The organism is Streptomyces sp. NPDC090499 (genome assembly GCF_044769305.1).
Classification (GTDB): Bacteria; Actinomycetota; Actinomycetes; order Streptomycetales; family Streptomycetaceae; genus Streptomyces.
Map to the genome: position 1 here is coordinate 389640 of NZ_JBIVXP010000002.1, position 230686 is coordinate 620325.

Consider the following 230686-nt stretch of genomic DNA (forward strand, 5'->3'; position numbering starts at 1 on the left):
CGAAGCCGCCTCTCGCGTCAGATCTCCCGGATGGAGACCCGGGGCACCGTCAAGCGTGCACCCAGCGAAGGTGATGCCCGCGGCTACGACATCGTGATGACCGACGCGGGACTCGCCGCGTTCGACGCCGCCTGGCCGGCCTGGGTCGAGGGCATCCGCCACTGCTTCGCCGACGTGCTGTCCCCGGAACAGCTCGACGCCCTCATCGGCATCACCGAGGCCATCGACAACCACTTCAACGCGCAGCACCTCCTCGGCGGGTCGAACGGCCCGGATCAGGCCGACGGCGCCTGCGCGGAGGGGGGCATGGCCGAGTCGGCCTGCTGAGGCAGTGCCACCGCCGGCAATACCGCCGTCCGGTTTCGCCGGCCGGTTTCGCCCCGGCCCTTTCTCGATTCGTTGACATGTAACTCTTTTGCGGCGTAGCGTGACGTCAAAGTTGTTTACATGGCAACAAAAAGCGGGACTTCGTCGAGGAGAGGTATAGACCATGCCAAAAGCGGTCAGGTACGACGGGTTCGGCGGGATCGACGTGCTGCGGGTCGACGAGGTCGAGCGCCCGGTTCCCGCCGAGGGGCAGGTCCTCGTGCGGGTCAAGGCGGCCGGTATCAACCCCAGCGAAGCGGCCATCCGCACCGGGGCGGTGGCACACATCTTCCCGTCGACGTTCCCGTCCGGGCAGGGCAGCGACCTCGCCGGGATCATCGAGGAGGTCGGCGCCGAGGTCGACGGGCACTCGCCCGGCGAGGAGGTGATCGGGTTCAGCAACAAGCGCGCCTCCCAGGCCGAACTGGTCCTGGTCGAGGCCGGCGACCTCACCCGCAAGCCGGAGAACGTCTCGTGGGAGGTGGCCGGCAGCCTGTACGTCGTCGGCGTGACCGCATGGGGCGCGGTCCATTCGGTCGAGCCCAAGGAGGGCGAAACCGTCGTCGTGTCAGGGGCCGCGGGCGGCGTCGGCTCGCTCGCCGTCCAGCTCGCCCGCCGCACCGGAGCCACCGTCATCGGCCTGGCAAGCGCGAGCAACCACCCGTGGCTGAGCAGCCACGGTGTGATCCCCGTCGCGTACGGTGACGGCGTCGAGGACCGGATCAGGGCCGCCGCGCCCAGCGGTGTGGACGCCTTCATCGACACCCACGGCAACGGCTACGTCGAGCTGGCCCTCGCCCTCGGCGTCGCGAACGAGCGGATCGACACCATCGCCGATTTCGCGGCCGCCGCGAAACACGGGGTGAAGACCGACGGAGGAGCAGAAGCGGGGCCGGGCGCCCAGGTGCTCGCCGAGCTGGCCGCACTGATCGCCGACGGACGCATCGAGGTGCCGATCGCGAACGTCTATCCGCTCACGCAGGTCCGCGAGGCCTACACCGAGCTCGAACGCCGCCACACCCACGGCAAGATCGTCCTCAAGCCCTAGGCGGCCTCCGCGTCCAGTTCGAACCAGACCGACTTGCCGACCTCGTGCGCCTGGACGCCCCAGGCGTCGGCGAAGGCGTCGACCAGTACGAGGCCCCGGCCGTGCGTGCCGTCGTCGGAGTCGCTGTCCGGGGCACAGACCCGCGGCCTGCGGGCCACGAAGTCCCGTACTTCCACCCGTAGTTGGCCCGACTCCACGACGGCCGTCAGCACCGCCTCCCGGTCGGTGTGGACGAGCGCGTTGGTGACGAGTTCGCTGGTGAGCAGTTCCGCTATCTCGGAGCGGCCGGGCCGCCCCCAGTGCCGCAGCAGCTCGCGCAGTTCCCTGCGCGCCTCGGGCACCGCCCGCAGGTCCGACCGTCCCAGCCGGCGCCTGAGCTGCGACGTGTTTCCCCGTTCCGTCGTGTCGGTCTCTTCCCCCGCCGTCTGCGCCGAGGAGGCCCCGATGGCCACGGGACCGCCCCCTCGTGCCTGACTGTTCATGACCCCCGCCCGCACGCTGTTTGCCGGATCCCCTCCTGATCGAACACGTTCACGGGGATCCATGCCCGCTCGGGCACGGGCCAGTCATGTCACGCCGATGACGACCGGGTGTTCGGCCAAGTCCCGGAACCGGCGCGGCCGGTACGCCGCCGCCCGGACCGCCCCGTACGCGCCAAGGGTGCCGCGGACCCGGCGTGATTCAGCCCTGTATGCAACCCCCCGGGCTGTTTCACGCGGTCCGCGGCACCGGCGAACCTGGCCGAAACCTGTCCTTCCGGCTACTTGCTCCCGAGGCCCTTGGTGCCGATGTTGACGATCTTGTGGGTGTCACGGGTCATGTCGACGACCAGCTTCGAGGTGGTGTTGCGGCTCCAGGTGAGCGTGATGACGGCCTCCGTGTACTTTCCGGTGCCGTTGTCCGTGACCTTCCACTTGAGCGGGGTGTTCTGGGCCCGCAGCACCCCGTCCGCGTGCTCGCGGTTCTCCCAGGCCTTCAGCTTCTTCAGGTAGGTCGGGGCGATGTAGTAGGCACGCAGCGCGGTGGGCAGGTTGCCGCTGCCGTCCGGGTCGCTCTCCGCGTCGATGTAGGCGCCGTAGAAGTCGGCGATGCGGGTGATGTTGTCGGCCGGGTTGCCACTGACGGTGCGCGGTGCGCCGGCCGAGGCCTGGGCGGTGGCGCCGAGCCCGAGGGCCACGGCGAGGACGCCTGCGGTGAGGACGGCGCGGGTCTTGCTGCTCATGTCTGTTCCCCGTTTTCTGTCTGTTCGTGTCTTTGCGTCTTGCGTCTTGCGTCTGGGGCCGCCCTCCCCTCCCCCGAGGGAGAGGGCGGCCCCGGTCCCGGTGACCGTGTGTCAGTGGAGCTTGTTCACGGCCGTGGTGGTGGTCTTCTTGAAGGCGTTCACGGGCGCGTCCACGAAGCCGCCGAGCTGTCCCCAGTCCACGACGGTGACGGTGCGCCCCTCCCGGCCGACGGAGATCATCCGGATGTCACTGGCACCCCAGGCGGTCACGGTGCGCAGGGCGTAGACATGGGCGCCGTCCCCGGCCGGGAGGGTGCCGTGGTCCTGGAACGTGGCCCGGATCTGCGGGTCCGCCATCTCGATCCGGTCCGCGCAGGACACGATGTCCTCGTCGAGCTTCGCGAACCGGCCCTTCGCCAGGCTGACGCTGGGCAGCTCGGCGCTGACCTGACGGGCACTCGTGTCGAGGTCGGTCCGGAACTTCCGGTACCAGGAGTCCTGGCCGCCGCCCAGCCCGACGCCGATGCAGATGTCCTGCCTGACCTCCTCCGGAATACCGGCGGTGACCTTGCCGGCCGTCCAGGACGTGCCGGCCCGCGGCGGCAGGTCGGCCGCCGCGAGGAAGCCGGGCGCCCTGGGTGCGGCGGCCGCGGGAGCGGCGAGTGCGGTACCGGCGACGAGTGCGGCGCCGGCGAGTGCGGTGAGCGCGCCTGCTCGGGTGCGCTTGGGCATGGGTGTTCCCCCGTGGGTCGGTGCATGGGTGTGGGCTGTCGCCGGGGCGGCCGGCTGGTCGGTCCGGCCCTGCTCGGTGCGACACCAAGAGCATCGGCCGTCACCGGCGTGGACCGCAACGGCGACCGGCCGTTTCCCCGCCCTGGAACCATCCCAGCCCCGTTGACGTGCAGGTATATGAGTGCCTGGGATGGCGAGGACCGGGGGAGGGTACCCGTGCGCGACGACGTCGAGGAGTTCGCGGCGCTGCTGCGGCAGTTGAAGGACCGTACGGACCGGAGCTACGGCTCCCTGGCCCGTCGGCTGAACATGAACACCTCCACCCTGCACCGCTACTGCGCGGGCGAGGCGGTACCGCTGGACTTCGCTCCGGTGGAGAGACTGGCCGCGTTCTGCGGGGCGACACCGCAGGAACGGCTCGAACTCCACGAACGCTGGCTGCGCGCGGTGGCCGCACGCCAGCGCCCACGCGCGGCGGAGCACACGGAGCGCGCCGGGAACGCGGAGAACACCGAGAATGCGGAGAACACCGCCCCCCAAGCTGCCGCGGAACCCTTGGCGGAAACGGCCCCCACAGCGGCAGCCGCCCCCGTCGCCCGCCCCTGGTACCGACGGCGGCGCACGCTGGTCGCCTCGGCCGTGGCCACCGTGCTCCTGGCGACCCTGGGCACCCTGGCCGCCCTCCCGGACCACCGGCAGGCCACAGGGAACGCGGCCCGGGACCCCGGCTCCTCCGCCACGACCGCCGCCGGTGACGCCGAGCGCCACGGCAGCGGCACCACCGGCCCGGCGCCGAACCGCGCCTCGGCCACCCCCTCCCCCACGTCCCCGTCCTCCCCCGGCGGCACCGGGACCCCCTCCCCCTCCGGCAGCGGCGCACCCGGCTCCCCGGCCCCGACCGGCGTCCCCCTCGCCTGGACCGCGAACTCGCAGCTGTGGGACCTGGGCTGCGACCACGACTACGTCATCGACAAGCAGCCGGCCCGGGTCCCGCCGCCGCCCGCCCCGCAGGACGCCGGCGCCTGGGCGGCCACCCAGGGCGCGGTGCACGGCGGCAACACGATCGTGGACGTCTCCGTGCAGGGCCGCTCGGCCACCGCCGTCGTCCTGGAGGCGCTGCGGGTGCGCGTCGTCGGCCGTACGGCTCCCGCGCCCGGCATCGCCTACTCCATGGCCGACGGCTGCGGCGGCGGGCTCACCCCGCGGTACTTCGACGTGAACCTGGACAAGGACCGCCCGATCGCCCGCCCGGTGGCCGGTGAGGGTCCCGACGGGGGAACCGTCTCGACCATGCACCTGCCCTACCGGGTCTCGGCCACCGACCCCGAGGTGCTGCGCGTCAAGGCGAGCACCGCGGGCTGCGACTGCCGCTGGTACCTCGAACTCGACTGGTCGTCACAGGGCCGCAGCGGCACGGTCCGGATCGACGACCACGGACGGCCGTTCCGCACCAGCTCCATCAAGGGCCTGCCGCACTACTGGTACGGCTCGGTGGACGGCGTCCGCCAGTGGGTGCCCACCGACTGAGCGGTGCCGCCGGTCACGGCCGGGGTACGTTGCGCAGGTTGGAGCGGGCCATCTGGACCATCCGGCCCACGCCGCCGTCGAGGACCATCTTGGACGCGGAGAGCGCGAACCCGGTGACCATCTCGGCCTTGATCTTCGGCGGGATGGAGAGCGCGTTGGGGTCGGTGACGACGTCGACCAGGGCGGGCCCCTTGTGCCGGAAGGCGTCCCTGAGCGCGCCGGCGAGCTGCTTCGGCTTCTCGACCCGCACCCCGTAGGCGCCGCAGGCCTGGGCGACGGCGGCGAAGTCGGGGTTGGTGTTGCCGGTGCCGTACGCGGGCAGCCCCGCGACCAGCATCTCCAGCTCGACCATGCTCAGCGCCGAGTTGTTGAAGAGGACCACCTTCACCGGCAGGTCGTACTGGACCAGGGTGAGGAAGTCGCCCATCAGCATGGCGAATCCACCGTCACCGGACATCGACACGACCTGCCGCCGCCGGTCGGTGAACTGGGCGCCGATCGCCATCGGCAGCGCGTTGGCCATCGAGCCGTGCGAGAAGGAACCGATGACCCGGCGGCGGCCGTTGGGCGAGAGGTAGCGGGCCGCCCACACGTTGCACATGCCGGTGTCGACTGTGAACACCGCGTCGTCGTCGGCGAGTTCGTCGAGGACCGAGGCCACGTATTCCGGGTGGATCGGGACGTGCTTCTCGACCTTGCGGGTGTACGCCTTCACCACCCCCTCCAGCGCGTCCGCGTGTTTCCTCAGCATCCGGTCGAGGAACCGCCGGTTCTCCTTGGCCCGCACCCGCGGCACCAGGCAGCGCAGCGTCTCGCGCACGTCGCCCCACACCGCGAGGTCCAGGCGGGAGCGGCGGCCCAGCACCTCGGGGCGGACGTCGACCTGGACGATCTGCACGTCGTCGGGGAGGAAGGCGTTGTACGGGAAGTCGGTGCCGAGCAGGATCAGCAGGTCGCACTCGTGGGTGGCCTCGTAGGCGGCGCCGTAGCCGAGCAGCCCGCTCATGCCGACGTCGTAGGGGTTGTCGTACTGGATCCACTCCTTGCCGCGCAGGGCGTGGCCGACCGGGGACTTGATCTTCCCGGCCAGCTCCATGACCTCCGCGTGGGCGCCGGCCGTGCCGCTGCCGCAGAACAGGGTGACCTTGTCCGCCGCGTCGATCATCGCGACGAGCTTGTCGAGTTCGGCGTCGCCGGGGCGGACGGTGGGCCGGGAGGTGACGATGGCCGCCGAGGCGGACTGTTCCGGGGCGGGCTGGTCGGCGATGTCGCCGGGCAGCGAGACGACGCTCACCCCGCTGCGGCCGACCGCGTGCTGGATGGCGGTCTGGAGGAGGCGGGGCATCTGCTGCGGGCTGGAGATCAGCTCGCTGTAGTGGCTGCACTCCTGGAAGAGCCGGTCGGGGTGGGTCTCCTGGAAGTAGCCGAGGCCGATCTCGCTGGACGGGATGTGGGAGGCGAGGGCGAGCACCGGGGCCATCGAGCGGTGGGCGTCGTAGAGGCCGTTGATGAGGTGCAGGTTGCCGGGGCCGCAGGAGCCGGCGCAGGCCGCCAGGGTGCCGGTGATCTGGGCCTCGGCACCGGCCGCGAAGGCGGCGGTCTCCTCGTGGCGGACGTGGATCCAGTCGATGGCGGAGTTGCGGCGGACGGCGTCGACGACCGGGTTGAGGCTGTCGCCGACGACGCCGTAGAGGCGGCGCACACCGGCGCGGACGAGGATGTCGACGAACTGTTCGGCGACGTTCTGCTTGGCCATGGCGGTCGGGCACCCTTCGGCTGCGCGGATCTCCGGCTCCCCCGCGATGCCCTTCCATGTATCCACAGAGGCCGCGCTCACGCCTCCCAGACGGCCGCCGCCGTACGGTCGTCGGCGTACCCCTTGACCCGGACCTGGGCGTCCGCGAGGAACGCGGCGAGGCCCGGCGGGGTGCGGCCGGACCAGCGTCGGGCCAGGTAGGCGCAGAGCGCGGGCTCGCCGCGCAGCGGTTCGGCGAGGCCGCCCGTGCACATCACGAGGGCATCACCCGGGCGGGCTACCGAGGCCCGGAACAGGAACGGGTCGCGGGGCGGCTCGGGGGCCGGTTCGTAGGGGCTCGGCGGGGTCGGGATGCCGAGGTCCATGGTGAGCCGGTCGCCCTGCGGGGTCTCGGAGGGCAGCGAGCCGAAGCCGAGCACGGGTTCACCGGCGCTGTCGGTGTCGACGCGCGGTTCGATGTCCTGCCACTCACCGCCCCGCAGCCGGAACAGGCCGCCCTCGCCGACCCCGAAGAAGACCCGGGTACGGCACTGGGGGTGGGCAGGGAGCAGGAGGCAGCGCAGGCTGGCCGCGTACTCCTCGGGGGCGATGCCCTGTTCGGCGGCGCTGGCGCGGAGCTTGCCGAGGCTGCGGTCGGTGAGCCGGTGCAGCCCGGACTTGAGGTCGCCGCGCCGGGCCGCCTGGATGTCGTCGGTGAGCCGCTGGTGGCTGCGGCCCACGGCGCGGGCGATCCACTCGCACAGTTCGGCGGCGGCCCGGTGGGCGCCGGGGGTGGCGCGGGCGCCGGTGGCCATCGCGACCAGGACCAGGGCCTGTTCGCCGGCTCCGAAGCGGGCGGTGAGCAGGGCGTCGCGGCGCGGTTCGCCCCGGTACCGGGCGGAGTCGCCGCGCTGCGAGACGGCGCGCAGGGTGCAGGCGCCGTACCGGGCGCCGTCCAGGACGGTGTCGGAGACCAGGTCGTCGAGTTCGTCGGGGTCGGCGGCGGGCAGGGCGGTGGGTTCGGCGTCGTAGGTGGGCGGTCCGGAGCCGACGTAGTCCACGGAGGAGGCCGAGGCGGCGGCCGGAACGGCCGGGGCGGCCGAGGTGTCCGGGATCTCCTGGGGCGCGTACGCGGGCGGGCCGGGCAGGTCGGTCCTGGTGGCGGGGTGGAGGTCCGCCGGGCCGTCGTCCGCGGCCGGCGGCTCCTGGTCCTCCTCGTCCCAGGGCCAGGTCTGCACGGCGGCCCGGGGGCCCTCGGCGGGGGCGGCGGGCGCCCGCTGGGCCGGCACCGTCGGCGGGGGCGGCTCGTCGTCGCCCGGCTCCGCGGTGACGCCCCGCCGTCCCCCCACCGTCTTCTTCGCCGAGGCGAAACGGTCGTCCAGGGAATCGGGTGCGGAAGTGGGTCCGGTGTCCTCGGTGGAGTCGTCGTACAACTGCCCCCACCAGTCGTCGTCGTGACGGGTGGGCCTACCCCCTGGCTGGCTCATGCCCCTAATTGTCCACCGCGGGGGCCGGATGAAAACGGGGCATCAGGAAAATCCCGCACCCGACCCCCGCTCGAACGGCGTGGCGAGGGACATCCCGAACACCCGTGCCAGGAAAGGGAATCGGCGACACGCGCGGGACGGACGGGACAGACGGGCACGCAGGACACGGACGAGGCGTGCCGGACAGGGGTGACAGCGGTGGAGTGGGTGCCGGTGCTGACACGTGTGAGTCGCCGGGTGGTCCCACCCCCCACGGGAGAACCACCCGGCGACACCGGAGTGACCGGCCCCAGATCCCCTACGCGTACCCGCGTCGTGGGGCCGGTCACCGTTCGCACGGCCGAACGCCCTCGCGTCGGCCGGAAGGCCAGATTGTGACGGGTCTTCCTGGTGGTCAGCTGTGAATGGCGCATCGGTTTCCCGTGCGAAGGCGCTGCGATGACGTGATCTTGGCAGAGTGACCCGCGGTACGGCGATGATGGGCCGCGGCGGGTTTGCGCCGTGGCCGGTTCCCGCCATGCCACCGCACGTCGAGGGAGGGACACGGGTCGATGCTGGCAGCGCTGGGGCTGGACGAACGGGACGAGTCGGCGTACCGGGCGCTGATGTCCGCGGGCGCCGCCGACGTGCCGGGCCTGGCACGGCGTCTGACGCTGGCGGAGCCGGACACCGAGCGCGCGCTGCGCCGGCTGGAGCGGCACGGGCTTGCGGCCCGGTCCCCGGGCTGCCCGGACCGCTGGGTGGCGGCGCCGCCCGGGGTCGCGCTGGGCGCCCTGCTCACCCAGCAGCGGCACGAACTGGAGCAGGCGGAGCTGGCGGCGGCGCTGCTCGCGGAGGAGTACCGGGCGGCCGCCGCCGGGCCCGCGGTGCCCGACCTGGTGGAGGTGGTGACCGGCGCCCCGGCCGTCGCCCGGCGGTTCCGCCAGCTCCAGCTGGGTGCCCTGGACGAGGTGTGCGCGCTGGTCACGGGCAAGCCGGTGGCGGTCACCGGGACGGAGAACGAGGCGGAGGAACAGGCCGCGCAGCGGGGCGTGCGCTACCGGGTGGTGGTGGAGCGGTCGGCGCTCGGCCTGCCGGACGCCGTCCCGGAGCTGACGGCCGCGCTCGGCCGGGACGAGCAGGTGCGGGTGGTGGAGCGGGTGCCGACGAAGCTGGTGGTCGCCGACCGCGCGCTGGCGCTGGTCCCGCTCACCTCGCAGGCCGCGGAACCCGCCGCCCTGGTGGTGCACGCCAGCGGCCTGCTGGAACTCCTGTGCGGCCTGTTCGAGTCGGTGTGGCGGGAGGCGCTGCCGCTGCGGCTCGGCGCGACGGGGGTGGTCGAGGAGGAGCCGGACGGCCCCGACACCACCGACCTGGAGGTGCTGTCGCTCCTGCTGGCGGGCCTCACCGACGCCAGCGTCGCCAAGCAGCTCGACGTGGGCCTGCGGACCGTGCAGCGCCGGGTGCGGCGGCTGATGGGGCTGGCCGGGGTGTCGACCCGCATGCAGCTGGGCTGGCACGCGTACGAACGGGGCTGGGTGACCCGGAACTGACCTGCGTGTCCGCCCGCCGTCCGGCACTCTGGGCAGATGGGAGCAGGGGAACTCCTGCTGGTCGGCCTGGTGCTGGTGCTCGGCCTGTGCGGGGTGCTGGTGCCCGGGGTGCCGGGGACGGGACTGGTGTGGGCCGCGGTGCTGTGGTGGGCGCTGTACGACCCGCGTCCGGTGGCCTGGACGGTCCTGGTCGGGGCGACCCTGGTGCTGCTGGTGGCGCTGGTGGTCCGCTGGGTCCTGCCCCCGCGCCGGCTCCGGGCGAGCGGCGCCACCCCCAGGATGGGCGTGTACGCCGGTACCGGCGCCGTCCTCGGTTTCGTCCTGCTCCCCGTGCTCGGTGCGATCCCCGGTTTCATGGCCGGGATCTACCTGCACGAACGCCTCCGGCTCGGCCGCCGTGCCGAGGCGCGGGCCGCCCTGCGCACCGCGATGAACGCGGGCGGCTCCAGCGTGCTGGCCGAGCTGTTCGCCTGCCTGCTCGTCGCGGCCGGCTGGCTGACCGCGGTGATCTGGGCCGGCTGAGTGTTCAGAGCAGGTCGGCGAGCGGGACGGCGTCGGCGAGGGCGCGCGTGCCGGTGTCGTTGAAGTGCAGGTGGTCGCCGGGGTCGTAGGCGGGCCGGATACGGCCGGGCTGCTGCGGATCCCGGACGACGGCGTCGAAGTCGACGTACGCGTCGAAGACGTGTCCGGTGCGGATCAGCGCGTTCACCCGCTGCCGTACGGCCTCCCGGGCGGCGGTGTAGGCGCTGTACCCCTGGTACGGGGTGAGGGTCGCGCCGACCACCCGGATCCCCCGCCCGTGGGCGCGGGCCACGATGGTCCGGTAGGCCCGTACGAGATCGTCGGGGTCCGTGACCTCCGGGGTGCCCTTGATGTCGTTGATGCCTTCGAGGAGGACCAGGGTGCGGACCCCGCTCCGGTCGAGCCCGTCGGCGTCCAGGCGGCTGAGGGCCGCCGGTCCTCCGGTGCTGTCGAGCAGGAGCCGGTTGCCGGAGATGCCGGCGTTGAGGACGCCGACCGGGAAGGACCGCAGCCGCTCGGCGAGGCGGTCGGGCCAGCGGTGGTTGGCGTCCATGCTGGTGCCGTTGCCGTCGGTGAGGGAGTCACCGAAGGCGACCACGGTGCCGCGGGTCACAGCCCGCACGTCGACGCCGGTGACGTAGAACCAGTGGCCGGTGGTGCGGGTGTAGGCGCCCCCGTCCTCGTCGTCGGCGCGCCCGGTGCCGTCCTCGGCGAGGTAGCTGGTCTGCAGGGCGACCCGGTGGTACGTGGCGGGCCCGGAGTCGCCGGGGGTCTCGACGCTGACCAGCAGGTCGGCGCCGGCCGGCACGACGAGCGGCACCGGGTCACTGACCAGGTCCTGTCCGACGGGTACGACGGCGGTGCCGGCGCCCGCGAAGGTGGCGGCGCGCATCGAACCGGCCACGGCGGCCGGGCCGCTGCCCTGCCGCAGGGCGACGGTGACGGCCCCGAGCCGGAGCGGGGCGCCGCCCAGCCGGTTGCTGACCCGCACCCGGACCTCGCTGCCGCCGACGCTCAGGTGCACCACGTTGCGGTACGCGGCGCCGGGCACCGCCGGTTCGGTACCTGACGGCGCGGCCTCCCAGCTCCCGGCCCAGAGCGCCGGCTCCGGGTCGGCCCCGGCCCGCCCGCTCACCCCCATCACCGACAACAACGCCACGACGAGCACGCGCCCGAACCTGCCCATCCGCACCTGCCCTTCCGAGGCCTACTGGAGGGGAAAGTGACATACAGGCGGTGCCCTGAACAGCGACGCGACCAGGAGACCACCCGGGTGGCGGAGTGGGGGGTTTTCTGTTCGGGTGGCGACGGTCGTTCTGTGGCCGCGGGTGGGTGGGGGCTGGTCGCGCAGTTCCTCCCCCAGCCTTCGGCCGGGGGTACCCCCAGCGCCCCTTACGGGGCCGCTGCCTAGCCGTGTCCAGCGGCACCCTGCCGGCGCCGGTAAGCGTCCCCACCCCCACCCCGGCCGGCGTCACGCCAGCAGGTGCCGGGAGGCGTACGAGCGCCAGGGCCGCCACTCGTCCGGTACGTCGAGGCCGGGCAGGCCGGGCAGTGCGACGTCGGGGTCGGCGAGGGCGCGGACGCGGACGGTGGCGACGGTCGCCGGGTCCATCCCGGGCAGGGCCCGCAGCGCCGCCCCCGCCTCGTCCCGGTCGACGCCCGGATCCAGCCGCAGCGTCCCGTCGGCCAGTGCCGCGGCGAGCGCGCCGAGGCTGCCGTCGGGCTCCGCCGCGGCGAGCACCGCGGGCTCGGGGAACAGGTGGGTGGGGCCGCCGGACGGAGCGTCCAGCGCCGTGCCGTACCGCCGTACCAGCCGCTCGGCGCCCGCGGTGCCGACTAGGGCCCGTACGGCGGCCTCGGCCGGGTCGGCGGCGCCGGGCGACCGCAGCCCCGGCCGGGCGGCGACCAGCGGGGCGAGCCGGGGGTCCTCGGCGAGCCGCTCGTCGACGGCGTACGGATCGGCGTCGAGGTCGAACAGCCGGCGCAGCCGCTGTACGGCGGTGGTCAGGTCGCGCGGGTCGGTAAGGCGCAACCGGGCTTCGAGCCAGCCGCCGGGGTGGGCGCCGAGGCCCGTGGCGGACGCGCGCGTCGTGCCGGTCCGTTCGTCGACGGCGACGACCGCACGGCCGTACGGCAGCCGCAGGGTTCGGCGGTAGGTGCGCGTGCCGGGGGTGCCGGTGACCTCCTCCACGCCGGGCACGGCCTCGTGTGCCAGCAGGTCGAAGACGGGGCCAGCCTGGTACGGGCCGCGGTGGGCGAGCCGCAGCGGGATGCCGGCGGCCGGGGAGCCGCGCCGGGCGCCGCGGCCGCCGGGCGCGGCCTCGCGCAGCTCGCTCGGGGTGGTGGCGTACACGGCGCGGACGGTGTCGTTGAACTGCCGCACGCTGGCGAAGCCGCTCGCGAACGCGATGTCCGTGATGGGCAGTTCGGTGGTCTGCAGCAGCGTGCGGGCGGTGTGCGCCCGCTGGGCGCGGGCGAGGGCGACGGGGCCGGCGCCGAGTTCCGCGGTGAGCTGCCGATGCACCTGGCGGGCGCTGTAGCCGAGCCGGTCGGCGAGCCCGCCGACGCCCTCCCGGTCCACCACCCCGTCGCCGATCAGCCGCACGGCCCGGCCGACGACGTCGGCCCGGACGTTCCACTCGGCGGAGCCGGGGACCGCGTCCGGGCGGCACCGGCGGCAGGCCCGGAACCCGGAGCCCTGGGCGGCGGCCGCGGTGGGGAAGAAGCGGACGTTGCGCCGCTTCGGGGTGACGGCGGGGCAGCTGGGACGGCAGTAGATGCCGGTGGTCTCGACGGCGAAGAAGAACGCGCCGTCGAACCTGGCGTCTCGGCTGCGGACCGCCTCGTACCTGGTGTCTTCGTCCATCACGCGTCAAGTGTGGGTGATGGCGGGGGGTGGGGCTGGCGGGAATCGGACGTGGATGCCTGCCGGTGCGGACGTGCCCGTGCCGGGCGGGGGGAACCGGGGCCGCGCGACCGGCCCCGGTTCCCCCCACTCCCGCGGTCAGGTCCCTACCCCCACCGCCCCCGCTTCGCCTCCATCGCCGCCTTCCCCTCCGCACCCCGCTTCTTCCAGTCCTTCTTCATCTCGGACCTGAGCCGGGCGTCCGTCTTCGCGACGATCCACTGGTTCTCCCGCATCAGCTTGCGGTAGCTCTCCAGCCGGCGTACGGGCAGTTCCCCGGCCTCCACCGCGGAGCGCACCGCGCAGCCGGGCTCGCTCTCGTGTCCGCAGTCGGAGAACCGGCAGCTCTCCGCCAGTTCCTCGATCTCGGCGAACACCTGGCCGACGCCGGTCTCGGCGTCGTACAGCCCCACGCCCCGCAGTCCGGGCGTGTCGATCAGGACGCCCCCACCCGGGAGCCCGAGGAGGTTGCGGGTGGTGGTGGTGTGGCGGCCCTTGCCGTCGACGTCCCGGGCGGCCCGGACGTCCATCACGTCCTCGCCGAGGAGCGCGTTGGCGAGAGTGGACTTGCCGGCGCCGGACTGGCCGAGCAGCACCGACGTCCCGGAGCCGACGAGGGCGACCAGCACGTCCAGGCCGTCGCCCGCGTGCGCGCTGACCGTCAGGACGGGCACGCCCGGTGCCGTCGTCTCCACGTCCTGGACGAGGTGCGCGAGGGTCGCCGGGTCCGGGACCAGGTCGGCCTTGGTGAGGACCACGACCGGCTGCGCGCCGGACTCCCAGGCCAGCGCCAGGAACCGTTCGATGCGGCCGAGGTCGAGCTCGACGGCGAGGGAGACGGCGACGATCGCGTGGTCGACGTTGGCGGCGAGGATCTGCCCCTCGGACCGCTTGGAGGAGGTGGAACGCACGAAGGCGGTCCGGCGCGGCAGATACGCGCGTACGTAGCGGGGGTTGCCGCCGGGTTCCACGGCGACCCAGTCGCCGGTGCACACGACGCGCATCGGATCGTGCGGGGTGACGAACGCGGTGTCGGCGCGCAGCGGCCCGCCGGCGGTGACGATGTCGCACTGCCCGCGGTCGACGCGGACGACGCGCCCGGCGAGCAGGCCGTCGGCGTCGTAGGGGGCGAACTCCTTCGCCCAGGCCTCGTCCCAGCCGTAGGGAGCGAGCGCGGAGAAAACAGCGGAGCTGGAAGTCAAGGGTGACCCTTCACAGGGGCGGCCCGGGAAGCCGAGAGGTCAGCCGGTGGCCGCAGAGGTGGAATGGATGAACTTCTGGTCGCGGGCAGCGCCCATCGCAACGACAGCCATCGGTCAACACCTCCCTGATCGAACCTGGTCGAACCCGGTCACCCGCGGGCACCCCGAGGGGCAGCCGCTCTGACGTCACCGACCTTAGAAGCCGCACGCACCGCGCCGCCACCGAATTACGGCCCGGGGCAGGGCGGCTGCTGCGCGACCGGGTCCGGCGGACGGTGTCGTACCGGGCACGGATTGGTTGCGGCCGGGGCTTTCCGCCGCGACCGGAGACGGGCCCCGGGATCATGACGGCCATGAGCCGAGACCGGTACGTCGACTTCCTGCGCGCGTGGGCGATCGTGCTGGTGGTGCTCGGCCACTGGCTGATCACCGCGCTGGTCCGGGAGCCCGACGGGCGGATCATCGCCCCGGAGCTGCTGGCGACCGTGGACTGGACCCAGTGGCTGACCCTCGGGTTCCAGATCATGCCGCTGTTCTTCCTGGCCGGGGGCCATGCCGCGGGCGGTTCCTGGGCGCGGGCCCGAGCGGCCGGAGGTACGCCCGCGGGGTGGCTGGGGCGGCGGGCGCTGCGGCTGCTGCTGCCGGTGGCGGTCTACAGCGGTGCGGTACTGCTCGCCGTCGGCATCTGCACGGCGGCCGGTGTGGACGCGGACACGCTGGCGCTGGTGGGCTGGGCGATGGGGATGCAGTTCTGGTTCCTTCCGGTGTACCTGCTGCTCAGCGCCCTCACTCCGGTGCTGTACGCGGCGCACCTGCGGTGGGGGCCGCGGGTCCCGCCGGTGCTGGGGGCGGTCGCCCTGGTGGCCGACGTGCTCGTGGTGGCCGCGCACACGCCGTATGTCGGACTGCTGGACTACGTCCTCGTGTGGGGTGTCGCCTACCAGTTGGGGTTCTGCTGGCGGGACGGGCTGCTGACCGGCCGCCGGCTCGTGCCGCTCGCGATGGCGGCGGGCGGTGCGCTGGCCTTCGCCGCGCTGGTGGCCCTCGGGCCGTTCCCGGTCAGCCTGATCCTGGTGACCGGGCAGAGTCCGAGCAACACCGATCCGCCGTCGGCCGCGATGCTGGCGTGGGTGGTCGCCCAGGTCGGCGTGAGCCTCCTCGCGGCGCCTCCGCTGCGGCGGCTGCTGGACCGCGAGCGGGTGTGGCGGGCGGTCCGCCCCGTGGGCGCGGCCAGTATGACGCTGTACCTGTGGCACATGCTGCCGGTCCTGATCGCCGCCGCCGCGTTCTACCTGACCGGCCTCGCGCCCGAGCCGGCGCTCGGGTCCGCGGCCTGGTGGGCGCTGCGCGCGCCATGGCTGCTGGTGCTCGGCGCCGTGCTGGCCGGAGTCGTCTGCGCACTTCGGCCGCTGGAACGCGGGCTGGGCGTGCTGTACGCGCGGACCGCCCCGGACGCCGGTCTGCGCGGCGCCTGGCCGCTGTGGGCCGGGCTGGCCATGGCCGTCGCCGCCCTGGCCCGCTTCGCCGTGCGGGGCTTCGCGCCGGACGGGCGGTTCCCCGTGGCGCCCGCCGTGGGCCTGGCGCTGGGCACGGTGCTGGTGATGCTTCCGCGGTGGACGTCCGCGGAGCGCCTCGGACAGCCCGGGGCCACGCGCACCCCGGACCGGGTCTGAGGCTGTGCTAGGGTTGTGGTGTTGCAGTTGTGGTACCCATGAACCTATGTGCGCCTGACGGGAATGTTTCTCCTGCAGGCGCATTAGTTGTTTTACCGGCATCTCCGGATGGGGCCTCTGCCTACAGATCGGAGAAGGTCATGGCACAGGGAACCGTGAAGTGGTTCAACGCCGAAAAGGGTTTCGGCTTCATCCAGCAGGACGGTGGCGGCCCGGACGTGTTCGCCCACTACTCGAACATCCAGTCCCAGGGCTTCCGTGAGCTCCAGGAGGGCCAGCGGGTCTCCTTCGACGTCACGCAGGGCCAGAAGGGCCCGCAGGCGGAGAACATCGTCCCCGCCTGATCGCCGGACGCTCATCCACCCGCCGGGGTCCGTATCGTCATGGTGCGGACCCCGGTTTGTGCTGTTCCAGGAAGGCAGACAGCTGCATGCCCCGCAGGCCCCAGAAGTCGAACAGACGCACCTCGTCGTCCACGTCCTCGGCGGCGTCCCCGCCGTCCGGGGCAGCCGCGCGTGAGTTCCGGCTGCCGGAGAACACGACGCCCGGACTTCCCGCCGTCGACGACTTCGCCGCCCTGGACATGCCCGCGGCGCTGCTGAAGACCCTGACCGCGCAGGGGGTGACCACCCCGTTCCCCATCCAGGCCGCCACGCTGCCCAACTCGCTGGCCGGCCGGGACCTGCTGGGACGGGGACGCACCGGCTCCGGCAAGACCCTCGCGTTCGGGCTGGCGCTCCTGGCCCGTACGGCAGGGCTGCGCGCACGGCCCAAGGCGCCCCTCGCGCTCGTGCTGGTGCCCACCCGTGAGCTCGCCCAGCAGGTCACGGACGCGCTGACCCCCTACGCGACGGCGGTGAACCTCCGGGTGGCCACCGTCGTCGGCGGACTGTCGATCACCAAGCAGGCCGCCACCCTCCGGCGCGGCGCCGAGGTGGTCGTGGCGAGTCCCGGCCGCCTCAACGACCTCGTGGAACGCGGCGACTGCGTGCTCGGCGACGTCCGCATCACGGTGCTGGACGAGGCCGACCAGATGACCGACATGGGCTTCCTGCCGCAGATCACCAAGCTGATCCAGCAGGTACGGCCCGACGGGCAGCGGCTGCTCTTCTCGGCCACCCTCGACCGCAACATCGACCGGCTGGTGCAGCGGTTCCTGACCGACCCCGTGGTGCACTCCGTGGACCCGTCCGCGGGGGCGGTCACCACCATGGAGCACCACGTCCTCCACGTCCAGGACGAGACCGACAAGAAGGCCGTCACCACGCGCATCGCGGCCCGCGACGGCCGGGTGATCCTCTTCCTCGACACCAAGAGGTCGGCCGACCGGCTCGCCAAGCGGCTCCTCGCCGTCGGCGTCCGCGCCGCGGCACTGCACGGCGGCCGCTCCCAGCCGCAGCGCAACCGCACCCTGGAGCAGTTCAGGAACGGGCAGGTCACCGCGCTGGTGGCGACCAACGTCGCGGCCCGGGGCATACACATCGACGACCTCGACCTCGTCGTGAACGTCGATCCGCCGACCGACCACAAGGACTACGTCCACCGAGGCGGCCGTACGGCCCGCGCCGGGGGCTCCGGCAGCGTGGTCACACTGGTCCTGCCCGAGCAGAAGCGGGACGTCACCCGGCTCATGTCGGACGCGGGCATCCGCCCCCGCACGGCCCGCATCGCGTCGGGCGACGCCGAACTGACGACCCTCACCGGCGCCCGCGAGCCCTCCGGCGTGCCCGTCGTCATCGAGGTCCCGCAGCCGACGCCGGCCACGTCGCCCCGCCCGGACCAGAAGAGCGCCGCCAAGTCCGGCAGCCGCCGCCGTTCCGGCGGCGCCGGCGGAGCGGCGACCGGCCGCGGCTCGGGCCGTCGGGCCGCCACGACGGACGGCGGCCGCAAGGGAACCGCCGGGGTCAGGCAGGATGCGGCCGGGGCGGGGGGTCGCGGTGCCGACCGCAGAGCCGCGGCCGGTTCGACCGCCGGCAACCCGGCCGGCAAGGAAGACCGCGGGTCACGGCGACGCACGCCGCCCGGCGGCGCCACCGGCAACGCGTCCGGCAAGAACCCCCACGGCTCCGGCCGCCGGGGCGGCCGCCGCACTCCGGCCAACTGAGCCCCCGCCAAAAGCACCGCGACACACCGCCGCCCCTTGACTGCGCCACCGTCGTGGCTGGTCGCGCAGTTCCCCGCGCCCCTTCAGGGGTGCAACAACACACCGCCCCATCAAGCGCGCCCCGCACACAACCCCACAACAGGCCGTCCCCCAACTGCAGCACCATCGTGGCCGATCGCGTAGTTCCCCGCGCCCCTTCAGGGCGCCTCGTCGTGCCCCGTCAGGGGCGCGGGGAACTGCGCGACCAGCCCCCACCGGCCCGCACCCGGTAGGCGGCCGGGCGTCCCCGCGTCGGCGTCTATCGACCTGCGGCGAACGGGCCGGGTATCTCCCCCGAGCCGCGTCGGATCAGCCGGGTCGGCATGACCACCGTGCGTGGGGGTGAGATGTCGCCGTGGATGCGGGCGAAGAGGAGGTGGGCCGCGCTGGTGGCGAGGGCGACCGGGTCCTGGGCGATGACCGTGACGGGCGGGGTCAGCCGGGCGGCGAGCGCGAAGTCGTCGAAGGCGACGAAGGCGAGACCGCCGGGGGCCGCGGTCAGGGCGCCGAAGGCGAGCAGTTCGTTGCCGGCGAGGAGCGCCGTCGGGGGGTCGGGCAGCGCCAGCATCGCGGTGACCGCCGCGGCCGCCTCCGGACCGGTCCGCACGCCGTCCCTGAGCAGGGCGGGGTCGGCCGTGATGCCCGCGGTCGCCAGCGCCGCGAGATAGCCCCGCCGACGCTCGCCGAACGTCCAGGTCCTCGGCGTGTCGCCCAGGTAGCCGATCCTGCGGTGGCCGTGCGCCACCAGCTGCTCCACGGCCGCACGCACCGCGCCGAAGTTGTCGACCACCACCGCGTCCACGTCCAGACCGGTCGCCGCCCGGTCGACGCAGACGATCTTCGTGCCCTGCGCCTGCGCGGGCCGCAGGAAGCGGTGGCTGCCGGCGGCCGGGGTGAGGATCAGGCCGTCGACCCGGCGGGCGGTGAACGCTGCGATCACCTCGCGCTCACGGCGCAGGTCGGCGCGGCTGGAGCCGATGAGCATGATGCTGCCGCGCTGCCGGGCGACGTCCTCGGCGGCGGAGGCGACCGCGGCCATGAAGGGATCGGTCACGTCGTCGACCAACAGGCCGATGATCTGGCTCAGTTCGTGGGTGCGGCGCAACTGCCGTGCCACGTCGTCGCGTTGGTAGCCGAGCTTGCGGACCGCGGCCTCCACCCGCGCGGCGGTCCGCGGGGCGACCGCCGCGTCGCCGTTGACGACGCGGGACACTGTCATCGTGCTGACGCCCGCTTCCGCGGCAACGTCCTTCATGGTCGGCCGGGTGGCTGCCACGCCACGTCCTCCAGCTGCGTCACGTTTGAGCGTCGACTCGTTAACGTTACCAACTCGCACGCGTGTCAACAGCTGTGCGAACAACGGGAGATGACGGCGCGACCAGCGCGCTCGGCGACCGGCTGCACCACCCTTGACACCCCGCTGTGGGCGCCCCAAGAATCAGCCAAGCTGTTAACGATACCAACCAGAAGGCACAACATGGCCTCTGCAAGGGAACCACTGCTCACGGCACATGGGGTGGTCAAGCGTTTCGGCCACGTCCAGGCGCTCTCGGGCGCCGATTTCACGGCATACCCCGGCGAGGTCGTCGCCCTCATCGGTGACAACGGTGCCGGCAAGTCCACTCTGGTGAACGTCCTGTCGGGCGTACTCTCCCCCGACGCCGGCGAGGTCCGCCTGGACGGCGCTGCGGTGCGGTTCTCCGGTCCGATGGACGCCCAGCGGCAGGGCGTGGAGACCGTCTACCAGGACCTGTCGCTCGCGCCCGACCTGGACGCGGCGGCCAATCTCTACCTCGGCCGGGAGATCGTGCGCGGGGGGCTGCTCGGGCGCATCGGCGTCCTCGACCGGCCCGCGATGCGCCAGGAGGCGGTCAAGGCCTTCGCCGAACTCGGTGTGGAGCTGAAGGATGTGACGGCTCCTGTGACAACGTTGTCCGGCGGTCAGCGGCAGTCCGTCGCGGTGGCCCGTGCGGTCGCCTTCGCCCACAAGGTCATCTTCATGGACGAGCCGACCGCCGCGCTGGGGGTGATCCAGCGCGCCCGCGTCCTGGAGACCGTCCGCAGGGTCGCCGACCGGGGTATCTGCGTCGTGCTGATCAGCCACAACATGCCCGAGGTGCTGTCGGTCGCGGACCGGGTGGAGGTGCTGCGGCTGGGCCGGCGCGTCGCGTCGTACACGGCCGCCGACACGACGATCGAGGAGCTGGTCGGGGCCATGACCGGCTCGCTGGACGGGCCGAACGGCACCGGGGAAGCGGAGGGCGCACGATGACGGCGCAGAGCGAGAAGGCCCCGGCGGCCGTGGGCGGCCGCTCCGCGGTGCCCGACTGGGTGCGCCGCGCGGCGACCCTCAACGAACTGTGGACCTTCGTCATCCTGGTGGCACTGGTCCTGTTCTTCACGATCGCGGCGCCGGGCAAGTTCTTCACCACCTACGACATCACCCAGATCGCCGTGAACGCGGCCATCTACCTGGTGCTCGGCGTCGGCATGACGTTCGTGATCATCACGGCGGGCATCGACCTGTCGATCGGCTCGGTGCTGGTGCTGGCCGCGGTGGCGGCGGGCGAGTACAACATCCATCACGGCGGGGCGACTTCGGGCTGGGGCACGGTCGCGTTCTGCGTCGTCATCGCGCTCGCGGTGGGCACGGCGTGGGGGGCGTTGCAGGGCGCGGTGGTGGCGACCGGCAAGGTGCCGCCGCTGATCGTGACGCTGGGCGGGCTCGGCGCGGCGCTGGGGATCGCCGAGCTGGCCACCGGCGGCCAGGACCCGGCCGGGGCGGCCTCGACGCATCTGCAGAACAGCCTGGGTTTCGGCAAGGTGCTGGGCATCCCCTGGATGGTGATCCTGGCGGCCGTGGTGACCGCGATCTTCGGTGCGGTGCTGGCCGGCACCCGGTTCGGCGAGCACACCCTCGCGATCGGGTCGAACCCGACCGCCGTCCGGCGGGCGGGCATTCCGGTGGGCCGGCAACTGATCAAGGTGTACGGCCTGATGGGGCTGCTGGCCGGGCTCGGCGCGGTGATGTGGCTGGCCTCGTACGGCACGACGTCGATCGCCGGGCACTCCACCGACAACCTCAAGGTGATCACCGCGGTGGTCCTCGGCGGCACCAGCCTGTTCGGCGGCCGGGGTTCGGTGCTGGGCACGGTGATCGGTGTGTTCATCCCGGCGGTGCTGACCACCGGGCTGATCGTGATCGGCGTCCAGCAGTACTGGCAGGACGTGGCGGTGGGTGTGGTGCTGGTCGTGGCGGTCTACATCGACCAGCTGCGCAGGAAGACCCGGGAACGCGCATGACTGAATCGCTCGTGACTAAGGAGGACTGGGTGATGGGGAGCATTCGCAGCAGGCGTCGGTTGCTGGTCGCGGTGGGCACGGTCCTGGCCCTCGGCGCGGGGGCCTCGGCGTGCGGTTCGTCCGACGACGGTGGCGGCTCGGGGAGTTCGGGCAGCGCCAAGGGCAAGAAGGTCCGGCTGATCACCGGGGTGAAGAGCGACCCGTTCTACATCACCATGACCTGTGCCGCGCAGGCGGAGGCGAAGGCCAAGGGGATGGACTTCACGGCCGACGGTTCCGCGCAGTGGGACGTGTCGGTGCAGCGTCCGCTGCTCGACTCGACGGCCGCGTCCCGGCCCGACGGGCTGCTGATCTCGCCGGTCGACACCAGCGCGCTGACGCCGTCGCTCAAGCAGATCCAGTCGGCCGGCACCAAGGTGGCGCTGGTGGACACGACGGTGACCGACACCTCGGTCGGCATCACCCGGATCTCGTCGGACAACGAGAAGGGCGGCCGGGTCGCCGCCGACGCGCTGGCCAAGCTGATGAACAAGAAGGGCTCGGCCATCGTCATCAGCGTCAAGCCCGGCGTGTCGACGACCGACGCGCGGATCAAGGGCTTCACCGAGGAGATGGCCAAGTACCCGGACATCAAGGTGCTGCCCACGCTCTACGACAACGACCTGCCGGCCACCGCGGCCTCCCAGATCCAGTCGACGCTCGCCGCGCACCCGGACCTCGGCGGGGTGTTCGCGGGCAACACCAACACCGGTCAGGGCATCGCCACCGGTCTGAAGCAGGCCGGCAAGGAGGGCGCGGTGAAGGTGGCCGCGTTCGACGCCGAGCCGGACGAGATCGCCTCCCTGAAGGCGGGCACCCTCCAGGTGCTGGTCGCCCAGGACCCGGCGGCGATCGGCCGGCAGGCGGTGGACCAGCTCGCCGACGCCTTCGAGGGCAAGTCGGTCAGCAAGTCGATCGGCACCAACATGGTGGCGATCACCAAGGACAACATGAACGAGCCGTCGGTCAGCAAGTACTTCTACAAGTCGCAGTGCTGAGCGCGGCGTCGGGAGAAACGGCCTGACATACGGTCAGCGGCCGGGCGGACCCGCCCTCTTGGGTCCTCCCGGCCGCCGGTCGTACGGACGGCTCCGCTCAGTTCAGCGAGCAGGAGTCGCCGTTCAGCGTGAACGCGTACGGCGTCGAGTTGCTGCCGCTCCAGGTGCCGAGGAAGCCGAAGGACAGGGTGCCGTTCGCGGCGACCGTCTGGTTGTAGTCGGCGGCGTCGGCGGTGACCCGGGCGCCGTCCTGGCTGACGGTCGCGTCCCACATCTGGGTGACCTTCTGTCCGTCCCGGAAGGACCACTGGACCCGCCAGCCGGTCAGGGCGCTGGTGGTGGTGACGGTGACGGTGGACTGGAAGCCGTCGGTCCACTGGTTGACCAGGTCGTAGGAGACCCGGCAGGCGGCCGCCGCGGGGGTGGTGGGGCGGGCGGAGGCGGAGGCGGTGCCGTGGTGGCCGGTGCTCGCCGTGGCCGAGGAGGTGCCCTGGGGCTCCGGGTCGGGGTTCTTGTGGCCCGGCTTGCCGGTGGTGGCCGAGGCGGAGGGGGCCGCCGAGGCGGACGTGGTGTGGGTGGTGGTCGGGTCGGCCGAGGGGACGTCGGCGGTGGGGTCGGCGACCGGCTGGCGGTCGTCGTGGGAGGCGGTGGCCGTGTCGTCGCCGGAGCCGCCGCCCATCGGCATCATCGACACGCCGAGCGCCACCAGCGAGATCAGCACCGCCGCGCCGAGCAGACCGTGCCGCAGCACCTTGCCCCGCCCGGCGCTCTCCTTGGGGTCGCCGCCGTCGTGGTCGACGGTGGCCGGGCGGCCCGCGCCGAGCCGTACCTCGGCGGCGCGCCGGCGACGCTCCAGGTAGGCGAGGCCGCCCCAGCCGATGACCCCGCCGGCGAGCGCCGCGGGCAGTCCGCCGCCGTGCAGCCGCAGACAGGCGGCGGCCTCGGCGCACTGCACACAGGTGGCCAGGTGCCGGGAGAGGTCCACGGGCGTGTCGGCCGCCGAGGACCGGGTGACCGCGTCCAGGAGCCGCGCGTAGCTGCGGCACTCGGCGGCCATCGGCGAGTCGAGGTGGGCACGGTGGCAGCGGTCGCGGAAGAGTCCGCGCACCTGCTCCAGCTCCTGGGCGACGACGGCCGGGTCGAGACCGAGCCGGCGCGCCACCGAGGACAGCGGCAGCGCCTCCACCTCGGCCAGCCACAGCAGCGAGGCGTCCGCCTCCTGCATGTCGCGCAGGCCGCGCAGCGCGACGGGCCGCTGCAGCGGCGGTCCCGTGTAGCGCGCGGCCTTCTCGGAGTTGAGCCACAGCCTGAGGTCCGGGTCGAGCTTGTGCCCGAGCCCGCCGGTCTCCCAGGCGGCGGCCGTGTTGCGCACGGCGGTGAGCAGCAGCGGGATCATCGGAAGCCGGGCGGCGCGCCGTCCGGAGCTGCGGACCGGCGCGAAGTCCGACTCCCGGGCCTCGCGCATGCCGAGCGTGAAGGCCTCGGTGGCCAGTTGGTTGGCCGTCAGAGAGCCGGACGTGCACAGGTCGGCGTAGGAGAGCACTGCGTCCCAGCATTCGGAGAACAGCGCTGCCTCGGCGGCGTCCTGGGGGGTCGGCAGGTCGGGCATGGGTCTCCTGCATCCAAAGCGAGGTCAACTCACCGTATCGGCAACGGAGTTGGGGGGAACCTCACGGCAGGGCCCGAGCTTTTCACGTCTCCTGCACAACTGACAAGCGGCATATGCGAAACCGGTTACCAGTGGTCGTGCCACGGATTCTCCCCGTCACCCGTACCACCGGTCCCCGGTGTCACGTCAACCGCTGTGCCGGCCGGCCGGAAAGCGCCTTCTTGCCCGCCGTGGCCCACAACTCCGGCCCCTAGTACGGACAGCGACCGCGTTTCGACTCACCGTTCCCGGAAGTCTCCTGAACCCGCCGGGTGTCACGCCTTCGCCGGTTCCTCGGCGGGCAGGCTGTCCATGAAGGAGCTGACGGAGAAGACGGCCCGGCCGGGGCCGGGCTCGCCGTAACCGGGCGGGGAGGAGAGGCCGAAGTCCTCCATCGTCTGGCGGTAGGCCTGCAGCAGCCGGATGTGGTACTCCAGCGGGGCGCCGTGCGGGTTGGCCTTGCCGAGCGGGGTGGTCGGCTCCGGGCACCAGGTGGTGAAGCGGGGCGTGATGCCCTGGGACATGAAGAAGCGGAGCCCCTCGGTGGTCGACGCGATCGCCTCGTCGACGGTCTTGAACCCGAACGGCTCGGCCATCTCCACGCCGGCCACGAAGTTGGGGATCACGTTCCGCGCACCGAAGATCTCGGCGGAGTCCAGGATCCGCCTGTGCCACTCGTCCCGGCCGACGTACCGCTCCTTGCCCGGGCAGTACATCTTGAACAGGTACTCGTCCCACACCTCGTAGTTGGGGTGGTAGATCTGCACGCCGTAGTCCTTGAACCGCTGCACGTCGTCGCGCGGCAGCGCCTGCGCGACCACCTTGCCGATCCACCGCCCCGGGAACCGCTCCTCGATGGCCTTGGCGTAGTGGCCGTAGAAGTCGGCCTCGTCGCGCCCCGAGACCGTCTTGGTGATCGCGCCGCCGGTCAGCGTGTAGGCGGTGGACGCCTTGGCGGTGTCGTAGCGGTCGATGATCTCCAGGGCTTCGAGGACCTCCTCGACGTCCTTCACGCCCGTGTACGGCCGCCCGGCCGCCTTGTGCTGGCGCCAGTTGTGGTTGATGTCGCAGTACTGGCACTCCTCCTTGGCGCCGAAGTACTGGCAGACCCGGAAGACGGTGAGGTAGATCAGGTAGCCCCACTGGATGGTCGGGGCGACCTCCATCACGGACTTCCCGTTGGAGAGCTTGTGCCGGTAGTACTCCGGCATCGGCGGCACGCCGACGTCGGCGATCCGCTTCCCGTCGAGGTAGAGCCCGAGGATGCCCTCGTCGTCGGCGGCCACCCGGTACGGCGAGGCGGGGTTCACCCGCACCGACACCACGGTCCGCCGCAGGTCGTACGGGCCGCCGGTGAGGATGATCTCCTCCGGCGGGCGGCGCAGCGCGGCCTCGCCCAGCTCGGGCAGGGTGCCGTGGTCGAAGGAGAAGATGAAGTACGACTTCGGCTTCACCTCGCCGCTCTCGTTGTCGCTCAGGGCGGACGGGTCGAAGGCCACACCGCCCCGGAGCAGGTCCTCCTTGAAGACGGCTTCCCTTGGTACGTGCGGGAACCTCTCCATCAGATCCTCGACCAGCGCGGTACGGCTGCCCATCCCGTGTCTCCTCCCGGCTCAGGCGTTCAGCTCCTCACGGTATGCCCCCGCCTCGCCGTCAGCCGTGCCGGGTCCCCTCTCGGCGCGCGATGTGTCCCGGTACGGGGGTGTCCGGGGGCAGTACGGGGTCCGTCACCGGCGCTCCCCAGGCCGAGGTCAGCGGCAGGACGCCGGCCCACAGCCCCAGCTCCGCGTCCGGTCCGTCGCCGTCCTCCGGCGCGCCGGTACGGATCTTGACGGAGGCCTCTGCCAGGGAGAGGGCGAGGAGCGTGGTGGCCGCGAGTTCCCTGCGGTTCGGCAGCCGGGCGTACGACCACTGGCCCGGGGCCGTGTGTTCGGTGAGCAGGCGCAGCCCCGCCAGTTTCTCCTCCGGGTCGGTCACCTTGCGGGCCGTGCCGTGGATCACCGCGCTGCGGTAGTTGACCCCGTGCTCGAAGACGGACCGCGCCAGCACCAGGCCGTCGACGTGCGTCACGGTGACGCACACCGGGGTCCCGCCCGCGAGACTGCGGCTGGCGACCGAGCCGTGCAGGTACAGCTGCCGCTCGTCCCGCCCGTACACCGTCGGCACGACCAGCGGCCGCCCCTCGGCCACCACCCCCAGATGGCAGACGAACCCGGCGTCGAGGATCGCCTCCAGATCGGCCCGGTCGAGGCTGCCCTGCTCACGCAGCCGGCGATGGCGGGTCAGGTCGGTGGCCGGGAGGCGCGGGGGCAGCGGGTCGGGCGTCATACCCGCACGCTACCGATATCGCGACATGATGGCCACATCTTCAACGATCTCAGCAATGAGATGGACCATGAACAACGAAATCCGCAGTCCACGCTCCGTACACTCAGCCGTCGGCAACCCGCTTTCCCGGACTGAGAAAACGATCACGATGCGGCGCCCCCGAGTGCGCGAGGAAGGCCCGCGCTGTTCTGCCGGCGGCAGAACAGCGGCCCGACCGGACTCGCCGATCACTACCGTCCAGTCGCATGACGATGATCACCACGCGCACGGTCGAGTACCCGGCCGACGGTCTGACGATGACCGGGCACCTCGCACTCCCGGCCGGGGTCGATCGCCGGCCCGCGGTGCTGCTCGGGCCGGAGGGCATGGGGCTCAGCGACGTGGAGCGCCGCCGGGCCGACGCGCTCGCCGGGCTGGGATACGTGGCGCTGGCCTTCGACCTGCACGGCGGGCGTTATTTGGGTGACCCCGAGGAGATGCTGGCCCGTTGCCTGCCGCTGCTCGCCGACCCCGACCGGATGCGGGGCATCGGTCATGCGGCGCTCGACGTGTTGCGCGCCGAGCCGCGGACCGACCCCGACCGGATCGCCGCCGTCGGCTACGGCACCGGGGGCGCCGTCGGGCTGGAACTCGGGCGCGACGGCGTCGACCTGCGCGCGATCGGGACAGTCAACGCGCTGACCACGGGCCGGCCGGGCGAGGCGGCACGCATTCGCTGCCCGGTGTGGGCCGGGGTCGGCTCGGAGGACCCGATCATGCCGCCCGCGCAACGGGCCGCGTTCACCGCCGAGATGCAGGCCGCGGGCGTCGACTGGCGCCTCGTGGTCTACGGCGGCGCCCTGCACGCCTTCCACCACCCGCCGGTCGACCACCCCGTGGTCCCCGGCGTCGGCTACCACCCACGGCACGCGCAGCGAGCCTGGCACGACGTCGTCGGCCTGCTCGCCGAGTGCCTGACCGCAACGGGGTGATCTGGTCGACAGCGGAAGCCGGACGGCGCGGACGTCACGGGGTTGCGGGGGATGCGTACCCGGCCGGCGTGTCCGTCCGTGGTCCGGTCAGCGACGCCGTGTCGACTCCCGCAGCACCACATGTGTCCCGAGCACCAGATGCTGCCCGTCCGGCAGCTCGTCGCGGTGCAGGGCCAGGCGGACGGCGGCGCGGCCCAGTTCCTCCTGGGGTACGTGGACCGTGGTGAGCGTCGGGTAGACGTCCCGGGCGACCGGGATGTCGTCGTAGCCGGCCACGGCGATGTCGTCGGGGATGCGGCGGCCGGACTCCCGCAGGGCCTGGATCACGCCGGTGGCGATCATGTCGGTGGCCGCGAAGATCGCGGTGAAGTCGCGCCCGGAGGCGAGGAGTTCGCGGGTCGCCTGGTAGCCGTAGGAGCGGGAGAAGACGCCGTCGAGGACGAGGCCGGGGTCCGGGACGAGGCCGAGGAGTTCGTGGGCGCGGGTGAAGCCGGCGATGCGCTGGGCGCTGGTGGACAGTCCGGGCACCCGGCCGAGGTAGGCGATGCGCCGGTGGCCGCCGGAGAGGAGGTGGCCGGTGAGGGCGAAGGCGCCGCCCTCGTTGTCGTAGTCGACGACCGTGGCCGGGACGCCGGGGCCGAGCGGCGGGCGGCCGACGAGCACCAGCCGGGAGCCGGACCGGTCCAGGGCGTGCGCGAAGTGGGTCATCCGGTCGTGGTAGGCCCTGTCCTCCAGGGCGCCGCCCACCACGATCACCGCGTCGGCGCGCTGCTCCCGCATGGTCTCCACGACGGCGAGGATGCGGCGCGGGTCGCCGTGCGTGGTGCACAGCATGCACAGCCGGCCCTCCGCCGAGGCCTGCTCCTCGACCCCGCGGGCGATGTGCGCGTAGAAGGGGCCGGTGACGTCGTCGACGACGAAGGCGACCGTGTTGTTGGTGGCGCCGCCGAGGGCGCGGGCGTGCGCGTTGACCACGTAGTCCAGCTCGCGCATGGCCTTCAGGACCCTGGCGCGGGTGGTGGCGGCCACCGGGTAGGTGCCGCCGAGGACCCGGGAGACGGTCGACGCGGAGACCCCGGCCCGCGCGGCCACGTCCCGAACCGTCGAGGCGTCCCCGTTCGGCGCCGGCTGTGTCCGCTTCGCCACCGCGCGGCTCCCCTTCGTCATGTGTTCAGGTCACCCTACGAGACCGCCGGAGGGGCCCGGCGGACGGCCCGTCACGCGGCCCGCTCCAGGGCCGAGTGGTCGACGGCGTGCAGGAGACCGGCACCGGTGAGCAGCCGGCCGGCCTCCTCGACGACGGTGAGGCCGAGCCGTGCCAGCTCGTTGCCCTGCGAGCCCGCCAGGTGCGGGGTGAGGAAGGCGCCCGGAAGGTCGAAGAGGGGGGAGTCGGCGGGCAGCGGCTCCGGGTCGGTCACGTCGAGGATCGCGGTCAGGCGGCCGGTGCGCAGCTCCTCGGCCAGGGCGTCGTGGTCGAGGAGGGCGCCGCGCGCGGTGTTGATCAGCACTGATCCGGCCGGCATCAGGGCGAGTTCGCGGGCGCCGAGGAGATGCCGGGTCTCCGGGGTCTGGGGGGCGTGCACGGTGACGATGTCCGAGCTGCGCAGCAGGTCGTCGAGGGGCAGCAGGGGGACGCCGAGCCGGGCGGCCTCCGCCGCGTCCACGTAGGGGTCGGCGAGGGCGACCGACAGGTCGTGGGGGTGGAGGAGTTCGATGAGGCGGCGGCCGATGCGGGAGGCGCCGACGATGCCGACCCGGCGGTGGAAGTTGCCGATGCCGGGGACGATGCCGCCGTAGGGGAAGGCCCGGTGAGTGCGCAGCAGGTCGCGGAGGGCGAAGACGTCCTTCCCGGCGAGCAGGATCATCGCCAGGGTGTACTCGGCGACCGGCAGTGCGTTGGCGGCGGCGGCCGAGGAGACGGCGATGCCGCGCCGCCACACCTCGGGCGTGGTGAAGCCCTTGACCGAGCCGGCCGCGTGCAGCACCGCCCGGAGTTTCGGCGCCGCGTCCAGGGCGGCCGTGTCCAGGACCGGGCAGCCCCAGCCGGTGACCAGGACCTCGGTGCGGGCGAGCGTCTCCCGTATCCGGGGGTCGGTGAAGTCGTGCGCCACCAGAGTGGGATCGATTTCTACGCACTCGCGCAGCCGCGCGAGCACCTCCGGCGGGAAGACGTGCGGCACGTTCTGGGCTGTCATGGCGAACAATGCCTGGGGACGCTCGGGCAAGGAAGTGACCTTCCGGCTCGGTGACGCGCGGATAGCAACCGGTCTCTACCGTAGGTCTCGGCGAATGAGAGGGTCAATGGACAGGCACTGCCCGGCGGGGACGGACACTGCTCACAGGACGGCCGGCACTCTCCGGCGCACGACAGGGATGGGACGGCAGAGATGACGGATCCGGCGCAGACGGTCACCAACTGGGCGCGGAACATCACGTACACCGCCAAGGAGTTCCACCGCCCGCACTCGCTCGACGCGCTGCGGTCACTGGTGGCCGGCAGTGCCCGGGTGCGGGTGCTGGGCAGCGGGCACTCGTTCAACCGCATCGCCGACCCGGGCCCGGACGGCGTACTGGTCTCGCTCGCCGGGCTGCCGCCGGTCGTCGAGGTGGACACCGCGGCCCGTACGGTCCGGGTCGCGGGCGGGGTCCGGTACGCCGAGCTCGCCCGCACGGTCCACGCGCACGGCCTCGCGCTGCCCAACATGGCCTCGCTGCCGCACATCTCGGTGGCCGGCTCGGTCGCCACCGGCACGCACGGCTCGGGGGTGGCCAACGGATCGCTCGCGGCGCCGGTACGGGAGGTGGAGCTGGTCCTCGCCGACGGCTCGCCGCTGACGATCGCACGGGGGGAGGCCGGGTTCGAGGGGGCGGTGACCTCGCTGGGGGCGCTGGGGGCCGCCACCGCGCTCACCCTGGACCTGGAGGCGGCCTATGACATGGCGCAGACCGTGTACACCGAACTGCCCCTGGACGGCCTGGACTTCCCCGCCGTCTCCGGCGCCGCCTACAGCGTCAGCCTGTTCACCGACTGGCGGGAACCGGGCTTCCGGCAGGTGTGGGTGAAGCGGCGCACCGACCGGCCCGCCACGGAGTTCGAGTGGGCCGCGCCCGCGACCGAGGCGATGCACCCGATGCCGGGCATGCCGGCCGGCAACTGCACCCAGCAGTTCGGAGTGCCGGGGCCCTGGCACGAGCGGCTGCCGCACTTCCGGGCGGAGTTCACGCCGAGCAGCGGGGACGAGCTCCAGTCCGAGTACCTGCTGCCGAGGACGGCGGCCCTCGACGCGCTGCACGCCGTCGACGCCGTCCGGCAGACGGTCTCCCCGCTCCTGCAGACCTGCGAGGTGCGGACGATCGCCGCCGATCCGCAGTGGCTCAGCCCCGCCCACGGCCGCGACTCGGTCGCCCTGCACTTCACCTGGGTGGACGACCTGGCGGCCGTGCTGCCCGTGGTGCGCCGGCTGGAGGAGGCGCTGGAGCCGTTCGGCCCGCGGCCGCACTGGGGCAAGGTCTTCGCCGTCCCGGCGGCGGACGTGCGCGAACGGTATCCGCGCCTCGGCGAGTTCCGCGCCCTGGCCCGGGACCTGGACCCCGACGGGAAGTTCGCGAACCCCTTCGTGGCGGATCTCCTGGACGGCTGACGGACGTGACCGGACCGACTTAATCAAACCCTTAGCGTAATGCCTTGTCGAAAGCGCTTCCCAGGCCATAGCCTTGCGCCGCGTGAAGCACACATCACGTGACATCCGCACCGCGAACCGCTACGAGGTACTGCGGCACATCATCGCCGAGTCTCCCACCTCCCGGCAGGAGCTGGCGGCCGTCACCGGGCTGAGCCTGGCCACGGTCGCCACCCTCGTCGGGGAGCTGCTGGAGCTGCGGATGATCACGGAGGTCGGCTTCGAGGACTCGGCGGGCGGCCGGCCCCGGGGGCTTGTCGCGGTCAACGCCTCGGGGGGCGCGCTGATCGGCGTGGACATAGCCGAGACGTACGTCCACGTCGAGCTGTTCGACCTGGCCCTGAACGTGCTGGCCCGCGCCGAGGAGGACATGCGCCCCGGCGCGAACCGGCCGGAGCAGGTGGTCGGCCAGGTGGCCGCGGCGGTCGGCGCGGTGGTGGCGCAGGCCGGGATCGAGGGCGCCCGGGTGCTGGGCGTCGGGGTGAGCGTGCCGGGCCAGGTGGACCGGGCCACCGGCATCGCCGAGTACGCGCCCAACTGGGACTGGCACGACGTGCCGTTGCTCGACCTGCTCTCCGAACACATCGCCTACCCCCTGCACCTGGACAACCCGCTGCGGGCGTGTGCGGTGGCCGAGCAGTGGTTCGGGGCGGCGCGGGGGCGCGGGGACACCGTGGTGGTGAACCTCGGGACCGGGGTCGGTGCCGGGCTCGCGCTCGGCGGCGGGCTGCACCGGGGGGTCAGCAACAGCGCCGGGGAGTGGGGGCACACGACGCTCGTCCTGGACGGGCGGCCGTGCCACTGCGGCAACCACGGCTGCGTCGAGACGTACGTGGGCGCCCCCGGCATCATGCTCAACCTGCGGGAGCTGAGCCCGCAGAGCCCGCTGCTGCACCCGGAGGACCAGACGGCCACCGTGGGCGCGCTGGCCCGGGGGCTGGCGGACGGCGATCCGGTCGCGGTCGCGGTGGTACGGGACACGGCCCGTTACATCGGCGCCGGGATCGCCAACCTGGTCAATCTGCTCAACCCCGAACTGGTCGTGCTCAGCAGCTGGGTGGCCCGCGGGCTCGGCGAGCCGCTGCTGGCGGAGGTGCGCGAGGCGGTCCGGCGGCACGCGCTGGGGCGGCCGTTCGCCGCCACCGAGATCGTCCTCTCCCCCATCCCCACCGACCCGGTCTGCCTGGGCGCGGCCACGTTCGCCCTGGAGGGCGCGCTGCGGTCGGTGGGCCTGCGCAACGGGGGACGTCCGGGCCGCACCGTGCCGGCCGCCCGCTGACCGGCCCGGTCGTCGCGGCCGTGGACGGCGCCGTCCCGCCGGTGGTCGAACAGTCCAAATCGCGGCTCGATTAATCCATTGCCGGGCTCCTCGGCGCTCTGCGACCGTCGTGGCGTATCCGCGGCCGGTCGGCCTCCCAAACCGACCGGCCGTACGTCGTGCACGGAACGAGGGAGTACCCAGCGTGGCCGGAACCATCGAGGTCCGCGGTCTGTCCCGCACCTTCCACACCACCGTCCGGCGCCCGGGTTTCGCGGGCGCCCTGCGGTCCCTGGTCAACCCCGAACGCGTCGAGAAACAGGCGGTCTCCGACATCACCTTCGACGTCGCGCAGGGCGAACTCCTCGCCCTGCTCGGCCCGAACGGTGCGGGCAAGTCGACCACCATCAAGATGCTCACCGGCATTCTCACCCCGACCTCCGGCGAGGCCCGGGTCGCGGGCGTGGTGCCGTACCGGGAGCGGGAGCGCAACGCCCGCAACATCGGGGCGGTGTTCGGGCAGCGGACCCAGCTGTGGTGGGACCTGCCGGTGCGGGAGTCGTTCGCGATCCTGCGGGACATCTACGAGGTGCCGACGGCCGAACACGGGGCGCGGCTGCGGGAGTTCGACGGCCTTCTGGAACTCTCCGCCTTCTGGGACACCCGGGTGCGGCACCTCTCGCTCGGCCAGCGGGTGCGCTGCGACCTGGCCGCCGCGCTGCTGCACGACCCGCCGGTCGTCTTCCTGGACGAGCCGACCATCGGCATGGACGTGGTGGTCAAGGAGCAGGTCCGCGAGTTCCTGCGGTACCAGGTGGCCGAGCGCGGCCGTACCGTGCTGCTGACCACGCACGACATGACCGAGGTGGAGCGGCTCGCCGAGCGGGTGGTGCTGGTCAACCACGGGCGGCTGGTGCTGGACGGCTCGCTGGACGAGATGCGGCGCCGGTTCGGCTCGACCTGGCAGGTGCGGGCCACGCTCGCCGACGCGCACACGCCGGTCGTCCCGCTGCCCGGCATCACCCTGGTGCGCCGGGAGGGCCCGCAGGTGGTGTTCGGCCCGGACGGTCCGGCCGCGCCCACGGTCCACGAGGCGCTGAAGCTGGTCATCGAGCGGCACGAGGTGACCGGCGTGGCGGTGGACGAGGCGGACCTGGAGGACGTGATGCGGGCGGCATACGCGCAGGCGAAGGCCGAGGCGGTCTGAGATGGCCCTCCTGTACGCCTGGCGCGCCGCCCGGGTCACCCCGCTCGGCGAGCTGTACACCCCGCCCCGGATGACCGGGGTCCTGCTCCGGCTCACCGTGCAGGTGGTGCTGGTCGCCTCGCTGTGGCGGGGCCTGTACTCCCAGTCGGGTACGACCGCTGGTCTGGACCGCGGCCAGGCCGTCACCTACGCGGTGCTGGCCGTGCTCGCCTCCCGGCTGCGGGAGCTGGACCAGTACGCGGGCCGGGACTCCGTGATGCAGCACATGCACTTCGGCACGATCGTCTACTGGTACCTGCGCCCGCTGCCGCCCCAGCGCTACCACGCGCTGCGCGCGGTCGGCGAGCAACTGTACGGGCTTGCCTGGGCGTCAGGGGGATACGTGGTCTGTCTGGCGGCCGGGGTGGTGGATCCGCCGCGGTCGGCCGCAGTGGCGGCGGTCTTCGCGCTCAGCCTGCTGCTCGGCCAACTGGTCCTCTACTACGTCATGCTCCTCATCGACCAGTTCTGCTTCTGGACGCTGCGCAACAGCGCGGCGATGCTGATCCTGGTCTTCGCGCAGAACCTGCTGTCCGGGGTGTACGCGCCGCTCTGGTTCTTCCCGCACTGGTTCATCACGCTCAGCTCCTTCCTGCCCTTCCAGGCGACGCTGAGCGTGCCGCTGTCGCTGTACGTGGGCCGGATCCCGCTGTCGGACGCCGGCCTGCAGCTCGGCGTCCAGGCCGGCTGGGTCGTGGCGCTGTGTCTCTTCACCCGTTTCGTGTGGCGGCGTGCCGCCCGCCGTGTCATCTCCCAGGGAGGCTGAGGCCGTTGAACGCCGTCCGGATCGCCTGGCGCATCACGCGCCTCAACTTCCGTGCCCAGCTGGAGTACCGCACGGAGTTCCTGATGATGATCGCGATCGGCGCCGTCTGGCAGGTGTCGGTGATCGTGTTCGCGACCGTGCTGCTCACCCGGTTCTCCGGGATGGGCGGCTGGGACAGCTCGGACGTCCTGCTCATCCCGGCGACGCGGATGCTGGCGCACGGTCTGTTCGTCCTGGTCCTGGGCCGGGTGCACGGGGTGGGCCGGTACATCCAGGAAGGCAGGATCGACGCCTATCTGCTGCGCCCGATGCCCGTGTACCGGCAGGTGCAGCTGGAGTACTTCCCCACCAACGCCATCGGTGACCTGACCGTGGCCGCGGGCCTGATGGCGGGCGCGCTCGGCCGCAGCCACCTCGACTGGACGGCGGGCCGGGTCTCGTACCTGATCGCGGCGGTCCTGGGCGGGATGCTGCTGGAGGCGGCCCTGTTCACGGTGGTCGCGTGCGCCTCGCTGCGCTACCCGGCCGCCGACTACTGGAGCCGCTGGCTGGAGGAGCTCCTCGGCACCTTCGGCAGCTACCCCCTCAACGTCCTCCCGAGGGCGGTCGGGGGCCTCCTCACCTACGGCCTCCCGCTCGCCTTCGTCGCCTACTTCCCGGCGGCCGTGCTCACCGGTCACGGCCACTCCACCGGCGCCCCCTACTGGCTGGCGGCCGCCTCCCCGCTCCTGGGACTGCTCGCCTACCTGGCCGCCCGGCTGCTGTGGCGGTGGGCCCTGGGGCACTACACGGGGGTGAACGGCTGACGTTCCCCGCCCGGGTCAGGTGCGCCCCGCGCCACGGATCGGGGTGCACAGGCCCGCGAGGGCGATCAGGGTGCAGCAGGCTCCGGCCGCGGCGGCCACGGGGGTGGTGCCGTAACGCTCGGCCGCCCAGGTGAGGACGGCCGCCCCGACCGGGGCCAGCGAGTACTGGAGGGTCCAGTGCGCCGAGGTGACCCGGCCGAGGAGGGGTTCGGGGGTGATCTCCTGGCGCAGTGACATCGAGCAGGTGCCCGCCATGCCCACACAGGCCAGGTAGACCGCGGTCACGACGGCCACGGCGGGCACCGTGTGCAGCCGGCCGAGCCCGGCGAAGGCCAGTCCGCACACCGCGGTCGTGCCGATCCAGGTCGGCCCGAAGCCGAACCGCCGGCGGAGCCGGGCGACCAGCAGCGCCCCGGTGATCGTACCGACCGCGCCGACCGCCAGCACGGTGCCGACCGTCCCGTCGTCGTGGCCGAGATCGTGCTTCAGGTGGTAGATCAGCAGGTCGTTGATGCCGAGGGTGAGGAAGCTGAAGACGCAGAGGAGCCCGGTGAGCGAGCGCAGCACGGGATGGCGGACGAGGTACGCGATCCCGGTGCGCAGGTCGCGCCCCAGGCCGGTGTCCTTGGGCACGCGCTCGTCTCCGGCGCGCTCCCGCAGCCGTACGAAGAGCAGGCAGCTCGCCGACACCGCGTAGCTCGCCGCGTCCACGGCCACCGCGTCGGCCGGTCCCGTCCAGGCGGCGATCAGGCCCGCGCCCAGCGGGCCCAGGACGCCGGCCGCGGCCGCCGTGGCGTTCAACCGGCCGTTGGCCTCCGTGAGCCGGCCGGTGCCGACGAGTCCGCGCACGACGGTGACGTACCCGACGGCGAAGACCATCCCGACGGCCTCGCACAGGGGCAGGACCACGTACAGGAGCCACAGCTGCGGCCCGGCGAGCCAGACGAGCGGGACCAGGCCGTAGAGGACCATCCGGACCAGGTCGCAGGCGATGAGGAGCCTGCGTCGGTCGACCCGGTCCACCACCACGCCGGCGAAGACCGCCGCCAGCACCATCGCGGCCCCGCCGACACCGGTGAGCAGGCCCATCCGGGCCACCGAGCCGGTCGCCTGGAGTACCAGCAGGGGCAGTGCGATCAGGCTGAACGAGTCGCCGAGCACGGAGAGGGTCTGGGCGAGCCAGAAGAACCCGAAGTCCCGCTGCCGCCAGAGTGGTCGGCCGTCCGCCGCGCGCCGCCGCGCCGCCGTCCGCGCCACCCGCCGCGCGCCGTGTGCCACGGCTCCCCCTTCCGCCTCTGCGCAACCCTATGCCGCCGGGCAGCCGCCATAATCACTTGCCACCAAAACCTAGAGGTCCTAGCTTTTTGGCTTGGAACCCTGACTGGAGGCGTCACATGGCACGTGCCGGGATCACCGCCGACCGGCTGGTCGCGGCGGCGGCCGAGCTGGCCGACGAGGCCGGCTTCGAGCAGGTCTCGCTGTCCGCGCTGGCCCGCCGCTTCGGCGTGCGGGACGCGAGCCTCTACTCGCACGTCCGCAGCCTCCAGGACCTGCGCCACCGGCTCGCCCTGCGCGCGGGCGGCGAGATGATCGACGGGATCGCCGTCGCCGTGGCCGGCCGTTCCGGGCGGGACGCGCTGGCCGCCTACGCCGACGCCTACCGCGCGTACGCGCTCGCCCACCCCGGCCGCTACGCGGCGACCCGGATCCGTATCGACCCCACGCTCGTCGACCCGGGCAACACCGCCATGCGCCGCACGGTGGAGATCACCTACGGCATGCTGCGCGGCTACGGCCTGGCCGAGCCCGATCTCACCGACGCCGTACGCCTGTTGCGCGCCACCTTCCACGGCTACTGCGCCCTGGAGGCCTCGGGCGGCTTCAACGCGCCGCGCGCGGTCCGCGCCTCCTGGGAGCGGGCGATCGACGCCCTGCACATCGCACTGCGCAACTGGCCCCGCGAGGAGACCGACCACCATGGCTGACCTGCACCACGACGTCACCGGCAGCGGCCCCGTGCTGCTCGTGCTCCCCGGCGGGGCCGGGCACCCCATGGGCCTGGGCCCCTTCACGGAACGGCTCGCCCCGCACTTCACGGTCGTGACGTACGACCCGCTGGGCCTCGCCCACGGCCACCTCGGGGACCCCGTCGCCGACCAGAGCGTGCGGGACTGGAGCGAGGGCGCGCACCGGGTGCTGGAGGAGGTGCTGGGGGCGAGCGAGTCGGCGTACGTCTTCGGTACCAGCTCCGGCGGCATCGCCGCCCTCGACCTGTCGGCCCGCCACCCGGACCGGCTCCGGCACGTCGTCGCGCACGAGCCGCCGTGCGTCACGCTGCTGCCGGACGGTGAGCGGCTGCGCACCGAGCTGATCGAGCAGCTCGACGCCGCCCGCCCGGCCCCCGGGACCCCGATGGCCGTCTTCCTCGCCCACGTCCTCCGCCCCTTCACCGCCTACCGCCCGCCGGCCGCCCTGCCCCGCCTCACGATCGCGGCCGGGACCGACTCGAAGGGCCAACTCCTGTACCGCACCGCGGAGTCCGTCGCCGAGCACACCGGCGCGGCCTTCGCGGAGTTCCCCGGCGGGCACCTCGGCGTCCTGGAGGACCCGGCCGGGTTCGCCGACCGGGTCGGGCGGACACTGCTCGGGACCGGGTGACCCGGCAGGGGTGACACGGAGCTACCGGCCGCACACCTGGAATGCAGTGACGGAGCAGCCGTGATTATGGTGGACGGTAGGTCGTCACCGAGGGGCTGACCCAGGGCGCAGGCTCCGCCGGCCACCGCACGGCGCCGTCGCGGCGCGATGCCCGTCAGCCTTGTGCGCTCGGCGCCATGCCCTTCCAGGACTTCCCGACCACGCCGTTCTCGGATATCCAGGGAGCATTCCCATGGCTGACCAGACCGCCTCGATCGTCCTCGAACCCGAAGCACGGGCACTCGCCGAAGCGACCTCCCACCACCCGTTCCTGTACGAGCTGGACCCCGCCGCGGCGCGCAAGGTCCTCGACGACCTCCAGGCCGCGCCGGTCGACAAGCTGCCGGTCGACGAGGAGTGGATCACCGTGCCGGCCGCCGTGGGCGATGTACGGGTACGCATCGTCAGACCGCAGGGTGCCACCGGAATGCTGCCCGTCGTGCTGTACATGCACGGCGGCGGCTGGGTCCTGGGCAACGCCGGCACCCACGACCGCCTGGTGCGGGAACTGGCGGTCGGGGCCCGCGCGGCCGTGGTCTTCGTGGAGTACACCCCGTCGCCCGAGGCCCACTACCCGGTGGCCATCGAGCAGGGCTACGCGACCGCGCAGTGGATCGTCCGCGAGGGGGCCGCCAAGGGGCTGGACGCACGGCGCATGGCGGTGGCCGGGGAATCGGTGGGCGGGAACATGACGGCCGCACTCGCCCTCATGGCCAAGGAGCGCGGCGACGTCACGTTCGTACAGCAGTCGATGTACTACCCGGTCACGGACGCGGCCATGAACACCGGTTCCTACGACCAGTTCGCCGACGGCTACTACCTGAGCCGCACGCTGATGGAGTGGTTCTGGGACGCCTACACGACCGACCCGGACCAGCGTGCGGAGATCACCGCCTCGCCCAACCAGGCCACCACCGAGCAGCTCTCCGACCTGCCGCCCGCTCTGCTGATCGTCGACGAGGCCGACGTGCTGCGCGACGAGGGCGAGGCGTACGCCGCCAAGCTCCGCGCGGCCGACGTTCCGGTGACGACGGTGCGCTACGACGGCACGGTCCACGACTTCATGATGCTCAACTCGCTCAGCAGCTCCGAGGCCGCCCGCGGCGCGATCGACCAGGCCACGACGTTCCTGCGCAACGCCCTCGGCACCGACCAGGACTAGGGCGACCTCCGGAGGCACGGCAACCTTCCGGGACCCGGCGGCGACCACAGGGCATGACTTCCGCACCACGCACCACACGTCACCGCCGGGTCCGTGTCTTCCGCAAGCCCGCGATCGGGCTCCTCGCGGCCGGCGGCCTGCTGGCCGGCGCCTGGTACGCCACCGCCGGCGCGGCGACGGCCCCGAACCTCGAGGTCACGTCCACGGCGGTGAGCCTCGGCGCCAAGTACCCCTACCTCTCCGCCGGTTACAACAACACGCGGGAGTGGAACCGCACCGCCACCGCGGTCGCCCCCGACGGCACGCTGCGGGTCGCCTGGCCCGCCGCCGACGGGGTGCACGTCACCCCGCTCACCGCGGCCGGCAAGCGGTCCGGCGCCGACACGGTCGTCAAGGGCGCCAAGGAGGTCGGCGGCCTGGTCGCCCACACCGACGGGTTCGCGCTGCTCACCCGGGTCGCCGACACCAACAAGTGGAAGGAGACGGCCGCCGCGATCGTCCGCTACACGGGCGGCAGGCGGACCTGGACCACCAAGCTCACCGGCACCGCCTCGCACGACACCTCCCCCACCCTCGACGGGCAACTCACCTGGAACGGCTCGAAGTACGGCGCCTACTTCGTGGTGCACGGCGCCGGCGGCTTCGCCGACGGGCACTTCGGCGACAAGCTGTCGTACGTCAGCGCCGGGGGCAAGAAGCTGAGCGGCGGCTGGAGTTGGGGCTGCTCCCACAACGAGGGCATCGCCCTGCACGCCGAGACCTCCGGCGCCTTCACCTCCCTCTGCTTCGACGACTGGCGCTCGGGCCTGTTCGTCTCCACCGGCATCGGCGCCCCGGACACGGCCCCGGTCGTGCAGCGGGAGCAGTGCTGGGCGGGGTACTGCGGCGGCACCTTCCCCGGCCGCACCGGCGACCTCGTCGAGTCGTCCACCGGCAGGTACGCGACCGCGTTCGCCTCCCGGGGCGCGGCCTCCGCGAAGAAGAACCCGGCCGACAGCAGCGGCCGCGGCTGGACGGTCACCCCGAGGACCGCCACCCACCAGGTCGCCGTCGCCTTCCTCAAGAACCGCAACTCCGGGCCCGGCAAGGCGATCTACCTCACCAGCGCCAGGACCGTGGAGAACGTCAACGTCCACCTCGCCCCCTACGGCAAGGACAAGCTCCTTGTCTCCTGGGAGTCCCTGAAGAACGCCAAGTGCTCGGCCGGCACCTGCACCGGCACCTTCACGGGCACACACCTGCGGCTGATCAACTGGAGCGGTGACTTCGTCAGCGCGGGCCAGGTGGTGAGCGCGCGGATCACCGGTGACCTCGCGGTCCTCAAGGACGGCTCCCTCACCTGGGCCTACGCGCCGGTCACCCCGAGCTACGGCAGCCCGCTCAGCGGCGCGTCCCCGACCACGACGACGCTGCGGATCGCCCGCCTCACGCCGTGACGCCCGCAGCCCTGCGGACCGACTCGGTCATCCGGCGCATGACCTCGACGGGCAGCGCCGGATTACGGGCGGCCGTCTCGGCACCGTCGCCGCGCAGCAGCCCCGTCAGGAGCCGTACCGGGAGGTTCGGATGGAGGGCCGCCGCCTGCCGTACGTGCTCATGAGGGTCCGCCAGCAGCCGCGCGGCGGCGACGGCGGGCAGCCGGGGGTCGGTCGCGGCACGGTGGCGCACCTCGTCACTGGGGTCGCGGCTGAGCCGGTCCACCAGAGCGGGCGTGGACTCGGGGTCGTCCAGGGCCAGTCGGCGCATCCGAGGGCTCGGGTCGTCCGCGTACCGCAGCAGGCCGTGGCGGGGGAAGTTCGGGTGGCCGCGAGGGCGGTCGGGGTTGGTCAGGCTGCCGGTCCACCACCGCCACACCCGCAGCAGCGTCTCGGGCGGCGTGTCGTCGCAGGACTCGGCGAGGAAGAGCTGTACGACCCGGTCCTCGTCGTCGGCGAGACGGGCGAGCGCGTCCGGCGGCAGGTGCCGGGCGCGGGCGACGCTTCTGCGCACGAGGGGGTGCGCGGAGGCGGCAAGGCGGCTCATGGCCGCCGGGTCTTCGTGGAGCGCCATGACCCAGTCGAGCGGCCCGTAGTGGCCGCCCGGATCGAAGTCGACGGGGATGCCGGCGCGTTGCTCCTCGGTGAGGTCGGCACGGACGGACACGGACCACCGGACCCACGGGTCCGGGTCGCCGGCGAGCAGGGCGACCAGGTCGGGTTCCAGGTGCGGATTCGACGCGAGGGAGCGGCGCTCGTCCGCGTCCCCGTGGCGGGCCAGGTGCTCGGCGAGTGCGCGCTCCGGTCGGCAGCTCTCCAGCACCTCACGCTTGACGTCCCCGGACTCGTACACCGACCGGGGCATCGGGTGGTCCCGATGGTGCAGCGACAACGCCCGCTCGCGCACCCTGTCGTGCGGGTCGGCCAGGAGCGCTGTCCGGGCCGCGGCGTCGAGATGCGGCCAGGCGGTCGCGCAGGCCACCGCCCGCACCCCGCCGTCGGGGTCGTCGGACAGGGCGACCGCCAGGTCGGCAGGCAGGTTCTCGAGGCGCGCGGCCTCGCAGCGCACCCGGGCCGAGGGATCGGCGGCGAGCCTGCGGCAGATGTCGTCCGGCAGCTCGGCCCGGCGGTCGGCAGCCAGAAGGGTGAGGATCCAGCGAGGCTTCTCGTCCTCCTCGGCCGCGATGACACGCGCCCACTGCTCGGGCGTGATGTTCGGCTGGACCTCGGCCGCATGCGCCCGTGTCTTCCAGTCCGGGTCGGCCAGCATCGTGTCCACGACGTCCGTCGGCATAGCGCCGTACATGGCGTAGGAGGACCTCTTCAGCAGCAGCGGCCGCAGGTCCTTCGGGGTGGCCGGGTTGAGCGAGAGACCGCTCGCCCAGGAGTCCAGCAGCTTCTCCGTCGGGCCGGGCCCCCGGAACAGCGCCTCCCAGGCGGCCGCCCGCTCCTCCTCGGTCTCCGCGGCGGCCTCCCGCGCGGCCGCCTCCTGCCGCTCCCTGATCCGGTCGACGGCGACCAGCCAGACCGTGTACTCCTCCGTCGTGGCTCCCACCAGGGCGTCGCCGTCCAGGGAGAGCGTCGAGAACTCGGGCCGTCCGGGCCGCTCACCGAAGACTCCGGCGAGGTCCCAGCCGTCGGTGAGCCGGACCCGTATCCAGCGCCTGTGCCCGTTGCCGTGGAAGTCGACGAGGAAGACCCCGTCACCGTCGAGCAGGCCCGCCTCGGACGCCAACCGGTGCCACTGCGCGTTGAGTTCCGCGACCGGATCGGGCAGGTCGAGCGCGACCTCCACGGTCGGCTCCGCCTCCCACGCGATCACGTGCCGCCACGCAACCGGCGGCGGCACCACCTCCTCGACACACGGTTCCGCCACCAGCTCGAGCCCGGCCCGCCCCAGCAGTTCGGCCAGTTCTTCTCTCCACCCCATGATCGGCATCATGCCCGACACGGCTCAGCCCCGCCCGATGTGCTCCACATCCGCTCCGTCGCCCTGCCACCGAACCCGCAGCCCGACACCCCCGCCCCACAGAACAGTCAACTCCCGATCCCCGTCGGCGCGTACCGTCACCGTCTCCCCCAAGGGCTCGGCATCCACCGCCCCGGTGAGCCGGCTCAGGGCGACGAACAGGGTCGGGCCCTCCCCCGTGACCCCGGTCAGCGCGCCGTCGAGGCCGACAGCGGGCAGCAGTTCGGCCCGCAGCCCCTCGGGGGCCGACCACCCGGTCACCCGGACCGGCGTCCCCGCCTCGGCCCCGGCCACCAGGAAGGCCCGTACCTCCACCGCCCCGTGCACGAGCACCGCGCTCGTCACCCGGGCGCCCGAACCGGACGCATGCCGCGACGCCGCCCAGCCCTCCCCCACGCCCAGCGGCTCGATCCGCGTGCGGCTCGGGTCGTCGCCGACGATCACGCTGTTGTCGTACGACGCCGAGGGCGCGGTCACGGTCGAGTAGCCGAGCCGGGTGTAGTACGGGTCGTAGCGGACGTCCTCGCTGCCGTGGTTGTGGAGGCGGACGACGCCGTCCGAACGCGTCGACTGGAGCAGCCAGTTGGCGGGCGTGATCGGGGTGACCGCGTCGGTGCGCTCCGCCGGGCCCGGTTCCTCCGGCGCCGTCCACACCTCGTGCTCCGGCGGCAGCAGCAGGCCGAGGAAGCCCTTGCTCGCCCAGTACGGGGAGGCCGGGCCCGAATAGCCTTGCAGGACGGTGGTGTCGGGGCCGTGCCAGCCGAGGGTCAGGAGTCCGTGGGCGTCCACCGCGCCCCGGTCCAGGAAGTACTTGAGCGCTCCGGAGGCCAGACGCCGGGTCTCCCCGGGGGACAGGGGCGTGCGGCCGGTGAGCGCGCCCAGCCACAGCGGGGCCGTGGTCGCGAAGCGGTACGTGAGGGAGCGGCCCTGGTGCATGGGGGCGCCGTCGCCGCCGAACAGGCGGGCGTAGTCGGCGAGATGGCGTTCCAGGCGGCCGCCGTACAGGTCGAGCAGCTTGTCGTCGTCGGCGAGCCAGGCGTGCAGTACCGGGTAGAGGTGCATCGCCCAGCCGTTGTAGTAGTCGTACTTGCGGCCGTCGCCGTCCGTGTACCAGCCGTCGCCGGTGTACCAGTCCTCGATGCGGGCCAGGCCGCGGTCGACCGCCCGGTGCGCGGCCTCCGGCTCGTGGCCGACCTCGGCCAGGAAGCCGCCGACGGTCACCGGGAACAACTCCCAGTTGCAGGGCCAGGGTTCGGCGGTCAGCGCGTCGGTGAGCCAGGCCGCCGCGCGCTGTCGGGCGCCGTCGTCGAGCCGGTCCCAGAGCAGGGGGCGGGTCAGGCGCAGGGCGAGGGCGATCGAGGCGGCCTCGACCAGCGGCTGGCTGCGGTCCTCGATGCGCGGCCAGACGCCCGACACACCGGCCGCGAGTCCGTCCGCGTACCGCTGGAGCGCGGTCTCGTCGCGGCGGAAGGCGGCGAGGAGCAGGGTGCGGGCGTAGCCCTCCAGGCCGTCGGAGAGGCTACCCGACCAGCTCTGGTGGTCGCCGGGGAGGTGGTAGAGGGCGCGGTCCGGGGTGGCGTACGGCTCGACGGCGGCGAGCAGCGCGTCGGCCGCGGCCTCCCAGTGGGCGCGGGTGTAGCCGGTGCGCGGGCTGAGGCCGCGGTCCTCGGGAGGCAGCTGCATCGGGGCTCTTTCTCGCTCGTACCAGAACTCGTACCGGACCTCGTAGCGGAGCTCGTACCACGTGAACCTGGGGCGCCCCGGTTCCGGTCGGGACGCCCCAGGCGTTCATCCCGCCCGCACGGTGTCCCGGGGCACCAGGTGCTGGGCGAGCAGTTCGTCACGCACCAGGCCCGCGTAGACGGTGGCTCCGTACGCGGAGGTGTGCGTGTTGTCCTTCTTCTCGTTGTACAGGTACAGCGCCTTGGAGCCCTCCACCCCGAGGGACTCCACCAGCGCCTTGGTCTTCGCCGTGAGGTCGATCAGCGGAACGTCCTCGGCGGCGGCGACCGAGCGGATCACCTCAGGATGATTGACGCCGAGCCCGTTGACCAGAAGGGCGATGTCATTGTTCAGCGTGCCGTCGGCGTTGAACCAGCGGCGCACGATGGGTGTGACCAGCACCGGGCGCCCGCCCTTCGCCCGTACGCCCGCCACCAGCGTCTGCAGATTCGCGCGGTAGGTCACCTCGTCGGTCGAAGTATCGTCGTCGGCTTCTCCAGGTTCAGGTGGTGTCCCCGAGAAGACGCTCTGCCGCCACCGGCCGGACGCGACAGCGACGCTGATCGCCGAAGCCCCGAGTAGGAAACCGATGAGACCCGTCAATGCACCAGCCGGGACACGCGCCGGCCTCCACCAAGACCTTTGACAGCCTCACACGAGTACGCCCAGTGCCCGACGCGGAACAGCGGCGCGGGAGCAGTCAGCCGGTACTTCACCACTACCTCGATGCTCCCGCCATAGAGCCGGCAAATGGTAGCAGGAATGTGAGAAAGGAGCCCCCACAGGGAGCAACAAAGCCCATCCGAACTGGGCATTTAGCTTGATCACTAGATTCCAATCCAGGACTGCGGGTGTGTCAATTTCCGTACAGCAACGGCCCCACCGAGGGCGTCAACACCAAGACCAAACGGATCGCGCGCCAGATGCACGGACGAGCAGGCTTCACCCTGCTCCGGCACCGCATCCTCCTCGGATAACAGCACGCTCCGTCACCACCGAATGTGAGACAGGGCCGTTAAATTGACACACCCCCGGCCACGCGAAGCTGACGCCTCATCAGGTCAAAGAGTCTGGGCGATGCTCTCTACCGCCATGACGAAAGAAGATCAACGTGATGGACGACACCGTTGACCATCGCTCAAGATCCACACATGATCCTCACAGCTCTTGGTAAGAAAAAATTAAGGACGGGGTGGGGTCGTGTTCACGCGACAACGGCGGCATGGCTGGCGCCAGGTGATGCGAAGCGGGGCGGTAATTGTCGCGCTCCTGGGGGGTATGGTCCCAGCGGCCGGGGTCGCGGGCGCGACGCGGGCGCTCGCCGATGACGGGGCGACTGCGGCAGCCGCCGACCCCACTGCGGAGTCGAGGGCGAGCGCTCTCGCGGCGAAGACCGGCGAGCGCGTGGCCGTTGACGCGGCGACCACCGAGTCGTCCCAGGTGTTCGCCAATCCCGACGGCACTTTCACTCAGGAGATGAACGCCGCTCCGGTCCGTGCCCGCGAGGATGACGGCGCCTGGGCCCCCATCGACACCACCCTCACCCGCGACGCCGACGGCTCGGTGCGGGCGAAGAACACGACCACCGACCTCATCTTCTCGGGCGGCGGCAGCAGCGACAAGCTGATCACGCTGAAGGACGGCGGGCGCGAGCTGAAGCTCGGCTGGCCCACCGCGCTTCCCGAGCCCCGACTCGACGGCGCCACGGCTACCTATCCTGGAGTGCTCCCCGACGTCGATCTGCAGCTGACCGCGCTGAGCACCGGCTACACCTCGGTGCTCGTGGTTAAGACCGCGGAGGCGGCTAAGAACCCGGCACTGGCGACGATCAGGATGACGGTCTCCGGTGACGGACTGGACATCGCACCCACCGCCGACGGCGGCTTCGTCGCCCATGATGCCGAGGGCACACCGGTCTTTGAGAGCCCGGCGGGGCGGATGTGGGACTCTGCGGGAGACAGCCCGGCCGGCCCGTCCGGTGTTGGCACCCAGCTGATGCGGACGACTTCCGAGACCTCCGGGGCCGAGGAGACGGGCCCGATGCCCGAGGCCAAGGGCGAGCCGGCCCCTTCGGAGGGTCCCGGGAGCGGTGACGCGGCGGCAGAGTTGCCGCTCAAGGTGACCGGTACGACCCTGGAGATCACCCCCGATCCGACACTGCTGCACGGTGCGGACACGGTCTTCCCGCTGTACATCGACCCCCCGACCAAGGGCGTCGTCCTGGGGGACTGGACGGCGCTGGCCTCCAACGGCACCAAGTACTGGAAGTTCGACGGGGACAAGGGCGTGGGGCGCTGCTCCAACTACGCCGGTTACCTCTGCTCGAACACCCCGTACACCCAGCGCATGTACTTCGAGTACCCGCTGTCCTCGATCCACGGCAAGAAGGTCCTGGACGCGACGCTGGAGGTCTATCAGGTCTGGACGTTCACCTGTGATCCGCACTGGTACGACCTGAGCCATGTCACCAAGACCATCTCCTCCAGCACCACCTGGTCGAGCCGCCCGGCAGCGGACGACCTGATGGGCGACCGGAACGTGGCCTACGGCCGAGGCTCTCTGTGCAGCCCGTCGCAGCCGGCGAACTGGGTGCGCTTCAGCGACAACGTAGGCGAGGAGACCAACGAGAACCTGACCCCCACCCTGGCCTCGGCCGCCGCGAACAAGGATCCGCAGATCACGTTCTCGCTGACCGCGCACGACGAGTCCGACGCAGCCTCCTGGGCACGCTTCCGCAACGACGCCAAGCTGTCGGTGACCTACGTGTCCTACCCGGGCAAGCCGACCTCGTACGGCGTCCAGCAGGGCAACACCGGGCAGGTCTGCAACCCCTCCACGTCGCCCTTCGTCACCAGCACCACCAAACCGAAGATGCTGGCCCAAGTGCAGTCCGCCGACGGCTCCAACGCCCAGCTGCGCGCCGCGTTCGAGGTGTGGAAGGCAGACGGCTCCAGCCGCGTCTGGTCTGCGAACTCGCCGGACGCCGCCTGGGTGGCCGACAACGCGACACGCGACGCGACCACCAGCGCCCTTGCACCGCAGACGGACTACCGGATGCGGGTCAAGACGCAGGCGTACTACAAGACGGACCGCGGAGACACCGGCGTACTGGACTCGTCCTGGTCGTCGTCCTGGTGCTACTTCCGGGTCGACACCGACTCACCGCCGCCCCCGGTGGTGACGAGCACCGACTACAAGCCGGCCGAGACCGACCCCGCCGCGGGCGGCGTGGGCACACCCGGCAAGTTCACCTTCACCCCCGGGGACAGCGACCCGGTCGCGGCCGGGGTCCAGTCCGACGTCGTCAGCTACCAGTGGAAGCTGAACAGCGGCAAACTCTCCGACCCGATCCCCGTCCCCAAGGGCGGCTCCACCACCCAGTCGATCCCACCGAACCAGGCCGGTGAGAACACCCTCCAGGTCTTCGCCTACGACGCGGCGAAGCACAGCTCCCTGACCGGCTACTACAGCTTCCTGGTGAAGGGGGCCGAAAAGGCCGCTGGTATCTGGCACCTGGACAACGCCCTCACCGATACCACCGAAGCCACCCAGCACCCGCTGACCGGTTCGGGTGCCACGTGGGACACCCTGGCTCGCAGCGGCTTGGGCGCGGCGAAGTTCAACGGCACGAGCGCCTACCTGGCCAGCTCCGGCGCGGTGCTGGACACCACCAAGTCCTTCACCGTCTCGGCCTGGGCACGTCTGACGAAGAAGGACGTCAACTACACCGTCCTGTCGCAGGCCGGCACGAACGCCTCCGGGTTCCAGCTGTACTACTCGACTGCCTACAACGCCTGGATCTTCAACCGCCACCAGACCGATGTCGTGGAACCCGCCATCACCCGCTCGGTCGGCACCAAACCGCCGGTCCTCAATGTCTGGACGCACCTGACGGGCGTCTACGACGCGGCGGCGAACACCATCCAGCTCTACGTCAACGGCGTCCCGCAGACCACGCCGGTGCCGTTCCCGGCCAGCCCGTGGAAGGCGTCCGGCAACCTCCAGGTCGGACGGCTGTGGCACGCCGCGACCGGCAAGGAGTACTTCTCTGGGACCATCGACGAGGTCAAGGTCTGGTCCCGAGCGCTCGCGGACACCGAGGTCGCCCACGAGGCCTGGCTGGAGGATGAGGACCTCAGCGACGGCACCGCCGGCGACCCGGTCCCCGCGCTCGTCGCCAAATGGGACGCCGCAGACATGGCGAACGCCACCGGCACCACGGTCAAGGACACCAGCGGCTTCGGCCGTAACCTCACCCTCAACGGGGCCGCGCTCACTCAGATCACCACGGGCGACCCGGACATCGGCGAAGAGGTCACCACCACGCAGACGATGACCCTGAACGGCACCAGCGCGTACGCCACCGCGACCGGCCCGGTCGTCGACGACTCCGGTTCGTTCACCGCGACCGCCTGGGTCACACTGGACCCCGCGAAGCTCGCCGACACCAGCAAGTCGTACGCGGTGCAGGTGTTCGGTCAGTCGGGGACCAGCCAGTCCTCCTGGGGTGTCTGGTACGAGCAGTCGGCCGGCAGCACCGACGGACGGTGGACATTCGGCCGACCTGCTACGGACGGCACCGGTGCTGCCTGGACCACGAGCGAGTCCACCGCAGTCAAAAGGGCCCAGCTGGGCGTCCCCGTCATGCTGACGGTCGTCCACGACGCCCAGGCCGCGGCCGACCCCGACGACACCTCCAAACTCGGCGGACTCAAGCTCTACGTCGACAGCGCGCTGATGGGCGACGAGGACGGCATCCCGTTCTCGACCCCCTGGCAGGGCTCCGGGGCATTCGAGATCGGCCGGGCGAAGATCAACGGCGCCGCCGCACGCTACTTCCCCGGATCGATCGACAGCGTCCGCGTCTGGGCCGGCGCCACCTCCACCGACACGATCGCCAACCGGCGCAACACCGAACAGCGGTAATAACCAGGGGCAGGGGCGGGCCTCTGCGGCCGTCCTTGCCCCCACCATGCGCTGTTCCGCTCACACCACTGCGCACTCCTCACCGACGCGCTGCCGAGCCCGGCGTCCTCGGAGAACCGGCCGTCCGCCGAACAACTCTGCCTCTATCCACGAAACGGGGAAATCATTGTCCTCATCACCCTTGCGTCCACTCCTGCCAGGAGCTGTCGTACGCCGCTGGCTCGGCCGTGGCGCGCTGGTCCTTTCCCTGGCCGTCCTGCCACAGGTCGCCGTCCCTTCGGGATACGACTTCGCTGCACAGGCCCAGCCTTCGACGGCCCGCAAGCCGTTGGAGGACCAGCCCAACGCGAAGACGGACAAGGTGGGCGTGCTCAGACCCGGCATGTCCAAGGCGCCGAAGGACAAGGCCGCCCCCGCCTCCCGCAAGACGCGTGAACGGCTGCAGAAGGCCGCATGGCCGAAGACGGGAAGAGCCACCGCCGACGTCCCGGCTACGGGCAGAACATCGGTCGCCGTCGGTGGACTCGACGTAAAGCTGGCCCAGGTGCCCGCTGCGAGGACCAGGGGCAAGACCAGAACCGGTGGGAAGGCTACCGGTCCGGCCGAGAAGGTAGCGCTCCGCGTACACCCCCGGTCAGCGGCGAAGAAGGCCGGCGTCAACGGCGTTGTGCTCACCCTCGACCCGGCGGGCGCCGCATCCAAAAAGCAGTCCGGAGACAGCGACAACGTCCGTGTGTCCCTGGACTACTCCTCCTTCTCCGATGTCTATGGCGGCAACTTCGGCCCCCGGCTGCGCCTGGTGACCCTCCCGGCGTGTGCGCTGACCACCCCGGAGAAGAAGTCCTGCCGTACCCAGAAGCCGATAACCGGCGCGGACAACGACGCGCAGGCACAGACCCTGACCGGCACCGTCTCCGCCACTGCGTTGAAGGCCGGCACCCCGATGCTGCTCGCGGCAGCGGCCGACAGCTCGGGTGGAGGCGGCGACTACGGCGCCACCTCCCTGTCCCCGAGCGCGACCTGGGAAGCCGGCGGCAGCACGGGGGACTTCACCTGGAACTACCCGCTGCGGGTCCCCCCGGCCACGGCCGGCCCGGCCCCGAACCTGTCCATCTCCTACAACTCCGGCTCGGTGGACGGCCGTACGGCCGGTGAGAACAACCAGACCTCGGTGATCGGTGAGGGCTTCTCCCTCACCGAGTCCTACATCGAACGCAAATACGCCTCGTGCAAGGACGATGGGGAGACCGGCAAGGGCGACCAGTGCTGGAAGTACGCCAACGCCACCCTCGTCCTCAACGGCAAGGCCGTCGAACTCGTCAACACCTGCGCCGACAAGGCGGCCTGTGACACCGCTGCCCTCTCCCAGGCGTCCGGCGGCGGCTGGAAGGTGAAGAACGAGGACGGCTCCAAGGTCGAGCACCTGACCGGGGCCACCGGCAACGGCGACGACAACACCGAGTACTGGAAGGTCACGGACGCCTCCGGCATCCAGTACTTCTTCGGCAAGCACCGCCTGCCCGGCTGGAGCGACAAGGGCACCACCGACACCGCCGACGACGACCCCGTCACCAACTCCGTGTGGACGGTCCCGGTGTTCGGCAACAACCCGGGTGAGCCCTGCTACAAGTCCACCGGTTTCGCCGACTCCTCCTGCAATCAGGCCTGGCGGTGGAACCTGGACTACGTCGTGGACCCCCACGGCAACGCGTCCTCGTACTGGTACACCAAGGAGACGAACTACTACTCCAAGAACGCCGACACCGCGGTCAACGGCACCGCCTACACCCGCGGCGGCTACCTCGACCGCATCGACTACGGCCAGCGCAGCGACCTTCTCTACAGCAAGCCCGCCGCCCAGCAGGTCCGCTTCACCTACGCCGAACGCTGCCTCACCTCGTGCACCAGCCTGACCAAGGACACCAAGGCCAACTGGCCCGATGTGCCCTTCGACATGATCTGCGCCGCGAGCACCAAGTGCACCACCCAGATCGGCCCGGCCTTCTTCACCCGCAAGCGCCTCACCGACATCACCACCTCGGTGTGGGCGGGCACCGGCACCACCCAGCGGGACGTCGACGCCTGGCACCTGGACCAGGACTTCCCCAACACCGGTGACGCCTCCTCGCCGAGCCTGTGGCTGAAGTCCATCCAGAACACCGGCAAGGCCAACGCCACCACGGCCGCCATGCCGCCGGTCGTCTTCGGCGGTATGCAGCTGTCCAACCACGTCGAGGGCAGCGGCCCGGACACCCTGCGCTACATCAAGTGGCGCGTGCGCACCATCAAATCCGAGACCGGCTCGACCATCACCGTCAACTACTCCGACCCGGACTGCATCTGGGGCAGCAGCATGCCGGCGGACATCGACAAGAACACCCGCCGCTGCTACCCGGTCAAGTGGTCCCAGTCCGGCGCGACCCCCGTCATCGACTGGTTCCACAAGTACGTCGTGACCTCCGTCTTCCAGGACGACCCCTACGGCCACGGCGACACCGGCGAGAAGTACTACGACTACCAGGGCGGCGCCGGCTGGGGCTACGCCGACGACGAGGGCATCACCAAGGCCGCCAACCGCACCTGGTCGCAGTGGCGCGGCTACGGCAAGGTCGTCGAGACCTCCGGCGACTCCGAGGGCCCGCGCTCCAAGAAGTCAACCCTGTACATGCGCGGCCTGAACGGCGAGAAGGAACTCGACGGCACCGCCCGCGTGGAGAAGGTCACCGACTCCACCGGCACCGCGATCGACGACTCCCGCCAGCTGTCCGGCTTCGTCCGCGAGACCATCGTCTACAACGGCACCGACGAACTCAGCGGCACCATCAACACCCCCTGGTCCCACAAGACCGGCACCCACACCTACACCTGGGGCACCACCGACTCCTGGATCGTCCAGGCAGGCCAGACCACCACCCGCACCAAAACCTCCACCGGCACCCGCACGACCACTCAGAAGACCACGTACGACCCCACGTACGGCATGCCGATGACCGTCGAGGACAGCGGCGACACCGCCAAGACCGGCGACGAGACCTGCGTGAAGACCAGCTACGCCCGCAACACCACCGCGTGGCTGGTGAATAAGGTCTCGCGAGCCGAGACCTACAGCACTACGTGTTCGGCTGTCCCGGTCATCCCCGACGACGTCATCTCCGACGTCACCACCGGCTACGACGGCCAGGCGGTCGGAATCGCGCCCACTCTGGGCGAAATGACGGCCACTTACCGGGTCTCCAGCTACGGCGCACTGGACAAGAAGCCTGTCTACCAGCAAGTCTCCGCCTCCACCTACGACAAGCTGGGCCGCCCGGTCACCGCGACCAACGCCCTCAACCAGACGGTCAGGACCACCTACGTCCCCGACGACACCGGCTACGGCCCGCTGACGTCCAAGACCACAACGGACCCCAAGCTCTTTGCCTCCACCAGCGTGGTGGACCCGGCCTGGGGCGCCGCCACCAAGACCACCGACCCCAACGGCAACGTCACAGAATGGGCCTTCGACGCGCTCGGCCGTCTGAAATCAGTCTGGAAGCCGGACCGTTCGCGCGCGCTGGGTGACGCAGAGAGCATCGCCTACGCGTACAGCATCAACAACGACAAGGAGACCTGGGTCCGCACCGACGCCCTCAAGGCCGACGGCAAGACCTACAACAGCTCGTACGAGATCTTCGACGGCCTGCTGCGGTCCCGCCAGAAGCAGGTCCCCGCACCGGACGGCGGCCGGGTGATCTCCGAGACCTTGTACGACGACCGCGGCCTGGCCTACATGTCCAACGCTCAGGTCCACGACAACAACGCACCGTCGGGCACCCTGGCCAACACCTTCCCCGGCTCCGTCCCCGCCTCCACCGAGACGGTCTACGACGCGGCCGGACGCGCCACCGAATCGATCTTCCGGGTCTACGACCAGGAGAAGTGGCGCACCAAGACCGACGACCAGGGCGACCGCACCGCCGTCACCGCCGCCACAGGCGGCACCGGCACCCTGACAATCACCGACGCCCGCGGCCGGGTCACCGAGCGCCGCGAGTACGGGGGCCCCGCCCCCACGGGCAGCGACTACACGCGCACCTTGTATGAATACACCGCCGGCGGTCAGGTCAAGAAGCTGACGGGCCCGGACGGGACAGTGTGGACGTACGGCTACGACCTGCGCGGCCGCAAGACCACCTCGACCGACCCGGACAAGGGCCAGGTCGACACCGCCTACAACGACGCCGACCAGCCAATCACGGTCACCTCCACCCTCAAGGGCCTCTCCCGGACCCTGATCACCGACTACGACGAGCTCGGACGCAAGATCGGCACCTGGGACGGGACGAAGGACACCACCCACCAGCTGACGAAGTTCACCTACGACACCCTGGCCAAGGGACAGCCGACCGCCGCGATCCGCTACGTCGGCGGCACAACCGGCAAGATCTACTCCCAGGTCGTCACCGGCTATGACGCACTCGGCCGCCCCAAGGGCACCAAGACCGTCATTGCCGCCAGCGACCCCCTGGCCACTGCCCTCACCGCCGCCGGCGCATCGCCGACCTTCACCACCTCCACCACCTACAACATCGACGGCACGATCCAGTCCACCTCGATGCCCGCAGTGGCTGGCCTTCCCGCAGAGACCGTCACCAACAGCTACAACAGCCTCGGCATGCTCACCGGCACCGACGGCATGACCGACTACGTCCAAAACATCGGCTACTCCCCGTACGGCGAGATCCAGGAGACCCGCCTCGGCACCTCCACCGGCGCCAAGCAACTCCAGATCCTCAACCAGTACGAAGACGGCACCCGCCGCCTGTCCAACACTCATACCGTCGACCAGACCAACACCGGATACACCAGCGACGTCGACTACGTCTACGACGCCACCGGCAACGTCAAGTCGGTCACGGACCAGGCGAACGGCAAGGACACCCAGTGCTTCGCCTACGACGGCTACCGCCGCCTCACCGAAGCATGGACCCCGACCTCCAACGACTGCGCCACCGCCCGCTCGGCATCCGCGCTCGGCGGCCCCGCCCCGTACTGGACCAGCTGGACCTACAAGCCCGGCGGCCTGCGCGACACGCAGATCGAGCACAAGACCGGCGGTAACACCACCACGTCCTACGGCTACCCCACCGTAAACGCCTCCGGCGCCGGCCAGCCCCACACGATGACCTCGGTCACGGTCGGCACCGCCGCGGCCAAGTCGTACGAGTACGACGAGCAGGGCAACACCACCAAGCGGTACAGCCCGACAGGCACAGCGCAGAGCCTTGACTGGGACATTGAAGGAGAGCTGACCCAGCTCACCGAAGGCACCAAGACCACCGGCTACCTGTACGACGCAAACGGCGAACTCCTCATCCGCCGCGGCCCCGCCCAGACCGTCCTCTACCTGGCCGGCCAGGAACTCCACTACGACACGGCCGCCAAGAAGTTCACCGCCCAGCGCTACTACCCGGCTGGCGACGCCACCGCGGTGCGCACCGAGACCAGTCTGTTCTGGATGGTCGACGACCACCACGGCACCGCCTCGATGACGGTCAACGCCACCACCCAGGCCATCACCCACCGCTACACCAAGCCCTTCGGCGAGGCACGCGGGACAACACCGTCAACCTGGCCCGACGACAAGGGCTTCCTCGGCAAACCCGCCGACGCCGACACCGGACTCACCCACATCGGCGCCCGCGAGTACGACCCAACCACAGGCCGCTTCCTCTCCGCCGACCCCGTCCTCGCCCCCGAGGACCACGAGTCCCTCAACGGCTACGCCTACGCCAACAACACCCCCGTCACCAAGTCCGACCCCACCGGCCTACGGCCGGTCACCGCTTGCGAGCAGGGGTGCAGCGATGGCAAGGGCGGCAGCTACCGCGACCACATGACCATGGGGGCAAACGGGACCTGGGTCTACCACTCGACCAAGACCTACACGCAGAGTTATGGAAGCGGCACCATGACTGTCACCGTCCGCACTGACGGGGGACACGCGTCAGCGACGGTGGTGTTCAAGAGCGGGCCAGATCCGGTCCCAGCGAAGAAGGGCAGCAACCTCACCACCAACGTCCTGGGCCATCTGGGCGGTATAGCCTACGGCCTTGACGAGGTGAGTGACTTCGCTAACCCCTTCTGCTGGTTCGATTCAGGTTCCTGCAGTGCCACTGACGACACGAAGGAGACCTACGACGGATGGGCGAGCGGTGCTGGAGCGGATACTGACTCCAGTCTCTACGCGGCGGCGTGGGAAAACGGTTCACTGGCCCCGTGGCTGGCCATCGGCGGAAAGACTCCCGAAGAGAGTTCTGAGATTGGTCTCGCCCGCCGAGGCGTAAATACAGGAGCCTTCACCGGGCTTCAGGTCGCCATGCAGAAGCGTGTGGTCAAGTTCATAGCGGAGGCCGCCGGTGTTGGGCTCGACGGCGTCAAGATCAAAATCAACCGAGACTCCGAACTGATCGGCAAGAGCTTCTACGGCCACACTTCTCCGAACAGGACCATCACCCTGTATCCGGATGCGTTCACGTCAGAGGAGACTCTTGCCGCGACGATAGGCCATGAACGCACGCATGTCATGCAGATCGATCTTTACGGCCCCCCCGCAGATGAAACAGCAAGGAGGGCCTATGAGAATGCGGCCTACGGCATCGAGGAACAATTCGTGAACTACTTCAACGGAAAGCTGAAGCAATGAGTGATCGACTGGCTTGGCTAAAGGCGCTAGCCGCTGCTCGCGAGTCCGGCGAGACCAACCACATCTCATGTCCGAATTGCGGTCGCTCTGAGTTGAAGATTCGCTACATCGTCGACAATGAGAGTCGGATCGGCTATATCTTGTTCTGGTGCGCGGGGTGCCTGCACGGTATTACAGTGTCGCGTGTGCGCGCTCCAGAAGGAATCCCGACGTATGCCCTTGACGATCCAACGTCGACCGAAGGCGTACCAGAATTCATTCATGTGGAGTGAGGGTCTTGCGGATTTCCAAGGTGCGCATTACGCAGGCATTACGCAGATTAGCCCTAATGGCACTTCGTAGCATTCCGTGCGCCCGATGCCTACCTACCTGTCTCAGGAGGGCATCGAGCGCACGGCTGTCGAGCCATCTGTAGTGCCGAGTTCGACAACGCGGCGTGCCCTGGAGCTCTGTCCAGCCTGGACACCGGCCGGCTGCCAACGGTCTTCGGGGAGCGGGTGCGCCGCAAGCTCAAACTGCTCGGTTCCCAGCACATCGCACGGGCGGCGGCCACGGGCACCGAAGCGGTGGCGTCATGAGCCTGTGGGCGGCAATGACGGTGGACGCGGTCACCCAAGAGGTCACCCATCGGTACACCAAGCCGTTCGGCGAGACCGGCGGCACGGCACCATCGGCCTGGCCAGACGACAAGGATTTCCTCGGCAAGTCTGCCGACGTTGACACGGGCCTGACCCACGTGGGTGCCCGCGAGTACGACCCGACCGCCGGCCGCTTCCTGTCGACCGACCCGGTCCTGGCCCCGGACGACCACGAGTTCCTGAACGGCTACGCCTACGCCAACAACACCCCTGTCACCAAGTCCGACCCCACCGGCCTGCGGCCGGTCACCAGTTGCGACCGGGGGTACAGCGACGGTAAGTGCGGCAGCTACCACGACTACATGACCATGGGGGTCTATCAGGAATGGCCGGGTAGCCCGGAGCGTCTCATCCCCGGGCTCCCACAGAGTGAAGTAGGCCGCCGACGAGGTGCCTCTGGGTGAGGTCCTTTTCCGACGGCCCCTTCCCGAACCGGGCAGGCGAGATTTCCCCGCACCCGGCACCGCCGGATGCTCGGCAACGGCTACTGTGCTCGGCCCGTCGAGATGGACTGCCACTTCGAATCGATCTGCGAGTCCTGCACGTTCTTCGTCACCACGATCGAGTTCCGGCCCACCCTCGAACGCCAGCGAGACGACGCGGCGGCCAAGGGACAGGTCGCTCGCGAGCAGATCATCGACGGACTCCTCAGCCGACTTGAGGAACAGGCTGGCTGATGCCTTCTTCCAGGCGGCCACCGATAGCTACCCCTCCGTCCAACCGCCCGGTCGATCCAGCTAGGTTTGCCACGTCCAATGACGGCGATCAAGCAGGTGAGGCGCATGGCAGGACATGATGAGTTGCAGCAGCTGCTCGGCACACCGGCACCACGTCAGCCCTCGCCAGAAGACTGGGCCGAGGTTGAGAACTACATTGGCTCGCCGCTTCCCAGCGACTACAAGGCTTTCCTGGACACCTATGGCGCCGGGGTGATTTCCGACGAACTCGTGGTCTTCCATCCTCGGAGGTCCAGTCCGCTGCTGGAACGCATGCGCAGCATCCACGAGAGATTCGCCGCACGACGCGAGCGTCGACCGGACGACTTCCCTCACCCGTTCCACCCCGAGCCCGGCGGCCTGATCTCCTGGGGCTACGACTACGGCAGCGACGAGCACTTCTTCTTGCCCTGCCACCCGGATCCGGACCGCTGGAAGATCGTCACCATGGCCCACGAGGAGGGATGCGATACCTTCGACGGCCCGTTCGCCGACTTCATCGTGGCGTTTATGGAACGACTCGAGTTCATGGACGAAGACGGCAACATCCGCCCTGCCACCCCAAGCTTCGAATCCTGCTGATCGATCGACTCTCCAGACCGCGGCATGGTCCCCTCGGGGTTGACATCGAGACCCGCATATTAGAGGCGTGCCGGCCGGGCAGGTCCGTTACGACAACCTCACCCCGGCCGTGAAGAAGGTGGTCTTCCGCAGCCGCTCCCGGGAGGAGAACCCGCGCTGGACCAACTTCCACGAGTACTACGGTTTCACCCCTTTTTACTGCGAGCCGGGCCTGCGCGGCGCCCACGAGAAGGGCGGAGTCGAAGGCCAGGTCGGCTACTTCCGCCGCAACTACCTCACCCCGGTGCCGCAGGTGGACACCCTGGAAGAACTCAACGCCCGGTTGGCCGAGTCCGAGGCGAAGGAGGACGAGCGGCGGATCGGGGCAAGGATGCGGACGATCGCACAGGACTTCGCCCGCGAGGCCGGTCACCTGCTGCCGCTGCCGGACGATCCGTTCGCCACCGGCATCACCCTCACGCCCCGCGTCGACCGCTACGGCGTGATCACCGTGAAGATGTGCCGGTACTCGGTCCCGGTCCGCTTCATCGACCGCAAAGTCACCGTCACGCTCACCTGCGACGACCTGACCGTCTATACGGCCGGCGGGAGATCGCCCGGCACCGGCGGCTGGCCGGTCGTGGCGCCGAACACCTCGTGCTGGACCATTACCTGGAAGCCTTGCTGACCAAGCCAGGAGCGCTGGAACGCTCCGAGGCCCTCCACCAGGCCCGCGCCGAGGGCACCTTCACGGCCGTCCACGAAGCCTTCTGGGCCGCAGCCAAGAAGGCCCTCGGCGACATCGAGGGAACGAAAGCCCTGGTCAAGGTGCTGTTGCTGCACGCCACCAGCAGCACGCCGACGTGGTGGCCGGGATCCGCGCGGCCGTCGCGGCGGGCACCTTCAACGAGGACGTCATCGCGCTGGAGGCACGCAAGGCGGCCCAGACGGCCGGGCGGGCACCGACCGTCACGGCCGGCACTGCCGCTCCGGAGCCGTTGGATCTGGACCCGGCCCAGGTCACGCCCCTGACTCCGCGCCGTCTCGCCCGTGCTATGCCCGCCGACCAGCGTCCCCTGCCCCGCCTGGAGCAGTGGGACGAGCTGTTGCAGCTTCGCCGGAAGGACTCATCATGACCACCGCTCATCACGCGCTGACCGCACAGGCATCGGACGCGGCGATCGACACCGCCTGCCGACTGTTGCGGCTGCGCACCATGCGCGCCCAAGCCGCCGACACGATCGCCCGGGCCGAACGCGAGGGCCTGTCCTATGCCGGGTTCCTCGCCGAGTTGTTGATGGCTGAGTGCGAGGACCGCGACCGCCGACGAGCCGAACGACGCATTCGAGCGGCCCACTTCCCGCGAGAGAAGTCGCTGCGCGAATTCGACTACCGCGTCAATCCCCACGTCGATCCGGCGGTCATCCACAACCTCGCCACCTGCGAATGGATCGCGAAAGGCTACCCTTTGTGTCTGATCGGCGACTCGGGCACCGGCAAGTCGCACCTGCTGATCGCGCTGGGCACCGCTGCCGCCATGGCCGGCTACCGCGTCCGCTACACCACCGCGGCAGCCCTGGTGAACGAGCTGGTCGATGCGGCAGACGACAAGCAACTGGGCAAGACCATCGCCCGCTACGGGCGCGTCGACCTCCTCGAAATCGACGAGCTCGGCTACCTCGAACTCGACCGCCGCGGCGCGGAAATGCTCTTCCAGGTTCTCACGGAGCGTGAGGAGAAGAGCAGCATCGCGATCGCCTCCAACGAGGCTTTCAAGGGCTGGAGCCGGACCTTCACCGACCCGCGGCTCTGCGCGGCGATCGTGGACCGCCTCACCTTCAACGCCACCCTCATCGAGACCGGCACGGAGTCCTACCGCCTCGCTCGCTCCAAAGCCAGGAAGAGCGGCCAAGCGAACTGACCAGGGGACGATCGGCACAGCCTCCGTATCTACAGATCTGCGAACACGTGCTCAGGCAAGTACGGAGAAGTGCCCGTCACCAACCAATACTGAAGTTCTTGCAGCCTCGTGAGAGCGGCCTCGTAATACGTCGACGGCTCCGGCCGGGGAAACCGCGGATGGGCCGTGAGATCGGGAAGCCAGTCAACACACAGCCAGAACCCTTCCACCAACCATCGCGGCAAGTCCTGCTGATCACTCTCCTCGAACGCTGCACACACACCACGCATGGCCCGCTCCAGACGCGCGAACGCCTCCTTGTCCCATCTGTGATCATGGATCACGATCGAAAGGAACGCGTCCTCGTTCTCCGAGAACTCCTGCCGCAGCACAGCGAGATCATCCATCAGGCCATCATGGCGGTGCCCACTGACACCTCGGCGTCGGGGCAATGAGCTGATCAAGTCGCCCAGAGCCGCGGCTCACCACACTCGATACCCGGCTGGTCCCACATCGGGCCGTCCCCCGGGGCCACTTCGAGACGTCTGAAAGACACAGAAACCCCACGGTCTGGGGCCGCTGGAAGCCAACATGCTGGGGCCGCTGAACAACGTCACAGCCATGGCAGAGGCCGCCGCCAGCGAGCTGACCGTGCCTGCGCAGGCCGGCACCGAGAGCCGCCAGCCTGCGGCCACAAAGGTGCAACCGGAATCTCATGGTCTGTCAGCCCGTCGGCACGCAGGTTCGCGCACGTCGCGGCGGCCGCCCGGTGCCCGCCTCGTGCACACGCCCAAGCCGGTCGAAGCGTGAGCAGGACACCGAGGATCGACGGAGGTCGACCGCCGTGGACCTCGGCATGCCAACTTTCGGGCAGATCGCGACACGGGCGAGCGACATCGCGGTCCCAGAACGAGTCTGCCGAGCTGCGGATCTTTCGCCACCTGATCCAACGAAGTGGACGAACCGTCTCCCTGACCCGCAGTGAGGCTGGAGCGAAGGAAGTACGGAAATCCGCGTGCGCGTGCTGTGACGATGGTCCTACTCTCGGCGCGGGTGTTGCGAGATAGCTGCACCTGTTTTGAATGCACGGTGAGGATCCGCGCGTGATCTCAATCTACCTGTCTCCGAGCAACCCCCGCTGGACCCCGAAGACCGAGGCCGATCTCCAGGCCGCGATCACCGGCGGTCTCATCGAGGAGAAGCACTACTTCGACGCCAAGGAGATGCTCGCCACGAAGGGCGACAACAAGGAGTTGGCGCGCGACCTGTCGTCCTTCGCCATCGACGGCGGCACGATGATCGTCGGGCTGGCCGAGGACAAGCAGAACGGCGCCTTCAGCCTCGTCCCGCAGCCCCTGCAGGGGCTGCCTGAGAAGGTCGAGCAGGTCGCCCACTCCCTTCCCGACCCTCCTCTGGTGATCCTCACCGACCCCATCAAGTCGGAGGCCGATCCCGCCCAGGGATACCTCGTCATCCACATCCCGGCCAGCCCGATGGCCCCCCACATGGTCGACGGGCGCTACTTTGGGCGCGGCGACAAGACCAAGCGGACCCTCCCGGACTCCGAGGTCGTCCGGCTTCACGAACGACGTCGGAACACTGAACAGGATGCACTTGCACTGCTGAAGCAGGAGATCGACGACGACCCGATGCACGACGTCGGCAAGCAGTCCCACCTGTTCCTCGTCGCCCAGCCCCTCGCTGCCCCGCGGGACATGCTCCTGGCCCTCACCAGCGGACCGAAGTGGAACATGCAACTCGCCCGGTTCATCGAAAAGGTCTACACCCCCGAGGTCAACGCCCGCGTGGATGGCCTTGAGGTGTATCCGAAGCTCATCGACGCGGGTAACGGCTACCGACGCAGCGGAGGGGCAGCCCGGGCCAGCAGCAACCTCGGCGACGGCCGCATCTTCACCCGGAACCCGGGTGCCTACCACGACGAAAACGCGATCGAGCTGCGGGTCTTCGAGAACGGAGGTCTCCGGCTCTTCTCCAGCCGCCTCTCCGAGCGGTTCGACGGAGATACCGAGGACCACTTCCTCTACGATCCCGCCGTGGTAGGCAACACCCGCCGCTTCCTCGCGCTGGTACGCCAGGCCGCAGCAGACGCTGGCTATATGGGTAACTGGGCCCTCGCTCTCGGCCTCACCAGGCTCCGCGGCCGAAGCCCCTACACCAGCGTCCCGCAGAACTACCGGGGGACCTCCGTGCAACGGAACCGCTACGACCGGGATACCTACGAACAGGCCACGGAGACCACCTGGGCGGAACTCAACGAGACCGCCGGAGCGGTCACTCGCCGCCTCGTTGGCTCCTTCCTGCGGACCCTCGCAGCCGAGGAGTACTTCGACACCGCGCTGAGCGACGACTGACTCGAACTCATGAGGCTGCTCAGCCTCCATTCGCGGGCGGCTGAGCGGCCTTTTGTCAGTCCAGGAGTGGGGTCGGCGCGACGTTTGACCGCGAAGCGCAGTGCTCCGTCCATGGTGAGGGTGCTGCCGGCGATCGTGTCGGTTCCCCGCACGACGGATCGACCGTCGGTGACGTCGAGGTCGCCGAGCCGGTAGTCGCCATCGGGGGCGAGCGTGGCCGCCATGGCGTCGGGGATCAGTACCGGTCGTGCCGCGCCGGCGGTGGCTGCGCGTGCGGGTCCGGTCACCCCGCCGGCTGACCACCCTGCTTGATCGCCGGATGCAGACGCTCCAGCAGCGCATACAGCGTGGCCCGTTCGCCGGGGTCGAGCGTGTCGACGGCACCGTGCGCCTGCATCGTGCCGCGGATGCTGCGCAGGACGTCGCGGCCGGCGTCGGTGGCGATCACGTTCTTCACGCGGCGGTCGGTCGGGCTCACCTCGCGGCGCACGAAGCCGCCCGCCTCCAGGCGGTCGACGATGCCGGTGATGTTGGAGGCGTCGCAGGCCAACTGCTCGGCGATCTCCCGCATCGAGGCGGGGTCACGGTGGACGTGGGTGAGGACCTTGACCTGCATGTGCGTGAGACCGTACGGCGCCGCGGCCGCCGCGAAGTCCTGGCACACCGCGCTGCCCGCCGCCGAGAGGAGCTCCAGCAGCTCGATCTTGGACGGGACCGACACCGGCGTCACCTGAGCAGGCACAGAGGTACTCATGACAACCGAGCGTACCCGAAACTGCTTGAGGACTTCTAAGCTTGACTACCTCAAGCATCGAGGCCTACCGTCGGCTGCGCAAATCCTTGAGGACCTCATGTATCGAGGTCCTCAAGTAATCGATTCCTTGTGACAGCCGAAGGAGCCCGCCCCTATGGGCACGTCGACTGGGAACGCCCCCCTCCAAAAGCGCCCGTCTGCGGCGGCCTCCGGGCCGCATGAAAACGTCATCGTCCTCGCTCTGGGGCTGGCCTCCATGCTCGTGTCGATGATGCAGACCCTCGTCGTGCCGATCCTGGGCCTGATCCAGAGCAGCCTGCACACGACCGCAGCGGGCGCCAGTTGGGTCACCACGGTGACTCTGTTGTCCGCCGCGGTCTTCACACCGCTGCTGGGGCGCTTCGGTGACCAGCACGGCAAGAAATCCACCCTCGTCGCGGTCATGGCCGTCCTCATCGCCGGCACCCTCCTCGCCGCCACCACGCACTCCCTGGCCTGGCTGATCACGGCAAGGGCGCTGCAGGGATCGGCCACGGCGATCTTCCCGCTCGCGTTGTCGGTCCTGCGAGACGAGATCCGCCCGGAGCGGCTCCACGCGGCGATGGCGATGGTCAGCGGCGCCTTCGCCTTCGGCAGCGGTATCGCCCTGGTCGCGGCCGGTCTGATGACCGCAGGCTCGCACCCCGACTACCGGAATGTGTTCTGGCTGGTCACCGGACTGTCCGCGGTCACCCTGGTGGCCGTCGTCGTCCTGGTACCGGCCACCCGTCACACGGCCAGAGGGCGCACGGACATCCCCGGAACCGTCACTCTCGCCGCGACCCTGGTGCTGCTCCTGCTGCCCGTCACCCAGGGACACGAATGGGGCTGGTCCTCGGCGCGGACGGTGGGCTGCTTCATAGGTGCGGTCGTGGCGGCCGGGGCGTGGATGCTGATCGAACTGAAGGTGCCGCAGCCACTGGTGGACATGCGGATGTTCGCCCACCGTCCGGTCCTTCTCTCGAATCTCGTCGGACTCCTGGTCGGCTTCGGGATGTTCGCGCTCTTCGTCGGCGTGTCCGCCCTCGCGCAGGTGCCGCCGCAGATTGCGGGGTACGGCTTTGGGGCGAGCGTGCTGCGGGCGTCGGTGGAGTACCTGCTGCCCGTCTCCGTGATCGCGCTGCTCCTCGCGCCCGCCGGCGGCCGGCTGGTCACCCGGTACGGACCAAGGGCCGTCCTGCTGACGGGCTCACTGCTCGGCACGGCAGGCTTCGTCTGGATCGCCGTCGACCACCGCCACACCGTGTCCGTCGTCGGCGGCAGCGTCCTGATGGGCGCGGCCGGCAGCCTGGGCTACGCCGCCATGCCCGCGATCACCATCGCCAGCGTCCCCCGTCACCAGACCGGCATCGCCAACGGCATCAACTCCATCGCCCGCTCCGCCGGTGGCGCCGTCGGAAGCGCGGTGATCACCACCGTCCTGGCCTCCAAGAGCCTGCCCAAGGCCCCGGTCCTGCCAGCCGAATCACAGTTCACCCTCAGCTTCGTCCTGGGAGCCGTCGGTCTCGCGCTCATCGCACCGACCGCCTGGTTCGGCCTGCGCCGCATCGGACTGGCGCCGCACCACACCGGCGAGAGCGCACCGATCCCGGACACCGCGACAGAACCCGAGCCCACGCCGGCCGGACCGCACCGAATCAACTAACCACACCGCTTCAACGACGCCCTTGAGGCGGCCGCCATGACCCCTGTACCGAACACGCAGAACGACCAAGGAACATACTCATGACACAGACCCGGGCATCACAGGCCCCCGCCGCTCCCTTCCACCGCCTGACCGGAATGACACGGCACAACGTCGACATGGGCGGGCTCAACATCGCCGCCTACGAAGCCGGGGCCGGACCCGAGACCATCATGCTGGTCCACGGCATCCCCGACTCTTCGGCGGTCTACCGGCACCAGATCCCCGGCCTGCTGGCGGCGGGCTACCGGGTGATCGCTCCGGACCTCCTCGGCCACGGTGACTCGGCCATCCCCGAGGAGCCGGAGAACTACACCATCGCCAAGGACGAAGAATCCCTGTGGGCGATCGCCGACGCGCTGGACGCCTGCACCTTCCATCTCGTCGGGCACGACCGCGGCGCCCTGTCGACCTGGTCCATGGCCGCCAACCGGCCGGACCGGGTGACATCGTTCACCGCCCTGTCTGTCGGCCACCCCAGTGCCCGGAAGGCCGCCGGCTGGGAGCAACGGAAGATGTCGTGGTACATGCTCCGGCTGCTGCTGCCCGACGCTGAGGACTGGGTGCGCGGCGAGGCCGAGGGCGAAGGCGGCCCCTGGTCCACCTTCCGCTGGTGGGTCCACAACCACCCCGAGACCGACGCCTGGATCCACGACCTTGAACGGCCCGGAGCCCTCAGGGCCCTGGTCAACTGCTACCAGGCCAACGCCAACCCTGCCCACACACGCGGCCCCGTCTCGCGAGTGTCCGTCCCTGTCCTCGGCGTGTGGCCGATGCAGGACCCCTACTGCGGCCTCGAACAGATGACGCGCTCAAGCGAGTGGGTCGACGGCCCATGGCGCTTCGAGCCTCTTCACGGAGCCGGGCACTTCCTCCAGCTCGACCGGCCGGAGGCAGTGACACGCCTCATCCTGTCGCACGTCGAGGCCTACCGCTCGAAGCGAGCCGCCTAAAGAGGTCGTTTTCATCTTTAGACGCCGTTTCTTATGGCGAGGCAAGATGCATGAGGGCACCGGAAGGGCCTGCTGTCTGTGACGTGTGGCAGTCTCTCGCCATGACTTACGATCTCGCCGTCTGGGAGGGTGACCACCCGGTTGATGACGCCGCTGCCGGCAAGCTCTTCAGCGACCTTTATTGTCGGTACATAGACATCGACACCGGCGTGGATCGCCCGCCGACAGACCGCATTGCGGCGTACGTCGCAGCGCTGCTGCAGCGGTGGCCCGATATGACGGAGGACGAGCACGACATCTCGCCGTGGTGCAGTGGGCCACTGATCGATGAGGCCAGCGGCCCGCTGATCTACTTCGGCCTGCGATGGAGCATGGCTGAGGAAGCCTCCGCATACGCGGCAGAACTCGCCTCATCGATGGGACTTGTCTGCTTTGACGTCTCGAGGGACGAGCTCCGCTCGTAGCCGCCGAGCGAGTCGGCGGTGGCAGATGAGGGCTGCTGCTATGCCAACGAAGGCGAGGAAGTGTTCCGGCTTTCGCTCGTAGCGGCGGTGCAGGCGTCGGCAACCGGCCAGCCATGACACGGTCCTCTCGACCACCCAGCGGTGACGGCCGAGCCGCGTGGACGACTCGATGCCCTTGCGGGCGATGCGGTGGCAGATACCTCGTTCACGGAGCCATTTCCGCAGGTGGTCGTAGTCATAGCCCTTGTCGGCGTGGAGCTTGGCGGGGCGTCGGCGGCGGGACCCGCGGCGGGAGCGGATAGGTGGGATCCCGCGCACGAGCGGTTTCAGCCCGAGGCTGTCGTGCATGTTGGCGCCGGAGATCCCCAGTGACAGGGGCAGTCCGCTCCGGTCCGTGATGAGGTGGATCTTCGATCCCAACTTGCCACGGTCGGTCGGATTCGGTCCGGTCAGTGGCCCCCTTTTGCGGCCCGGACACTGACGGAGTCGATCGCGCACCGTGACCAGTCCAGCTCACCACGGCTGCCGAGTTCGTCCAGGATGACGCGGTGGAGCCTGGCCCAGACCCTGTCCCGGCTCCACTGCACAAAGCGTCGGTAGACCGTGGGCCAGGCCGGTCCGAACACCGGCGGCAACTGCCGCCAGGTACAGCCCGAGCTGGCCACGAAGACGATCGCGGCGAGCGTTTCGCGATCACCCGCCCGACGCCGGCCCCCGCCCTGCGGACGCCTCACCTCCGTCGGCGGCACCACCCGCCGGAACAACACCCATAACTCGTCCGGCACCAGCCGCTCAACCAGGTCCGTCATGCACGATTCAACGAACGATCACACCAAAAGAAACGGTGTTTAAAAGCACTGCTGTTCCCAGCAGACCGCCGAGCACGGCCGCCCGGGATCTGGAGCGAGGGGCCGCACCGGCTGCCGCAAGTGCGGCTGCCTCCCGATCCCGGGCCAGCGGCCCTGTCCGTCCCGGCGTATAGAAGCCAAGCTTAGGGCCAGCCCCCGAGAGTCGTCGGCATCCTCTCGCCGAAAGTCCTCTTCGATATTGAAATCCTCACCGACGCGAGACCGCAGCGCACGGCGCAGACTCTTTTTCGAAAATTTAGTTGTGCCCCTTCATCAGGGAAATCAGCGCCTGGATCAGCACCGCTACACCCATCAGGACGAAAAGGACAGGAAAAATCACGGTCATCTGAATCTTTTGGTACCGGCGGCTCCGGACCCTGACCGCAGTTCCCCTCAACCGAGCTGGCAATATGCGATCAAAGACGTCCGCGCGCCGAGTGCTCATATATAGAGTCAGGATCCCCCAACCCACGAAGAAGGCACCGAAAAGGACCTCGACAGTCCAGCTTCCCCAATCCATCAATATCCTTTCAAGGGAAGAAAATCAGTAGCTCCACGATTTACCCCACGGAGCGACCTCATGACTGTAGTTCATGCCCGCAAAGGCGCCGAAGCCCGGGGTGAACGACAGACCGAACCACCAGTTACCGGACCCCGAATGACCCTTTTCTCCAAAATTGATACATCCTCCCATTTCCACAGCGGCGCAGAGGGAGTAGGACACGGAGCCCTGTTCCTCAGGAGTTGCCGTTGCCCATGAGAGGGCTTTTCCGAACCCACCGAACCCTAGAGCGCCGACGCTGCCCCACACACCTCTATGAGCGTACTGCCCACCAGCGCAGAGAACCCAGCAGACGGTGAAGCCAGCCCCGAGATGACCGTCCAGATAGCCCAAGGTCTTGTCAGCGGCATTTGCCAATTTCTCCTGCTCTGCCTTGGCTTCTGCGGCATCGGCACGCTGCTGTGCGGCGGACTCCCCCAGCTCTAGACAGGCTTTGTTGCACGTGATACCCGTACCGATGGAATTACTCGAGCTGCTCTTCTTCTTGGTGCTCTTCTTACCGCTGCTGGTCTGCCCATATCCAGTAGCGACTCCACCGCCGGTGGGATTACCGTTCTTGGACAGGCTGCCGTCGCCATGAGTGACGACTCCGTTGCCACAGCTGACACCGAATTCCTTGCCACAGGCAAGGCCCTCTCCACTGGGATCCGAGAAGGTGATGGGGTTACCGGCGCCTGGAGTGACCCCTCGGGTCCCGACACTTCCGTTTTATGCCGCGAGGTCCAGCCGTTGGTGGCAGCGGGTCCTCGCCTGGTACGGCGTGATGTAGCCGATGGTCGAGTGGATCCGCTCCCGGTTGTAATGCTCCGCGATCCAGCGGAACACGTCCTGCCGAGCCTGTGCGCGGGTCTCCCAGATCGTCGTTCCGATCTCCGCTTTCAGGACGGCGAAGAAGCTTTCCGCGGCGGCGTTGTCGAAACACGAACCCGTACGTCCGGTGCTCGACCGGACGTCCAACTCGCCCAGGAGAGCGCGGAATTGGTGAGAGGTGTATTGCGACCCGCGATCCGAGTGAAAGATGGCGTTGCCAGCCGTATGCCCGCCCGTATGCGCCATCCGAATCGCGTCTGCGACGAGTTGCGTACGCATGTGGTCCGCCATCGACCAGCCTACGACCTCCCGTGTGCACAGGTCGATCACCGTCGCGAGGTACAGCCATCCCTCGGCCGTCGGCAAACAGGTGATGTCCCCGACGAATTCCAGGCCCGGCATCGGTGCGGTGAAGTCCCTTTGGACGAGATCCGGCGCTGGCGGCGCCGTGCGGTCCTGCTTCGTCAGCGACCGCGACTTCCGGCGTGTAATCCCGACGATCTCGCGCTCCCGCATGATCCGCGCGACGCGTTTACGGTTCACCGGGTTCCCCTGGTTGCGCAGCGCCTGAGTGACCCTGCGGGCGCCGTAGGCTCCCCGGGAATCGGTGTGGATCGCCCGGATGCTGCCGGCCAGGACCTCTTCCGCGTCGGCCTTCTCCTGCCGTGCTTCCCTGTTCTGGTGCCAGGCGTAGTAGCCGGAGCGGTCCCAGCCGAGAACATCGCACATCCGCTTCACCCTGTGGGCGCTCCGGCGGTCTGTCGAGGAGCGCACCAGATCCACCGCGTCCCGCTTGAACTCTTCGGGGTAGTTCCTCCGCTTTGCCACCATGGATCACTTCCCCTGGATGACGAAGCATCCAGCGTCCAGGTGTCGGAATTTCGGGGGTCACTCCACACTGATGAGTGCTTCGAGCTTCATCACCGGAACGCACGGAGCTACGGGCGCCGCCGGTGCGGAGGTCTTCGCAAGGAGACAGCGCCCTTCCCTGCGCCCGTCCCGTCGGTGCTGCCGGGCCGGGAAGGGTGCTACGCGTGGTCCTCGGTAAGGAAGTCGAACCCGTCCGTCGGACTCTGGACCAGAATGAAGCTGGCCTTCTCGACTGGATCCGGATTTCTGATCCAGTGCTTGAATCCCGGCGGAATGATGGTGACGGACCCTACCCCGCACAGACTCGTCTCGACCCCGCCAGCCGTCTCACAGGACGACTCGATCCTTCCTTCCGTGACGATCGAGATATCCCAGCTCACGCTGTGATGATGCCTCGGAATTGCCCCGCCGGGTTCGAGCACATACACACTGGCCTGCAACTCGGACGCCTTGTGTATCAGCGCCTTGGAGGCCAGCAGATGCTTGGACTCGAAAGGAAGAGCCGTAAAATCGATGATCACTTTGGGGTGATTAAATTCTGTCATGAAGAAAACTTTCCACATCTCAGGATTTCAGCTGCCCATCGCTTCAAAATACTCCATTCCGCAAGCTCCGGTCATGATTTTGATCCCGCGTGACCATAACGTTTTGGCGACCGTGTCGAGCCACCTGGTTTATGGTCCCGGCGGTACAGAACGGGGGCGGGCGCGGTTCCGCGTCACTATGGTGAGCCTGTACTGCAGGTCACTGGCGCAATATTGGGACGGGCATGGCGGAAACCATAAATCAGGGCGGCGTACGACGCGGGCATCGGGCGGCTGTCTTCGACCTCGACGGCGTACTCGTCGACACCGCGGTGCATCACAGGGCGGCCTGGCAGAAAATCTCCGCCGAGTACGGTTTTGACCTGTCAGCGGAGACCGCGGAGGCGACCAAGGGAGTGGGGCGCTTCGAGGCTCTCGACCTGGTGATGCGATCGGCAGGCATCAAACTGAGCGAATCGGAGAGAATGACTGCTGCGGCACGGAAGAACGAGTACTATCTCGATCTTATTGCGGATATTTCTCCTGCTGAGCTTCTGCCCGGTGCAGTTTCCACACTCCAGTCTCTGGACAGCCTCGGCGTCCGTATCGCGCTGGCGTCCGGGAGCAAGAACGCCGGTGGCATTCTCGACAGGACTGGCATCAGGGACTTTTTCGACGCGGTCGTGGACGGCACGGTGGTCGCCGCCCCCAAGCCGGACCCCGCTGTCTTCCTGGAGGCGGCCCGACGGGTCGGTGTCAGCCCGGCGGACTCCGTGGTGTTCGAGGACGCCGCAGCCGGGGTGGAGGGCGCGAACCGGGCAGGATGCACCACCGTCGGCATAGGCCTGCCCGCCGTGCTCTCCGCCGCGCGCCTTGTGGCCCCGAGTCTCCTGGAAGTCGACTGGACCGCTTTCTTCGGGCCGGCCGGGGTCTGACCTCGGCCGCTCCGTCACACCTGGGCCCGGCCGAGGAGGAGGTGCTCTGTCGCGAGTGCTGTCGCGCCCCGGGCCGCCGCGTACAGATGGCTCGGTGATGAGCGGATGCTGAGTGACTCGCTGAGCACCGGGTGCAGCGCGGGCAGCAGTTCCGAACGGAATGCGCCGAGCAGGTGCTCGTTGAACAACACCGCCACTCCGCCGATGGCGATGTGGTGCGGGGCCAGGGCTTCGGTGATCGGGATCATGACCTTCCCGAGTTGGGTGCCTGCACGTTCAAGGGCGGCGGTCGCAGCCGGGTGCCCCTGTTCGACGAACCGGCCGAGCTGGGCGACCGTGCCGACCTCGATGCCCAGGCTCCGGGCGTGAGCCAGGATGGCGGGCGTACTCGCCACATCACGGAGCAGCTGGCTCGGTGAGGAGCCGTACCCCGTCCGCGTCGGCACCCGTCCCAGTTCGCCGGCGAGGTTGCGAAGTCCCCTGTGCAGCTGCCCGCGGATCACCGTGCCCAGGCCGATGCCTCCGCCTCCGACCCTCAGGAACAGGCATGTGCAGTCCTGGTGGTCGGCGAACTCGCCCAGCGCCATGAGGTTGGCGTCGTTCTCGGTGAGGACCGCGATTCCCAGGGTGTTGCGGAACTCGTCGCCGACGACGGAGTGCTGCCACTGTGAGAGCCGCGGGTTGAGTACTTTGGCCCGGTCCTCGACTGGGCTGGGCAGGCCGACCACGGCTGTGACGATGTCCGTCCGTTGCAGTCTCGCCGCACGGACCATGCTGTCGGTCTGATCGGCGGCGAGCCTGGCCGCTGCCGTCGGGCCGTCCGCCAGGTCGAAACGGACGGTGCTCTCCTGTAGCACGCGGCCGCGTAGCGTCACCAGCGCCGAAGTGAACACTTTCCAGTCGAACAGGGTCACCAGGACCAGCACCCGTTCGTCCAGCAGGCGGAACAGGGTTGTGGGACGTCCGGGCTGGCCGGTCGGGGCGGGGGCCTCGGCGGGGACGAGCCACCCGAGTCCCAGGAGTTCGGACAGTCGCAGCGCGACCGTCCGTCGTGTCCAGCCGGTGGCCTGCACGAGATCGGCCCGGGACCGTTGCTCGTGGATCAGGAACTGCCTCAGAAGCAGCACATGCTCCGGTCGGAGGGTGAGCGAGGGGGGCATGGAATGATGCAATCACGCGAAGCGGACCACCGGCTTCCCGGACATTACAGGGCCGCGTCCCAGTGGCCGGCGAACGCGTCGACAGGACTCTGTCCGCTTGCGGCGAGTTCGCCGAAGAGGACTTCCAGGCACGCGTCGACGCTGGCGGGCGTCGGCGTGTAGCTGTTGACTGCGGTCTTGATCATGGGCATGTCCTGGAGCAGGTACGGGTCGGCCACCGACACCAGTGCCGTCGGCAGCTTGCGCACGTGCCGCGGTGCGTCCGGCGCCTGCGGGCGGGAGAAGGTTACGCGCAGGGTGTTGCTGTTGCCCATGAACCGTACGTTTGCGAAGTAGAGGCAGACGTCGAACTCGTCGTGCAGCCGGGAGGCTGCGGCGACGGTCCGGTCCTCGCCGGGGATATGGCGCACGGTCACCTCCAGGCCCCTCTTCTCCAGCCCGGCGACGAAGCGCCCGGCGAGCGAACCGCTCGGATCGTAGTAGGTGGGGCCGTCGCCCAGGACATAGACCAGGGCTCGGCGGTGGGTCTGTGCGCTCAGCGGGAGCAGCGGCAGCGTGTCCTTGACCAGCGTGGCGGAGGCCCGGGCCAGGTCCGTCCGCCACTGGTCCTCCTCCTGCGGGGCCGGCTGTTCGCGGTCCGTGCGGTCCGTGCCGTCGTTCAGGCCGATCGACGCCTTGAGGGCCAGGACGGTGCGCACGGCCGAGTCCAGGCGGTGCAGAGGCAGGACGCCGGTCTCGACCGCGTCGAGCAGGATGGTGAAGTCCTCTTCGAAGTCGACGTTGCCCAGGAGCATGTCGCACCCCGCCGTGATGGCCATCGGCACGGCCTGTTCGCGGTCCATGACCGTGGTCATTCCGGCCATGGCGGAGTTGTCGGTGACGACCAGCCCGGCAAATCCCAGGTGATCACGCAGGAGCCTGGTGGCCAGTTCGTGCGCCAGGGAGGCCGGCAGGAGTTCTCCCGGCTGGATGCCGGGTACCAGTTCACGCGACCATGCGGGGTGGCGAATGTGCCCCACCATGACCGTCCTGGCTCCGGCTGCGAAGTTCGACCGGTAGACCGGCTCGAAGGAGTTCCTCCATTCCTCCAGGGTCTGATCGTTGTTGGTGGCCAGGAGGTGCTGGTCCCGGCCGTCGATGCCGTCGCCGGGGAAGTGCTTCACGCTGGTGGCGATGGAGCGCTGCTCAAGTTCCCGCACAAAAGCAGTCGAAAGCTCCGCCACCAGAGCGGGGTCGTCGCTGAACGCCCTGGTGTTGGTGATGGGGTTGCGGCTGTTCAGGGCGATGTCGACCACGGGCGCGAACGCCCAGTTGACCCCGATCTCGTTGGCTATGCGGGCGCAGTGGACCGCGAGCCTGTGCGCGTGCAGCGGGTCCCTGGAGGCGGCGATCTGCATCGGGTTGCCGAAGGAGATCTCCTCGTCCAGCACCGTGCCGGCACCGGCCTCCAGGTTGGCCGCCACCAGCATGGGCAGCCGCGACCACTCCTGCAGAGTCGCGATGTCCGCTGCCGCAGCCGAGCGGGAGCGCCTGGTCAGCATCACCGCGCCCGGCTCGATGTCCCGCTCCCGCAGCCATCGTGTCCAGGCCTTGGCCTCACCGGCCGGCAGGTAGGGGCACATCACCTGCCCGACCTTCTGGCGTACGGAGAGAGCAGAGAGCTGTTCCTCCACCCAGCGGACTTGTCGTTCGTCGAGCCCGAAAGGAAGGGCCCTCAGGTCCGGGCCGGCGGTCGTGCAGGTGCTCATTGCGGATCCTCTGTCGAAGTGCTGGCCGGACGGGTGTTACCGGACTCGTTTGATCGGCAGTACCAGGAGGGCGCCGACCAGGCACGAGAGAGCAGCGCCCCACAGCATCAGGGGGTAGTTGTGAGCGTCGGGACTGCCCACCTTCAGCAGGGCGAGCGCGGCCACCGGTGCCAGGGACTGGGGCAGGGCCATGGCGATGTTGATGACGCCCAGGTCCTTGCCGGACTGCTTTCCGTCCGGGAGGACGTCGACGACCAGGGCCTGGTCCACCGCCAGGTAGACGCCGTAGGCGAGGCCCATGACGGCCTCGGCGGTGTAGAAGCCGTTGACGCTGTCGGCACGGGCGAGGACGACCATGCCCACGCCGAAGAGAAGGGTGGAGCCGCCCACGAACAGCTTCCTCCGCTGGAGGCGGTCCGAGAGCCATCCGGAGAACGCCGTCCCGATCAGCAGGGCGATCGTGTACAGCAGCACTCCGAAGGCGACGGCGCTGATCGCCTTGCTCTTGGACATCCCGAGGTGGTCCTGCATGTACAGCAGGCGGAAGGTCACGAACATGAAGTTGGCGAGGACGATGAAGAGGCGGGAGAGCCAGACGAGGGTGAAGTCGGAGTGCTTGACCGGGTTGACCCAGAACGTTCCGGCGAGGGTCTTGAGTGTGAAGGCCGGGAGCCGGGTCTCGGGTACCTCGTCGCGGGCCACGAATCCGTACACGAGCATCAGCGCCAGCCCGAGGAAGCCCGGTGCGATGAACAGGACGGGCAGGTTGGACACCAGGTAGACCGAGAGGTAGGTGCCAGCCAGGATCGAGACGTTGTTGGACAGCCACAGCACACTGGACGCCCGCCCCCTCAAGGTCCGCGGCACGTTGTCGGCGAAGCTCGCCATGAAAGGAGCCAGCGTCGCGTTGGCGATGATCTGTGCGGCGAGCCAGCCTGCGATCAGCTCGTTCTTCGATGTCGCGGCGGAGATCCACCACAGCACGAGGATCAGCAGGGCCGACCCGCCATAGAGCCAGGGCCTGCGCCGGCCCCACCGGGTCCGGGTCCGGTCACTGAGGGCTCCGGCGATCGGATTGGCGAACAGCGCGCCGAGGGCACCTACCGACAGCACCGACCCGATCACGTCCACCGCGCCGGCCCCGGCGATTTCCTGTGCCTTGAGCTGAAGGCTCACATACACCGGGGACATGAGCGCGACGTGAATGCCGAAGGAGCCCAGGAAAAGCGCCGGGAGGAAGAAGCGGGGCGCCTTCTCCGCTCGTGAGTCGTCGGTTCTCGGGACTTGGACCTCTGCTGGAACCACCATTTCTAGCTCCCTCGAAACGCTTCGGGTGTTCCATTCGAACAGAGGGTGACGCTAGAGCGGCAAGGCTCTGCTTCCCAGCGTTGTGGGCCCGAGGGCGCAAAACCCTTGTAGGCCCGGCCGGCCCGGCTCGACCATCAGTACGTCGGACCGGCACCGGTAGATCTCCGCAGCGACCCCGCCACGAGTTTCCGCTACCGTCGCCGACATCGCTCCGAAGTCTGTCGTGCTGGACAAGGAGTGGCAGAGTCGCCCCACGAACACGGCGCGCCACCGATAAGGCCAGATACGGAAACCTACTGGAGAACCTCCCGCCAGACGTCCCGCTTGTTTTTTCTGGGAGCACTTATAAGTTCGGCGATCATCGTTTCGGCGGGCACGCCATCCCGCCACGGATCGCCCCAGCCTTGACTCGTGGACGGTCCGGCCAGCCGTCCTGCCGCCAGGCCGCCGTCGGGCGTTCTCGCTCAGCTTCTCGCGGCCATGCATTCGAGGAGCGTCGTATCGCGGCAAGCCCCAAAGGCGACATGCCTTCTGATGCCCGCCGGCGCATCCTGACGGAGGCGTCAGGTTTCCGGCTGCGCGCGTACGATGCCGCGCGCCACCCCCAGCGCGACCATGTCCTGCGGACGAAGCCGGAGCTGGTCTGAGAGTGAAGACGCCTGATGCGCAGGGCGTTTCAAGATCGCTGCGGCGAGTTCGGGAACGATCACGGAGAAGTAGCTGTCTGCGGTGACCCAGGTGTTGCCGGCAGCTGCCAGGGCGAGGGCGCCTCCGGAACCGCCCTCGCCGATCACGAGGGTGGTCACCGGCACCTGTGCGCTCGCCACCGTCGCGAACAACTCGGCGATGGCGGCTCCCGCTCCGGTCCGCTCTGCTTCGGCGTCACTGGCCGCACCGGGGGTGTCGACCAGCGTGAGCACCGGAAGGGAGAGCCGGTCGGCGAGCTTGATGAGTCGGGTGGCAGTACGGAAGCCGGCGGGACCGGTCGCGGTGCCGTTCTGGGCAGCGAACGCGATGGTACGGCCGTCCCGACGGGCACTGCCGAACCCGCACAGCATGCCGTGGTCGATGCCGCCGCACCGGTCGCCGCTGATCGTGACACGGTGCGTGAAGTAGGCGTCGAGGTACGCCTGCGCGCGAGGGCGAGCGGGGTCGCGGGCCGCGTGTACGGCATCCCAGCCGGTTTCCGGGAGGGAGGCGTGAGTGAGGCCCTCGGGTGGCTCGGCAGGGTGGACGGGGCGATGGGAATGGTGAGGGGCAAGCAGGCTGACCCACCTGGCCGCTGACTCCGGAAGCCCCTCCTGCGTCACGACCACATCCACGTGCCCCCAGGCGAATTGGCTTTCCGCCGTGTACGCGGCCGGGTCGGCGCCCGCCGGCCGGACCCGTGAACCCGCGAAGCCGACCTGGGCGCCCGACATGGCGATGACGACGTCGGCGCCCGCGCCGAGAGTTGCCCAACCACCACCGGTGGTGGGATCCAGCAGCACGGCGATCTGGGGCAGCCCCGCCGCGCGCGTGAGCGCCGACTGCCGGGCCACGCGCTGGAGTTGGACCAGCGCGCGCATGCCTTCCTGCATCCGGCTTCCGCCTGTGGCGATCAATGACACGAGAGGGAGCCGCCGTTCACGGGACGTCGCGTACGCGGCTTCCAGCCGGTCACCCGTCCGCTCACCCAGTGAGCCGCCCAGGAAGCCGAACTCGAAGGCGATCAGTACGACCTCGACACCGCCGAGCCGCGCAGTTCCGCACACGACGGACTCACGTTCCCCGGAACGCTCCACCGCGCGGGCCAGCGCGGCGTCGTATCCGGCCCAGGCGAGCGGGCCGTCACTCGTGTGCGCTCTGTCGGGCGCGGGGAGTGCGGTGAACGAGTCCGCGACGAGAGCAATGGCCTTCCTGGCCGTCACACGCTCAGCCACGAAGTTCCCGCTTCAGGATCTTGCCCATGTCGTTGCGGGGCAGCCGGGGCAGGAACCGCACTTCTCGGGGGCGTTTGTGCGGTGCCAACTGTGCTGCCACGTGCGCGGCGAGGGCCTCCGGCTCCGGCGGATCGGCGGGTGTCCGCGGGACGATCCACGCCACGATGCGTTCACCGAGGTCTTCGTCGGGCTCACCCGTCACGGCCGCCTCGCGCACTCCCGGGTGCTCCAGCAGGACGTTCTCGATCTCGCCCGCGCCGATCTTGTAGCCGCCGCTCTTGATGAGGTCGGTCGTCTTCCGGCCGACGATGCGGACGGAACCGTCGGAGTGCCTGACGGCCATGTCGCCGGTACGGAACCAACCGTCGGGGGCGAAGGCCGCGGCCGTCGACTCCGGACGGTTCAGATACTCGTCGAACAGGTTGGGCCCACGGACTTGCAGTTCGCCCACCGTTTCGCCGTCGTACGCCGTGCTCGCCTCGCCCGCCTCGTCGACCAGCCGCACCTCTACACCGGGCAGCGGTGTGCCGACCGTGCCGGTTCGGGGTGGCCCGTCCGTCCGCACGCTGGTGTTCATCAGGGTCTCGGTCATGCCGTAGCGCTCGATGACGCGCCGACCGGTCGCTGAGGCGATCCTCTCGTGGTCGTGCACGGGCAGGGCGGCCGACCCCGAGACCAGGAGGCGGGCTCCGGCGAGGGCTTTTCTCAGGTCCGGGTCGGTCGGCAGGGCCTCGGCGATGCGGTGGTACATGGTCGGGACACCGAAGAACATGGTGGAGCCGGTGTTCAGTTCGTGAGCCACGCTCTCCGTGGTGAACCGCCCGAGGTGGCGTACCGAACCGCCGCGTCGCAGCGGGCCCAGGATTCCGAGAATCAACCCGTGTACATGGAAGAGAGGCAGAGCGTGGACGAGTACGTCGTCCGCGGTCCACTGCCAGGCGTCGGCCAGCGCGTCCAGATTGCTGGTGATGGCGCGCCGGGAGAGGACGACGCCCTTGGGCGGGCCGGTGGTGCCGGACGTGTAGATCACGAGGGCCGCCGTGTCGGGTCCCACCTCGGACAGGGCCGTCGATCGAAGCGTCACATCCACTTCGATGTCTATCCGCTCCAACGAGGCCAGGGCGGAGGGCAGTTCAGTGCCGGGTGCTGCCATGATCAGCGCGGGGGCGCTGTCGGTGGCTATATGGGCGAGCTCACGTTCACCCGATTTCGGGTTGAGCAGCACAGCGGGGATGCCGGCCTGCAGCGCGGCCACGATGGCGACGGCTGTCTCGATGGTGGAGGTGGCCCACACCGCGACCCGGCCCCGGGAGTCGGTCGCTTGAGCGATCCGGTCAGCCAGCGCCTGGGAAGCAGAAGCCAGGTCCGTATAACTCAGCGTATGGGTACCGAACGTCAGCGCGGGGGCGTCGGAGCGATCGGTAAGCGACGGGAAGAGAGAGGTCATGGGAATCACTTGCGGCTTTCGACAGGGCCGGCGGCGGGTTCCGGGTGGGGGTGCGCCGCAGCGGGCGCGCTGTCGCGGGCCTCGAAGGGCACGTCGTTGACGAACGTCACGGGTTCCCGACGCGCCCGGTTCACTCGCAGGTCGAAGATGTCGAAGCGGTTGTACGAGCCCGACAGATCGTGGAACTGCTTGGGTTCGAGTATGTCGTCCGGGTCGAAGTCGCAGTACAGCAGACCCTCGTCGCGTATGACGTCGCTGATCACGTCGCCGAAGGGATCGATGACCAGTGACACACCCCTGGCGCTGCCCTCGATGACCCGGGCGGCATCCTCGCCCAGGGCGCTGAGCGTCTGCGCCGACTGTGCGCCGAAGACGGACGAGACGACGACGTTGAATACCTTGGCCTCGAAGGAGTGAGCACCGGCGCGGATGCGGATCGCGTTCTCCAGGTCGTAGTTCTTGCCGGAGGAGGCGGGATCGCGCGTCGGCCACAGCGGCGGGTACGTCGAGACGTGCACTTGTTCGGCTTCGGCCATCAGCGTGTAGCGGGCCAGGGGATTGGTGTTCTCGCCGCAGATCAGTGCTCCCAGACGACCCAGAGGAGTCGGGACGACCCTGAGTCCGCTGCCGTCTCCCGGCGTCCACACGAGCTTCTCGTAGAAGGTCGGAACGATCTTGCGGTGGTGGTTGAGGACGGTTCCGTCGGCCGCGATGAGCACATTGGAGTTCCAGACACTCCCCAGGCTCGCGGGGTTGCGCTCGCTGATGCCGATCGACACGAGGATGTCGTGGCGACTGGCGGCCCGGCGGATCTCCGCGACCTCGGGGCCGTCGATGTAGACGGAGTTCCCCACGAAGGCCGTGAAGAGGTGATGGTTGTGGATCGGAGCGCGCAGTGCCGTCCAGACGGGGAAGCCCGGGACGAAGGACTCGGGGAAGGCGATGAGCCGGGCACCGTTGCGGGCGGCCTCGCTGATCGCGTCGACTGCTTTGCGTACGGTCTCGCGCTTGTCCAGGAGGACGGGTTCGAGGTGGGCGGCAGCGACGGTGACGGTGCTCATGGGCGCTCCTGCGTGACGAAGACGAGGCGCTGGTGGATGCGGTTGCGGCGCGGGGTGGAGGGTTGTGTCGCGCCTGAACCCGTGGTGGCGCGGCAGGCCAGGATGTGTTCGCCGACCGAGGGAGGCGTCCAGGAAAGGGTGAACTTCTGCCAGCCGTGCCCGATGCGGGGCGCGAGCTCGGCCGGTGCCCATGTGTGGCCTCCGTCGACGCTCACGTCGACCCCCGTGACGGGTTCGGACGCCCAGGCCCACCCCCAGATGTCGACGGGCTTGCCGACATGGACGTCTCCGTCCACCGGAGCGACCAGGCATGAGTTGGGGGCCAGCTCCCAGACAGGCGTGGCCTCTGTGGAGCCGTCTTCCGGCGGGTCCATGTAGTACTTGGTGGTGAAGGCACCCGTACTGCGGCGGTGGGACAGAGTGAGTGACGTCAGCCACTTGGTCGAGTTGGTTCCGTAGTAGCCGGGGACCACCAGGCGGACGGGTCCGCCACGCAGCACGGGCAGCGCAGCTCCGTTTACGGTCAGGGCGACGAGCGCGGTCCCGTCCAGGGCCTTGTGCAGCGGGAGATCTTTTTCGTAGCGCTCGTGGTACGTGCGGTCGTACACACCCTCGTCGATGCCGGTGGAGATGACGTAGGCCGCGCCCTCCTCCACGCCGGCCAAGTCCAGCAGATCGCTGAGCCGGACACCGCCCCAGCGGACGTTTCCCATCCGACGCTGGGGGATCGCCGGTAGGAGTGGGCTGCCGGCGCATTCGTGCACCGAGATGATCTCCGTTTGAGGCAGAGCCCTCAAGTCGTCGAGCGAAAAGGTCAGCTGGTGGGTGACCGCGCCGCCGATCATCAGGGTCCAGGCGCTCGTGTCGGCATCGGGGATGCCCAGATGCCAGACGGAGAACAGATCGGCCTCCGGTGTGAGGAAAGACGTCATGTCATCGGGCCGCAACCTCTGGTCGAGGCCGAAACCCTTCTCGAGCATGGGCGTGCGTCGGGTGTTGTCAGAGGTGTCGGTTCGGGGGGAAGTTGGCACGGCGCAGGCGCTCGTTTCTACTCGGTGTCCAGGTCCTTCTCGATGAGTTCGGCGGTGCGGGCGTGCAGTCCGACGGACGATCCGACGACGGCGGATCTCGTGGGCATGACGAACTCCTCGATACGAGAGGGAAAGAGAGGGGCGTCGGCTCTCCTGGACGTCGCTTCGTGTTCGCCACCCCCGTGGCGGGAGGAACGTGCCGGATCGGGTGGGTCAGCGCCAGTAGTCGTTGGCGGCGGCGATGGTGGCGAACTCGGTGGCGATCACCTGGCCTATGGCGATGAGGGAGTCGGGGTTCTCCGCGTAGACCGGGCGCAGTCGCTCGCGGGCCTCGGCGTCGGGCTGAGTCGCCTTGATGGCGAGGCGCGCCATTTTTATGGCGAGCTCGCGGCCCTCCTGGGGAGTGGCGGTCTTGAGGGAGTTGCTGGGAACGAGTTCCATGACGGTGCTCCTACGGGTGGGACGACGGTTGCGGCCGTTCGGCCGTGGTGGAGCAGAAGTGCCACCGCGCGCGGTCTTCCCCTTCGGGTGAGTGGCCGCGCGCGGCGTGGGTCGGGCGTGGTCAGCGGCCGGGTACGGGGAGGTCGCCCTCGACGTACTGGGCGCGGCCGTCGGCGAAGGACCAGTCGTCGTGGCCGTTCTCGAAGTAGCTGATGAACAGGTCCTTGCCGTCGACGCCGGCTTCGGCGAGCTGCGTGGCGAGCGTCTTGTAGAGGTGCTGCTTGTCGCCGGTGGCGCGGCCGCGCTGGGTGAAGATGTGGACGATGACGGTGCCGGTGCTGCTGCGCTGGAATCCGAGTCCGGCGTCGAGGGCGATGATCTCGTCGGGGTCGTGCTGGGTGATGATCTGGAACCGGTCGCGCTCGGGGACTTTCAGGACGTCGATGAGGGACTGCTGTACGGCGTCGGCGATGGCCCGGATGTTCTCGGGGCTGCGGCCGCGGATCAGGTCGATGCGTGCCAGAGGCATGGGGAACTCCTTCGGTGCTGGTGCGGATCAGGGCTTGAGGTCGGTCCGCGATGGCCAGGACGGGGGGGTGAAGCCCGTGTCGTCGCGAGCGTGCTCGATGGTTTCGCGGCCTTCGGTGAAGTGGGCCCGGCTCCCTGGAGTGGGCGGGGGCGTTGACGGGGGCACCGAGCATCGCCACGGCCGCGGCGGGCGCCGTTGACCTCGCCATCCGGGTCGCGCTCGCCGTCCTCGGGGCTGTGGACAGCCGCCACGGCGCTGACGGCCAGCTCGCCGCCGTCCGGGCGCCTGAGGTTGTGGTGGTCCCAGGCCGTCAGGCCCTTCGCCGGGGGGTCGAGACGCTCGGCGCCACTTGTCGTGGTGAGCAGCAGCGAGGTGGACCGGGGCGAAGGTACGGCCACGATCTGACCAGGACCAGGTTGGCGTCCGCGAGCCTGTCCTCGGTGAGCGCCAGGTCCTCGGTCTTGGTCAGGTAGCCGTACGAGCCCCGGGCATCGAAGGTCGGGTCGGAGACTATGAGCACGCCGCCGAGGCCGAGGAGAGTGGTGGGGCCACCCACCACCATGACCGAGCCGCCGTGGCGGGGGGAGAAGGGGTGAGGGCGATCCCATGGTGCCGGGGCTCCTTGGTCTGGGCAGGAGGAGGGGCCATCCTGGGGCGCCGGGTGGTCCGGCCGCTCCACATCCCTCCGCCGTCGACCGTAAGGACAGCAAGGCGGCAGGCGGAAATGCCGCTCCGGTTGAAGCTATGCCTCACCTGCATGGGCGCAGGTCGCCGCCGCTTCCGGTGCAGCGTCCAGGAAGCGGCGAAGCAGCGCGGGCCCTCGTCCCGTGCTCGTGACGGACACGAGATTCTGATCGTCGCGGACGACGCGGGTGAGATCGATCTGCTCGCCACGGCATTCCGACTGGCTGGCTACCGCGTGGCCGACACGGCGAGCAGCGGTGCCGCAGGGGTCGCCAAGATCGCGCGGACCCGATTCGACCTGGTGGTCTTGGACGCCACGCTGCCCGACCTCGACCAGCTCGCGAGGCGATCCCTGCTCGCCGCCGCCGAGGTGCCGCCGCTGCTCTTCCTGATCACCTGCGAATACCTCCACACGTTGCTTCCGGGGCTCGGCAGACGCACGGAGGACTACGTCACCAAGCCCAGCCGGACCACCGAGGTCCTGGCCCGCGTCGAGCTTCTGCTGCGTGGCAGGCGACCCCTGCGCGGGACGGCGGCATCCGTCTACGGCGACCTTGGTGCTGGACGACGCGACACGCCGGGCCCGGCGTGGCTCCCGGCCGCTGGGCCTGACCCCTGCCGAGTACCGGCTGCTGTCACACCTGCTCGACAAGGCGGAGTGCGTGGTGTCGAAGGAGCAGATCAGCCAGCAGGTCTGGGGCGACTTCCGGGCCTCCGAGGCCATCGAGAAGCTGGTGTCCCGGCTGCGGCGGAAGGTCGACCAGGGGGAGACTCCGCTGATCCACACGAGCCGCGGGTTCGGTTACTGGTTCGGCCGAGCCCACGACTGAGGCCCGCCGCCACCTGGACTGAGACCCGCCATCGCGTGTGACGGCCCTCACGTCCGGAAAATGTCCGCCGGCCGTCCGGATCGTGTCAGGCCTCCTCGCTTGCCTGTGGGGCACGCACCGCCCGACAGAGAGGAGGCACCATGGCCGGCATTCTGCGTCCCACGGACCAGTTCCATGTGGGCATCGTCGCCCAGGACTTCGAGGCCGCGAAGGAGCAGCTCTCGAAGCTGTTCGGCTTCGACTGGTGCGACGACATGGGCGGACCCGCCGAGGTCGGCCTGTCCACCAGGCGACGCGGTCATCGACTTCCGTTGCGCCTACGCGCGGTCGGCGAGCCCGGCGCCCCGGCTGGAGATCGTCCAGCGCGTCCCCGGGACCCTGTGGGAGCCGACGCCCGGTTCCGGCATCCACCACTTCGGCTACTGGTCCGACGACGTCGCGGCCGACACCGCCGAGCTCGAACGGCACGGCTATGTGACCGAGGCGACCCGCAAGGGTCCGGACGGCGGGCTGTTCTTCGCGTTCCTGCGCAGCGGCGGAGCGACCGGGTTCCGGGTCGAGCTGGTCAGCAGGGCCGCGCAGCCCTCGCTGGAGCAGAGTTGGGCCCGGTAGGCCCCGCAGTACTCACCGCGATCACTCTCACCGCAGTCACCGAATTCACGGGACACCCCTTCACCCCTTTCACCTAGGAGCAGGCAAGATGACGACCGTAGGAATAGCCACCGGCGCCGGACGCGGGATGGGAGAGGCGTGCGCGCGGCGGCTCGCCGACACAGTGGACGTGCTGCTGCTCGTCGACCGGGATGAGGACGCGGCGGCGGCCGTCGCGAAGAGCCTGAACGATGCGGGCCACCGGGCCTCGTCTGAGGCGTTCGGCCTCGATGTCACCGACCGAGCCGGACTGGCGCGGCTCGCCGACCGGGTCGCGCGGGCCGGCACACTGCGAGCCGTCGCCCACGCGGCCGGTATCTCGCCCAGCATGGCCGACTGGCGCCGGATCTTCGAGGTCGATCTCATCGGCACCGCGCTGCTCGCCGAAGCGCTGCGCCCGCTGGCCACCGAGGGCACCGCGCACGTGTACTTCTCCTCCATGTCTCCCCTGCTCGCCCGCGTCGAGCCCGATGCAGCCGTCGGCGCGATCCTGGACGACCCGCTCCACGAGGACTTCCTCGACCGCATCCGGGAGGCGGTCGGCCCGGACATCGAGCAGTCCACGCTGGCGTACCCGTGGGCCAAACACGGCGTGGCCCGGTTCGCCCGCAAGGAGGCGGTGCGGCTCGGCCCGGTCGGAGCGCGGGTGTGTTCCCTCGCGCCGGGCATCATCGACACCCCTCAAGGACGGCAGGAGGCGGCCAAGCAGACCTCGATGCAGAGGCTGATCGAGGCGACGCCGCTCGGCCGGACCGGGCGGTCCGAGGAGGTGGCGTCCGTCGTCGCGTTCCTGCTGTCGGACGAGGCGAGCTTCGTGAACGGCATCGACATCCTCGTCGACGGCGGTGTGTTCGCCGCCGTACGGGACAGGTGACGACCGGGCCGCCGAAGTCGTCGCGGAAGAACTGAGCCACCTGGCGGGAGACGGACGTAGCGCCGACAGAGGATGAGTCGATGTGGAGCAGGTAGGCCATGGTCTTCTCTTTCTGAACAAAAGGTTCGAACAGATGTGACCGTGGCGGATGTCGGCCGAGCTCGTCGAGGCCCCACCCCTCCGGTACGCACCGGTGCGCTCGCCGGGCTCGATCTCGATCGGCGGGGAGGGGTAGTGCCCGTGCCCGTCCCTGGCCAGTGAAGACCGGGTGCGTCATGTGCGCCTCGCCAGGGCTGGTCAGCTCCAGCGGGGCGCGCAGACACCTCAGCCAGGCGCCACCCGGTTTCGCAACTCGCCGACGCGGCTGACTCGCGTGGTCACCAGGTCACCAGGGCGCAGGAAGAGTTGCGGGCTACGCGCGCTGCCGATACCGGCCGGAGTGCCGGTCAGCACGACGTCTCCGGCGTGCAGCGTCATGCCGCGGCTGAGTTCGCTCAGCAGCCGCGGAATCGAGAAGGCCATCAGCTCGGTGGGCGCGTCTTGCAGCAGTCGGCCGTTGACCTCGCATTGGACCCGTAGCAGGGCCGGATCGCCGACCTCGTCGGCAGTGGTGATCCACGGGCCGAGGGGCATCGTGCCGTCAATGCTCTTCCCTTTGAGCCACTGTCCTCCATGAGCGCGCTGTACATCGCGCAAGGAGACGTCGTTCGCCACGCAGTAACCGAACACGTGCTCCAGGGCCTCCTTCTCGGCGAGGTCGCGGCCGTCTTTCCCGATGACGAGCGCGAGTTCGGCTTCGTAGTCCCACTGGAGCGAAAGCCCGGCGTCGTATGCGATCACGTCGAAGGGACCGATGACGGTGCTGGGGCCCTTGGTGAAGAACGTCGGGTGCCGCGGTCTTTCGATCGGGTCTTGGCCCGCTCGCTGTCCGCGGGACTCCTCGAAGTGTTCCCAGTAGTTCCAGCCCGTGCAGAGGATGTCGCGATTGAAGCGGCGCAGCGGCCGGTCGAGCTCGACTTCCGCCAGAGGCCGAATCGCCGCGGTAGCGAGGTGCGCGCGCACCGCGTCGAGCGCTTGCGGCCCGCCGCGCACGACGTCGTCGACAGTGTCCGCAACCTCAGGCAGGGCGACGGTCGTGTCGTCGCGGATCACGCCGAGGCGCACGACACCGTCGATCCGGACCGATGCGAGCTTCATGGCATGGCCTCGAGCAACTCGTCGGCGGTCGTGATGTCCGCGAGCAACGCCATCGTCGCCAGCGAGGCGTCATGCGCCGCCTGCGAGTTGGTCGCGCACGCGTCGGCGACGATGACGGTGCGGTAGCCGAGATCGACGGCTGCTCGGGCGGTTCCCTCGACGGACAGGTTGGTGGCCACGCCGGTGAAAACGAGCGTGTCGATCCCGGCCGCGCGCAGCCACGTGTCGAGCTCGCTTCCGGCGAACCCGGTCAGGCGCTGGTTGGTCACCACGAGATCGTCGGTCTGCGGCTCGAACTCGTCGGTGATCTCGGCGCCCGGGGTGCCTTCGACGTGCAGGCCGAACTGCACGACGTTGCGCATCAGCGGTGAGTTGTCAACGAGGTCGGGAAACCCGGGCTGGAATGCGATCCGGGTGTAGACGACCTGGACTCCGGCCTTGCGGGCGCGCTCGAGAATCCGAGCGACGGTGCGCAGCACACCCGTGCGCTCGAGTTCGGGTCCGAAGACGGCCGCCCCGGCACTGTCTGGTCCGATCATGTCGTGTTGCAGATGGATCGCGATGATGGCTGTGCGGTCAATCTCCAAAGGCTTCATTGCCGTCATGCCTTTCTTCTGAGCGGGTCGGTCCGCGCAGCACGCTCTCGACGGCGCGCGACAGGCCCTCGGAGTCGGAGTCGGTACGGGAGCGCCAGGCGACGTGGTTGTCGGGGCGCACGAGGATGGCACCGGCAGGGTCCACCTCGGCGAGCGCAGTCCAGCGGCCATCGGGATCGGTCCATCCGCCGTGGCCGAGTTGGACTGTTTCGATGGCCACCGCGTACTTGTGTGCCAGCTGCTCGGCTGCGCTGCGCCAGGCATTTCCGTCGGGGCCGACGAGCAGCACGAATCGGGAGCTCGGTCCGGTCAGGTCGTGGGTGGAGAGCCGTTCGCCGTCTCGCTCGAGCCAGGCGTGCGGCAGGCGATGGCCGGGACGGCTGGTCGGGAGGTAGGTGCTACCCATGGGATCGGCGACCGGGGCAGGGGTGCCGTCGGGCACGAATGCCCCGGCAGGGTAGGCGAAGCCGAGTTCGAGGTTGTGGGCGTGATACGTGATCCGCTGAGTCCGGAAGATCTCCGCGGCGCGGGCACGGCGACTCGCGCCGATCGGCGAGTCCTCGAAGTACTGTGCGATGACCGCGGCGCGCAGCTGCGTCGGCATCGAGGCGGTGAGTCCCATCGCCGGAAGCAGCACGTCGTGGTTCATGGCGGCGAAGGTCGCCCACTGCACGTTGCGCAGGCCTGCCGGGCGCCGTTCGCTCTCGTAGCTGTCCAGCAGCGTGTCGGAGGCCTGCCCGCCCAGCACGGCCGCCAGTTTCCATGCGAGGTTGTGCGCGTCTTGGACGCCGGTGTTCAGTCCGAGCCCGGTGGCCGGCGAGTGCCGGTGCGCGGCGTCCCCGGCCAGCAGGATGCGGCCGACCCGGTAGCGCTCGGCGACGACCGACTCGATCGACCACCGATTGACCCGGTGGATGGTCGGCTCGAGTTCCGGCAGGTGCAGAAGTTCGCGTATGTGCGCGGCCATCGCGTCCTCGCCGGCGCCCGGGTCCGATCCGGCCGGAACAGCCACATGGAGATTCCATTCCTCCGAGCCGGCACCCCAGGTCGGGCCCACGGCAACGAGGCAGCCGCTGCTGTAGGCGTCGGCGCGCAGTGGGTCGAGAAACCAGGTCATCAGGGTGTCGTCGGGCCACCAGCGCGAGAGATCGGCGCTGAAATGAGTGCTGAGAATGTCGATCAGCCCGCTGCGGCCCTCCATGTCCACGCCGAGGCCGGGCCCGACCGTCCGGCCCCCGTCGGCGGCAATGACGTAGTCCGCGTGCATCGTGAACTGCTGACCGGTCTGCCCGTTGCGCACCACGGCGACCACCTCGTCACCGTGGTCTGTCACGGATACGAGTTCGTGGGCGAACAGGATCCGACCCGGGCCGCGATCCTCGGCGTGCTGTTTGAGGATCGGCTCCAACCGGGACTGCGGAAGGTTGTAGCTGAGCTCCGGGCTGTCGACGGCGTACCGGTCGTGGAGCTCTCCGCCGCCGAACGCGTCGATCTGAAACAGTTGCCGCCCGTCGAAGGGGCCGTCGCCGGCCAGTGAGGTCTGGTAGCGGACCCGGCCGATGCTCTGCATCCTGGCTGCGGATTCCGCCACGGCGTCGGCGAGACCGTGCTGTCGGAAGATCTCCATGGTGCGCTGGTTGAGCACGTGTGCCTTGGGCAGCGGGGAGGGGGCGTCTCGGCGCTCGACCAGCAGATGGTCGACACCGAGGTCCGAGAGCAGAACCGACGAGGTGAGCCCGACCGGGCCGCCGCCGATGACGAGTACGGGAACGTTGATCGTGGTCATGGGGCAATCGCGCTTTCCGTGTCAGCCGAGCGGTCCGAGGAAGGTCCGCCCCTGGTGGGTGGCGGAAGTGCCGGGCACGGTCTGCGGCCAGTCCGCCGTGATCTCGCGGCGGGTGTGCGGCGGGCGCGGCTGCCCGTCCCACCCGATCTGCTCCATCGCGCAGTACAGCAGCGCGCGGTTGCCGTCGGGGTCGGTGATGTACGCGGCTTCTTCGATGCCGGGATGCAGTTCACGGTGCACGTCGGTCTCCACGGCGATGCCGTGGCCGCGCAGGAACGAGACCGCGTCGCGCAATTGTGCGTAACTGCCCAGCCGGAAGCCGTATGCCAGTACGGTCGAGCGGCTGCCGCCGTTGATCTCCGCGCGCAGCGCCGAAGGCACCAGCGCCAGTGTGTGGTGGTGTGTGTCCACCCGGAGGAAGGTGCACCGGCGGCCCCGGAACTCCGTCTCCTCGGTCAGCTCGAACCCGTACATCTGCTGGTAGTAGCGGGTGGAGGCGTCCACGTCCGCGACGAACAGCAGCAGTGGGCCCTGGTCGACGATCCGGAACGGCCGTGGCAGCAGCACACCGCCGACATCGAATCGGGGCTCCATCGCATCCTCGGAGCGGAACGTGCCGTGCGGGTCTGCGCCGCCGTCCGCGTGCCAGGCGTCGATCTCCTGCATCTCCGCGCGGAACGGGAGGGCCGGCGCCTCGATCATTCCCGGAGACATGCCGCGCGGCTTGCTCAGCCGGTTCCAGCCGATCTGTTCCATCCCGTAGAACAGCTCCACCCGGTAGCCGTCGGGATCGAACGCGTACACCGCGAAGTTGCTGCCCGGCGAGTCCCGCCCGACCTTGAAGATTTTCCTCTCCCGCTCGACGAAGAAGTCCCGCGCGGTCACGACCTCGGCCAGCGAACCGACCTGGAAGCTGATCTGGTTGAACGTCATGCCGCCGCGCGCCCGCTCCTCCTCCGAGGTGCCGAAACGCTCGTCCACCAGGACGAAGGAGTGGTGGTCGGAACCGAGGCTCGTGAAGTGGCCGATCGGGCCGTCGACTCCGGGTGGACCGGGCAGCACGTCGGTGTGCCGCAGCCCCAGCACGTCCCGGTAGAACGCGAGAGAGGCGTCGATGTCGCGGACGTTGATCCCGACATGCCCGAGCCGGTGGATGCTGAACGGCCGCTCCAGGCGCACCCCGCCCACCACGTAGTCATTCGAAGTCTGCATCGTGCGCCTACCCTTCCCTGCCGTCGAAGAACTCGATCACGGCTTCGTTGAATCTCCGGGGGTCCTCGAGGTGGGGCCAGTGGCCGACGTGCTTCATCTCGAGGGATGTCGCGTTCGGGAGGATCTCCGCCAGCCTGCGCCCGGTCTCCAAGAACGTGTCCTCGGTGTCCACGGCCAGCACCAGCAGCACCGGGGCCAGAACCTGTGACCACTCTTCGGCCGACACGAGATTGACCTGCCTGCGGGCGGGGTCGCGGAGTCCGTCGATGGTGTGCCGCACGGCGGATCTCGCGTCGGGAAGAAGGTAGGCCCGGCGCCGCACCGCGACGATGTCCGGCATCACCGACGCGTCGTCGAACACGAGGTTGCGGATGACTCCGCGCACCCGTTCCCACGTAGGATCCTCCACGGCCGCGCTGCGCTGGGACCCGACCCGTTGCACCATCGTCTCGTCGAAGGACAGGCCGACCGCCGAGATGAGCGCGGCGTGCTCGGTCCGGCCCGGGAAGTCGACCATGAACCTGGCCAGCACACCGGCCCCCAGCGAGACGCCCACGAACGACGCCTTGGCGATATCGAGCACGTCCATCACCGCGCCGAGATGCGCCGCGTATACGCCCATGTCGTAGTCGTGGTCCGGCTTCCCGCTGAATCCTGAGCCCACCAGATCGAACGCGATCACCCGGTAGTGCTCGGACAAGGGACCGATGTTGCGGCAGAACGTCTCCAGGCTCCCCTGAGTGCCGTGCACCAGCACGACGGCGGGAGCGTCCCGCGCACCCGCTTCGAGATACCGCGTCCGCACGCCTCCCGCCGTGATCCACCCGTGAGTGAAGGACGTGCCAAGCAGCTCCATCCACACGCTGCTGTCCGCCGGATCGTTGTTCCCCATCGCGCCCAACCTCCGCTCGCTTCGTGATCGGGAGCATAACGAGCGGTCGACAGCAAATCAATGGTTCATATACGATTTAGCTTTACGGGCCGAGCTTCGCTTCTTCAGAGAGGTAAACGATCATGTCGAACTCCGCGATGGGCCAGGCGGCCGAGCTGTCAGTGAGCGATTTCTCCCCAGGACGCTGGGTGCTGGACCCGGCGCACACTTCGGTCACGTTCCGGCACACCGGGTTCTGGGGCCTGTTCACGATCAAGGGCCGGTTCCGCGAGGTGTCGGGCGAGGGCCGCCTGCTTCAGGACGGCTCGCTGAACGGCACGCTGGTCGTCGATGCCGCCTCGGTTGACACGAAGGTGGCCAAGCGTGACGAACACCTGCGCGGCGTGGACTTCTTCGACGTGGCCAACCACCCCTCGTTCGCCTTCGCCGTGACCGGTGCGGCGCTCGGCGACGGGCCGGCCCTCCAGGTCGCGGGCGAACTCACCGTGCTCGGCACGCCCCGCGCCTGCGCGGTCACCGCTCAGGTCAGCGACGCCTCACCGGACGCCGTCACGCTCAGCACCGAACTGGGCATCGCGCGCAAGGACTTCGGGATGACCTGGAACAAGCTCGGCATCATGAAAGAGATCACCACCGTCACCATCACCGCGCGGTACCGCCTGGTCGAGTCGTGATCGTCGGGACGGAGGCGCGCGGCCTCCGTCCCGTCACGCGTCCGTCGAATGCCAAGATCCGGTGGCGATGTCGAGGACCTCCTCGCTGAGCGGGCGGTCGGGGTGGCTGAACGCGCGCATCCACTCCACGGTCCGGCCCTGCTCGTCCTCGAGCCGCAGCACCACCATCAGGACCGGACTGTCCAGGTTCAGCCCCAACTGGCGCGCGATGACCGGGGGCGGAGTCGTCGCCTGAATCCGTCGGCGGACCCTGGCCACCTCGACGCCCTCCGCACGCAGGATCGCGGCCATCGGCTTGCTGCCCAGATCGCGTCGAGAATGCCGTTCGCCCAGTTCGGGCCGTTGCACGTTGTGCGTCACCGCGAGGCCGTCCAGGCTCAGGCGCACCGTGCGCACGGCCTGCCACAGTCGGCTGCCCGACGGCATGTCGAAGGCCCGGCACGCCTCGGCGGGCGCGATGTCGACCCCCGAGTTCACCAGCCGGTACTTGGCCGACCACACCCCTGCGACCGCGGGAAAGAAGTGCGCCACGAGCGGCTTGTTCTCGGACGGAGTGAACACCGCCCGACCGCGGCGCCCGCGCCCACGATCGACGTAGCCCTCGGCGGCCAGCCGCTCCAGCGCGTTGCGCGCGGTGATGAGACTGACCGCGAACCGCTCGGCGACGTCCTTCTCGCCCGGGAAGTCATCCCGGCCGAACCACAAGCCGTCGAGGACCTCAGCCCTCAACTGCCGGTAGATCTGCACCTGCATGGGCACATCGGCACTCAGCAGATCGGAGTGGTCCCCGCTGGTCGAGGTCAAGGGAGTAGACGTCACGTCCACATACTACATTCACCTACGGTTAGGTGAATCGGTGAATCCTTCGGCGAAGCTTCGCGTGCGGCTGCCAGGAAGGCACTGCACCATACCGATGCGGCGGTATGCGGCGACAGACTCGAGCCACCCGTCATGGTTGGCCGACTCCACGACCCGGCGAGGCCTCTGCGCCTCGGGACAAGCCCCAGGGGCCGGTCGTGCCGGCGCGCTTGTTGAAGACCGGAGTCCAGTGCTGGACGTCGGCCGGGTCGAGACAGGTGCACCGCGCGTGCGCCGGTCGGGGTGTCTGGTTCGCCGCGCGCCTAGCGATGTCGATACACCGCTCACGCAACGCCTGGACCGGGCACCGCACCGGGCCAGGGTCACCGTGGCCTGCCACACGGCTGCAGATTGTCCGGGTCCTGCGTACTGCGGGACCTGCCGGCCTGTAGTACGGCAGGCGTCCGGCACGGGCGTCGACGACCTGATCGCCCGAGCCGCCATGGCCAGCGTGCCACTGCGCCGTTAATTGGACTATTAGATGCAACGTTAGTAGCGTACGGGCATGCGACTGACGCGATTCACAGACCTCGCGCCGCGCGTGCTGATGCGCCTGGGCGCCGAGGAGGGCGAACTGCCCGCCACGCGTCAGGTCGCGGCCACCATGGACGTGCCCTACGCGCACACCGCGAAGGTCGTTGAGGTTCCCCCTGCCGGCCGGACAGCTTGATACTGGGACGGATGGTCCCGGAGGAAGCAGTCACAGGTAGTGAGTAGCAAGAGCAATATGAGTAAGCGGTACACGGCCGAGTTCAAGCGGGACGCGGTCGCCTTGGCGTTGTCCTCGGAGAAGACGGTCACCGAGGTCGCGAGGGATCTGGGCGTGAGTCCAGAAGGGCTGCGCGGGTGGGTGAAGCAGGCGAAGGTCGACCGCGGTGAGGGACCCACCGGGGCTTTGACCACTGCGGAGCGTGAGGAGTTGGTCCGGCTGCGGCGGAAGGTCCGCGAGCAGGAGGCCACGATCGAGGTTCTGGGAAAAGCGACCGCCTTCTTCGCCCAGGACAAGATGAGGTAGACACCGCGGCACGGTGTCGTTTCATCGATGCGGAGAAGGCGTCGGCGGGTAATCCTGCAGGTCACAGCGTTGCGTTTCTGTGTCGTGTGCTGGGAGTGCCCCGTTCCACCTACTACGCGCACAGGGCGTCACGGCCGGCGCGGACGGTACGGGAGCGGGCCGAGGAGGTGCTGGTGGGTGAGATCCGGGTGCTTCACTCCGGATCTCGCGGTGCCTACGGGGCCCCGCGGATCCACGCCGCCCTGCGGCGGGCCGGGCGGGTGGTGAATTCCAAGAGGATCGAGCGGCTGATGCGCAAGCACCGGATCGTCGGGATCACCCGCCGTCGGCGGCGGGGCCTGACCCGGCAGGCGAAGCGGGCGGTGTTCGCGCCCGACCTGATCGGCCGGGACTTCACCGCGCCCCGGCCCGGGATGCGGCTCGTCGGCGACATGACTGAACTCAGCACGCGGGAAGGGAAGTTGTATCTGGCGACCTGTATCGATCTCGCGACGCGGGAGGTGGTCGGCTGGGCGATGGCCGACCACCACCGGGCCGAGCTGCCGGTCGCCGCCTTGCGGATGGCGGCCGGGCGTGGCGGCCTGGAGCAGGGTTGCGTCATGCACACGGATCGCGGCAGCGAGTACACGAGTGGCGAATTCCGCAGTGAAATAGGCAAGTTGCGCATGAGGCAGTCGATGGGGCGCGTCGGCTCTTGTTACGATAATGCCGCCGCGGAAAGCTGGTTCGCCATCCTGAAAGCAGAGATCGGGACGACCATGTGGGAGACCCGCGAGGCCGCCCGGGCCGACGTTTTCCGTTACGTCGAGGTCGAGTACAACCGCAGCCGGCTCCGTCGGCACCCCGACTACGGGTACGTCACCCCGCTCGAAACGAGATCCTTGCTCAGGCAGAACCTCGTCCCGGCAGCGTAAACACCCGCTGTCCACTTCGCGGGGGGAACTTCACGTCGCCAAGCTGCAGCACATGGGCCTGGTCGAGGCCCGGCGCGGCCGGGGCGGCGGGCTCGCACTGACCGCCGCCGGGCGGGACGCCTCCATCGGCGGGCTCGTGCGGGAGCTCGAAGGCTCCGGGGACGTCGTCGACCGCGAGGGAGCGACCCCCTGTCCGCTGCGCTCGGCCTGCCGGCTGCGCGGGGCGCCACGACAGGCGCAGGAGGCGTTCTTCGCCTCGCTCGACCCGCTGACCTTGGCCGATCTCGTCACGTCACCGACGGGACCGCTCCTGGCGAGCCTCTCGCTGACCTCCCGCACGGACTGACTCCCCCCTCGAAGACAGTCCGCGATCCTTCACACCCTTAAATATGAATGCCAGATGCACATTAAGCGTCAAGGGGTCCTGTTCATGCTCACCGCCCAGTAGGCCACCGCTCCGGCCTGGCAGACCTCACCGATGTTCCCCTCGCCCCGGGCACCCGCGCCCACCTCTGCGGCCCGCTGCCCTTCATGCGCGCGATGCGCGAGCAACTGCTCGCCAAGGGCGCCGCCCCGGCCGACCTCCACTACGAGGTGTTCGGCCCGGACCTGTGGCTGGCCCAGTCCTGACGTGCTGAGTCGCGCCCCGCGACGACGGCGCACAAGGTGAGTACGTCAACCAGCCGTCGCCGCTGCGGACGCGTCCAGTCCACCGCAGGCGGCCTCCCTCCCTCACGTCTGACAATCATCCAGGAAGGGCTTCGATTCGCCGGCCGGGGGTATGCTCCTGCCCACCCTGGGCCCTTGGAGGTCGACGTGGAACTCTCCGACCTGCGCGTCTTCCTGGCTGTCGCGCGGACGCACGGCATCACCAAGGCCGCCCAGGAACTGCACACCGTGCAGTCGAACGTCAGCGCCCGAATCCACGCCCTGGAGAAGCAGCTCGGGGCCCCACTCTTCCGCCGGCACGCACGGGGCGTGGCCCTGACCAGCGCAGGTGAGCAGTTGCTGCCATACGCCGAACGCATCACCAGGCTCGTCGACGAGGCGCAGCATGTCATCGGTGACGAGAGCGATCCCTGCGGACCGCTGCGTATCGGGTCCATGGAGACCACGGCGGGTCTGCGCCTCCCCGTGGTACTGGCGGCGTTCGCGGAGGACTGTCCCCGGGTCGACCTGTCGCTGGTGACCGGTCCTACCGAGCACTTGGTCCGTGAGGTCGCGGAGTACCGGCTCGACGGCGCGCTGGTCAGTGGCCCGGTGCGGCGACCCGATCTGGTGGAGACGACGGTGTTCGAGGAGCGGCTCGTCCTTGTCACGGATCGCCGGGTTTCCGAGCTGGACACCGTGCTGGGTGATCCCAGGATTCTTGTCTTTCGCACCGGCTGCTCCTATCGCAAGCGGCTGGAGACCATCCTGCACGCGCGGGGCGCCGTCGGCGTTCGCTGCATGGAATTCGGAACGCTGGAGGGCATCCTCGGCTGTGTCGGGGCCGGGATGGGTGTCACCTTGCTGCCCGCCGCCGTGGTCGAGGGGCACGCCTCCCGTGAGCAGGTGCGGGTGCACGAGCTGCCGGAGGATCAGGGACGTGCGGACACTGTCTTCGTCCAGCGCGTGGACGCACCGCCGTCGGCGGCCCTGACGCGCTTCCTCTCGCACGCCCGGGCCGTCGAGCAGGTTCCACCTGTGCTGCGCGTGGTCGGTGGTTCGGTCACGGCGACCGGCTAGTTCACTGATCCGAAGCGCGTTGGCCATCGGAAAGTTCTCTATCAGCGATGGCTCCCATCGCAACCAATCGTTGGATCTGAAATCTGGGTGAACCTACCGTCCCCTTAACGCCGCGCTGCGCCGCCGCTTCTCCGGCGGGGCGGTTGCCTGGACGAAGGGGACTTCGGTTTGCTGACAACGCGTCTTACCCACAGCTTCGGAATCGACCATCCCGTCGTGCTCGCCCCGATGGACCTCGTCTCCGGGGCCCGGCTCGCCACCGCGGTGACGGCCGCAGGTGGCCTCGGCATGATCGGCGGGGGCTACGGCGACGGAGAGTGGCTGAAACGGGAGTTCGCCGCTGCGGCCGGCACTCGTGTGGGGTGCGGGTTCATCACCTGGAGCCTGGCCCGTCATCCCGAGCTGCTCGATATCGCTCTGGAGAACCGACCCACCGCGGTGATGCTGTCCTTCGGTGACCCCACGCCCTTCGCCGACCGAGTCCGCGCCGCCGCCGTACCGCTGTTGTGCCAGGTCCACACGCTCGACCAGGCCCGCCAGGCCCTCGATGCCGGCGCGGACGTGGTAGTCGCCCAGGGTGGCGAGGCCGGCGGTCACGGCGTGGGGACGCGGTCGACCTTCACCCTCGTGCCCGACATCGCGGACCTGATAGCCGATCGCGCGCCCGAGACACTCCTCCTGGGCGCCGGTGGTGTCGCGGACGGTCGCGGTCTCGCCGCCGCACTCGCCCTCGGCGCCGACGGTGTCCTGGTCGGTACCCGCTTCTGGGCGACCGAGGAGGCGGTGGTCTCCGCGCGAGCCCACGCCCGTGCGGTGGCGGCCAGCGGCGACGACACCCTGCGGACCAGCGTCTACGACATCGTGCGGCAGTACGACTGGCCCGCCGAGTACAACGGCCGACTGTTGCGCAACGAGTTCACCAACCGCTGGCACGGGAGGGAAGCGGAACTCGTCGCACGTCTCGACGAGGCCGCCGCCGAATTCCGAGTGGCTGTCTCGGAGCAGGACTTCGATGTCGCGAACATGATCGTCGGCGAGGGCGTGGGCCTGGTCCAGGAGATCCTTCCCGCCGGGGAGGTGGTGCGGCGCCTGGTCCAGGATGCCGCCACTCGGCTCGGCCGGTGGGCTCCGCGGACGGCCGCGACCATCGGCTGAGCCTGCCAGGCCCGCGGTGACCCCGCCGCGCGACCGACGTCGACGTCCAACTGCCCGCACCCTGTTCGTCCGCTCGCTCGGCGAGTGAAGGCCGTCGCCGCTCGGCGACCGCCCCCCGTACGGCTCAGCAGGTGATCGGTTCCGCACCTGTCCGCTCGTTCCCGCACTCACATGCGACACCGCCGCACCGGCGTCGGGAGGGATCGCTTTGTCCAGTCCCCAGCCCCCGCAGACCTCTCCGCGAGAACTGCGCCGCATCATCGCCGCATCCAGCACCGGCACACTCATCGAGTGGTACGACTTCTTCATCTACGGCAGCCTCGCCGTCGTCTTCTCCGGCTTCTTCTTCCCCGCCGGCGAATCGAGCCTCGCGCTTCTGGTAAGCGTGGCGGCGTTTGGCACCGGCTTCGTCGTCCGCCCCGTCGGAGCAGTGTTCTTCGGCAGGCTCGGCGACCGGGTCGGCCGTAAGACGACCTTCCTCACCACCCTCATCGTCATGGGCGCGGCCACCACCCTCATCGGCTGTCTCCCGAAGTACGACACGATCGGCACGGCGGCACCGGTACTGCTGGTACTGCTGCGGCTGCTCCAGGGCTTCGCGGTGGGCGGCGAGTACGGCGGCGCCGCCACGTACGTCGCCGAGCACTCGCCAGCCAACCGCAAGGGCCTCTTCACCAGCTTCCTGCAGACCACGGCCACCCTCGGGCTGCTGCTCTCCATCGGCGTCATCGTCGCCTGCCGCCTCCTGCTGGGCGAGGACGCCTTCACCTCGTGGGGCTGGCGCCTTCCCTTCCTGCTCTCCGCCGTCCTCGTCGCCCTGTCGCTGCGGATGCGGCTCAAGCTCCACGAGTCGCCCGTGTTCGTCCGCATGCAGGCCCAGGGCACGATCTCCAAGGCACCCGTCCGGGAGGCGCTGGGCAACCCCCGCTCCCTCGGCCTTGTCCTGCTCACCGTGTTCGGCCTGACCGCCGGCCTCGGCGCGGTCTGGTACACCAGCCAGTTCTACGCCCTGTACTTCCTCCAGAGCGTGCTGAAGGTCGACTTCCTCACCACCAACATCTGCATGGCGGTCGCGCTGGTACTGGGCGCGCCGTCCTACATCCTGTTCGGCCGCCTGTCCGACCAGTACGGCAGGCAGCGCGTCATCGTCACGGGCCTGGCTCTGTCGGCCATGAGCTTCCTGCCCCTGTACGCGTGGATCCGCGCAGCCGCCGTGCAAGAGGCGTGGTGGCAGGTCGTCGTGGCGATTTCCCTGCAGATCGTGTTCAGCGCCATGGTGTACGCGCCGACCGCCGCCTATCTGACCGAACTGTTCCCGCCCCGGATCCGCTACACCGGCCTGTCCGTGTCGTACCACCTGGGCACCGGGGTCTTCGGCGGGTTCATGCCTCTCATCGCGCTCTCACTCACCGAGTCGACAGGCAACCAACTCGCCGGTATCGCCTACCCGATCGCGTTGGCGGCCGTGTCCACCGTGGTCAGCCTGACGCTGCTGCGCGGAGGCAGGGACAACAAGCTCGTCCGTGCCGTGTGGGACCGGCTCGACGCCTCCGAACAGACGGAGGCACTCGAACAGACCCCTGCCAACTGACCGACCGGGCCCGGTCGTCCCGGCCGTGGACGAGATCCGGGATTTCTCCGCCCAGATCTGCGCCTGACACTCCCCAGAGCTTCGCCCCAAGCACGCTACGCCGGAAGCCCGTTACCTCCGAGAAAGGTCTTTGATGACCACGACAACGACCGCCACCGTGCACATCGACCACTACATCGACGGCCGTGTGGACGACCTCGATGCCGAGACCCGCGGCGAGGTGTACAACCCGGCCACGGGCCAGGTGACTGGCCTTGTCGCCCTGGGCACCACCAAGGATGTGGACGAGGCGGTCCGGGTCGCCGCCACGGCGTTCGAGGCCTGGGCCGCCACCCCGCCGCATATCCGGGCCCGCATCCTGTTCCGATTCCGCGACCTGGTCGAGCGGGACATCGACCGGCTGTCCGCGATCATCACGGCCGAGCACGGCAAGGTGCTTTCCGACGCCAGGGGCGAGGTCGTTCGCGGGCTGGAGGTCGTCGAGTTCGCGTGCGGCATCCCGCAGCAGCTGAAGGGGGAGTTCTCCGAGAACGTCTCGCGGGCCGTGGACGCGGTGTCGCTGCGCCAGCCGCTCGGGGTGGTCGCCGGGATCTCGCCATTCAATTTCCCCGCCATGGTGCCGATGTGGATGTTCCCCGTCGCACTGGCCTGCGGGAACACCTTCGTCATGAAGCCGTCGGAGAAGGACCCCACCCTCAGCGTCGAACTCGCCAAGCTGCTCACCGAGGCCGGACTGCCGAAGGGCGTGTTCAATGTCGTCCAGGGAGACAGGACCGCGGTCGACGCCCTGCTCGCCCACGCGGACGTGGAGGCGGTGAGCTTCGTCGGCTCGACGCCCGTCGCCGAGTACGTCCACCGGACCGCCACCGCCCACGGCAAGCGCGTCCAGGCTCTGGGCGGGGCGAAGAACCACATGGTCGTGATGCCCGACGCCGACCTCGACCAGGCCGTCGCCGCGCTGATGGGCGCCGCCTACGGCTCCGCCGGCGAGCGCTGCATGGCCATCTCGGTCGTGGTCCCCGTCGGCGACGACACCGCGGACGCCCTGCGCGAGCGTCTCGTCACCGCCCTCGCCGACCTCAAGGTCGGGCCCGGCACCCAGGACCAGGTCGAGATGGGCCCGCTGGTCACCAAGGCCCACCGGGACAAGGTGGCCCACTACCTGGCCGTAGGCGTCGACGCCGGCGCCGAACTCGTGGTCGACGGCCGCCGCAACCAGTTCCCCGGCCACGAGGGCGGGTTCTTCCTCGGCGGCTCCCTCTTCGACCACGTCACCCCGGACATGCGGATCTACCGCGAGGAGATCTTCGGCCCGGTCCTCGCCATGGTCCGCGCCCAGTCCTTCGCCGAAGCGCTCCAGCTGGTCAACGACCACGAATTCGGCAACGGCACGGCCATCTTCACCGCCGACGGCAACACCGCCCGCACCTTCCTGACCAAGGTGAAGGCGGGCATGGTCGGCATCAACGTGCCGATCCCGGTTCCGATGGCCTTCCACTCCTTCGGCGGCTGGAAGAGGTCCCTGTTCGGCGACCATCACATCCACGGCCCCGAAGGCGTGCGCTTCTACACCCGCTACAAGACCGCCACCACCCGCTGGCCCGACGACACCAAGGTACGCGCGGAGTACTCCATGCCCACACACGGCTGACACCCGCTCCGCAGAGGTTCGTGCCGACGGCCACCGGAGTGTCGGCACGACCATGTCCCACGTCCCAGGGTGCTGAGCACCCTGACGGCATGCTGACGGTATCCCCTGGCCTGCCTGGCCCCCCACTGGACACCAGCAACCTGAATCAGCCCGATGGGCCGCGGCGACGGTGGGGGTGCTGTTGATGGCCGCTCTTGCATGACGACACCGACTCGCCGGTGGATGTGATTCGCAGCACTGGATGCCGGAGCCGGGGCGACGATGATCGGGACCATGCTGCCACGCGCCGAGGAGAGCGGCGTCAGCCAGACCCGCCAAGACGCCCTGACCGACCTCGCGTTCACCGACACGTGCCTTCACCGGACGCGCCGCCCGCGCCCTGCGCAGCACCTTCACCGGCCGGTACGACACCATCACCCCCAGCGGCTACCCGGTCCTGTACCACCTGACCAGCCCTACGCGAACCCGCCACCGCAGCCGGCGGAACCGGAAGGGTCAACCTGCGGACAGGATCCGGATACCGCCAAGCCCGCAGCGAACTGACAGCCCACCCGCTCGCACGGTTGGCGAGCGGGTGAACCGATCAGGAAGCTGATGGGTCCTGCCGCGCCCGGTTGACCGACGGGCTGTTCAGACGCCGACCTCTTCGAGGAAGGAGAGGATGAGCTTGTGCCACTGCTCGGGCTGTTCGAGAGGCACCATGTGGCCGCTGGCCACCTCGGTGAAGCGGGCTCCGGGGATGGTGTCGGCCATATTCCGCTGCAGGTACGGGGGGACGATCAGGTCGTAGCTCGGAGCGATCACGAGAGTAGGGGCCTTGATCTCGGGCAGCTCGGCACGGGTGTCGACTCGGGAGATCAGATCGAACTGATCCGCGGTGCCCGGTTCGCCGTCCGCGCCGGCCGTGGCCGCCGCCAGCACCTGCTCAGGCATCGACGCCAGCGTCGGCGCGCTGATCGACACCCAGGTCAGCAGCTTGGCCAGCAACTCAGGGTCGCCGGCCGCCATCACCCCGGCCGTGATCTCTCCGGCCAGCTTCATGGAGGTGTCGAGGTAGGAATACGTCCCGGTGAGCACCAGCGCGCTGACCCGGTCGGGGTGGCGCGTGGCCGCGCGCACCGCCACAGCCCCACCCACGGAAAACCCTACGACGGGAAACCGGTCCAGGCCCTCGTCCACTGCGGCGGCGACGAGCTGATCGGCGAGCTGGTCAAGGGTCAGAGGGCTGTCCGAACGCGGGGTGTCGCCGGAGCCGGGGTAGTCGACGCCGACGACGGTACGCCGGGCGGCCAGAGCATCGAGGATCGGGCCGAAGTGGGCCGCGATGCTGCCGCCCGCGCCGTGCGCGAGCGCAATGCCGGGGCCGCTGCCCCTGAGCGTGCGAGCAAAGGCAGTGTTGGTCATGACAACCTCCGTAGGGTGTTGAAAGCGGTGATAGCGAGATGGCTGACCAGCCGTCATGAATCGACGCCGGCCAGAGTCGGCAACGCGGCCTTGTACCGATGAAGTGAGCGTGAGGCCACGTCGGTGTCGATCGGGTGCCGATAGGCCCGGGTGGCCTGTGTCAGTAGGCGACCGTGATGTGGCGACGGATGCTGCGGCCGGTCTCCAGCTCGTCGATCAGAGCGGCGGCGTAGTCCTCGGCACTGATGCGGCTGTGGCCGGCCTCGTCGCTCAGCAGTTGATTCGCGCCCACCCGGTAAGTACCGGTGCGGTCACCGGGCTCGATCTCCACGGGCGGGGAGAGGTAGGTCCATTCCAGGTCGTCGGCGTTCGCCTGGATCAGCTCGAGCAGAGCGACCTGGGCGGGCACTTGGTACCGGTATTCCTCGGGAATGTCCTCGAGCGTGAGGCGGTCGATCACCCGGACGCCAGGGGCCACCTCGAGGCTCCCGGCGCCGCCGACCACGGCAAGCCGGCGCACCCCGGCCTCGCGCATGCCGTCGAGCGTGGCGCGGCCCACCGCCAGCAGCGGCTCGACCTGCGGCTGGCGAACGGCAAGCACCACGGCGTCATGCCCGACCGCCAATGTCGCGACGGTGCCGGCGTCGGCGGCATCGGCGGTTCGGGTTCCGTCCGTGCCCTGGCGCGTTACACCGGTCACCTCGTGGCCCCGCCCGCGCGCCTCAGCCGCAATCCTGCTGCCGATCATCCCGCTGGCCCCGAACAAAAGGATCTTCACGGCTAGGCCTCCCTGAACACTGCGTTTGCACCGACGCCATGACAGTATCCAAAAGATACTGGTTTCTTCAAGGAAACCTTGGTATCCTTTGGGAACTATGAAGCCTGAATATGATTCCATTCCGCGTTGCCCAACCCGGGACGTGCTCGACCGAGTCGGCGACAAGTGGTCCGTCATGATCGTGGCCCGCCTCGGCGGCGGGCCACGACGGTTCAGTGAACTGCGTGACCTGCTGGAATTCGTGACCCCCAAGGTCCTCACCCAGACCTTGCGCGGGATGGAACGCGACGGCCTGCTCATCCGTACCGTCTACGCTGAGGTGCCACCGCGCGTCGAATACGAGCTGACCGGCCTCGGCCGCTCGCTACGCCCGGCGATCGAAGCCCTGCACACGTGGGCCGAGGAGCACGCAGGTGACATCCTGGCCGCCCGAGACGCCCACGACGCCGCCCAGACCGTTTCCTAGCGCAGTTGCTTTCCGGATGCATCCGCTGCTGCTGCAGCGGGACTTGACCACTCCCGCTGCAGCAGCAACGGAAACGAGGGGCGTCACGTCCGGCGGGGTCACGCTCGGCGACATGACGGGCGACGGCATGGACGCCGGGACGGGCATACCGCTCCAGGGAGCGGACGGAGGCGTGGCGGGAGCGGGCCAGCAACATCGGCGTGGATGTGCCGTTCTCCGCATCGTATGTCAACGCACTGCGCCTGAGCCGGTGGAGGGTCCAGCCGTCGAGGTCCTCGATGTCCTCGGGTGAGGCGAGGGAAGTGGGCAGCAGCCGGGTGTTCTCCTCGAAGATCTCCACGGCCCGGCGGTAGGAGAGCCGGGCCCCGTCGGCCTCCGGGCACACGTCGAGCGTCGCTGTCCCGGCCGGGGCCTTGCGGTCGGTGAGGAACAGCGGGCCGCGGGTGCGGCGCGCGAAGAGGCGGGGCAGCAGCTGGGCGGTACCGGACTGCCAGCGGATCCACTCGGTCGCCCCGCCCTTGGCGGTGACCTTCCCGCACTTGTCCTGCGGGTACAGGTCTGCCACGTTCAGACACAGCACCTCGTCGGACTCGTAGAGCATCTTCCAGAACGTCTTCTCCCGCAGCGCGACGTCCAGGCGCCACAGGGCGGCGATCTGGCTCTCGGCGTACCAGAGCCGCTTGTGTTCAGGATTGCTTCCTGGTGACGAAGATGACGCGCTGGTGGATGCGGTTGCGGCGCGGGGTCGAGGGTTGGGTATTGCCTGAGGGTGTCGTGGCGCGGCAGGCAAGGATGTGTTCACCGACCGTGGTGGGCGTCCAGGTGAGGGTGAACTTCTGCCAGGAGTGTCCGGTCCGGGGTGAGACCTTGGCCGGGGTCCACGTGTGGCCCGCGTCGATACTCACCTGGACCGCCGTTCACTCGGTTGGGCCGCGGGCCGAGGTCACCATCTCGCGGCTTCCGGGTGGGCTGCGAGGCGGGTGAGGGTCTGGGCGGCGTGTTCGTTGCGGGCCTGGCGGTAGCCGGTGCCCGCCCACAGGTGGATGAGTTCGGTGTCCTGCGCAGTGGTGGCTGCTTTGCGCAGCGGGCTGGTGAGGTGGTGGAGGGCGGGGTAACCGAGCGGGGCGAGTGGTTCGTAGGTGTCGGTGAAGCGGTTGCGCAGGGTGCGGGCGGGGCGGCCGGTGAAGGCGTGGGTCAGCACGGTCTCGGTGAAGGCCGGGTCGGCCAGTGCGGTCTTGTGGGGGGCGGACGCGCCGCTTTCGCGGGTGCGGAGCAGGACGGTGCCGACCATGGCGGCGTGGGCGCCGGCGCGCACGGCGGAGGCGACGTCGGCCGAGGTGGCGATGCCGCCCGCGCCGATCACCGGCAGAGGGACGGTGTGCCGGACGTCGCTGATCAGGTCGGGCAGTGGGACAGGGGCGAGTGGCCTGGTGGGGTGGAGGGTGGCGGAGTGTCCACCGGCCGCTGGGGCCTGCACGATCAGCAGGTCCGCGCCGGTCGCGGCGGCGGCGAGAGCCTCGGCCGGGGTGGTAACGGTCTGGGCGACGAGGCTGCCCGCGTCCTGCAGCGCCCGGACGGTGTCCGGGCAGGGCAGACCGAAGGTGAAGGAGACGAGGGGGACGGGCGACTCGAGGAGCAGTTCGATCTTGTCCGTCCAGGCGTCGTCGTCCTCGGTGGGAAGCGCGCCAGGGAGGGTGAGGTGGTAGCGGTCGGCCTCCGGCTGAAGGGCGCGGGCGTAGGCGCGGTAGGTGTCCCGATCGACTGGGACGGAGTTGGGGACGAACAGGTTGACGCCGAAGATCCCTGCGCTGGAGCGGACGTGCGTGATCTGGACGGCGAGGTCGGCTGGGGTCTTGTAGCCGCCGGCCAGGAAGCCGAGTCCTCCGGCGCGGGCCGCGGCCTGGACGAGCGCGGGGGTGCTGGGTCCCCCGGCCATTGGGGCCGCCCAGATCGGCAGGACGGTGCGCAGGCGCGACAGGTCACGGGGCATGGCTCCTCCGGCGGGTGGCGGCGGTCAGCAGACTGGCGGGCGTGGGCGCGCCGGACGACGTGGAACCGTCGCCGACCGCGGCTCTGTCTTCGACGCTAGGCCGCAGGGCATGGCGATGGAAATGCCGGTTACGCTGGCTTCATGTTTCCCAGGCATACTGCGAGACGAGAGTGACCGCCACCGGTTCCGCGAGCGCCTCCGGCATTGAGCTGCGGCATCTGCGGGCCTTCGTCGCGGTGGCGCGGCGCGGCTCGTTCACCCAGGCGGCCCAGGAGCTGCTGATCACGCAGCCCGCCCTGAGTCGCACCGTGGCGCAGCTGGAAGGGGGGCTGGGGGTGCGGCTGCTGGAGCGCTCCTCGCGCGGTGTCGCCCTCACCGACACCGGTAGGGGATTCCTTGTCCACGCGGAGCGGACCCTTGCCGCGTTCGACGCGGCCCTGGCCGCGGCACACCAGGACCTGACGCTGCGGCTCGGCTTCAGCTGGCTGCTGCCCGACCCCTGGGCTCAGCGTGCCATCGCCGGTTTCGAACGCGACAGCGGCGCGCAGGTCGAGTTGGTGCGCTGCGACGACCCGCTGGACGCCCTGAACCGGGAGAGCGTCGACATCGCCCTGGTGCGCGGTGCCCGAGCGGTCGGCGGCGCGGTGCGGACCGTGCACCTGTACGACGAACGGCGCGTCGCCGTCCGCGCTCGCACCGAAGCCGATCAGCGGGAGACCTCCCACGTCCCGTCGGACATGCCCGACACGCTGCGCTGGCAGGACGCCCACGAGTGGACCCTGGTCGTGAACACCGGCAGCGGCACCACCGGTCCGTGGTGCTGGCCGAACGGGGGTGGCCCGCGCCGGTACGTGGACACCGCGAACTTCGACGAGTGGCTCGAATCGGTGGCTGCCGGGCGCGGCATCGGCGTCGTCCCCGACGTCGCCGAACGCCGCATCCACCATCCCGCGCTGCGGTTCCTCTCGTTGACCGGGGCCCCGCCGAGCCCGGTCCGCCTCGCCTACCGGCCCGACAACAGCGCCGGCGCGGGTTCCGCGCTCCTGCGGCACTTCCTCAACGCGGCCCTCGACGCGGCCACGACCTGCACCCATACGGGCGAGCCATACCCGTAACCGACGGGGCATCTCCGCTTGCGGGGGTGGTCTTCCTACGGTCGGCTGCGAAAGGGAAACCGGGCCCGGGCCCCCCAGAGCGCCCTGGTGCCGCCGGTACGCCACGCTGATCGATCAGCGCGCCATGCCTTCGATCGCGCCCCGAGGTCCCTCTCGCCGCCTGACGGTCCCGCCCCGAGGAGTTCGACCATGCCCCTGGTACGCATCGACCTGATCCGCGGCCGCAGCCCGCAGGACATCGGCGCCATCGCCGACGCCGTCCAGCAGTCGCTCGTCGACGTGCTGAAGGTCCCCGAGCGCGACCGGCTTCGAACACGGCACCGGCACCGGCACCGTCCACATCTTCACCCAGCGCGGCCGCAGCACCGAGGAAAAGCAGCTCGTGTACCGCACGCTCGCCGAGAAGCTCGCCAAGGCCGGCGTCGAGGGCAAGAACCTGTTCGTCAGCTACTTCGAGAACGGTCCCGAGGACTGGTCCTTCGCCGACGGCCGTGCCCAGTACGTCGAGGGCGACCTCCCCGTCCCCGGACACTGAGCCCGCCTCACGCCGCACCGCCTGCCCTGCCAAGGCGCCGCAGCGGAGGGTGCGTCACATACGAGGCGTCCATTCCCCGCCGCTTGGTGTGGTGGTTGGCGATCATCGCCCAGATGGGGCGGGGCATGGCGGGGTGGGCCGGGGCGGCCTTGTCCAGCGTGTCGGTTCGCGACCATATTCCGACCCCTCCCGTGCCCCGCACCTCGCTCAACGCTGAACCTTGTCCTCGGGGGCAAGGCCGAGCTCAAGTGTGTTGCGCCACGGCAATCAGCGCACACCACGGGCTCTCGAACAGCTCAAGCCCGAGGCGGCATGGCGTGGCGCACTGCGAAGTGCGCACGACGGTTGAGCTCCGGAGTGGCCTCCTCCAGCACGCTGATCCGGTACGACGGTTGGTTCGCTGCTCGAACCACCCCGCCAGTCCAGCGTTGTCGGTCGACCACGGCCGGTGGAACCGGACGGGGCGCGCGCCGTCCGAGAAGTGCCGGTGGTTCCGGCGGCTTCTCGGACGGCGCTGTTGCAGGCAAGAAACTGTCCGACTCCGAGGCAGATGTCCCTTTATGCGCGGAATCCTTCCCTGGCGGCTGGACCCTGGCGGTCAGGGGGTGTGCGGTATCGCCGTCAGTACGTCGCCGTCCAGGTTGGAGCGGGATGCGAGCTGATCGAGGAGGGCTTGGAGCTGCTGGGTCTCCTCGTCGGGCAGGGCCAGCAGGGGTGCGCGGGGCGGTCCGGCCGGACGGTTCTGGAGCTGGAGTCCTGCCTTGATGGCGCGGGGCAGGCCGTGGCCCACGATGAACTGCAGGAACGGCAGGAGCTCGGCCAGGATCGCGTCGGCCTGTTCGTCCTGTCCGCGGATCGCCGCGGTGTAGAGCTGGAGTGTCCAGTCGGGGACGAGACAGGGGGCAGCGGTGCACCAGCCGGCGGCGCCGGCGCGGAAGGCGTCGAGGGCGACGGGGTTGTTGCCGTTGTAGACCGACAGGGCGCCCTCGGACAGTTCCCGCAGGGCGGTGAAGCGGGGGACGTCGCCGGAACTCTCCTTGACCATGGTGAGGTTGGGGATTTTCCGGGCGAGCCCGACGATGGTCTCGGGCTGGAGGTCGATTCCGCTGGTGCCCGGGTTGTTGTAGAGCATGATCGGCAGGTCGGTGGCGGCGGCCACTTCGGCGAAGTGTCGCGCGAGTTCTGCCTCGGTCAGTTTCCAGTACACCTGTGGGAGCACCATGAGGGCGCTCGCTCCGTGCCGGGCGGCGACACGCGCGCGGCGGACGGTGCCTTCTGTGGTCAGGTGCGCGATGCCGACCAGGGTGGGGACGCGTCCGGACACGGTGTTCAAGACGGTCTCGCAGACGGCGTCCCACTCGGATTCGCCGAGGTAGGCGCTTTCGCCGGTGCTGCCCAGCGGAGCGACGGCGTGGCTTCCCGAGGCCACCAGGTGGTCGGTGAGGTCGCGCAGCGTGGCATGGTCGACTGCGCCGGTGTCGGGATCGAAGGGGGTGATGGGGTAGGCGATGATTCCCTTGAGGGGCGGGGTGGACATCAGAGGTTCACCTCGGTCGTGAGGCAGTCGGGGTGGTTGCGCACGGCCCTGCGGGCGTAGTAGGCGAAGTTCGCCTTGCTGCGGCGGTCGGTGGAGGTCCAGTCGTGGGCCTCGCGGGCGAGCTCGGGGTCGAGCGGCTGGATGGTTCCGGCGGCCATGGCGAGCAGCTGGAGGCGGGCGGCGCGTTCGATGAGCATGGCCAGGGTGCAGGCCTCTTCGATGGTGGCGCCGGTGACGAGCTGGCCGTGGTGGGCGAGGAGGATGGCTCGCTTGTCGCCGAGGGCAGCCGAGATGATCTCGCCTTCCTCGTTGCCGACGGGGACTCCGGGCCAGTCCTTGAGGAAGGCGCAGTCCTCGTAGAGGGGTGTGGTGTCCATCTGGGAGACCATCAGTGGGACTTCGAGCATGGCGAGCGCGGCGGTGTGCAGCGAGTGGGTGTGGATGATGCAGTTGACGTCTTCGCGCGCCCGGTAGATCCAGGAGTGGAAGCGGTTGGCGGGGTTGGGCATGCCGCTGCCCTCCAGGACCTTCAGGTCCTCGTCGACGAGCACGAGGTTGTCCTCGGTGATCTCGTCGAAGCCGAGGCCCAGGCGCTGGGTGTAGTAGGTGCCGGCCTCCTGGCCGCGGGCGCTGATCTGGCCTGCGAGTCCTGAGTCGTGGCCGCCGTCGAAGGCGATGCGGCAGGTGAGGGCCAGCTTCTGCCGTACGGTCAGTCCGGAGTCGGCGAAGTGCTCGCGCATCTGCTGTTCGGCACGTCCGACGAGGACGTCTTTGGAGTCGTGCAGGGTGGTTGCCATGTTCTCTGCTCCAGTTCCCAGGGCCCACCGCAGTTGGCGGGCTCTGTGTCCGGGTCTGCGGGGAGAAGGTGCCGGGCGTCGCCCGGCTCTGCTCAGCGGCTGGCGTAGTCCGCGGCCAGGCGGTCGAGGAAGGTGGCCAGCCGCTCGTTCATCGCCGTGTAGTCGTTGGCCCGCAGCTGGTCGGGCTGCTGGACGTAGGGGCGGTCGGCGAGGTCGGCGAGGTCCTTCTCGGAGTGTTCGATCAGGGCCTCGATGCAGGCGGGGGTGAACTCCATGTGGCACTGGAAGCCGTACACGTACCGGCTGTAGGCAACGATCTGGCGCGGGCAGCCCTCACTGGTGGCCAGCACGACGGCGTCCTCGGTCAGCCCCGGCATGTCGTTGTGCCAGTGACCGGTGTCGAAGGTGTCCCCGAGGCCGACGAGGAAGGGGTGCCGGCGGCCCGCGGCGGTGAGGGAGACGGGGAAGGAGCCGATCTCCGTGTTCGGGCTGGAGTCGAAGGCGGCGCCCAGCGCCTCCCCGACGAGCTGGGAGCCCAGGCAGATCCCGATGACCGCCTTGTCCGCCTCGATACAGGCGACGATGAGGGCCTTCTCCGCGTCGGCGTCGAAGTGCGGGCACTCCTGGGTGGTCGTGCTGGGCCGCTGAGGGCCGCCCATTACGATCAGCAGGTCGATGCCGTCCGCGCCGACGGGCAGTGCGTCGCCCTCGTGGACGCGGGAGTAGCTGATCTCGTAGCCCCGGGCCCGGACCCAGTCCTCATAGGCCCCCGGGGCCTCGAACGACTCGTGGACGATGAAATGTGTGCGCATGGCGGAGCGGCCTTTCTGCCTTGCTGATGCGTGCTGTTGTGGTCCGGGACGAAGCAGCGCACGCCGCGCCGGCCGGGGACAGGTGGCGAGGAGGGAAGGGACGCGGGCGCTGGTACCGCGAGCAAGGCGGAGTGCGGCGATGGCGGGTCGGGATCGCGTAAGCGAGCTCGGTCAGTACCGGCCGGGGCGTTGCAGGACGTCGGCGAGGTCGTCGGCGAACTGAGCGGCTTGCTCGTCGGTGAGCATGGAGGTCGTCACCCGCAGCGCCTGGGCCGCGGACGTTCCCGAGCTGAACAGGTCACCTGGCTGCACCGCCCAGCCGCGCCGCGCCAGAGCGTCCGCGACCGGGCGCGCGGGCGTCTTCAGCGGGATCCACGCGTTGAGCCCGTCCGACCGGCAGCCGTCCGGCACGGCGATCCCGCGTTGCGCGAGCTGTGCCAGCAGCAGGTTTCTGCGTTGTACGTAGGTTTCGCGTGCCCGCGCGGTCAGGGCAGTGACGTCGGAACTGGCCAGGAGGGCGTGGGCGGCGTGTTGGAGCAGTCCGCTCACCCAGGTCGCCCCCGTGTTGAGCCGGGTTCCAAGGCGGGTCGCGGTCTCCTCGTCGCAGGCGACCAGGGCCAGACGCATATCCGGACCGAGGAACTTCGACAACGACCGCACCAGCGCCCAGCGCATACTGCCCGGCACCGTGACCCGGTGATAGGCGGCACGGGAGACGGCCCAGAAGTGGTCGTCCTCGATCATCAGTACCTGGGGGTGGCGGGCCAGGACTGCCTGGAGTTCGGCGGCGCGCTCCGCGGTGATGCTCACGCCGGTCGGGTTGTGCGCGCGGGGCGTGCACACCACCGCCCGCACTCCGTCCTCCAGAGCCATGCGCAGGGCGTCCGGGCGCATGCCCTGCTCGTCGACCGCCACCGCCACCGTGCGGAAGCCATTCAGCCGCAGGGTGCCGATGCTCGCCAGGAAGCACGGGTCCTCGACCGCGACCGCGTCCCCGCGGGTCAGATAGGCGTTCAGCAGCCGTTCCGTCGCGTCGACCGCGCCGTGCGTGACCAGGACACGGAAACCGGTGTCCCCGAGGTCGGGCGCGTAGTGCTCGGTGGCCCACCCGGCCAGCCGCTCGTCGACCGGGGGCGCACCGTACAGTGCCGGCCTGTACCCGTCCCCGTGGAACGCCCGAAGTACGTCGGGCAGAAGTTGCGGGTCCGGGTTGCCGCTGGCCAGGTCGGTCAGCCGCCCCCCGAACCACGCCCCCTCACTGGCCAGTTCAGGAACCCCGGCCACCACGGTCCCACCGCGACCGCGCGTCACAGCCTCGCCCGCGGCCACCAGCTGCCGGTAGGCCGAGGCGACCGTGTTCCGGTTCACTCCCAGCTCTTCCGCGAGCATGCGGACCGGCGGCAGCAGGTCCTGCGGCGCCAGCTCACCCGACGCGATCAGATCCCGCACACTACCGGCGATCTCCGCCGCGGTCGTCCCGTAGATGGACATGTCGTTCACCTCCCGAGTCCGACCCTAGCATTAGACCTAGGACATTGAAAATACGTCCTAGGTCAAACTTCGCCGATGGTTGCCCATGGTCATCAGCGGCGATGGCGAACTCGTGGCCGTGCAGTCAGTCGGGACGAAGGCCACCGGAATCGACGACCGTGCGTCGGAGACAGGGCAGCACGGCCCGACGTGCGGGGCAGGGCTCAACCCGCACATCCAGGTGTTCTGTTCACGGAGGTTCGTGACAGAGGCCTCGGCGGCTGAGGGAACTTGAAACGGGTGAGGGCCTTCTGGCTCGGTGTGGTTTGCGACATCTACGCCCAGCAACAGAAAGGCCCTCGTGCCCCAACGTAATGCCCCCTGACCGAGACCGGCCGTCTGCGCCTGGCCGCTGCGTGGTGGAGGACGGTTGGCCCCATCGCCGGGCCGCCGAACGCTTCCAGGTTCCGCCCACTACGGCCCGGCGGTGGGCCAACTGCTACCGCGCGCACGGCGACGTCGGGATGACCGACCTCTCCTCCCACCCGCACACGAGCCCGGTCCGCACCCCGACCCGCGCCGAACGCCGGACCACCAAGGTCTGCGTTCCCGCCCCGCTGGGGGCCGACCCGCGTCGCGCAACTACTCGGCCTGGTGGCCTCTCCCGTGCACCGCGTGCCGACCCGCTACGGCCTGGCCCGCCTGGACCGGGCCACGAGCCGTGTCATGCGCCGCTGCGAACGCACCCGGCCCGGCGAACTGGTCCACGTCGACATCAAGGAGCTCGGCAACATCCCTGACGGCGGCGGGCACAAAGTCCTCGGCCAAGCCGCCGGCCGCAAGAGACCGCCACCGCCCTCTGGGGGCGCACACCTTTTTCATCTCCTGCGGGATCACCCCCAAGCGAACCCGCCTCCACTGGCCGCAGATGAACGGCAAGGTCGAACACTTCAAGCGCGCTACGACGCTCTGTCGTATCCCCGGTGCAGCCAGGAGGAATTCGACAGGAGGCTCCTGGGTCTGATGGCTTACCTGGATCCGAAAGGTGGAAGGGGGCCGGAGCATGCCAGGGAACCAGCAGCCGGGTCCAAGCGTCAGGGGCCGCCCCAGCCTCGAAACGGGGAGACGGTACCGGCGCTACTGCTCTGCCAGGAGGCGGAGCGTGGTCTCCCGTTGTGGGTTGCGGTCGGCGGGGGCACCGGCGAACGCACCGGTGACAGGGTGGATCATGACCTCGTCCACGTCGTACCGGCGCGCGAACGCTTTAATGCACGCACGGGCTTGTGCGCCGGTGCCGATCACCCAGGGAGAAGCGATTTCGGCGGCGGCGTGCTCCTGGCCGACAGGGATGCGGTGGGCCTCGGCCTCTTCGACCATGACCTGAGGCGTCAACCTGCCTGCGCGCAGGTTGAGCAAGTCGTGCAGGTAGGGCAACGTGAGCCTGCGCGCCTCCTCTTCCGTCTCAGCGACGACGGCGTTCATCGTGATGATCAGCACCGGCTTGTCCGCGTAGGGAGAGGGCCGGAATCTCGTGCGGTAGACCTCAGCCGCTTCGTCGATGCCAGGGGCGCCGGTGGTGCCCTGGAAGCCATAGAAGTGGTGAGCGTAGACGTAGGGCATCCCGGTCTCGGCGGCCAGACGAGCCGAGAACGGCGAAGATCCCAGCACCCAGACCATCGGGACACTCTCGGCAGCGGGGGTCGCCTTTACCGTGAGGCTGTGATCCTGTACCTGGAAACGGGCCCCCTCGGGCCGGAGCAGGGCCTTTATGGACTCAATCTCTTGCGGATATCGCCTCGCCGGGTCCTCGACACCTCCTCCCCGGAGCAGGAGGGTCGCAACAGGCTCGCCTCCCGGGGCTCGGCCCAGCCCCAGGTCGATCCGGCCGGGAAAAGCGGCCTCCAAGAACGCGAACTGCTCCGCGACGGCGAGAGCGGTGTGATTCGGCAGCATCACACCACCCGACCCCACCCGGATTCGGGTCGTCCTCGCGGCCAGCAGGCCCAGTGCGACTCCCGGGGCGGTCGACGCAGTGGGCGCATTGTGATGCTCCGCGACCCAGTACCGCTCATACCCCAACTGATCCGCTACCTGCGCCAACGCAACGCTCGCTCTGATCGCCTCGGCGCTGGTCTGGTCACTACGCACCGGCACAAAGTCCAAGATCGACAGCTTCATCCAAGCCTCCACGAAACGGGGAATAGTCCAACATCAGCCACGCATAGTCATCGATCCAGACGGGATGTATGCGGGCGAGACGGCGCGCAGCGTCACAAGGCTGCGGGCTTCGGGATCCTCAGCGATCACGGCTCGCCGCTGCGAGAAGTTCGCGGGCACGCACGGCATGAACCGGAACCGGGACGGCTTCCAGGAACGCTCGGGCGGGATCATCGCCCGCGGACTCGGCCGACGTGGAGTACGGGGCGACGAAAGTCGGTGTGCCCGGCTGGAACCGCCACCCGTCCGACAGACTGCCGGCGTCGACGGCGTCGAAGCCAATGGCATCGAGGAACGCCACCACGGCCGCCTTCGCATCGAGGTCGTCACCAGCGACCGGCAGCGCGGTCCTGTCAGCGGCGTCAGAGGGCCGGGCCAGCGCAGGAAGCCGGATGAAGTCCACCGTGTTCAGCGCCTTCACCACCCGCGCTTCCGGCAGCGCGCGTTGGACCAACTCGCTCGAGGTGACCCTGCCGGCATCCAGCTCAGCGATCTGACCGTCCCGCTGCGGGTAGTAGTTGGTCGCGTCCACGACCGTCTTGCCTGCCAGTGCCTCGGCGGGGAGGTCCCGAAATGCGGACAACGGCAGCGCGAGCACCACGATGTCCGCGGAACGTGCCGCGCCGGCAGAGGTGGCGGCAGTCGCAAGAGGACCGAGCTGCTCGACGAGGTCGCTCAGACTTTCGGGGCCGCGAGAATTACTGACCGCCACCTGCAGTCCTGCGGCGGTCGCGAGCCTGGCCACGTCCGTCCCGATCTTTCCGCTGCCGATGATGCCCACGACCTGCGTACTCATCCCTGTTCTCCTCCGACATCGACGTCCGTTGCGGCGTGCCCACCTGTTACAGCCCCCGTAGCACTTCCGAAAAGGTAGCACTTCCTTATAAGAAGTAGCTGCCGGGTATGATGGCGGTGTGACCTCTGCCCGTGACCACGTCGTTGAGATGAGCGTGTTCGACCCGGACTGCCTCTCCCGCTGCGTGCTCGAACACGCGACGGGCCGGTGGGGTGGGCTGGTGCTCGCTGTGCTGGTCGCCGGTCCAATGCGGTTCTCAGAGGTGCGTCGAGCGGTCGGGGGTGTCACCGATCGAATGCTCACCCAGACCTTGCAGCGCTTGGAGACCGACGGGCTGGTCTCGCGTACCCCACACCCGACGGTGCCACTGCGCGTGGACTACGACCTGACCGAAATCGGCCGCCCGATCGCCGAGCGGCTCTGTGGACTCATCGAGGCGATCTACGAGCAACTGCCCGCGATCGTGGAACGGCAACGACGTGCCGAGAGCGCGTCGCAGGCGTCCCCCTGAACGGTCACCGCCTTTGTCACGGTGGCTCCCACCCACGTCGTGTGACGGCGGTTGAGAGGCAGTTGTCCACGCGTGGGGCGAAGCCGCCGCAGGGCAATACAGCGCACGGACGCGGATCCTGCTCCGGAAGCGTCATGAGACGCCCTCGCCGTAGGTCTTGTCCATGGGCGGATGGCTGCGGCCAGGGCTCTTGAGCGCGATGTGACGAGCAAGGCGAGTAACGGCAGGCAAGCCAGAACGACAAGCGCCACGGGAAGGCCGACATGGTCATCGATCCAGCCCTCGGCGGGACTGAGCACGCCGCCGACACAGACAGCCAAGCCGACGGTGACGCCGCTGGGCCACGCCCATGTTGTGCGGCAGGTAGTCGTGGCCGACCACGACCATGACCATGACCGAGAAAGGCAGATACAGGCTGCCCTCGGCGACGTGGCGAGCGACGTACGTCTTCGTCGCAGGTTCCAGCCGCATCCGGATGAGCGTGATGGTGTGCAGGGCCCGGTTGAACTGCCGGACGCCGCTGCGGTTGAGCCGGTCCCACCTGCTGCACTCCCTCGCCTCCGACGAGAGCGTGCGAGCCGAACTGACCTGTATGGGCGTTCGCATAGCTTGATCGTCGACAGGTTCACCAATACGGCGCGCAGCGATACGCCGCTGACGGCTCGGCAGTTTCGTGCTCGATCACGTTGTCGCAGGCCATCAAGCCGCACGCCCGGCCACGGCGGAACACGTAAGCAGCGAGCCGTTCCCTGCCTCGACCTGGGCAGACCCTGCGACCAAGGTGTCGCTCGGGGCAAAGTGGCCCGTCCCCAGAGGCGTTGGCGGAAGACTCCTTTCCGAACGTCAGTCGTCGATGAGGCCGTTGGCCCGTGAGTAGCGCTTGCGGAGCTCTCGCTTGAGGATCTTTCCCGCACCGGAAAGCGGCAGGGCATCCGTGAACTCGACTGAGCGAGGAGCTTTGTATCCGGCGATCAGAGTTTTCGTGTGGCCCCGGATTTCCTCTGCGGTGGCGGCGAAACCTTGCCTGAGCACGACAACGGCGTGGACGCGCTCACCGAACCGCTCGTCGGGTACTCCGATAACCGCGCACGTGGCGACCGCAGGGTGCTGCGCAACGGCGTTTTCGACCTCTGCCGAGTAGATGTTCTCCCCGCCCGAGACGATCATGTCCTTCAGCCGGTCCGCGATGTAGAGGTAGCCGTTCTCATCCATGTACGCGCCGTCACCGGTGTGGTACCACCCTCCCCTCAGGGCATCGGACGTGTCGGCGGGATTGTTCCAGTACCCGAGCATCACGTGACCGCCCCTGACGAGGACCTCACCAACGGTACCGACCGGAGCATCGGTACCGTCCGGTGCGGCGATGCGGATCTCGGAGTGGGCAGCGGCCCGTCCCGCCGAGCGCAGGTGCCCCTCCGCGTGGTCCTGCGCAGTCAGCAGGGTGGCGATGGGAGCCACCTCGGTCATGCCGTACGCCTGGACGAACCCGGCGTTGGGGAACGCGTTCATGGCGCGTTTGAGGACCGCCTCGGCGATCGAGGACGCGCCGTAGAGAACGCTGTGACAACTGGACAGATCGTGCTTGGCCATGTCCGGATGGTCCACCAGCATCTGGATCATCACTGGCACCAGGAGCAGGGACGTGACCCGATGTGTCTCGATGGCCTTCATCACCGCGATCGGCTCGAACGCTGGGATGATCACATGGGATCCCCCGACCAGGTGCTGCGCGGTCCACACGGCCAGGTCGGCCAAGTGGAACATGGGAGCGGCGTGCAGCATCCGACCATCGGGGACGGCCAGGCCGGCGTGGGCCTGGCCCCCCGTCGCCGAGACCCGCAGATTGGAATGGCTGAGCATGACGCCCTTGGGGAAGCCCGTGGTACCACCCGTGTAAAAGATCCCTGCCAGGGTGTCACCACCAGCTCTCACGTCTTCCACCGGTTCGGCAGCGGCGATCAGTTGCTCGTAGCCGAGCATGCCCTCGGGTACGGCGCCGTCGCCGCAGTACACGACGGTGTCCAATGCCTCTTCCAGGGACGGCACCACAGGGGCGAACGCGTCGTCCACCAGCAGCATGTGAGCCCCTGAATCGTGCAGTGAGAACAGGATCTCCGTGGGAGCCCAACGGATGTTCAGGGGGACGACAGCCGCGCCGGCCCACCACGTAGCCAGGAGGTACTCGTGGTAGCGGTCCGAGTTGAGGGCGAGCATGGCCACGCGGTCCCCGGTTTGGACACCGAGCAGCTTCAGGGCTCCTGCCAGGCGCGAGATCCGGTCGGCGGATTCGGCGGCCGTGCGTACCCGATCGCCGAAGATGGTGCTGGGAGCGTCCGGTCCCTGCTGGACGGCTCGGTGAATGCTCTGGGTGAGATACATAGTGACTCCCTGGGCGGATACGGTACGGCGGCGGATGAATTCCGGTCGTCGTCCTTCGCAGCTGCAGAAGCCCCCGGCCGCTCTTGCGGCCGAGGTGACCGGCGACGAGAGCAGGAGACCCATACGCCTGCTCCTTGAACTCCTCGTACATCGGCTCGGCTCCGGCCGGCACACTTCGGAGCGAGAGTCAGCTGTAGAGCTCGCCCTTGTCTGCCTTCTCGATCAGCGAGGACGGCGGGAGGAACCGATCGCCGTACTGGGCGGCGAGGTCATGGGCCCGGGCCACGAAGCCGCTTGGTCCGCCGTCGTACTGGTTGATGTACTGGATGACGCCGCCGGTCCAGCCGGGGAAGCCAATGCCGTACAGGGACCCGATGTTGGCGTCGGGCACCGAACGGAGCACGCCCTCGTCGAAGCAGCGGACTGTGTCCAGGGCCTCGGCGAACAGCATGCGTTCCTGCATGTCCCGGAACGGGATCTCGTAGCCGGCCTTCGTGAAATGCTCGGCCAGTCCCGGCCACAGGCCGACCCGCTTGCCGTCGGCGTACTCATAGAAACCCGCGCCGGAGGAACGACCGGCTCGGCCGAACTCGTCGATCATGCGGTCGATGACCGCCTCGGATCCGTGCTCCGGCCATCCCTTGCCCTCGGCCAGGGCCGCGGCCTTCGTCTCCTCGCGGATCCTTCGCGGGAGGGTGAGCGTGAGTTCGTCCATGAGCTGCAGAGCGGGGGCGGGATAGCCCGCCTGGGCGGCGGCCTGTTCGACAGAGGCGGGAGCGACGCCCTCGCCGACCATGGCCACCGCCTCGTCGAGGAACCGGCCGATCACCCGGCTGGTGAAGAAGCCTCGGCTGTCGTTGACGACGATAGGGGTCTTGCCGATCTGCCGGGCGACATCGACGGCCTTGGCCAGGGCGGCGTCGGAGGTCTTCTCCCCCACGACGATCTCCAGCAACGGCATCTTGTCGACCGGGGAGAAGAAGTGCAGGCCGATGAAGTTCTCCTGGTCCTTCACGCCCTCGGCAAGCCGGGTAATCGGCAGCGTCGAGGTGTTGGAGCCGAGGAGGGCGCCGGGCTCGACGACGTCCTCTATCTCCTGGAAGACCTTCTGCTTGAGTGCGACGCTCTCGAACACTGCCTCGATGACGAGATCACAGCCCGCGAGTTCTGAGACTTCGGCGGTGGGCGTGATCCGGGCGAGCACCTCGTCGGCCTGCTCACGAGTGGCCGCACCGCGGGCGACGGCCTTCTCCAGCAGCTTGGCCGAGTAGGTCTTGCCCTTCTCGGCGGCCTCGATGGACACATCCTTGAGCAGTACGTCCATGCCACTGCGGGCACACACGTAGGCGATGCCCGCGCCCATCATGCCGGCGCCGAGCACAGCGACTTTCTTCGCGCGCCGTGTGTCGCGGCCGTCCGGTCGGCTGCCTCCGGCGTTGATGTGCTGCAGGTCGAAGAAGAACGCCTGAGTCATGTTCTTGGAGATCTGGCCAGTGACCAGTTCCGTGAAGTAGCGGCCCTCGATGGTGAACGCGGTGCCGATGTCGACCTGCGTCCCTTCGACCGCGGCGGCCAGGATGTTGCGAGGGGCCGGATAGCGGGCGCCCTTGAGCTGTCTGCGCAGGGTTGCCGGGAACGCCGGGAGGGCGGCAGCGAAGGCGGGGGTCGCCGGCGTACCCCCCGGAATCCGGTACCCCTCGGTGTCCCAGGGCTGGACGGCGTCGGGGTTGTCCTTCACCCACCGCTTCGCGCGGGTGATCATCTCTCCGGGCGTGGCGACGACCTCGTGGACCAGGCCGATCTCCTGCGCGGCGGCGGGCTTGTGGCGCTGTCCCTGGAGCAGGACCTTGGTGAGCGCGTCGCTGACGCCCAGCAGCCGAACGGTCCGCACGACGCCGCCCGCACCGGGCAGGAGGCCCAGAGTGACTTCGGGCAGCCCGATGCGTGACCCTTCGGCGTCGAGCGCGATGCGGTAGTGGCAGGAGAGTGCGATCTCGAGGCCTCCGCCGAGCGCGGCACCGTTGATGGCCGCGACGACCGGCCGGCCCAGCGTCTCCAGTCGGCCCAGCATGTCCTTCATGCGGCCGACGAATGCCATCGCCGCCCCGGCGTCCTGCGGTTTCATCCGGATCAGCTCGGCGAGGTCTCCGCCGGCGAAGAAGGTCTTCTTCGCCGAGGTGAGCACGACGCCGGTGATCGTCTCCCGTTCGGCCTCCAGCCGGTCCATCACGACGCTGAAAGCATCCATGAACGCGGTGTTCATCGTGTTGGCGGACCGTCCGGGAGCGTCCATGGTGAGAACGACGATGCCGTCGGTGTCCCGCTCCCAGCGGATGAAGTCCTGCTCGGTCATTGCTTTGTCTCTCGCTTCAGTGGGTCGCGGGGTCACAGGCGCTCGACGATGGTGGCGATCCCCATACCGCCGCCGACGCAGAGCGTGCACAGGCCGTAGCGCAGGTCCCGTCGCTCCAGTTCGTCGATCACGGTGGCGAGGATCATCGCGCCGGTGGCACCGAGGGGATGGCCCATCGCGATGGCGCCGCCGTTGACGTTGACCTTCTCCAGCGGAAGGTCCATGTCCTTGAGGAAGCGCAGGACGACGGCGGCGAATGCCTCGTTGATCTCCACCAGGTCGATGTCGTCGGTGGTGAGACCTGCTTTGGCCAGGGCCTTACGGGCGGCCCGGGCCGGACCGGTGAGCATGATGGTCGACTCGGCGCCGGACACGGCCGTCGCCACGATGCGGGCTCGCGGGGTGAGGCCGGCTTCCTGTCCGACCTGCTCGCTGCCGATGACGACGAGCGAGGCTCCGTCCACGATCCCGGAGGAGTTGCCCGGGGTGTGGACGTGGTCGATCTTCTCGATCCAGTGGTACTTCTGCAGTGCCACGGCGTCGAAGCCGGCCAGTTCGCCGGGCTTGGCGAAGGAGGGTTTCAGCGCTCCGAGTCGGTCCAGGGTGGTGTCCGGCCGGATGAACTCGTCGTGGTCGAGGACGTTCAGACCGTTGCGGTCCTTGACCGGTACGACGGACCCGGCGAACAGCCCGCCCGCCTGCGCCTTCGCCGCCCGTTCCTGGGAGAGCAGCGCATAGCGGTCGACGTCCTCGCGGGTGAAGCCTTCGACGGTCGCGATCAGGTCGGCGCCGATGCCCTGCGGGACGAAGTACGACTCGTACGCCGTTTCGGGGTCCATCATCCACGCGCCGCCGTCGGAGCCCATCGGCACCCTCGACATCGACTCCACGCCGCCGGCCAGCACCAGGTCCTCGAAGCCCGACCGCACCTTCTGCGCCGCGGTGTTCACGGCTTCCAGGCCCGAGGCACAGAACCGGTTGAGCTGCACGCCGGCGGTGGTCTCCGGCAGACCCGCCGCTAGGGCGGCGGTCTTGGCGATGTCGGAGCCCTGGTCGCCGACCGGCGTGACGACGCCGAGCACGATGTCGTCGATCAGGTTCGGGTCCAGTGCCGGATACCGGCGCCGGATCTCGTCGATGAGACCGACGACGAGGGTGATGGGTTTGATCCCGTGCAATGAACCGCTCCGCTTGCCCCTGCCTCGCGGTGTCCGGATCGCATCGTAGACAAACGCTTCAGTGCTCAAGGGGTGGTTCCTCTCTGGTGCCTGCTCGCCGCATGCTCACAGCGAGCGGGCGATGAGTTCCTTCATGACTTCGTTGGCCCCGCCGTAAATGCGCTGGACGCGGCCGTCCGCGAAGATCCGGGCGATCGGGTACTCGAGCATGTAGCCGTAGCCCCCGTGCAGTTGCAGGCACCGGTCCACAACCTCGGTCTGCCGGTCGGTGATCCAGTACTTGGCCATGGACGCCGTGACGGCGTCCAGCTCACCGCGCAGGTGGCGGGCAAGGCAGTCGTCCAGGAAGACCCGTGCTACGCGGGCGACGGTGGCACACTCGGCGAGTTCGAAGCGCACGTTCTGCATGTCGAGGAGCGGCTTGCCGAACGCTTGGCGCTCCTTGACGTATGCCGTCGTCGCGGCGATCGCGCTCTCCATCCAGGCCAGGCCGATGGCGGCGATGATCAGCCGCTCCTGAGGCAACTGCTGCATCAGCTGCCCGAAGCCCCGGCCCTCCTGGCCGCCCAGCAGGTTGGCCGCCGGAACCGCCAGCTCGTCGAAGTACAGCTCGGCGGTGTCGGTGCTCTTCTGACCGATCTTGTGCAGCACACGCCCGCGCTGGAAGCCCGGTGTCCGGTCGTCGACCTCGGCGACGAAGAGCGAGATTCCGCTGGCGCCCTGTGCCGGATCGGTCTTCGCCGCGATGACCAGCAGCTCCGTGTTACGGCCGTTGGTGATGAAGGTCTTCGCCCCGCTGATGACGTACTCGTCGCCGTCGCGCACCGCTCGGGTCCGGATGTTCTGCAGGTCCGATCCGGCGCCGGGTTCGGTCATCGCGACGGCCCCGACGAGTTCCCCGCCGGCCATCCTTGGCAGCCATCGCAGCTTCTGCTCTTCGGTGGCGTAGGCGTTGAGGTAGTGGGCCACGATCCCGGAGTGCACGCTGATGGCCATGGCCCCGGCCCCGGCCCGCATCTGCTCGTCGATCAGCACGGTCTCGTGGGCGATGGTCCCGCCACCGCCGCCGTATTCCTCGGGTATCGAGGTGCACAGCAGGCCCAGCTCTCCGGCCCGCCGCCAGAGTTCGGGGTCGGGATAGCCCTGGCGCGCGAACTTCTCCTCAAGCGGCGCGGCCTCCTTCACGAAGAAGGCGCGAGCCAGCTCCCGTACGGCGTCCAGCTCCTCGCTCCCCCAGGGAGAGTGGTACCGAGCCATGCCCACACCCCACTCCTTCCAAGCTCATCAAGCAACCTAATGGCGATTAACAATCTGGAGCCATACCAGCTTGCTGTCAATGACTTTCACGTGCACTATTTACCCTAGTGACGATTAACTTTGGAGGATGGGTGAGCACATACGGGCAGGTCCGCTACACCGTGGCCGACGCAGTGGCGACGATCACGCTCGATCGCCCCGAGGCGCGCAACGCCTACACCGTGCGGATGGCCCAGGAGCTCCGGCACGCCTTCGACCGGGCGGACGCGGACGACGATGTACGCGCGGTGGTGCTGACCGGTGCCGGACGGGACTTCTGCGTGGGCGCCGACCTCTCCGACGGGAGCTTCGACATCACCGGGCGGGGAGAAGACGACCTCCCACCGCTCGAACTGGAACCGGCCGGCTGGGTGTCGTCTCGCATCCACACCATGGACAAACCTGTCATCGCCGCTCTCAACGGAGCCGCGGTCGGTGCGGGGGCGACCGTCCCGCTGGCTGCCGATTTCCGGCTCGCGTCCACTGCGGGCAAGTTCGGCTTCCCCTTCACCCGGCGGGGCATCGTCGGCGAAGGTGGTTCCACCTGGTTCCTGCCCCGCCTGGTCGGCTTGCCGAAGGCGCTCGACTGGATGATGAGCGGGCGGGTATTCGACGCCCGGGAGGCCCTGGACTCCGGGCTGGTACGCAGCATCCACCAGCCCGAGGCGCTACTGGAGGCAGCGTACGAGCTGGCGGCCGGCATCGTCACGCAGGCGGCTCCGGTCGCGATCGCCATCACCCGCCAGATGCTCTACCGTATGTCGTCTCTCGACTCGCCTCTGCAAGCCCACGACCTGGAGACTCAACTCGTGGCCGACCTCGTGCACAAGCCCGACGCGGCGGAAGGCGTCACGTCGTTCTTCGAGAAGCGGCCGCCCGTTTTCCCGAGCCGGGTGAGTGACGGCCTACCGGACTACCTGCCGTGGACGGGCGGAGAATGAGTCCACAGGCGCGCAGCGCCACCAGGCCGAGACGAGGATCCCGGCGCGAGCAGCTCGCCCAGATCGCAGCCGAACTCTTCGCACGCCAGGGCTATCACAACGTGTCGGTCAACGACATCGCCGCGACCGCCGGCCTCAGCGGCCCAGCGATCTACCGACACTTCCCGAGCAAACAGGCGATGCTCGACCACATCCTGCAGACAGGCATGGAACAGATCCTGCGCATCGCCGAGATTCGACTGGGGCCCGACATTCCCGGCGCGCCCGCCGAGCGGTTGTGCGGGGCATTCGAGGCCCTGGCGGCCCACATGATCAGCCACCCTGAGGTCGGCGCCCTGTGGCGCCGGGAACGACGCCACCTCCCCGCACCCCGACGATCTGGCACGGCCCGCCTCATGGCGCAGATCGCAGACCTGGTCGTCAGCGAACTGCACCGCCTGCTCACCGAGTTGGCCACCGCCGACGCCGAAGTCCGGGCCTGGGCCGGAGCAAGCGTGCTGGGCAGCATCTCCGATCACCGGGTTCGTCTTCCGCAGGGCGTTCTCCAACAGTTGCTGGTGACGATCGCCATGGACGTACTCACCGCCGAGCCAGGCGAGGCGGTGGGGTCGGTACGGCAGGAGCCACACCGCGAGACCGGGCTTCTGGACACGCGGCGCGAGCAATTGCTCGTCGTCTCGGCCCAGCTGTTCCGGGAGCACGGCTACCACGCCGTGACGATGGAGGACATCGGCGCCGCCACCGGCATAGCCGGACCCAGCATCTACAGTCACTTCAGCGGCAAGAGCGAGCTACTGCAGTCCATCGCCGAACGGATCAGAGAGCGGCTCCGGCAGACAACCGCACAGGCCCGTGCCGCGGACCAGGCACCACGCCAGACACTGGACCTGCTCGTCGGTGACTACGTCGACACCGTGGTGGAGTACCACGACTTCGTCGCGGCGTACTTCAGCGAGGGCAACAACCTGCCCCATCGTGAAGCCGCAGAACTTCTCCGCTTCCAGCGGGCCTACACCAAGCACTGGACGGAGCTGCTCACCACAGTCAGGCCCGAACTGCCGGAGAAACAGGCACGCATCCACGTCCACGCCGCATTCACCGTCGTCAACGACATCGCGCTGAACCGCCGCTTCGCCTCCCGCCCGGAGCAACCGGCAACTCTGCGCACCCTCATGTCGGCCGCACTCGGCACAGCACCTCTCCCCGTCGGCTGAAACGACTCGCCCCGGAGCCGCGTGGTGGCCTCTGAAATGTGGTTCTGGATCACATTCGGGGGGAGACGGAGCGGCGAACTCTACGTGCACGGACGGCCTCGGCCGCTAGTTGCTCGCACTCGCGAACGCCATCAGCAGATCCACGAACGCATCGAACGCGGCAACAGCCTGCGAGCCATCGCCCGTGAACTCCACCTCAGCCGCGGCACCGTCCTGCGCTTCGCCCGGGCCCCGATGTCGAACAGCTCCTCGTCGCGGCACCCCACCGCCCAAGCGTGATCGACGACTACCGGCTCTGTCTGTCTCACCGATGGAGAGAGGGCTGCACCAACACCACCGCGCTCACCCGGGAGATCCAGCAGCTGGGCTACTGCGGCGACATCAACCCCGTCCGCCGCCACCTGCGGCCCTGCCGCACCGTAACGATCCCGACGGATGCTCCGCTGCCCCGCCTGACCGTTCGCCGGGTCACCGACGGGACCACGCGCCGGCCCGAACACCTCACCGAGACCGAGCACAAATTCCTTGATGAGCTGTGCGAACGCAGCCCAGCCCTGGCCCTCGACGTCTGGCTCGCCGATGTCCGCCTCGACGGACAACGAGAACTCCGTACCCTGGCCGCCGGTATACGGCGCGACCGCGCAGCAGTACTCGCCGACCTGACCACCACCTTCACCTCAGGAGCCCTGGATGCCTGCAGTGTGGACACCCTGCGACATCGTGCCCGTTCCGTTGGAGCCGCAGTTGAAGTTACCGAGCTGGGTCCCGGCCCGCGGGCCGGTGTTCGCGCGGTACGTCGGACTGCGACCGGCAGATGAAGACGTCCGGGCCGACTCGTGCGAGCCGACCCGGACGTCGTGATCACGGTCAGACGAGGTCGAACCGGTCCGCGTTCATGACCTTGACCCACGCCGCGATGAAGTCGTTGACGAACTTCTCCTTCGCGTCGTCCGAGGCGTAGACCTCGGCGAGGGCGCGCAGCTCGGAGTTGGAGCCGAAGACGAGGTCGGCACGGGTGCCGGTCCACTTGACCGCGCCGGTCGCGTCGTCACGGCCCTCGAAGACCGTCTGATCCTCGGAGACCGACTTCCACGTCGTGCCCAGGTCGAGCAGGTTGACGAAGAAGTCGTTCGTCAGCTTGCCCGGGGTCTCGGTGAGGACGCCGTACGCGGTGTTCTGGTAGTTGGCGCCCAGGACGCGCAGACCGCCGACGAGGACGGTGAGCTCGGGGGCGCTCAGGCCGAGCAGGTTCGCCTTGTCGAGCAGCAGGTACTCGGCGGGCAGGCGGTTGCCCTTGCCCTGGTAGTTGCGGAAGCCGTCGGCGGAGGGCTCGAGGGCGGCGAAGGACTCCGCGTCCGTGTGCTCGTCCGTGGCGTCCACGCGGCCCGCGGTGAACGGCACCTCGACGTCCACACCGACGTCCTTGGCGGCCTTCTCCACGGCGGCCGCGCCACCGAGGACGATCAGGTCGGCCAGGGAGACCTTCTTGGCGCCGGAGTTGAATTCCGCCTGGACGCCCTCCAGGACGCGCAGGACCTGCGCCAGCTCGTCGGGCTCGTTGACGTCCCAGCCGGCCTGCGGCTGCAGGCGGATGCGGGCGCCGTTGGCACCGCCGCGCTTGTCGCTGTTGCGGTACGTCGAGGCCGACGCCCACGCGGTGGAGACCAGCTGCGAGACCGTGAGGCCCGAGTCGAGGAGCTTGGCCTTCAGGGCCGTCACGTCGGCGGCGTCGATGGCCTCGCCCTCGGCCTCCGGCAGCGGATCCTGCCACAGCAGGGTCTCCGCCGGGACCTCCGGGCCGAGGTACAGCGACTTCGGGCCCATGTCACGGTGGGTCAGCTTGTACCAGGCGCGGGCGAAGGCGTCCGCGAACTGGTCGGGGTTCTCCAGGAAGCGGCGCGAGATCCGCTCGTAGACCGGGTCGAAGCGCAGCGCCAGATCGGTGGTGAGCATGCCCGGCGCGATCTTCTTCTCCGGGTCGTGCGCGGAGGGGACCGTGCCCGCGCCCGCGCCACCCTTCGGTCGCCACTGCTTGGCGCCGGCCGGGGACTCGGTCAGTTCCCACTCGAAGCTGAAGAGGTTCCAGAAGAAGTTGTTGCTCCACTTGGTGGGCGAACTGGTCCAGGTGACCTCCAGGCCGGACAAGATCGCGTCGCCGGCCTTGCCGGTGCCGTAGGTGCTGGCCCAGCCGAAGCCCTGGGCCTCGATCGGGGCAGCCTCCGGCTCGGGGCCGACGTTGTCCGCGGGGCCGGCGCCGTGGGTCTTGCCGAAGGTGTGGCCGCCGGCGATGAGGGCGACGGTCTCCTCGTCGTTCATCGCCATCCGGCGGAAGGTCTCCCGGATGTCGCGGGCCGCGGCGATCGGGTCCGGGTTGCCGTTGGGGCCCTCCGGGTTGACGTAGATGAGGCCCATCTGGACGGCGCCGAGCGGGCTCTCCAGGTCGCGGTCGCCGGTGTAGCGCTGGTCGTCCAGCCACACCTTCTCGGGACCCCAGTAGACGTCCTCGTCGGGCTCCCAGACGTCCTCGCGGCCGCCGCCGAAGCCGAAGGTCGTAAAGCCCATGGACTCCAGGGCCACGTTGCCGGCGAGGATCATCAGGTCGGCCCAGGACAGACTCTTGCCGTACTTCTTCTTCACCGGCCACAGCAGACGGCGGGCCTTGTCCAGACCGACGTTGTCCGGCCAGCTGTTCAGCGGCGCGAAACGCTGCTGGCCGGCGCCGGCGCCGCCCCGGCCGTCGAAGATGCGGTAGGTGCCCGCGCTGTGCCAGGCCATCCGGATCATGAACGGGCCGTAGTTGCCGAAGTCGGCCGGCCACCAGTCCTGGGACTCGGTCAGTACCGCGGCTATGTCCTGTTTGACGGCCGCGAGGTCGAGGTTGTTGAACGCCTCGGCGTAATCGAAGTCCTCACCGAGCGGGTTGGCCACGGCGGGGTTCTTGGCGAGGATCTTCAGGTTGAGACGCTCGGGCCACCACTGACGGTTGCCACCGCCCTGGGTGGGGTGTGCGGCACGCTCGTGCGCGACGGGGCATTTGCCTTCAGCGGCGCTGTTCTCGGACATGAGGGGAAACCTTCCGGGTTTGGTTCTCAAGCCTTGCGGACGGTGGAACAGGTGGGGCACAGGCCCCAGTAGATGACCTCGGCCTCGTCGATCGCGAAGCCCCGGTCGTCGGACGCGGTCAGACAGGGGGCGTGACCGACCGCGCAGTCGACGTCGACGACCGCCGCGCACTCCCGGCAGACCAGATGGTGATGGTTGTCGCCGACCCGGCCCTCGTACCGGGCGGGGCTGCCCGGTGGCTCGATACGGCGGACCAGGCCGGCCGTGGTGAGCGCGTGGAGGGCCTCGTAGACGGCCTGTAGGGAGATGTGGCCCACGCGCTTGCGCACGTCGGCGGTGACCGCCTCCGCATCGAGGTGATCACCGGCGCGAACGGTCTCGAGCAGCGCGACACGGGCGGCCGTCACCCGCAGGCCGGCCCCCCGCAGCTCCTCAGGGGTGGTCGGGGTCTGGGGTGCGTTCATGAGCGGCAGCCTAAGGACCTAGACACGAATGATTCAAGTAAGTGAGTCATTCAAGATTTGCTGTAGAGTTGACTCGATCCAATCTGTGATCCGTCTTTTAAGCCTTGGGGTGACCCGTCGCCATCAGGCAAATCCATCCCGTTGCGGCTGGCGCGAGGGCGCGGGCCCCCACCCTCCGAAAACGGAGTCCTCCATGAAGTGCTACGACTGTCTTCAGGAAGCCCGCAGCGATGCCGAAGGCATCGGTGTCTGCTCCCAGTGCGGCCTCGCCACCTGCGAGAATCACGCCCGTATCCGCCAGGTGCAGGTTTCCCGCTCGGTCGGCCTGGGCCCCTTCCGGGGCTACATGGCCCGCAAGTTGGTGTGCCACGCCTGCGATCTGGCCGGGAGTACCCCCTGATCCGAGGCTGGAGGAGCGCCGGCATGACGGATCAGCCGGCGGGCGACCTGCTGAAGCGCAAGGGATTGCGCAGCGCCGCGCGATGCTGACCGCGCTGGAGGGGCATCCGCATTCCACCACCTCGGACCTCGAGACCGGACTCGGCGTGGGCACGTCCTCGTACAGCGGCCTGTCCAAGCAGGGCCTGTGCAACGCGCTCGAGGAGCTCACCAGCGCCGAACTGGTCTGGCGCGTCGAGCCGGCCGACCCCCCGGCCCGGTACGAGCTACGCGTCGGCGACAACCATCATCAGGTCCGCCGGCGCTGCGGCGGCATGCAGGACGTCGGCTGCTCCATCGGCGAGGCTCCATGCCTCGATCCCGGGGAAAACCAGGGCTACACGTCGACGGGGCCGAGATCACGTGGTGGGGGCTGTGCCCTAACTGCCAGGCCAAGTCGTGAGACTTCACGCCGAGCGCGTGGGCGAGTCGGCCGGTGCGGTGAGCCGCCGGATCTCACGGCGTCGCACGCAAGGAACCTGCCCGCCCGCGATCGTCTGCGCGTGGGCGACGCCCTCCGGCGTGGGGTTGCGGTGCCGACGACCGCGACCCGCAGATCGTCCTCGGCTGCGGTTCCGCGTAGGAGCAGGCCGGCATCCGGAGCGGTGGGGACGGTCCACGCAGAATGCCCCGCCGGCCAGGTACCGACCGGCGGCGGCGCGTCCGGCGCCCCCGCGGTCCTCTTCGGCGAATCGAGCCCGACAGCGACCGGCTGGACCGTTCGAGCCACGAACCCGGACTTCACCGAACACACCCTCACCGCCATGGTGATGTGCACCGCACCCTGGCCGGTAGCTCATCAGCCTCTACACCACTACCGTCGGAACTCGTGCACATTTCGGTTCCCACGCAGGCACTGGCTGCCTCCCGAACCGGTGTACGACTGCTGCCCGTTCGTTCCCGCGAACAGAACCATGGGTACACAAGTGCTGGTGCTGGCAGGCCACTTGACGGCACATCCGCCGTTCTGCCGGGCGATGCTCACCGGATCACGCGCGTTCGCCATGACCAGGACCTTGAACGGCTTCTTCGGCACGCTCAACCGGACCGCCGTACGGCGCCGACGAGATCTCCTGTGCGGCGGTGAAGCTGTGGCCGACGGCGTACTGTTTCACGCGCGGCCACCGCATCCGCGTCCAGATCTCAAGCGGCGCCTTCCCCGCTACAACCGCAATCCCGGCACCGGCGAGCCCCGCGCCGGCGCCGTCACACTGCACGCCGCGGATCAGCACGTCTTCCGCGATCCGGAACACCTGTCGGCCGTGATCCTGCCCATCGGGCACAGTCGGTGACGCCACCGGCCTCCTCCGCATCGTCGGGGATGCTGATTCGCCCGACCGCTCCTACAACGCCACCGGGACCATGTCTGAGCAGCCGGGACTCAGTGATCACAACCGGTAGGACAGCGGCTTCTGACGGCCGGTGCTGTCTGTGAGCGCACCGTGGGCGGGTGAAGTGAGGCCGACGGCGGAGGCAGCACGGTCTCGGGTGACCAGCCTGGCGGCCCCCGCCGGATGGACGGCGGGGTGGATCCACGCGTCAGGGAACGTCGAACAGCACCCGCCTCTCACCCTCGGCCTCGCCGCCCAGGCCACCGACGACGCAGTCCCCTTCTTGGTCCGGAAGGAGGCTCTGCGCGTCACACCCGCCGCTGAGTGCTTCCTTGACGGCGAGGGGCAGTCCCTCAGCGGGTGAACGCCGTCTGCATCAAGGGGTATGCCACACCGAACTCAGACCAGGGACCGAAGGTGCCCTCCTCCAGTACCTCTTTCGCCGCCCGGACTGCCCCGCCCAGTGCCACATAGCTCAGCATGCCGCCAAGCGAGATACGAGCGGCGCCGGCTTCGGTGAACTGAGCGACGCTCGGACCACCCGGCATCGCCATCACGTTCACCGGCAGGTCGACGGAGGAGACCAGGGAGCGCAGATCCGTCAGGTCCAGCACCATGGGGGCGAACAGCACGTCGGCCCCCGCCTCTTGGTACGCCTGGAGCCGCTTGATCGTGTCCGCGATATCCGGACGCCCCCGGAGGTGATTCTCGCAGCGAGCCGTGAGGACGAACGGAGACGGTCCCGCGTGCGCGGCTTCGGCTGCTGCGGCGACGCGCTCGACGGCATGGGCGAATTCGTAGATCGGATCGTCGGGACGACGTGTGTAGTCCTCGATGGAACACCCGATGAGTCCCGTTTCCCTGACCAGCCCGATGTTGCGCGCCACATCGGCCGGAGCGTCAGCGAAGGCGTCCTCGAAATCGCCGATAACCGGAACAGCGACCGAGTTCGCGATCTCACGTGAATGGTCCAGGACCTGCTGAAGGCTCGTGCCGCCGTCCAGGCGGCCTTGTGATGCCGCTAGACCGCCACTCGTCGTGGCGAGGGCCGGATAACCGACCGCTTCGAACAGCTTGGCGGACCCGGGGTCCCAGGGGTTTGCCACCAGCAGAGGTTGTTCGGAGTGATGCAGCGCGAGGAACCTCTCCACTTTGTGCGTATCGAGATTTTGATTCACCTGTGACTCCTTCGGGCAGATGATCCGGAATGTCCACCTCGGACATGAGCCACCCGACTCGTTCACCGAGCCGAGTCGTCGAAAGGCGCTGTTCGGCTGCGGGCCTTTGGTTCCCTTGCCCCGTTCCGCGGTCGACGCTCGTCAGCGGACCGCGTCGCGGCGCTGACATGTTGCGATCGGACCGGAGCCGCGAAGAGGCAGTCGCGGACAGAGAGCCGCATCAGGACCCACCGCCCCCTGTACGGTGAGTGCCCGAATCTCCCGGGGAAGCCATGGGGATCCCGCGCCGCAGTTGCGCGAGAGCCTCACCGACGATCACGGCAAGGCTGGTCCGGCAGTCTTCGGCCGCCCAGGTCTCGATCGAGGTCTGCACCGCCACCCTGGCGGCGCCGGCCACCAGCTTCGTCGCTAGGTCAAGGCTGCCTGTGCGCTCCGCAAGAGCCTGCTCCAACAGCCGGTGAACCCGTTCGTAGGAAGCCAGTTGCTGGGCCAGCACCGCAGGGTTGTTCCGGGACAGCCGCAACAGCGCGTTGACGTCCTCCTGGTCAGTCACCATGCCCGAAACGGTCTCGGGCAGTACGGCTGCCAGACTGTCCCAGACAGATTCGCCGGTCGGCCGCCCCCGCAACGCCTCGGCCATGACCTCGACATGGTGAACGACCGCTTCCACGATCGCTTCTTCACGTGAGCCGAAGTAATTGCGAAACGTCCGCTCCGAAACACCCACAGCTTCGGCCACGCTTTCCGCACTGACCGCGTCCACCCCGTTTTCGCATGCCTGCACCCAGGCGGCCCGGCTGAGCGCGGCGCGGGTTGCCTGCTTCTTGCGTTCCCGCAACCCTGCCTGCTGCGTCATGACAGCTATGATCCTGAAATTCTTCCCTTCCGGCAAGTTTTCCCAGAAGGAAACTTTTTAGGGAGTTCAAAAATCTCGACGTTCTCTCCCTTTAAGGACAGAATGACCTGAATCATCAGGACATCAACCGACTGCTCTGCATTCGGTGGGTTGAGCCAGGTAAGTCGCCTGCTCGAAGCACAAATGCGCTCATGCAGGTGAACCCTCCAACAGACCTACTCCGGCCTTCTCCGCTTCCAGCCAGAAGCAGTGGGCGTCCCCCGGGCACAGGTTGTGGTGGTACCGGACGTCGCAGACCACCGGACTCGGTACGGCAGGGTTCACATCGCGTGCGCCCTGCACCACGATCGGCTCAGGCGGCGTGCCCGCGGGCCCCCTTGCTCGCGGCCAAGACACCCCTGGTCTCCAAGCGCGGGGCACGGCAGCCGTGCAACGTCCGCGGGCGGCCCTTACTTCTACTTCACCTGCTCCGACAGCACCGGCGAGGCTGTGTCGACCGGTAGTTCGGGCCGGTCTGCGAGGTCGTGTACGGCTGGTTGTGGCCACCAGATGGGTCCCTGCTCCGGCTCCGACGACCACCCAAGCTGCCGCGCCGTGCTCGTGAGCAAGGCGGTGGAGGGCGTCCTCGCGGCGGTGGCAACTGCTTGCCGGAGCCGATCGGTCAGGCAGGGATCTCCGGCACGTCAATTCCATGCACACCCGTTGACGTTGCCCCATGGGGCAAGGCTTAGCGTCCACCCATCCCACTGAGGCACAAGCCGGAATGTCCCCTTGCGCATGGACAACGCCACGGCCTCCACCGGCGAGAGTCGCGATCGCAGCACTCGTCGGCAACGCTCTTGAGTGGTACGACTTCTTCCTCTTCACCACCGCCGCTGCCCTCGTCTTCGACAAGCAGTACTTCGCATCCTCCGACGCGGTCACCTCGACGCTCGCCTACTTCGCGACACTGGCCGTCGGCTTCGTCGCCCCGCCCCTCGGAGGGCTGATCTTCGGACGGATGGGCGATCGCGTGGGCGGAGTATCTCGAAGCGCTGGAACAGCAGGCCGCACTGTGCGCACGCACCGCCGCCCTGCACGAGCGATACGACCTCCTCGTCGCCCCGGCCGTCCCGGTCCCCGCCTTCACCGCCGGGCAGGACACGCCGGACCCGGGAGACGGGCACTGGACCAGCCGGACACCCTTCACCTACCCCTTCAACCTCACCGGGCAGCCCGCCGCCGCCGTGCCCTGCGGCACGACCGCCGACGGTCTACCGGTCGGCATCCAGCTCGTCGGCGCCCGGCACGCCGACGACCTCGTCCCGCGCGCAGCGCACCGTCTGCAGGAGGCACTCGCCCTTCCTTCGCACACCCCGGCACCCGCCATGAGACCGGTGCGCGAACCGGCCCTGCGAGGCTCTCACACCGCCTGACACACAAGGGAGTTGACGACATGACATCCATGCACCGCACGGCAGCGTCAAAAGCCCCGGCCGGCACACCACCCACGTCCCGCGTCAAAGCCTGGGGACTGACGTCGGGCCTCATGCTCCTCTATCTGATCAACTACGGCGACAAGGTCCTCCTCGGCGTCGCGGCCCAGCCGCTCAAGGACGAACTCGGTCTCAGCGCATCGCAGATCGGACTGGCCGGGAGCGTCTTCATTCTTCGCCATGACGCGGGCGGTTTCCTCGCCGGACCGGCCGTGAAGCACGCGCCACTGAAGTGGGTGCTGGCCACGCTCGCAGTCGGCTGGCCCTCTGCCTCCTGCCCATGATCCTGGCCGCAGGCTTCGCCGTGCTGATCGGAAGCCGGCTGCTGCTCGGCCTGTTCGAGGGGCCCTCCAGCGCGCTCATCCACACAGCGGTGTACTCCTGGCACCCCGTGGAGAAGCGGGCGCTGCCCGGCGCCCTCATCACGTCGACGGCGGCGCTCTCGAAGATCGTCCTGGCCCCCGTGCCGAACTACCCGGTGGTCGTGTACGGCTGGCGGTCGGCCTTCACCGCCATGTGCGCTGCCGGTCTGGTCTGGGTGGCACTGTGGCTGACCACACGGAGCCCCGGACCCTACGGCGCGCAGCGCACGACGGACCCAGCCGAGGACCGCGAGGACGACACGACGTCCAGGGCCAGGTGGTTCGTGATCTTCCACACGCCGACCTTCCTCGGCGCTTTGGCCGCGGCGTTCTCCTTCTACCCCCTCGTCTCCGTGATCCTGACCTGGCTGCCGTCCTACTTCGAGGCGGGCCTGGGCCACTCCCGGATCGAGGCGGGAACAATGTTCGGCTTCCCGAGCATGGTCGCCCTGGTCGTGCTGTCCGCGACCGCCTTCTCGGGGGACCGGCTCATGGCCAGGGCGTCAGCTCCCGGATCCATCGGGGGATCCTGCTGGGCGCGTGCCTGCTGGTCTGCGGCGGTCACTCTGCCCCTGATTGGTACACCGGGCCTGGTGGTCGCCGTCGTGTCGATGGGGTACGGGCTGGGCACCGTGGTCTTCCCCCTGCTCAACGCGGCGATATCCGAGATCTGTCCCAAAGAGCAGCTGGCCGGGACCCTCGGTGTTTTCCTCGCGCTCATGAGCTCCAGCGGCATCGTCGGCCGCTACCTGCCGGGCTGGATCATAGACCGCGCGCAGTCACCGGCCTCCGGCTACGCACTGACGTTCCAGTTCCTCGGCGTGGCGGTCGTGGCCGGCGCGATCGCGGTGCTGCTGACCGTGCATCCGCCCCGCGACGCCCGGCGCGTCCAATCGGCGCTTGACCTTACCCCCCGGGGCAAGGTTTAGCGTTAAGCAGGGTGAATGGCATGAAGATCAGTGAACTCGCACATCAGGCCGATGCGACAACGAAGGCTGTCCGGTACTACGAATCGCTGGGGTTGATCACACCCGAGCGCACGGCGGCCGCCGATCCCGACGGGCAGCGCACCATCAACGGCACCATCCGTCCGCACGGGAAGCAGGGGTTCACTCCTCGACAACCAGATGGATGCGCAGATTTGCCGGGGCACCCCGGCCTGGTGTAGTTCGACCGGATCGCCGCGGTCCGGCCAGACGGGCGCGGTCCGGATCTGAGCGGCCGGCGTCGGCGTAGGCAGGAGGATCGGCACGTGACGCACAGCCCGTCGAGGCGGCCACAACCACCCGTCTCGACATGTGACGGGCATGAGGGAAGCCCGCCACCTCGTGATGACGGGGCTTGGGCAACAAGTGGGTGCTGGGTCAGTCGGCCCCGCTGGAGGGGCCGCGTTGTCGCCGTGCGCGAAGATGACCAGTCATGGCCATCAGTGAAGAGGAACGCCCTGACGCGGCGGACGACGACCTCCAAATCGAGCCTTGGCACGAGTCGGATCTGCTCCGCGATCTGGCTGCCCTGCGGTCGGTCTCCGACACGAAACGCCGCGGCTACAAGCTCGAATCACTGTTGGAGCGGATGTTTCGACGGGCTCACTACCAGGTCGTGCACAATCCGAGGATGGCGCGCCCCCGGCAGACCGACTTCGCGATCATCTCCCACAGCCGCCACTATCTCGTCGAAGCGAAGTGGGAGCGCCGGCCTGCCGGATCCACGGTCGTCGATGCGGTCCGCAGCCGCCTGGGCCGTCTCGACGGCACTGCTATAGCTCTGCTGTTCACCATGTCCGGGATCACCGAGCAAGCGAACGAGGCGATCGTCGCGGACCGCAGGGACGGACTGGTCCTCGTCTTCGACGAATTGGACATCCTCAGGGCTCTGAGGGACCCGCAGGAGTTGGACCGCCTTCTTCGCCTGAAACACGATGAACTCATTGTCCACGGGCGTGTCCATCGCGGCGAAAGAGAGCGTGAGGCCGAGAAAGCCGTCCGCAGTCCGCGCAAGACGGCAGGGAAGCTGCCCACGAGCCGCTACAGGCTGCTCAACGGCAGCGGGGACACAGTGCCATGGTTCTACGGAGCAGGGGGGTTCAGCTCCGGAGTCTTCTGCCTCGACCTGCCCGACGTCGACTGGGTGCCGGCTGCGGGAAGCGGCGTGTGCCTGGATATGCCGGTCACCGCATGGGGCCAGCCTGCCCTCCTCCGCCTCCTTGACGCGCTCAACGAACTGGGGTGGATGGGAGAGCGGAGTCAGTGGAGCATCCAGCAGCATGGCCGGAACTGGCATGGCTGCGGAGCCGATGGCTTTGCCAAGGCCCTCAAGGGCTGGGAAGAACGGACGAGCGAGCTTGAAGATCCCCACCACAGCGAGGAGTTCGTCTACTTCGAAGTCTGCGACGGCGGCTTCTACACCGTGTCAGGCAGCATCTCCGCAGAAGAAACACGCCACGTCATGCGCTGCAACGTCTCCTTCCAGCTCATCGGGGTGCCGCTGGACCCTGGCTCGCTGCAGCAGCTCTACCGGCAGTTCGACGTCCCCAGCCGCGGCTACTTCCGTCCCCTGGTCGCACGGTCAGTCACCCGACAGGGATTCCACGGCCGCATCCCGCTGCACGTGCTGGGGTACGTCATCGAGCCCGCCGATCAACGCTGGGACGACGAAGACTGGGTTGTCGGCGTCCTGGCAGTGAATCCCTTCTACGGCACTGCCCTCCAGCCACCCGACGATCTATCAAGCGACCTGGAACACGCTGGCGTGATCGTATGCAACCTGCGCTCGCACCATCCCCTCAGCAAGCCGCAGGAGCGCTACGAACTGTGGTCGTACGAGCGGGCCAGGACTTCAGACGCCCACGCACTGCGCATCGTCGCCGAATGGTGGGAGTCCGACGACGGCGACGAGCAGCGACCGGCTGTCCGGCGGGACAATCGGCGCTACGTTCAGGAACTGGCCGACCAGGCGCCTCCGCTGACCCCCGAGCAGCGGGACCGCCTGCAAGCCCTGCTCTGGCGCAAGCCGACCGAGTCGAAGCCAATCGCCGCCCCGAACCGGCCCCCACCACGCCGGTGTTCCAGCACCATCAACTCTGCGGTGTCCTCGCCGTGACGGATGACACCGTCTTTTTCGCCCTCATCGCCTTGCTGATGCCCTCGTATGACGCGCCCTCAGAAAACGGGGTCATACATTGAAGCACAGGTGGGAATGCCCTCTGAACTGTGTGTTCCTTGTTCACGACCCGGTGAATCACCGTACCAATGACGGAGACAGGACGGTCGTCTTGTCGTTGTGTGCCAGCTGGATCAGGACCAGGTCACCCGGGCGGATCAACGGCTGGACGGTACCCCAGAGTCGGGGATTCTGGAGATAGGTCACCGTACTTTCCCCGGAGTCCGCGTAGTTGGCGACGGCGACGCCCTTGCGCAGGTACTGCGGAAGCTGCTGGCCCCAGCCCGAGTAGGGGTCGGCGGGCTGGTCGCAGACGGTGGAGTCGCCGACCAGGAAGAGCTGTCGGGTGTGCCGGGCGGAAGGGGTGACCCTGATGCCGGCGAGGGCGGGGGCCGGGCCGCCGATCGTCAGGTCGAGGCCGGGGGTTCCGTCGGGGCCGGTCGGCTCGCCCTCGGGGGTGCGGACGTTCACCGTGAAGGCGCGGGTGAGGTGCCGCCCCGCCGCGACCGGAGTCTCCGGGAGGAGCGAGCGCCGGGTCTCCCCGGCGATGCTCGTACCGGACGCGGTGTCGCCGCCGAGCCGGACCGTCACGTCGTAGTCGCCCGGCGGGACGTCGAAGTGGCAGGCGGTCGCGGTGCAGTTCTCGATGCCGAGGGGCGGCCGCCGTCCGTGGGCCTGGGCGGCGGGAGCGGTCGTCAGGCAGGCGGCGAGGACGGCCGCCGCGAGCGCGGCGGCACGGACACCTTTGAAACGTCTCACCCGGGACTCCTCCGTCGTGGCGACATGGTCTGGCGCGGACCGTACCCCAGGCTGGCAAGCGCTTTCCAGACCTTGGACCTATTTCCGGGAACTGCCAACCCCATGACGGTGAAAGCCCTTTCGCGAAATCGATTCAACTGGCACGCTCACACTCACCCGCACCCCCGCCCCACCGAAGGAGGCACCCCCATGTCCGGATCCACCGGGAGACCGCTCGGACGCCGCACCTTCGTCCTCGGCAGCGCGGCCGCCGCCGGCACCGCCGCCCTCGCCGGACCGCTCGCCGACACCGCCGCGGCGGCGAGCTTCGGCTGGTCGGACGACGGCTCCAACTACGTCGTGGACACCGGCGCGAGCCTGGTCTTCAAGGTCTCCAAGACCAACGGCGACCTGACCTCGCTGGTCTACAAGGGCACCGAGTACCAGGGCTACGGCGGCAAGAACTCGCACGTCGAGTCGGGCCTCGGCACCTCCACGGTGACCATCGCCCAGTCGGGTTCGACGATCCTGGTCTCCGTCGCGTACGGCACGCTGAGGCACTACTACGCGGCCCGCAGCGGCGAGAACAACGTCTACCTCTGGACCAACAAGGCCGACTCGTCCGTCACCGCCACCCGCTACATCGTGCGCGTCAAGGCAGGCCTGTTCCTCAACGACGAGCCGGACTCCTACACCTACGCGCCCACCGTCATCGAGTCCGCGGACGTCTTCGAGAAGTCCGACGGCCAGACCCGCGCCAAGCACTACTCGAGGCTGCGGGTGATGGACTACGACTACATCGGCTGGACGACCGGCAGCGTCGGCCTGTGGATCGTGCGCAGCAACCACGAGAAGGCCTCCGGCGGCCCCTTCTACCGCTCGCTGCTGCGCCACCAGAGCGCCGACGGCGGCGGGCTGTACGAGATCCTGTACTACGGCGAGAACCAGACCGAGTCGGAGCGCTACGGCCTCCAGGGCCCGTACGTCATCGCCCTCACGGACGGCGGCGCACCCTCCTCGGCCCTCTACCCGGGCACCCTGACCACCTCGTGGGCGGACTCGCTCGGCATCTCCGGGTACGTGGCGGCGGGCGGGCGCGGCCGGGTCGCCGGCGTCGGCATCACCGGGCGGGACACGGCGTACGCGTACACGGTCGGGCTCGCCAACTCGGCTGCCCAGTACTGGGGTTCGGCGCGCTCCTCGGACGGCTACTTCTCGATCGCGGGGGTACTGCCCGGGACGTACACCCTCACCGTCTTCAAGGGCGAACTGGCGGTCTACACCGGCTCGGCGACCGTGACGGCGGGCGGCACGACCACGCTCAACACCATCGCGATCGCGTCCTCCAACGACCCGAGCAACGCCTCCGCGATCTGGCGGATCAACAACTGGGACGGCACACCGGGCGGGTTCAAGAACGCCGACCTGATGACGTACGCGCATCCGTCCGACGTGCGCGCCGCGTCCTGGACCGGGAACGTGGTGGTCGGCAGCGGCACCGAGACCTCGGCCTTCCCGTGCTACCTGTGGAAGGACGTCAACAGCGGGATCATCGTGTACTTCAGGCTGACCGCCGCCCAGGCCGCCGCCGCGCACACCCTGCGGATCGGCGTGACGACGGCCTACGCGAACGGCCGGCCGCAGGTCGTCGTCAACGACACCTGGACCTCCGCCGTCCCCTCCCCGCCCACCCAGCCGAGCACCCGCTCGCTGACCGTGGGCTCGTACCGGGGCAACAACCACACGTTCACCTACAGCGTCCCGGCGTCCGCCTGGCTGACGGACACCAGCGCCTACAACACGCTGAAGATCTACGTGGCGAGCGGTTCGGGGACGACGTCCTTCCTCAGCGCCGGCACCTCGATCGACGCGATCGACCTGCTGGCCTGAGCCGGGGACCCGTCAGGTCCCGCGCGTCCACTGCTGGTTGGTGCCGCCGTTGCACGTGTACGTGATGACGGCGGCCGAGTTGGCGGTGGACGCGCCGCTCACGTCCAGGCACTCGCCGGTCGTCCGGGCCTTGATGCTGACGTAGGAGCCGGAGGTGACGACCGACCACTGCTGGGCGGTGGCGCCGGTGCAGTCCTCCTGGGTGACGTCGGTGGAGTCCTCCTGGAGGCAGAGCGAGCTGCCGCGGCCCATCAGTGCGTAGTAGCCGGTGCCGAGGTCCTTGAACCACCACTTCTGGTTGGTGCCGCTGTTGCACGTGTACTGGCTGATCGCAATGCCCTCCCAGAGGGACTGGTTCGGCACGTCGGCGCACTTGGCGCTGTGCCGCGCGATCAGGGTGTTGTAGGTGGCGCCGGTGCCGGTGACCGTGCCGGCGGCCGTGTCGACGGACACCTCCGGGTACCAGGACATCGACATCGAGGTGTCGGTCGAGAAGGTCAACGGCAGCCAGACGTACCGGGAGTCGTTGACCGTGCCGCCGAAGGAGTTGCCCCAGCGGTCGCCCATGTAGAGGTACGAGGTCCCCGAAGTGCCGCTGACCGGGAGCACGTACGCGGTCTGGGAACCGTACGCCGTGGAGTCGCCGACGTTGGCCCAGGAGGTCCAGGGGCCGGCGAGCGAGGTGGCGGTGGCGTACTTCTGCTGGTTGGGGCTCCAGCCGGTGGCGGCCGAGGTCAGCATGAAGTAGACGCCGTTGCGCTTGAAGAGGGCCGGGGCCTCGCGGCTGGCGCCGGCCCAGGGGTTGGCGACCAGGCTGTCGATGCCGGTGTAGTCGGCGGTGAGCTTGTAGATGTGCAGGTCGGCGTTCTCGTTGGCGGCCGAGACCATGTAGGCGGTGCCGTCGGTGTCGACGAACGTGGTGAGGTCGCGGGACATGTACTGGCCGAGCGGCTGGAAGCTGCCCTGGTAGGTGTAGGTGCCGTCGACGGTGTCGGAGACGGCGACGGCGGCGCGGGCCTGGCTGTAGTCGACTCCGTTCTCCTTGTGCATCCACATCACGAACTTGCCGGTGGAGGCGTTGTAGATGACCTTCGGGCGCTCGATGTAGGCGGTGGAGAGCTCGGAGGCGGAGGACTGGGCGAGGACGTGGTTGCGGAACTCCCAGGTCTTCAGGTCGGTGGAGCGGTAGGCGTCCACGTACTTGAAGGTGTTGTCGGAGTTGCGGTCCTCGCCGAACCAGTAGTAGTAGGAGCCGACCTTGATGACCCCGCCGCCGTGCGCGTGCACGACGTTCCCCGAGGTGTCGGTGAACTGGGTGCCGTTGGTGACGGTCTGGGAGGCAGCCGCGGCGGGGCCCGCGGCGGCCAGGGCGCCGACCACCGCCAGACAGAGGGACAGCAGGATCGCGTACGCACGTCTCATCTCACACACGCTCCTTGAGTGTTCCTGATGGGTTGTGGGGGGTTCTGAGATCGCCGAAAAGGTAAGGGCGTGTTACGAGAAGGTCAACGGGTCTGACAAGACAAGGGGGAAAGCGATTTCTGAGGCCCTGGTCGCGGAACTCGATTTTCTGTTATCCACGGCCGTCCGGTCCCGTCTCCGATCACGTGCGCACCCATCTCCACACCACCGCAGCGGCCGTCGGCGCCCTCGCCGCCCTGCTGGCCTCCGCTCCCCCCGCCTCCGCCGCCGGCCCCCGCGACGTCACCGCCGACGTGCTCGCCGGCCGGGACGTGACCCTCACCGGCGACACGGCCGTCACCGTGCCCGCCGGGACGACGACGTACGACGGCGTCCTGCGCGGCGAGGGCACGCTCACCGTGCGCGGCGGCGGGACGCTGATCCTCACCAGGGACAGCGACTTCACCCTGCCGAAGGCACGGCAACGGCAGGTCGTGCGGACCCTGGGCGGCAACCACCCGTACACGACGGTCACCCGCCCCGACCCGCCCGCGATCACCGTCGAGCGCGGCACGACCCTGCAGTACGGCACGGGCGGCGGCACCGGCCTGATCGGCCACTTCCCCTACAACACCCCCGGCTACCAGCTGAACCAGCTCAACATCCGCGTCGACGGCACCCTGCGGCTGTCCCTCACCCGCACCTTCAACATCGGCACCATCAGCGGCTCGGGCCTGGTCACCCAGCCCCGGAACATGTGGGGCACGCTGGACCTGGCGGGCACGCACCCCTTCTCCGGCGTCATCGACAACGGCACCGGGATGGCCGTCGGCCGCCCCGAGTACCCCGTGGCCCTCCCCGACGCCCGCGCGATCCTCAACCAGGGCTCCTGGATCATCGACACCCCGCTGTACCAGACGGTCACCCTGCGCCAGGACTTCTACCAGCGGGAGTACGGCAGCGACGTCAACGTCCACTCGCGGCCGGGCAGCAAGGTGGTCCTCACCGGCCAGTACGGCTACAGCGACCGGGGCGGCGACACGAACCCGTCGCTGAGCGACCCGTCCCTCGACTGGCGGGCGCTTGCGCACCAGGTGAACAAGCGCGGCACCAACATCGAGGGCGCCGACGTGCACTGGGGCGACGGCACGACCCACCGCATCTTCATGCCGGGGACGAAGGACACCGTCTACATCAACCTGCACGAGGCGAGCGGCCGGCGCTCGAAGCTCACCTTCGACTACGACGGCCCGGTGACCCTGGGCGCCCCGATCGGAGGCGGCCGCTACCACGACACGCTGGCCGCGCCCGGCGCCGGGGACATCGTGATCGCGGGCACCCGCGGGAACGACGTGACCTTCGCGGCCGCCCAGGACTACGACGGCTCGACCACGATCGAGAACGGCGCGGTGCTGCGGCTGGGCTCGGGCGCGAAGGGCGGCGACGGCTCGCTGCTGACGGGCACCGCACGCCGGCGCGTCGACAACGACGGCACCCTGATCGTCCGCAACACCTCGACACCGATCCGCCTGTCCCACGTCGGCGGCTCCGGGGCCCTCGTGCAGTCGGGGGCGGCCACCACCACGCTCACCGGCGGCGCGGTCACGTACACGGGGACGACCACCGTCGGACAGGGCACCCTCGCCCTGCGCTCCGGGGCGACCCTCGCGCACAGCGAGGCGATCCGGCTCACCTCGGCCGGGGCCCGCCTGGACCCGGGCCCGGCGGGCCTGCGGGTGCGGACCGCGCTCTCCGGGAAGGGCACCGTGCTGGGCTCCGTCACCAACGACAGCCTGGTGGCGACCGGGGTGACGGTGAAGGGGGACTACACCCAGCGCAGGCGGGGCGAACTGGCGCTGCAGAAGCAGCCGTTGAAGGTGACGGGCGCGGTCGCCCTGGCCGGTGCCCTCGACATGTCCGCCGCGGGCACCGCCCCGGCCCGCCGCATCACCGTGATCGACCACACCGGCAGGGCCCCGACCACCGGCACCTTCGACGGCCTCGCCGAGGGCACCGCGGTCAAGCTGGCCGACACCGTCTACCGGCTCACCTACCGGGGCGGCGACGGCAACGACGTGGTCCTGAACGCGGAGTCGGCACCGGCCTCGACCAAGGCCGACACCGGCGACACCACGACCGTCGCGCCGACCGCGCCCGCGACCGTGACCACCCGCACCGCCGCCGACCCGGCGCAGCCCTTCGGCTGGTGGCCCTACGCCCTCGCCCTCGGCCTCCTGGGCGGCCTCGTGGTCCCGGCGACCCGGCGCACCCGGCGCGGGAGCCGCCGCGGAAGCGGGCGGCACGCCGCCTGACCGGCTGCCGGCGGCGGTGGCGGTGGCGGCGTGCGGACTCCTTGGGGACGGCGGCGCACGGAGCGCCGCGGCGTCGTTCGCCGGAAGCCGGATGCCGGATGCCGGATGCCGGATGCCGGATGCCGGATGCCGTCGAGCGCATACTGTCCGCCACCATCTGGACACCGTCCGGCTCGGACCTCCAGCGCCCTGTCACACATCACCGCGCCGTCCGGTCAATAACCCAAACAGTCGCGAACTCTCTCAAATCGGACATTCGCGCCTGTTCCTGGATTCGGCATCCCGCCACTGACCGAAGGACACGAGTTCGATGTGCAGCACTGACACGGCGACACCGGGGAGCCGGACGGACGCCCCCGAGATATCCGACTCGGCGATCGCGATGCTCGACGAGCGGGGGACGGTGCTCGGATGGACGCAGGCCGCCGAGCGGCTCGTCGGACACCCCGCCCGGGAGGTGGTGGGACGGTCCGCCGCGGTCGTACTGCCGTCCTTCGACGAAACGCCGACGACGTCGGCGTTCGTCGCGCGGTGCCGCGCCCGTCAGGGCTGGTCGGGGACCACCGCGGTGCGCCACCGGGACGGCCGTTCGCTCACCGTCAGCCTGCGGCTCTCGATGCTGTGGGGTCAGGACGGAACGGTCCGGTGGCTCGTGTCGGTGACCGACGTCGGCAGGCTCTCGCAGGAGGTCACGAACGGATCGGTGCGGGAATCGCTCCTCACCCGGGCACCGATCGGCATCGTCGTCCGTGACCCGCAGCTGCGCTGCACCTGGGTGAACGACACGATGGCGAGCCACGACGGCGTCTCCCGCGACCAGCGGTTCGGACGCCGGGCCGGCGCTGCGCCGCCCGGTGCCGGGGCCGAGGCGTTCGAGGCGGTGATGCGGCAGACCCTCCGTACCGGCACCGCCAGCGTCCACGAGTTCCGGCGGCGGCTGCCGGCGAACCCGCGCCGGGAGCACGTCCTCGCGGCCTCCTTCTTCTGTCTCCAGGACGCCGAAGGCCGCGCGCTGGGGGTGTGCGCCATCAGCGTCGACGTCACCGAGAGCCGGCGGGCACAGGAGCGCCTCGCGATCCTCAGCGAGGCCAGTACGCGTCTGGGCGGCACCCTGGACGTGATGCGGACCAGCCAGGAACTGGCCGACCTCGCGGTGCCCCTGTTCGCCGACTACGCCGTCGTCGACCTGGAGCACTCGGTCCCGGCCGGCGAAGGCCCCCCGGCCCACATCGGCCCGGTCGGCGAGCGCCTCCCCGTCTTCCGGCGGGCCGGTGCGGCCTCGATCCGCCAGGGGGTCCCGGAATCGCCGTGGGAACGCGGTGAGCCGGTGCCCGCGCCGCCCGCCGGGCCCTTCACCGACATCCTCCGCACCGGAAGGTCCCATCTGGAGCCGGTCCTGGACACCGCCCCGGGCACCTGGGTCGACCAGGACCCGGTACGGGCGCGGACGATCCACGAGAACGGCATGCACTCGCTGATGCTCGTACCCATCCGCGCCCGGCAGGTCCTGCTGGGCGTGGCCCTGTTCGTCCGCACCGAGGACCCGGCGCCGTTCCAGGAGGACGATCTGCTCCTCGCCGAGGAGCTCGTCAGCCGCGCCGCACTTTCCCTGGACAACGCCCGCCTGTACGCCCGCGAGCACGCCACAGCACTCGCGCTCCAGTGCAACCTGCTCCCGCAGCGCCTGCGGGGCGGCACGGCGGTCGAGGCGGCCTCCCGCTATCTGCCGGCCGACCCGGACATCGGCGTCGGCGGCGACTGGTTCGACGTGATCCCGCTGTCCGGCGCCCGGGTCGCCCTCGTCGTCGGCGACGTGGTCGGCCACGGAATCAACGCCACCGCGGCCATGGGGCGGCTGCGCACCGCCGTCCACATGCTCGCCGAGCTGGAACTGCCCCCCGACCAACTGCTGGCCCGCCTCGACGACACGATCGAGCGGCTGAGCGAGGGCGTCCCCGACACCCCGGGCCAGACGACCGCCGTGACGGGGGCCACCTGCCTGTACGCCGTCTACGACCCGGTCACCCGGAAGTGCACCATGGCCGGGGCCGGGCACCCCCCGCCCGCGATCGTCGACCCGCACGGCCGGGTCACCTTCCCCGACCTGCCCACCGGCACCCCGCTCGGCGTCGGGATGGGGACCGCCTTCGAGGCCGTGGAGCTGGAACTGCCCGAGGGGAGCCTGCTGGCCCTGTACACCGACGGCCTGATCGAGACCCGCGACCACGACATCGACGCGGGGATGCACCGCCTCGGCGAAGCCCTGGCAGAGCCGGGGCGCTCCCTGGAGGACCTCTGCACCCGCGCGACGGACACCGTCCCGGGCCTGGCGCCGTCCGACGACGTCACCCTGCTCCTCGTCCGCCCCCTCTCGCTCAGCCCCGCCCAGGTCGCCTCCTGGACGCTGCCGAGCGACCGGACCGCCGCCCGCAGCGCCCGCCGCCTGGCAGCCGGTCGGCTGGCCGAATGGGGCCTGGACGGTCTCGCGGACTCCACGGAACTGATCGTCAGTGAACTGGTCACCAACGCCGTCCGCCACAGCACCGGCCCGATCGGCCTGCGGCTGATCCGGCACCAGTTCCTGACCTGCGAGGTGTTCGACACCAACGACTGCTTCCCGCACCGGCATCGCGCGGACACCACCGACGAGAACGGCCGCGGCCTGTTCCTGGTCGCGCAGCTGTCACGCAGATGGGACTCCCGGCCGGTGTCCGGCGGCAAGGTCGTCTGGTCCGAGCAGGACCTTGCCCCGTCGCCCGCACACGGGCCCGCACCGGTCCGCCCGCTCCGGGCCCGGGAGTCGGGTGCTCGTGTGCCGGTGTCCCTGTGACGGCCGGTCCGGTCACCCGGTGGACACGGCCGGTCGTCCGGTGCCGGTTCGGCTAGCGTCGGGGGCATGACCAGCGACCACTCCCCCAGCCTCGCCGACGCCCTCGCCGCCGGGACGGTCGTGCTCGACGGCGGCATGTCCAACCAGCTGGCGTCCGCCGGGCACGACCTGAGCGACGAGCTGTGGTCGGCACGGCTGCTGGCCGAGCGGCCCGACGCGGTCGGCGACGCCCACCTCGCGTACTTCGCGGCGGGCGCCGACGTCGCGATCACCGCCAGCTACCAGGCCACGTTCGAGGGCTTCGGCCGGCGCGGGATCTCGCGCGAGGAGGCCGCCCGGCTGCTCGCGCTCAGCGTGGAGCTGGGGCGCGACGCGGTCCGGCGGGCTCGGGCGGCGGGGATCGTCCGGCCGTTGTGGGTGGCCGCGTCGGTCGGGCCGTACGGGGCGATGCTGGCCGACGGCTCCGAGTACCGGGGGCGGTACGGGCTGAGCGTCGGGGAACTGGAGCGGTTCCACCGGCCGCGCCTGGAGGTGCTGGCCGGGGCGGGGCCGGACGTGCTGGCGCTGGAGACCGTGCCGGACGCGGACGAGGCGGCGGCGTTGCTGCGGGCGGTGCGCGGGCTGGGGGTGCCGGCCTGGCTGTCGTACAGCGTGGCGGGCGGGCTCACACGGGCGGGGCAGCCGCTGGAGGAGGCGTTCGCCCTGGCCGCCGACGTGGACGAGGTGATCGCCGTGGGCGTGAACTGCTGTGCGCCGGAGGACGTGCAGCGCGCGGTGGAGACGGCGGTGCGGGTGACCGGGAAGCCGGTGGTCGTCTATCCCAACAGCGGGGAGGTGTGGGACGCGGAGGCGCGGGCGTGGACGGGGCGGTCGTTGTTCGACACCGGGCAGGTGACGGGGTGGCGGGATGCGGGGGCCCGGTTGATCGGGGGGTGCTGCCGGGTGGGGCCGGAGGGGATTGCGGGGGTGGTGCAGGCCGTGGGCGACCGCGGGTCCGGTGGGGGCTGGTCGCGCAGTTCCGCGCGCCCCTGAAGGGCGCTACTGTCCCCGGGGGAACCGGTTGGCGGGGGTGGGGTTGACCAGGAAGAGCGAAGAGGCGGGGCGGAGCACCATCCGGGACGTGGCTGCTCGTGCGGGGGTGTCGGCGTCCACGGTGTCCCGGGTGCTCGGGGGTGACTACCCGGTCAGTACGGCCACCCGCAACCGCGTCCTGCGGGCCGTCCGCGAGCTGGACTACGTCGCCGACGCCCGTGCCCGAGCGGTCGCCGGGGCCGGTACGCCCACGCTCGCCTTCGTGCTGGAGGAGATCACCGGGCCGTCGTTCGCGCACATGGCGTACGGCGTGGAGCGGGAGGCGGCGCGGCTCGGGCATCTGTCGCTGGTGTGCAGCACCGACGGTGACGTGCGGCGGGAGCTGGAGTTCATCGAGATGATGCGCGCCCAGCGGGCCGCCGCCGTGATCCTGGTGGGCGGGGCGGCGGACACGGCCGAGTACCGGGACCGGACCCGCCGGGTCGCCGACTCGCTCGCCTCGGCCGGGTCGCGGCTGGTGCTCTGCGGGCGGCCGCCGCTCGGACCCGGCGCACCGGTCACGGTCATCGAGTACGACAACGAGGGCGGCGCCCACGCCCTGGTCGCGCACGTCCTCGCGCAGGGCCACCGGCGGGTGCTGTTCCTCGGCGGGAAGCCGGACCACACGACGGCGCTGGGACGGGAACGCGGGTACCTGGCCGCGCACCGGGCCCGCGGCATCGAGCCCGATCCCGCGCTGCTCCTGCACGGCGACTTCACCCGGGACTCCGGGCACCGCCTGATGCGGCAGGCGCTCGCGCGGGGGCTGGAGTTCAGCGCGGTGGCCGCCGCCACCGACATGGTGGCCGCGGGCGCGCTGACCGCGCTGCACGAGGCGGGTCTGGCGGTGCCGGGGGACGTGTCGCTGGCCGGGTACGACGACATACCGTTCGCCCGTGACCTGCACCCGGCGCTGACCACCGTGCACGTGCCCTACGAGGAGCTGGGGCGGCTCGCCGTGCGCACCGCGCTCGGGCACCGCGCGGAGTCGGCCGCCGAGCACCTGCTGCTCGGCACGCACGTGGTGGTACGGGACTCAGTGGCGGCGTACGGCGGCGACTGAGCGGCGCAGCCGGCGTACCGCCAGGGCGAGTTCGGCGGTCCGCTCGGGATGCGGCGCAGGTGCGCCGGGCGGCCAGAGGGCGAACTCCGCGTCCCGGGGGCCGGACACGGTGCGGGGCTCGCCGTCGCCGAGGACGCGGACCGGATGGGTGTCGTCCCAGGGCTGCCAGCCGGGGTCGCCGGTGGCGGCGAAGCGGACCCAGGCGCCGTGCATCGCGTCGGCGAGGTCCTGCGGGGCGCCCTCGCCGGCCAGCCGGGCCGAGTCGGGGTCCTCCCCGGTGTCGAAGACGAAGCCCAGTTCCAGGGCGTGGCAGGCGCCGAGGCCGGGCCGGTTGGAGGGCCAGGCGAACTCGTAGAGGTAGGAGGTGCCGGGGCGGGCCCCGGCCAGCCGGTGCAGGGGGAGGCGGAGCAGGTGGTCGGTGACCAGCTGGCCGACGGTCTCGGCGGGGCCTGCCTCGGGATGCAGGGTGCGGTAGCCGCGCGGCACCTCGTGACCCACGTGGCAGCGGGCCATGGCGCCGGCGAAGGCGACCGGGCCGAGCCGCTCGACGTGGTCGACGAGGCCGCCGGGGACCAGCCAGAGCCGGTACTCGTCGCGGGTCCAGCCCATCAGGAGGTCGACGCCGGGCGCCGCCTCGCCGTCGAGGAGGGCCTGGAGCGGGTCGCGCGGGACGAGGTCGCCGTCGACGACGATCCCGAAGGCCGGGCCGCCGAGGACGGGGCTGCTGAGCCGGCCCGCCTCGGCCTGGGTGCGCAGCAGCAGCCCGCGGTCCACCTCGGCGAAGGCCTGGGCGGTCGCGGGGACTCGGAGCCGGTTGGCCATCCGGCGGACCATGCGCCGTACCTTGTCCCGTTCCGCGGCCTCGGGCGGGCCGCTCTGCAGGACGGCCCGGCGGATCAGGCCCTGGGTCTGGGGGGCGGCGAGCAGGGCGCCGGCGCTGATGGCGCCGGCGGACTGGCCGCAGAGGGTGATCCGGGCCGGGTCGCCACCGAAGGCCGCGATCGTGTCGTGGACCCAGCGCAGGGCGGCGAGCTGGTCGCGCAGCCCGGGGTTGGGCGGGGTGTCGGGGAACAGGCCGTAGCCCTCCACGCCCAGCCGGTAGTTCACCGAGACGAGGACGACCCCGTCCCGGGCGAACGCATGCCCGTCGTACACCGGTACGGCCGAGGATCCCCTGGTCAGGGCGCCGCCGTGCAGCCAGACCAGGACCGGAAGCCGGGCGCCGGGTCCCGGCTCCGGGGTCCACACGTTGAGGTTGAGGCAGTCGTCGCCGGGGATCACCGGGTCGGACAGGTACTCCGCGAACGCCTGCGAGTACGGCGGTTTGGGCGCCGTCGGCCCGAACGCGCCCGCGTCCCGGACGCCGTCCCAGGGCTCGGGCGGCACGGGCGGACGGAACCGGTGCTCCCCGAAGGGCGGGGCGGCGTACGGGATGCCGCGGAACACCGCGACCCCGTGCTCCCACCTGCCGCGCACCGCCCCGTACGGGGTGCCGGCCACGGGGTCCTCCGGGTCCGTCCGCTCTGCCGTCATCCGCCCCACCAGCTCCTCCCGCCGCGGGCACCGGAAACGCCGGTAGGAAAAGAGCACCACAGCGTCTTCCAGTATTCCGGCACCCACGGCGGCCCGGGGGATGCGCGCGGCTACTTGGCGTACATCAGAGTGCCGAAGCCGAGTTGGTCGTAGCCGCCGCTGTCGGAGCCGTAGTCACCTCCCCCGCCCTCGGGGGCGACCAGGTCGTAGTACATGGCGGAGATGTACTTGTCGTCGAGGTACAGGCGCCGGTTGTAGTGGAAGTGGAGCATGGCCCAGACCGGGCGGACCTGGCCCCGGGAGCTGTCGGAGACGACGGTCTGGGACGACTGGGCGCAGCTCTGGCCGGTACCCCAGGTGTAGGTGGTGAACGGGACGTCGTCGCCGATGTTGTACTTGGCGACGTACTGGGCGGCCTTCATGAACCGCTTGTCGTCGTAGGAGTAGAGGTCCTCGCCCTGGTTCCAGGCCATTTCGCAGATCGCGCCCATCTGGCCCATGCCCATGACGGTGTGGCCCTGGTCGCGCCCGGACTCCTGCCACTGGCCGAGGGCGTAGCCGTCGGAGTCGGTGTACAGGTAGGGCACGGCGTGCTCGATCGAGCCGTTGCCGGCGCCGGACCTGAAGTAGGTGACGGCCTGGTCGTACTTGGCGCTGTCCTCGTTGAGGATGCCGATGGCCAGCACCGAGGCCATGTTGCACAGGTCCCAGTTGGCCCAGTAGTTGGTGATGCAGGCGTCGTTGTGGTTGGTCAGGAAGCTGTTGTTGAGCGGGTAGAAGACGTTCGCCAGCATCTCCTGGGCGGCGGCCAGGTCGAAGCCGTCGTGGTCGCGCATCAGCTCGCAGGCGTTGGCGAACTGCCAGCCGTAGAGGCCGGCCGCGAGGAACCGGTCGGCGTTCCCGGTGACCGTGGTCAGCGTCGTCGACCAGGCGTTGAGGATGTTCACGGCGCACTCGGCGTTGGCCTCGGTGCCGCCGACCTTCCAGCGCAGGGCGTTCTGGTAGGCGGCGGCGATGTCGCCGTAGAGGAGGCTGTAGTTCTGTCCGTCGCCACCGCGGATGACGGTGGCGGTCGCCCGGTTGGTCCAGGTCGACTGGGAGTGGGAGTTGGCGGTCAGCCTGTTCCAGCCGGACAGCCAGGGGTCGGTTCCCGCCGCGACCCTGACCTTGGCCCGATTGATGTCACCGGCGTTGTGCAGCATGCCCGGGTGGGTGAAGGCCGACGGGGCCGCGTCGGCCGCCCGGGGGGCGGCGGCCGAGGCGGCGACGGCGAGGACGGCGGCCGACTTCAGGACGTCACGGCGGCTCAGCCCGCCTGATGGGGTTGGTTGTCGATCGCGGCGGCTCATCGCGATGGTTCTCCTTCGGTGGGGGGAGTTCAGGTGAGTGCGACACTCACCTCTTCGAACTGCGCGGTGCCGAGGGTCTGCGGGGTGCGGGAGCACACCACGAGGCCCACGTAGTAGGGGGCGTCGCCGAAGGCGGGGATCTCCCCGTCGGCCACGGGGGTCCAGGTGACGCCGTCATCGGTGGACAGGGCTGCGCCGAAGGCGGTCCCGGTGCGCCTCAGCCGCAGCAGGACGGGGAGGGCGACGGCCGCTCCGCCGGTGAAGGCGGAGGCACCGGCCACGGTCCTGCGCAGCATGAGCTGTGCGGTGGTGCCGCCGGTCACGACCACTGCGGCGGCCTGGTCGAACGGCGACAGCGACTTCGCCATCAGCAGGCCCACCCGGTCGGCGCCCGCTCCGGTGCGGGAGACGAGCCGGGCGACGATCTCGCAGTCGCCGGTGACGGGCCGCCGTACGAACTGGCCGGTCATTCCCTGGCCGTTGGCGTTCAGGTCGACGCCCGCGCCCCGCACGGTGAAGGTGCCGTCGGCGTACGACGCGCTGCCCGGCGTGGTGATCGCGACCACGCCCAGCGTCCCGAAGTCGCGGTCGTCGAGCACCGTGTCGCCGAGGTCCCCGTACGTCCACGGCTCGGGCGGCGCGGTGCCGACCGTGAGCGCGAGGGTGCCGGTGGTGGTCCCGGAGGCGTTGGCCGCGGTGGTGCTGACCGTGAACTCGCCCGTCTCGCGCGGGGTTCCGGAGACCAGACCGGTGCGCCGGTCGATCCCCAGCCCGGCGGGCAGCCCGTCCGCCGTGAACAGCACGGGCTCGTGCGAGGCCCGCAGCAGGTGCCGGAAGCCGACCCCCTGGTTGGCGAACGCGGTGGGCGCGGAGACGAGCCGGGGCTGTGCCGGGGTCGGCATGACCGCCTGTACCGGCATCGAACGCGGGCCGCGTCCTGCGGTGTTGGTCTTCACGACCGTGTAGTGGTACGTCGTGCCCGGGGTTCCGGTCGCGTCGGCGTACCGGACGCGGGTGCCGAAGCCGACCGGGCCGACGCCGGTGGCGAGGGTCCGGTACGGTCCGTCGGCGCGGGTCGCGCGCAGCACCGTGCAGCGGGCGGACGGGTCCGGGTCGCTCCAGGCCAGCTCGACGGCGTCGGCACCGCTGCCGGGCCGCAGGCCGGTCACGGTGCGGGCGGGGCGCGGCACCTGCCACACCGTGCCGGACGGTGAGGTCACGCTGACGTTGTCGAAGGCGCCGGTGCCGGTCTCCGCGTAGTCCTCGTCGACACCGAGGCAGGAGGTGAGCACGAGGCCGGCGTACCCGGTCCGACCCAACTCGACGTCGGTGGCGCCGACCTGCGTCCAGCGGACGCCGTCCGGGGAGATGGCGCCCGTGCACCGCGCTCCCTTCCGGGTGACCCGCACCCAGTAGGGTGCCCGCAGCCGGTAGCCGTCGCCGGCGCCCTCGACGTAGGGCGCCTCCAGGGGCGTCGCCGATTCGGGCAGCGCGCCCAGGCCGGAGAGCGGGAAGGCCGCGTTGACCGTGATCGCCTGCTGCTGCGAGGGCGGCACGGGCGTGCTGCCGGTCGCCCGGACCGCGGCGCCGCGCGTCGGCCGTACCGTCCACACTCCGCTCCAGGTGTGCAGCGGCAGCCCCTGGATCAGCATGGAGGCGTGCGCGGCGGTCGCGTCCAGCGAGGCGCGGACGGTGACGCCGATCTTGGAGTACTGGGAGCTGAGCGGCCACACGATCCGTGCGGTGACCGTGCCGTCGCCGCGCAGCGGCAGGTGGACCAGGCGGTAGGTGTCGTCGGTGCCGCTCGCGTCCAGGACGAAGCGCTCGCCGTCGAAGGCGGCGGAGCCGGGGATCCGCACCGCCCCGACGTCCTGGGTCGCCCAGGGCGCGGGGAGTCCGGCGCAGGCCGCCGCCCACGCGGAACCACCGCTCGCGCCGCGGGAGCCGACGGCGGACACCGTGTAGTAGTACGTCCGGCCGGCATGCACTCCGCGGTCCGTGTACGCCGGTTCCCCGACCCCGGACGCGATCTCCTCGTACCGGCCGTCCGCGGCGCTCGCCCGCAGCACCGTGTAGGAGTCGGCCCAGGCCGACGGCAGCCAGGTCACCGTGACCGACCGGTCCTCCCCCACCGCCGTGACACCGGCCGGCGGCGTCGGCACGCCCGGCGCGGGCGCGGTCGCACCGGCGTAGGCGAACGTGCCCCAGCCCGGCAGGTCGTCGTTGCCTCCCTCGACGACGCGGGCGCCGCCGGTACCGCGGAAGACGGCGTTCCTCGTGAACGGGGTGTCGAGCCCGCGCACACCCGCGTAGTGGGCGTACGCCATCTCGTAGACCGGCGGCAGGGTGCCGCGCGAGGTGGCGGAGACGGCGAGCTTGACGTACTTGCCGGTGCGGTCGAGGTCGGGGACGAAGGGGACGTCGCCGCCGAGGTTGTAGCGGGCGGCGTACTCGACGTTGGCGAGGATGCGGTTGCCGTCGAAGCCCCACAGGTCGACGCCCTGGTTCCAGGCGACCTGCGCGGCGTCGGCGAGCAGGCCGACCGCGAGCTGTTCGTGGCCCTGGTCCCGGCCGCTCTCCTGGCCCTGGCCCGCGTCGGTGACGATGCGGTGCAGGACGCTGCCGTTGCCCGCACCGGCCGCGGCGAAGCGCAGGGCGTCGTCGAAGAGCGCGGGCTCGTCGCAGAACACGCCGATGGCCAGCAGGGACTGAAGGGACGTCAGGTCCCAGTTGCCGTTGGCGTAGAGCGTGTAGCAGGACAGGGCCGGATACCAGACGCGCAGGAAGGACTCCTCGCAGCCCGCGATGCCGGCGTCGCTCCAGCCCCCGTAGCCGGTGTGGCGCAGGAGTTCGGCCGCGTTGACGAACTTGAAGGCCTGGAGTCCGGCGCCCAGCGGGCCGTCGGCTCCGGTGACGGCGGTGAGGGACGCGGACCAGGCGTCGAGGATGTCCCGGGCCTTGTCGGCGTGGGCGCGGTCGCCGGTCACGGCCCACAGCAGGGCGTTCTGGTAGGCGGCGGCCGAGTCGGCGACCGCCTGGTTCTGGTAGTTGGCGGGGCCGCGGCCCCAGGTGGTGATCTGGCCGGTGTTCTGCACGGTGTAGGCCGCCGAGGAACGGGGGTTGGCCGCGAGCGCCAGGTAGCCGTCGTGGACCGGGGACTGCTGGGCGGCGACCGCGGCGGTCATCCGGGCGAGGTCGTCGGCGGAGTGCAGCAGGCCGGGGTGGGCGAAGGCCGACGCGCCCTGCTGCCGTTCCTGGGCCGCCGCCCGGCCGGACACGAGCAGCCCGCTCGCGCCCGCCGCCGGCAACAGGGCCGCAGTGCCGCCGAGGAAGCCGCGGCGGCTGAGCGGACGTGTGGTCGACGGCGGCTCTGCAGCCGGCCCGCGGTCCCTCCCGGCGCCTCCTGCGGAGCTGGGTGCGGGGATGGTCATGACGCGGCGGCCGCCTCGGCCTCGGCGGTGGTGATGAACCTCAGGTCGGTGACGTGCTCGTTGGCGAACCACTGGATCTCGTCCGTGGTGTAGTACCAGCTCGGCTTCTTCATGGAGTCGGCGACGACCACCCCGTTGATCACCAGGTTCTCGAAGGTGACGTTGGTGATGGCGTGGTCGGCGTCGTAGCCGAGGAAGAGCGACGGGTTGGCGTGGGTGCCCGTGTAGCTGAGGTTCTTGACGTAGACGCCGTCGATGCCGCGGCCGACCGAGGTGTTGTACTTCGTGTTGTACATGACCTTCATGTAGATGACCTGGCCCCAGCGGAAGTCCTCGATCCGTACGTCCTCGATGCGGACGTTCCTGAGGAGGTTGGAGTCGCCGGGGTTGAGGGCGATGCAGCCCTGGTAGTTCATCTGGGGTTCGCGGTGGTCGAGGACGTCGATGTTGCGGATGACCAGGTTCTCGATCGTCTCCGGGGCGTCCGTGTTGCCGTGGGTGCCGATGTTGACCGGGTGGGCGACGTCGGCCCACAGGGAGCAGTTCTGCACGGTGACGTTCCTGGTGTCGCCGTAGTAGTCCCAGCGGTGGGCGTAGATGGCGATGCAGTCGTCGGAGTTGCGCAGGAAACAGCCGTCGATGACGACGTCGCTGGAGGAGAAGACGTCGATGCCGTCGCCGTTGCCGCGCGAGCTGAAGCCGCGGACCTTCCTGATGTGGACGTTCTTCGCCTCGCCGAGGGTGGTGATGTAGCCGCCCGGGTTCATGATGATGACGTCCTCGACCCGGATGTTCCTGCTGCCCTCGCAGAGCACTCCGCCGCCCGGACCGGCCCAGATCATGCCGTGGCCCTTGAGGGCGGCCTTCTCGACGTCCTTGAAGTAGACCGTGGCCTTGAGGACGGCGCCGCCGGCGAGGTAGACGGTCTTGCCGCTGGGGACGGTGAGGACGCCGCCGGTGACGGTCTGCACGCCGGGGCCGAAGTAGATGACGTCGGGGTCGTCGGCGGCCGGCGGGCGGTGCTCGATCGCGTTGGTGAGCAGGTGCAGGCAGTCGAAGATCTCGTCGTTGATCTGGACGACCAGGTCCTTCGGCTCGTCGAGGGTGAACCGCAGGGTGTCGCCGAGGAGTTCGGGCGTGATGCCGTAGGAGTCCGGTCTCACCCGGGCCCTGGTGGTGCCGCCCCTGAGGTAGGTCACCTCGACCTCGACGGAGCACCGGAAGTCGAAGTACACCAGGGAGGAGTTGTAGACCTTGCCGGAACCGGTGGCCGGGTTGATCTCCTCGAACTGGGGCCGGTAGACGTCCAGGGTCTGCCAGTCGCCGTCGGGCGCGGTCCGCACCCGGACCTGGAAGCTGGTGTTGGCCGGTACGGCGGGCGGGCGGGGGTAGGTGATGAGCTTCGGGCGGGACCCGGCGTCCTCGGCCGCGTGGGCGGCGGTGGCGGTCAGGCCGCCCGAGAGGCCGGCGGTGAGGGCGGTGGCGCCCGCTGCTTGCAGGGCGGCGCGGCGGGAGAAGGGCGCGGTCATGGGTGACTCCTTGCAACGGGTGTGCGGGGGCGGGCTACTTGAGGCCGGACGTCGACAGGCCGGCGACGAAGCCGCGCTGGGCGACCAGGAAGACCAGCAGGATGGGAACGACGTACATCACGGAGGCGGCGGCCTGGAGGTTGGTGATGGGGGTGCCGGCCGAGGAGACGTAGGTGGTCATCACGGCGACGGCGAGGGTGGAGCGGTCGGTGGACAGCAGGAGTTGCGGCGCGATGTAGTCGCCCCAGGTCCAGGTGAAGGCGATGACGAAGCTCGCGGAGAGCACCGGCCAGGACTGCGGCAGGAAGATCCGCCAGAAGATGCCCGCGTAGCCGCAGCCGTCGACGATGGCCGCCTCCTCCAGTTCGCGCGGCAGTCCCGCGAAGAACTGCCGGAAGAGGAAGACCAGGTAGGGGGCGGACGACAGGCCCCACAGCACCCAGGGCCAGTAGGTGTCGACCATGCCGAGCTTCGCGAAGATCAGGTAGGTCGGCAGCAGGGTGATCATCTGGGGCAGCATCATCGAGCCGATGAGGATGCCGAACAGGGTCTTCTTCCCGGGTGCGGTGAGCCGGGCGAAGCCGAAGCCGACCCACGCGGAGCTGAGGGTGACGAGGGTCGCGTAGATCGTCGCGATGATCAGGGAGTTGCGGGCGTAGCCGAGGAAGTCGATGAGCCGGTAGGCGTCGGCGAAGTTGTGCCACTGGACGTGGGTGGGCAGCCAGTGCACGGGGGCGGCGGCCAGTTCGGCGGGGGCCTTCAGACCGGTCAGGACCAGCCAGCCGAACGGGCCGAGGAACAGGCCGGTGACGACGACGAGGACCGTGTAGAGGACGAGGCGTTCGACGCGTATCCGCACGCGGGCCGGGGACTTGGGGTGCGCGCTGGTGACGGTCACTTCTTCGCCTCCGGGTCGACGTTGTAGAACACCACGCCGGACGTGAACCTGAAGATGAGTCCGGTCGCGACGAGGATCAGGACGAAGAGCACCCACAGCAGTGCGGAGGCGTATCCGTAGCGGCCGAGCGCGAAGTACTCGGAGAACACGTGGATCATGTACGTGTAGTCGGACTGCGGGATCGTGGTCAGGCCGCCCGTGGTGGCGACCGGGGCGAGCAGCATCGGCATGACGGTCTGCACCGAGGCGATCACCCCGGTCACGGTCTGGAAGAGCAGTACCGGTGACAGCAGCGGCACGGTGATGCTGCGGAAGGTCCGCCAGGCGCTCGCCCCGTCGATGCGGGCCGCCTCGTGCAGCTCGCGGGGCACGTCCTGGAGCCCCGCCAACGAGATGATCATGACGTTGCCGGCGGCCCAGAGGACCGTCATGACGAGGACGTAGCGGGCGTAGGGGTCGGCCAGCCAGCCGATCGCGTCGAAGCCGAAGAAGGTCAGGACGCCGTTGGCGGCACCGGAGTTCTGGTCGAAGAGGTTCTTGAAGGCGATGCCCGCGCCGACCGGCGGCACCACGGCCGGCAGGTAGAGCAGGGTGCGGAAGAGTCCGCGTCCCCTGATCGGCCGGTTGACCAGGACGGCGAGCGCGAGCCCGGCGGCGATCGACAGCGGCACCGAGAGCAGCGCGAACAGGCCCGCCCGGCCCAGGGCGTCCCAGGTCGTCGCATCGCCCGCCAGCTCGCGGTAGTTGCCGAGGCCGACGTAGTGCCAGTTCGGTGAGATGCCGTCGTACGTGGTGAAGCTCAGCCACAGCGCGTAGGCCATCGGGGTGACGGTCAGCAGTGCGAACCCGGTGATCCACGGAGAGGTGAACATGTAGAAGGCGCGGTGTCTGCGGACCGTCATCGAGGGCCCGGTGCGGACGGCGGGCCCGGTCCTGCGGGCACCCGCGGTCGGCCGGGGCCGGTCCGCGACCGACGACATGTGGTCGACCGTCATCCCACCTGCTCCTTACCGCGTTCGAGCTGCTGGTTGACGGCCGAGTTCAGGTGCCCGGCGAGGCTGTCCACGGACATCCCGCCCTTCATCGCGGGCGTGGCCGTCTGGTTGAAGAGCGCCTCGAAGGCGTCTCCCGAGATGTAGGGCGACAGGGAGACCACCGAGAAGTGCCTGAGCTCGTTCTCCTGCGCGCGCAGGGTCCGTTTCTGGTACTCCTCCTTGGCCGGCATGAGCGGCCGCAGGGACTTCAGGGTGGGGATGCCCCAGCCGCTGGACGCCCGCGCCCTGGCCGGGGCCTCGCCGAAGAACCACTCGAAGACCCGCCAGGCGGCGTCCTTGTTCCTCGCCTTCCGCGGCATCCACAGGCCGGTGCCGCCCTGGCAGGCGCTGATGCGCGGGCCGCCCGCGAAGACGGGGGCGGGAGCGAGCCGGGAGACCTGGGCCAGTTTCCTGTCGGTGCCGATCATGCCGCCCAGCCAGTAGCCGGAGTTCGACATGGCCAGCCGTCCGGCCTGGTAGGTCGGGCCGTCCCAGCCGTTGGGGTCGGGCAGCACCGGGCTGGGCCCGACCTTGAGCCTGCAGTAGTCGATGTACCAGGCCAGCGCCCTGCGGGCCTCGGGGGTGGTGAAGTCGACCCGGGAGAAGTCGTCGCTGAAGAGGCTGCCGCCGGCGGAGGCGGTCATGGTCGCCATGAGGGTGAGCTTGACCAGGCCGTTGTAGCTGCCGCCGAAGACGGTGGTCTGCCCTCGGGACCGCTGGGCGAGCCGCCGGGCGTCGTCCAGCCACGCGTCGAAGGTGACGGGCTCGGTCTCGGAGGGGTAGGTGACGCCCTTCTTGTCGAAGGCCGCGGTGTCGAACCAGAACATGGAGTCCTGGGAGAAGTCCTTCGCCATGCCGTATCGCGGGCCCCTGCCCTGCACCCTGCCGTCGTAGCGCCACAGGTCGTTGACCGGGTCCAGGTCGTCGGGCCTGAGGACGCTGCTGCCGGCGAAGTAGCCGTCCAGCTCCTGCATCACGTCCCGGGCCGCGAAGTACGCCGCGTCCACGGCGCCGACACCGCGCACCAGGTCCGGCGGGTTGCCGCTGGTGAGCATCGCGATCAGCTTGGTGATGTCGTAGTCCACCCGCCTGATCGAGATGCCGGTCTCCTTCCTGGCCTGCTCGACCAGGTCGGGGCTGAGGTCGTCGGCCTTGACCATCATGGTGACGGTCTCGCCCGAGCCGCCGACCCCGGTGGACACCTGGAGCGCGCAGCCGCCGAGCGACGCGGCACCGGCCGCGGCACCCGCCGCCGACAGGGCGAGAAAACCGCGCCGGCTGACCGGGGCACGGGCGTGCGTCTGCATGAACTACCCACTCTCTGACGGGAGGTGACCGAATGTCGGCTCGGTTGGCAACCGGTTGCTATGGGCGGTGAAGGGAGCTTCAACCCGTGGGAGAGCATCGTCAATAGGCGTGACGAACTTTCGAAAACCCTTCGGAGGAAACCGGTTGTCCTTGTGTACCGGTTGCTGCTCACGGGCCGTTCGACCGACCGCACATCGAAAGATTCCGACTCATACCCCTTGCTGGGAGCGGCAGCACCGTCCTACTGTCCCGTGGAAACCGGTTTCTAAGGCACTGCCGAGCCGCCGCCCTCCTCCCCGAGAGCGCCAACCTCCGAAGGAACACGGTCTGATGAACTCCACCAGGTTGGTCCGCGCCGCGATCGCGGGCCTCGCGCTGACAGGTCTGCTCTCCGCCTGCGGCGGGTCGGGCTCCGGCTCCGGCGGCTCCGACGCGGCCTCCGGCCCGGTCACGCTGCCCTTCTGGGGCTGGGCGAACGGCCAGGAGGCCGTCGTCAAGGCGTTCAACGCCGCACACAAGGACGTCCGGCTGAAGTACACGAAGGTCACCGACCAGCTGACCATGCAGAAGCAGCTCACCAACGCGGTGAAGGCGGGCAACGCGCCCTGCCTGGTGCAGAACACCGCCGAGTACGTGACCAGTTGGGTCGCCCAGGGCGCCCTCGCCGACATCACGCAGTACGTCGGCACGGCCAAGGACAAGTTCAACTCCGGCTCCTGGTCGGCCGCACAGGTGCAGGGCAGGCTCTACGGCGTCCCCACCAGCTCGGCGCCGAACTTCACCATCTACCGCACGGACGTCTTCCAGAAGTACGGCCTCAAGGCCCCCACCACCTGGGACGAGTTCATCGCGGCCGGCAAGGTCCTGAAGAAGCACGGCGTCAAGATCACCAACTACGCCGGTGAGGACCCCAGCACCCTCGAAGTTCTCGCCATGCAGGCCGGCGCCCACTGGTACGCCATCGACGGCGACTCCTGGAAGGTGGACTTCCAGGACGCGGGCACCCTCAAGGCCGCCGGCGTGATCCAGCAGATCATCGACAACGACCTCGACTCCACACTGTCGTTCGCCGACTACGCGGCCGTGCAGCGCAACTACGACAACGGCGGTACCGCGACCCGGCAGATCTCCACCTGGCAGATGGCGGGCATGGTGCAGAACTTCACCAAGTCCTTCGGCAGCTGGGCCCTCGCCCCCTGGCCCACCTTCACCGGCGAGGCGGCGAAGACACCGGCCGGCACCAACCTCACCGGCAGCGTCACCCTCGTCACCAAGCAGTGCGCGCACCAGCAGCAGGCCGCCGAGGCCGCGTTGTGGATGTCGACCGACTCCGGCGCGGTGAAGACGATGGCCAGCCCGACCACCGGCAACGGCGTGATGCCCGCGCTCGCCGACAGCAGCGCCTACGTCGACGAGGCGATCTCGCAGAAGCTCCTCGGCCCGAACTACGACCCGGCGAAGAAGGTCGTCACCGACAGCCTGGACACGGTCACCACCGACTGGACCTTCGGCCCCGACTGGACGGCCATGTTCACGGAGCTGCAGAGCGGCTGGGCGAAGGTGGTCAGCAAGCAGCAGAAGGTCACCGACCTCCTCGCCCACATGCAGCAGTGGACGGTCGATGACCTCAAGTCCCGCGGCATCAGCGTCAAGGGCTGAGGCGGCGCACGGATGGTCCGCTCCCAGCGCTGGAAGGGCGCCGCCTTCACGGTGCCCTTCCAGCTAGGCTTCGTCTTCCTCTACCTGATCCCGATCGGGTACGCCGTCCACGAGTCGCTGTACCGCGCGCACTCCTCCGGCCTCGGCCTCGGCGGCGCCACCGACGAGTTCGCGGGCCTGGCCAACTACCGCCAGGGCCTGACGGATCCGGCGTTCCTCGGCTCCGTCCTGCGCGTGCTCCTGTTCGCCTGCGTCCAGATTCCCGTGATGCTGCTGATCAGCCTGCTCCTCGCGCTCTTCCTGGACACGCTGACGTCCCGGGCGGCAGGCCGTTTCCGCATCCTGCTGCTGGTCCCGTACATGATCCCGGGCGTGGTCGCCGCGATCGTCTGGATCAACCTCTACAGCCCGGACGTCGGCCCCCTCACCCCCCTGGGCAGGGCGCTGGGCCTCGACTGGAACTTCTTCGCGCCGTCCATGGTGTGGCCGTCCATCGGCAACCTGCTCACCTGGCACGGCATCGGCTACAACATGGTGATCATCTACGCGGCGCTGCAGGGCGTCCCGCGCGAACTCTTCGAGGCGGCCCGGCTGGACGGCGCCTCGGAGTCCCGCATCGCCCTGAGCATCAAAGTCCCCTACGTCCGGGGCGCGCTGGTCCTCACCGGCATGCTGTCGGTCATCCAGATGCTGCAGATCTTCAACGAGCCCGCCCTGTTCCGCAATGTGACACCGCAGACGGTGAGCGACAGCTTCACCCCGATCATGGTCATCTACAACCAGGCGTTCAACGCGGGCAACTACCACTACGCGGCCGCCCTTTCGGTCCTGCTGGCCCTGATCCTCGGCGTCGCCTCCTTCCTCTTCTACCGGCTGACCGCGAAGGAGGCCGACTGATGGCACTCACCGAGGAGCGCACCAGGACCCACCCCGTCCGCCGCATCAACAAGCCCGATCCGGCGGCCCGTTCCCGGGGCGGCCAGCGCTTCCTCCTCGTCGGCCTGACCCTCGCGAGCGCGTACAGCCTCTTCCCGGTCTGGTGGCTGATCGTCGCCGCGACGAAGGACCGCACCGCCCTCTACCAGAGCAACGGCCTCTGGTTCTCCGGCTGGCACCTCTGGACCAACCTGCACCAGCTGTTCACCTACGAGAACGGCATCTTCCTGCGCTGGACCGCCAACTCCTTCCTCTACGCCGGAGTCGGTTCCCTCGGCGGCACCCTGATCGCCCTCGCCACCGGCTACGGCCTCGCCCGCTTCCGGTTCCCGGGCCGCGACCTGGTCTTCGCCTGCGTCGTCGGCTCCTTCCTGGTCCCGATCGCCCTTCTGACACTGCCGCTGTATCTGCTCTTCTCGAAGATCGGCCTGGTGGACACCCCCTGGGCGATGCTGATCCCCTGCCTGGTCAACCCGTTCAGCGTCTACCTGGCGAAGGTCTACACCGAGGCCACGGTCCCCTACGAGCTCCTCGAAGCGGCCCGCATCGACGGCGCCGGCGAATTGCGCATCTTCTTCTCGATCGTCCTGCGCATGATGACGACCGGCGGCGCCACGGTCTTCCTCCTGGCCTTCGTCAACACCTGGAACGCCTTCTTCCTCCCCCTCACCGTGCTCCGCGGCGAGGAGAACTGGACCCTCAACCTGGGCCTGTACAACTGGTCCGGCAAACGCCTGGAATCGGGTGTCGACCTGACCGGCCTGGTCCTCACCGGCGCACTTCTCTCCATCGTCCCGATGGCGGTCATGATGATCGCGATGCGCCGCTACTGGCGGACGGGCGTCACCCTGGGAGCCCTCAAGTGAATCGGCTGCACAACCCGGTGCTCCGCGGCTTCGCCCCCGACCCCTCCCTGGTCCGCGCCGGTGACTGGTACTACCTCGCCAACAGCTCCTTCGAGTGGTTCCCGACGATCCCGATCCACCGCTCCCGCGACCTGGCCCACTGGGAGTACGCGGGCCACGTCGAGGGCGCGGCCCCGGGCGGCTCGCTGGCCGGCGTCCCCGACTCGGGCGGCATCTGGGCCCCTTCGCTGAGCTGGGACGGGAAGCGCTTCTGGGTGGCGTACTCCGTCGTCCGCTCGGTCGGCACCCCCTACTTCGACCTGGACACGTACGTCAGTACGGCCCCGGCCGTGTCCGGTCCCTGGAGCCCACCGCGCCGCATCCCGAGCCACGGCTTCGACCCCGCGCTCTTCCACGAGGACGGCCGCGTCTGGCTCCTCAACCTCCAGAACGACCACCGCCCGGGGGGCCGGCGGTTCGCGGGCATCGTCGCCACGGAACTCGAGCGGGAGACGCTCGCCCCCGTGGGCGCCACGCACCTCCTCCTCCAGTGGGACCGGTTGGTCGAGGGCCCCAAGCTGCTGAAGCGGGACGGCTGGTACGTCCTGGTCCTGGCGGAGGGCGGGACGGGTTTCGAGCACGGGGTACGGGTGGCCCGCAGCCGTGGCCTCACCGGCCCGTACGAGCTGGACGAACGCCCCCTGCTGACGGCCAGGGACGATCCCGAGTGGCCGTTGCAGAAGGCGGGACACGCCGAGTTGGTGGAGACACCGGAGGGCGAGTGGTTCCTCAGCCACCTGACGGCACGCCCGCTGCAGACACCGCAGGGCCCGCGGTGTCCCCTCGGCCGCGAGACGGCGATCCAGGCGGTGACGTGGGACGCGGAGGGGTGGCCGAGACTCCGCCACGGAGCCACCCGACCGGCGGTGACGGTCAGGGTACCCACCAGGCAGCGCCCTGCTTCCAGGGGCGCGGGGAACTGCGCGACCAGCCCCCACCCGCCCGCCACCGGCGCCCGACCTTGGTACACCCTCCGCTCCCCCGCAGCGCCGACCTGGCTGGACACCACCACCCACCCCGGCCGCATCCGCCTCCGCGGCCACCACGGCCCCGACTCCCTCTGGTCCCACCACCTCCTGGCCCACCCCATCACCGAACACCACACAGAGGCCCGGGTAACGCTCCAGGCAACCCCCACCACGTTCACCCAGTCCGCAGGTCTCCTCCTCTGGTACAACACCTCGGCCTATTTCGCCCTCGACCTCACCTGGGCGGAGCCCGAAAGCGAGACACAGCACGGCCAGCAGTGGCAGGACGGCGGCCGAACCGTCCTCGCCCTGACCACCCGGGACGAGAACGAATCCCGCCGGGCAGCCGTACAGGAAGTCGACGCGGCCGGGCCCCTCACCCTCGGCGTCACAGTCGACGGCGCCGACGCCCGCTTCTGGTACGCGGCCGACGGCACCCCCCGTCCGATCGGCCCGCCCCTCGACTTCACCCGCCTCTCCGACGACCACGGCACCCGCCTCCGCTTCACCGGGGCGATGGCCGCGATCCACGCCGTCGACCTCGTCGACGCGTCCTTCACCGCCGACTTCACGGACTTCCGAGTCACCTGCACGCCCGCATAAGCACACAAACCCCGACCCGCCCCGTTCGAAGTTTCGAAAGTCCCGTCGCCGAAGATCCCGCGAATCCCCAGGTCTTCACGCCGTGTTGGCGCCCACCTATCGTAGGAAGCGCTTACTGCACGGCGTGCACGCAGACCGCGGAAGCAGCGTTGGTCGCAACTTTCGTTACTTTCGTTGGCCCAAGGGCGGGCCGGAGAGGCGGGTTCCCCATGGTCCGTGCCGGAGGTACGAGCATGGCGGCGGCCGGTCCGACGCTGGCGGTGGTGGCCCGCGAGGCGGGCGTCTCGGTGCCGACCGCGTCGAAGGTGGTGAACGGCCGCGACGACGTGGCCCCCGAGACCCGCCGCCGGGTCACCGAGGCCCTCGAACGGCTCGGCTACGTCCGCAGACCGCGGTTCGACGCGACCAAGGCCCCCACCCTGATCGACCTGGTCGTGCAGGCGCTGGACAGCTCGTGGTCGGGCGCGGTGCTGCACGGGGTGGAGGAGGCGGCCTACGAGGCGGGCCTGGAGGTCATCGTGTCGGCGGGGCCGGCCCGGACGCGGGCCGGCCGTCCGGAGCGCGGCTGGCTGGACAAGCTCACGGCGCGCGGTTCCTCCGGGGTGCTGTTCAACCTGGCCGAGCTCTCCGAGGCGCAGTACGCCTGGCTGGAGCACCACCGGATCCCGTACGTGCTGATCGACCCGGTCCACGAGCCTCCGGCGGGCGTGGTCTCCGTCGGGGCGGCGAACTGGCAGGGCGGGGTCACCGCGACCGAGCACCTGCTCGCGCTCGGCCATGAGCGGATCGCGGTGATCGCCGGCAACCGGCGCCGGATGTGCAGCGGCGCCCGGGTGTCCGGCTACCGGGCGGCGCTCGCCTCGGCGGGACTGCGCCCCCGCGGCGAGTACGTCCGGCACGCGGGCTTCGACGAGGACACCGCCCGGCAGCGGATGCGTGAACTGCTGGACCTGCCGGAGCCGCCGACCGCCGTGTTCGCCTGCTCGGACCGGATGGCGCTCGGGGTGTACGCGGCACTGGCCGAGCGCGGGCTGCGGGTACCGGACGACGTCAGCGTGGTCGGCTTCGACGACCTGCCCGAGGCCCGCTGGGGCGCCCCGGCGCTGACCACGGTCCGCCAGCCGCTCGCGGAGATGGCGGCGACGGCGCTGCGGCTGCTCGTGCGGATGATGCACGGCGACCGCCCCGAGGGCACCCGGACCGAGCTGTCGACCAGGCTGGTGGAGCGGGCGAGTACGGCGGCACCGGCGGCCCGTTCGGCCGTACGCCGGTGACCGCACCGTGATCAAGATCGTTTCCAGGGCATGAAACTCACCCTGCGTACCGCTGCGGCCTGTGCGCTGGCCGCTGCCGCCGTGACCACGGCCCTGGGCACCGCCCGGGCCACGACCCTGACGGTAGCCCCGGCTCAGCACCACGCCACGGTGGCCGCCACCCCGACCGACGAGCACGACCCGAAGGAGGACGTGGAGCTGGACGAGAACGGCCGGCCGGACCTGAACGAGGACTGAGGCGCCCCGAAGGGGCGCTGGGGGCCCCCGGCCGAAGGCCGGGGGAGGAACTGCGCGACCAGCCACAACGGTCGCGCAGTTCCCCACCGGCCCGGACGGCCCGTCCGGCCCGCCCGGCGCTCGCTCAGTCGTCGTCGTCCTGCTGCGACTCACCCATCAACGCCTGGATCGCGTCCACGGCGCTGCCGTCGTGGTCGCTGCCGGCGTCGCCCCTCCCGGTCTGGACGTTCGCCGTGCGGTCCACCTCCAGGATGGAGTCCGCGTTGGAGTTGTCGAGCACGGTGACCAGGCTGCCGCCCGCACAGGCAGGTGCCACGGCCCCTCCCAGCAGGGCTGCGGCGACCACCGCGGCCGCCCGCAGCCGCACCCCCGGGTTCGTCACACGCCCACACCCTCGGGCTCGTCGAGCCGTTCGCGGGCGATGTTGCGCTCCAGCAGGGTGGTGGACGCCTTGACGCCCACGCCACTGGCCGCGTCGACCGAGGGCAGCCGGCCGTCCGCGGACTTCAGCTCGCTCAGCGCCGTGTCCATCGCCTCGTGCGCGGCGAACAGGCAGGGCGTGGAGTAGATCGCGACGTCGACGCCGAGTTCGTCCAGCTCGGTGAGCGAGAGACGGGGCGACTTGCCGCCGGCGATCTGGTTGAAGAGCAGCGGCTTGTCGCCGACGACCTTGCGGATCCGGCGGATCCACTCCTCGCTGCGCACCCCGTCGACGAGGATCACGTCGGCGTCGGTGGCGGCGAGCCGCTCGGCGCGGTGCAGGATGTCGTGCTCGTCGGTGGCGTCCGTACGGGCCACGACGACCAGGTCGTTTCGGGTCTCCAGGACCTTCTCCAGCTTGTCCAGGTACTCCTCCAGGGGCAGCACCTGCTTGCCGTCGGCGTGCCCGCAGCGGCGCGGCCGCTTCTGGTCCTCCAGGATCACCCCGGAGGCGCCGATCCGCTCCAGTCCCTCCACGACGTGGCAGGCGACCTCGGGGTCGACGTAGCCGTCGTCGATGTCGACGAGGAGGTGGTGGTGCGGGAACGCGCCCCGCAGCCGCTGGACGAAGGCCACCATGTCGGGCCAGGCGATGAACCCGATGTCCGGCAGGCCGTAGTACGAGGCGGCGAAGCCGAAGCCCGATACGAACATCCCGTCGTAGTGTTTGGCCGCGATCGACGCCGAGTACATGTCGTACACGCCGATCAGCGGGGTGGTCCCCGGCCCGGCGATCTGCTCGCGCAGCTTCTTCCCGTAAGTCAAGGTCCGGCTCCTCCTGTGGGTGGGTGGCGCGGCGGCACGACCGGCCTCCGCGTCTCTGCAGCCCTTTGCCAAGACAAGAGCATCTCTAGATACGCACGTGACTATCTCCGTGCGCGACCTTTACTCACCCCAATGGCGGATCCGGTTCACCGGAGAAACGTCACTGGACCAGCCGTGCGGCCCAGGCGACACCCCCGTACAGGTGGGCCAGGAAGCCGGAATCCCGGTAGGCCTCGGGTGCGTGACCGAGGGCGGTGTAGAACACCCGTCCGGCCCCCTGCTCGCGGCACCAGGCGAGCGGATGGTCGTCCCCCGTCCCGCCGCCGTCGTACGACGTCTCGTCGGCGCGCAGCAGGACCCGGACCCGGCCGCGCGGGTTGTCGCGGAAGTCGTACCACTCGTCGGTGAAGTCCCAGACGGCGGGCAGGTGCCGGGTCGCGGGGTGGTCGCGGTCCTCGACGAGCGCCCGGCCGGGCTGGTACTCCGGATGGCGGTCGAAACGGGCGCCGAGGAGTTCGCCGTAGTACGGCCAGTCGTACTCGGTGCAGGCCGCCGCGTGCACGCCCGCGAAGCCGCCGCCGGCCTCGACGTGGGCGGCGAGCCGCGCCCGCCCCGCGGGGGTCAGGATCTCGCCGCTGGTGGAGAGGAAGACCACGGCCGCGTACCCGTCCAGGGGCTGTTCGAGGGCGGCCGGGTCCTCGGTGGCGTCGACGTCGGCACCGCTGAACTCCCGCAGGGCGGCGAGGGCGTCGGGGATGGAGTCGTGGCGGTAGCCGGTGGTGCGGGTGTGGACGAGCAGCCGGGGGGTCATGCCCGCATGATCGCCCACGGCGGGCACCGGCTCAAAGGCCCGGCGTCGGCACGCTGTTGTCGGGCGCCCCGCCGTCGCTCGGCAGGTCGCCGCGCTGCACCGGCTGGTCGTCGGTGAAGGCCGGGTCGGGGGTGGGCAGCAGGGTGTCGAGTTCGGCGGCGGTGGGGCGGTGGACGGCGTGCAGCGCCTTGCCCAGCACCGCGTCGGAGACCCCGCCCTCGCCCTCCAGCCACACCACACAGTCCTTCTCCGACACCTCGTACTTGTGCTGCCCGGCGTAGCGCAGGTGGTCGGTGTACAGGTGGATGACGGCGCCGGTCTCGTCCGCGTACGAGGCGGAGAAGCCGTCGTCGCCCTGGATGCCGACGGACTGCTGGGCAAGGGTGAAACCCGGCGCGTCGGTGACGTAGACCATGTCCGGGGCCATCCCCAACGCCGCTGCCTTGGACGCCAGTTCGGAGGGGTCGGCGGGGGCACCGGAGTCCCCGGAGGCGCCGGGTCCCGCCTTCTCGGTGCCGCACCCGGTGAGCAGGGCGGCGGCGAGGAGCAGGGGCGGCAGGACGCGCACGGCACGGATCATGCGCCCATCGTGCCGCACAGGCGTTCCACAGCGGACCGGATTTTTTTCCTCGCTTCCGGAGCCACCGGTACCGCACCGGCAACGGGTAGCCTCGGCCGGGATGGACACCATTCCCCCGCTCCTGGACCACCTGGTGCTGGCGACGCCCGATCTCGCCGCGACCGTCGCCGACTTCGCCCGGCGGACCGGGGTGGCGCCCGCCCCGGGCGGGGCCCATCCGGACTTCGGGACCCGCAACCACCTGGTGTCCCTGGGCGGTGCGAGCTACCTGGAGATCATCGGCCCGGACCCGGACCGGTCGCCGCTGCCCGGCGGCACCGTCTTCGGCGTCGACGGCCTCACCACCGCCCGCACGGTCACCTGGGCGATCAGCCCGCCCGACCTGGACGCGGCGGTCGCGGCGGCCCGCGACCGGGGTTACGACCCCGGCACCCCGTACCCGATGAGCCGCCGCCGCCCCGACAGCACGTTGCTGCAGTGGCGGCTGACCGGCGGCGACAGCGCACACCCCTCCGGTCTGGTGCCCTTCCTCATCGACTGGGGCGACTCGCCCCATCCGGCCGCCTCCGGGCTGCCGGTCACCCCGTTGCTTGCGGTGTCGGCGACCGCCCCCGACCCCGCCGAAATCCGCCCGCTGCTGGCGGCCCTGGGCACGGACCTGCTCCTCTCCGAGGGCCCGGTGTCGCTCTCCTTCACCGTCGACACCCCGCACGGCCCGGTGACCTTCCGCTGAACCGCGAGTCCGATTCCTTCAAGACCGGCGGCCGGCCGCCGCCTACCGTGACGGCATGACTCCACGATTCGCCGTGATCGGTCTCGTCACCTCCGACCTGGCCGCCGCCCTCGCCTTCTACCGCCGCCTCGGTCTGCAGTTCCCGCCCGGCGCCGAGGAACAGCCGCACGTCGAGGCCGAGTTGCCCGGCGGGCTCACCCTGGCCCTGGACACCGAGGCGACGGTCCGCTCCTTCCACCCGGCCTGGCGCCCGCCTGCCCACGGCGGCCGGACGGCGCTCGCCTTCCACTGCGGCTCACCCGCCGGGGTCGACGCGGTCTACGACGACCTGGTCGGCGCCGGGTACCACGGCGAGCTCAAGCCCTGGGACGCGTTCTGGGGCCAGCGGTACGCCACCGTGCACGACCCCGACGGCAACGGCGTCGACCTGTTCGCCCCGCTACCCGCCGAGTAGCCCGCGCAACGGCAGCCCCGCCAGCTCCCTGACCTCCCGGGAGAGATGCGGCTGATCCGCGTACCCCGCCCGGACCGCCGTCTCGGCGAGCGGAACCCCGGCCCGCGCGAGCGCGAGCGCCCGCTGCATCCGCAGCACCCGGGCCAGTGTCTTGGGCCCGTAGCCGAAGGCGTCCCGACTGCGCCGATGCAACTGCCGTGCGCCGAGGCCGAGTTCGTCGGCGACGGCGGCCACGGGCCGCCCGGCGTCCAGCGCCTCGACGACCCGTCGCAGCAGGGGATCGGCCGGGGCGGCCCGCTCCAGGGCGATCTCCTCCAGCACGGCGGCCGGATCACCCGCACCCGCGAGCCGGTCCCGCAGCCGCCGTACCTCCCCGGCGGACCACAGGTCACCCAGCTCGACCCGCTGATCGAGCAGCGCGTACGCGGGCACGCCGAGGAGGGCGGGCGCGGTACCGGGATAGAAACGCAGGCCGACCCACACACCCGAGGCGCCTGCCGTGACATGGGCGCGCGTGTCGGGCCCGGCGACCAGAAGCCGCCCTTCGTGCCAGAGCAGGTCCATACAGCCGTCGGGCAGCACCCGCCCGGTGCCGCCCTCGCCGGGCGTGTTCACCCAGACGACCGCACCGGGGAGCCGAGACGCCCGTTCCCCGTACACAGAGGCCAGCGTAGACGCGCCCTTTCAGGGGCGCTGGGGGTACCCCAGGCCGAAGGCCGGGGGAGGAACTGCGCGAGCGACCACGGCGGACCCGCACCCCGCTCCCCACGCGGACCCCCGCGACGAACCCTGCGCCGGCCCTCAGGCCTCCGGCTTGCGATGCGGCGGGTGGCTGCTCTTCACATGCGTCCGCAACCGCGCCGTGACGTCCTCCGGCGGCAGGAACCGGGACCACCGTTCCGGGAACTCCGACGGCATGTCCGGGTCGTCCGGGTCGTCCGGCCCCGCCTCCCGGGCCGCCGCGGCCGCGCGGGCCACGTACTCGGCGACCTGGACCTCGCGCAGCCGCTCGTTGGCGGCGCGCGCCGCCGCCGTCGCGGCGGCCGGCCAGACCCGGTCGATCGCGGCGTTCACGGCGGCCCCGACCAGCACGGCGAAGGCCGACACACCGATCCACAGCAGCACGGCGACGGACGCGGCGAGGGAGCCGTAGATCGTCGCGCCCTCGATGGTGTTGGTCAGGTAGATACGCAGCAGGAAGCTGCCGAGGACCCACATGGCCAGGGCGACCAGGGCGCCGGGCACGTCCTCGATCCACGGGGAGCGCACCGGCACGGAGACGTGGTAGAGCGTGGTCAGGAAGACGATGGAAAGGACGATCACCACCGGCCAGTACAGGACCTGCACGAGCGTCTCCGACCAGGGCACGATCCCGACCACCGCGTCCGGCCCGGCCACCATCAGCGGGAGCGCCACCGAGCCGATCAGCAGCGCGGCGATGAAGAGCAGGAAGGAGACGATCCGGGTCTTCACGATGCCCCGGACGCCGTCGAGGCCGTACATCACGGTGATCGTGTCGATGAAGACGTTCACCGCGCGGGACCCCGACCACAGGGCGAACAGGAAGCCGATGGAGATGACGTCGGGGCGGCCGCCCTTCATCACGTCGTGCAGGATCGGCTCGGCGATCTCCTTGACGCCCTTGTCGGACAGGACCGTGCGGGAGGCCTCCAGCAGGTTGCTCTCCAGGCTGGCGATGGTGTCGGCGCCGGTCCAGGCGTCGACATAGCCGAGCAGTCCGATGAGGCTTAGCAGCAGCGGCGGGACGGACAGCAGGGTGAAGAAGGCGGCCTCTGCGGCGAGGCCGAGGATGCGGTACTCCATGCAGGAATTGACGGTGTCCTTGAGCAGCAGCCAGGCCGTCCTGCGCTTGGAGACGTTCCGGTAGAGGGCCCTGGCCCGGTGGAGCCGGCCGGAGGGCCGCTCGGGGGTATCGCTTGCTGGCTGCACGCCCTAACGGTATCCGCCGTCCGGGGCCCTGCTCACCTCACGGGGTTCCGGCCGGGGCGGGCGCGGTGACCGGGGCCGTTGTGTCAGGCTGGATGCCACCGCCGCCTTCCCGGGTAGGTTCGCAGACATGGCAGGCAACACCACCCACACCGTGACCAACCAGCCGCCCCCGCTGGTCGGGTACGACCTGTTCGGTGCCGACCTGGCCCTGGTCGAGGCCGTCGGGCGGCACACCGACCCGGAGCTGCTCGACGAGGTGCGCACCGAGCTGTCGGGGCTCGGCGCCTCGGCCGGCTCGGCGCAGGTGCAGGAGTGGGGGGTCCAGGCGAACGAGCACCCGCCGCGGCTGCGCACCCACGACCGCTACGGCCACCGGATCGACGAGGTCGAGTTCCATCCCGCCTGGCACCGGCTGCTCGGCAAGGGCGTCGGCGCGGGCCTGACCACCGGCTGGGTGCGGCCGTCCGGACACGTGCGGCGCGCTGCCGCCTTCCTGGTCTGGACCCAGGTGGAGGCCGGCAACTGCTGCCCGCTGTCGATGACCAACGCGGCGGTGCCCGCGCTGCGCACCGACCCGGAGCAGGCCGCCGTCTGGGAGCCGCTGCTGACCTCGACGGTCTACGACCGTGAGCTGCGGCCGGCCGCGGCGAAGGCCGGCGCCCTGTTCGGCATGGGCATGACGGAGAAGCAGGGCGGCAGCGACGTCCGGGCGAACACGACCACCGCCGCCCCGCTCGCCGAGGCCGGCACGTACACCCTGACCGGACACAAGTGGTTCTGCTCGGCGCCCATGTCGGACGGCTTCCTGGTGCTGGCCCAGGCACCGGACGGCCTCACCTGTCTCCTCGTGCCGCGCGTTCTGGCGGACGGCACCCGCAACGCCTTCCTCCTCCAGCGGCTCAAGGACAAGCTCGGCAACCGGTCGAACGCGTCCGCCGAGGTCGAGTTCGACGGGACCTGGGCGCGGCGGGTGGGCGAGGAGGGGCGCGGGGTGCGGACCATCATCGAGATGGTCGCCGCGACCCGGCTGGACTGCGTGCTCGGCTCGGCGGGGCTGATGCGGCAGGCGGTGGTGCAGGCGGTGCACCACGCCACGCACCGCGAGGCCTTCGGCACGATCCTCGCCGACCAGCCGCTGATGCGCAGCGTCCTGGCCGACCTCGCGGTCGAGTCGGAGGCCGCGACCACGCTCGCGCTGCGGCTGGCCGCCGCCTACGACGACGGGAGCGAAACCGAGCGGGCCCTGCTGCGGCTGGCGTTGCCGGCCGCCAAGTACTGGGTGACCAAGCGCTGTGCGCCGCTCGTCGTGGAGGCCGCCGAGTGCCTGGGCGGCAACGGCTACGTGGAGGAGTCGGGCCTGCCCCGGCTGGTCCGCGAGTCCCCGCTCAACTCCGTCTGGGAGGGCGCCGGCAACGTCCAGGCCCTGGACGTGCTCCGCGCCCTGCAGCGGGAACCGGGCGCCCTGGACGCCTACCTCCAGGAGATCGGCCGCGCCCACGGCGCCGACCACCGCCTCGACCGCGCGGTCAAGGATCTCTTCTCCGAACTGGCCGACCTGGAGGGGATGGAGGGCAGAGCCCGACGGCTGGTGGAACGCCTCGCAACAGTCCTGCAGGGCTCCCTGCTGGTCCGCTTCGCCCCGCCGGAGATCGCGGACGCCTTCTGCGCGTCCCGTCTGGGCAACGACTGGGGTTCGACTTTCGGCACACTGCCGTCAGGACTCGACCTGACCGCCGTGGTGGACCGAGCCCGGGTACGCATCCCTGCCTGAAGGGGCGCGAGGAACTGCGCGAGCAACCCTCCACAACCGTCAGCCGCCGACGCACCCGCCCACGCACCCCCTGCCGCGGACGGCCCTCCGCCGGGGCACGGGGGTGGTGCTGCGCCGACACGGCACCACCCCCGCCTTCGGCCCATGTCAGGCCACTGACGCCACGGCGTCGGCTCAAGTTTCGGCCACCCCAGGCCGGTTCACCAGGGTTGCAAGGGGTTGCAACATATCGGTGTCTGTGTGCGGACTGTGTGCCTCCGGCACCGGAAAACGGCAGTATAAGACGCGCAGTCGGACCGGAAACCGCCGCCCGGACGGCTTGACAGCGACTCATCGATGCCTTTTCCGAGGCGTATCCGGGAGGACCTCAGTGGGGAACCCGCCGATGGACGTGGCGCGACTCGCCGCGAAGGACGCGGCGCAGGCGGCGCGGGTACTGAACGAGGTGCGCGAGGCCAGACTCGCCGGACAGCGCGGGCGCGTCTCGCCCCGCCCGGTGATCGAACAGTCCTGGGGGCGGATGCTGCGCAGCGGCGTCGACCCCGACCACGACTTCCGTTCGGGGCTGCTGTCCGCCGACGAAGTCCGGCGCCGGCGCGAGGAGTCGCCGCTCAAGGACGTGCTGCCGGTGCTGCGCGAGGGGCTGCTTTCGGTCGCGGACGTCGCCCAGCACATCATGGTGGTGGCGGATTCCGACGGCCGGGTGCTGTGGCGGGAGGGATCCTCGCCGGTCCTGCGCAAGGCGGACGGGCTGGGCTTCGAACTCGGCGCCGACTGGCGCGAAGACGTCGTCGGGACCAACGGGCTCGGCACCCCGGCCGTGGTGCGCAGGCCCGTGCAGGTGTTCGCCGCCGAGCACTTCGTCCGCTCGCACGTCTCCTGGACGTGTTCCGGCGCCCCGATCACCGATCCCCGGGACGGCAGCCTGCTCGGGGTGGTGGACGTCAGCGGCCCGCTGGAGACGATGCATCCGGCGACCCTGGCCTGGGTGAACTCGGTGGCGAAGCTCGCCGAGGCCCGGTTGCGGGAGCTGCACCTGGAGGCGCTGGAGCGGCTGCGAGCGGTCGCGGCGCCGGTGCTGGCCCGGCTGGGCGGTCAGGCCGTGGTGGTGGACGCCGACGGCTGGACCGCGGCGGTCACCGGCATGCCGTACCCGCGGCGGCTGGCGCTGCCCAAGTCGCTGTCGCCGGGCCGCCGGTGGCTGCCGGCGCTCGGGCTGTGCGCGGTGGAGCCGCTGGCCGGGGGCTGGCTGCTGCGGGCGGTGGACGAGCCGGCGCCCGCGGGCGGCGGCCGGCTCGTGCTCGACCTGGCCCGGCCGCGCCGGCCCTCCGTGACGGTCGGCGGCGGTGCGAGCTCGTGGTCCCGTGAACTCAGTCCCCGGCACGCCGAGTTGCTGTACCTGCTGGCGGTGCGCCGGGGCGGGCGCAGCGCCGCCGGGCTGGCCGAGGACGTCTTCGGGGACGCCTCGCGGACCGTGACGGTCCGCGCGGAGATGTCCCGGATCCGGCGGTACCTCGGGGCACTCCTCGAACACCGGCCGTACCGCTTCCGGGAGGACGCGGAGGTCGAGGTGCTGCTCCCCGACGACCCGCGCGACCTGCTGCCGTACTCGACCGCCCCGGCGGTGACGGGGTCCCGGACGCCCGGACGTACATGACACAGCCGTATTTGACGCATCCGGGGCAGTCGGGGAGGTATGTTCCGCATATTTGCGGGGTCTTCGACATACGGCGGCCCCGGCTGCCGTAGCATCCCGGTACGGGCTCCCCACCTGCTCCATGGTCAACGCTTTGACCATCAGGCGCAGTTGGCCCGCCTCGGGAGGAGACATGAAGCATCGCGGCAGACACCGGCGGCGCAGACGGGGCGCGGCCCTGCGCGCTGCCCTGGCCGGCACCGCGCTGGCGCTCACCGCGGCGGCGACGATCGTCAGCGCCTCGCAGGCCACGGTCGCGGAGGACCCCGGCGCGCTGAAGCCGCTGACCGCCACCGCCGACACCGCCCGGCTGCAGCTCCGGGAGCACCTCGTCGCGCCCAGCTCGCTGGACCGGCTCGCGTCGGCGATGGGCGGCACGGTCGGGGTCGCCGACGTACTGGCCGCCTCCGACCACACCCTGCGCGAGGCGGCCGACTGCGGCTCCGACGACCGGGACTCGCTGCCGGTCACCCCGGCCGCCACCGAGGCGTACTGCTGGGACCCCACCGACACCCTCACCGACGACTGGCGTCCGGCCTCGGTGACCACCTCCTCGGAGGCGGACGACGACGGCCTGTGGGGCGCCAACCGCGTCGTGCTGGCCGGCTGGACGCACAGCACCTCCACCGGCCCCACCGCCTCCCGGGGCCTGGCCAGGGTCGCGGTGATCGACGCGAACGACGCCGCCCACCCCTCCTACTCCTGGGTCCTGCTGACCGTGCCCAGCGCCGACGGCAGCGACTACCGGGGCCTGACCTCGCAGATCTCCGGCATGGCCTGGTACGGGGACCGGCTCCTGGTCACCACCGTCCAGGGCAGCGCCGACGCGCTCTACGTCTACGACCTGAACCGCATCCAGCGCGCCTCGGTGCTGACCGACGCGGTCGGCCGGGTGTCCGGCGGCTGGTCGGCCGACGGCTTCCGGTACGCGATGCCGGCCGTCGGCTCGTACCGCTACACCGCCGGGGCCTGCTCGCGGACCGGGGCGCCCTGTCCGAGCGCGCTCTCCGTGGACCGGGGGACGGCCCCGGACAGCCTGGTCCTCGGCGAGTGGACGCCCGCCGGCAGCGACGGGCACGCCCGGCTGTGGCGGTACGCGTTCGACGAGAACCCGCAGCGGTCCGGACTGCTCGCCACGGACGCCTCCGGCCGGGCGGACGCGGTCGAGGCCTACCGGACCGGGGCCTCGGAGATCCGGGGCGTCCTGTCGTACCGGCCGCCGGTGCGACGGACTCCGAGTGGTACGTCGGGCACCTGCCCGGCGCCATGGACGGGCACGGCAGCCTGTGGCGGCAGGACACCAGGGGCGCGGACGGAACCCGCTGCGGCTCGGACGCCTCGCACCGCTGCTGGGCCGAGGACACCGGTTCGCTCTCCTACGCGCCCGACACGGGCCAGGTGTGGTCGGTCACGGACCGCATGCTGTTCTCGGTCCCGCTGCGCTCGATCGACGCGTCACTCGGATAACAGACGTCGACACGTCCGGGGCCGGGATGATTGCCTGGCCCCCATGAGCAGCATCGTCGTGACCACCTGGTCCCTGGAGCAGACCTCCCCGGCCGACCTCCTGCCCGCCGCCGCCCCCGACGGCGACGCGGTCCGGATCGTCCGCGCCGAGGTCCCCTCCCCCGAGTTCAGCCGCTTCCTGTACGCCTCGGTCGGCGGTGACATCCGCTGGACCGACCGGCTGGGCTGGAGCCACGCCCGCTGGCAGCAGCACCTGGCGCGGCCGGGCGTGGAGACCTGGGTCGCATACGACCGGGGCACCCCGGCGGGCTACGTGGAACTCGAACCGCAGGACGGCGGCGTGGTGGAGATCGTCTACTTCGGTCTGGTCCCGGCCTTCCGGGGCCGCCGCATCGGCGGTCACCTGCTCTCGTACGGCGCCGCGCGGGCCTGGGACCTGGCGGAGCGGTGGGACGGGCTGCCGCCGACGAAGCGGGTGTGGCTGCACACGTGCAGCCTGGACGGCGAGCACGCGATGGCGAACTACCAGCGGCGGGGGTTCCGGCTCTTCGACACGAAGGTCGAGGAGGAACCGGACGTCTCGGCGCCCGGACCGTGGCCCGGCGCGTACAGCACCGCGTGAAACCCGGCGTGACCCACAACACTCTGTCTCAGTATTCAGAATAGATTAGTCCGAATCGCGGACGATGGTGGACTGGCCGGAGATCCGCGTGACACGCTTCCGTCATGTCTGGAACTGGAATTGCCTTGGTGAGTCGGCGGCACGTCGACCTCGGCCGCATGTCCAGCGCCATCTGTCCGGCGGGCTGAGAGCACAGCACCGCCGCGCATCCCGGTCCGGACCTCCCCCTTGCGCAATGCCGCGCAGACATGCCTCCACGCGCCCACCGGCGCAGGTCAGAGCCGCCTCTCCGCTGTCTGAAGGACGTATATAGCCATGGCCGCCACCCCCCAGAACCCTGCCTCCGCGCCCCGCCGCAAGGTGAGCCGTCACCGTGGCGAGGGTCAGTGGGCCATGGGCCACTTCACCCCGCTCAACGGCAACGAGCAGTTCAAGAAGGACGACGACGGTCTCAATGTGCGGACACGCATTGAGACGATCTACTCCAAGCGCGGCTTCGACTCGATCGACCCCAACGACCTGCGCGGACGGATGCGCTGGTGGGGCCTGTACACGCAGCGCAAGCCCGGCATCGACGGCGGCAAGACCGCCATCCTGGAGCCGGAGGAGCTGGACGACAAGTACTTCATGCTGCGGGTACGCATCGACGGCGGCCGGCTCACCACGCAGCAGCTCCGGGTGATCGGTGAGATCTCGCAGGAGTTCGCCCGGGGCAGCGCGGACGTCACCGACCGGCAGAACATCCAGCTGCACTGGATCCGCATCGAGGACGTGCCGGAGATCTGGCAGCGCCTGGAGGCCGTCGGCCTGTCCACCACCGAGGCGTGCGGCGACACCCCGCGCGTCGTCATCGGCTCGCCGGTGGCCGGCATCGCCGAGGACGAGATCATCGACGGCAGCTGGGCGATCGACGAGATCAACAAGCGGTACATCGGCAGCAAGGAGTTCTCCAACCTGCCGCGCAAGTTCAAGTCCGCGATCTCCGGCTCGCCGCTGCTCGACGTGGTGCACGAGATCAACGACATCGCCTTCGTCGGCGTGGAGCACCCCGAGCACGGCCCCGGCTTCGACCTGTGGGTGGGCGGCGGCCTGTCCACCAACCCGAAGATCGGCGTCCGGCTCGGCGCCTGGGTGCCGCTGGCGGAGGTCCCGGACGTCTGGGCCGGCGTGATCGGCATCTTCCGGGACTACGGCTATCGCCGGCTGCGCACCCGCGCCCGCCTGAAGTTCCTGGTCGCCGACTGGGGAGCCGAGAAGTTCCGCCAGATCCTGGAGGACGAGTACCTCGAGCGGAAGCTCGTCGACGGCCCCGCGCCCGCCGAGCCCCTGTCGCGCTGGCGGGACCACGTCGGCGTGCACCGGCAGCAGGACGGCAACTTCTACGTCGGGTTCGCCCCGCGGGTCGGCCGGGTGGACGGCGCCACCCTGGCGAAGATCGCCGACCTCGCCGAGGCACACGGCTCGGGCCGGGTGCGGACCACCGTCGAGCAGAAGATGATCGTCCTCGATGTCACGGAGGACCAGGTCGAGTCGCTGGTCGAGGCCCTGGAGGCGCTGGACCTGACCGCCCGGCCGTCCACGTTCCGGCGCGGCACCATGGCCTGCACCGGCATCGAGTACTGCAAGCTCGCGATCGTCGAGACCAAGCAGCGCGGCTCCACCCTGATCGACGAGCTGGAGCGGCGGCTGCCCGAGTTCGACGAGCCGCTCACCATCAACATCAACGGCTGCCCGAACGCCTGCGCCCGTATCCAGGTCGCGGACATCGGTCTCAAGGGCCAGCTGGTCCTGAACGACGCGGGCGAGCAGGTCGAGGGCTTCCAGGTGCACCTGGGCGGCGCGCTCGGCCTGGAGGCCGGGTTCGGCCGCAAGGTCCGCGGTCTCAAGGTGACCTCGGAGGAACTGCCGGACTACGTCGAGCGGGTGCTCCGGCGCTTCCAGGCGGAGCGCGAGGACGGCGAGAGGTTCGCCGCCTGGGCGTCCCGCGCCAGTGAGGAGGCCCTCTCATGAGCGAGCGGGCCGCCCCCTTCTACTGCCCCTACTGCGGCGACGAGGACCTGCGTCCGAACGAGCAGGGCCACGGCGCCTGGGAATGCGCGGCCTGCAACCGCGCATTCCAGCTGAAGTTCCTCGGGCTGCTCGCCCGGGGGCTGAAGCACTCCGAAGCCGGAGGGGAACAGATATGACCACAGCTCAGGAAGACCGTACGACCGACGATCTGAAGGCGCTGGCCGAACAGGCCGGCCGTGATCTCGAAGACGCCTCCGCCCTGGAGATCCTCCAGTGGGCGGTGGACACCTTCGGCAAGGGTTTCTGCGTGACCTCCTCCATGGAGGACGCGGTGGTGGCCCATCTGGCGTCCCGCGTCCAGAAGGGGGTGGACGTCGTCTTCCTCGACACCGGCTACCACTTCCCGGAGACCATCGGCACCCGGGACGCGGTCGAGGCGGTGATGGACGTCAACGTCATCACCCTCACCCCGCGCCAGACGGTCGCCGAGCAGGACGCGGAGTACGGCCCCAAGCTGCACGACCGCAACCCCGACCTGTGCTGCAAGCTCCGCAAGGTCCAGCCGCTGGAGCGGGGCCTGGCCAAGTACGCGGCCTGGGCCACCGGGCTGCGCCGCGACGAGTCGGAGACCCGGGCGAACACCCCGGTCGTCGGCTGGGACGAGAAGCGGCAGAAGGTCAAGATCTCCCCGATCGCCCGCTGGACCCAGGACGACGTGGACGCCTACGTCGCCGAGCACGGCGTACTGACCAACCCGCTGCTGATGGACGGCTACACCTCCGTCGGCTGCGCCCCCTGCACCCGCCGGGTCCTCGAGGGCGAGGACGCGCGTGCCGGCCGCTGGGCCGGGCGGGCCAAGACCGAGTGCGGACTGCACGAATGACGACCACCGCGCCTTCGACGAACTCTACGAACCAGGAGAACACCGTGACGACCGGAGCCACCGTCTGGCTCACGGGTCTGCCGAGCGCCGGCAAGACCACCATCGCGTACGAGCTGGCCGGCCGGCTGCGCGAGGAGGGCCACCTCGTCGAGGTGCTCGACGGCGACGAGATCCGCGAGTTCATCTCGGCGGGCCTCGGCTTCAGCCGCGAGGACCGGCACACCAACGTGCAGCGCATCGGCTTCGTCGCCGAGCTGCTGGCCCGTAACGGCGTCAAGGCGCTCGTCCCGGTGATCGCCCCGTACGCGGACAGCCGCGACGCGGTGCGCAAGCGCCACGAGGAGAACGGCACCGCGTACGTCGAGGTGCACGTGGCGACCCCGGTCGAGGTGTGCTCCGTACGCGACGTGAAGGGCCTGTACGCCAAACAGGCGGCCGGTGAGCTGACCGGGCTGACCGGCGTCGACGACCCGTACGAGGAGCCCGAGACTCCCGATCTGCGGATCGAGTCGCAGGACCAGAGCGTGCAGGAGTCCGCGGCGTCCGTGTACGCCCTGCTGAGCGGGAAGGGACTGGCATGACGGCGACCGTGGCGGCGCACGGGGAGGGCACGGGCACCCCGTACGCCCTGTCCCATCTGGACGCGCTGGAGTCCGAGGCGGTCCACATCTTCCGGGAGGTGGCGGGCGAGTTCGAGCGGCCGGTGATCCTGTTCTCCGGCGGCAAGGACTCCATCGTCATGCTGCACCTGGCGCTGAAGGCGTTCGCCCCGGCGGCGGTGCCCTTCTCGCTGCTGCACGTGGACACCGGGCACAACTTCTCCGAGGTGCTCGAGTACCGGGACCGTGCGGTCGAGCGGCACGGGCTGCGGCTGCATGTGGCCTCCGTGCAGGACTACATCGACCGCGGTGTGCTGCGCGAGCGGCCGGACGGCGTCCGCAACCCTCTGCAGACCCTCCCCCTGACCGAGCGGATCCAGCACGAGAGGTTCGACGCGGTCTTCGGCGGCGGCCGCCGCGACGAGGAGAAGGCCCGCGCCAAGGAACGCGTCTTCTCCCTGCGCGACGAGTTCTCCCAGTGGGACCCCCGCCGGCAGCGCCCCGAGCTGTGGAACCTCTACAACGGCCGGCACGCCCCCGGCGAGCACGTCCGCGTCTTCCCGCTGTCCAACTGGACCGAACTCGACGTCTGGCAGTACATCGCCCGCGAGGGCATCGAGCTGCCGGAGATCTACTTCGCGCACGAGCGTGAGGTCTTCCGGCGCAACGGCATGTGGCTCACCGCCGGCGAGTGGGGCGGCCCGAAGGACGGTGAGACCGTCGAGAAGCGGCAGGTGCGCTACCGGACCGTCGGCGACATGTCCTGCACCGGCGCCGTCGACTCCGACGCCGGCACGCTGGACGCCGTGATCGCCGAGATCGCCGCCTCCCGGCTCACCGAGCGCGGCGCCACCCGCGCCGACGACAAGCTCTCCGAGGCCGCGATGGAAGACCGCAAGCGCGAGGGGTACTTCTAAGCATGAGCACCAGCACCACGGACCTCGGCCTCGCCGAGACGACCCTGCTGCGGTTCGCGACCGCCGGCTCCGTCGACGACGGCAAGTCCACCCTCGTCGGACGGCTGCTGCACGACTCCAAGTCGGTCCTCACCGACCAGCTGGAGGCCGTCGAACGCGCCTCCGCGAGCCGCGGCCAGGACGCCCCCGACCTCGCCCTCCTCACCGACGGCCTGCGCGCCGAACGCGAGCAGGGCATCACCATCGACGTCGCCTACCGCTACTTCGCCACCCCGAAACGCCGGTTCATCCTCGCCGACACCCCGGGCCACGTGCAGTACACCCGCAACATGGTCACCGGCGCCTCCACCGCCGAACTGACCGTGGTCCTGGTCGACGCGCGCAACGGTGTCGTCGAGCAGACCCGCCGGCACGCCGCGATCGCCGCGCTGCTGCGCGTCCCGCACGTCGTCCTCGCCGTCAACAAGATGGACCTGGTCGGCTACCAGGAGCCGGTCTTCGCGGCGATCGCCGAGGAGTTCACGGCGTACGCGACCGAGCTGGGCGTCCCCGAGGTCACCGCGATCCCTATCTCGGCGCTCGTCGGAGACAACGTCGTGGAGCCGTCCGCGCACATGGACTGGTACGGCGGCCCCACCGTCCTGGAGCACCTGGAGACCGTTCCGGTCGCCCACGACCTGAGCCACTGCCACGCGCGCCTGCCCGTGCAGTACGTGATCCGCCCGCAGACCGCCGAGCACCCGGACTACCGGGGCTACGCCGGCCAGATCGCGGCCGGCACCTTCCACGTCGGCGAGCCGGTCACCGTCCTGCCGTCCGGCCGTACCACGACGATCTCCGGCATCGACCTGCTCGGCGAGCCGGTCGACACGGCCTGGACCACCCAGTCGGTGACCCTCCTGCTCACCGACGACATCGACGTCTCGCGCGGCGACCTGATCGTCCCGACGAAGGACGCCCCGGCGACCACCCAGGACGTCGAGGCGACCGTCTGCCACGTCGCCGACCAGCCGCTGACCGTCGGCCACCGGGTGCTCCTCAAGCACGGCACCCGCACGGTCAAGGCGGTCGTCAAGGACATCCCGTCCCGTCTCACGCTCGACGACCTGTCCCTGCACCCGCACCCGGGACAGCTCGTCGCCAACGACATCGGCCGGGTGAAGATCCGCACCGCCGAGCCGCTGCCGGTCGACTCCTACGCCGACTCGCGCCGCACCGGCTCGTTCATCCTGATCGACCCCGCCGACGGCACCACGCTCACCGCGGGCATGGTCGGCGAGTCGTTCGCCTCCCCCGAGCCGGTCAAGGACGAGTCCGAAGACGACGGCTGGGACTTCTGACATGACGATGACCGACGTCTACTCGACGTTCGCGAAGGAGGGCGGCCGTGTCGGCAGCGGCGCCCTCGGCAGCGGGCAGGGCGGGGTGGCGCGATGTGCGCGATGACGTACGCGCACTGCCTGCGCGCCCTGGCCCCCCACCCGCCGTCCCGGATGCGACGAAGACCTGCCGACCTCCCGGCCACGACCTGAGAGACCGTGACCCGCCGGGCCAACGAGAGGAAAGCCTCCCGTGCCTGCCAACCTCCCCCAGTCTCGAATTCGCTCGACCGGGGGCACCCCCGTCAAGCTCCTTCGCCGCGGCATAGCCGCGCTCGCCGCGCTCCCCCTGCTCACGCTCGCCGCCTGCGGGTACGGGTCGGACTCCGACAAGAGCGACACCACCAAGGTCGCCGCCGGGGCCAAGAAGATCGACGGTCTCGACACCGTCAAGATCGGCTACTTCGGCAACCTGACCCACGCGACCGCCCTGGTCGGCAACCAGAAGGGCTTCTTCCAGAAGGAGCTCGGCGCCACCCAGGCGAAGTACGCCATCTTCAACGCGGGCCCCTCCGAGATCGAGGCGCTCAACTCCGGCTCGATCGACATCGGCTGGATCGGCCCCTCCCCGGCGATCAACGGCTACACCAAGTCCAACGGCACCGACCTGAAGATCATCGGCGGTTCGGCGTCCGGCGGCGTGAAGCTGGTCGTCAACCCGAAGAAGATCAAGTCGCTGGCGGACGTCAAGGGCAAGAAGATCGCGACGCCTCAGCTGGGCAACACGCAGGACGTGGCGTTCCTCAACTGGATCGCCGAGCAGGGCTGGAAGGTCGACGCGCAGAGCGGCAAGGGTGACGTCACGGTCGTCCGCACCGACAACAAGATCACCCCGGACGCCTTCAAGGCCGGTTCCATCGACGGCGCCTGGGTGCCGGAGCCGACCGCGTCCAAGCTGGTCGCCGAGGGCGGCAAGGTGCTGCTCGACGAGTCCACGCTGTGGCCCGACAAGAAGTTCGTGATCACGAACATCATCGTGTCGCAGAAGTTCCTGAAGGAGCACCCGAAGGTCGTCGAGGCGGTCCTCAAGGGCTCGGTCGAGACCAACAAGTGGATCAACGCCAACCCGGACGCGGCGAAGGCCTCGGCCAACAAGCAGCTGGCGGTCGACTCCGGCAAGGCGCTGCCCGACGACGTTCTCAACTCGGCCTGGTCGTCGATCAAGTTCACCGACGACCCGCTGGCCTCCACCCTCAACACCGAGGCCCAGCACGCCGTCAAGGCCGGTCTGCTCACCGACCCGCTGCTGAAGAACATCTACGACCTGACGCTCCTCAACAAGGTGCTGAAGGCCGACGGCCAGAGCCCGGTCGACGCCGCCGGTCTCGGCAGCAGCTGACCCCGGTCCCGACGAGTTCCCAGGAGGTGACGACCATGGCCACGACCACGACACTCGCCAAGGCCGACGAGTCGGTCGAGTACGCGGCACGCCTTGAGCATGTCTCGAAGTCCTTCGCGACTCCGGGCGGGCAGCAGCTCGTCCTGGACGACATCACCCTCGATGTCGCGCCGGGCGAGTTCGTCACCCTCCTGGGGGCCTCGGGCTGCGGCAAGTCCACGCTGCTGAACCTGGTGGCGGGGCTCGACAAGCCCACCGCGGGCTCCATCGCGACGGACGGGCGGCCCGCCCTGATGTTCCAGGAGCACGCCCTCTTCCCGTGGCTGACCGCGGGCAAGAACATCGAACTCGCCCTGAAGCTCAGGGGGGTTCCCAAGAACGACCGCCGGGACAGGGCCGAGGAACTGCTCGAACTGGTCCGGCTGAAGGGCGCCCACGGCAAGCGCGTCCACGAGCTGTCCGGCGGTATGCGCCAGCGGGCCGCCCTGGCCCGTTCGCTCGCCCAGGAGAGCAGGCTGCTGCTGATGGACGAGCCGTTCTCGGCCCTGGACGCCATCACCCGGGACGTGCTGCACGACGAGCTGACCCGGATCTGGGAGGAGACCGGCGTCTCCGTCCTGTTCGTCACGCACAACGTGCGCGAGGCGGTACGGCTCGCCCAGCGGGTGATCCTGCTGTCGTCCCGGCCGGGCCGGATAGCCCGCGAGTGGGAGGTCGGCATACCGCAGCCGCGCCGCATCGAGGACGCGCCGGTGGCCGAACTGTCCCTTCAGATCACCGATGTACTGCGTGGGGAGATCCGCCGTCATGGCCAGCACTGAGACGACGCCGGCCAAGGACGCCGGAAGTGTCGAGGCCGGCCTCGACGCCCTGGAGACGACGGCCACCAGCCGCCCGACCCTCCGCCAGACCTTCACCGGCAAGATCCTGCCCCCGATCATCGCGCTCGCCGTGGTCCTCGTGGTCTGGACGCTGCTGGTCCCGGTCGTCGACGACCCGTCCAAGCTGCCCTCGCCGGCCGCGGTCGGCGACGCGTTCAAGGACGCCTGGCTCAAGGGCGACCTGCTCGGCTACATCTGGACCAGCGTCAGCCGCGGCCTGCTCGGCTTCCTCTTCGCCCTCCTCATCGGCACCCCGCTGGGTCTGCTGGTGGCGCGGGTGAGGTTCGTGCGCGCGGCGATCGGCCCGATCCTGTCCGGCCTCCAGTCGCTGCCGTCGGTGGCCTGGGTGCCGCCGGCCGTGATCTGGCTGGGCCTGAACAACTCGATGATGTACGCCGTGATCCTGCTCGGCGCGGTCCCTTCCATCGCCAACGGCCTGGTGTCCGGCGTCGACCAGGTGCCGCCGCTGTTCCTGCGGGCCGGGCGCACCATGGGCGCGACCGGCGTCAAGGGCATCTGGCACGTCGTGCTGCCGGCCGCCATGCCCGGCTACGTGGCGGGGCTCAAGCAGGGCTGGGCGTTCTCCTGGCGCTCGCTGATGGCGGCGGAGATCATCGCGAGCTTCCCGGACCTCGGCGTGGGCCTCGGCCAGCTCCTGGAGAACGCGCGCACCGCCAGTGACATGGCGATGGTGTTCGAGGCCATCATCCTGATCCTGTTCGTCGGCATCGCGATCGACCTGCTGATCTTCAGTCCACTGGAGCGGTGGGTGCTGCGCAGCCGCGGCCTGCTGGTGAAGAGCTGAGGTCCATGCCTGCGAAGCCCGTTCTCCTCGTCATCGCCCACGGCAGCCGCGATCCGCGGCACGCCGCGACCGTCCACGCCCTGGTGCGCCGGGTACGGTCGCTGCGGCCCGGGGTGCGCGTGGAGACGGGCTTCCTGGACTTCAACATCCCGTCCGTGCACGGGGTGCTGGAGTCCCTGGCGGCGGAGGGCGTCCGGGACGTCGTGGCCCTCCCCCTGCTGCTGACCCGCGCCTTCCACGCGAAGGCGGACATCCCGGCGGTACTGCGGGACGCGCCGCCTCGGCTGCGGATCCGGCAGGCGGAGGTGCTGGGCCCGTCGCCGCTGCTCCTGTCGGCCCTCGAACGGCGTCTGTACGAGGCCGGGCTGTCCCCCGCCGACAGGTCCTCGACCGGGGTCGTGCTGGCCTCGGCGGGGTCCAGCGACCCGGAGGCGATCGCCGTGATCGCACGTCTCGCTCGGGAGTGGCAGCGCACCGGCTGGTGCGCGGTGCGGCCCGCGTTCGCCTCCGCGTCCCTGCCCCGCACCGAGGAGGCGGTACGCGAGCTGCGGGAGCTGGGCTGCGCCCGGGTCGCGGTGGCCCCGTACGTCCTCGCCCCCGGCTTCCTGCCGGACCGGATCGCGCGGGGCGCGGCGGAGGCGGACGTGCTGGCCGAGGTGCTCGGCCCGGCGCCCGAGGTGGCGCGGGTGCTCCTTGAGCGGTACGACGCGGCGCGCACCCCGGCCCTGGCGGCCGTCGGCGCCTGAGAGACGGGCTTGGCGTTCGCGGTCCGGCGCTCCCCTGTCCGTCGGACCGCGAACAGACCGGCCCGCGGCCGGCACACCTACTTCTGCGTCGCGTCCGGCAAACGCGTCACACCAGGGACTGCACCGGTTCGCGCGAACTGCCGCGCCGTCGTGGCTGCTCGCGCAGTTCCCCGCGCCCCTGAGGGGGCGCTACAGGTGACGTGCCCCGATAGGGGCGCGGGGAACTGCGCGAGCGATCCCCACAGCGCCGCACGTGACCAGCTCCCCGTCTCAAGCGGTGCTGGAGGCGGCCTCACCGGCGAGCCGGACGAGTTCCCCGACCGGCATCGAACCCGGCGCCCGGCGCTCGCGTGCGAAGGCGTTGGCGAGGTGCTGCAGGAGGTCGTTGAGCGGGGTGGGCACGCCGTGCAGGCGGCCCAGCAGGGCGATCTCGCCGTTGAGGTAGTCGGCCTCGATGGTGCCGGTGCCCCGGCTGAGGGACTGCCAGGAGGAGCCGCCGCCGCGCGGGGCGCCGACCAGCGGAACCAGGTCCACCTTGTGGCCGCGCAGCGCCCGCTGCTCCTCGACGCTCGCGTAGGCGATACCGGCGGCGTCGAGCACGGCCTCACCCTCGGCCCGCACGCTCGTGAACAGCGTCGTGGCCTCGTCGTCGGCGACGGGCCCGGCGACCGCCTCCAGCGCGTTGCCGAGGTTGGAGAGCAGCTTGGCGTACTGCCAGCGCGCCACGTCGGGCACGACCGGTGCCTCGAAGTGGGCCTGCTCCAGGTCGGCGGCGACCAGCAGGGCGGTCGCGTCGGTGCCGTGGGGGTGGCGGCCGAGGTGCAGCATGCCGGTGAGGGGGGCGCCGCCCGCGGAGACGACACCGGGTTCGACGAAGGTCGACGGCAGCCAGACGCAGACTCCGTAGACGTGCCGGAAGACGCGCAGGGCGAGGCGCTGGCCCTCCACGCCGTTCTGGGCGCAGAACAGGGGCAGCCGCTGCGCCGCCGTGCCACCGCCCGCGACCGGCGCCGGCCCCCAGGCTTGCAGGGCGGTCACGGTGTCCTGGGTCTTGACGGCGAGGACGAGCACGTCGTCCGCCCGCAACTCGCCCAGTTCCGCGGGCCCGGTGACGGCCTGGAGCCGGTACGTGTACTCGCCGTCCGGCACCTTCAGCCGCAGCCCGGCGTCCCGCAGCGCCGCGTGGTGTGCGCCCCGTGCCACCAGGACGACCTCGTGTCCCGCGCCGGCCAGCCGCCCGCCGATCGCGCCGCCGACGGCCCCCGCTCCGATGATGATGTAGCGCATGGGACGAGCCTCGCACAGACGTCGCCCCCGCCCCGGGGCAGGGGCGCGGCGGCGGGCGGTCATGCCTCCGGGGCCGTCAGCTCCACCAGTTTGACCACGGTGTTCCAGTTCCGGGTGGTGGCGGTCAGCCCCTTGTGGATCCGGGGCCGGGACAGCGCCTCGGCGAGCTTGGAGCGGCCGAGGCCGTCCGGGGCGTACAGGTACAGGGCGCGGTCGCCGAGCCGGAACTCCTCGGGGAGGTGGGCGGCCGGGTCGATGTCGGCGTAGCGCTCCGCCTTGACCGGCGCGGAGAGGTACGTGACGTGCAGCTGCTTGGCCGCCAGTTCGGCGGCCGGGAACGGGCAGTCCGCCTCGACCGCCTTCAGGTAGGCGTGGTCGCGGACGAGCACGTCGACGGAGAAGCCGAACCGCTCCTCGATCGCCCCGGCCAGCTCGGCCGCCAGAGACTCGGCGTCCCCTCGGGCGGTGCTGAAGACGGCCTGTCCGCTCTGCAGGTAGGTCTGGACGGAGTCGTATCCCAGTCCGGTCATGAGCGCGCGCAGTTCGGCCATCGGGAGCTTCTTGTTGCCGCCCACGTTGATCCCGCGCAGCAGCGCCGCATACGTCGTCATTCGAACACCTTAGAACGGCCGTCGTGCCCCGTGGGGGATGGCACGACGGCCGTGCCGGGCATGCCGGGCTGCCCGAAACTCTGGCCGATCGGACCGGTCCGGATCAACTCCTACACGCACCTGTGACTTGTTCAACAAGGTTTCGCAATCACAAACGGGATCGGCGGCGTCGGAAGGGACGTCCCTGATCATCACCCCCGAGATGGGTGGATAGATGTAAGGGCCCGACATCCTCCCAGGCGACGAGAGACGGCCGCCGGACTTCACCGGGCAGCACGAGGAGTCGGTCTTATTCGGCCCATACCTTCGAATCGAACGAAGGAAGTCGTGAAGAGACCGTGGCGGCCGGGGCCGTCACCGCACACGAGGGGGGCATTCCCGTCATGGATCCCGTCATGGGGAACGGAGAGACGCGGGTGCGGGGGCTGGCCGCCCGGGCCGGCGGCTGGAGCGCCCGGCACCGCTGGGCCGCCGTCGGCATATGGGTGCTGTTCGTCGTCCTGGCCATGGGGCTCGGCTCGGCCGCGGGACGGGTCGACGTCGACGAGAGCGACCAGCTCAAGGGCGAGACCCACACCGCAGCGCAGATCATCGACGACGCGGGCATCAAGGAACCGGCGAGCGAGACGGTCCTGATCCAGGCCAAGGACCCGTCGGTCAAGGCCACGGACACCGCGTTCAAGTCCGCCGTCACGGACGTCGTGAAGGCCGTCGACGGCACCGGCAGGGTCACGGACGTCACCTCGCCGTACGTCACTGGGACGATCTCGAAGGACGGCCGCAGCGCGCTCGTCCAGTTCGACATGCGCGGCGACTCCGAGACCGCGGGCGACCGGGTGCAGCCGGTGCTGGACGCGGTGGCGGGGGTGCAGAAGGCGCACGGCACGCTGCGGATCGAGGAGATCGGCGGCGCCAGCATGAACAAGCAGTACGACGACGCCTTCGGCAAGGACTTCCAGCGGGCCGAGTACTCCGCCGTGCCGGTCGCCTTCGGCATCCTGCTGATCGCCTTCGGCGCGCTGGTGGCGGCCCTGCTGCCGGTAGGTCTGGCGGTCACCGCGATCATGGCGACGATGGGTCTGATGGGCCTGGTCAGCCATCTGCAGCCGATGAGCGACACCGCCAACTCCGTGATGCTGCTGGTCGGCATGGCGGTCGGCGTCGACTACTGCCTGTTCTACCTGCGCCGGGAGCGCGAGGAGCGGGAGGCCGGCCGGGGCGCGGACGCCGCGCTGCGGATCGCCGCCGCCACCAGCGGCCGGGCGATCATCGTCTCCGGTGTCACGGTGTGCGTGGCGATGGCGGGCATGCTCTTCACCGGCCTCGCCGAGTTCGAGGCGATGGGCCTGGCCTCCCTGATGGTCGTCGCGGTCGCCATGGTGGGCTCCGTGACCGTGCTGCCCGCGCTGCTCTCCCTGCTGGGCCACCGGGTGGAGAAGGGTCGTCTACCGTTCCTGCGCCGCCGCAGGCGGGCCCACGGGCCGTCCGAGAGCCGGTTCTGGACGGCCGTGCTGCGGGGCGTGCTCGCCAGGCCGCTGGTCTCCGTGCTCGTCGCGGTGGGCGCGCTGCTCGCGGTCGCCGCTCCCGCGCTGGGCATGAAGACCTCGCAGCTCACCCTGGACCAGGAGTTCGGCCACTCGCTGCCGATCGTGGGGACGTACGACCGGCTCAACCAGGCCTTCCCGGGCGGCTCCGAGCCCGCCGAGGTGGTCGTCAGGGCGAAGGACATCAACGCCCCCGAGGTCAGGCAGGCGCTGACCGACTTCAAGGAGCGGGCGATCAGCTCGGGCGCCTCGCGCGGCCCGGTCGACATCAAGCTGCACGACGCCCAGAACGTCGCCCTGGTCACCGTGCCGCTGGTCGGCGGCTCCGACCTGGACAAGGCCGGCCGGAGCCTGGAGAAGCTGCGCGACGAGGTACGGCCGGCCACGCTCGGCAAGGTCGACGGCGTGCAGGCGCCGATCACCGGGAACGTCGCGGGCAACCAGGACTTCAACGACCAGCTGCTCGGCTCGGTCGTGCCGGTCTTCGCCTTCGTGGTGGTCTTCGCCTTCCTCCTGATGCTGCTCTCCTTCCGCTCGCTGACGGTCGCGGTCACCTCGATCCTGCTCAACCTGCTCTCGGTGGGCGCCGCCTACGGCATCCTCGTCGCCGTCTTCCAGCACGGCTGGGGCGCCTCGCTGGTGGGCGCGGAGGGCGTCGGCGCGATCGTCACCTGGCTGCCGCTGTTCCTCTTCGTGATCCTGTTCGGCCTGTCCATGGACTACCACGTGTTCGTGGTCTCCCGGATCCGCGAGGCCCGGATGCGCGGCCGGTCCACCAGGGACGCGATCCAGCACGGCGTGGTCACCACGGCCGGGGTCGTCACCAGCGCCGCCGTCATCATGGTCGCCGTGTTCGCGATCTTCGGCACGCTGTCCATGCAGTCCATGAAGCAGATGGGTGTGGGCCTGGCGGCCGCGGTCCTCATCGACGCGACCGTCATCCGGGGCGTGCTGCTCCCGGCGGTGATGGCCCTGCTCGGCGAGCGCAACTGGTACCTGCCGAGCTGGCTGCGGTGGCTGCCCGACCTGACGCACGACGAGTCGCCGGAGGCGGTGGCGCCGCCGGCCGGCCGGGACGAGCAGGACCGGCTGCCGGTCTGAGCAGGGAGCACCGCCCTTTGACACAGGGTCCGTTGGTCTCCGGGGGAGTCAACGGGCCCTGTTCTGTGCCCATGAGAGGTCAGCGCTGGTAGCGGGCCAGCACCAGGTTGCCGTCCTTCTCCAGGCGGTGGCGGAGTTCGCCGAGGCCGATGGCGCCGCTGTAGTACTCCTGGAGGGCCGGGGTGGCCACCTTGTCCTTCCACTCGGGGTAGCCGCGGACCGTCTGGGCGGGGGCCGGGCTGAGGTGTTCGGCGAGGGCGGTGCCGGTGGCCCAGCCGTACTTCGCGGTGTGCAGGGCGGGGTCCTTGAGGGCCTGGGTGCCGGTGGGCAGCATCCAGTCGCCGAGGGCGAGCCGGACCATGTTCTCCGGCCGCAGCAGGAAGTCGATGAACGCGACGGCCTCCTTCTTGTGCGGGCTGTCCGCGGCGACGGACAGCGTCTGCGGGCTGACGCCCTGGGCGAGGCCGTCGGCGCCGGCCGGGGCGGGCAGCACCTCCCACTCGAAGCCCTTGGGTGCCTGCTGGACGATCTGCTGTCGGTAGGAGAAGCCGAGCGGGACCATCGCGTACTTCCCGCCGAAGAAGCCCGGCAGGGTGTCCGAACCTCCGCTGCCCAGGGTGGAGCCGGGCGCGCTGTGGTCGACGTTCACCTGGTCGTGGACCGTGCGCGGCACGACCTGGTCGGCGGCCCCGAACCGCACGGTCACCTTGCCGTCGGCGCCCCGGTGGAAGAGCTGTCCGCCCGCCGACAGCGACAGGTTGAGCGTGGCGGAGACGGGCTCCTTGAGCGGCCAGGCGACGCCGTACCTGCCGGCACCGCTGAGCTGCTCGGTGATCTGCCGGAACTCGGCCCAGGTCCAGGGGTGTTCGGGGGTGGGTATGCGCACGCCGGCCTGCGCGAGCCAGGTCCTGTTGGCGATCAGTACCCGTGGTTCCTGGAGGAAGGGCACGCCGTAGACGCCCTTGCCGAAGGTGGCGGTCTCCCAGCTCCGCTCCGGTATGTCGGACCTGAGGCGGGCGGACAGCAGTCCGGTCAGGTCGGCGAGGTAGCCGCCGTAGGCGAAGTCCGCGAGGTCGTCGGAGGCGTCGTGGATGATGTCTGGGGCCTCACCGCCCTCGAAGGAGGTGAGCAGCTGGTCGTGGACGCTGTCCCAACTGCCCTGGACGTACTCGACCTTGACGTCCCGGTGGGTGGCGTTCCACTCCTTCACCAGTTCCTTGTTGGCGGCGACCGACTCGTCCTGCCAGGCCAGGGACTGGAAGCGGAGGGTGACCGGGCCGCCGGTGCGGGTGGCGGAGGTGCAGCCCGCGAGCAGCAGAAGGAGGACGACGACGGCCGTGCCGATCCTGGAGCGCATCAGCTCTTCACCGCCCCGGCGAGCATCCCGCCCGTGATCCGCCGCTGGACGAGCGCGAAGACGACCAGCGAGGGCAGGGTGGCGAGGAAGGCGGCCGCCGCCAGCGGGCCCAGGTCGGCCACGCCCTCCGCGCCGATGAAGTGGGTGAGCACGACCGGCAGGGTCTGTTTCTCTGGTGTCTTCAGCAGTACCAGTGCGAAGAAGAACTCGTTCCACGCGGTGACGAAGGCGAACAGCCCCGTCGCCACGATCCCCGGCGCCAGCAGCGGTGCCGTCACCGACACCAGCGTCCGCAGCCGCCCGGCCCCGTCGACGGCCGCCGCCTCCTCCAGTTCGACGGGTACCGCGCGGACGAATCCGACGAGCATCCACAGGGCGAACGGCAGCGCCCACACCACGTACACCAGTACCAGCCCGGACAGGGAGTCGATCAGCCGCAGGTTCTTCAGCACCAGGAACAGCGGGATGATCACCAGGACGAACGGGAAGGCCTGGCTGACCACCACCCACCCGGTGGCCGCCCGGGACAGCGCGCTGCGGCGCCGGGCCATGACGTATGCCATCGGGGTCGCCAGCACGACGGCGATCAGCGCGGCGCCGAGCGCGGCGAGCAGGGAGTTGAGACCGGCGCGCAGCAGGGGCTGCTCGTCGAAGGCCTGGCGGAAGTTGGCCAGGGTGGGGTGCCGGGGGATCCAGGTCGGGTGCAGACTGCCCAGCTCCTGCGGGGACTTGAAGGCGGTGGAGAGCAGCCACAGGAGCGGGAAGGCCAGGAAGACGAGGTAGGCCAGCAGGGCCGCGTACTGGCCGGCGCGGGCTGCGGTACGGGTCTTCACGCGTCCTCGCCTCCCCGCAGGCGTCCCGTCAGGAAGACGGCGAGCAGCACCGCGATCACCGCGACCATCACACAGCCCATCGCCGCCGCGTACCCGAACTGGCCGTAGCGGAAGGCCTCTTCGTAGGCGAAGAGCATCGGCAGCCGGGTCTTGCCGCCGGGGCCGCCGTTGGTCAGGACGTAGACCAGGGCGAAGGAGTTGAAGTTCCAGATCAGGTTGAGTGCGGTGACGGCCAGCGCGATCGGTCTAAGGGCGGGCCAGGTGACCGTGCGGAAGCGGCGCCAGGCGCCGGCGCCGTCCACGGCCGCCGCCTCGTGCAGTTCGCGCGGGGTGTTCTGGAGTCCCGCGAGCAGGGCGACGGTGGTCTGCGGCATCCCGGCCCAGACGCCGACGACGATCACGGCGGGCAGGGCGGTGCCGAGGCCGCTCAGCCAGTCCCGGCCGTCGCCGAGGCCGAGGTCGTGCAGGGTCTCGTTGAGGACGCCCGCGTCGGGGTTGTAGACCAGCCGCCAGATGATGCCGACGACGACCTCGGGCATCGCCCACGGCACGATCGCCAGGGCGCGGGCCAGCCGGCGCAGCCGTAACTCCTGGTTGAGGAGGAGGGCGAGGCCGAGGGCGAGCAGGAACTGGGGCACGGTCACGCCGACGGCCCAGACCAGGCCGATCCGGAACGACTCCCAGAAGAGCGTGTCGTGCAGCAGGTCCCGGAAGTTGAGGCCACCGGTCCACCGGGTCGCCGCGGTCCGGCCGGACTGGGCGTCGGTGAACGCCAGCAGGATCCCGTAGAGCAGCGGGCCGACGCTCAGCACGAGGATCGGGATCACGGCGGGCAGGACCAGGAACCAGGCGCCGCGGTCGGTCATGCGTAAGGCGGCGGGTCGCCGCGGGTCCGCCGCGTCAGTCGCCAATGCCACGTCATCCCCCTCTGCGCGGCCCGGTCGGGCCTGGTCATGGTCGTGAAGGCAGGTGGTCTCGTCAAGGCACCGCGCACCCGGTCCGACCTCCGTGGATGCGAGACTGGCCGGCGGATGGCGAGAAGACGACGCCGTGTGCACACGCACAGCGGCGGACACGGAGGCAGGCGATGGACGAGGCAAGGGCGCGGGACGTACTGGCCGCGGCGGATGTACTGCCCGGCGGGGCGGCCGGCGCGGCGCTCCTGGCCCTGGGGGAGAACGCGGTGTTCACCGCCGGCGACCTGGTGGTGAAGGTCGGCCGGGACGCCGAACTCCTCGACCGGGCCCGACGGGAGCTGGAGATCGCCGGCTGGCTGGCGGAGGCGGACGTGCCGGCCGTGCGGGCCGCCGAGCCGAAGGCGCTGCTCGTCGAGGGCCACCCGGTGACCCTGTGGCACCGGCTGCCGGATGCGGTACGCCCGGCCGAGCCGCAGGATCTGGCCGAACTGCTCCGGATCGTGCACGCGCTGCCCGCACCCCCCTTCCCCTTGCCGCCCCGCGAGCTGCTGGGCGGTGTGGAGCGCTGGCTGCGGCTGGCCGGCGACGCGGTCGACCCCGCCGACGCGGCGTACCTGCGGGAGCGCCGGGACGGCTTCGCGACGGCCGCGGCCGCGCTGACGCCCCACCTGACGCCGGGGCCGATCCACGGGGACGCGCTCCCCCGCAACGTGCACGTCGGCCCGCACGGCCCGGTCCTGGTCGACCTGGAGACCTTCTCCTCCGACCTGCGCGAGCACGACCTGGTGGTGATGGCCCTCTCCCGCGACCGCTACGGGATGCCACCCGAGGCCTACGACTCGTTCACCGAGGCCTACGGCTGGGACGTGCGCGCGTGGGAGGGGTGCGGCGTGCTCCGCGGCGCCCGGGAGACGGCCAGCTGCGCCTGGGTCGCCCAGCACGCCCCGAGCAACCCGAAGGCCCTGACGGAATTCGAACGCCGGGTGGCATCACTACGAGAGGGCGACGAGTCGGTGCGGTGGTATCCCTTCTGACCGCACAACCGGGCCCCGTCAGGGGCGCTGGGGGTACCGCCGGCCGAAGGCTGGGGGAGGAACTGCGCGACCAGCCACGACGAAGCCGCAGACGACCGACAACGCACCCGGCACGCTCAGACCACGTCGGCCAGCTCCCGCAGGGGCCACGCCCCGTCGACCACCGCGTCGGCCTCCCCCTTGCGCCGCAAGAACTGCTGGAAATCCGCCGCCCACTCCGCGTACCACTCCACCTGCCGCCGGTGCAGCTCCGCCGGACCCAGCACCGCGATCTTCGGGTACCGCTCGGCTATCGCACCGGCCAGCCGCGCCGCGGCGAGCGCGTCGGCCGAGGCGTTGTGGGCCGTGGCGAGGGTGATGCCGTACTCGGCGCAGACCGCCTCCAGGTTCCGCTTGCCGCGGCGGTAGCGGTCCACCCAGCGGTCGATGGTGTACGGGTCGACGACCGGCGCCGGGTCGAGGCCGCCGAGGCGGTCGGAGAGGGACGGGAGTCCGTGCCGGCGCAGCTCCGCCGAGAGCAGGGTGAGGTCGAAGGTCGCGTTGTAGGCGACGACCGGGACGCCCGTCTTCCAGTACCCGGTGAGGACGTCCGCGAGGACGTCGGCGACCTGGTCGGCCGGTCTGCCCTCGGCCGCCGCCCGCTCGTTGCTGATGCCGTGCACCGCGACGGCGTCGGCCGGGATCTCCACGCCCGGATCCGCCAGCCACTCGCGGCGGCCCAGCTCCTGCCCGGCCCTGACCTCGATCACGGCCCCCGTGACGATCCGTGATTCGCGCGGATCCGTGCCCGTCGTCTCCAGGTCGAAGCCGATCAGGAGCTCCTGGTGCCAGCCCATGGGCGGCCCCCCTTCTTGGTGGTGCTTTCCCCCAGTGGTCTCCACCCTCGCATGCCCCACTGACAATCAGAGGACCGCGTTCCGCTTACCGGCGTGGCACCGCCGCACGCATGCGTCAGGACACCGGGCGCGAATCCGCCCAAGCCGTCTCGAACTCCTCGCGGTATGTCGGGAAGAGGCCCGTCTCCATGACGTCGTCCGACTTGACCACCTTGCTGCCGTTGCGGAGCACCAGCACCGGTGACTCCATCCCGCGCGCCCCGCGCAGATAGGACTGGATGATCCCGACGCCGTCGGCGCCGTCACCGTCGACCAGGTACGCGGAGAAGCGGGGGGTGTCGTCGTACACCTGGATCTCGAAGGCGCCCGGGTCGCGCAGTCGGGACCGGACCCGGCGCATGTGGAGGATGTTCATCTCGACCGAGCGGGCCAGTTCGCCCCGTTTCATCCCGAGTTCGCGCTCGCGGCGCTTGACCGCGCTGGAGGCGGGGTTGAGGAAGAGGAGGCGGACCCGGCAGCCGGTCTCGGCGAGCCGGACCAGGCGGCGGCCGGAGAAGTTCTGCACGAGCAGGTTCAGGCCGATACCGATGGCGTCCAGGCGGCGGGCACCGCCGAAGAGGTCCTCGGCCGGGAACTGGCGCATGAGGCGGACCCGGTCGGGGTGGACGGCGACGACGTCCGCGTAGCGGTCGCCGACCAGGTCCTCCACCGCGTCCACCGGGAGCCGGCGCGCCGAGGGCACGTCACCGCCCGCGCCGAGCATCTCCAGGAGCCGGGCGGAGGCGCGTTCGGCCTGGTCGAGGACGGCCCCGGACAGCGCCCGGTTGCGGGAGACGACGTTGCGGGTCACCTCCAGCTCGTCCAGGGCGAGTTCGACGTCCCGGCGCTCGTCGAAGTACGGCTCGAAGCACGGCCAGTGCTGCACCATCAGCTCGCGCAGCTGGGGCAGGGTGAGGAAGCTGAGCACGTTGTCGTCGGCGGGGTCGAGCAGGTACCCCTTGCGGCGGCTGACCTCGCGGACCGCGACCGCCCGCTGGACCCACTCCTGGCCGGCCGGACCGGCCGCGGCGACCACCCACTCGTCGCCGTGGACGGGTTCGTAGATGGGCCGCAGCACGGCGGCCACGACCGTGCGCATCCGCTGCTCGACGAGGTTCAGCCAGATGTAGGCCCGGCCGGCCCGCTGGGCGCGCGTACGCACCTCCAGCCAGGCGTCGGCGTCCCACTCCAGCTCCGGTCCGATGGAGCCCGTGGCGTCCATCGGCCGGGCCAGGGACACCGCGCCGGGCGGGACGTCTGTGGAGTTCCCCTCGTGACCCTCGTCACCAGGGGGCAGCTCCAGGCCTCCCGAGCCCACCCGTGCACCGCCTTCCGCTCCCCCGAGCTCTCCCTGTGCCAACGATCAAGGAAGGGTACTCCGGGAGTGGTCGGCGGTGCAGCCGGATGGACAGGTCGTTTCTCAACTACCGTTTCCGGGCTGTCCGTTCTGATCAGCAAGGGCTGCCGGAGTGAGCGGATTCATAGCGGTGACGTCCCGCGGGGCGATGGCGAAGCCCTGCCAGTGGACCGGCATCGGCTGCTGGTCCTCGTCGCGCGCGATGTGGTGGAAACCGACGTTCACCCAGACCACGGGGTTGGTGAGGGTCTGCCCGTTGACGAACTTGTCGACGGTCTTGGGGTGTCCGGTCGCGCAGCCCGGGTTGTTGCTGGCGAACAGCTCGCACTTGTCGTACTGGGTGAAGTACACGTCGTGCGAAGTGAAGGGGTGGCCCGGGTACTTGGTGCTGGCGCCCTGGACGATCTCGTACGAGCGCGGGTGCCCGTCCTTGTTCTTGCCGGCCGTGCTGACCACCCGCCACCAGCGCATGTTCTTGGCGTCACCGGCGAGTTCCTTGGTGACGTCGGTGCGGGTGGTCTTGTTGGTGGGCGCCTCCTGGCCGTGCGTGGGCGCGCTGACCGCCGAGTCGTACTGTTCGACGCGGCTCTTGGAGGAGCCGTCCAGGTCGAAGTCCAGCTTCCAGAAGACGTTGTGGGCGTGGCTGGTGGCGTAGGCGTGTGCGCCCTTGCCGATCGGCCAGCCGCGGCCGTCCCCGGCGTCGTAGTCACCCGGCGAGAGACTGCCGGTGGCGCCGACGTTCATGTTGATCGTGCCGTCGTCCTGGAACCGCCACTCGGTCATGTACTCGTACCAGCCGACCTTGTTGACGGTGTAGACCAGCAGGTCCTTGCCCTGCTGCTGGTACACCCGGTTGCCGGTGTCGGCCTGCATCCGGTACGCGTGGCCGCGCGAACGGGTGGTGGTGCACAGGCCGTTGACGTTCGGGTGGGCCGGGTCCCAGGCCTCGGGGACCTTGACGGTCTTGATGGTGCCGCCGGGGCACTCGGCCGAGTCGAGCGGTACCAGGCCCTGGGCGAAGCCGAAGCCGGTCAGGTCGTCGTACTCGACGCTGCCGTCGTCGTAGGGGACGTCGATCTGGGCGAGGCGGGCGCTGGAGAGGACCTTGATGGGGGCCGACTCGCCCTTGGGCTGGTAGGAGATGTGCTCCAGGACCAGTCCGGCCTTGCTGTCGTAGCGCCAGCACATCCGCCAGGTGGTACCGGTGGAGAGCTTCTGCTCGATGCGGTAGGCGGCCGAGCAGTCGGCGGCGGGCGCGGCGGCCTGCTTGGGCTGGGCGACGGCGGGTCCGGCCGCGGTGGTGGCGCCGGCAGCCAGCGCGACCGCGGACAGGCCCACCGCGGCCGTCCTGCGGGCGTGGCGGATTCTGGGCGCGCGCGTGCTCGCGCGCAGGTTCACGTGCATGACGAAGTGACTCCTGGTACGGGAGATGCAGGGTGAGAGGTGAAAGGCGGACGGAGGGGCCGGCTCAGCGGCCGAGCTTCACGACCTTGCGCGCGCTCAGGTCGACGATGAGCGACCTGGCGTCGATCCACGGCCCGTTCTTCACCTTGGGGAAGAGCCGCACGCAGCGGTGTTCGCCGCACGCGTCGAGGGCGGCCGGCTGGGCGCCCGGAGTGGCGCGGTAGACCGCGCTGTTGAGCAGCAGCTGCTGTTCCGGGTCGGTCAGCGCGGTGCCGGTGGCGTCCTTGAAGTCCGCCTTCAGTCCGGCGCCGAGCGGGTCGGCGACCAGCACCTTGAGCGCCTCGACGTTCTCGTCGTGGCTGAGCGGCGGCTGGACGCCCTTGCTGCTGGTGGTGTGCTCGACCTTGCCGGTGTCGAGGTTGACGGTCCGGGTGACGAGGGTGTCGTCCCGGTAGTCGTAGAACGTCACGTCCGCGCGGCGCGGCGCGTCCGAGCTGTCCAGTTCGTTCGCGTCCGGCTCGGCGAGATCGACGCTGAGCCGCTCCGGGCCGCGCCGGCCCTCGACGTTCTCCCCGGCACCGAACATCTGCTTGGTCAGAGCGAGTTGTTCGACACGCCTGGTCTCGTCGTCGGTCAGCGGGTCGCTGCCCGTGCCCTTCTTCCCCTCGGCGGGAGCCTGTTCCACCACGCCCGGCTTGACGGCGTCCTGCCCCTGGCCCCCCTGCTGCGCGGCCACTGCCGCGTTCCCGTCGCTCCCTCCCGACTCGTTCGCCCCTGCCGTGCCCGGCAGGGTGATCCCGACCATCACGGCGGTCCCCGCCACCGCCAGTCCCGCACCGGCCACCACCTTGCCCAGATGGCGGTGCACTATCTTGCGCACATCTTCCCCCTACTCCCCCTTGGTCACAGGGAGTACGTGATTGCCCCACTGGTTCGGCACACGTCGCCACACGGGCCGCTGTGTGCACTGGTCGCCGGGTAAGAGGGGTGTAAGTCACATGGGGTTCCACGACTTTCGGGCAGACTCATGACCAAGGCGCCCCCGGGCGCAGGACACACCTGGAAGAGTCGACTTCATGCAGGTCTGGCCTGGAGAGGCATATCCGCTCGGCGCCACGTACGACGGCGCCGGGACCAACTTCGCGGTCTTCACCGAGGCCGCGGACCGAGTGGAGCTGTGTCTGCTGCACGACGACGGCTCCGAGACCGCGGTGGAACTGCGGGAGAGCGACGCCTTCGTCCGGCACGCCTACCTGCCCGGCGTGATGCCGGGGCAGCGGTACGGCTTCCGGGTGCACGGCCCGTACGACCCCGGGCGCGGACAGCGCTGCAACTCGGCGAAGCTGCTGCTCGACCCGTACGCGAAGGCGGTCAGCGGGTCGGTGCACTGGGGCGAGGAGGTGTACGGCTACCACTTCGGCGACCCCGACAAGCGCAACGACCTGGACTCCGCGCCGCACACCATGACGTCGGTGGTGATCAACCCGTACTTCGACTGGGGCGACGACCGCCGGCCGCGCACCGAGTACCACCACACCGTGATCTACGAGGCCCACGTGAAGGGCCTCACCATGCGCCACCCGGGCCTGCCGGAGGAGCTGCGCGGCACCTACGCGGGCCTGGCCCACCCGGCCGTCATCGACCACCTGACGGCGCTGGGCGTCACGGCCCTGGAGCTGATGCCGGTCCACCAGTTCGTGAACGACCACCGGCTGGTCGACATGGACCTGAACAACTACTGGGGCTACAACACCATCGGCTTCTTCGCCCCGCACAACGCGTACGCCTCCTGGGGCGACCGCGGCCAGCAGGTCCTGGAGTTCAAGTCGGCGGTGCGGGCGCTGCACGAGGCCGGGATCGAGGTGATCCTCGACGTGGTCTACAACCACACCGCCGAGGGCAACCACCTGGGCCCGACGCTTTCCTTCCGGGGCCTGGACAACCAGTCGTACTACCGCCTGACCGACGACCCGCGCTACTACATGGACACCACCGGCACCGGCAACTCGCTGCTGATGCGGTCCCCGCACGTGCTCCAGATGATCATGGACTCGCTGCGGTACTGGGTCACCGAGATGCACGTCGACGGCTTCCGCTTCGACCTCGCGGCGACCCTGGCGAGGCAGTTCCACGAGGTGGACCGGCTTTCGTCGTTCTTCGACCTGGTGCAGCAGGACCCGGTCGTCTCCCAGGTGAAGCTGATCGCCGAGCCGTGGGACGTGGGCGAGGGCGGCTACCAGGTGGGCAACTTCCCGCCGCTGTGGACCGAGTGGAACGGCAAGTACCGGGACACCGTGCGCGACCTGTGGCGCGGCGAGCCGCGCGCACTGGCGGAGTTCGCGTCCCGGCTGACCGGTTCCTCCGACCTCTACCAGGACGACGGCCGCCGCCCGTTGGCCTCCATCAACTTCGTCACCTGCCACGACGGCTTCACCCTGCACGACCTCGTCTCGTACAACGACAAGCACAACCAGGCCAACGGCGAGGACAACCGGGACGGCGAGAGCCACAACCGGTCCTGGAACTGCGGGGTCGAGGGACACACCGACGACCCCTCGGTCCTCGAACTGCGCGAGCGGCAGATGCGCAACTTCATCGCCACGCTGATGCTGTCCCAGGGCGTGCCGATGCTCGGCCACGGCGACGAGTTCGCGCGCACCCAGCAGGGCAACAACAACGCGTACTGCCAGGACAACGAGGTGTCCTGGGTGGACTGGCCGGGTGCCGACGACGACAGCGGGCTGCTGGCCTTCACGCGTGCGATGGCACGGCTGCGCAAGGAGCACCCGGTCTTCCGGCGCCGGCGTTTCTTCCACGGCCGCCCGGTGGAGGGCACCCACGACGAGCTCTCCGACATCGCCTGGTTCACCCCCGAGGGCCACGAGATGGTCCAGCGGGACTGGGACTCGGCCCAGGCGTCGGCCCTCACGGTCTTCCTCAACGGCAACGCGATCTCGGAACCGGACACACGGGGCCAGCGGATCGCCGACGACTCCTTCCTGCTGATGTTCAACGCGTCGCCGGAGCCGCTGGACTTCGTGGTGCCGGTGAATCACGGCCGGCAGTGGGAGGTGGTGGTCGACACGGCACAGGCGGAGCCGGTGCCGCCCGGGGTGAAGGTGGACGGGGGCGAACGTCTGACGCTGGTGGGCCGGAGCCTGACCGTTCTGAAGCGGCCGGCGTAGGGATGCGCACTCCGTCAGGCCGTTGTACGGGTGCGGGCCGGTGGGGGCTGGTCGCGCAGTTCCTCCCCCAGCCTTCGGCCGGGGGTACCCCCAGCGCCCCTTCAGGGCGCGTACCGCACCCGGTGACACAGAAGCCGACCAGACGGGTACATACGTCCGCATGACAGCCGCGCGAAGCACCCCCACCGTCCCGACGGCCACCTACCGACTCCAGCTCCAGCCTGGCTTCCCCTTCTCGGCAGCTTCCTCGGCGGTGCCGTACCTGGCCTCGCTCGGTGTCTCCCACCTCCACCTCTCCCCCGTCCTGGAGGCCGTCCCGGGCTCCACGCACGGCTACGACGTCGTGGACCACGCGCGCGTGCGCGAGGAACTCGGCGGCGAGGAAGGGCTGCGGGCGCTGTCGCGCACCGCGCGGGAGCACGGCCTCGGCCTCGTCGCCGACATCGTGCCGAACCACATGGCGATGTCCCCCCGGCACAACCACGCCCTGTGGGAGGTGCTCCGGGAGGGCCCGAAGTCGCCGTACGCGCGCTGGTTCGACATCGACTGGGAGGCGCAGGGCGGGCAGCTGCTGGTGCCGGTGCTGGGCGGGCCGGTCGGCGAGGTGCTCGGGCAGCTGACGGTCGACGGGGACGTGCTGCGCTATCACGAGCACGCCTTCCCGCTCCGCGACGGCACCGCGGACCTGCCGCTGCCGGAGCTGCTGGACGCCCAGTGGTACCGCCCGGTGTGGTGGCGGCTGGCCCGCACCGAGCTGAACTACCGGCGGTTCTTCAGCATCTCGGAGCTGATCGGGGTGCGGGTGGAGGACCCGGAGGTGTTCGAGGCCACCCACGGCAAGATCCTCCAGCTGCTGCACGAGGGCGTGCTGGACGGGCTGCGCGTCGACCATCCCGACGGCCTCGCCGACCCCGACGGCTACCTCGCACGGCTGCACGAGGCGACCGGCGGGCGCTGGACGGTCGTGGAGAAGATCCTGGCCGACGGCGAGCACCTGCCGGCCGGCTGGGCGGTCGCGGGGACCACCGGGTACGACGCCCTGCGGCACGTGGACGGCCTGTTCACGGATGCCGCGGGCGCCGGTGAACTGCTCGACGGGTACCGCGGGTTCGCGGCCCCGCAGACGGACCGCGGCGGCGACTGGGCGGCCACCGTGCGGCGGGCGGCGTACAAGGTGATCACGCACGACCTGGCGGCCGAGACGGACCGGCTGACGCGGGCGGCCACGCGCGTGTGCGCGACGTCGCCGGATCCCGCGTTGCGCGACCGGGCGCCCTGGGCGCTGCGCACCGCGCTGCAGGAGCTGCTGGTGCGGATGCGGGTGTACCGGCCGTACGCCTCCGGCGACGTGGCCGCCGTGGTCACCGCGGAGGCCGCCGAGGAGGCCCGGCGGGCCTTCGTGGTGCCCGCGGAGGGCGGGGCGGTGGACGTGGTGCGCGGGCTGCTCCTGGCGGGGAACGGGCCGGGGACCGCGGAGTTCCGGACCCGGTTCGCGCAGACCGCGTCGGCGCTGCGGGCCAAGTCCGTGGAGGACACGGCGTTCTACCGCTATGTGCCGCTGCTGTCGGCGACCGAGGTGGGCGGGGACCCGGGCAGCCCCGGCGTCTCCCCCGACGCCTTCCACGCCTACTGCGCGCGCGTGCAGCGCGACTGGCCGCTCACCGGGACGGTGGTGACGACGCACGACACCAAGCGCAGCGCCGACGTGCGGGCCGCGCTCGCGGTGCTGACGGAGTGCCCGGAGCGCTGGGCGGAGGTGCTGGCCGAGGTGACCCGGGACGACGAGGGGGTGCCGGACGCGCAGCTGGCCTGGGCGGCCTGGCAGACGGTGTTCGGGCTCGGCCCGGCGGATCCGGAGCGGGTCCGCGGGGCGCTGGTGAAGCACGTACGGGAGGCGGGCCTGTACACGAGCTGGACGGAGCAGGAGCCGCCGTACGAGGAGGCGGTGGTCTCGTTCGTCGCGGCGGGGCCGTGCGGGGCGCCGGGAGAGCGCGTGGGGGCCTTCCGGGCCGCGCTGGCGCCGCACGTCCGGGCGAACGTGCTGGGGACGGCCCTGGTGCACCTGACGATGCCGGGGGTGCCGGACGTCTACCAGGGCACGGAGGGCGAGTACCGGGCGCTGGTGGACCCGGACAACCGGCGGCCGGCCGCCTTCCCGCCGGAACACCCGGGCGAGAAGGACGCGGTGACGGCGGCGGCGCTGCGGCTGCGGGCCCGGCGCCCGGACGTCTTCGGCGGCACGGCGACGTACACGCCGCTGACCGCCGAGGGGCCGGCCGCGGAGTACTGCCTGGCGTTCGCGCGCTCCGGGGAGGTGGTCACGGCGGTGACCCGGCTGTCGCTGCGGCTGGCCGACGCGGGCGGCTGGCGGGACACGGTCCTGCCGCTGCCGCCGGGGCGGTGGGCCGACGCGCTGGCGCCGGGGCGGGAGTTCACGGGGCACGCGCGCGTGGGCGAGCTCTTCGCGGGGCTGCCGGTGGCGCTGCTGGAGCGGGTGGGAGACGAGGACTGACGGGACTGACGGGGCCGACAGGGCCGACAGGGCCGACAGGGCCGACAACGACTGGCCGGAACTGGCGGGAGCCGGTACCAGAATTCACTCGTACGAGTGAATATGTGGCTGATCCGTCGGTTTGCTGAAACTTGCCGGGCGCCGACCGCGTCGGTTATCGGCGCGCGGAGCCGTTCCGCGCCCCGTAGTGGCTTCGCACTCCTGTCGGCGCCAACAGCCCCACCGGCCGACGGCGCATGCCTCTGGGCGCCCCCTGGAGCCTCCCCCGGGAGGTTCTTGACAGTTCACCTATGCCGTGCGGGACTGGGGAATGCGAAGCCGGGCGGACAAGTCGGGGGTGAGTCTCCTGCCGGAGCTGCGTTACCCCAGTGTTCCCGAACTCGTCGCCACCGCCCGGGCGCTGGCCGCGCACCGGCCCGGCCTGTGCACGTTGCGGCAGATCGGCGTCTCCCGCGCGGGCAGACCGCTGCACCTGCTGTCCGTCGGACACGCCCGGCGGGCGGTCCTGGTGGTCGCGGGTGCGCATGCCAACGAGCCGACCGGGGGCGGCACCCTCCAGGCACTGGCCGAACGGGTGCTGCACGAGCGGAAGCTGCGGGCGGAGAACTCCTGGCACTTCCTGCTCTGCGCGGACCCGGACGGGGCGAGCCTGCACGTCACCCCGGCCCCGCGCAGCCTGTTCGACTACCACCTCGGCTTCTACCGGCCGGCCGGCCCGGAGCAGCCGGAGTGGTCGCCGTCGGTGCTGCCGCCGGACCGGCTGCCGCCCGAGACCCGGGCGCTGCTCGGGGTGATCGACGAACTGCGCCCCTACCTCCAGGTGACCCTGCACGGCACCGATCTGGGCGGCAGCTGGGTGCAGCTGACGAGGGACGTGCCGGGGCTCGCCGAACCGTTCGCCAAGTCCGCGGCGGAGCTGCACATCCCGGTGGAGACGGGCGCCTCGGACGCCGCGGGCTGGCCGCACTCCGGGCCCGGGGTGCGGGTGATGCCGGGTCCGGAGACGGGGGTGGCGTACCCGAGCATGCCGGACGACGCACGGCACAGCACCTGGTACCACGCGCACCGCTACGGCGGTCTCACCGCGGTGGTCGAGGTGCCGATGTGGGCGAGCGACCTGGTCGACGACCCGGCGCCGCACCCGGCGGCCGCGGCGGCGATGCGGCGGCTGGCGCTCCGGCTGCTGCGGGACTCACGGGAGGTGGAGCGGGTGCTGGCCGAGGCGCTGCCCAGGCTGGACGGCCTGGGCCGCCTGGACGGGCCGCTGCTGCGGGCCGCCCGGTGGGCGCTGGGGCTGATCCCCGGGCTGGCCGAGGACTGGATCCAGCGGCCGCCGGTCGACACCACGATGGCGTACGTCGGCAGCGTGGACGCCTTCGGGCGGCGGCTGCCGTTGCGGGCCGCGTCGATGCTGCTGCGGGTGCTGCGGGAGGCGGACGACCGCGCGGCACCGCGGCTGGAGGCGCTGGTGGCCTCCTGGTGCGAGGCCTACGGCGAGCGCTTCCAGGCCCGCTGGGTGCCGCTGGAGCGCCAGGTGGAGCATCAGTCCAGGACGGTGCTGGCGGCCGCGCAGCACGCGCGTGAGCAGGCGGCGTGAGGCCCGGCGGGGGCCCGCTTCCGGGGCCTGGTCCGGGGGCCGCACGCCGCCCTCGGGCTCAGTCGTCGAGGGCGAAGACCGGACCGGTCCGGGCCGCCAGCTGGCAGGAGTTCGGGAACGTCTCGCGGTACTCGATCGGCCTGCCGTTCCACTGCCCGCGCGCCTGGGCGGTCACCGGGGCGTAGACCATCGGGCACATCGCGTCCTTGGCCGGGGTGATGCGGGCGATGTCACCGCCCGTCGCGGCCAGTTCGGCACAGGCCTCGGCCGCGCGCGAGTACCCCTGGGGCGGGTCGCAGAGCAGGACGGTGCCGTGCGCGTCGCCGGACTGGTCCTCGCCCTGGGTGACGGTCAGGTACAGGTAGTCGCCGCCGTGCGTCGCGGCCGGCACGGCCCGGGCCGGTCCGGCGGCGAGGAGGGCGGCCGCGGCCAGCAGGGCACCGCAGGCCGCTGTCGCTTTGCTGAGATGTGTCATTCCCCGTGCATCGGCACGGCGGGCTCGGTTCCCCAGTCCGGCTCACCCGATCGGGCAGGCACGCGCGCGTGGCGGCGTGCCAGTTCGAAGGCGCTCAGGACCATCCGTGTCTGGTACTCGGCCTGGCGTGCGACCGGGATCCAGCGTGCGCCGAGGGCGTCGTGGAAGTCCGCGCACCAGGTGTCGATCAGCTGGTCCAGGTCGGGCAGGGCGGCGGCCGGGTCGTGGCCGGTGCTGCGCAGGAGCTGGTGCAGCATCCCGGCGGTGCGCAGGGCCAGCCGGCGCCCGGCGATGCGCAGGGCGGCCAGGTGGGCGGAGCTGAGCGGGGGCAGTGGGCGGGCGCTGCCGGCGTCCGTGTCGGGGTCCCAGGCGTCGGCGAGGCCGGGGCGGACCAGCAGGTAGTCGTCGACCGGCGCGAGCAGCCGGGCAGCGTCCGGCGCCGCGTACAGCTGCGGCCGGACCCGGGCCAGGACGCCGTCCAGGAGCTCCGTGTCGCGCCGCAGGGTCCGGCTGACCGAGCGCAGCGCCGCGTCCCGGTCGGCGGGCGGTGTGCCGTCCTGGACGGCGGCCACGCCCCACATGGGCGCCTCGACGATGGCGGTGACGGTGCCGTGCCGGTAGGGGTGGAACCAGGTGGACTCGACGGCGGCCTCGGTGATGGCGGCCGCCCGGTCGCCCCGGCGCGGCGGCGGGACGCGGTAGACGGCCGGGCCCAGGGTGGGCCAGTACAGGGTGTCGTAGGCGCCGAGTTCGCGGGGGATGCCGAGCCGGGTCGCGGTGTGCGCGAGGCGCCGGTCCAGGCCCGGCAGCTCACGGGTCAGCTCGACGAAGCCGCCGCCGACGTCGACGCCGTGCAGCGAGCACTGGAGGAAGGGCCGCAGCTCGTCCTGGAGGCCGAGCAGGGCCCGGGTCTCGGGCAGCGCGGCGGCGGCCGCCCCGTCGGGCAGCCATTCGGGCTGCTCCAGGAAGCCGGGCCGGAAGAAGTTCCGGAAGTAGTGGCCGAGGGTGTACGGCCCGGCCAGCCAGCCCTCGTTGCGCCGTGCGCCGTCGGGGTCCAGGCACAGCAGCAGGTTCCAGGTGACGTCGGCGTCCTCGGTGAGCCTCGGGTCGGTGAGGACGCGGTCGGCGAGGCGCAGCACGGTGGCGCCGCCGACGGGTTCGTTGGCGTGCGGGCCTGCGACGACGAGGACGTGCCGGGCGCCGTGACCGATGGAAAGCAGCCACATCGGGGTGCCGGCGCGGGAGGTCCCGGCCCGGCGCAGCCGGGCGTCCCGGGGGCGGTCGGCGACCAGTGCGGCCGCCCGCGCGGCGAGCTCGTCCACGGACGGGTAGCGGAGGAGGGGCGGCAGGTCACACCTCCACAGAGCGGCGCCGTCGATTCACATGGCGTGCATGGTTCACGCACAGTCAGTCACGACTTGGGGGGTACGTCAACACCGCGACGGACAAACACTTTTCGGCCATCGTGCGGGACACGGCCAGGTGGCGGCGGACGGCCCGGGGTTCAGTCGCTCGCGAGGCGGAACGCCATCCGGCCGAACGCGACCTGGTCGCCCTCGCGGACGACGGCGGCACCGGTCACCCGGCGGCCGTTCACGGTCGTGCCGTTGGTGGAGCCGAGGTCCCTGAGGATCCACAGGCCGCCCTGGCGGCGGAGTTCGGCATGCACCCGGGAGACCGTCTCGTGGTTGAGCCGCAGCCCGTTGGCGGGGTCGCGGCCGATGCGCAGCGGATGGCCGCCCGCCGGGTGCGGCAGCAGCAGCTTGGGCAGCCGCTCGGCCTGCCAGGCCCGGCGCAGCCGTACGGTGAAGCCGGAGACGGCCTCGACGGTACCGAAGAGCACGCGCGCGAAGCGGCTCTCCTGCGGCAGGTCGGCGGTGAGCGCCGCGAGTTCGTCGGAGCGGCGGGCGGCGAGTGCCAGCTCCATGCGGCGCACGAACGTGTCGTGCGACAGCCGTCCCATGGCGACGCCGTCGCGCAGCACGCTCAGCGCCTTGTCGCGCTCCGCGTCGGACAGCCGCGCGGGGTACGTGTGGAACTCGAAGGACGACGTCACGCTGCCGATTCTGGGTCAGTGAACCCCGGGTGTCCAGAAAACGGGGAAACGGCCGTCACGCGCGCGTACGGACGGCGACACCCGTTCCGCAAAGCCGGGATTCAAAGCGGATTGATCTCTTTTCACGGCACGATGGACGCACTACCTCACGATGAGCCAGACGAAGGGGACCGTCCGTGCAGTTCGAGGTGTGGGCACCGCAGGCAGACCGTGTGACGCTCCATTGCGGCGGCGACACGCGCGCGTTGGGGCGCGACCCGCAGCGGCCCGGCTGGTGGACCGGGGAGGCGGACGCCGAGGACGGCACCCGCTACGGGTTCGCCCTGGACGACGGCCCGGTGCTGCCCGACCCGCGCTCGCGCCGCCAGCCGGACGGCCCTGACGGGCCGAGCGCGGTCGTCGACCACGAGCGCCACGAGTGGCGAGCCGCCTGGCCGGGGCGCGCGCTGCCCGGCGCGGTCCTCTACGAGCTGCACGTGGGCACGTACACCCCCGAGGGCACCCTGGACGCGGCCGCCGACCGCCTCGGCCACCTGCGGGAACTGGGCGTCACGCACGTGGAGTTGATGCCGTTGTGCCCGTTCCCCGGCCGGCACGGCTGGGGGTACGAGGGCGTCTCGCTGTGGGCGGTGCACGAGCCGTACGGCGGCCCCGCATCGCTGAAACGCTTTGTCGACCGCGCCCATGAGCTCGGCCTGGGTGTCGTCCTGGACGTCGTGCACAACCACCTCGGCCCGTCCGGCAACTACCTGCCCGCGTTCGGGCCCTACTTCACGGACGCGCACCAGACGCCCTGGGGCTCCGCCGTGAACCTGGACGCGCCCGGGTCGGACGAGGTGCGCGGGTACCTGCTGGGCAGCGCGCTGGCCTGGCTGCGGGACTACCGGATCGACGGGCTGCGCCTTGACGCGGTGCACACGTTGCGCGACACGCGCGCGTGCCACTTCCTGGAGGAGCTGTCGGCGGCGGTGGCCGGCCTGGCGGCCGAGTCGGGGCGGCCGCTGTTCCTGGTCGGCGAGTCCGACCTGAACGACCCGCGGGTCATCACCCCGCGCGCGGAGCACGGGTTCGGCCTGGACGCGCAGTGGAACGACGACTTCCACCACGCCCTGCACGCCGCGCTGACCGGCGAGTCCCAGGGCTACTACGCCGACTTCGCCCGCGCCCCGTTCGCCGCCCTCGCCAAGACGCTCACCGGGGGCTACTTCCACGACGGCACGTACTCCAGCTTCCGTGGCCGCAGGCACGGCCGCCCGCTGGACCGGGCGCGGGTGGCCGGGCACCGGCTGCTCGGCTACACCCAGACCCACGACCAGGTCGGCAACCGGGCCCAGGGCGACCGGCTTTCGGCGTCCCTCTCCCCCGGCCTGCTGGCCTGCGCCGCCACGCTGAGCCTGACCGCGCCCTTCACGCCGATGCTGTTCATGGGCGAGGAGTGGGCGGCCGGCACCCCCTGGCAGTTCTTCACCGACCACACCGACCCGGACCTCGCGGAGGCCGTACGACGCGGCAGGCGGCGGGAGTTCGCGGCGCACGGGTGGGCCGAGGAGGACGTACCGGACCCGCAGGACCCGGCGACCCGGGACCGCTCCTGCCTGGACTGGTCGGAGCCGGAGCGCGAGCCGCACGCGCGCGTGCTGGCCTGGTACCGCCGGCTGCTGGCGCTGCGCCGCGAGCAGCCGGACCTGACCGATCCCGATCTCGCCGACACCAAGGTGGCGTACGACGAGGCGGCCCGCTGGCTGGCGTTCCGGCGCGGGGACGTGCGGGTGGCGGTGAACCTGGGCAAGGAGCCGGCCGAGATCCCGCTCGGCACCGGGCGGGTGGAGGTCCTGGCCGCGTGGGACACCGTGGCGGCACCGGACCCGGACGGGGTGCTGCGGGTGCCGGGCGAGTCGTGCGTGGTGCTCACCCAGGCCTGACCCCGGCCCGGTCCGGGCCCGGCTCCGGGCGTGCCGCTACAGCTCCTCGTCGTCCTCGGTCTCCTCGCGCAGCTCCGTCACCCGCTCCAGCAGGATCGTCTCCCAGGCGCGCCGCAGTTGGGTGCGCAGCAGCGGCAGGGGGCTGTCGTCGCGGCCTTCGAGGCGGTCGGCGAGGCGGACGACGGTGTCGCAGCGGGCCAGCCACAGACCGCGCAGACAGGGGCGGGCACCGTAACCGGCGAGGGTCGCCGCGCGGACGGCGGCGCCGGAGCCGACCGCGAGGGCGAGCCCCGCGATGTCCTCGGCGGGGTCGCCGACCGCCGCGTCGGTCCAGTCGAGGACGCCGCGCACCCTGCCGTCGGCGCTGACCACCAGGTGCTCGCCCTTGAGGTCGTGGTGGACCAGCACGGCGGTACCGGGCTGGGCGGCGAGCTGTGCGGCGCCCGGCGGGGTCAGCTGGAGCAGCCGGGAGGCGTCGAACTCGTCGGCGGCGGCGAGCCGTTCGGCGGCGGGCACCGCCATCCTGCGCAGCGCCTCCAGGGAGCGCGGCGGGGTGCGCGGCACGCCGAGCGTCTCGGCCTGCCGTACCGGCACCTCGCGGAGCCCGGTGAGCAGCCCGGCCAGGTCCGCCTCGCCCACCGCGGAGACGTCGTGCTCCTCGGCCGTACCCCCGGGGATCACGGTGTCCAGCGTGTACGTCAGCCCCGGCGCCCACTCGCCGTGCGCCACGCCGGCCGGGACCGCCACCGGCAGGTGCGGCCGCATCAGGTCGCGCAGCCGCAGTTCGCGGCGCCGGCGGACGGAGGCGTCGCGGTCGGGGGCGAGGCGCAGCACGTGCCGGGTGCCGACCCACCAGGTGGAGTGTGCGCCGCCCTGCGCGACGGGCCGCACCTCGGGGACCGAGGCGCCGTCGGCGTTCTCCTTGAGCAGCGAACGGACCAGTTTGCGGACGGTGTCCGCGGTGGGAGTCGGTGCCTGGGTCATGGATCGCGCCGTTGCCGTTCGGGATGGGGTAGGGGCGGGCGGATGGGTCCGGGGCCGGGTCGGTCAGCCCACGACGACCATCTCGCGGGTGGTGTTGTTGAAACGACGGCCGCCCTCCGCGGTCACCGTGACGATGTCCTCGATCCGCACGCCGAAGCGGCCGGGCAGATAGATGCCGGGCTCCACGGAGAAGCACATCCCGGACACCAGCGGCTGCTCCTCGCCCTCGATCATGTACGGCGGCTCGTGCGTGGTGACGCCGATGCCGTGGCCGGTGCGGTGGATGAAGAACTCGCCGTACCCGGCGTCGGTGATGACCGCGCGGGCGGCCCGGTCGACCTCCTGGCAGGCGGCACCGGGGCGTACCGCCCGGAAGCCGGCCTCCTGGGCGGCGCGCACGATGTCGTGCACCTCGCGCTCCTCGGCGGACGGCGGGCCCACGTGCACGGTGCGGGTGGTGTCGGAGCCGTAGCCGTCCTTGAGGCCGCCGAAGTCGAGGACGACCATGTCGCCGTCCTGGATCACCCGGTCGCCGACCTCGTGGTGCGGGTTGGCGCCGTTGGGTCCTGAGCCGACGATGGTGAAGTCGACCTGTTCGTGGCCGAAGCGGCGCAGCAGGTCGGCGAGGTCGTGGCCGACGTCGGACTCGCGGCGGCCGGCGAAGGGGACCTTGCGGATCTCCTCGAACGCCGAATCCGCAGCCGCTCCGGCGGCGGCGAGGAGTTCGAGTTCGGCCGCGTCCTTCACGGCACGGAGCATGGGGAGCGCATCGGTGAGGGAGGCGTAGGAGGTGTCGGGCAGTGTCCGCTGCAGGCCCAGCAGGTGCATGGCCCAGGCGTTGTCGCTGACACCGAACCGGCCGGTCCCGTCGAGCAGGTCGGCGGTCACGGCGTAGGGGTCCGTGCCGTCGGTCCAGTCCCGCAGGGACAGCACGGCCGCCGCGTCGGCCTTCTCGGCGTCGGGGGCCTCCAGGGTGGGGACGATCAGCACGGGGTCCCGGCCGGGGGCCAGCACGAGGAGGGTGAGCCGCTCCGTGACCGCGGTGGGGGTGTATCCGGTGAGCCACACCATGTCGGGTCCGGGGGCGATCAGGAGGCCGGCGAGTCCGGCGCCCGCCGCGGTGTGCGCCGCGCTCGCCATGCGGGACCTGTAGTCGGCGGCGGTGAAGGGGGCGGGCCTGTTGCTGCCGGCCATTCAGGCCTCCTGACGGCGGTGAGGTGGGTGTACGGGGCCTCGGGGAGCATCCTGCCGGGTGTGGCGGGGCCGCGCGAGCCGGTTTGCGCCCGAGCGCCGTTGCGGATGGCGGTCGTGTCGCGGATGCAGCGCCGTCGTGGCTGGTCGCGCAGTTCCCCGCGCCCCTGAAGGGGCGCCTCTGCCGACCGGGATGTCAAGTCACGACGCCCGGCACCACGGTCAGCTGCTGGTAACCCCCGCTCGCGTGCCGCACCGTGAGCCGGGCCTCCTTTCCCGGGTGGGCGCGGGCAATCACCCGGACCAGGTCGGCGGCGCTGTCGATCCGGTCGGCGCCGAACTGGAGCAGGACGTCGCCGCGCACCAGCCCCGCCGAGTAGCCCGGGCCCGGCACATGGACGCCCACGACCAGCGCGCCCACCTTGTCGGCGTCCACGGCCTCCACGCCCAGGGTCGCGGTGACCGTCGGCGAGGGGGTGGGGGTGGCCGGAGGTGCGGGGCGGGGTGTCGTAGGCGGGGTCTGCTGCCGCAGTTCGGCCAGTCTGCTCATGCCGATCACGGTGGCGCCGACCGTGCCGAGGCCGACCCCGGACAGCACCAGGACCGTGCCGGCGAAGATGCCGAACAGCAGGGTCCTGATCCGGCGGCCGCGCCGGCGCGCGGCGTGCGGGCGGTGGGCCGGGTCGGGTGAGGGGCTGTCCCCGCGCCCCTGACCGGGGATCGGTTTGGGACGCAGTGCGGTCTGTTCCATGGTTCGCCTCCACCCGGAGCTCTACCCGGCGCACGCGGGCGCGACGAGACACGAACGAGTGAGACTGACCCCAGGTCAGGAGCGGGCAGCCTTAGACCCGACCTGCCTCCCCGGCAGCGTCGAGGAGGCTCGCCACCAGGTCCGCCGCCGCTCCCGCGGGCGTCCCGCCGTACACCAGTTCCACGCGGTGGACGAGGCGCGGGGCGGTGACGGGGACCGGGACCGTGCCGGGGACGCCGGTGGCCGTGCGCAGGGGCAGCAGGGTGAGGCCGTGGCCGGCGGCGGCCAGGGCGGTCAGGGTGCGGACGTCGGAGCCGTCGTAGCGCAGGGCCGGGCGGAAGGCGCCGCCGCCGGTCGCGGTGCGCAACCGGCTCAGCGGCGGGGCCGCGTCGGGTGCGTCGAGCCAGCGGGCGTCGGCGAGGTCCGCGAGGCGCAGGCCGGGGCGGCGGGCGAGCGGGTGCCCGGCGGGGAGCAGGACGGCGACGGGTTCCTCGCCGACGCCGTGTGCGGTCAGGGGCGCCACGTCGGGCAGCGGCAGCGGGTCGCTGGGGGCGGCGAGGCCGTCGAGCAGGCCCAGGTCGGCGGTGCCGGTGGCCACGGCGGCCGGGATCTCGTCGCGGGGCAGGACGCGCAGGGTGACGCCCACGGCGGGGAGCGCGGCCAGGACGGCGGGGCCGAGCGCGGTCGGGGTGGCGGCGAGGATCAGGCCGGGCGCGGGCGCGGCGGCCATCCGTACGACGTCGGCGCGGGCCGCCTCCAGGCGCAGCAGCAGCGGGCCCGCATGTTCCAGGAGCCGTTCGCCGGCCGCCGTCGGGGTCACCGGGCGGCGGGTGAGCAGGGCGGCGCCGAGGTCCTGTTCGAGGGCGGCGATGTGCTGGGAGACCGCGGACTGGGTGTAGCCCAGCTCGCGCGCGGCCTCCGAGAAGGAGGCGAGGCGGGCGACGGTGACGTACGTACGCAGGAGGTGCGGGTCCATACCGCACAGGATCGCATCAGCGATGCTTATCGAGGGTGCATCAATCATCGTTGGACGTGAACCGGAGCGCGCGCCCAGGATGGGCCCATGACGAACTCCGCAGCTCGGACCGCCACGATCGCCCTGGTCGGGGACCGCTCCCCCAACGTCGTGTCGCACACCCGGATCCCGCTCCTCCTCGACACCCTCGCCCGGCGCGACCGGCTGGTCCTCGACGCCTACTGGATCCCCTCCGAGGACGCCGAGGCCGCGGACGCGGTGCGCGGTTTCGACGCGGTGTGGGTGCTGCCGGGCAGCCCGTACCGCAGCGAGACGGGCGTACTGCGCGCGATCCGCACCGCCCGCGAGGAGGGCATCCCGTTCCTGGGCACCTGCGGGGGTTTCCAGCACGCGCTCCTGGAGTACGCCCGCGACGTCTGCGGCCTGACCCGGGTCGCGCACGCCGAGAACGACCCCGACGCCGAGGACCTCCTGATCGAGCCGCTGGCCTGCTCCCTGGTGGGTCACGAGGCCGCGGTGCGCGTCGAGCCGGGCACGCTGGCCGAGTCGGCGATCGGCTCGGGGCGCACGGTCGAGCGCTACTTCTGCTCCTACGGCCCCTCCCGCCACCTCGACACCCTGCGCGCCCACGGGCTGCGGCTGTCCGGCCACGACGAGGACGGCCACGTCCGCGTCGCCGAACTGCCCGGCCACCCCTTCTTCCTGGCCACGCTCTTCCAGCCGGAACTGTCCGGCGACGGCTCACGCCCGCATCCGGTGATCCGGGCGCTGGCCCGTGCGGCGGTCGCGCACGCCGACCAGCGGGTGCGCGCGTCGGTGTGAGGGCGGGGCCCCGCCGTCCGGGTCCCGGCCCGCCGTGTTGTTCAGCGGCTGAGACGCGCCCGCACCATGTGCACTATGGCGTCGACCTCGTCGACGCGCATCAGGCGCGCGAGAGGGACGAACAGAGCGATCAGCACGGCCGCGCCCGCGGCGAGTGCCGTGAGCGCGGCAACGACGTGCGGGTGAATCGCCGTCATCAGCCAGACGGTGACCGATCCGGCCGCCAGGGACGCGGGAAGGGCCGCCCCGACGAGACGGGCGTAGGTTCGGACGACCCGACGGCCGTCGAGGTCGCCGCCGAGCCGGCTGCGGAGCCGTTTCCAGGCGACGCCGACGCCGACGACGTAGGCCAGGCCGTAGGTGAGGGCCATGCCGGTCACGGCCCACCGCGCGGGGAGCAGGAGACAGGCCGCGAAAGATCCGGCGGCGTTCACGAGCGCGACGACGAGGGTGTTGAAGAAGGGCGTCCGGGTGTCTTCGTAGGCGTAGAACCCGCGCAGTACCACGTACTGCACCGAGTAGGGGATCAGCCCCAGGGCGAAGGCCATCAGGACGAAGCCGATGTTGCGGGCGCCTTCCTCGCCGGCGCCGGCGTAGAGCAGTTGGATCAGCGGCACGCCGAGCGCGAGAAACGCGAAGGCGCAGGGAACGACGGCGACCGCTGAAGTACGCAGGCCCCGTGAGATGTCGTCCCGGACTGCTCCGTGGTCGCCGTCGGCGGCTGCGCGGGCGATGCGGGGAAGAATGGCTGTCATCACGGAGACGGTGATGATGGCCTGCGGCATCTGCCAGAGCAGAAGCGCGTAGTTGTAGGCGGTGATGCCGGTGCCGGGGTGCCCGGTCCTCTCCGCGGTCGCACCGGCGGCGGTGGCGAGACGCGTCACGACGACCATGCCGGCCTGGTTGACGAGTACGAACAGGAAGGTCCACTTCGCCAGGCCGAGAGCCTTCCCCAGGCCGTGGCCGCGCCAGTCGAAGCGTGGACGGATCCGGAATCCCGAGTCGCGCAGGTAGGGGACCATGGCCAGGGCCTGAACCGCCAGTCCCAGGAGGGTGCCGAGACCGAGCAGCGAACGCCCTGCGGCGTGATCGTCGATGCCGAGACTCCCGAGTGGGAGGCCGTACCGAAGACCCGGACGAACGACCCGAAAGCGGCGATGATCAGGATGTTGTTCAGGACGGGCGTCCACATCATGGCGCCGAACCGCCCCCGCGCATTGAGGATCTGGCCCATCACCACATGAATCCCCATGAAGAACATGGTGGGCAGGCAGTAGCGGGCGAAGGCGACCGCGACCCGCATCTGGTCGGGGTGAGTGGCCATCGAGGGCGACATGACGCGGATGAACTCCGGCGCCGCGACGACACATATCAGGGTCGTCGAGCCGAGGAATGTGACGACCAGGGTGATGAGACGGTTGGCGTATGCGGCACCTCCGTCGGAGTCCTCCTTCATCGACCGCACCAACTGCGGGATGAAGACCGCGTTGAGGGCTCCCCCGCCCACCAGCACGTAAATCATGGTGGGGAGCGTGTTGGCGACCTGGTAGGTGTCGTTGAGCGTGCCCACGCCCAGCGCGGCCCCCATGACCAGAGTGCGCAGAAAACCGGTCAGGCGTGAAACCAGGGTTCCGGCCGCCATCAGAGCGCTGGACTTCATGAGACCGGCGGACCGCCCGGCGCCCAGGCTTTCAGCCGGAGCCGGTAACGCCTCGGTCGCGGCGGAGTTCACGCCCGCGGCGGAGCCGGACACCGGGCGGATCCGGAGCGTCTCGAAGTCGCCGTCGCCTTCAGCACCCATGCGTGACCCATCGCTCCGTATCTCCGACCAGCCCAACGGACAGGTCACCATACCGGCGCGGCGACCCTGCCTCCGCGGGGTGCTGCGCTCGGAAGAGGTGCCCGTGGGGCGGCGACACGGACGGTCCCGCCGAGGCCGTCCCGCGCCCGGGTCACCCCGTTCCCCGCTGTCGTCGGACGCCGTTGTCAGTGGCGGCTGTTACGTTCTGTGACATGACCGATCACTGCCTGCGGCTGCTCCGGCAGCACCGTCGCCTGGCCGAACTCGCGGCGTTCCCCTTCGACTTCGACCTGAACCGGGCCGTTCACGGCCATGCCGAGCCGGTTCGTCTCGCCTCCGGCGGCTCGCTGGAAGCGGTGGCGGGGAGCGACACCGGCGGCACCTACTTCGTGTGCGCGGACGGCTCGCTGCTCTACGCGGACTCGGAGGGCTCGGCCGGGATCATAGGGTCGTCCGTCGACGAGGCGCTGGAGACCGTGATCGGCCTGCCGGGCTGGCGCGACCTCCTGCACCTGGCTCCGGCGGACGGCGAGACGGCGATCCTCGCGCGCGTGGCCGAGATCGAGGAGGAGATCCGCGAGTACCACGGCATCGACGAGGAGCGCGCCGAACTCCGCGCGGCCCTGGGCCTGTCCGACCGCTCCCCCGTCGAGCTGCTCGGCATGCTGCACAAGGCTCTGCTGCGCACCGAGCCCGGCTTCCTCCTGCTGAACGCGGACGAAGGCGGCGCCTACGACCTGCTCGACCCGCACCCCCGGCCGCCCCTGTGGGAATCGGTACGGCACGAGGTCGCCGGCGACCCGGCCGCCGAGCCGCTGTCCACCTGGGTGCGGCTGGCGGCCGAGCAGGGGATGACCGAGCTCGCCCGGGTGGCGCTGATCCGCCGCCTGGACGGCATCTTCATGGACCAGAGCCTGCTGCGGCCCGGCAGCAGTACGGACCTCGGTCCGGCACCGCTGCTCGGGCTCGCCGCGGAGTTCGAGCGGCTGGGTGACCTGGCGCAGGCCGAGCGGGCCCGGGGTCTGCACGCCTCCCTCCGGTAGGCACCCGCGCGACGGACGCCGTCAGCCGACCGGGAGCACCGGGGCGAGCGGGGGACGGTCCGGGACGAAGCCGTGGGCCCGCCGGGCGAGGTGGGCCGCCGTGTAGCGGTCGACGTGCTGGTGCCAGTTGAGGATGCCGGCCATCCAGTTCTGCAGGTCGCGGACGTAGCCGTCCATGGCCTGGCGCGCCTCCGCGGACAGCTCGAAGTCGTCGTACACGAGCGGGAGTTCGCTCGCGACGACGTGTTCGAACTGATGCATCCGCTGGGTCATCAGGTCGTGGACGACGTGGAGCGCGGTCGGGTAGTCGACGCCGAAGAAGTTCTGCACGACGAGGATGGCGTTGTGCAGCTCGCCCTCGTACTGGATCTCCTTCTGGTAGGAGAAGACGTCGTTGACGAGCATGCCGTAGTCGATGGCGGCGTTCTCCAGGGAGCGCACCGGGCCGCTGCGGTACACCTCCGGGGGGATCGCCGGGCCGTGGCCGAGGCGGGCCAGGCTCAGGGTGAGGTCGGAGCCGAAGGTGGCCCGGCGCATCTCCAGGTAGTCGACCGGGTCGGGGATGCGGTGCTGGAGCTGGTTGGACATCTCCCAGAGCCAGCTCTCGGTCATCACGTCGACGGACTGCTTGAGGGCGAGCCGGTCCTCGGGGCTCATCGCGGCGGTGGTGCGGGCCCACAGGTCGATGAGGCCGCGTTCCGTGCCGGTGGCCGGCACCGGCACGGGCTCGTCGGCGAGCGGCATGCACGCCGAGAGGCGGGCCGTGGCGAGCCGGGCGCCGGCCAGGTCGCGCCGGGTGCCGAAGCAGAGGGGGTAGTAGTCGTCGGCATAGGTGCCCCAGGCCAGCCACTGGGCGCTGAGGTCGAGTTCCCCGGGTCCGGCGTCGGGGTCGAGTCCCGCGGCGCAGAGCACGAGGTCGGAGGCGGCGAGCCGGTGCTCGTCCCAGACGCCCTCGGACAGCATGCCGGTGCCGTGCATCCAGGCGGTCAGCCGGGGCCGGGCGGCGTCGAGGTGCGGGTTGAGCTCGACCTCGTACGGCATGCGGAAGTCGGGCAGGAGGGAGGGGCCGACCTGCTGGAAGGGCACATGGGTGTAGGCGCGCAGGCGCTCCGCGGCGGCCGCGGCCAGCAGCGCGCCGACGTCCGCGGCGGAGGTGCCGGGGCCGGTGAGCTGCTGCCAGGGCGAGGAGGGGACGGCTCCCTGGTTCATGTAGCGGCTGGAGCGCAGGTGCCATTCGTGGCCGCCGGACTGCCAGTCCTGGAGGCCCTTGGTGTAGGCGGCGATCGCGGCGGCCTGGTCGGGCCCGAGGCCCTTCTCGGCGGCGAGGGCCGGGACTTCGGTGAGCGCGGTGTGCTCGAACTGGTGGAGGCGGGAGGTGAGGATGTCGTTGACCGTGTCGGCGGCCTCCTGGGTCGTGCAGTCGAAGAAGGTCTCCAGCACCAGGACGCCGTTGCTGTTCTCGCCCTCGTCCTCCACCTCGCGCTGGTAGGAGAACAGGTCGTTGCGCAGGTGCACGGCGTCGGCGAAGGTCTCCATGAGCACCCTGAGCGGCCGCGAGCCGGAGACGACGGCGGGCACCTCGGCCGTCGCGTACTCCACCAGCCCCGCAGACCAGGGGGCGCCGCCCACCTTGCGGCGCATCTCGATGTACTCGACGGGGTTGGCGATCCGCCCCTCGTTGATGTTGGACAGCTCCCACATCGACTCGTTCAGCAGGTGCTCGGTGGCGACCGAGAAGCGCCGCCGCCAGTCGACCGACATCGACGGCACCGTGCGCGCCCACAGGTCGGCGAGGCCCGCCTCGACGGGGTTCTGCGGCTCCGGCACGGGCGTCGCCGGGTCGAGCGGCATGAACAGCGGGAGCCGGTCGAGGTGGGCCTTGCCCGCGGCGCGGTCCTGGGTGCGCTTGTACATGTCGAGGAAGTGGTCGTCGAAGAAGAACACCCACACGTACCAGTCGGTGATCAGCGACAGGGCGGGGCCGTCGCAGTCGGGGTGGGTGTAACCGCACAGCAGGCCGTAGTCGTGTGCCTCCAGATCGGCCTGGGTCCAGATCCCGGACCCCTCCAGCATGCCCATCTCGCGGGCCCACTCGGTGGAATGGGTCCGGGCCTCCTCCAGGTGCGGGTTGAGCCGCGCGGGATACGGCATGTAGAAGTGCGGGAGTTCGAACGGCTGCGTCATGGCCGGGGCCCTACCCGCGCGCCACAAGGGCCATCCACCGCGCGGCACATGATCACACCATCGCGTGAACCGGCGCGGAATCCGGGCACGGCCCTCTCCGAAGCATGCGCACGGTGCCGCCGGGCGCTGCCGCCCGGGGGTACCGTCTTGCCCGGTCCCGCCGCACGGGCCACCGTGGTCGCATGACCCTCTCCGCCGGCGGCGGTGAAGCCCCGCCCGTACCCGATGTGTTCGATCCGCGCCGGTACGCGGTCGGCGTGCCGTACGCCGACTACCGCGTCCTGCGCGACCACCACCCGGTGGCCTGGCAGCGGGAGCCGGAGGTGCTGGGCTGGCCGGCCGGGCCGGGGTTCTGGGCGGTGGCACGGCATGCGGACGTGGTACGGGTGCTCAGGGACCCGGGGACGTACTCGTCACGGCTCGGCGCGACCCAGATCCGGGATCCGGACCCGGAGGACCTGCCGTTCATCCGGCGCATGATGCTCAACCAGGATCCGCCGCAGCACGGGCGGCTGCGGCGGACGGTGAGCCGGGCCTTCACGCCGGGGCGGATCGAGCGGTTCGAGGCGGTGGCGCGGGAGCGGGCGCGGACCCTGTTCGCCGGGGCGCTGGCGACGGCTCAGGCGGGGGACGGCACCGTGGACCTGGTCGCCGCCGTCACCGACGAGTACGCACTGCTCAACCTCGCCGATCTGCTGGGTGTCCCGGAGAGCGACCGGGGGCTGCTGCTGCACTGGACGCGGCGGGTGATCGGCTACCAGGACCCTGACGAGGCCGGGCCCGGGACGCTCGACGGCGAGGGCAGGCCGGTGAATCCGCGGTCGCCCGCGATGCTCCGGGACATGTTCGGGTACGCCCGGCAGCTCGCCGCGCACAAGCGCCGCAACCCGGCCGACGACGTCATGACGGCCCTCGCCCACGACCCGGAGCTCGCCGACGGCGAACTGGAGATGTTCTTCTTCCTGCTGACCGTCGCGGGCAACGACACGGTGCGCTCGGCCGCCCCCGGCGGACTGCTGGCGCTGGCCGAACACCCGGAGTCCTACCGCCTGTTGCGTGCGGGGCGGGCCGGACCGGACAGCGCGGTGGACGAGCTGCTGCGCTGGCATCCCCCGGTGCTGACCTTCCGCCGTACCGCCGCGCGGGACACCGAGCTGGGCGGGCGGCGCATCAGGAAGGGCGACAAGGTGGTCGTGCTGCACGCCTCGGCCAACCGTGACGAGCGGGCCTTCGCCGGGCCCGACCGCCTCGACCTGACCCGCGCGCCGAACCCGCACGTGTCCTTCGGGGACGGGCCGCACGTCTGTCTGGGCGCCCACTTCGCCCGGCTCCAGCTGCGCACGCTCTACGCGCAGGCGCCGGCCGTCCTGAAGCCGGCCGGTCCCGCCGGGCGGCTCGTGTCCAACTTCATCAACGGACTCAAGTCGTTGCCGATGCACCTGGGTTGACCTGGATCAGGGCGTGGGTGCCGGCCGTGCGCCAGTGCTCCCCCTCGGCCGCGTCCAGGGCCGCCTCGGTGTCCGCGGAGAGCCCGGTGATCACGTCGGACTTGAGGGTGCGCAGCGCGGCCACCGGGCCCGGGAACCAGGCGGTGACGTCGGCGAAGGGGGTGGTCGGCGGCCAGAGCCGGTCGCCCACCAGACGGCGGTAGTTGAGGTCGCCCTTGAAGATCGTCAGCGCGGCGGAGGCGAACTCGGCGCGCAGGTCGCCGGGCATCGCGGCGTACGGCAGCGGGGCGCAGGAGAAGGGGTGGGCGCGCACGGTGAGGCGGCCGTCGGCCATCGCCGACCAGAGGGTACGGCCGTAGCCGGCGGCGGCGCCCGGGGCCGCGGTGAGCCTGCGCAGGGCGTCGAGCACGTCGGCGGTGGTGGCGTCGGAGACGTAGTACGGGTAGGGCTTGATGTGCAGGACCGCACGGGCGACGCGGTCCGTGTCCAGGAGGTGGGCGATCAGCAGCAGGTCGGGGACGAGTTCGCGGCCCGCGTTGTCGGCGACCAGGCACAGGGTGCCGCCGCCGTGGAGCAGCGGCCACAGGGCGGCGCTGTCGTCGGCGACCAGGGCGTCGACGGCCTCGCCCGACCCGGCCGCGGAGAGCCGGAAGCCGAGGTCGGCGCGGTTGCCCCACAGGGAGCCGTGCAGCAGGGCCCGGTCCGGGTCGTCGCCGAGGCCGTCGAGCGCGGCCAGTTCCTCGTCGGTCTCCTTGGCGTCGAGTTCGGCGAGCTTGAAGGGGCGGAAGGGGTCGATGCCCTGCCAGGGGCCGGGGCCGAAGTAGCCGACGGCGTCGAGGAGCCTGCGGTAGAAGTAGCTCTCCGACCAGAGCCACGGCACGTCGAACCAGGACCGGCCGGTGCAGGTGTCCAGCCCCCAGTCCCGCCAGTGGCCCGCGTCGGCGGGCAGGGGTTCGATCACGCCTTCGGTGCAGTTGCGCAGCAGCGCGTCGAGGGCGCGGTGCTGCTCGGGGCCGTACGGGAAGGCGTCCCGCACCTGGCGGATGATCGCGGGGTGCCGTTCGGCCAGCACGCTGTGCGGGAACGGGCCGGTGGTGCCGAGGATCACGGGCGGTTCGGCGGAGTCGGGCATGAACGCCACGCTATCGCGCGGGCCGCCCGGCTCCGCCGAACCGCGGAACGCCTGTCACGCCGTCCGTCACGGCGTCCCTCATGCCGTTCTGATCTCGCGTTCCAGTTGGGTGGCGAGGGTGAGGTAGCGGGCACGACGGTGCACCGGGACCAGGCCGCGGATCATCAGGTGCCACATCTCGGCGACCCTGCGCGGCAGCCGCCCCACCGGCTCCAGGTTGCGGCCGGCGACGCGGGTGCCGACGAAGAAGCAGACCAGCGAGTGGGCGACCGCGCCGACGTCTATGTCCGGGTGTACGTCGGACTCCTTCACGGCGCCCGTGAGTTTGCGGGTCGCGAACTCCAGCCACTCGGTGAACGGGTGCCTGAGCGGCGGCCGTACGGTGACGTCCGCGGTGGCGAGGCGCAGGCCGGCGCGCGGGATCGGGCCGTCGACGGACAGCCGTGCGATGGCGAACGTGGTGCGCATCAGGGCTTCCAGCGAGGAGTAGCCGCGGCTGTCCATCTCCCGCACCAACTGGCTGGAGGTGCGGGACTGGAGTTCCATGATGGCGTGCGCCAGGTCCTCCTTGGCGGCGAAGTGGAAGTAGAGCGCCCCCTTGGTGACCTTCGCGTGCTCGACGATCTCGCTCAGGCTGGTGGATTCGTAGCCGTGCCGGTCGAAGAGGTCGGCGGCGGCCGTGATGATCGTGGCGCGGGTCTGCTCCGCGCGTAACTGCCTCGCCATCGACTCGACGCTCCTTCACGGCTTCGGTACTTCACGACTTCAACGACGCCTCGGCTGCCAAACCGACGGGGCATGCGGTTTGTTTTTTACCCCGTGCACACGATAGCTCACCGTGCGGCAGCGGGAGGCAACTGTGCGGACCTGGTGACGGACACGTGTAAGTCACGCATGGGGCCACGTGGACAGGGGCCCGCAGTGCACGAACGGACGAGATCAGAACGCGCTCCTCCCTCGCCCACGCGCCGGTTTCCGGAAGCGCCGCGGTCGGCCGGCGGTCATCGGTGATCGCCACGATACGAGCCGCGCGGTTGGTTCTCAACGGCGCCCGGAGAGTCGGCAAACCGGACGATCCAGTCGGTGTCGCGCACTTCAACCGGCCCTGTGACCAACTGCGCTGAACAGCGCGGCGCCGATTTCCGTACTCAATGCGGCAGAACCCCCTACCCGCGCCTGCCGAGGAGACGTCCCGCATGACCCGGACGACCGCCCGCCTGAGAGTCGTGGGAGCCGCCGTGGCGGCCCCGCTCCTGCTCCTGTCGTGGGCGGCGGGGTCCGCCCGGGCGCACGGCGCGCCCACCTATCCCGTGAGCCGGGCCTACGGCTGCTCCCCGAGCGGCGGCAGCGCGGCGACAGCGGCCTGCAAGGCGGCGATCGCCGCGAGCGGGCAGAACTTCGTCGCGTGGGACGACGTGCGGGTGGCGGGCGTCGACGGCCGGGACCGGCAGGTGATTCCGGACGGCAGGTTGTGCAGCGGCGGTCTCCCGGCGTACAAGGGGCTCGACCTGGCGCCCGCGGACTGGCCCGCGACCGAACTGACCCCGGGCGCCCGGATGACGATGACGTACGCCGCGACGATCGCGCACTCCGGCACGTTCAGGCTGTATCTGACGAAGCCCGGCTACGACCCGGCGAAGCCGCTGACGTGGTCCGAGCTGCCGGCGCAGCCCTTCGCGGAGTTCAAGGACCCGCCGCTGACGAACGGCGCGTACCACTTCAGCGCGGTACTGCCCACCGACCGGACGGGCCGTCAGGTGCTGTACACCGTCTGGCAGACCAGCAGCACGCCGGACACCTACTACTCGTGCTCCGACGTGGTGTTCACGGCGAAGAAGGCGGCGAAGAAGGACACGGCGAAGGCAACGGCCGGAGGCGGGCAGCAGGACGGCGGGGCGACGGCGGGCGCGAAGCCTCGGTCGAGTACGACGCCGGCTCCCGGCGCCTCGGAGAGCGCCGCCGCGCGGGCACAGCGGACGGCGGCGGCGACCCCGGTCTCCCCAACGACCGGACCCACCACCGCCGACAGCACTCCGGTGGCCTCCGACACGGACCCCGGCTCGGGCCCGTCGGCGCCACTGGTGGCGGGCGGCGCCGCAGCGGTGCTGGTGCTCACCGGCGGCGCCGCCCTGGCGTTGCGTCTGCGTAGACGCTGACGGCCTTTGTTACCGGGTCAGTTGACGAAGACGGCAGCGCCGTTGTCGCTGACCGGGGCGTACTTGGCGGTGAAGTAGCCGGCGGAGGGGCACAGGATGGAGCCGGAGGACTTCGCGAACGCCTGGTTGCTGAAGGCGAGGCTGTTGTCGGTGTTGGAGCTCGTGCCGGACAGGCTCGCGGCCTGGTAGACGCACGTGATGCTGCCCAGGAGGGTGGTCAGCTTCACCGTGGTCTGGATGGTCGAGCCGCTCGGCGGGGTGACCGCGACCGTGCCGTCCGAGGAGACCGCGGTGGTGTACGGCAGGTTGTCGACCGTGATGCTGGAGACACCGGTCACGCCGGTCACGTTGCTGGTGCAGCTGCCGAAGGTCTGCGCGGTGGCGGACTCGGTGGCGGTGCCGGAGGCGGCGGGGTTGTCGGTGACCGTCGCGGTGAAGGTCGAGGCCGCACAGGTGATGCCGCTGGTGCTGGTGGCGCTGGAGTAGAGGGTGGCGGTGGTGCCGCTGGCCAGCGACGCACTGAGGGTGTCGCCGACCGCGACGGCGGTGCCGCCGGCGCTGCCGGTGGTGAGCACGGCGCCGTCGGCGGAAGCGGGCACGGTGGCCGCGACCGAGAGGGCGACGACGGTACCGGCGAGGGCGAGGAGGGATCGCGTACGCATGCGGGTTGCCTCTTTCTTGGGGGGTCCTGCGTGGGGTGAGATGGGGGTTCGAGGGCGCGACTGCGGCGCCGGCCGTTGCCGGCCCGTCACGCCTTCTCCGTACGTGACGGGCCGACAACGGCAGCCAGGCCGGACACCGGCCGAAAGCCTGGGGGGGTTAGGCCTCCGGCCGGGCCGGTCAAAGGCGTTCGGGCACGGCCCCTGGGGGGAAGCGACCGTGCCGACGCCGCTGAGCGGAGCGGTGATCGAAGAGGCCGGGAAGCGGTCGATGCCGCTCGGCGGATCCGGCGCCACGGATCCGAAGGAAACCAGGGAGAGTTGTAGACCTGATCAGCCGTCAACGTCAAGGCCGATCAAGGCAGTTGAGCAATCGATCATGGGAATGCATGGTCGGAACATAATTGACGCGAATTCAACACCCTTTTTTCACAACTGTCTTGACCCTGAAAAGTAACCGCCGGTAACTTGCGGCTTGGCTACTGCTGCGTAACGAGAAAGCCCTTGCGTCCGCCGGGAGTTGTGAGGAGGCGTGCGCAGCAGCCGCTGTCCGCGCCAGGACAACGCGCCACTGAAGCCCAACCCGCGTGACTAATGCATGGGAGCAGACATGGCCGAGTCCCCGGACGTTCCGTCCGCCGACAACACGCCTGAGAACCCGGGAAGCGGTTCTCTTTCCGAAACACCAGACACCACCGGGGCCACCGGAGGTGCACCGAGACGGGGACGGGTCCGGGCCCGCCGGGCCGCCGTGATGGCCGTTCCGGCCACGCTGGGCCTCGCCGGCCTCGCGGTCCTGACCGCGCAGGGGGCGCTGGGGGTGTCGTTCTCCATCTCCGGCATGCCCTTCACGGTCACCGCCAAGTCGCTGGACGGCACCGGCTTCGAGCAGTTCGGTGCGCTCGACAACATGGCCGACGGCAGCCCGAACGCCGGTGACACCGGTGGCCAGGTACTGGTTGTCACCTCCGCGATCAAGAACGCGACCCTGGACAGCCTGTGCCAGAGCGTCGACCTCGGCGGTACCAACCTGCTCATCAAGGCGGGCAGTGGCTCGTCGAAGGTGCAGGCGACCGACCTGACCACCGACTCGACCGAGCTGACGGGCGACGCGTCCTTCAACAACATCGAGATCGGCAACGACGCGAGCACCCTCACCAAGGCCGGGGTCAAGGGACCCCTGGGCGTCTTCAGCCAGCAGGCCGACACCGTGCACATCGACAACCTGCGGCAGATCAACTACGCGACCACCGCCGGGGTGTTCAAGCTTCCCGGCCTGAAACTCAGCTTCAGCGGCTCGGGTTGCTGATGTCCGGCACAGACACTCCACCTGTGGGGTGGCGGCCCGCCTTCCGTGGTTGGCGGGCCCGTCGGCCGTTCTGGGGCGGGCTGCTGCTGGCCCTGGGCGGCACGTGGATCCTGCTCACGGAGAAGGCCTCGCTGAAGGTCGTCATCCATATCGGCATGCAGGGTCTGGTGGGCTACCTGCTGCCGGTGATCATGGTGGTGTGCGGCCTGCTGACCCTCTTCAGCCCGGGGCAGCGCCTCTTCTACTCCGTCCTCGGCATCCTGTGCTCCCTGGGCACCTGGGTCACCTCCAACCTGGGCGGTTTCTTCGTCGGCCTCGCGCTCGGGGCCGTCGGCAGCTGCATGATCTTCGGCTGGCTGCCGGACCAGGAGCCGCGGGTGAGCCGGCGCAAGCGGCGCAAGGCTGCGCGGGCGGCGGCGCAGGGGTTCGGCGAGGGCGCGGAAGCGGTCTGAACATCCACGGAAGAGGCGGGCCGGCGGGTTCCGGTCCGCCTCTTCGTTCATATGCGGGGAGCTTCGCGCCGTATGCGAGGGAACTCGGTGCTCAATGCGAGGAGCTTGGCGCTGTATTACGCGGGGAGCCCGGCATGCCGCTTCGGCGGGGTGACGGCTCCCGGACGTCGGCCACGGGCTCGCCGCGGCTGCTCGCGCCGTTCCTCCCGCAGCCTTCGGCCGGGGGTACCCCCCCCGGTCCTTCGGGGCGCATTCGGTGCGCCCCTGCCGGAGGCACTCCCCCGAACAGGTGACTTGGGAACTTCTTTGCCGTTGTCGTGAGTTCATCGGGCAGCCGGACGACATGCGGCCGGCCGAGATGTGCGTGACGAGTGCGGCGAAGGAGCGGCGGCTTCATGGTGTTCAAAAGGCTGCTTGGGGCGATCGGGGTCGGCGGTCCCTCGGCGGACACGGTGCTCGACGGTGGCGTGGTGGTGCCCGGCGGGGTGTTGTCGGGGCGGGTGCGGCTGAAGGGCGGCTCGGCGGCGGTGGACGTCGAGCACATCGGCCTGGAGCTGCTCGCGCGCGTGGAGGCGGAGCACGAGGAGGGGGAGAGCGAGGGCGCGGTCGTCTTCGAGCGGTTCACCGTGGGCGGTGGCTTCCGGCTCGGCGCGGACGAGGAACGGGAGGTGCCGTTCCGTGTGCCGGTGCCGTGGGAGACACCGGTCACCGAGCTGTACGGCCAGCCGCTGGGCATCGTGCTCGGAGTGCGCACGGAGGTCGGGGTGGCCGACGCCCGGGACAAGGGCGATCTGGACCCGCTCGCCGTGGGGCCGCTGCCCGTCCAGGAAGCGGTCCTGGAGGCCCTCGGCGGGCTGGGCTTCGGCTTCCGCTCGGCGGACCTGGAGTACGGCCGGATCGGCGGCACCGGCCAGCAGTTGCCCTTCTACCAGGAGGTCGAGCTGAGCCCGGCACCGCAGTACGCGCACGCGGTCACCGAGATCGAGCTGACCTTCCTCGCCTCCCCCGCCGGCCTGGAGGTGGTCCTGGAGGCGGACAAGCGCGATGGCCTGTTCTCCGCCGGGCACGACGCGCTGACCCGGTTCACGGTCCGCCACGAAGACGCCCACACCCTCGACTGGAGCAGCGAGGTCGACGGCTGGATCCGCCGGCTGCTCGCCCACCGGGAGGCCTACGGCGCCCACGCGGCCTACGGCCACCCCGGGCACCACGACGGCCCCCACCGCTCCGGACCGGGCCTCGGCACGGCGGTCGCCGCCGGTGCGGCGGGCCTCGCGCTCGGGGTGGTCGGCGGAATGGTGGCGGCCGAGGTGGTCGACGAGATCGGCGACTTCTTCGAGGGGGACGAGGACTGACGCCCCCGGCGGGGTCAGCTCGGGGAGGCGGTCGGCTCGCCGGCCGTCCTGGGCTCCGGCTGCGCGGTGGCCGCGGCCGGCTCCGCCGCCATCTGTACCGACGTCGGCTCCACCGGCGCCGCCGCGCCCGTGTCGTCGGTCTTCATGGCCTTCGCCTCGCTCTTCAGGATGCGCATCGACTTGCCCAGGGCTCGGGCGGTGTCGGGCAGCTTCCGGGAACCGAAGAGCACGATGAAGACGATCGCGACGACCAGCAGGTGCCAGGGTTCGAGTCCGTTGCGGAGCATGACCGCCCCCTCCCTTTCTCACGTTTGTCCGTGCCGACGGAGGGCGCTGCATGCGCCCCGGCCGGGCAGCGACGATTGCTACATTGCGCAACTGTACAACCCGGAGGTGGAAACGCTCCCCGGACCCGGCCCGCGATCGCTACGACCGGTCGTGGCGCGCCCGCACCGCCCGCAGCGCGAGGGCGTACAGCCCCAGCACGGCGGCGAGCAGCACGGGGTAGGCGGGCGGGAGACCGGTCATGCCCAGGGCCGCGCCCAGGGGGCCGGGCGGCAGCAGCAGGCCGACGGCGGCGAGGACGGCGGCGGCGCGGCCGACGGGCCCGGGGCGGGTGCCGCCGCGCAGCAGGAACATCACCAGGGCCTGGGTGAGCAGGTTCTCGGTGAACCAGGCGGAGTGGAAGACGGCCTCGTCGTCGAGGGCGTCGGGGCCGCGCAGGGCGAGCGCGAGGACGCCGAAGGTGGCGAGGTCGGCGACCGCGTTGAGCACCCCGAAGCCGGTGATGAACCGCAGGAAGGCACGTGGCCGCAGCGCGGTCGGGCGGCGCAGTGCCGCAGGTCCGGGCCGGTCGTACGCGAAGGCGAGCTGGGCGGCGTCGAAGCAGAGGTTCTGGGCCAGCACCTGGACCGGGAGCATCGGCAGGAAGGGGAGAAGCAGGCCGGCGGCGAGCATCGCGATGACGTTGCCGAGGTTGGAGGAGAGCGTGACCCGGAGATAGGAGGCGATGTTGGCGCTGCTGTGCCGGCCCGCGGTGACGGCGTGCCCGATCGCGCCGAGGTCCTTCTCGGCCAGCACCACGTCGGCGGTCTCGCGGGCGAGGTCCACGGCCGTGCGGGGGGCGATCCCGACGTCGGCCGCGAGCAGGGCGGGCACGTCGTTGACGCCGTCCCCGAGGAACCCGACGGTGTGCCCGGCGGCCCGCAGCCCGGCGACGATCCGGGCCTTGTCCTCGGGGGTGCAGCGGGCGACGACGACGGCGTCCAGGTCGAGGGGGTCACCGGCCACGGCCACCGGCCCGGCGGCCAGGCCTAGGTCCCGGCAGGCACGGGCCGCGGTCGAGGGGTGGTCGCCGGTGAGGACGCGGACGGAGACGCCGAGGCCGGCGAGGCCGCGCAGGGCCTCGGCGGCGCCCGGCGCGAGGCCGTCGCGGAAGGTGACCAGGCCGCGGAAGGTGAGGCCGCGCTCGTCGGCGGCCGTGCAGGGGCGGGCGCGGGCCGGGCGTCGGGCGGTGGCCACACCGAGGACCCGCAGCCCGGCGCCGGCCTCACGGGCGGCGAGGGCGAGGAGGCGCTCGCGTTCGACGGGGTCCAGGTCGCAGCGGTCCAGTACGTCCTCGGCGGCACCCTTGGTGACGAGGACACGGGTGCCGAGGGGGCCGGCGACGGCGGCGGTGGCAATGCGCCGCCCGGGGTCGAAGGGGACGGCACCGATGCCGTCGTACTCCTCCCCGACCGGCCCGGCGGCCGTGAGCAGGGCCTCGTCGAGGGCGTCGGGGGCGGGCAGTTCCGCGAGCTGCAGGGTCCACCAGGCGGCGACGGCAGCCCAGCGCAGCACCTCTGGGTCGTCGGCGCCGTCGGGTCCGAGGGCGCGTTCCACGACGGGCCGGTCCTGGGTGAGGGTGCCGGTCTTGTCGAGGCAGAGCACGTCGACCGCGCCCAGGTCGTGCAGGGCGGGCAGCCGTCGTACGACGACCCGGTGGGCGCGGGCCAGCAGCGCGGCGCCCCGGGCCAGGCAGGTGGTGACGATCACCGGGAGCATCTCGGGGGTGAGCCCGACGGCGACCGCGACCGCGAAGGGCAGCGTCTCGAGACCGCGGCCGCGCAGGGCGGCGTTGGCCATGAGGACCAGTGGCGGGGTGAGCAGCATGAACCGGATGAGCACCCAGGAGATGCCGTGCACGGACCGGTCGAAGGCGCTCGCCTCCCGTCGCCCACCCGCGAGGCCCTGCGCGGCGGCGAACCGGGTCCGCTCCCCGGTCTCCACGACCACCGCCGTGGCACTGCCCGAGGCGACCCCGCTGCCCTGGAAACAGAGGTACGGCTCCTGGAAGGGCCCTGGGCCGGCCGCGGCGGGGACGTCTGCGGCGGCCTTGGCGACCGGCACGGACTCGCCGGTCAGCACGGCCTGGTGCACGGTCAGCCCACGGGCCCGCAGCAGTCGTACGTCGGCCGGGACCAGGTCGCCCGGACCGAGCCGGACGACGTCGCCCGGAACCAGGTCGGCGACCGGGACCTCCCGCGCCCGCGGCTCCGCGTCCGCGCCGGCCCGGCGCAGCACGGTGGCGGTGCCGGCGACGAGTTCGCGCAGGGCGGCCAGCGAGCGGTCGGCGCGGTGTTCGCCCGCGGCGCGCAGTCCGCAACTGACGGCGACCAGCGCGAGGATCACGACCGCCGTGCCCCAGGAGGCGACGAGGGCCGAGACCAGTCCGAGGGTGAGGAGGACGGCGGTGAAGGGGTCGCGCAGGGCGCGGGCGCAGCGCAGCGGCCAGGAGGCGGTGTGCGGCAGGGGCGGGGAGTTCTCGCCGAGATCGGCGAGCCGGGCCGCGGCCTCGGCCTCGGTCAGCCCGTGCGGTCCCGTGTCCAGCCGGCGCAGCACCTGCAGCGAGGTGGCTGCCTCTCCCTCAGAGGCCATGGAGCCGTCGGGGGGCCGGGAGTTCGGCGCCGGTGGTGCGGGCGGTGAGGCGGCCGACGAGCAGGCGTACGACGTCGACGACGTCGGGGTCATCGACCAGGTACACC

At 70.5% G+C, this 230686-nt stretch carries 190 protein-coding genes and 11 pseudogenes (2 of these 201 only partly in view); 105 read left to right on the forward strand and 96 right to left on the reverse strand.

The genetic code is table 11. The features are described from left to right. Positions 1-327, forward strand: the 3' portion of a protein-coding gene (locus ACIQVL_RS10185) for a MarR family winged helix-turn-helix transcriptional regulator (RefSeq protein WP_403474998.1). It extends 207 nt beyond the left edge of the window; the window shows 327 of its 534 coding nt (coding positions 208-534); the start codon falls outside the window, past its left edge; it ends in the stop codon at positions 325-327. 163 nt (positions 328-490) lie between these two features. Continuing rightward, positions 491-1414, forward strand: a complete 924-nt coding sequence (locus ACIQVL_RS10190; protein ID WP_403430103.1) for an NADP-dependent oxidoreductase — start codon at positions 491-493, stop codon at positions 1412-1414. Here ACIQVL_RS10190 and ACIQVL_RS10195 read toward each other — a convergent pair. From ACIQVL_RS10195 to ACIQVL_RS10205, 3 genes are all read right to left on the reverse strand, one after another. After that, positions 1411-1866, reverse strand: coding sequence for an ATP-binding protein (locus ACIQVL_RS10195; protein ID WP_403474999.1), 456 nt, complete (start codon positions 1864-1866; stop codon positions 1411-1413). The two genes, ACIQVL_RS10190 and ACIQVL_RS10195, sit on opposite strands and share 4 nt — an antisense overlap. A 308-nt stretch (positions 1867-2174) precedes the next feature. Then, entirely contained in the window at positions 2175-2636 is a 462-nt protein-coding gene (locus ACIQVL_RS10200; protein ID WP_366359672.1) for a hypothetical protein, read from the reverse strand. Positions 2637-2747: 111 nt separating this feature from the next. Then, entirely contained in the window at positions 2748-3368 is a 621-nt protein-coding gene (locus ACIQVL_RS10205; protein WP_403430107.1) for a hypothetical protein, read from the reverse strand. A 177-nt stretch (positions 3369-3545) separates the two neighbouring features. Here ACIQVL_RS10205 and ACIQVL_RS10210 point away from each other — a divergent pair, with 177 nt between their 5' ends. Continuing rightward, a complete protein-coding gene (locus ACIQVL_RS10210) occupies positions 3546-4895 on the forward strand; it encodes a helix-turn-helix domain-containing protein (protein ID WP_403475000.1) in 1350 nt (449 codons plus the stop codon). A 13-nt stretch (positions 4896-4908) separates the two neighbouring features. On the opposite strand, the gene ACIQVL_RS10215 is transcribed toward ACIQVL_RS10210, so the two are convergent. Together ACIQVL_RS10215 and ACIQVL_RS10220 are read right to left on the reverse strand one after the other, a co-directional pair. Continuing rightward, complete coding sequence (locus tag ACIQVL_RS10215) at positions 4909-6651, reverse strand: pyruvate dehydrogenase (RefSeq protein WP_403475001.1); 1743 nt, start codon at positions 6649-6651, stop codon at positions 4909-4911. A gap of 77 nt (positions 6652-6728) precedes the next feature. Continuing rightward, the gene (locus ACIQVL_RS10220) at positions 6729-8117 is read right to left on the reverse strand and encodes a protein phosphatase 2C domain-containing protein (RefSeq protein WP_403475002.1); all 1389 of its coding nucleotides are present in this window, start codon (positions 8115-8117) and stop codon (positions 6729-6731) included. Between the two features lie 551 nt (positions 8118-8668). Here ACIQVL_RS10220 and ACIQVL_RS10225 point away from each other — a divergent pair. Then, positions 8669-9649, forward strand: a complete 981-nt coding sequence (locus ACIQVL_RS10225; protein ID WP_403475003.1) for a helix-turn-helix domain-containing protein — start codon at positions 8669-8671, stop codon at positions 9647-9649. A 36-nt stretch (positions 9650-9685) separates the two neighbouring features. Beyond that, on the forward strand, positions 9686-10171 hold the full coding sequence (locus tag ACIQVL_RS10230) for a DUF456 domain-containing protein (RefSeq protein ID WP_403430115.1): 486 nt from the start codon (positions 9686-9688) through the stop codon (positions 10169-10171). 4 nt (positions 10172-10175) lie between these two features. Here the strand turns inward: ACIQVL_RS10230 and ACIQVL_RS10235 are convergent, their stop codons facing one another. From ACIQVL_RS10235 to rsgA, 3 genes are all read right to left on the reverse strand, one after another. Next, on the reverse strand, positions 10176-11357 hold the full coding sequence (locus ACIQVL_RS10235; RefSeq protein WP_403475004.1) for an SGNH/GDSL hydrolase family protein: 1182 nt from the start codon (positions 11355-11357) through the stop codon (positions 10176-10178). Positions 11358-11642: 285 nt separating this feature from the next. Further along, positions 11643-13037, reverse strand: coding sequence for a bifunctional transcriptional activator/DNA repair enzyme AdaA (locus ACIQVL_RS10240; RefSeq protein WP_403475220.1), 1395 nt, complete (start codon positions 13035-13037; stop codon positions 11643-11645). A 146-nt stretch (positions 13038-13183) separates the two neighbouring features. Continuing rightward, positions 13184-14278 carry a ribosome small subunit-dependent GTPase A gene (gene rsgA / locus ACIQVL_RS10245; protein WP_403475005.1) on the reverse strand — a complete coding sequence of 365 codons (1095 nt, stop codon included), beginning with the start codon at positions 14276-14278 and terminating at the stop codon, positions 13184-13186. 353 nt (positions 14279-14631) lie between these two features. Between rsgA and ACIQVL_RS10250 the strand changes: the two genes are divergently transcribed. The 3 genes from ACIQVL_RS10250 to ACIQVL_RS10260 all read left to right on the forward strand — a co-directional run bounded on the left by ACIQVL_RS10250 (position 14632) and on the right by ACIQVL_RS10260 (position 18055). Then, positions 14632-15951, forward strand: a complete 1320-nt coding sequence (locus tag ACIQVL_RS10250; RefSeq protein ID WP_403475006.1) for an acyltransferase — start codon at positions 14632-14634, stop codon at positions 15949-15951. A gap of 140 nt (positions 15952-16091) precedes the next feature. After that, entirely contained in the window at positions 16092-16295 is a 204-nt protein-coding gene (locus ACIQVL_RS10255; RefSeq protein WP_016578941.1) for a cold-shock protein, read from the forward strand. 86 nt (positions 16296-16381) lie between these two features. Continuing rightward, on the forward strand, positions 16382-18055 hold the full coding sequence (locus ACIQVL_RS10260; protein ID WP_403475007.1) for a DEAD/DEAH box helicase: 1674 nt from the start codon (positions 16382-16384) through the stop codon (positions 18053-18055). Positions 18056-18353: 298 nt separating this feature from the next. Here ACIQVL_RS10260 and ACIQVL_RS10265 read toward each other — a convergent pair whose 3' ends face one another. Continuing rightward, positions 18354-19370, reverse strand: coding sequence for a LacI family DNA-binding transcriptional regulator (locus ACIQVL_RS10265; protein WP_403430139.1), 1017 nt, complete (start codon positions 19368-19370; stop codon positions 18354-18356). A 201-nt stretch (positions 19371-19571) separates the two neighbouring features. Between ACIQVL_RS10265 and ACIQVL_RS10270 the strand changes: the two genes are divergently transcribed. From ACIQVL_RS10270 to ACIQVL_RS10280, 3 genes are read left to right on the forward strand one after another with little or no spacing between them, the layout of a single operon-like run. After that, on the forward strand, positions 19572-20366 hold the full coding sequence (locus ACIQVL_RS10270; RefSeq protein WP_403430141.1) for an ATP-binding cassette domain-containing protein: 795 nt from the start codon (positions 19572-19574) through the stop codon (positions 20364-20366). Next, a complete protein-coding gene (locus ACIQVL_RS10275) occupies positions 20363-21397 on the forward strand; it encodes an ABC transporter permease (protein ID WP_403430143.1) in 1035 nt (344 codons plus the stop codon). Before ACIQVL_RS10270 ends, ACIQVL_RS10275 begins: the two co-directional genes overlap by 4 nt. A gap of 32 nt (positions 21398-21429) precedes the next feature. After that, positions 21430-22434 (forward strand): ABC transporter substrate-binding protein, encoded by a 1005-nt coding sequence (locus ACIQVL_RS10280; protein ID WP_403430145.1) that lies wholly within the window; start codon positions 21430-21432, stop codon positions 22432-22434. Between the two features lie 97 nt (positions 22435-22531). Here the strand turns inward: ACIQVL_RS10280 and ACIQVL_RS10285 are convergent, their stop codons facing one another. From ACIQVL_RS10285 to ACIQVL_RS10295, 3 genes are all read right to left on the reverse strand, one after another. Beyond that, complete coding sequence (locus tag ACIQVL_RS10285; RefSeq protein ID WP_403475008.1) at positions 22532-24043, reverse strand: cellulose binding domain-containing protein; 1512 nt, start codon at positions 24041-24043, stop codon at positions 22532-22534. Between the two features lie 314 nt (positions 24044-24357). Further along, on the reverse strand, positions 24358-25677 hold the full coding sequence (locus tag ACIQVL_RS10290) for a radical SAM protein (RefSeq protein ID WP_403475009.1): 1320 nt from the start codon (positions 25675-25677) through the stop codon (positions 24358-24360). Between the two features lie 58 nt (positions 25678-25735). Continuing rightward, complete coding sequence (locus ACIQVL_RS10295; protein WP_403475010.1) at positions 25736-26410, reverse strand: pyridoxamine 5'-phosphate oxidase family protein; 675 nt, start codon at positions 26408-26410, stop codon at positions 25736-25738. Between the two features lie 245 nt (positions 26411-26655). On the opposite strand from ACIQVL_RS10295, the gene ACIQVL_RS10300 reads away from it, so the two are divergent. Beyond that, on the forward strand, positions 26656-27381 hold the full coding sequence (locus ACIQVL_RS10300) for a dienelactone hydrolase family protein (RefSeq protein ID WP_403430152.1): 726 nt from the start codon (positions 26656-26658) through the stop codon (positions 27379-27381). An 87-nt stretch (positions 27382-27468) separates the two neighbouring features. On the opposite strand, the gene ACIQVL_RS10305 is transcribed toward ACIQVL_RS10300, so the two are convergent. Together ACIQVL_RS10305 and ACIQVL_RS10310 are read right to left on the reverse strand one after the other, a co-directional pair. Further along, complete coding sequence (locus tag ACIQVL_RS10305) at positions 27469-28548, reverse strand: LacI family DNA-binding transcriptional regulator (protein WP_403430154.1); 1080 nt, start codon at positions 28546-28548, stop codon at positions 27469-27471. Between the two features lie 50 nt (positions 28549-28598). Then, complete coding sequence (locus ACIQVL_RS10310) at positions 28599-29606, reverse strand: hydroxyacid dehydrogenase (RefSeq protein ID WP_403475011.1); 1008 nt, start codon at positions 29604-29606, stop codon at positions 28599-28601. A 162-nt stretch (positions 29607-29768) separates the two neighbouring features. Between ACIQVL_RS10310 and ACIQVL_RS10315 the strand changes: the two genes are divergently transcribed. The 5 genes from ACIQVL_RS10315 (at position 29769) to ACIQVL_RS10335 (ending at position 35137) form a co-directional block, all read left to right on the forward strand. After that, positions 29769-31022, forward strand: coding sequence for an FAD-binding protein (locus ACIQVL_RS10315; RefSeq protein ID WP_403475012.1), 1254 nt, complete (start codon positions 29769-29771; stop codon positions 31020-31022). An 82-nt stretch (positions 31023-31104) separates the two neighbouring features. After that, positions 31105-32340, forward strand: a complete 1236-nt coding sequence (locus ACIQVL_RS10320) for an ROK family transcriptional regulator (protein WP_403430159.1) — start codon at positions 31105-31107, stop codon at positions 32338-32340. 184 nt (positions 32341-32524) lie between these two features. Beyond that, positions 32525-33526 carry an ATP-binding cassette domain-containing protein gene (locus tag ACIQVL_RS10325; protein WP_403475013.1) on the forward strand — a complete coding sequence of 334 codons (1002 nt, stop codon included), beginning with the start codon at positions 32525-32527 and terminating at the stop codon, positions 33524-33526. Between the two features lies 1 nt (position 33527). Beyond that, a complete protein-coding gene (locus tag ACIQVL_RS10330; protein WP_403475014.1) occupies positions 33528-34331 on the forward strand; it encodes an ABC transporter permease in 804 nt (267 codons plus the stop codon). A 5-nt stretch (positions 34332-34336) separates the two neighbouring features. After that, a complete protein-coding gene (locus ACIQVL_RS10335) occupies positions 34337-35137 on the forward strand; it encodes an ABC transporter permease (protein WP_403430164.1) in 801 nt (266 codons plus the stop codon). A 15-nt stretch (positions 35138-35152) separates the two neighbouring features. Here ACIQVL_RS10335 and ACIQVL_RS10340 read toward each other — a convergent pair whose 3' ends face one another. Next, on the reverse strand, positions 35153-36415 hold the full coding sequence (locus tag ACIQVL_RS10340; protein ID WP_403430166.1) for an MFS transporter: 1263 nt from the start codon (positions 36413-36415) through the stop codon (positions 35153-35155). A gap of 116 nt (positions 36416-36531) precedes the next feature. Here ACIQVL_RS10340 and ACIQVL_RS10345 point away from each other — a divergent pair, with 116 nt between their 5' ends. From ACIQVL_RS10345 to ACIQVL_RS10360, 4 genes are all read left to right on the forward strand, one after another. After that, the gene (locus ACIQVL_RS10345) at positions 36532-37122 is read left to right on the forward strand and encodes a TetR/AcrR family transcriptional regulator (protein WP_403475015.1); all 591 of its coding nucleotides are present in this window, start codon (positions 36532-36534) and stop codon (positions 37120-37122) included. Continuing rightward, positions 37115-37795, forward strand: a complete 681-nt coding sequence (locus ACIQVL_RS10350) for an alpha/beta fold hydrolase (RefSeq protein WP_403475016.1) — start codon at positions 37115-37117, stop codon at positions 37793-37795. Before ACIQVL_RS10345 ends, ACIQVL_RS10350 begins: the two co-directional genes overlap by 8 nt. Before the next feature lie 232 nt (positions 37796-38027). Beyond that, positions 38028-38996, forward strand: coding sequence for an alpha/beta hydrolase (locus ACIQVL_RS10355; protein ID WP_403475017.1), 969 nt, complete (start codon positions 38028-38030; stop codon positions 38994-38996). A gap of 53 nt (positions 38997-39049) precedes the next feature. Then, entirely contained in the window at positions 39050-40432 is a 1383-nt protein-coding gene (locus ACIQVL_RS10360; RefSeq protein WP_403475018.1) for a hypothetical protein, read from the forward strand. Here ACIQVL_RS10360 and ACIQVL_RS10365 read toward each other — a convergent pair. From ACIQVL_RS10365 to ACIQVL_RS10375, 3 genes and pseudogenes are all read right to left on the reverse strand, one after another. Beyond that, positions 40422-42401 carry a PE-PGRS family protein gene (locus ACIQVL_RS10365; protein ID WP_403475019.1) on the reverse strand — a complete coding sequence of 660 codons (1980 nt, stop codon included), beginning with the start codon at positions 42399-42401 and terminating at the stop codon, positions 40422-40424. The genes ACIQVL_RS10360 and ACIQVL_RS10365 overlap by 11 nt on opposite strands. Positions 42402-42425: 24 nt before the next feature. After that, positions 42426-44123 carry a DUF2264 domain-containing protein gene (locus tag ACIQVL_RS10370; RefSeq protein WP_403475020.1) on the reverse strand — a complete coding sequence of 566 codons (1698 nt, stop codon included), beginning with the start codon at positions 44121-44123 and terminating at the stop codon, positions 42426-42428. Positions 44124-44228: 105 nt separating this feature from the next. After that, a pseudogene (locus tag ACIQVL_RS10375) lies at positions 44229-44654 on the reverse strand (carbohydrate esterase); the annotation flags it as partial. 368 nt (positions 44655-45022) lie between these two features. Between ACIQVL_RS10375 and ACIQVL_RS10380 the strand changes: the two are divergent. The 9 genes and pseudogenes from ACIQVL_RS10380 to istB form a co-directional block, all read left to right on the forward strand. Further along, positions 45023-45139 (forward strand): annotated as a pseudogene (locus ACIQVL_RS10380) (hypothetical protein); the annotation flags it as partial. Between the two features lie 301 nt (positions 45140-45440). Then, complete coding sequence (locus tag ACIQVL_RS10385; protein ID WP_403475021.1) at positions 45441-49088, forward strand: LamG-like jellyroll fold domain-containing protein; 3648 nt, start codon at positions 45441-45443, stop codon at positions 49086-49088. 1105 nt (positions 49089-50193) lie between these two features. Beyond that, entirely contained in the window at positions 50194-55773 is a 5580-nt protein-coding gene (locus ACIQVL_RS10390) for an RHS repeat-associated core domain-containing protein (RefSeq protein WP_403475221.1), read from the forward strand. Between the two features lie 586 nt (positions 55774-56359). Beyond that, positions 56360-56740, forward strand: a pseudogene (locus ACIQVL_RS10395) (RHS repeat-associated core domain-containing protein); the annotation flags it as partial. A 177-nt stretch (positions 56741-56917) separates the two neighbouring features. Next, positions 56918-57088: a hypothetical protein gene (locus ACIQVL_RS10400; protein WP_403475022.1), complete on the forward strand. Its 171-nt coding sequence runs from the start codon at positions 56918-56920 to the stop codon at positions 57086-57088. A 78-nt stretch (positions 57089-57166) separates the two neighbouring features. Continuing rightward, entirely contained in the window at positions 57167-57709 is a 543-nt protein-coding gene (locus tag ACIQVL_RS10405) for an SMI1/KNR4 family protein (RefSeq protein ID WP_403475023.1), read from the forward strand. A 67-nt stretch (positions 57710-57776) separates the two neighbouring features. Then, the gene (locus tag ACIQVL_RS10410; RefSeq protein ID WP_403475024.1) at positions 57777-58376 is read left to right on the forward strand and encodes a Mu transposase domain-containing protein; all 600 of its coding nucleotides are present in this window, start codon (positions 57777-57779) and stop codon (positions 58374-58376) included. Between the two features lie 175 nt (positions 58377-58551). Then, a complete protein-coding gene (locus ACIQVL_RS10415; protein WP_403475025.1) occupies positions 58552-58824 on the forward strand; it encodes a hypothetical protein in 273 nt (90 codons plus the stop codon). Further along, positions 58821-59609, forward strand: coding sequence for an IS21-like element helper ATPase IstB (istB, locus tag ACIQVL_RS10420; RefSeq protein WP_403475026.1), 789 nt, complete (start codon positions 58821-58823; stop codon positions 59607-59609). The genes ACIQVL_RS10415 and istB overlap by 4 nt, the downstream gene beginning before the upstream one ends. 29 nt (positions 59610-59638) lie before the next feature. Here the strand turns inward: istB and ACIQVL_RS10425 are convergent, their stop codons facing one another. Further along, entirely contained in the window at positions 59639-59995 is a 357-nt protein-coding gene (locus ACIQVL_RS10425; protein WP_403475027.1) for a hypothetical protein, read from the reverse strand. A gap of 696 nt (positions 59996-60691) precedes the next feature. Between ACIQVL_RS10425 and ACIQVL_RS10430 the strand changes: the two genes are divergently transcribed. Continuing rightward, entirely contained in the window at positions 60692-61960 is a 1269-nt protein-coding gene (locus ACIQVL_RS10430; RefSeq protein WP_403475028.1) for a helix-turn-helix domain-containing protein, read from the forward strand. A 283-nt stretch (positions 61961-62243) separates the two neighbouring features. Here ACIQVL_RS10430 and ACIQVL_RS10435 read toward each other — a convergent pair whose 3' ends face one another. Beyond that, positions 62244-62714 (reverse strand): MarR family winged helix-turn-helix transcriptional regulator, encoded by a 471-nt coding sequence (locus tag ACIQVL_RS10435; protein ID WP_403475029.1) that lies wholly within the window; start codon positions 62712-62714, stop codon positions 62244-62246. Positions 62715-62868: 154 nt separating this feature from the next. Here ACIQVL_RS10435 and ACIQVL_RS10440 point away from each other — a divergent pair, with 154 nt between their 5' ends. From ACIQVL_RS10440 to ACIQVL_RS10450, 3 genes are all read left to right on the forward strand, one after another. After that, complete coding sequence (locus ACIQVL_RS10440; protein WP_403475030.1) at positions 62869-64398, forward strand: MFS transporter; 1530 nt, start codon at positions 62869-62871, stop codon at positions 64396-64398. An 80-nt stretch (positions 64399-64478) separates the two neighbouring features. Further along, complete coding sequence (locus ACIQVL_RS10445; protein ID WP_403475031.1) at positions 64479-65390, forward strand: alpha/beta fold hydrolase; 912 nt, start codon at positions 64479-64481, stop codon at positions 65388-65390. 101 nt (positions 65391-65491) lie between these two features. Further along, a complete protein-coding gene (locus ACIQVL_RS10450) occupies positions 65492-65854 on the forward strand; it encodes a hypothetical protein (RefSeq protein ID WP_403475032.1) in 363 nt (120 codons plus the stop codon). Here ACIQVL_RS10450 and ACIQVL_RS10455 read toward each other — a convergent pair. From ACIQVL_RS10455 to ACIQVL_RS10465, 3 genes are all read right to left on the reverse strand, one after another. Then, positions 65801-66663 (reverse strand): IS5 family transposase gene (locus ACIQVL_RS10455; RefSeq protein WP_403475033.1). Its coding sequence is split into 2 segments (ribosomal slippage): positions 65801-66306 and positions 66306-66663, totalling 864 coding nucleotides; the frame shifts between segments, so codons are not numbered across the junction. The two genes, ACIQVL_RS10450 and ACIQVL_RS10455, sit on opposite strands and share 54 nt — an antisense overlap. Positions 66664-67972: 1309 nt before the next feature. Then, positions 67973-68905: an IS3 family transposase gene (locus ACIQVL_RS10460; RefSeq protein ID WP_403475034.1), complete on the reverse strand. Its 933-nt coding sequence runs from the start codon at positions 68903-68905 to the stop codon at positions 67973-67975. A 197-nt stretch (positions 68906-69102) separates the two neighbouring features. Then, on the reverse strand, positions 69103-69489 hold the full coding sequence (locus ACIQVL_RS10465) for a cupin domain-containing protein (protein WP_403475035.1): 387 nt from the start codon (positions 69487-69489) through the stop codon (positions 69103-69105). Positions 69490-69713: 224 nt separating this feature from the next. On the opposite strand from ACIQVL_RS10465, the gene pgmB reads away from it, so the two are divergent. Beyond that, positions 69714-70403, forward strand: a complete 690-nt coding sequence (gene pgmB, locus ACIQVL_RS10470; protein ID WP_403475036.1) for a beta-phosphoglucomutase — start codon at positions 69714-69716, stop codon at positions 70401-70403. 14 nt (positions 70404-70417) lie between these two features. On the opposite strand, the gene ACIQVL_RS10475 is transcribed toward pgmB, so the two are convergent. The 10 genes from ACIQVL_RS10475 to ACIQVL_RS10520 form a co-directional block, all read right to left on the reverse strand. After that, positions 70418-71563: an ROK family protein gene (locus ACIQVL_RS10475; protein WP_403475037.1), complete on the reverse strand. Its 1146-nt coding sequence runs from the start codon at positions 71561-71563 to the stop codon at positions 70418-70420. A 44-nt stretch (positions 71564-71607) separates the two neighbouring features. Then, positions 71608-73311, reverse strand: coding sequence for a glycoside hydrolase family 3 protein (locus ACIQVL_RS10480; protein WP_403475038.1), 1704 nt, complete (start codon positions 73309-73311; stop codon positions 71608-71610). Between the two features lie 36 nt (positions 73312-73347). Then, positions 73348-74619, reverse strand: a complete 1272-nt coding sequence (locus ACIQVL_RS10485) for an MFS transporter (RefSeq protein ID WP_403475039.1) — start codon at positions 74617-74619, stop codon at positions 73348-73350. A 563-nt stretch (positions 74620-75182) separates the two neighbouring features. After that, positions 75183-76541 carry a carboxyl transferase domain-containing protein gene (locus ACIQVL_RS10490; protein WP_403475040.1) on the reverse strand — a complete coding sequence of 453 codons (1359 nt, stop codon included), beginning with the start codon at positions 76539-76541 and terminating at the stop codon, positions 75183-75185. Beyond that, on the reverse strand, positions 76534-77988 hold the full coding sequence (locus ACIQVL_RS10495) for an acyl-CoA synthetase (protein WP_403475041.1): 1455 nt from the start codon (positions 77986-77988) through the stop codon (positions 76534-76536). The genes ACIQVL_RS10490 and ACIQVL_RS10495 overlap by 8 nt, the downstream gene beginning before the upstream one ends. 5 nt (positions 77989-77993) lie before the next feature. Further along, on the reverse strand, positions 77994-79049 hold the full coding sequence (locus tag ACIQVL_RS10500) for a carbon-nitrogen hydrolase family protein (protein WP_403475042.1): 1056 nt from the start codon (positions 79047-79049) through the stop codon (positions 77994-77996). Continuing rightward, positions 79046-80080, reverse strand: coding sequence for a molybdopterin-dependent oxidoreductase (locus ACIQVL_RS10505; RefSeq protein ID WP_403475043.1), 1035 nt, complete (start codon positions 80078-80080; stop codon positions 79046-79048). Before ACIQVL_RS10505 ends, ACIQVL_RS10500 begins: the two co-directional genes overlap by 4 nt. 213 nt (positions 80081-80293) lie before the next feature. Then, entirely contained in the window at positions 80294-80521 is a 228-nt protein-coding gene (locus ACIQVL_RS10510) for a hexameric tyrosine-coordinated heme protein (protein ID WP_403475044.1), read from the reverse strand. A 121-nt stretch (positions 80522-80642) separates the two neighbouring features. Continuing rightward, the gene (locus ACIQVL_RS10515; protein ID WP_403475045.1) at positions 80643-81050 is read right to left on the reverse strand and encodes a tautomerase family protein; all 408 of its coding nucleotides are present in this window, start codon (positions 81048-81050) and stop codon (positions 80643-80645) included. A 310-nt stretch (positions 81051-81360) separates the two neighbouring features. Then, the gene (locus tag ACIQVL_RS10520) at positions 81361-81612 is read right to left on the reverse strand and encodes a hypothetical protein (RefSeq protein WP_403475046.1); all 252 of its coding nucleotides are present in this window, start codon (positions 81610-81612) and stop codon (positions 81361-81363) included. Between the two features lie 195 nt (positions 81613-81807). Between ACIQVL_RS10520 and ACIQVL_RS10525 the strand changes: the two are divergent. From ACIQVL_RS10525 to ACIQVL_RS10540, 4 genes and pseudogenes are all read left to right on the forward strand, one after another. Continuing rightward, positions 81808-82167 (forward strand): annotated as a pseudogene (locus ACIQVL_RS10525) (response regulator); the annotation flags it as partial. A 73-nt stretch (positions 82168-82240) separates the two neighbouring features. After that, entirely contained in the window at positions 82241-82564 is a 324-nt protein-coding gene (locus tag ACIQVL_RS10530; protein ID WP_403475047.1) for a winged helix-turn-helix domain-containing protein, read from the forward strand. A 174-nt stretch (positions 82565-82738) separates the two neighbouring features. Next, on the forward strand, positions 82739-83176 hold the full coding sequence (locus ACIQVL_RS10535; protein WP_403475048.1) for a VOC family protein: 438 nt from the start codon (positions 82739-82741) through the stop codon (positions 83174-83176). Positions 83177-83264: 88 nt separating this feature from the next. After that, positions 83265-84089, forward strand: a complete 825-nt coding sequence (locus ACIQVL_RS10540) for an SDR family oxidoreductase (protein ID WP_403475049.1) — start codon at positions 83265-83267, stop codon at positions 84087-84089. 324 nt (positions 84090-84413) lie between these two features. Here the strand turns inward: ACIQVL_RS10540 and ACIQVL_RS10545 are convergent, their stop codons facing one another. From ACIQVL_RS10545 to ACIQVL_RS10565, 5 genes are read right to left on the reverse strand one after another with little or no spacing between them, the layout of a single operon-like run. Continuing rightward, the gene (locus tag ACIQVL_RS10545) at positions 84414-85286 is read right to left on the reverse strand and encodes a fumarylacetoacetate hydrolase family protein (RefSeq protein ID WP_403475050.1); all 873 of its coding nucleotides are present in this window, start codon (positions 85284-85286) and stop codon (positions 84414-84416) included. Beyond that, positions 85283-85891 (reverse strand): cysteine hydrolase family protein, encoded by a 609-nt coding sequence (locus ACIQVL_RS10550; protein ID WP_403475051.1) that lies wholly within the window; start codon positions 85889-85891, stop codon positions 85283-85285. The genes ACIQVL_RS10545 and ACIQVL_RS10550 overlap by 4 nt, the downstream gene beginning before the upstream one ends. Further along, the gene (locus ACIQVL_RS10555) at positions 85863-87668 is read right to left on the reverse strand and encodes an FAD-dependent monooxygenase (protein WP_403475052.1); all 1806 of its coding nucleotides are present in this window, start codon (positions 87666-87668) and stop codon (positions 85863-85865) included. Before ACIQVL_RS10555 ends, ACIQVL_RS10550 begins: the two co-directional genes overlap by 29 nt. A 21-nt stretch (positions 87669-87689) precedes the next feature. After that, positions 87690-88880, reverse strand: a complete 1191-nt coding sequence (locus tag ACIQVL_RS10560; protein WP_403475053.1) for a VOC family protein — start codon at positions 88878-88880, stop codon at positions 87690-87692. A gap of 7 nt (positions 88881-88887) precedes the next feature. Next, positions 88888-89637 (reverse strand): alpha/beta fold hydrolase, encoded by a 750-nt coding sequence (locus ACIQVL_RS10565; protein WP_403475054.1) that lies wholly within the window; start codon positions 89635-89637, stop codon positions 88888-88890. A gap of 257 nt (positions 89638-89894) precedes the next feature. Between ACIQVL_RS10565 and ACIQVL_RS10570 the strand changes: the two genes are divergently transcribed. Then, positions 89895-90446, forward strand: a complete 552-nt coding sequence (locus ACIQVL_RS10570) for a YceI family protein (RefSeq protein ID WP_403475055.1) — start codon at positions 89895-89897, stop codon at positions 90444-90446. A gap of 33 nt (positions 90447-90479) precedes the next feature. On the opposite strand, the gene ACIQVL_RS10575 is transcribed toward ACIQVL_RS10570, so the two are convergent. Beyond that, on the reverse strand, positions 90480-91265 hold the full coding sequence (locus ACIQVL_RS10575; RefSeq protein ID WP_403475056.1) for a GntR family transcriptional regulator: 786 nt from the start codon (positions 91263-91265) through the stop codon (positions 90480-90482). A 544-nt stretch (positions 91266-91809) separates the two neighbouring features. Here ACIQVL_RS10575 and ACIQVL_RS10580 point away from each other — a divergent pair. From ACIQVL_RS10580 to ACIQVL_RS10620, 9 genes and pseudogenes are all read left to right on the forward strand, one after another. Further along, the gene (locus tag ACIQVL_RS10580; RefSeq protein ID WP_403475057.1) at positions 91810-91974 is read left to right on the forward strand and encodes a hypothetical protein; all 165 of its coding nucleotides are present in this window, start codon (positions 91810-91812) and stop codon (positions 91972-91974) included. A 57-nt stretch (positions 91975-92031) separates the two neighbouring features. Beyond that, entirely contained in the window at positions 92032-92319 is a 288-nt protein-coding gene (locus tag ACIQVL_RS10585; protein WP_403475058.1) for a transposase, read from the forward strand. A gap of 23 nt (positions 92320-92342) precedes the next feature. Further along, complete coding sequence (locus ACIQVL_RS10590; protein ID WP_403475222.1) at positions 92343-93233, forward strand: IS3 family transposase; 891 nt, start codon at positions 92343-92345, stop codon at positions 93231-93233. A gap of 34 nt (positions 93234-93267) precedes the next feature. Beyond that, a pseudogene (locus tag ACIQVL_RS10595) lies at positions 93268-93579 on the forward strand (RrF2 family transcriptional regulator); the annotation flags it as partial. 101 nt (positions 93580-93680) lie between these two features. After that, a pseudogene (locus ACIQVL_RS10600) lies at positions 93681-93863 on the forward strand (hemin transporter); the annotation flags it as partial. A 174-nt stretch (positions 93864-94037) separates the two neighbouring features. Then, positions 94038-94961, forward strand: a complete 924-nt coding sequence (locus ACIQVL_RS10605) for a LysR family transcriptional regulator (protein WP_403475059.1) — start codon at positions 94038-94040, stop codon at positions 94959-94961. A 168-nt stretch (positions 94962-95129) separates the two neighbouring features. Further along, complete coding sequence (locus tag ACIQVL_RS10610) at positions 95130-96116, forward strand: NAD(P)H-dependent flavin oxidoreductase (protein ID WP_403475060.1); 987 nt, start codon at positions 95130-95132, stop codon at positions 96114-96116. A 208-nt stretch (positions 96117-96324) separates the two neighbouring features. Beyond that, complete coding sequence (locus ACIQVL_RS10615; RefSeq protein ID WP_403475061.1) at positions 96325-97707, forward strand: MFS transporter; 1383 nt, start codon at positions 96325-96327, stop codon at positions 97705-97707. Between the two features lie 133 nt (positions 97708-97840). Then, a complete protein-coding gene (locus ACIQVL_RS10620) occupies positions 97841-99358 on the forward strand; it encodes a CoA-acylating methylmalonate-semialdehyde dehydrogenase (RefSeq protein ID WP_403475062.1) in 1518 nt (505 codons plus the stop codon). A gap of 630 nt (positions 99359-99988) precedes the next feature. Here the strand turns inward: ACIQVL_RS10620 and ACIQVL_RS10625 are convergent. Together ACIQVL_RS10625 and ACIQVL_RS10630 are read right to left on the reverse strand one after the other, a co-directional pair. Beyond that, entirely contained in the window at positions 99989-100762 is a 774-nt protein-coding gene (locus tag ACIQVL_RS10625; protein ID WP_403475063.1) for an alpha/beta fold hydrolase, read from the reverse strand. Between the two features lie 160 nt (positions 100763-100922). After that, positions 100923-101540, reverse strand: coding sequence for an NAD(P)-dependent oxidoreductase (locus ACIQVL_RS10630; protein WP_403475064.1), 618 nt, complete (start codon positions 101538-101540; stop codon positions 100923-100925). Positions 101541-101682: 142 nt separating this feature from the next. Here ACIQVL_RS10630 and ACIQVL_RS10635 point away from each other — a divergent pair, with 142 nt between their 5' ends. After that, entirely contained in the window at positions 101683-102006 is a 324-nt protein-coding gene (locus ACIQVL_RS10635) for a winged helix-turn-helix transcriptional regulator (protein WP_403475065.1), read from the forward strand. A 943-nt stretch (positions 102007-102949) separates the two neighbouring features. Here the strand turns inward: ACIQVL_RS10635 and ACIQVL_RS10640 are convergent. Further along, positions 102950-103996: a nitronate monooxygenase gene (locus ACIQVL_RS10640; RefSeq protein WP_403475066.1), complete on the reverse strand. Its 1047-nt coding sequence runs from the start codon at positions 103994-103996 to the stop codon at positions 102950-102952. 170 nt (positions 103997-104166) lie between these two features. Here ACIQVL_RS10640 and ACIQVL_RS10645 point away from each other — a divergent pair, with 170 nt between their 5' ends. Together ACIQVL_RS10645 and ACIQVL_RS10650 are read left to right on the forward strand one after the other, a co-directional pair. After that, the gene (locus ACIQVL_RS10645; RefSeq protein ID WP_403475067.1) at positions 104167-105111 is read left to right on the forward strand and encodes a LysR family transcriptional regulator; all 945 of its coding nucleotides are present in this window, start codon (positions 104167-104169) and stop codon (positions 105109-105111) included. Between the two features lie 340 nt (positions 105112-105451). Then, positions 105452-105646 (forward strand): tautomerase family protein, encoded by a 195-nt coding sequence (locus tag ACIQVL_RS10650; RefSeq protein WP_403475223.1) that lies wholly within the window; start codon positions 105452-105454, stop codon positions 105644-105646. Between the two features lie 598 nt (positions 105647-106244). Here the strand turns inward: ACIQVL_RS10650 and ACIQVL_RS10655 are convergent. The 4 genes from ACIQVL_RS10655 to ACIQVL_RS10670 form a co-directional block, all read right to left on the reverse strand. Continuing rightward, positions 106245-107183: a dihydrodipicolinate synthase family protein gene (locus ACIQVL_RS10655; protein ID WP_403475068.1), complete on the reverse strand. Its 939-nt coding sequence runs from the start codon at positions 107181-107183 to the stop codon at positions 106245-106247. Further along, the gene (locus ACIQVL_RS10660) at positions 107183-107980 is read right to left on the reverse strand and encodes an aldolase (RefSeq protein ID WP_403475069.1); all 798 of its coding nucleotides are present in this window, start codon (positions 107978-107980) and stop codon (positions 107183-107185) included. The genes ACIQVL_RS10655 and ACIQVL_RS10660 overlap by 1 nt, the downstream gene beginning before the upstream one ends. A 92-nt stretch (positions 107981-108072) precedes the next feature. Beyond that, complete coding sequence (locus tag ACIQVL_RS10665; RefSeq protein ID WP_403475070.1) at positions 108073-108792, reverse strand: hypothetical protein; 720 nt, start codon at positions 108790-108792, stop codon at positions 108073-108075. Between the two features lie 171 nt (positions 108793-108963). Continuing rightward, positions 108964-110283, reverse strand: coding sequence for an aminotransferase class I/II-fold pyridoxal phosphate-dependent enzyme (locus tag ACIQVL_RS10670; protein WP_403475071.1), 1320 nt, complete (start codon positions 110281-110283; stop codon positions 108964-108966). A 360-nt stretch (positions 110284-110643) separates the two neighbouring features. Here ACIQVL_RS10670 and ACIQVL_RS10675 point away from each other — a divergent pair. Continuing rightward, positions 110644-111099, forward strand: a pseudogene (locus ACIQVL_RS10675) (helix-turn-helix domain-containing protein); the annotation flags it as partial. Positions 111100-111399: 300 nt separating this feature from the next. Here the strand turns inward: ACIQVL_RS10675 and ACIQVL_RS10680 are convergent. Continuing rightward, on the reverse strand, positions 111400-112440 hold the full coding sequence (locus ACIQVL_RS10680) for an LLM class flavin-dependent oxidoreductase (RefSeq protein WP_403475072.1): 1041 nt from the start codon (positions 112438-112440) through the stop codon (positions 111400-111402). Between the two features lie 118 nt (positions 112441-112558). Then, entirely contained in the window at positions 112559-113356 is a 798-nt protein-coding gene (locus ACIQVL_RS10685) for an NADPH-dependent F420 reductase (RefSeq protein ID WP_403475073.1), read from the reverse strand. A 37-nt stretch (positions 113357-113393) separates the two neighbouring features. On the opposite strand from ACIQVL_RS10685, the gene ACIQVL_RS10690 reads away from it, so the two are divergent. Beyond that, positions 113394-113786: a winged helix-turn-helix transcriptional regulator gene (locus ACIQVL_RS10690; RefSeq protein ID WP_403475074.1), complete on the forward strand. Its 393-nt coding sequence runs from the start codon at positions 113394-113396 to the stop codon at positions 113784-113786. A 267-nt stretch (positions 113787-114053) separates the two neighbouring features. Here ACIQVL_RS10690 and ACIQVL_RS10695 read toward each other — a convergent pair whose 3' ends face one another. The 5 genes from ACIQVL_RS10695 to ACIQVL_RS10715 form a co-directional block, all read right to left on the reverse strand. Continuing rightward, the gene (locus ACIQVL_RS10695) at positions 114054-114392 is read right to left on the reverse strand and encodes a hypothetical protein (RefSeq protein WP_403475075.1); all 339 of its coding nucleotides are present in this window, start codon (positions 114390-114392) and stop codon (positions 114054-114056) included. A 237-nt stretch (positions 114393-114629) separates the two neighbouring features. Beyond that, complete coding sequence (locus tag ACIQVL_RS10700; protein ID WP_403475076.1) at positions 114630-116165, reverse strand: long-chain fatty acid--CoA ligase; 1536 nt, start codon at positions 116163-116165, stop codon at positions 114630-114632. Between the two features lie 187 nt (positions 116166-116352). Then, positions 116353-118518 carry a 3-hydroxyacyl-CoA dehydrogenase NAD-binding domain-containing protein gene (locus tag ACIQVL_RS10705; protein ID WP_403475077.1) on the reverse strand — a complete coding sequence of 722 codons (2166 nt, stop codon included), beginning with the start codon at positions 118516-118518 and terminating at the stop codon, positions 116353-116355. A gap of 32 nt (positions 118519-118550) precedes the next feature. After that, complete coding sequence (locus ACIQVL_RS10710; protein WP_403475078.1) at positions 118551-119765, reverse strand: acetyl-CoA C-acetyltransferase; 1215 nt, start codon at positions 119763-119765, stop codon at positions 118551-118553. Between the two features lie 36 nt (positions 119766-119801). Then, on the reverse strand, positions 119802-120953 hold the full coding sequence (locus ACIQVL_RS10715; protein ID WP_403475079.1) for an acyl-CoA dehydrogenase family protein: 1152 nt from the start codon (positions 120951-120953) through the stop codon (positions 119802-119804). Between the two features lie 131 nt (positions 120954-121084). On the opposite strand from ACIQVL_RS10715, the gene ACIQVL_RS10720 reads away from it, so the two are divergent. The 3 genes from ACIQVL_RS10720 to ACIQVL_RS10730 all read left to right on the forward strand — a co-directional run bounded on the left by ACIQVL_RS10720 (position 121085) and on the right by ACIQVL_RS10730 (position 123965). Beyond that, complete coding sequence (locus ACIQVL_RS10720) at positions 121085-121933, forward strand: enoyl-CoA hydratase-related protein (RefSeq protein ID WP_403475080.1); 849 nt, start codon at positions 121085-121087, stop codon at positions 121931-121933. Next, positions 121930-123147 carry a TetR/AcrR family transcriptional regulator gene (locus ACIQVL_RS10725; RefSeq protein WP_403475081.1) on the forward strand — a complete coding sequence of 406 codons (1218 nt, stop codon included), beginning with the start codon at positions 121930-121932 and terminating at the stop codon, positions 123145-123147. The genes ACIQVL_RS10720 and ACIQVL_RS10725 overlap by 4 nt, the downstream gene beginning before the upstream one ends. 275 nt (positions 123148-123422) lie before the next feature. Continuing rightward, positions 123423-123965, forward strand: a complete 543-nt coding sequence (locus ACIQVL_RS10730; protein WP_403475082.1) for a hypothetical protein — start codon at positions 123423-123425, stop codon at positions 123963-123965. A 49-nt stretch (positions 123966-124014) separates the two neighbouring features. Here the strand turns inward: ACIQVL_RS10730 and katG are convergent, their stop codons facing one another. Next, positions 124015-126210 carry a catalase/peroxidase HPI gene (katG, locus tag ACIQVL_RS10735; protein ID WP_403475083.1) on the reverse strand — a complete coding sequence of 732 codons (2196 nt, stop codon included), beginning with the start codon at positions 126208-126210 and terminating at the stop codon, positions 124015-124017. A gap of 26 nt (positions 126211-126236) precedes the next feature. After that, entirely contained in the window at positions 126237-126674 is a 438-nt protein-coding gene (locus tag ACIQVL_RS10740) for a Fur family transcriptional regulator (protein WP_403475084.1), read from the reverse strand. A 193-nt stretch (positions 126675-126867) separates the two neighbouring features. Here ACIQVL_RS10740 and ACIQVL_RS10745 point away from each other — a divergent pair, with 193 nt between their 5' ends. Together ACIQVL_RS10745 and ACIQVL_RS10750 are read left to right on the forward strand one after the other, a co-directional pair. Further along, positions 126868-127074, forward strand: a complete 207-nt coding sequence (locus tag ACIQVL_RS10745) for a DUF2180 family protein (RefSeq protein ID WP_403475085.1) — start codon at positions 126868-126870, stop codon at positions 127072-127074. A gap of 1121 nt (positions 127075-128195) precedes the next feature. After that, entirely contained in the window at positions 128196-128378 is a 183-nt protein-coding gene (locus ACIQVL_RS10750; protein WP_403475086.1) for a CocE/NonD family hydrolase C-terminal non-catalytic domain-containing protein, read from the forward strand. Positions 128379-128796: 418 nt separating this feature from the next. Here the strand turns inward: ACIQVL_RS10750 and ACIQVL_RS10755 are convergent, their stop codons facing one another. Both ACIQVL_RS10755 and ACIQVL_RS10760 read right to left on the reverse strand, forming a co-directional pair. Further along, positions 128797-129621, reverse strand: coding sequence for an isocitrate lyase/phosphoenolpyruvate mutase family protein (locus ACIQVL_RS10755; protein ID WP_403475087.1), 825 nt, complete (start codon positions 129619-129621; stop codon positions 128797-128799). 220 nt (positions 129622-129841) lie between these two features. Further along, positions 129842-130477 carry a TetR/AcrR family transcriptional regulator gene (locus tag ACIQVL_RS10760; protein ID WP_403475088.1) on the reverse strand — a complete coding sequence of 212 codons (636 nt, stop codon included), beginning with the start codon at positions 130475-130477 and terminating at the stop codon, positions 129842-129844. A 1073-nt stretch (positions 130478-131550) separates the two neighbouring features. On the opposite strand from ACIQVL_RS10760, the pseudogene ACIQVL_RS10765 reads away from it, so the two are divergent. The 5 genes and pseudogenes from ACIQVL_RS10765 to ACIQVL_RS10785 all read left to right on the forward strand — a co-directional run. Continuing rightward, positions 131551-131718: pseudogene (locus ACIQVL_RS10765) on the forward strand (amidase); the annotation flags it as partial. Between the two features lie 194 nt (positions 131719-131912). Further along, complete coding sequence (locus tag ACIQVL_RS10770) at positions 131913-132236, forward strand: hypothetical protein (RefSeq protein ID WP_403475089.1); 324 nt, start codon at positions 131913-131915, stop codon at positions 132234-132236. Continuing rightward, positions 132233-133243, forward strand: coding sequence for an MFS transporter (locus ACIQVL_RS10775; RefSeq protein WP_403475090.1), 1011 nt, complete (start codon positions 132233-132235; stop codon positions 133241-133243). Before ACIQVL_RS10770 ends, ACIQVL_RS10775 begins: the two co-directional genes overlap by 4 nt. Positions 133244-133263: 20 nt before the next feature. After that, positions 133264-133482, forward strand: a complete 219-nt coding sequence (locus ACIQVL_RS10780) for a MerR family transcriptional regulator (RefSeq protein WP_403475091.1) — start codon at positions 133264-133266, stop codon at positions 133480-133482. A gap of 251 nt (positions 133483-133733) precedes the next feature. Next, positions 133734-135416 carry a restriction endonuclease gene (locus ACIQVL_RS10785; protein ID WP_403475092.1) on the forward strand — a complete coding sequence of 561 codons (1683 nt, stop codon included), beginning with the start codon at positions 133734-133736 and terminating at the stop codon, positions 135414-135416. Between the two features lie 165 nt (positions 135417-135581). Here ACIQVL_RS10785 and ACIQVL_RS10790 read toward each other — a convergent pair. Continuing rightward, positions 135582-136235, reverse strand: a pseudogene (locus ACIQVL_RS10790) (carbohydrate esterase); the annotation flags it as partial. A 189-nt stretch (positions 136236-136424) separates the two neighbouring features. Between ACIQVL_RS10790 and ACIQVL_RS10795 the strand changes: the two are divergent. After that, positions 136425-138104, forward strand: a complete 1680-nt coding sequence (locus tag ACIQVL_RS10795; RefSeq protein WP_403430179.1) for a rhamnogalacturonan lyase B N-terminal domain-containing protein — start codon at positions 136425-136427, stop codon at positions 138102-138104. Positions 138105-138116: 12 nt separating this feature from the next. Here ACIQVL_RS10795 and ACIQVL_RS10800 read toward each other — a convergent pair whose 3' ends face one another. Continuing rightward, a complete protein-coding gene (locus ACIQVL_RS10800) occupies positions 138117-139526 on the reverse strand; it encodes an RICIN domain-containing protein (RefSeq protein WP_403475093.1) in 1410 nt (469 codons plus the stop codon). 185 nt (positions 139527-139711) lie between these two features. Between ACIQVL_RS10800 and ACIQVL_RS10805 the strand changes: the two genes are divergently transcribed. From ACIQVL_RS10805 to ACIQVL_RS10820, 4 genes are all read left to right on the forward strand, one after another. Continuing rightward, a complete protein-coding gene (locus tag ACIQVL_RS10805; protein WP_403475094.1) occupies positions 139712-141817 on the forward strand; it encodes an autotransporter in 2106 nt (701 codons plus the stop codon). Between the two features lie 310 nt (positions 141818-142127). Beyond that, entirely contained in the window at positions 142128-144647 is a 2520-nt protein-coding gene (locus tag ACIQVL_RS10810) for a SpoIIE family protein phosphatase (protein WP_403475095.1), read from the forward strand. Between the two features lie 66 nt (positions 144648-144713). Further along, positions 144714-145679, forward strand: a complete 966-nt coding sequence (gene mmuM, locus ACIQVL_RS10815) for a homocysteine S-methyltransferase (RefSeq protein WP_403475096.1) — start codon at positions 144714-144716, stop codon at positions 145677-145679. Positions 145680-145722: 43 nt separating this feature from the next. Beyond that, a complete protein-coding gene (locus tag ACIQVL_RS10820) occupies positions 145723-146781 on the forward strand; it encodes a LacI family DNA-binding transcriptional regulator (RefSeq protein ID WP_403475097.1) in 1059 nt (352 codons plus the stop codon). Here the strand turns inward: ACIQVL_RS10820 and ACIQVL_RS10825 are convergent. The 7 genes from ACIQVL_RS10825 to ACIQVL_RS10855 all read right to left on the reverse strand — a co-directional run bounded on the left by ACIQVL_RS10825 (position 146755) and on the right by ACIQVL_RS10855 (position 157862). Continuing rightward, positions 146755-148314: a carboxylesterase/lipase family protein gene (locus tag ACIQVL_RS10825; RefSeq protein ID WP_403430191.1), complete on the reverse strand. Its 1560-nt coding sequence runs from the start codon at positions 148312-148314 to the stop codon at positions 146755-146757. The two genes, ACIQVL_RS10820 and ACIQVL_RS10825, sit on opposite strands and share 27 nt — an antisense overlap. A gap of 110 nt (positions 148315-148424) precedes the next feature. Further along, a complete protein-coding gene (locus tag ACIQVL_RS10830; RefSeq protein ID WP_403430193.1) occupies positions 148425-149663 on the reverse strand; it encodes an alginate lyase family protein in 1239 nt (412 codons plus the stop codon). Positions 149664-149692: 29 nt separating this feature from the next. Further along, a complete protein-coding gene (locus ACIQVL_RS10835; RefSeq protein ID WP_403475224.1) occupies positions 149693-152941 on the reverse strand; it encodes an alginate lyase family protein in 3249 nt (1082 codons plus the stop codon). A 149-nt stretch (positions 152942-153090) separates the two neighbouring features. Continuing rightward, positions 153091-154623 (reverse strand): glycosyl hydrolase family 28 protein, encoded by a 1533-nt coding sequence (locus tag ACIQVL_RS10840; protein WP_403475098.1) that lies wholly within the window; start codon positions 154621-154623, stop codon positions 153091-153093. A 34-nt stretch (positions 154624-154657) separates the two neighbouring features. After that, positions 154658-155521 carry a carbohydrate ABC transporter permease gene (locus ACIQVL_RS10845; RefSeq protein WP_403475099.1) on the reverse strand — a complete coding sequence of 288 codons (864 nt, stop codon included), beginning with the start codon at positions 155519-155521 and terminating at the stop codon, positions 154658-154660. Continuing rightward, positions 155518-156516 carry a carbohydrate ABC transporter permease gene (locus tag ACIQVL_RS10850; protein WP_403475100.1) on the reverse strand — a complete coding sequence of 333 codons (999 nt, stop codon included), beginning with the start codon at positions 156514-156516 and terminating at the stop codon, positions 155518-155520. The genes ACIQVL_RS10845 and ACIQVL_RS10850 overlap by 4 nt, the downstream gene beginning before the upstream one ends. Continuing rightward, positions 156513-157862, reverse strand: coding sequence for an extracellular solute-binding protein (locus ACIQVL_RS10855; RefSeq protein ID WP_403475101.1), 1350 nt, complete (start codon positions 157860-157862; stop codon positions 156513-156515). The genes ACIQVL_RS10850 and ACIQVL_RS10855 overlap by 4 nt, the downstream gene beginning before the upstream one ends. 331 nt (positions 157863-158193) lie before the next feature. On the opposite strand from ACIQVL_RS10855, the gene ACIQVL_RS10860 reads away from it, so the two are divergent. From ACIQVL_RS10860 to ACIQVL_RS10885, 6 genes are all read left to right on the forward strand, one after another. Next, positions 158194-159522, forward strand: a complete 1329-nt coding sequence (locus ACIQVL_RS10860) for an ABC transporter substrate-binding protein (RefSeq protein WP_403430202.1) — start codon at positions 158194-158196, stop codon at positions 159520-159522. Positions 159523-159534: 12 nt separating this feature from the next. Beyond that, a complete protein-coding gene (locus tag ACIQVL_RS10865; protein ID WP_403430204.1) occupies positions 159535-160419 on the forward strand; it encodes a carbohydrate ABC transporter permease in 885 nt (294 codons plus the stop codon). Next, complete coding sequence (locus ACIQVL_RS10870; RefSeq protein WP_403430206.1) at positions 160419-161324, forward strand: carbohydrate ABC transporter permease; 906 nt, start codon at positions 160419-160421, stop codon at positions 161322-161324. Before ACIQVL_RS10865 ends, ACIQVL_RS10870 begins: the two co-directional genes overlap by 1 nt. After that, entirely contained in the window at positions 161321-162934 is a 1614-nt protein-coding gene (locus tag ACIQVL_RS10875; RefSeq protein WP_403475102.1) for a family 43 glycosylhydrolase, read from the forward strand. Before ACIQVL_RS10870 ends, ACIQVL_RS10875 begins: the two co-directional genes overlap by 4 nt. A gap of 209 nt (positions 162935-163143) precedes the next feature. After that, positions 163144-164208, forward strand: coding sequence for a LacI family DNA-binding transcriptional regulator (locus ACIQVL_RS10880; protein WP_403475103.1), 1065 nt, complete (start codon positions 163144-163146; stop codon positions 164206-164208). Positions 164209-164238: 30 nt separating this feature from the next. Then, on the forward strand, positions 164239-164445 hold the full coding sequence (locus ACIQVL_RS10885; RefSeq protein WP_403430212.1) for a hypothetical protein: 207 nt from the start codon (positions 164239-164241) through the stop codon (positions 164443-164445). Positions 164446-164569: 124 nt separating this feature from the next. Here ACIQVL_RS10885 and ACIQVL_RS10890 read toward each other — a convergent pair whose 3' ends face one another. From ACIQVL_RS10890 to ACIQVL_RS10905, 4 genes are all read right to left on the reverse strand, one after another. Then, positions 164570-164827 carry a hypothetical protein gene (locus ACIQVL_RS10890; RefSeq protein ID WP_403475104.1) on the reverse strand — a complete coding sequence of 86 codons (258 nt, stop codon included), beginning with the start codon at positions 164825-164827 and terminating at the stop codon, positions 164570-164572. Next, positions 164824-165690 (reverse strand): oxaloacetate decarboxylase, encoded by an 867-nt coding sequence (locus ACIQVL_RS10895; RefSeq protein WP_403430216.1) that lies wholly within the window; start codon positions 165688-165690, stop codon positions 164824-164826. Before ACIQVL_RS10895 ends, ACIQVL_RS10890 begins: the two co-directional genes overlap by 4 nt. 160 nt (positions 165691-165850) lie before the next feature. After that, entirely contained in the window at positions 165851-166501 is a 651-nt protein-coding gene (locus tag ACIQVL_RS10900; RefSeq protein WP_403430218.1) for a ThuA domain-containing protein, read from the reverse strand. 31 nt (positions 166502-166532) lie between these two features. Continuing rightward, entirely contained in the window at positions 166533-167081 is a 549-nt protein-coding gene (locus ACIQVL_RS10905; RefSeq protein WP_403430220.1) for a membrane lipoprotein, read from the reverse strand. 100 nt (positions 167082-167181) lie between these two features. On the opposite strand from ACIQVL_RS10905, the gene ACIQVL_RS10910 reads away from it, so the two are divergent. Together ACIQVL_RS10910 and ACIQVL_RS10915 are read left to right on the forward strand one after the other, a co-directional pair. Continuing rightward, positions 167182-167814 (forward strand): VOC family protein, encoded by a 633-nt coding sequence (locus ACIQVL_RS10910; protein WP_403475105.1) that lies wholly within the window; start codon positions 167182-167184, stop codon positions 167812-167814. Positions 167815-167869: 55 nt separating this feature from the next. Continuing rightward, positions 167870-168268, forward strand: coding sequence for a VOC family protein (locus tag ACIQVL_RS10915; RefSeq protein ID WP_403475106.1), 399 nt, complete (start codon positions 167870-167872; stop codon positions 168266-168268). On the opposite strand, the gene ACIQVL_RS10920 is transcribed toward ACIQVL_RS10915, so the two are convergent. Further along, positions 168254-168928 (reverse strand): helix-turn-helix domain-containing protein, encoded by a 675-nt coding sequence (locus tag ACIQVL_RS10920; protein WP_403430226.1) that lies wholly within the window; start codon positions 168926-168928, stop codon positions 168254-168256. The genes ACIQVL_RS10915 and ACIQVL_RS10920 overlap by 15 nt on opposite strands. Positions 168929-169069: 141 nt before the next feature. Beyond that, entirely contained in the window at positions 169070-170218 is a 1149-nt protein-coding gene (locus tag ACIQVL_RS10925; RefSeq protein ID WP_403430228.1) for a YihY/virulence factor BrkB family protein, read from the reverse strand. 127 nt (positions 170219-170345) lie between these two features. On the opposite strand from ACIQVL_RS10925, the gene ACIQVL_RS10930 reads away from it, so the two are divergent. The 15 genes and pseudogenes from ACIQVL_RS10930 to ACIQVL_RS11000 all read left to right on the forward strand — a co-directional run bounded on the left by ACIQVL_RS10930 (position 170346) and on the right by ACIQVL_RS11000 (position 185333). Then, positions 170346-171989, forward strand: coding sequence for an acyl-CoA dehydrogenase family protein (locus ACIQVL_RS10930; protein WP_403430230.1), 1644 nt, complete (start codon positions 170346-170348; stop codon positions 171987-171989). Positions 171990-172374: 385 nt separating this feature from the next. Then, a complete protein-coding gene (locus ACIQVL_RS10935; protein WP_403430232.1) occupies positions 172375-173646 on the forward strand; it encodes a GAF domain-containing protein in 1272 nt (423 codons plus the stop codon). Positions 173647-173818: 172 nt separating this feature from the next. After that, positions 173819-175152, forward strand: a pseudogene (locus ACIQVL_RS10940) (hypothetical protein). A gap of 43 nt (positions 175153-175195) precedes the next feature. Next, positions 175196-175774, forward strand: coding sequence for a GNAT family N-acetyltransferase (locus tag ACIQVL_RS10945; protein ID WP_403475107.1), 579 nt, complete (start codon positions 175196-175198; stop codon positions 175772-175774). Positions 175775-175878: 104 nt separating this feature from the next. Continuing rightward, a complete protein-coding gene (locus ACIQVL_RS10950; RefSeq protein WP_309500612.1) occupies positions 175879-175962 on the forward strand; it encodes a putative leader peptide in 84 nt (27 codons plus the stop codon). Between the two features lie 127 nt (positions 175963-176089). After that, positions 176090-177784, forward strand: a complete 1695-nt coding sequence (locus ACIQVL_RS10955; protein WP_403475108.1) for a nitrite/sulfite reductase — start codon at positions 176090-176092, stop codon at positions 177782-177784. Then, entirely contained in the window at positions 177781-177960 is a 180-nt protein-coding gene (locus ACIQVL_RS10960; RefSeq protein WP_217546992.1) for a hypothetical protein, read from the forward strand. The genes ACIQVL_RS10955 and ACIQVL_RS10960 overlap by 4 nt, the downstream gene beginning before the upstream one ends. Then, positions 177957-178667 (forward strand): phosphoadenylyl-sulfate reductase, encoded by a 711-nt coding sequence (locus ACIQVL_RS10965; protein WP_403430240.1) that lies wholly within the window; start codon positions 177957-177959, stop codon positions 178665-178667. Before ACIQVL_RS10960 ends, ACIQVL_RS10965 begins: the two co-directional genes overlap by 4 nt. Then, positions 178664-179248 (forward strand): adenylyl-sulfate kinase, encoded by a 585-nt coding sequence (cysC, locus tag ACIQVL_RS10970; protein WP_403430242.1) that lies wholly within the window; start codon positions 178664-178666, stop codon positions 179246-179248. Before ACIQVL_RS10965 ends, cysC begins: the two co-directional genes overlap by 4 nt. Continuing rightward, positions 179245-180183, forward strand: a complete 939-nt coding sequence (cysD, locus tag ACIQVL_RS10975) for a sulfate adenylyltransferase subunit CysD (protein ID WP_403475109.1) — start codon at positions 179245-179247, stop codon at positions 180181-180183. Before cysC ends, cysD begins: the two co-directional genes overlap by 4 nt. Before the next feature lie 2 nt (positions 180184-180185). Further along, positions 180186-181523: a sulfate adenylyltransferase subunit 1 gene (locus ACIQVL_RS10980; RefSeq protein WP_403430246.1), complete on the forward strand. Its 1338-nt coding sequence runs from the start codon at positions 180186-180188 to the stop codon at positions 181521-181523. Between the two features lie 232 nt (positions 181524-181755). Beyond that, positions 181756-182901 carry an aliphatic sulfonate ABC transporter substrate-binding protein gene (locus ACIQVL_RS10985; protein WP_403430248.1) on the forward strand — a complete coding sequence of 382 codons (1146 nt, stop codon included), beginning with the start codon at positions 181756-181758 and terminating at the stop codon, positions 182899-182901. 35 nt (positions 182902-182936) lie between these two features. Further along, on the forward strand, positions 182937-183722 hold the full coding sequence (locus tag ACIQVL_RS10990) for an ABC transporter ATP-binding protein (RefSeq protein ID WP_403430250.1): 786 nt from the start codon (positions 182937-182939) through the stop codon (positions 183720-183722). Further along, on the forward strand, positions 183709-184587 hold the full coding sequence (locus ACIQVL_RS10995; RefSeq protein WP_403430252.1) for an ABC transporter permease: 879 nt from the start codon (positions 183709-183711) through the stop codon (positions 184585-184587). Before ACIQVL_RS10990 ends, ACIQVL_RS10995 begins: the two co-directional genes overlap by 14 nt. Positions 184588-184592: 5 nt before the next feature. Further along, entirely contained in the window at positions 184593-185333 is a 741-nt protein-coding gene (locus ACIQVL_RS11000) for a sirohydrochlorin chelatase (protein ID WP_403475110.1), read from the forward strand. Positions 185334-185603: 270 nt separating this feature from the next. Here the strand turns inward: ACIQVL_RS11000 and ACIQVL_RS11005 are convergent, their stop codons facing one another. Both ACIQVL_RS11005 and ACIQVL_RS11010 read right to left on the reverse strand, forming a co-directional pair. Next, positions 185604-186620 (reverse strand): ketopantoate reductase family protein, encoded by a 1017-nt coding sequence (locus ACIQVL_RS11005; protein WP_403475111.1) that lies wholly within the window; start codon positions 186618-186620, stop codon positions 185604-185606. A 59-nt stretch (positions 186621-186679) separates the two neighbouring features. Further along, positions 186680-187231, reverse strand: coding sequence for a DUF1697 domain-containing protein (locus ACIQVL_RS11010; RefSeq protein WP_403475112.1), 552 nt, complete (start codon positions 187229-187231; stop codon positions 186680-186682). 395 nt (positions 187232-187626) lie between these two features. On the opposite strand from ACIQVL_RS11010, the gene ACIQVL_RS11015 reads away from it, so the two are divergent. Further along, on the forward strand, positions 187627-189876 hold the full coding sequence (locus ACIQVL_RS11015; RefSeq protein ID WP_403475113.1) for an MMPL family transporter: 2250 nt from the start codon (positions 187627-187629) through the stop codon (positions 189874-189876). Positions 189877-189955: 79 nt separating this feature from the next. Here the strand turns inward: ACIQVL_RS11015 and ACIQVL_RS11020 are convergent, their stop codons facing one another. The 3 genes from ACIQVL_RS11020 to ACIQVL_RS11030 are packed head-to-tail and all read right to left on the reverse strand — an operon-like array spanning position 189956 to position 192932. Continuing rightward, positions 189956-191233: an ABC transporter substrate-binding protein gene (locus tag ACIQVL_RS11020; protein ID WP_403475114.1), complete on the reverse strand. Its 1278-nt coding sequence runs from the start codon at positions 191231-191233 to the stop codon at positions 189956-189958. Beyond that, positions 191233-192066, reverse strand: a complete 834-nt coding sequence (locus tag ACIQVL_RS11025; RefSeq protein WP_403430264.1) for a carbohydrate ABC transporter permease — start codon at positions 192064-192066, stop codon at positions 191233-191235. Before ACIQVL_RS11025 ends, ACIQVL_RS11020 begins: the two co-directional genes overlap by 1 nt. Continuing rightward, positions 192063-192932 carry a carbohydrate ABC transporter permease gene (locus tag ACIQVL_RS11030; RefSeq protein ID WP_403475115.1) on the reverse strand — a complete coding sequence of 290 codons (870 nt, stop codon included), beginning with the start codon at positions 192930-192932 and terminating at the stop codon, positions 192063-192065. Before ACIQVL_RS11030 ends, ACIQVL_RS11025 begins: the two co-directional genes overlap by 4 nt. Before the next feature lie 221 nt (positions 192933-193153). Between ACIQVL_RS11030 and ACIQVL_RS11035 the strand changes: the two genes are divergently transcribed. Further along, entirely contained in the window at positions 193154-194017 is an 864-nt protein-coding gene (locus ACIQVL_RS11035) for a phosphotransferase (protein WP_403475116.1), read from the forward strand. 116 nt (positions 194018-194133) lie between these two features. On the opposite strand, the gene ACIQVL_RS11040 is transcribed toward ACIQVL_RS11035, so the two are convergent. The 4 genes from ACIQVL_RS11040 to ACIQVL_RS11055 form a co-directional block, all read right to left on the reverse strand. Then, complete coding sequence (locus ACIQVL_RS11040; RefSeq protein WP_403475117.1) at positions 194134-194853, reverse strand: 3'-5' exonuclease; 720 nt, start codon at positions 194851-194853, stop codon at positions 194134-194136. Positions 194854-194968: 115 nt separating this feature from the next. Continuing rightward, entirely contained in the window at positions 194969-196210 is a 1242-nt protein-coding gene (locus ACIQVL_RS11045; protein ID WP_403430270.1) for an SAV2148 family HEPN domain-containing protein, read from the reverse strand. Positions 196211-196312: 102 nt separating this feature from the next. Next, positions 196313-197653 carry a copper amine oxidase gene (locus ACIQVL_RS11050; protein WP_403430272.1) on the reverse strand — a complete coding sequence of 447 codons (1341 nt, stop codon included), beginning with the start codon at positions 197651-197653 and terminating at the stop codon, positions 196313-196315. A gap of 64 nt (positions 197654-197717) precedes the next feature. Beyond that, a complete protein-coding gene (locus ACIQVL_RS11055) occupies positions 197718-198533 on the reverse strand; it encodes a Tat pathway signal sequence domain protein (RefSeq protein WP_403475118.1) in 816 nt (271 codons plus the stop codon). A gap of 196 nt (positions 198534-198729) precedes the next feature. Here ACIQVL_RS11055 and glgX point away from each other — a divergent pair, with 196 nt between their 5' ends. From glgX to ACIQVL_RS11070, 3 genes are all read left to right on the forward strand, one after another. Further along, a complete protein-coding gene (gene glgX / locus ACIQVL_RS11060; protein ID WP_403475119.1) occupies positions 198730-200838 on the forward strand; it encodes a glycogen debranching protein GlgX in 2109 nt (702 codons plus the stop codon). Positions 200839-200998: 160 nt separating this feature from the next. Continuing rightward, entirely contained in the window at positions 200999-203350 is a 2352-nt protein-coding gene (gene treY / locus ACIQVL_RS11065) for a malto-oligosyltrehalose synthase (RefSeq protein WP_403475120.1), read from the forward strand. A gap of 337 nt (positions 203351-203687) precedes the next feature. After that, complete coding sequence (locus tag ACIQVL_RS11070; protein ID WP_403430278.1) at positions 203688-204947, forward strand: M14 family zinc carboxypeptidase; 1260 nt, start codon at positions 203688-203690, stop codon at positions 204945-204947. A 58-nt stretch (positions 204948-205005) separates the two neighbouring features. Here ACIQVL_RS11070 and ACIQVL_RS11075 read toward each other — a convergent pair whose 3' ends face one another. From ACIQVL_RS11075 to ACIQVL_RS11085, 3 genes are all read right to left on the reverse strand, one after another. Beyond that, positions 205006-205422, reverse strand: coding sequence for an SSI family serine proteinase inhibitor (locus ACIQVL_RS11075; RefSeq protein WP_403430280.1), 417 nt, complete (start codon positions 205420-205422; stop codon positions 205006-205008). Continuing rightward, entirely contained in the window at positions 205419-206744 is a 1326-nt protein-coding gene (locus tag ACIQVL_RS11080; RefSeq protein WP_403475121.1) for a M14 family zinc carboxypeptidase, read from the reverse strand. Before ACIQVL_RS11080 ends, ACIQVL_RS11075 begins: the two co-directional genes overlap by 4 nt. Before the next feature lie 182 nt (positions 206745-206926). Then, positions 206927-207478, reverse strand: a complete 552-nt coding sequence (locus ACIQVL_RS11085) for an FHA domain-containing protein (protein WP_403430284.1) — start codon at positions 207476-207478, stop codon at positions 206927-206929. Between the two features lie 176 nt (positions 207479-207654). Here ACIQVL_RS11085 and treZ point away from each other — a divergent pair, with 176 nt between their 5' ends. Then, positions 207655-209400, forward strand: coding sequence for a malto-oligosyltrehalose trehalohydrolase (gene treZ, locus ACIQVL_RS11090; protein WP_403475122.1), 1746 nt, complete (start codon positions 207655-207657; stop codon positions 209398-209400). 36 nt (positions 209401-209436) lie between these two features. Here the strand turns inward: treZ and ACIQVL_RS11095 are convergent, their stop codons facing one another. The 4 genes from ACIQVL_RS11095 to ACIQVL_RS11110 form a co-directional block, all read right to left on the reverse strand. Continuing rightward, complete coding sequence (locus tag ACIQVL_RS11095) at positions 209437-210384, reverse strand: aminoglycoside phosphotransferase family protein (RefSeq protein ID WP_403430288.1); 948 nt, start codon at positions 210382-210384, stop codon at positions 209437-209439. Positions 210385-210447: 63 nt separating this feature from the next. Next, positions 210448-211578 carry a M24 family metallopeptidase gene (locus ACIQVL_RS11100; RefSeq protein WP_403430290.1) on the reverse strand — a complete coding sequence of 377 codons (1131 nt, stop codon included), beginning with the start codon at positions 211576-211578 and terminating at the stop codon, positions 210448-210450. Between the two features lie 193 nt (positions 211579-211771). Then, positions 211772-212326, reverse strand: a complete 555-nt coding sequence (locus ACIQVL_RS11105; protein ID WP_403475123.1) for a PDZ domain-containing protein — start codon at positions 212324-212326, stop codon at positions 211772-211774. 91 nt (positions 212327-212417) lie between these two features. Next, positions 212418-213302 carry a LysR family transcriptional regulator gene (locus tag ACIQVL_RS11110; protein WP_403475124.1) on the reverse strand — a complete coding sequence of 295 codons (885 nt, stop codon included), beginning with the start codon at positions 213300-213302 and terminating at the stop codon, positions 212418-212420. An 87-nt stretch (positions 213303-213389) separates the two neighbouring features. Here ACIQVL_RS11110 and ACIQVL_RS11115 point away from each other — a divergent pair, with 87 nt between their 5' ends. Continuing rightward, positions 213390-214124: a hypothetical protein gene (locus ACIQVL_RS11115; protein WP_403475125.1), complete on the forward strand. Its 735-nt coding sequence runs from the start codon at positions 213390-213392 to the stop codon at positions 214122-214124. Positions 214125-214165: 41 nt separating this feature from the next. On the opposite strand, the pseudogene murJ reads toward ACIQVL_RS11115, so the two are convergent. After that, a pseudogene (gene murJ, locus ACIQVL_RS11120) lies at positions 214166-215925 on the reverse strand (murein biosynthesis integral membrane protein MurJ). A 212-nt stretch (positions 215926-216137) separates the two neighbouring features. On the opposite strand from murJ, the gene ACIQVL_RS11125 reads away from it, so the two are divergent. Further along, on the forward strand, positions 216138-216968 hold the full coding sequence (locus tag ACIQVL_RS11125; RefSeq protein WP_403475126.1) for a hypothetical protein: 831 nt from the start codon (positions 216138-216140) through the stop codon (positions 216966-216968). 21 nt (positions 216969-216989) lie between these two features. Here ACIQVL_RS11125 and cyc2 read toward each other — a convergent pair whose 3' ends face one another. Beyond that, entirely contained in the window at positions 216990-219152 is a 2163-nt protein-coding gene (gene cyc2, locus ACIQVL_RS11130; RefSeq protein ID WP_403475127.1) for a germacradienol/geosmin synthase Cyc2, read from the reverse strand. A gap of 182 nt (positions 219153-219334) precedes the next feature. Between cyc2 and ACIQVL_RS11135 the strand changes: the two genes are divergently transcribed. Further along, positions 219335-220600: a cytochrome P450 gene (locus tag ACIQVL_RS11135; protein WP_403430304.1), complete on the forward strand. Its 1266-nt coding sequence runs from the start codon at positions 219335-219337 to the stop codon at positions 220598-220600. On the opposite strand, the gene ACIQVL_RS11140 is transcribed toward ACIQVL_RS11135, so the two are convergent. Continuing rightward, positions 220572-221732 carry a damage-control phosphatase ARMT1 family protein gene (locus ACIQVL_RS11140; RefSeq protein ID WP_403430306.1) on the reverse strand — a complete coding sequence of 387 codons (1161 nt, stop codon included), beginning with the start codon at positions 221730-221732 and terminating at the stop codon, positions 220572-220574. The genes ACIQVL_RS11135 and ACIQVL_RS11140 overlap by 29 nt on opposite strands. A 78-nt stretch (positions 221733-221810) precedes the next feature. After that, entirely contained in the window at positions 221811-222458 is a 648-nt protein-coding gene (locus ACIQVL_RS11145; RefSeq protein ID WP_403430308.1) for a ScbR family autoregulator-binding transcription factor, read from the reverse strand. Between the two features lie 470 nt (positions 222459-222928). Here ACIQVL_RS11145 and ACIQVL_RS11150 point away from each other — a divergent pair, with 470 nt between their 5' ends. After that, on the forward strand, positions 222929-223888 hold the full coding sequence (locus ACIQVL_RS11150) for a lytic polysaccharide monooxygenase (RefSeq protein ID WP_403475128.1): 960 nt from the start codon (positions 222929-222931) through the stop codon (positions 223886-223888). Between the two features lie 17 nt (positions 223889-223905). Here ACIQVL_RS11150 and ACIQVL_RS11155 read toward each other — a convergent pair whose 3' ends face one another. Continuing rightward, on the reverse strand, positions 223906-224550 hold the full coding sequence (locus ACIQVL_RS11155; RefSeq protein ID WP_403430312.1) for a Tat pathway signal sequence domain protein: 645 nt from the start codon (positions 224548-224550) through the stop codon (positions 223906-223908). A gap of 607 nt (positions 224551-225157) precedes the next feature. On the opposite strand from ACIQVL_RS11155, the gene ACIQVL_RS11160 reads away from it, so the two are divergent. The 3 genes from ACIQVL_RS11160 (at position 225158) to ACIQVL_RS11170 (ending at position 227663) form a co-directional block, all read left to right on the forward strand. Then, entirely contained in the window at positions 225158-225856 is a 699-nt protein-coding gene (locus tag ACIQVL_RS11160; protein WP_403430314.1) for a DUF6230 family protein, read from the forward strand. Then, complete coding sequence (locus ACIQVL_RS11165; RefSeq protein ID WP_403430316.1) at positions 225856-226308, forward strand: DUF6114 domain-containing protein; 453 nt, start codon at positions 225856-225858, stop codon at positions 226306-226308. Before ACIQVL_RS11160 ends, ACIQVL_RS11165 begins: the two co-directional genes overlap by 1 nt. Before the next feature lie 395 nt (positions 226309-226703). Beyond that, the gene (locus ACIQVL_RS11170) at positions 226704-227663 is read left to right on the forward strand and encodes a sporulation protein (RefSeq protein ID WP_403475129.1); all 960 of its coding nucleotides are present in this window, start codon (positions 226704-226706) and stop codon (positions 227661-227663) included. Between the two features lie 14 nt (positions 227664-227677). On the opposite strand, the gene tatA is transcribed toward ACIQVL_RS11170, so the two are convergent. The 3 genes from tatA to ACIQVL_RS11185 form a co-directional block, all read right to left on the reverse strand. Next, positions 227678-227950 carry a Sec-independent protein translocase subunit TatA gene (gene tatA, locus ACIQVL_RS11175; protein ID WP_403430320.1) on the reverse strand — a complete coding sequence of 91 codons (273 nt, stop codon included), beginning with the start codon at positions 227948-227950 and terminating at the stop codon, positions 227678-227680. A gap of 139 nt (positions 227951-228089) precedes the next feature. Continuing rightward, positions 228090-230579: a magnesium-translocating P-type ATPase gene (gene mgtA / locus ACIQVL_RS11180; protein WP_403475130.1), complete on the reverse strand. Its 2490-nt coding sequence runs from the start codon at positions 230577-230579 to the stop codon at positions 228090-228092. Further along, positions 230569-230686, reverse strand: partial view of an ArsR/SmtB family transcription factor gene (locus ACIQVL_RS11185; RefSeq protein WP_403430589.1) — the 3' portion only. Its footprint extends 245 nt past the window's final position; only the last 118 of its 363 coding nucleotides appear in the window; the start codon falls outside the window, past its right edge; its stop codon occupies positions 230569-230571. The genes mgtA and ACIQVL_RS11185 overlap by 11 nt, the downstream gene beginning before the upstream one ends.

Bases quoted from the DNA above. Each gene is read 5' to 3' on its own strand.
- ACIQVL_RS10825 (WP_403430191.1), bottom strand. From the start codon at position 148,314: ATGACGGCAGAGCGGACGGACCCGGAGGACCCCGTGGCCGGCACCCCG.
- ACIQVL_RS10205 (WP_403430107.1), bottom strand. From the start codon at position 3,368: ATGCCCAAGCGCACCCGAGCAGGCGCGCTCACCGCACTCGCCGGCGCC.
- ACIQVL_RS10515 (WP_403475045.1), bottom strand. From the start codon at position 81,050: ATGCCTCTGGCACGCATCGACCTGATCCGCGGCCGCAGCCCCGAGAAC.
- ACIQVL_RS10480 (WP_403475038.1), bottom strand. From the start codon at position 73,311: ATGAGCACCTGCACGACCGCCGGCCCGGACCTGAGGGCCCTTCCTTTC.
- ACIQVL_RS10960 (WP_217546992.1), top strand. From the start codon at position 177,781: ATGAGCGAGCGGGCCGCCCCCTTCTACTGCCCCTACTGCGGCGACGAG.
- ACIQVL_RS11115 (WP_403475125.1), top strand. From the start codon at position 213,390: ATGACGAACTCCGCAGCTCGGACCGCCACGATCGCCCTGGTCGGGGAC.
- ACIQVL_RS10215 (WP_403475001.1), bottom strand. From the start codon at position 6,651: ATGGCCAAGCAGAACGTCGCCGAACAGTTCGTCGACATCCTCGTCCGC.
- ACIQVL_RS10840 (WP_403475098.1), bottom strand. From the start codon at position 154,623: ATGACCGCGCCCTTCTCCCGCCGCGCCGCCCTGCAAGCAGCGGGCGCC.
- ACIQVL_RS10465 (WP_403475035.1), bottom strand. From the start codon at position 69,489: ATGACAGAATTTAATCACCCCAAAGTGATCATCGATTTTACGGCTCTT.
- ACIQVL_RS10715 (WP_403475079.1), bottom strand. From the start codon at position 120,953: ATGGCTCGGTACCACTCTCCCTGGGGGAGCGAGGAGCTGGACGCCGTA.
- ACIQVL_RS11015 (WP_403475113.1), top strand. From the start codon at position 187,627: ATGGGGAACGGAGAGACGCGGGTGCGGGGGCTGGCCGCCCGGGCCGGC.
- ACIQVL_RS10945 (WP_403475107.1), top strand. From the start codon at position 175,196: ATGAGCAGCATCGTCGTGACCACCTGGTCCCTGGAGCAGACCTCCCCG.
- ACIQVL_RS11145 (WP_403430308.1), bottom strand. From the start codon at position 222,458: ATGGCGAGGCAGTTACGCGCGGAGCAGACCCGCGCCACGATCATCACG.
- ACIQVL_RS11000 (WP_403475110.1), top strand. From the start codon at position 184,593: ATGCCTGCGAAGCCCGTTCTCCTCGTCATCGCCCACGGCAGCCGCGAT.
- ACIQVL_RS10880 (WP_403475103.1), top strand. From the start codon at position 163,144: ATGGTCCGTGCCGGAGGTACGAGCATGGCGGCGGCCGGTCCGACGCTG.
- ACIQVL_RS10905 (WP_403430220.1), bottom strand. From the start codon at position 167,081: ATGATCCGTGCCGTGCGCGTCCTGCCGCCCCTGCTCCTCGCCGCCGCC.
- ACIQVL_RS11050 (WP_403430272.1), bottom strand. From the start codon at position 197,653: ATGCACGTGAACCTGCGCGCGAGCACGCGCGCGCCCAGAATCCGCCAC.
- ACIQVL_RS11035 (WP_403475116.1), top strand. From the start codon at position 193,154: ATGGACGAGGCAAGGGCGCGGGACGTACTGGCCGCGGCGGATGTACTG.
- ACIQVL_RS10255 (WP_016578941.1), top strand. From the start codon at position 16,092: ATGGCACAGGGAACCGTGAAGTGGTTCAACGCCGAAAAGGGTTTCGGC.
- ACIQVL_RS10440 (WP_403475030.1), top strand. From the start codon at position 62,869: ATGGGCACGTCGACTGGGAACGCCCCCCTCCAAAAGCGCCCGTCTGCG.
- ACIQVL_RS10450 (WP_403475032.1), top strand. From the start codon at position 65,492: ATGACTTACGATCTCGCCGTCTGGGAGGGTGACCACCCGGTTGATGAC.
- cyc2 (WP_403475127.1), bottom strand. From the start codon at position 219,152: ATGACGCAGCCGTTCGAACTCCCGCACTTCTACATGCCGTATCCCGCG.
- ACIQVL_RS11100 (WP_403430290.1), bottom strand. From the start codon at position 211,578: ATGGCCGGCAGCAACAGGCCCGCCCCCTTCACCGCCGCCGACTACAGG.
- tatA (WP_403430320.1), bottom strand. From the start codon at position 227,950: ATGCTCCGCAACGGACTCGAACCCTGGCACCTGCTGGTCGTCGCGATC.
- ACIQVL_RS10585 (WP_403475058.1), top strand. From the start codon at position 92,032: ATGAGTAAGCGGTACACGGCCGAGTTCAAGCGGGACGCGGTCGCCTTG.
- ACIQVL_RS10775 (WP_403475090.1), top strand. From the start codon at position 132,233: ATGATCCTGGCCGCAGGCTTCGCCGTGCTGATCGGAAGCCGGCTGCTG.
- ACIQVL_RS10435 (WP_403475029.1), bottom strand. From the start codon at position 62,714: ATGAGTACCTCTGTGCCTGCTCAGGTGACGCCGGTGTCGGTCCCGTCC.
- ACIQVL_RS10800 (WP_403475093.1), bottom strand. From the start codon at position 139,526: ATGAGACGTGCGTACGCGATCCTGCTGTCCCTCTGTCTGGCGGTGGTC.
- ACIQVL_RS10785 (WP_403475092.1), top strand. From the start codon at position 133,734: ATGGCCATCAGTGAAGAGGAACGCCCTGACGCGGCGGACGACGACCTC.
- ACIQVL_RS10980 (WP_403430246.1), top strand. From the start codon at position 180,186: ATGAGCACCAGCACCACGGACCTCGGCCTCGCCGAGACGACCCTGCTG.
- ACIQVL_RS11160 (WP_403430314.1), top strand. From the start codon at position 225,158: ATGGCCGAGTCCCCGGACGTTCCGTCCGCCGACAACACGCCTGAGAAC.
- ACIQVL_RS10315 (WP_403475012.1), top strand. From the start codon at position 29,769: ATGACGGATCCGGCGCAGACGGTCACCAACTGGGCGCGGAACATCACG.
- ACIQVL_RS10935 (WP_403430232.1), top strand. From the start codon at position 172,375: ATGGACGTGGCGCGACTCGCCGCGAAGGACGCGGCGCAGGCGGCGCGG.
- ACIQVL_RS11125 (WP_403475126.1), top strand. From the start codon at position 216,138: ATGACCGATCACTGCCTGCGGCTGCTCCGGCAGCACCGTCGCCTGGCC.
- ACIQVL_RS10460 (WP_403475034.1), bottom strand. From the start codon at position 68,905: ATGGTGGCAAAGCGGAGGAACTACCCCGAAGAGTTCAAGCGGGACGCG.
- ACIQVL_RS10475 (WP_403475037.1), bottom strand. From the start codon at position 71,563: ATGCCCCCCTCGCTCACCCTCCGACCGGAGCATGTGCTGCTTCTGAGG.
- ACIQVL_RS11010 (WP_403475112.1), bottom strand. From the start codon at position 187,231: ATGACGACGTATGCGGCGCTGCTGCGCGGGATCAACGTGGGCGGCAAC.
- ACIQVL_RS11170 (WP_403475129.1), top strand. From the start codon at position 226,704: ATGGTGTTCAAAAGGCTGCTTGGGGCGATCGGGGTCGGCGGTCCCTCG.
- ACIQVL_RS10240 (WP_403475220.1), bottom strand. From the start codon at position 13,037: ATGGACGAAGACACCAGGTACGAGGCGGTCCGCAGCCGAGACGCCAGG.
- ACIQVL_RS10345 (WP_403475015.1), top strand. From the start codon at position 36,532: ATGGCACGTGCCGGGATCACCGCCGACCGGCTGGTCGCGGCGGCGGCC.
- ACIQVL_RS10445 (WP_403475031.1), top strand. From the start codon at position 64,479: ATGACACAGACCCGGGCATCACAGGCCCCCGCCGCTCCCTTCCACCGC.
- ACIQVL_RS10350 (WP_403475016.1), top strand. From the start codon at position 37,115: ATGGCTGACCTGCACCACGACGTCACCGGCAGCGGCCCCGTGCTGCTC.
- ACIQVL_RS10885 (WP_403430212.1), top strand. From the start codon at position 164,239: ATGAAACTCACCCTGCGTACCGCTGCGGCCTGTGCGCTGGCCGCTGCC.
- ACIQVL_RS11140 (WP_403430306.1), bottom strand. From the start codon at position 221,732: ATGCCCGACTCCGCCGAACCGCCCGTGATCCTCGGCACCACCGGCCCG.
- ACIQVL_RS10680 (WP_403475072.1), bottom strand. From the start codon at position 112,440: ATGAAGCTGTCGATCTTGGACTTTGTGCCGGTGCGTAGTGACCAGACC.
- ACIQVL_RS10365 (WP_403475019.1), bottom strand. From the start codon at position 42,401: ATGGGGTGGAGAGAAGAACTGGCCGAACTGCTGGGGCGGGCCGGGCTC.
- cysD (WP_403475109.1), top strand. From the start codon at position 179,245: ATGACGGCGACCGTGGCGGCGCACGGGGAGGGCACGGGCACCCCGTAC.
- treY (WP_403475120.1), top strand. From the start codon at position 200,999: ATGACAGCCGCGCGAAGCACCCCCACCGTCCCGACGGCCACCTACCGA.
- ACIQVL_RS10300 (WP_403430152.1), top strand. From the start codon at position 26,656: ATGACGATGATCACCACGCGCACGGTCGAGTACCCGGCCGACGGTCTG.
- ACIQVL_RS10405 (WP_403475023.1), top strand. From the start codon at position 57,167: ATGACGGCGATCAAGCAGGTGAGGCGCATGGCAGGACATGATGAGTTG.
- ACIQVL_RS10275 (WP_403430143.1), top strand. From the start codon at position 20,363: ATGACGGCGCAGAGCGAGAAGGCCCCGGCGGCCGTGGGCGGCCGCTCC.
- ACIQVL_RS10670 (WP_403475071.1), bottom strand. From the start codon at position 110,283: ATGTCCATCTACGGGACGACCGCGGCGGAGATCGCCGGTAGTGTGCGG.
- ACIQVL_RS10220 (WP_403475002.1), bottom strand. From the start codon at position 8,117: ATGAGCCAGCCAGGGGGTAGGCCCACCCGTCACGACGACGACTGGTGG.
- ACIQVL_RS10740 (WP_403475084.1), bottom strand. From the start codon at position 126,674: ATGAACGCACCCCAGACCCCGACCACCCCTGAGGAGCTGCGGGGGGCC.
- ACIQVL_RS10250 (WP_403475006.1), top strand. From the start codon at position 14,632: ATGAGCCGAGACCGGTACGTCGACTTCCTGCGCGCGTGGGCGATCGTG.
- ACIQVL_RS10660 (WP_403475069.1), bottom strand. From the start codon at position 107,980: ATGGCAACCACCCTGCACGACTCCAAAGACGTCCTCGTCGGACGTGCC.
- istB (WP_403475026.1), top strand. From the start codon at position 58,821: ATGACCACCGCTCATCACGCGCTGACCGCACAGGCATCGGACGCGGCG.
- ACIQVL_RS10795 (WP_403430179.1), top strand. From the start codon at position 136,425: ATGTCCGGATCCACCGGGAGACCGCTCGGACGCCGCACCTTCGTCCTC.
- ACIQVL_RS10695 (WP_403475075.1), bottom strand. From the start codon at position 114,392: ATGCGAACGCCCATACAGGTCAGTTCGGCTCGCACGCTCTCGTCGGAG.
- ACIQVL_RS11150 (WP_403475128.1), top strand. From the start codon at position 222,929: ATGACCCGGACGACCGCCCGCCTGAGAGTCGTGGGAGCCGCCGTGGCG.
- ACIQVL_RS10850 (WP_403475100.1), bottom strand. From the start codon at position 156,516: ATGACGGTCGACCACATGTCGTCGGTCGCGGACCGGCCCCGGCCGACC.
- ACIQVL_RS10510 (WP_403475044.1), bottom strand. From the start codon at position 80,521: ATGGAACTCGTTCCCAGCAACTCCCTCAAGACCGCCACTCCCCAGGAG.
- ACIQVL_RS10915 (WP_403475106.1), top strand. From the start codon at position 167,870: ATGACTCCACGATTCGCCGTGATCGGTCTCGTCACCTCCGACCTGGCC.
- ACIQVL_RS10855 (WP_403475101.1), bottom strand. From the start codon at position 157,862: ATGCAGACGCACGCCCGTGCCCCGGTCAGCCGGCGCGGTTTTCTCGCC.
- mgtA (WP_403475130.1), bottom strand. From the start codon at position 230,579: ATGGCCTCTGAGGGAGAGGCAGCCACCTCGCTGCAGGTGCTGCGCCGG.
- ACIQVL_RS10190 (WP_403430103.1), top strand. From the start codon at position 491: ATGCCAAAAGCGGTCAGGTACGACGGGTTCGGCGGGATCGACGTGCTG.
- ACIQVL_RS10700 (WP_403475076.1), bottom strand. From the start codon at position 116,165: ATGTATCTCACCCAGAGCATTCACCGAGCCGTCCAGCAGGGACCGGAC.
- ACIQVL_RS10995 (WP_403430252.1), top strand. From the start codon at position 183,709: ATGGCCAGCACTGAGACGACGCCGGCCAAGGACGCCGGAAGTGTCGAG.
- ACIQVL_RS10725 (WP_403475081.1), top strand. From the start codon at position 121,930: ATGAGTCCACAGGCGCGCAGCGCCACCAGGCCGAGACGAGGATCCCGG.
- glgX (WP_403475119.1), top strand. From the start codon at position 198,730: ATGCAGGTCTGGCCTGGAGAGGCATATCCGCTCGGCGCCACGTACGAC.
- ACIQVL_RS10485 (WP_403475039.1), bottom strand. From the start codon at position 74,619: ATGGTGGTTCCAGCAGAGGTCCAAGTCCCGAGAACCGACGACTCACGA.
- ACIQVL_RS11040 (WP_403475117.1), bottom strand. From the start codon at position 194,853: ATGGGCTGGCACCAGGAGCTCCTGATCGGCTTCGACCTGGAGACGACG.
- ACIQVL_RS10235 (WP_403475004.1), bottom strand. From the start codon at position 11,357: ATGGGCAGGTTCGGGCGCGTGCTCGTCGTGGCGTTGTTGTCGGTGATG.
- ACIQVL_RS10640 (WP_403475066.1), bottom strand. From the start codon at position 103,996: ATGCCCCGTGACCTGTCGCGCCTGCGCACCGTCCTGCCGATCTGGGCG.
- ACIQVL_RS11020 (WP_403475114.1), bottom strand. From the start codon at position 191,233: ATGCGCTCCAGGATCGGCACGGCCGTCGTCGTCCTCCTTCTGCTGCTC.
- ACIQVL_RS10770 (WP_403475089.1), top strand. From the start codon at position 131,913: ATGACATCCATGCACCGCACGGCAGCGTCAAAAGCCCCGGCCGGCACA.
- ACIQVL_RS11105 (WP_403475123.1), bottom strand. From the start codon at position 212,326: ATGGAACAGACCGCACTGCGTCCCAAACCGATCCCCGGTCAGGGGCGC.
- ACIQVL_RS10385 (WP_403475021.1), top strand. From the start codon at position 45,441: ATGGTCCCAGCGGCCGGGGTCGCGGGCGCGACGCGGGCGCTCGCCGAT.
- ACIQVL_RS10330 (WP_403475014.1), top strand. From the start codon at position 33,528: ATGGCCCTCCTGTACGCCTGGCGCGCCGCCCGGGTCACCCCGCTCGGC.
- ACIQVL_RS10705 (WP_403475077.1), bottom strand. From the start codon at position 118,518: ATGACCGAGCAGGACTTCATCCGCTGGGAGCGGGACACCGACGGCATC.
- ACIQVL_RS10355 (WP_403475017.1), top strand. From the start codon at position 38,028: ATGGCTGACCAGACCGCCTCGATCGTCCTCGAACCCGAAGCACGGGCA.
- ACIQVL_RS10500 (WP_403475042.1), bottom strand. From the start codon at position 79,049: ATGAGCACCGTCACCGTCGCTGCCGCCCACCTCGAACCCGTCCTCCTG.
- ACIQVL_RS10290 (WP_403475009.1), bottom strand. From the start codon at position 25,677: ATGGGCAGCCGTACCGCGCTGGTCGAGGATCTGATGGAGAGGTTCCCG.
- ACIQVL_RS10655 (WP_403475068.1), bottom strand. From the start codon at position 107,183: ATGTCCACCCCGCCCCTCAAGGGAATCATCGCCTACCCCATCACCCCC.
- ACIQVL_RS11075 (WP_403430280.1), bottom strand. From the start codon at position 205,422: ATGACACATCTCAGCAAAGCGACAGCGGCCTGCGGTGCCCTGCTGGCC.
- ACIQVL_RS10400 (WP_403475022.1), top strand. From the start codon at position 56,918: ATGGACTGCCACTTCGAATCGATCTGCGAGTCCTGCACGTTCTTCGTC.
- ACIQVL_RS10570 (WP_403475055.1), top strand. From the start codon at position 89,895: ATGTCGAACTCCGCGATGGGCCAGGCGGCCGAGCTGTCAGTGAGCGAT.
- ACIQVL_RS10930 (WP_403430230.1), top strand. From the start codon at position 170,346: ATGGCAGGCAACACCACCCACACCGTGACCAACCAGCCGCCCCCGCTG.
- ACIQVL_RS10535 (WP_403475048.1), top strand. From the start codon at position 82,739: ATGTGGGCATCGTCGCCCAGGACTTCGAGGCCGCGAAGGAGCAGCTCT.
- ACIQVL_RS10955 (WP_403475108.1), top strand. From the start codon at position 176,090: ATGGCCGCCACCCCCCAGAACCCTGCCTCCGCGCCCCGCCGCAAGGTG.
- ACIQVL_RS10990 (WP_403430250.1), top strand. From the start codon at position 182,937: ATGGCCACGACCACGACACTCGCCAAGGCCGACGAGTCGGTCGAGTAC.
- ACIQVL_RS10950 (WP_309500612.1), top strand. From the start codon at position 175,879: ATGTCTGGAACTGGAATTGCCTTGGTGAGTCGGCGGCACGTCGACCTC.
- cysC (WP_403430242.1), top strand. From the start codon at position 178,664: ATGACGACCACCGCGCCTTCGACGAACTCTACGAACCAGGAGAACACC.
- ACIQVL_RS10200 (WP_366359672.1), bottom strand. From the start codon at position 2,636: ATGAGCAGCAAGACCCGCGCCGTCCTCACCGCAGGCGTCCTCGCCGTG.
- ACIQVL_RS10360 (WP_403475018.1), top strand. From the start codon at position 39,050: ATGACTTCCGCACCACGCACCACACGTCACCGCCGGGTCCGTGTCTTC.
- ACIQVL_RS10560 (WP_403475053.1), bottom strand. From the start codon at position 88,880: ATGCAGACTTCGAATGACTACGTGGTGGGCGGGGTGCGCCTGGAGCGG.
- ACIQVL_RS10270 (WP_403430141.1), top strand. From the start codon at position 19,572: ATGGCCTCTGCAAGGGAACCACTGCTCACGGCACATGGGGTGGTCAAG.
- ACIQVL_RS10870 (WP_403430206.1), top strand. From the start codon at position 160,419: ATGGCACTCACCGAGGAGCGCACCAGGACCCACCCCGTCCGCCGCATC.
- ACIQVL_RS10495 (WP_403475041.1), bottom strand. From the start codon at position 77,988: ATGACCTCTCTCTTCCCGTCGCTTACCGATCGCTCCGACGCCCCCGCG.
- ACIQVL_RS10295 (WP_403475010.1), bottom strand. From the start codon at position 26,410: ATGACGCCCGACCCGCTGCCCCCGCGCCTCCCGGCCACCGACCTGACC.
- ACIQVL_RS11135 (WP_403430304.1), top strand. From the start codon at position 219,335: ATGACCCTCTCCGCCGGCGGCGGTGAAGCCCCGCCCGTACCCGATGTG.
- pgmB (WP_403475036.1), top strand. From the start codon at position 69,714: ATGGCGGAAACCATAAATCAGGGCGGCGTACGACGCGGGCATCGGGCG.
- ACIQVL_RS11095 (WP_403430288.1), bottom strand. From the start codon at position 210,384: ATGACCCAGGCACCGACTCCCACCGCGGACACCGTCCGCAAACTGGTC.
- ACIQVL_RS11165 (WP_403430316.1), top strand. From the start codon at position 225,856: ATGTCCGGCACAGACACTCCACCTGTGGGGTGGCGGCCCGCCTTCCGT.
- ACIQVL_RS10810 (WP_403475095.1), top strand. From the start codon at position 142,128: ATGTGCAGCACTGACACGGCGACACCGGGGAGCCGGACGGACGCCCCC.
- ACIQVL_RS10285 (WP_403475008.1), bottom strand. From the start codon at position 24,043: ATGCCCGACCTGCCGACCCCCCAGGACGCCGCCGAGGCAGCGCTGTTC.
- ACIQVL_RS10225 (WP_403475003.1), top strand. From the start codon at position 8,669: ATGCTGGCAGCGCTGGGGCTGGACGAACGGGACGAGTCGGCGTACCGG.
- ACIQVL_RS10965 (WP_403430240.1), top strand. From the start codon at position 177,957: ATGACCACAGCTCAGGAAGACCGTACGACCGACGATCTGAAGGCGCTG.
- ACIQVL_RS10520 (WP_403475046.1), bottom strand. From the start codon at position 81,612: ATGGTGGTGGGTGGCCCCACCACTCTCCTCGGCCTCGGCGGCGTGCTC.
- ACIQVL_RS10550 (WP_403475051.1), bottom strand. From the start codon at position 85,891: ATGACGGCAATGAAGCCTTTGGAGATTGACCGCACAGCCATCATCGCG.
- ACIQVL_RS10370 (WP_403475020.1), bottom strand. From the start codon at position 44,123: ATGCAGCTGCCTCCCGAGGACCGCGGCCTCAGCCCGCGCACCGGCTAC.
- katG (WP_403475083.1), bottom strand. From the start codon at position 126,210: ATGTCCGAGAACAGCGCCGCTGAAGGCAAATGCCCCGTCGCGCACGAG.
- ACIQVL_RS10745 (WP_403475085.1), top strand. From the start codon at position 126,868: ATGAAGTGCTACGACTGTCTTCAGGAAGCCCGCAGCGATGCCGAAGGC.
- ACIQVL_RS10555 (WP_403475052.1), bottom strand. From the start codon at position 87,668: ATGACCACGATCAACGTTCCCGTACTCGTCATCGGCGGCGGCCCGGTC.
- ACIQVL_RS10780 (WP_403475091.1), top strand. From the start codon at position 133,264: ATGAAGATCAGTGAACTCGCACATCAGGCCGATGCGACAACGAAGGCT.
- ACIQVL_RS10280 (WP_403430145.1), top strand. From the start codon at position 21,430: ATGGGGAGCATTCGCAGCAGGCGTCGGTTGCTGGTCGCGGTGGGCACG.
- ACIQVL_RS10580 (WP_403475057.1), top strand. From the start codon at position 91,810: ATGCGACTGACGCGATTCACAGACCTCGCGCCGCGCGTGCTGATGCGC.
- ACIQVL_RS10900 (WP_403430218.1), bottom strand. From the start codon at position 166,501: ATGACCCCCCGGCTGCTCGTCCACACCCGCACCACCGGCTACCGCCAC.
- ACIQVL_RS10830 (WP_403430193.1), bottom strand. From the start codon at position 149,663: ATGAGCCGCCGCGATCGACAACCAACCCCATCAGGCGGGCTGAGCCGC.
- ACIQVL_RS11030 (WP_403475115.1), bottom strand. From the start codon at position 192,932: ATGACCGACCGCGGCGCCTGGTTCCTGGTCCTGCCCGCCGTGATCCCG.
- ACIQVL_RS11110 (WP_403475124.1), bottom strand. From the start codon at position 213,302: ATGGACCCGCACCTCCTGCGTACGTACGTCACCGTCGCCCGCCTCGCC.
- ACIQVL_RS10210 (WP_403475000.1), top strand. From the start codon at position 3,546: ATGAGTGCCTGGGATGGCGAGGACCGGGGGAGGGTACCCGTGCGCGAC.
- mmuM (WP_403475096.1), top strand. From the start codon at position 144,714: ATGACCAGCGACCACTCCCCCAGCCTCGCCGACGCCCTCGCCGCCGGG.
- ACIQVL_RS10910 (WP_403475105.1), top strand. From the start codon at position 167,182: ATGGACACCATTCCCCCGCTCCTGGACCACCTGGTGCTGGCGACGCCC.
- ACIQVL_RS10540 (WP_403475049.1), top strand. From the start codon at position 83,265: ATGACGACCGTAGGAATAGCCACCGGCGCCGGACGCGGGATGGGAGAG.
- ACIQVL_RS10760 (WP_403475088.1), bottom strand. From the start codon at position 130,477: ATGACGCAGCAGGCAGGGTTGCGGGAACGCAAGAAGCAGGCAACCCGC.
- ACIQVL_RS10625 (WP_403475063.1), bottom strand. From the start codon at position 100,762: ATGACCAACACTGCCTTTGCTCGCACGCTCAGGGGCAGCGGCCCCGGC.
- ACIQVL_RS10545 (WP_403475050.1), bottom strand. From the start codon at position 85,286: ATGAAGCTCGCATCGGTCCGGATCGACGGTGTCGTGCGCCTCGGCGTG.
- ACIQVL_RS10620 (WP_403475062.1), top strand. From the start codon at position 97,841: ATGACCACGACAACGACCGCCACCGTGCACATCGACCACTACATCGAC.
- ACIQVL_RS10425 (WP_403475027.1), bottom strand. From the start codon at position 59,995: ATGGATGATCTCGCTGTGCTGCGGCAGGAGTTCTCGGAGAACGAGGAC.
- ACIQVL_RS10260 (WP_403475007.1), top strand. From the start codon at position 16,382: ATGCCCCGCAGGCCCCAGAAGTCGAACAGACGCACCTCGTCGTCCACG.
- ACIQVL_RS11155 (WP_403430312.1), bottom strand. From the start codon at position 224,550: ATGCGTACGCGATCCCTCCTCGCCCTCGCCGGTACCGTCGTCGCCCTC.
- ACIQVL_RS10860 (WP_403430202.1), top strand. From the start codon at position 158,194: ATGAACTCCACCAGGTTGGTCCGCGCCGCGATCGCGGGCCTCGCGCTG.
- ACIQVL_RS10230 (WP_403430115.1), top strand. From the start codon at position 9,686: ATGGGAGCAGGGGAACTCCTGCTGGTCGGCCTGGTGCTGGTGCTCGGC.
- ACIQVL_RS11005 (WP_403475111.1), bottom strand. From the start codon at position 186,620: ATGCGCTACATCATCATCGGAGCGGGGGCCGTCGGCGGCGCGATCGGC.
- ACIQVL_RS10665 (WP_403475070.1), bottom strand. From the start codon at position 108,792: ATGCGCACACATTTCATCGTCCACGAGTCGTTCGAGGCCCCGGGGGCC.
- ACIQVL_RS10865 (WP_403430204.1), top strand. From the start codon at position 159,535: ATGGTCCGCTCCCAGCGCTGGAAGGGCGCCGCCTTCACGGTGCCCTTC.
- ACIQVL_RS10305 (WP_403430154.1), bottom strand. From the start codon at position 28,548: ATGACGAAGGGGAGCCGCGCGGTGGCGAAGCGGACACAGCCGGCGCCG.